General features: G+C 46.0%; 202 protein-coding genes and 1 pseudogene (1 of these 203 cut by a window edge). 91 read left to right on the forward strand and 112 right to left on the reverse strand.

Annotation, left to right across the window (positions count from 1 at the left end; all coding sequences use genetic code 11):
- The first annotated feature begins 242 nt into the window (after positions 1 to 242).
- The gene (locus tag AAA952_RS03950) at positions 243 to 2,693 is read left to right on the forward strand and encodes an EAL domain-containing protein (protein WP_338254602.1); all 2,451 of its coding nucleotides are present in this window, start codon (positions 243 to 245) and stop codon (positions 2,691 to 2,693) included.
- Here AAA952_RS03950 and AAA952_RS03955 read toward each other — a convergent pair.
- Positions 2,650 to 3,633: an alpha/beta fold hydrolase gene (locus tag AAA952_RS03955; protein WP_338254603.1), complete on the reverse strand. Its 984-nt coding sequence runs from the start codon at positions 3,631 to 3,633 to the stop codon at positions 2,650 to 2,652. The two genes, AAA952_RS03950 and AAA952_RS03955, sit on opposite strands and share 44 nt — an antisense overlap.
- Before the next feature lie 95 nt (positions 3,634 to 3,728).
- Positions 3,729 to 5,540 carry a DUF885 domain-containing protein gene (locus AAA952_RS03960; RefSeq protein ID WP_338254604.1) on the reverse strand — a complete coding sequence of 604 codons (1,812 nt, stop codon included), beginning with the start codon at positions 5,538 to 5,540 and terminating at the stop codon, positions 3,729 to 3,731.
- 210 nt (positions 5,541 to 5,750) lie between these two features.
- Between AAA952_RS03960 and add the strand changes: the two genes are divergently transcribed.
- On the forward strand, positions 5,751 to 6,746 hold the full coding sequence (gene add, locus AAA952_RS03965) for an adenosine deaminase (protein WP_338254605.1): 996 nt from the start codon (positions 5,751 to 5,753) through the stop codon (positions 6,744 to 6,746).
- 96 nt (positions 6,747 to 6,842) lie between these two features.
- Here add and hemN read toward each other — a convergent pair whose 3' ends face one another.
- From hemN to AAA952_RS03990, 5 genes are all read right to left on the reverse strand, one after another.
- Positions 6,843 to 8,219, reverse strand: a complete 1,377-nt coding sequence (gene hemN / locus AAA952_RS03970) for an oxygen-independent coproporphyrinogen III oxidase (RefSeq protein WP_006084752.1) — start codon at positions 8,217 to 8,219, stop codon at positions 6,843 to 6,845.
- Between the two features lie 260 nt (positions 8,220 to 8,479).
- Positions 8,480 to 8,947 carry a DUF2489 domain-containing protein gene (locus AAA952_RS03975; protein ID WP_113940148.1) on the reverse strand — a complete coding sequence of 156 codons (468 nt, stop codon included), beginning with the start codon at positions 8,945 to 8,947 and terminating at the stop codon, positions 8,480 to 8,482.
- A 73-nt stretch (positions 8,948 to 9,020) separates the two neighbouring features.
- Positions 9,021 to 9,581 carry a Der GTPase-activating protein YihI gene (gene yihI / locus AAA952_RS03980; protein WP_105250763.1) on the reverse strand — a complete coding sequence of 187 codons (561 nt, stop codon included), beginning with the start codon at positions 9,579 to 9,581 and terminating at the stop codon, positions 9,021 to 9,023.
- A gap of 90 nt (positions 9,582 to 9,671) precedes the next feature.
- Positions 9,672 to 10,310 (reverse strand): class I SAM-dependent methyltransferase, encoded by a 639-nt coding sequence (locus tag AAA952_RS03985; RefSeq protein ID WP_105250762.1) that lies wholly within the window; start codon positions 10,308 to 10,310, stop codon positions 9,672 to 9,674.
- A gap of 816 nt (positions 10,311 to 11,126) precedes the next feature.
- Positions 11,127 to 11,750 (reverse strand): c-type cytochrome, encoded by a 624-nt coding sequence (locus tag AAA952_RS03990; RefSeq protein WP_105250761.1) that lies wholly within the window; start codon positions 11,748 to 11,750, stop codon positions 11,127 to 11,129.
- Positions 11,751 to 11,917: 167 nt separating this feature from the next.
- On the opposite strand from AAA952_RS03990, the gene yihA reads away from it, so the two are divergent.
- Positions 11,918 to 12,577 carry a ribosome biogenesis GTP-binding protein YihA/YsxC gene (gene yihA / locus AAA952_RS03995; protein ID WP_006079362.1) on the forward strand — a complete coding sequence of 220 codons (660 nt, stop codon included), beginning with the start codon at positions 11,918 to 11,920 and terminating at the stop codon, positions 12,575 to 12,577.
- Positions 12,578 to 13,599: 1,022 nt separating this feature from the next.
- On the opposite strand, the gene polA is transcribed toward yihA, so the two are convergent.
- Positions 13,600 to 16,368, reverse strand: coding sequence for a DNA polymerase I (gene polA, locus AAA952_RS04000; protein ID WP_338254621.1), 2,769 nt, complete (start codon positions 16,366 to 16,368; stop codon positions 13,600 to 13,602).
- A gap of 387 nt (positions 16,369 to 16,755) precedes the next feature.
- On the opposite strand from polA, the gene elbB reads away from it, so the two are divergent.
- A complete protein-coding gene (gene elbB, locus AAA952_RS04005; RefSeq protein ID WP_263167898.1) occupies positions 16,756 to 17,418 on the forward strand; it encodes an isoprenoid biosynthesis glyoxalase ElbB in 663 nt (220 codons plus the stop codon).
- An 88-nt stretch (positions 17,419 to 17,506) separates the two neighbouring features.
- Here the strand turns inward: elbB and glpG are convergent, their stop codons facing one another.
- The 5 genes from glpG to AAA952_RS04030 all read right to left on the reverse strand — a co-directional run bounded on the left by glpG (position 17,507) and on the right by AAA952_RS04030 (position 21,931).
- Entirely contained in the window at positions 17,507 to 18,352 is an 846-nt protein-coding gene (gene glpG / locus AAA952_RS04010; protein ID WP_105250758.1) for a rhomboid family intramembrane serine protease GlpG, read from the reverse strand.
- Positions 18,349 to 18,654, reverse strand: coding sequence for a thiosulfate sulfurtransferase GlpE (gene glpE, locus AAA952_RS04015; RefSeq protein WP_006084745.1), 306 nt, complete (start codon positions 18,652 to 18,654; stop codon positions 18,349 to 18,351). Before glpE ends, glpG begins: the two co-directional genes overlap by 4 nt.
- Positions 18,655 to 18,755: 101 nt before the next feature.
- Complete coding sequence (gene tdh, locus AAA952_RS04020; RefSeq protein ID WP_012090660.1) at positions 18,756 to 19,781, reverse strand: L-threonine 3-dehydrogenase; 1,026 nt, start codon at positions 19,779 to 19,781, stop codon at positions 18,756 to 18,758.
- 22 nt (positions 19,782 to 19,803) lie between these two features.
- A complete protein-coding gene (locus AAA952_RS04025) occupies positions 19,804 to 20,997 on the reverse strand; it encodes a glycine C-acetyltransferase (RefSeq protein WP_338254629.1) in 1,194 nt (397 codons plus the stop codon).
- A 286-nt stretch (positions 20,998 to 21,283) separates the two neighbouring features.
- Positions 21,284 to 21,931 (reverse strand): TetR/AcrR family transcriptional regulator, encoded by a 648-nt coding sequence (locus tag AAA952_RS04030; RefSeq protein ID WP_113940155.1) that lies wholly within the window; start codon positions 21,929 to 21,931, stop codon positions 21,284 to 21,286.
- Between the two features lie 147 nt (positions 21,932 to 22,078).
- Between AAA952_RS04030 and waaA the strand changes: the two genes are divergently transcribed.
- Positions 22,079 to 23,344 carry a lipid IV(A) 3-deoxy-D-manno-octulosonic acid transferase gene (waaA, locus tag AAA952_RS04035; RefSeq protein WP_338254632.1) on the forward strand — a complete coding sequence of 422 codons (1,266 nt, stop codon included), beginning with the start codon at positions 22,079 to 22,081 and terminating at the stop codon, positions 23,342 to 23,344.
- Between the two features lie 26 nt (positions 23,345 to 23,370).
- On the opposite strand, the gene AAA952_RS04040 is transcribed toward waaA, so the two are convergent.
- Complete coding sequence (locus AAA952_RS04040) at positions 23,371 to 24,126, reverse strand: 3-deoxy-D-manno-octulosonic acid kinase (protein WP_338254634.1); 756 nt, start codon at positions 24,124 to 24,126, stop codon at positions 23,371 to 23,373.
- A 98-nt stretch (positions 24,127 to 24,224) separates the two neighbouring features.
- Here AAA952_RS04040 and AAA952_RS04045 point away from each other — a divergent pair, with 98 nt between their 5' ends.
- From AAA952_RS04045 to AAA952_RS04060, 4 genes are all read left to right on the forward strand, one after another.
- Positions 24,225 to 25,268, forward strand: coding sequence for a glycosyltransferase family 9 protein (locus tag AAA952_RS04045; protein WP_338254636.1), 1,044 nt, complete (start codon positions 24,225 to 24,227; stop codon positions 25,266 to 25,268).
- Between the two features lie 77 nt (positions 25,269 to 25,345).
- Positions 25,346 to 26,431: a glycosyltransferase gene (locus AAA952_RS04050; protein ID WP_105250751.1), complete on the forward strand. Its 1,086-nt coding sequence runs from the start codon at positions 25,346 to 25,348 to the stop codon at positions 26,429 to 26,431.
- 24 nt (positions 26,432 to 26,455) lie between these two features.
- Entirely contained in the window at positions 26,456 to 27,541 is a 1,086-nt protein-coding gene (locus tag AAA952_RS04055; RefSeq protein ID WP_445190370.1) for a CDP-glycerol glycerophosphotransferase family protein, read from the forward strand.
- A 177-nt stretch (positions 27,542 to 27,718) separates the two neighbouring features.
- The gene (locus tag AAA952_RS04060; RefSeq protein WP_338254641.1) at positions 27,719 to 28,678 is read left to right on the forward strand and encodes a glycosyltransferase family 2 protein; all 960 of its coding nucleotides are present in this window, start codon (positions 27,719 to 27,721) and stop codon (positions 28,676 to 28,678) included.
- A gap of 426 nt (positions 28,679 to 29,104) precedes the next feature.
- Here the strand turns inward: AAA952_RS04060 and AAA952_RS04065 are convergent, their stop codons facing one another.
- Complete coding sequence (locus AAA952_RS04065) at positions 29,105 to 30,178, reverse strand: glycosyltransferase (RefSeq protein ID WP_263148626.1); 1,074 nt, start codon at positions 30,176 to 30,178, stop codon at positions 29,105 to 29,107.
- Positions 30,179 to 30,460: 282 nt separating this feature from the next.
- Here AAA952_RS04065 and coaD point away from each other — a divergent pair, with 282 nt between their 5' ends.
- On the forward strand, positions 30,461 to 30,952 hold the full coding sequence (coaD, locus tag AAA952_RS04070; RefSeq protein WP_105250747.1) for a pantetheine-phosphate adenylyltransferase: 492 nt from the start codon (positions 30,461 to 30,463) through the stop codon (positions 30,950 to 30,952).
- Between the two features lie 155 nt (positions 30,953 to 31,107).
- Entirely contained in the window at positions 31,108 to 32,517 is a 1,410-nt protein-coding gene (locus tag AAA952_RS04075; RefSeq protein ID WP_338254645.1) for a capsule assembly Wzi family protein, read from the forward strand.
- A gap of 72 nt (positions 32,518 to 32,589) precedes the next feature.
- Here AAA952_RS04075 and mutM read toward each other — a convergent pair whose 3' ends face one another.
- From mutM to AAA952_RS04115, 8 genes are all read right to left on the reverse strand, one after another.
- Complete coding sequence (gene mutM / locus AAA952_RS04080; RefSeq protein WP_338254647.1) at positions 32,590 to 33,405, reverse strand: bifunctional DNA-formamidopyrimidine glycosylase/DNA-(apurinic or apyrimidinic site) lyase; 816 nt, start codon at positions 33,403 to 33,405, stop codon at positions 32,590 to 32,592.
- A gap of 35 nt (positions 33,406 to 33,440) precedes the next feature.
- The gene (locus AAA952_RS04085; RefSeq protein WP_338254649.1) at positions 33,441 to 33,896 is read right to left on the reverse strand and encodes a hypothetical protein; all 456 of its coding nucleotides are present in this window, start codon (positions 33,894 to 33,896) and stop codon (positions 33,441 to 33,443) included.
- Positions 33,897 to 33,986: 90 nt separating this feature from the next.
- Positions 33,987 to 34,970: a GTP 3',8-cyclase MoaA gene (gene moaA, locus AAA952_RS04090; protein ID WP_011787489.1), complete on the reverse strand. Its 984-nt coding sequence runs from the start codon at positions 34,968 to 34,970 to the stop codon at positions 33,987 to 33,989.
- Positions 34,971 to 34,986: 16 nt separating this feature from the next.
- Entirely contained in the window at positions 34,987 to 36,798 is a 1,812-nt protein-coding gene (locus tag AAA952_RS04095) for a bifunctional molybdopterin-guanine dinucleotide biosynthesis adaptor protein MobB/molybdopterin molybdotransferase MoeA (RefSeq protein WP_338254653.1), read from the reverse strand.
- A gap of 36 nt (positions 36,799 to 36,834) precedes the next feature.
- Positions 36,835 to 37,425, reverse strand: coding sequence for a molybdenum cofactor guanylyltransferase MobA (gene mobA / locus AAA952_RS04100; RefSeq protein ID WP_263162629.1), 591 nt, complete (start codon positions 37,423 to 37,425; stop codon positions 36,835 to 36,837).
- Positions 37,409 to 38,119 carry an ABC transporter ATP-binding protein gene (locus tag AAA952_RS04105; RefSeq protein WP_113940168.1) on the reverse strand — a complete coding sequence of 237 codons (711 nt, stop codon included), beginning with the start codon at positions 38,117 to 38,119 and terminating at the stop codon, positions 37,409 to 37,411. The genes mobA and AAA952_RS04105 overlap by 17 nt, the downstream gene beginning before the upstream one ends.
- 3 nt (positions 38,120 to 38,122) lie before the next feature.
- Positions 38,123 to 38,830, reverse strand: a complete 708-nt coding sequence (locus AAA952_RS04110; protein WP_168826136.1) for an ABC transporter permease — start codon at positions 38,828 to 38,830, stop codon at positions 38,123 to 38,125.
- Positions 38,827 to 39,651: a substrate-binding domain-containing protein gene (locus AAA952_RS04115; protein ID WP_131524430.1), complete on the reverse strand. Its 825-nt coding sequence runs from the start codon at positions 39,649 to 39,651 to the stop codon at positions 38,827 to 38,829. The genes AAA952_RS04110 and AAA952_RS04115 overlap by 4 nt, the downstream gene beginning before the upstream one ends.
- Positions 39,652 to 39,935: 284 nt before the next feature.
- Here AAA952_RS04115 and AAA952_RS04120 point away from each other — a divergent pair, with 284 nt between their 5' ends.
- Both AAA952_RS04120 and AAA952_RS04125 read left to right on the forward strand, forming a co-directional pair.
- A complete protein-coding gene (locus AAA952_RS04120; RefSeq protein WP_105250738.1) occupies positions 39,936 to 41,318 on the forward strand; it encodes a sigma-54-dependent transcriptional regulator in 1,383 nt (460 codons plus the stop codon).
- 1 nt (position 41,319) lies between these two features.
- On the forward strand, positions 41,320 to 43,473 hold the full coding sequence (locus AAA952_RS04125) for a sensor histidine kinase (protein ID WP_338254662.1): 2,154 nt from the start codon (positions 41,320 to 41,322) through the stop codon (positions 43,471 to 43,473).
- A gap of 342 nt (positions 43,474 to 43,815) precedes the next feature.
- Here AAA952_RS04125 and AAA952_RS04130 read toward each other — a convergent pair whose 3' ends face one another.
- Positions 43,816 to 44,274, reverse strand: a complete 459-nt coding sequence (locus AAA952_RS04130) for a GNAT family N-acetyltransferase (RefSeq protein ID WP_338254665.1) — start codon at positions 44,272 to 44,274, stop codon at positions 43,816 to 43,818.
- A 100-nt stretch (positions 44,275 to 44,374) separates the two neighbouring features.
- Positions 44,375 to 45,034: a 7-cyano-7-deazaguanine/7-aminomethyl-7-deazaguanine transporter gene (locus AAA952_RS04135; protein WP_105250735.1), complete on the reverse strand. Its 660-nt coding sequence runs from the start codon at positions 45,032 to 45,034 to the stop codon at positions 44,375 to 44,377.
- Positions 45,035 to 45,239: 205 nt separating this feature from the next.
- Between AAA952_RS04135 and AAA952_RS04140 the strand changes: the two genes are divergently transcribed.
- On the forward strand, positions 45,240 to 45,989 hold the full coding sequence (locus AAA952_RS04140) for a substrate-binding periplasmic protein (RefSeq protein WP_338254666.1): 750 nt from the start codon (positions 45,240 to 45,242) through the stop codon (positions 45,987 to 45,989).
- A gap of 21 nt (positions 45,990 to 46,010) precedes the next feature.
- Here AAA952_RS04140 and AAA952_RS04145 read toward each other — a convergent pair whose 3' ends face one another.
- The gene (locus AAA952_RS04145) at positions 46,011 to 47,369 is read right to left on the reverse strand and encodes an isochorismate synthase (RefSeq protein ID WP_338254668.1); all 1,359 of its coding nucleotides are present in this window, start codon (positions 47,367 to 47,369) and stop codon (positions 46,011 to 46,013) included.
- 420 nt (positions 47,370 to 47,789) lie between these two features.
- Between AAA952_RS04145 and AAA952_RS04150 the strand changes: the two genes are divergently transcribed.
- The 8 genes from AAA952_RS04150 to AAA952_RS04185 all read left to right on the forward strand — a co-directional run bounded on the left by AAA952_RS04150 (position 47,790) and on the right by AAA952_RS04185 (position 55,661).
- Entirely contained in the window at positions 47,790 to 49,877 is a 2,088-nt protein-coding gene (locus AAA952_RS04150; protein ID WP_263173919.1) for a TonB-dependent receptor plug domain-containing protein, read from the forward strand.
- Position 49,878: 1 nt separating this feature from the next.
- Positions 49,879 to 51,249 (forward strand): ATP-binding cassette domain-containing protein, encoded by a 1,371-nt coding sequence (locus AAA952_RS04155; RefSeq protein WP_113940175.1) that lies wholly within the window; start codon positions 49,879 to 49,881, stop codon positions 51,247 to 51,249.
- Positions 51,239 to 51,919 carry an energy-coupling factor transporter transmembrane component T gene (locus AAA952_RS04160; protein ID WP_006079414.1) on the forward strand — a complete coding sequence of 227 codons (681 nt, stop codon included), beginning with the start codon at positions 51,239 to 51,241 and terminating at the stop codon, positions 51,917 to 51,919. Before AAA952_RS04155 ends, AAA952_RS04160 begins: the two co-directional genes overlap by 11 nt.
- Positions 51,912 to 52,454: a hypothetical protein gene (locus AAA952_RS04165; protein ID WP_012090637.1), complete on the forward strand. Its 543-nt coding sequence runs from the start codon at positions 51,912 to 51,914 to the stop codon at positions 52,452 to 52,454. Before AAA952_RS04160 ends, AAA952_RS04165 begins: the two co-directional genes overlap by 8 nt.
- 29 nt (positions 52,455 to 52,483) lie before the next feature.
- Entirely contained in the window at positions 52,484 to 53,221 is a 738-nt protein-coding gene (locus AAA952_RS04170) for a DNA-binding protein (RefSeq protein WP_338254677.1), read from the forward strand.
- A gap of 38 nt (positions 53,222 to 53,259) precedes the next feature.
- Complete coding sequence (locus tag AAA952_RS04175; RefSeq protein WP_113940178.1) at positions 53,260 to 53,490, forward strand: hypothetical protein; 231 nt, start codon at positions 53,260 to 53,262, stop codon at positions 53,488 to 53,490.
- Between the two features lie 243 nt (positions 53,491 to 53,733).
- A complete protein-coding gene (locus AAA952_RS04180; RefSeq protein WP_113940179.1) occupies positions 53,734 to 54,924 on the forward strand; it encodes an HD-GYP domain-containing protein in 1,191 nt (396 codons plus the stop codon).
- 113 nt (positions 54,925 to 55,037) lie between these two features.
- Entirely contained in the window at positions 55,038 to 55,661 is a 624-nt protein-coding gene (locus AAA952_RS04185) for a paraquat-inducible protein A (RefSeq protein WP_113940326.1), read from the forward strand.
- Between the two features lie 73 nt (positions 55,662 to 55,734).
- On the opposite strand, the gene AAA952_RS04190 is transcribed toward AAA952_RS04185, so the two are convergent.
- The 4 genes from AAA952_RS04190 to AAA952_RS04205 are packed head-to-tail and all read right to left on the reverse strand — an operon-like array spanning position 55,735 to position 61,340.
- Positions 55,735 to 56,040 carry a DUF3240 family protein gene (locus tag AAA952_RS04190; RefSeq protein WP_006079422.1) on the reverse strand — a complete coding sequence of 102 codons (306 nt, stop codon included), beginning with the start codon at positions 56,038 to 56,040 and terminating at the stop codon, positions 55,735 to 55,737.
- A complete protein-coding gene (locus tag AAA952_RS04195) occupies positions 56,037 to 59,090 on the reverse strand; it encodes an efflux RND transporter permease subunit (RefSeq protein ID WP_338254683.1) in 3,054 nt (1,017 codons plus the stop codon). Before AAA952_RS04195 ends, AAA952_RS04190 begins: the two co-directional genes overlap by 4 nt.
- A gap of 1 nt (position 59,091) precedes the next feature.
- Positions 59,092 to 60,120: a membrane fusion-like protein gene (locus tag AAA952_RS04200; RefSeq protein WP_338254686.1), complete on the reverse strand. Its 1,029-nt coding sequence runs from the start codon at positions 60,118 to 60,120 to the stop codon at positions 59,092 to 59,094.
- On the reverse strand, positions 60,117 to 61,340 hold the full coding sequence (locus AAA952_RS04205; protein WP_219251444.1) for a metal transporter: 1,224 nt from the start codon (positions 61,338 to 61,340) through the stop codon (positions 60,117 to 60,119). The genes AAA952_RS04200 and AAA952_RS04205 overlap by 4 nt, the downstream gene beginning before the upstream one ends.
- 145 nt (positions 61,341 to 61,485) lie before the next feature.
- On the opposite strand from AAA952_RS04205, the gene AAA952_RS04210 reads away from it, so the two are divergent.
- Positions 61,486 to 62,031, forward strand: a complete 546-nt coding sequence (locus AAA952_RS04210) for a helix-turn-helix transcriptional regulator (RefSeq protein ID WP_105250726.1) — start codon at positions 61,486 to 61,488, stop codon at positions 62,029 to 62,031.
- Between the two features lie 113 nt (positions 62,032 to 62,144).
- Positions 62,145 to 62,291, forward strand: a complete 147-nt coding sequence (locus AAA952_RS04215) for a hypothetical protein (RefSeq protein ID WP_105253023.1) — start codon at positions 62,145 to 62,147, stop codon at positions 62,289 to 62,291.
- A gap of 23 nt (positions 62,292 to 62,314) precedes the next feature.
- On the opposite strand, the gene AAA952_RS04220 is transcribed toward AAA952_RS04215, so the two are convergent.
- Positions 62,315 to 63,265 (reverse strand): YeiH family protein, encoded by a 951-nt coding sequence (locus AAA952_RS04220; protein ID WP_338254689.1) that lies wholly within the window; start codon positions 63,263 to 63,265, stop codon positions 62,315 to 62,317.
- Between the two features lie 286 nt (positions 63,266 to 63,551).
- Entirely contained in the window at positions 63,552 to 64,115 is a 564-nt protein-coding gene (locus AAA952_RS04225; protein WP_338254691.1) for a malate synthase, read from the reverse strand.
- Between the two features lie 255 nt (positions 64,116 to 64,370).
- Here AAA952_RS04225 and AAA952_RS04230 point away from each other — a divergent pair, with 255 nt between their 5' ends.
- Together AAA952_RS04230 and AAA952_RS04235 are read left to right on the forward strand one after the other, a co-directional pair.
- Positions 64,371 to 65,903: a DUF3612 domain-containing protein gene (locus AAA952_RS04230; protein ID WP_338254693.1), complete on the forward strand. Its 1,533-nt coding sequence runs from the start codon at positions 64,371 to 64,373 to the stop codon at positions 65,901 to 65,903.
- 226 nt (positions 65,904 to 66,129) lie between these two features.
- Entirely contained in the window at positions 66,130 to 67,644 is a 1,515-nt protein-coding gene (locus tag AAA952_RS04235) for a KAP family P-loop NTPase fold protein (RefSeq protein WP_338254695.1), read from the forward strand.
- A 312-nt stretch (positions 67,645 to 67,956) separates the two neighbouring features.
- Here AAA952_RS04235 and AAA952_RS04240 read toward each other — a convergent pair whose 3' ends face one another.
- The 17 genes from AAA952_RS04240 to AAA952_RS04320 form a co-directional block, all read right to left on the reverse strand.
- Positions 67,957 to 68,283 carry a DUF3325 domain-containing protein gene (locus AAA952_RS04240; protein ID WP_338254698.1) on the reverse strand — a complete coding sequence of 109 codons (327 nt, stop codon included), beginning with the start codon at positions 68,281 to 68,283 and terminating at the stop codon, positions 67,957 to 67,959.
- Positions 68,280 to 69,869, reverse strand: a complete 1,590-nt coding sequence (locus AAA952_RS04245) for a PepSY-associated TM helix domain-containing protein (protein ID WP_338254700.1) — start codon at positions 69,867 to 69,869, stop codon at positions 68,280 to 68,282. Before AAA952_RS04245 ends, AAA952_RS04240 begins: the two co-directional genes overlap by 4 nt.
- Positions 69,866 to 70,234 (reverse strand): hypothetical protein, encoded by a 369-nt coding sequence (locus AAA952_RS04250; protein WP_338254701.1) that lies wholly within the window; start codon positions 70,232 to 70,234, stop codon positions 69,866 to 69,868. The genes AAA952_RS04245 and AAA952_RS04250 overlap by 4 nt, the downstream gene beginning before the upstream one ends.
- Positions 70,227 to 73,394, reverse strand: a complete 3,168-nt coding sequence (locus AAA952_RS04255; protein ID WP_338254703.1) for an efflux RND transporter permease subunit — start codon at positions 73,392 to 73,394, stop codon at positions 70,227 to 70,229. The genes AAA952_RS04250 and AAA952_RS04255 overlap by 8 nt, the downstream gene beginning before the upstream one ends.
- A 4-nt stretch (positions 73,395 to 73,398) precedes the next feature.
- Positions 73,399 to 74,448, reverse strand: a complete 1,050-nt coding sequence (locus tag AAA952_RS04260; RefSeq protein WP_338254705.1) for an efflux RND transporter periplasmic adaptor subunit — start codon at positions 74,446 to 74,448, stop codon at positions 73,399 to 73,401.
- A 27-nt stretch (positions 74,449 to 74,475) separates the two neighbouring features.
- On the reverse strand, positions 74,476 to 75,117 hold the full coding sequence (locus tag AAA952_RS04265) for a nickel transporter (protein WP_105250717.1): 642 nt from the start codon (positions 75,115 to 75,117) through the stop codon (positions 74,476 to 74,478).
- A 39-nt stretch (positions 75,118 to 75,156) separates the two neighbouring features.
- On the reverse strand, positions 75,157 to 77,343 hold the full coding sequence (locus AAA952_RS04270) for a TonB-dependent siderophore receptor (protein WP_338254709.1): 2,187 nt from the start codon (positions 77,341 to 77,343) through the stop codon (positions 75,157 to 75,159).
- A gap of 402 nt (positions 77,344 to 77,745) precedes the next feature.
- Positions 77,746 to 78,993, reverse strand: coding sequence for a glutamate-5-semialdehyde dehydrogenase (locus AAA952_RS04275; protein WP_263203591.1), 1,248 nt, complete (start codon positions 78,991 to 78,993; stop codon positions 77,746 to 77,748).
- 48 nt (positions 78,994 to 79,041) lie between these two features.
- Entirely contained in the window at positions 79,042 to 80,142 is a 1,101-nt protein-coding gene (proB, locus tag AAA952_RS04280) for a glutamate 5-kinase (protein ID WP_105250714.1), read from the reverse strand.
- An 11-nt stretch (positions 80,143 to 80,153) separates the two neighbouring features.
- Entirely contained in the window at positions 80,154 to 81,650 is a 1,497-nt protein-coding gene (gene putP, locus AAA952_RS04285; RefSeq protein ID WP_168826179.1) for a sodium/proline symporter PutP, read from the reverse strand.
- A gap of 3 nt (positions 81,651 to 81,653) precedes the next feature.
- A complete protein-coding gene (locus AAA952_RS04290) occupies positions 81,654 to 81,830 on the reverse strand; it encodes a hypothetical protein (RefSeq protein ID WP_168826181.1) in 177 nt (58 codons plus the stop codon).
- Between the two features lie 163 nt (positions 81,831 to 81,993).
- Positions 81,994 to 84,060: an FUSC family protein gene (locus AAA952_RS04295; RefSeq protein ID WP_338254717.1), complete on the reverse strand. Its 2,067-nt coding sequence runs from the start codon at positions 84,058 to 84,060 to the stop codon at positions 81,994 to 81,996.
- 5 nt (positions 84,061 to 84,065) lie between these two features.
- On the reverse strand, positions 84,066 to 84,929 hold the full coding sequence (locus AAA952_RS04300; protein WP_263208493.1) for an efflux RND transporter periplasmic adaptor subunit: 864 nt from the start codon (positions 84,927 to 84,929) through the stop codon (positions 84,066 to 84,068).
- Positions 84,930 to 84,935: 6 nt separating this feature from the next.
- Entirely contained in the window at positions 84,936 to 85,136 is a 201-nt protein-coding gene (locus AAA952_RS04305; protein ID WP_263208491.1) for a DUF1656 domain-containing protein, read from the reverse strand.
- A gap of 181 nt (positions 85,137 to 85,317) precedes the next feature.
- Positions 85,318 to 86,673 (reverse strand): glutathione-disulfide reductase, encoded by a 1,356-nt coding sequence (gene gorA / locus AAA952_RS04310; protein WP_219254393.1) that lies wholly within the window; start codon positions 86,671 to 86,673, stop codon positions 85,318 to 85,320.
- Positions 86,674 to 86,819: 146 nt separating this feature from the next.
- Positions 86,820 to 87,386: a hypothetical protein gene (locus AAA952_RS04315; RefSeq protein WP_338254723.1), complete on the reverse strand. Its 567-nt coding sequence runs from the start codon at positions 87,384 to 87,386 to the stop codon at positions 86,820 to 86,822.
- A gap of 152 nt (positions 87,387 to 87,538) precedes the next feature.
- Positions 87,539 to 88,330 carry a hypothetical protein gene (locus tag AAA952_RS04320; protein WP_338254725.1) on the reverse strand — a complete coding sequence of 264 codons (792 nt, stop codon included), beginning with the start codon at positions 88,328 to 88,330 and terminating at the stop codon, positions 87,539 to 87,541.
- 269 nt (positions 88,331 to 88,599) lie between these two features.
- On the opposite strand from AAA952_RS04320, the gene prlC reads away from it, so the two are divergent.
- Positions 88,600 to 90,639 carry an oligopeptidase A gene (gene prlC / locus AAA952_RS04325; protein ID WP_338254727.1) on the forward strand — a complete coding sequence of 680 codons (2,040 nt, stop codon included), beginning with the start codon at positions 88,600 to 88,602 and terminating at the stop codon, positions 90,637 to 90,639.
- Between the two features lie 175 nt (positions 90,640 to 90,814).
- The gene (locus tag AAA952_RS04330; protein WP_006079446.1) at positions 90,815 to 91,345 is read left to right on the forward strand and encodes a thioesterase family protein; all 531 of its coding nucleotides are present in this window, start codon (positions 90,815 to 90,817) and stop codon (positions 91,343 to 91,345) included.
- A gap of 24 nt (positions 91,346 to 91,369) precedes the next feature.
- Here the strand turns inward: AAA952_RS04330 and AAA952_RS04335 are convergent, their stop codons facing one another.
- On the reverse strand, positions 91,370 to 92,017 hold the full coding sequence (locus AAA952_RS04335; protein ID WP_131524442.1) for a glutathione S-transferase family protein: 648 nt from the start codon (positions 92,015 to 92,017) through the stop codon (positions 91,370 to 91,372).
- Between the two features lie 206 nt (positions 92,018 to 92,223).
- On the opposite strand from AAA952_RS04335, the gene AAA952_RS04340 reads away from it, so the two are divergent.
- From AAA952_RS04340 to AAA952_RS04360, 5 genes are all read left to right on the forward strand, one after another.
- The gene (locus AAA952_RS04340) at positions 92,224 to 92,913 is read left to right on the forward strand and encodes a DNA-3-methyladenine glycosylase I (protein ID WP_338254732.1); all 690 of its coding nucleotides are present in this window, start codon (positions 92,224 to 92,226) and stop codon (positions 92,911 to 92,913) included.
- An 814-nt stretch (positions 92,914 to 93,727) separates the two neighbouring features.
- A complete protein-coding gene (locus AAA952_RS04345; protein ID WP_105250703.1) occupies positions 93,728 to 94,873 on the forward strand; it encodes an efflux RND transporter periplasmic adaptor subunit in 1,146 nt (381 codons plus the stop codon).
- A 9-nt stretch (positions 94,874 to 94,882) separates the two neighbouring features.
- Entirely contained in the window at positions 94,883 to 98,017 is a 3,135-nt protein-coding gene (locus AAA952_RS04350) for an efflux RND transporter permease subunit (RefSeq protein ID WP_338254734.1), read from the forward strand.
- A gap of 141 nt (positions 98,018 to 98,158) precedes the next feature.
- Positions 98,159 to 98,422 carry a hypothetical protein gene (locus tag AAA952_RS04355; protein WP_198572451.1) on the forward strand — a complete coding sequence of 88 codons (264 nt, stop codon included), beginning with the start codon at positions 98,159 to 98,161 and terminating at the stop codon, positions 98,420 to 98,422.
- Between the two features lie 37 nt (positions 98,423 to 98,459).
- Positions 98,460 to 98,783, forward strand: coding sequence for a hypothetical protein (locus tag AAA952_RS04360; RefSeq protein WP_198572450.1), 324 nt, complete (start codon positions 98,460 to 98,462; stop codon positions 98,781 to 98,783).
- Positions 98,784 to 98,839: 56 nt separating this feature from the next.
- Here AAA952_RS04360 and AAA952_RS04365 read toward each other — a convergent pair whose 3' ends face one another.
- Positions 98,840 to 100,462: an AbgT family transporter gene (locus AAA952_RS04365; protein WP_206766008.1), complete on the reverse strand. Its 1,623-nt coding sequence runs from the start codon at positions 100,460 to 100,462 to the stop codon at positions 98,840 to 98,842.
- A gap of 559 nt (positions 100,463 to 101,021) precedes the next feature.
- Here AAA952_RS04365 and AAA952_RS04370 point away from each other — a divergent pair.
- The 3 genes from AAA952_RS04370 to AAA952_RS04380 are packed head-to-tail and all read left to right on the forward strand — an operon-like array spanning position 101,022 to position 103,430.
- Positions 101,022 to 101,588: a LemA family protein gene (locus tag AAA952_RS04370; RefSeq protein ID WP_105250697.1), complete on the forward strand. Its 567-nt coding sequence runs from the start codon at positions 101,022 to 101,024 to the stop codon at positions 101,586 to 101,588.
- A 49-nt stretch (positions 101,589 to 101,637) separates the two neighbouring features.
- Positions 101,638 to 102,675: a DUF3137 domain-containing protein gene (locus AAA952_RS04375; protein WP_338254741.1), complete on the forward strand. Its 1,038-nt coding sequence runs from the start codon at positions 101,638 to 101,640 to the stop codon at positions 102,673 to 102,675.
- On the forward strand, positions 102,675 to 103,430 hold the full coding sequence (locus tag AAA952_RS04380) for a lytic transglycosylase domain-containing protein (protein ID WP_306683850.1): 756 nt from the start codon (positions 102,675 to 102,677) through the stop codon (positions 103,428 to 103,430). The genes AAA952_RS04375 and AAA952_RS04380 overlap by 1 nt, the downstream gene beginning before the upstream one ends.
- Positions 103,431 to 103,499: 69 nt before the next feature.
- Here the strand turns inward: AAA952_RS04380 and AAA952_RS04385 are convergent, their stop codons facing one another.
- Both AAA952_RS04385 and AAA952_RS04390 read right to left on the reverse strand, forming a co-directional pair.
- Complete coding sequence (locus AAA952_RS04385) at positions 103,500 to 104,345, reverse strand: 23S rRNA (adenine(2030)-N(6))-methyltransferase RlmJ (RefSeq protein ID WP_219251423.1); 846 nt, start codon at positions 104,343 to 104,345, stop codon at positions 103,500 to 103,502.
- Positions 104,346 to 104,437: 92 nt separating this feature from the next.
- A complete protein-coding gene (locus AAA952_RS04390) occupies positions 104,438 to 106,702 on the reverse strand; it encodes a GGDEF domain-containing phosphodiesterase (protein ID WP_173497835.1) in 2,265 nt (754 codons plus the stop codon).
- 266 nt (positions 106,703 to 106,968) lie between these two features.
- Here AAA952_RS04390 and AAA952_RS04395 point away from each other — a divergent pair, with 266 nt between their 5' ends.
- Positions 106,969 to 107,715, forward strand: coding sequence for a class I SAM-dependent methyltransferase (locus AAA952_RS04395; RefSeq protein ID WP_131524452.1), 747 nt, complete (start codon positions 106,969 to 106,971; stop codon positions 107,713 to 107,715).
- A gap of 227 nt (positions 107,716 to 107,942) precedes the next feature.
- On the forward strand, positions 107,943 to 108,590 hold the full coding sequence (locus AAA952_RS04400) for a CatB-related O-acetyltransferase (RefSeq protein WP_338254751.1): 648 nt from the start codon (positions 107,943 to 107,945) through the stop codon (positions 108,588 to 108,590).
- Between the two features lie 46 nt (positions 108,591 to 108,636).
- Here AAA952_RS04400 and AAA952_RS04405 read toward each other — a convergent pair whose 3' ends face one another.
- Entirely contained in the window at positions 108,637 to 109,557 is a 921-nt protein-coding gene (locus tag AAA952_RS04405) for a LysR family transcriptional regulator (RefSeq protein ID WP_338254753.1), read from the reverse strand.
- 185 nt (positions 109,558 to 109,742) lie between these two features.
- Here AAA952_RS04405 and AAA952_RS04410 point away from each other — a divergent pair, with 185 nt between their 5' ends.
- From AAA952_RS04410 to AAA952_RS04445, 8 genes are all read left to right on the forward strand, one after another.
- Positions 109,743 to 110,492: a 3-oxoacyl-ACP reductase family protein gene (locus AAA952_RS04410; protein WP_338254755.1), complete on the forward strand. Its 750-nt coding sequence runs from the start codon at positions 109,743 to 109,745 to the stop codon at positions 110,490 to 110,492.
- A 40-nt stretch (positions 110,493 to 110,532) separates the two neighbouring features.
- Positions 110,533 to 111,492 carry an alpha/beta fold hydrolase gene (locus AAA952_RS04415; protein ID WP_338254757.1) on the forward strand — a complete coding sequence of 320 codons (960 nt, stop codon included), beginning with the start codon at positions 110,533 to 110,535 and terminating at the stop codon, positions 111,490 to 111,492.
- 153 nt (positions 111,493 to 111,645) lie between these two features.
- Positions 111,646 to 112,815: an MFS transporter gene (locus AAA952_RS04420; protein ID WP_338254759.1), complete on the forward strand. Its 1,170-nt coding sequence runs from the start codon at positions 111,646 to 111,648 to the stop codon at positions 112,813 to 112,815.
- A 260-nt stretch (positions 112,816 to 113,075) separates the two neighbouring features.
- On the forward strand, positions 113,076 to 113,825 hold the full coding sequence (locus tag AAA952_RS04425; RefSeq protein ID WP_338254761.1) for a 3-oxoacyl-ACP reductase family protein: 750 nt from the start codon (positions 113,076 to 113,078) through the stop codon (positions 113,823 to 113,825).
- 195 nt (positions 113,826 to 114,020) lie between these two features.
- Positions 114,021 to 114,449, forward strand: a complete 429-nt coding sequence (locus AAA952_RS04430) for a hypothetical protein (protein WP_338254763.1) — start codon at positions 114,021 to 114,023, stop codon at positions 114,447 to 114,449.
- 278 nt (positions 114,450 to 114,727) lie between these two features.
- Positions 114,728 to 116,839, forward strand: coding sequence for a protein-disulfide reductase DsbD family protein (locus tag AAA952_RS04435; RefSeq protein WP_338254766.1), 2,112 nt, complete (start codon positions 114,728 to 114,730; stop codon positions 116,837 to 116,839).
- Positions 116,840 to 116,961: 122 nt separating this feature from the next.
- Positions 116,962 to 117,846, forward strand: coding sequence for a thioredoxin domain-containing protein (locus AAA952_RS04440; RefSeq protein WP_012197816.1), 885 nt, complete (start codon positions 116,962 to 116,964; stop codon positions 117,844 to 117,846).
- Positions 117,847 to 117,871: 25 nt separating this feature from the next.
- Positions 117,872 to 118,396 (forward strand): protein disulfide oxidoreductase, encoded by a 525-nt coding sequence (locus tag AAA952_RS04445; protein ID WP_338254950.1) that lies wholly within the window; start codon positions 117,872 to 117,874, stop codon positions 118,394 to 118,396.
- A 111-nt stretch (positions 118,397 to 118,507) separates the two neighbouring features.
- On the opposite strand, the gene cyoE (AAA952_RS04450) is transcribed toward AAA952_RS04445, so the two are convergent.
- The 6 genes from cyoE (AAA952_RS04450) to AAA952_RS04475 all read right to left on the reverse strand — a co-directional run bounded on the left by cyoE (AAA952_RS04450) (position 118,508) and on the right by AAA952_RS04475 (position 124,080).
- Positions 118,508 to 119,440 (reverse strand): heme o synthase, encoded by a 933-nt coding sequence (gene cyoE / locus AAA952_RS04450; protein ID WP_338254769.1) that lies wholly within the window; start codon positions 119,438 to 119,440, stop codon positions 118,508 to 118,510.
- A gap of 13 nt (positions 119,441 to 119,453) precedes the next feature.
- Entirely contained in the window at positions 119,454 to 119,795 is a 342-nt protein-coding gene (gene cyoD, locus AAA952_RS04455; RefSeq protein ID WP_338254771.1) for a cytochrome o ubiquinol oxidase subunit IV, read from the reverse strand.
- The gene (cyoC, locus tag AAA952_RS04460) at positions 119,795 to 120,415 is read right to left on the reverse strand and encodes a cytochrome o ubiquinol oxidase subunit III (protein ID WP_011787513.1); all 621 of its coding nucleotides are present in this window, start codon (positions 120,413 to 120,415) and stop codon (positions 119,795 to 119,797) included. Before cyoC ends, cyoD begins: the two co-directional genes overlap by 1 nt.
- Before the next feature lies 1 nt (position 120,416).
- Entirely contained in the window at positions 120,417 to 122,396 is a 1,980-nt protein-coding gene (cyoB, locus tag AAA952_RS04465; RefSeq protein WP_173248333.1) for a cytochrome o ubiquinol oxidase subunit I, read from the reverse strand.
- A 2-nt stretch (positions 122,397 to 122,398) separates the two neighbouring features.
- The gene (gene cyoA / locus AAA952_RS04470; protein WP_338254777.1) at positions 122,399 to 123,502 is read right to left on the reverse strand and encodes a ubiquinol oxidase subunit II; all 1,104 of its coding nucleotides are present in this window, start codon (positions 123,500 to 123,502) and stop codon (positions 122,399 to 122,401) included.
- Positions 123,503 to 123,690: 188 nt separating this feature from the next.
- A complete protein-coding gene (locus AAA952_RS04475) occupies positions 123,691 to 124,080 on the reverse strand; it encodes a hypothetical protein (protein WP_338254779.1) in 390 nt (129 codons plus the stop codon).
- A gap of 615 nt (positions 124,081 to 124,695) precedes the next feature.
- Between AAA952_RS04475 and AAA952_RS04480 the strand changes: the two genes are divergently transcribed.
- Both AAA952_RS04480 and AAA952_RS04485 read left to right on the forward strand, forming a co-directional pair.
- Entirely contained in the window at positions 124,696 to 128,343 is a 3,648-nt protein-coding gene (locus tag AAA952_RS04480; RefSeq protein ID WP_338254781.1) for an EAL domain-containing protein, read from the forward strand.
- A gap of 97 nt (positions 128,344 to 128,440) precedes the next feature.
- Positions 128,441 to 128,924, forward strand: a pseudogene (locus AAA952_RS04485) (cytoplasmic protein).
- 24 nt (positions 128,925 to 128,948) lie between these two features.
- Here the strand turns inward: AAA952_RS04485 and AAA952_RS04490 are convergent.
- From AAA952_RS04490 to AAA952_RS04535, 10 genes are all read right to left on the reverse strand, one after another.
- Positions 128,949 to 130,013 (reverse strand): sulfate/molybdate ABC transporter ATP-binding protein, encoded by a 1,065-nt coding sequence (locus AAA952_RS04490; RefSeq protein ID WP_338254783.1) that lies wholly within the window; start codon positions 130,011 to 130,013, stop codon positions 128,949 to 128,951.
- Positions 130,014 to 130,040: 27 nt separating this feature from the next.
- Positions 130,041 to 130,892, reverse strand: coding sequence for a sulfate ABC transporter permease subunit CysW (gene cysW / locus AAA952_RS04495; protein WP_198572436.1), 852 nt, complete (start codon positions 130,890 to 130,892; stop codon positions 130,041 to 130,043).
- Between the two features lie 4 nt (positions 130,893 to 130,896).
- A complete protein-coding gene (gene cysT, locus AAA952_RS04500; protein WP_011790693.1) occupies positions 130,897 to 131,721 on the reverse strand; it encodes a sulfate ABC transporter permease subunit CysT in 825 nt (274 codons plus the stop codon).
- A 68-nt stretch (positions 131,722 to 131,789) separates the two neighbouring features.
- A complete protein-coding gene (locus AAA952_RS04505; RefSeq protein ID WP_338254791.1) occupies positions 131,790 to 132,803 on the reverse strand; it encodes a sulfate ABC transporter substrate-binding protein in 1,014 nt (337 codons plus the stop codon).
- Positions 132,804 to 132,892: 89 nt separating this feature from the next.
- Positions 132,893 to 133,066, reverse strand: a complete 174-nt coding sequence (locus tag AAA952_RS04510; protein WP_105250676.1) for a YezD family protein — start codon at positions 133,064 to 133,066, stop codon at positions 132,893 to 132,895.
- Between the two features lie 69 nt (positions 133,067 to 133,135).
- Positions 133,136 to 133,786: an alpha/beta hydrolase gene (locus tag AAA952_RS04515; protein WP_338254794.1), complete on the reverse strand. Its 651-nt coding sequence runs from the start codon at positions 133,784 to 133,786 to the stop codon at positions 133,136 to 133,138.
- A 259-nt stretch (positions 133,787 to 134,045) separates the two neighbouring features.
- A complete protein-coding gene (locus AAA952_RS04520; RefSeq protein ID WP_338254796.1) occupies positions 134,046 to 135,548 on the reverse strand; it encodes a DUF3300 domain-containing protein in 1,503 nt (500 codons plus the stop codon).
- A 148-nt stretch (positions 135,549 to 135,696) separates the two neighbouring features.
- Entirely contained in the window at positions 135,697 to 137,061 is a 1,365-nt protein-coding gene (locus tag AAA952_RS04525; RefSeq protein WP_338254797.1) for an ATP-binding protein, read from the reverse strand.
- Entirely contained in the window at positions 137,054 to 137,749 is a 696-nt protein-coding gene (locus tag AAA952_RS04530; protein ID WP_105250672.1) for a response regulator transcription factor, read from the reverse strand. Before AAA952_RS04530 ends, AAA952_RS04525 begins: the two co-directional genes overlap by 8 nt.
- Before the next feature lie 2 nt (positions 137,750 to 137,751).
- Positions 137,752 to 138,054: a PepSY domain-containing protein gene (locus AAA952_RS04535; protein ID WP_105250671.1), complete on the reverse strand. Its 303-nt coding sequence runs from the start codon at positions 138,052 to 138,054 to the stop codon at positions 137,752 to 137,754.
- A 367-nt stretch (positions 138,055 to 138,421) separates the two neighbouring features.
- On the opposite strand from AAA952_RS04535, the gene AAA952_RS04540 reads away from it, so the two are divergent.
- Together AAA952_RS04540 and AAA952_RS04545 are read left to right on the forward strand one after the other, a co-directional pair.
- Positions 138,422 to 139,369: a choice-of-anchor H family protein gene (locus AAA952_RS04540; protein WP_338254802.1), complete on the forward strand. Its 948-nt coding sequence runs from the start codon at positions 138,422 to 138,424 to the stop codon at positions 139,367 to 139,369.
- An 80-nt stretch (positions 139,370 to 139,449) separates the two neighbouring features.
- Positions 139,450 to 139,923, forward strand: coding sequence for a peroxiredoxin (locus AAA952_RS04545; protein WP_338254803.1), 474 nt, complete (start codon positions 139,450 to 139,452; stop codon positions 139,921 to 139,923).
- Between the two features lie 71 nt (positions 139,924 to 139,994).
- On the opposite strand, the gene AAA952_RS04550 is transcribed toward AAA952_RS04545, so the two are convergent.
- The 3 genes from AAA952_RS04550 to AAA952_RS04560 all read right to left on the reverse strand — a co-directional run bounded on the left by AAA952_RS04550 (position 139,995) and on the right by AAA952_RS04560 (position 142,444).
- Positions 139,995 to 140,384, reverse strand: coding sequence for a YgiW/YdeI family stress tolerance OB fold protein (locus AAA952_RS04550; RefSeq protein WP_105250668.1), 390 nt, complete (start codon positions 140,382 to 140,384; stop codon positions 139,995 to 139,997).
- A gap of 154 nt (positions 140,385 to 140,538) precedes the next feature.
- Positions 140,539 to 141,804: a sensor histidine kinase gene (locus AAA952_RS04555; RefSeq protein ID WP_263222319.1), complete on the reverse strand. Its 1,266-nt coding sequence runs from the start codon at positions 141,802 to 141,804 to the stop codon at positions 140,539 to 140,541.
- The gene (locus tag AAA952_RS04560) at positions 141,776 to 142,444 is read right to left on the reverse strand and encodes a response regulator transcription factor (RefSeq protein ID WP_131525518.1); all 669 of its coding nucleotides are present in this window, start codon (positions 142,442 to 142,444) and stop codon (positions 141,776 to 141,778) included. The genes AAA952_RS04555 and AAA952_RS04560 overlap by 29 nt, the downstream gene beginning before the upstream one ends.
- A gap of 86 nt (positions 142,445 to 142,530) precedes the next feature.
- Here AAA952_RS04560 and AAA952_RS04565 point away from each other — a divergent pair, with 86 nt between their 5' ends.
- Complete coding sequence (locus AAA952_RS04565) at positions 142,531 to 143,811, forward strand: DUF5666 domain-containing protein (RefSeq protein ID WP_338254809.1); 1,281 nt, start codon at positions 142,531 to 142,533, stop codon at positions 143,809 to 143,811.
- 37 nt (positions 143,812 to 143,848) lie between these two features.
- Here the strand turns inward: AAA952_RS04565 and AAA952_RS04570 are convergent, their stop codons facing one another.
- The 3 genes from AAA952_RS04570 to ompR form a co-directional block, all read right to left on the reverse strand.
- The gene (locus AAA952_RS04570) at positions 143,849 to 145,819 is read right to left on the reverse strand and encodes a methyl-accepting chemotaxis protein (RefSeq protein ID WP_338254811.1); all 1,971 of its coding nucleotides are present in this window, start codon (positions 145,817 to 145,819) and stop codon (positions 143,849 to 143,851) included.
- 128 nt (positions 145,820 to 145,947) lie between these two features.
- Positions 145,948 to 147,264 (reverse strand): two-component system sensor histidine kinase EnvZ, encoded by a 1,317-nt coding sequence (gene envZ / locus AAA952_RS04575; RefSeq protein WP_338254814.1) that lies wholly within the window; start codon positions 147,262 to 147,264, stop codon positions 145,948 to 145,950.
- A 42-nt stretch (positions 147,265 to 147,306) separates the two neighbouring features.
- Entirely contained in the window at positions 147,307 to 148,032 is a 726-nt protein-coding gene (gene ompR / locus AAA952_RS04580) for an osmolarity response regulator transcription factor OmpR (RefSeq protein ID WP_006079507.1), read from the reverse strand.
- Positions 148,033 to 148,426: 394 nt separating this feature from the next.
- On the opposite strand from ompR, the gene greB reads away from it, so the two are divergent.
- From greB to AAA952_RS04595, 3 genes are all read left to right on the forward strand, one after another.
- On the forward strand, positions 148,427 to 148,930 hold the full coding sequence (gene greB / locus AAA952_RS04585) for a transcription elongation factor GreB (RefSeq protein ID WP_105250662.1): 504 nt from the start codon (positions 148,427 to 148,429) through the stop codon (positions 148,928 to 148,930).
- 162 nt (positions 148,931 to 149,092) lie between these two features.
- Positions 149,093 to 151,456, forward strand: a complete 2,364-nt coding sequence (locus tag AAA952_RS04590; RefSeq protein ID WP_263175701.1) for a Tex family protein — start codon at positions 149,093 to 149,095, stop codon at positions 151,454 to 151,456.
- Positions 151,457 to 151,675: 219 nt separating this feature from the next.
- Positions 151,676 to 153,640 (forward strand): LTA synthase family protein, encoded by a 1,965-nt coding sequence (locus AAA952_RS04595; RefSeq protein WP_113940240.1) that lies wholly within the window; start codon positions 151,676 to 151,678, stop codon positions 153,638 to 153,640.
- A gap of 99 nt (positions 153,641 to 153,739) precedes the next feature.
- Here AAA952_RS04595 and AAA952_RS04600 read toward each other — a convergent pair whose 3' ends face one another.
- Together AAA952_RS04600 and bioH are read right to left on the reverse strand one after the other, a co-directional pair.
- Positions 153,740 to 154,285 (reverse strand): hypothetical protein, encoded by a 546-nt coding sequence (locus AAA952_RS04600; protein WP_113940241.1) that lies wholly within the window; start codon positions 154,283 to 154,285, stop codon positions 153,740 to 153,742.
- Positions 154,286 to 154,346: 61 nt separating this feature from the next.
- Positions 154,347 to 155,141, reverse strand: coding sequence for a pimeloyl-ACP methyl ester esterase BioH (bioH, locus tag AAA952_RS04605; RefSeq protein WP_263168594.1), 795 nt, complete (start codon positions 155,139 to 155,141; stop codon positions 154,347 to 154,349).
- 32 nt (positions 155,142 to 155,173) lie between these two features.
- Between bioH and AAA952_RS04610 the strand changes: the two genes are divergently transcribed.
- The 7 genes from AAA952_RS04610 (at position 155,174) to nfuA (ending at position 162,394) form a co-directional block, all read left to right on the forward strand.
- The gene (locus AAA952_RS04610; RefSeq protein WP_338254824.1) at positions 155,174 to 155,965 is read left to right on the forward strand and encodes a ComF family protein; all 792 of its coding nucleotides are present in this window, start codon (positions 155,174 to 155,176) and stop codon (positions 155,963 to 155,965) included.
- Positions 155,966 to 156,138: 173 nt separating this feature from the next.
- Positions 156,139 to 156,885, forward strand: coding sequence for a helix-turn-helix transcriptional regulator (locus AAA952_RS04615; protein ID WP_338254826.1), 747 nt, complete (start codon positions 156,139 to 156,141; stop codon positions 156,883 to 156,885).
- A gap of 2 nt (positions 156,886 to 156,887) precedes the next feature.
- Positions 156,888 to 157,565 (forward strand): response regulator transcription factor, encoded by a 678-nt coding sequence (locus AAA952_RS04620; RefSeq protein ID WP_338254828.1) that lies wholly within the window; start codon positions 156,888 to 156,890, stop codon positions 157,563 to 157,565.
- Positions 157,552 to 158,796, forward strand: coding sequence for a sensor histidine kinase (locus tag AAA952_RS04625; protein WP_338254830.1), 1,245 nt, complete (start codon positions 157,552 to 157,554; stop codon positions 158,794 to 158,796). Before AAA952_RS04620 ends, AAA952_RS04625 begins: the two co-directional genes overlap by 14 nt.
- Before the next feature lie 174 nt (positions 158,797 to 158,970).
- On the forward strand, positions 158,971 to 159,735 hold the full coding sequence (locus AAA952_RS04630; RefSeq protein WP_338254832.1) for an outer membrane protein OmpK: 765 nt from the start codon (positions 158,971 to 158,973) through the stop codon (positions 159,733 to 159,735).
- A 92-nt stretch (positions 159,736 to 159,827) separates the two neighbouring features.
- On the forward strand, positions 159,828 to 161,576 hold the full coding sequence (gene urdA, locus AAA952_RS04635; RefSeq protein WP_338254834.1) for a urocanate reductase: 1,749 nt from the start codon (positions 159,828 to 159,830) through the stop codon (positions 161,574 to 161,576).
- 239 nt (positions 161,577 to 161,815) lie between these two features.
- Entirely contained in the window at positions 161,816 to 162,394 is a 579-nt protein-coding gene (gene nfuA, locus AAA952_RS04640; protein WP_338254836.1) for a Fe-S biogenesis protein NfuA, read from the forward strand.
- Between the two features lie 83 nt (positions 162,395 to 162,477).
- On the opposite strand, the gene AAA952_RS04645 is transcribed toward nfuA, so the two are convergent.
- Both AAA952_RS04645 and AAA952_RS04650 read right to left on the reverse strand, forming a co-directional pair.
- Complete coding sequence (locus tag AAA952_RS04645) at positions 162,478 to 164,415, reverse strand: alpha/beta hydrolase family protein (RefSeq protein ID WP_338254838.1); 1,938 nt, start codon at positions 164,413 to 164,415, stop codon at positions 162,478 to 162,480.
- 80 nt (positions 164,416 to 164,495) lie between these two features.
- Positions 164,496 to 165,863: an MATE family efflux transporter gene (locus AAA952_RS04650; RefSeq protein WP_338254841.1), complete on the reverse strand. Its 1,368-nt coding sequence runs from the start codon at positions 165,861 to 165,863 to the stop codon at positions 164,496 to 164,498.
- Positions 165,864 to 165,885: 22 nt separating this feature from the next.
- Here AAA952_RS04650 and AAA952_RS04655 point away from each other — a divergent pair, with 22 nt between their 5' ends.
- Entirely contained in the window at positions 165,886 to 166,932 is a 1,047-nt protein-coding gene (locus AAA952_RS04655; RefSeq protein WP_338254843.1) for a polysaccharide deacetylase family protein, read from the forward strand.
- Here the strand turns inward: AAA952_RS04655 and AAA952_RS04660 are convergent, their stop codons facing one another.
- The 5 genes from AAA952_RS04660 to AAA952_RS04680 all read right to left on the reverse strand — a co-directional run bounded on the left by AAA952_RS04660 (position 166,933) and on the right by AAA952_RS04680 (position 170,911).
- The gene (locus tag AAA952_RS04660) at positions 166,933 to 167,565 is read right to left on the reverse strand and encodes an SCO family protein (protein ID WP_012090557.1); all 633 of its coding nucleotides are present in this window, start codon (positions 167,563 to 167,565) and stop codon (positions 166,933 to 166,935) included.
- 21 nt (positions 167,566 to 167,586) lie between these two features.
- Positions 167,587 to 168,519 carry a heme o synthase gene (gene cyoE, locus AAA952_RS04665; RefSeq protein ID WP_338254847.1) on the reverse strand — a complete coding sequence of 311 codons (933 nt, stop codon included), beginning with the start codon at positions 168,517 to 168,519 and terminating at the stop codon, positions 167,587 to 167,589.
- A gap of 14 nt (positions 168,520 to 168,533) precedes the next feature.
- Positions 168,534 to 169,511 (reverse strand): COX15/CtaA family protein, encoded by a 978-nt coding sequence (locus AAA952_RS04670; protein WP_338254849.1) that lies wholly within the window; start codon positions 169,509 to 169,511, stop codon positions 168,534 to 168,536.
- Positions 169,511 to 170,056 carry a hypothetical protein gene (locus tag AAA952_RS04675; protein ID WP_338254851.1) on the reverse strand — a complete coding sequence of 182 codons (546 nt, stop codon included), beginning with the start codon at positions 170,054 to 170,056 and terminating at the stop codon, positions 169,511 to 169,513. The genes AAA952_RS04670 and AAA952_RS04675 overlap by 1 nt, the downstream gene beginning before the upstream one ends.
- A gap of 90 nt (positions 170,057 to 170,146) precedes the next feature.
- Positions 170,147 to 170,911 carry an SURF1 family protein gene (locus AAA952_RS04680; RefSeq protein WP_338254953.1) on the reverse strand — a complete coding sequence of 255 codons (765 nt, stop codon included), beginning with the start codon at positions 170,909 to 170,911 and terminating at the stop codon, positions 170,147 to 170,149.
- Between AAA952_RS04680 and AAA952_RS04685 the strand changes: the two genes are divergently transcribed.
- Complete coding sequence (locus AAA952_RS04685; protein WP_263237367.1) at positions 170,910 to 171,128, forward strand: DUF2909 family protein; 219 nt, start codon at positions 170,910 to 170,912, stop codon at positions 171,126 to 171,128. The two genes, AAA952_RS04680 and AAA952_RS04685, sit on opposite strands and share 2 nt — an antisense overlap.
- A 4-nt stretch (positions 171,129 to 171,132) precedes the next feature.
- Here AAA952_RS04685 and AAA952_RS04690 read toward each other — a convergent pair whose 3' ends face one another.
- The 6 genes from AAA952_RS04690 to lexA all read right to left on the reverse strand — a co-directional run bounded on the left by AAA952_RS04690 (position 171,133) and on the right by lexA (position 177,258).
- Positions 171,133 to 172,008, reverse strand: coding sequence for a cytochrome c oxidase subunit 3 (locus AAA952_RS04690; protein WP_113940255.1), 876 nt, complete (start codon positions 172,006 to 172,008; stop codon positions 171,133 to 171,135).
- Positions 172,005 to 172,586 carry a cytochrome c oxidase assembly protein gene (locus AAA952_RS04695; RefSeq protein ID WP_263192514.1) on the reverse strand — a complete coding sequence of 194 codons (582 nt, stop codon included), beginning with the start codon at positions 172,584 to 172,586 and terminating at the stop codon, positions 172,005 to 172,007. The genes AAA952_RS04690 and AAA952_RS04695 overlap by 4 nt, the downstream gene beginning before the upstream one ends.
- A gap of 1 nt (position 172,587) precedes the next feature.
- Positions 172,588 to 174,180 carry a cytochrome c oxidase subunit I gene (ctaD, locus tag AAA952_RS04700; RefSeq protein ID WP_338254858.1) on the reverse strand — a complete coding sequence of 531 codons (1,593 nt, stop codon included), beginning with the start codon at positions 174,178 to 174,180 and terminating at the stop codon, positions 172,588 to 172,590.
- Between the two features lie 9 nt (positions 174,181 to 174,189).
- On the reverse strand, positions 174,190 to 175,725 hold the full coding sequence (coxB, locus tag AAA952_RS04705; RefSeq protein ID WP_338254860.1) for a cytochrome c oxidase subunit II: 1,536 nt from the start codon (positions 175,723 to 175,725) through the stop codon (positions 174,190 to 174,192).
- A gap of 403 nt (positions 175,726 to 176,128) precedes the next feature.
- Positions 176,129 to 176,641: a cell division inhibitor SulA gene (locus AAA952_RS04710; RefSeq protein WP_131524817.1), complete on the reverse strand. Its 513-nt coding sequence runs from the start codon at positions 176,639 to 176,641 to the stop codon at positions 176,129 to 176,131.
- Positions 176,638 to 177,258 carry a transcriptional repressor LexA gene (gene lexA / locus AAA952_RS04715; RefSeq protein WP_105250639.1) on the reverse strand — a complete coding sequence of 207 codons (621 nt, stop codon included), beginning with the start codon at positions 177,256 to 177,258 and terminating at the stop codon, positions 176,638 to 176,640. Before lexA ends, AAA952_RS04710 begins: the two co-directional genes overlap by 4 nt.
- Before the next feature lie 160 nt (positions 177,259 to 177,418).
- Between lexA and plsB the strand changes: the two genes are divergently transcribed.
- The 3 genes from plsB to AAA952_RS04730 all read left to right on the forward strand — a co-directional run bounded on the left by plsB (position 177,419) and on the right by AAA952_RS04730 (position 182,020).
- On the forward strand, positions 177,419 to 179,842 hold the full coding sequence (gene plsB / locus AAA952_RS04720; RefSeq protein ID WP_338254865.1) for a glycerol-3-phosphate 1-O-acyltransferase PlsB: 2,424 nt from the start codon (positions 177,419 to 177,421) through the stop codon (positions 179,840 to 179,842).
- Positions 179,842 to 181,098: a tryptophan permease gene (mtr, locus tag AAA952_RS04725; RefSeq protein WP_173497974.1), complete on the forward strand. Its 1,257-nt coding sequence runs from the start codon at positions 179,842 to 179,844 to the stop codon at positions 181,096 to 181,098. Before plsB ends, mtr begins: the two co-directional genes overlap by 1 nt.
- Positions 181,099 to 181,246: 148 nt before the next feature.
- A complete protein-coding gene (locus AAA952_RS04730) occupies positions 181,247 to 182,020 on the forward strand; it encodes a VOC family protein (RefSeq protein ID WP_338254869.1) in 774 nt (257 codons plus the stop codon).
- A 76-nt stretch (positions 182,021 to 182,096) separates the two neighbouring features.
- Here AAA952_RS04730 and AAA952_RS04735 read toward each other — a convergent pair whose 3' ends face one another.
- From AAA952_RS04735 to AAA952_RS04765, 7 genes are all read right to left on the reverse strand, one after another.
- A complete protein-coding gene (locus tag AAA952_RS04735) occupies positions 182,097 to 183,263 on the reverse strand; it encodes a ribonuclease T2 (RefSeq protein ID WP_338254870.1) in 1,167 nt (388 codons plus the stop codon).
- A gap of 218 nt (positions 183,264 to 183,481) precedes the next feature.
- A complete protein-coding gene (locus AAA952_RS04740) occupies positions 183,482 to 186,622 on the reverse strand; it encodes an efflux RND transporter permease subunit (protein ID WP_338254872.1) in 3,141 nt (1,046 codons plus the stop codon).
- Between the two features lie 9 nt (positions 186,623 to 186,631).
- On the reverse strand, positions 186,632 to 188,173 hold the full coding sequence (locus AAA952_RS04745) for an efflux RND transporter periplasmic adaptor subunit (protein WP_338254875.1): 1,542 nt from the start codon (positions 188,171 to 188,173) through the stop codon (positions 186,632 to 186,634).
- A 21-nt stretch (positions 188,174 to 188,194) separates the two neighbouring features.
- Positions 188,195 to 188,455, reverse strand: coding sequence for a heavy metal-binding domain-containing protein (locus AAA952_RS04750; RefSeq protein WP_338254878.1), 261 nt, complete (start codon positions 188,453 to 188,455; stop codon positions 188,195 to 188,197).
- Positions 188,456 to 188,733: 278 nt separating this feature from the next.
- Complete coding sequence (locus AAA952_RS04755) at positions 188,734 to 189,171, reverse strand: hypothetical protein (RefSeq protein ID WP_263168558.1); 438 nt, start codon at positions 189,169 to 189,171, stop codon at positions 188,734 to 188,736.
- A 109-nt stretch (positions 189,172 to 189,280) separates the two neighbouring features.
- A complete protein-coding gene (locus tag AAA952_RS04760; RefSeq protein ID WP_198572391.1) occupies positions 189,281 to 189,736 on the reverse strand; it encodes a DUF2057 family protein in 456 nt (151 codons plus the stop codon).
- A 100-nt stretch (positions 189,737 to 189,836) separates the two neighbouring features.
- On the reverse strand, positions 189,837 to 190,199 hold the full coding sequence (locus AAA952_RS04765) for a hypothetical protein (RefSeq protein WP_198572390.1): 363 nt from the start codon (positions 190,197 to 190,199) through the stop codon (positions 189,837 to 189,839).
- Between the two features lie 434 nt (positions 190,200 to 190,633).
- Here AAA952_RS04765 and AAA952_RS04770 point away from each other — a divergent pair, with 434 nt between their 5' ends.
- Positions 190,634 to 191,197, forward strand: a complete 564-nt coding sequence (locus AAA952_RS04770) for a NapC/NirT family cytochrome c (protein WP_219251870.1) — start codon at positions 190,634 to 190,636, stop codon at positions 191,195 to 191,197.
- 78 nt (positions 191,198 to 191,275) lie between these two features.
- On the opposite strand, the gene AAA952_RS04775 is transcribed toward AAA952_RS04770, so the two are convergent.
- Positions 191,276 to 191,560: a DUF1145 domain-containing protein gene (locus tag AAA952_RS04775; protein ID WP_173248200.1), complete on the reverse strand. Its 285-nt coding sequence runs from the start codon at positions 191,558 to 191,560 to the stop codon at positions 191,276 to 191,278.
- The gene (gene rsmD / locus AAA952_RS04780) at positions 191,535 to 192,203 is read right to left on the reverse strand and encodes a 16S rRNA (guanine(966)-N(2))-methyltransferase RsmD (RefSeq protein WP_263201556.1); all 669 of its coding nucleotides are present in this window, start codon (positions 192,201 to 192,203) and stop codon (positions 191,535 to 191,537) included. The genes AAA952_RS04775 and rsmD overlap by 26 nt, the downstream gene beginning before the upstream one ends.
- A 213-nt stretch (positions 192,204 to 192,416) precedes the next feature.
- On the opposite strand from rsmD, the gene ftsY reads away from it, so the two are divergent.
- From ftsY to rpoH, 4 genes are all read left to right on the forward strand, one after another.
- Complete coding sequence (gene ftsY, locus AAA952_RS04785; protein WP_263185124.1) at positions 192,417 to 194,027, forward strand: signal recognition particle-docking protein FtsY; 1,611 nt, start codon at positions 192,417 to 192,419, stop codon at positions 194,025 to 194,027.
- Positions 194,028 to 194,030: 3 nt separating this feature from the next.
- On the forward strand, positions 194,031 to 194,747 hold the full coding sequence (gene ftsE, locus AAA952_RS04790; protein WP_105250626.1) for a cell division ATP-binding protein FtsE: 717 nt from the start codon (positions 194,031 to 194,033) through the stop codon (positions 194,745 to 194,747).
- Positions 194,744 to 195,709, forward strand: coding sequence for a permease-like cell division protein FtsX (gene ftsX / locus AAA952_RS04795; RefSeq protein WP_338254891.1), 966 nt, complete (start codon positions 194,744 to 194,746; stop codon positions 195,707 to 195,709). The genes ftsE and ftsX overlap by 4 nt, the downstream gene beginning before the upstream one ends.
- A gap of 225 nt (positions 195,710 to 195,934) precedes the next feature.
- Positions 195,935 to 196,792 (forward strand): RNA polymerase sigma factor RpoH, encoded by an 858-nt coding sequence (gene rpoH, locus AAA952_RS04800; protein WP_006079635.1) that lies wholly within the window; start codon positions 195,935 to 195,937, stop codon positions 196,790 to 196,792.
- 100 nt (positions 196,793 to 196,892) lie between these two features.
- On the opposite strand, the gene menE is transcribed toward rpoH, so the two are convergent.
- The 5 genes from menE to AAA952_RS04825 all read right to left on the reverse strand — a co-directional run bounded on the left by menE (position 196,893) and on the right by AAA952_RS04825 (position 203,088).
- Positions 196,893 to 198,335: an o-succinylbenzoate--CoA ligase gene (menE, locus tag AAA952_RS04805; protein WP_445190371.1), complete on the reverse strand. Its 1,443-nt coding sequence runs from the start codon at positions 198,333 to 198,335 to the stop codon at positions 196,893 to 196,895.
- A complete protein-coding gene (menC, locus tag AAA952_RS04810; protein ID WP_338254900.1) occupies positions 198,298 to 199,398 on the reverse strand; it encodes an o-succinylbenzoate synthase in 1,101 nt (366 codons plus the stop codon). Before menC ends, menE begins: the two co-directional genes overlap by 38 nt.
- 26 nt (positions 199,399 to 199,424) lie before the next feature.
- A complete protein-coding gene (gene menH, locus AAA952_RS04815; protein ID WP_338254901.1) occupies positions 199,425 to 200,213 on the reverse strand; it encodes a 2-succinyl-6-hydroxy-2,4-cyclohexadiene-1-carboxylate synthase in 789 nt (262 codons plus the stop codon).
- Positions 200,213 to 201,934, reverse strand: coding sequence for a 2-succinyl-5-enolpyruvyl-6-hydroxy-3-cyclohexene-1-carboxylic-acid synthase (gene menD / locus AAA952_RS04820; protein ID WP_338254902.1), 1,722 nt, complete (start codon positions 201,932 to 201,934; stop codon positions 200,213 to 200,215). Before menD ends, menH begins: the two co-directional genes overlap by 1 nt.
- A gap of 185 nt (positions 201,935 to 202,119) precedes the next feature.
- A complete protein-coding gene (locus AAA952_RS04825) occupies positions 202,120 to 203,088 on the reverse strand; it encodes a LysR family transcriptional regulator (RefSeq protein WP_105250597.1) in 969 nt (322 codons plus the stop codon).
- Positions 203,089 to 203,497: 409 nt separating this feature from the next.
- On the opposite strand from AAA952_RS04825, the gene AAA952_RS04830 reads away from it, so the two are divergent.
- The 4 genes from AAA952_RS04830 (at position 203,498) to nrfD (ending at position 206,144) form a co-directional block, all read left to right on the forward strand.
- Positions 203,498 to 203,974, forward strand: coding sequence for a hypothetical protein (locus AAA952_RS04830; protein WP_263208737.1), 477 nt, complete (start codon positions 203,498 to 203,500; stop codon positions 203,972 to 203,974).
- Positions 203,975 to 204,050: 76 nt separating this feature from the next.
- The gene (locus tag AAA952_RS04835; protein ID WP_105250595.1) at positions 204,051 to 204,515 is read left to right on the forward strand and encodes a cytochrome c3 family protein; all 465 of its coding nucleotides are present in this window, start codon (positions 204,051 to 204,053) and stop codon (positions 204,513 to 204,515) included.
- 4 nt (positions 204,516 to 204,519) lie between these two features.
- Positions 204,520 to 205,206, forward strand: a complete 687-nt coding sequence (locus tag AAA952_RS04840; RefSeq protein WP_105250594.1) for a 4Fe-4S dicluster domain-containing protein — start codon at positions 204,520 to 204,522, stop codon at positions 205,204 to 205,206.
- Positions 205,203 to 206,144: a cytochrome c nitrite reductase subunit NrfD gene (nrfD, locus tag AAA952_RS04845; RefSeq protein WP_105250593.1), complete on the forward strand. Its 942-nt coding sequence runs from the start codon at positions 205,203 to 205,205 to the stop codon at positions 206,142 to 206,144. The genes AAA952_RS04840 and nrfD overlap by 4 nt, the downstream gene beginning before the upstream one ends.
- Positions 206,145 to 206,413: 269 nt before the next feature.
- Here the strand turns inward: nrfD and AAA952_RS04850 are convergent, their stop codons facing one another.
- Positions 206,414 to 206,845: an Lrp/AsnC family transcriptional regulator gene (locus AAA952_RS04850; RefSeq protein WP_006079646.1), complete on the reverse strand. Its 432-nt coding sequence runs from the start codon at positions 206,843 to 206,845 to the stop codon at positions 206,414 to 206,416.
- Positions 206,846 to 207,096: 251 nt separating this feature from the next.
- Between AAA952_RS04850 and yjeH the strand changes: the two genes are divergently transcribed.
- The gene (gene yjeH, locus AAA952_RS04855) at positions 207,097 to 208,359 is read left to right on the forward strand and encodes an L-methionine/branched-chain amino acid transporter (RefSeq protein WP_113940284.1); all 1,263 of its coding nucleotides are present in this window, start codon (positions 207,097 to 207,099) and stop codon (positions 208,357 to 208,359) included.
- 288 nt (positions 208,360 to 208,647) lie between these two features.
- The gene (locus tag AAA952_RS04860; protein ID WP_338254915.1) at positions 208,648 to 209,472 is read left to right on the forward strand and encodes an HDOD domain-containing protein; all 825 of its coding nucleotides are present in this window, start codon (positions 208,648 to 208,650) and stop codon (positions 209,470 to 209,472) included.
- A gap of 177 nt (positions 209,473 to 209,649) precedes the next feature.
- On the opposite strand, the gene AAA952_RS04865 is transcribed toward AAA952_RS04860, so the two are convergent.
- Both AAA952_RS04865 and AAA952_RS04870 read right to left on the reverse strand, forming a co-directional pair.
- Complete coding sequence (locus AAA952_RS04865) at positions 209,650 to 210,111, reverse strand: tellurite resistance TerB family protein (protein ID WP_105250590.1); 462 nt, start codon at positions 210,109 to 210,111, stop codon at positions 209,650 to 209,652.
- A 100-nt stretch (positions 210,112 to 210,211) separates the two neighbouring features.
- On the reverse strand, positions 210,212 to 210,742 hold the full coding sequence (locus tag AAA952_RS04870) for a DUF2780 domain-containing protein (protein WP_338254918.1): 531 nt from the start codon (positions 210,740 to 210,742) through the stop codon (positions 210,212 to 210,214).
- Positions 210,743 to 210,932: 190 nt separating this feature from the next.
- On the opposite strand from AAA952_RS04870, the gene AAA952_RS04875 reads away from it, so the two are divergent.
- Both AAA952_RS04875 and AAA952_RS04880 read left to right on the forward strand, forming a co-directional pair.
- The gene (locus AAA952_RS04875) at positions 210,933 to 211,640 is read left to right on the forward strand and encodes a hypothetical protein (protein ID WP_105250588.1); all 708 of its coding nucleotides are present in this window, start codon (positions 210,933 to 210,935) and stop codon (positions 211,638 to 211,640) included.
- A gap of 33 nt (positions 211,641 to 211,673) precedes the next feature.
- Positions 211,674 to 213,152 (forward strand): DUF4145 domain-containing protein, encoded by a 1,479-nt coding sequence (locus AAA952_RS04880; protein ID WP_338254921.1) that lies wholly within the window; start codon positions 211,674 to 211,676, stop codon positions 213,150 to 213,152.
- Positions 213,153 to 213,174: 22 nt separating this feature from the next.
- Here the strand turns inward: AAA952_RS04880 and AAA952_RS04885 are convergent, their stop codons facing one another.
- Complete coding sequence (locus AAA952_RS04885) at positions 213,175 to 213,522, reverse strand: hypothetical protein (RefSeq protein WP_173248166.1); 348 nt, start codon at positions 213,520 to 213,522, stop codon at positions 213,175 to 213,177.
- A gap of 376 nt (positions 213,523 to 213,898) precedes the next feature.
- Here AAA952_RS04885 and AAA952_RS04890 point away from each other — a divergent pair, with 376 nt between their 5' ends.
- Both AAA952_RS04890 and AAA952_RS04895 read left to right on the forward strand, forming a co-directional pair.
- Positions 213,899 to 215,770, forward strand: a complete 1,872-nt coding sequence (locus AAA952_RS04890; RefSeq protein WP_113940288.1) for a methyl-accepting chemotaxis protein — start codon at positions 213,899 to 213,901, stop codon at positions 215,768 to 215,770.
- A 402-nt stretch (positions 215,771 to 216,172) separates the two neighbouring features.
- On the forward strand, positions 216,173 to 218,044 hold the full coding sequence (locus AAA952_RS04895; RefSeq protein ID WP_173248164.1) for a methyl-accepting chemotaxis protein: 1,872 nt from the start codon (positions 216,173 to 216,175) through the stop codon (positions 218,042 to 218,044).
- Positions 218,045 to 218,127: 83 nt separating this feature from the next.
- On the opposite strand, the gene AAA952_RS04900 is transcribed toward AAA952_RS04895, so the two are convergent.
- Entirely contained in the window at positions 218,128 to 219,099 is a 972-nt protein-coding gene (locus AAA952_RS04900) for a LysR family transcriptional regulator (RefSeq protein ID WP_113940290.1), read from the reverse strand.
- Positions 219,100 to 219,212: 113 nt separating this feature from the next.
- Here AAA952_RS04900 and AAA952_RS04905 point away from each other — a divergent pair, with 113 nt between their 5' ends.
- The 3 genes from AAA952_RS04905 to AAA952_RS04915 all read left to right on the forward strand — a co-directional run bounded on the left by AAA952_RS04905 (position 219,213) and on the right by AAA952_RS04915 (position 222,382).
- On the forward strand, positions 219,213 to 220,421 hold the full coding sequence (locus AAA952_RS04905) for a multidrug effflux MFS transporter (RefSeq protein WP_113940291.1): 1,209 nt from the start codon (positions 219,213 to 219,215) through the stop codon (positions 220,419 to 220,421).
- A gap of 141 nt (positions 220,422 to 220,562) precedes the next feature.
- Positions 220,563 to 221,183 (forward strand): tRNA-uridine aminocarboxypropyltransferase, encoded by a 621-nt coding sequence (locus AAA952_RS04910; protein WP_338254923.1) that lies wholly within the window; start codon positions 220,563 to 220,565, stop codon positions 221,181 to 221,183.
- Positions 221,184 to 221,623: 440 nt separating this feature from the next.
- Entirely contained in the window at positions 221,624 to 222,382 is a 759-nt protein-coding gene (locus AAA952_RS04915) for an IS5-like element ISSod6 family transposase (protein ID WP_338254925.1), read from the forward strand.
- Between the two features lie 361 nt (positions 222,383 to 222,743).
- Here AAA952_RS04915 and AAA952_RS04920 read toward each other — a convergent pair whose 3' ends face one another.
- Positions 222,744 to 224,864: a putative bifunctional diguanylate cyclase/phosphodiesterase gene (locus AAA952_RS04920; protein WP_198572375.1), complete on the reverse strand. Its 2,121-nt coding sequence runs from the start codon at positions 224,862 to 224,864 to the stop codon at positions 222,744 to 222,746.
- A 293-nt stretch (positions 224,865 to 225,157) separates the two neighbouring features.
- On the opposite strand from AAA952_RS04920, the gene AAA952_RS04925 reads away from it, so the two are divergent.
- Both AAA952_RS04925 and AAA952_RS04930 read left to right on the forward strand, forming a co-directional pair.
- Positions 225,158 to 225,529: a hypothetical protein gene (locus tag AAA952_RS04925; RefSeq protein ID WP_113940294.1), complete on the forward strand. Its 372-nt coding sequence runs from the start codon at positions 225,158 to 225,160 to the stop codon at positions 225,527 to 225,529.
- Positions 225,530 to 225,634: 105 nt separating this feature from the next.
- Positions 225,635 to 226,297 (forward strand): class I SAM-dependent methyltransferase, encoded by a 663-nt coding sequence (locus AAA952_RS04930; RefSeq protein WP_338254929.1) that lies wholly within the window; start codon positions 225,635 to 225,637, stop codon positions 226,295 to 226,297.
- A gap of 195 nt (positions 226,298 to 226,492) precedes the next feature.
- On the opposite strand, the gene AAA952_RS04935 is transcribed toward AAA952_RS04930, so the two are convergent.
- Positions 226,493 to 226,666 (reverse strand): hypothetical protein, encoded by a 174-nt coding sequence (locus AAA952_RS04935; protein WP_338254931.1) that lies wholly within the window; start codon positions 226,664 to 226,666, stop codon positions 226,493 to 226,495.
- Between the two features lie 235 nt (positions 226,667 to 226,901).
- Here AAA952_RS04935 and AAA952_RS04940 point away from each other — a divergent pair, with 235 nt between their 5' ends.
- From AAA952_RS04940 to AAA952_RS04960, 5 genes are all read left to right on the forward strand, one after another.
- Positions 226,902 to 227,453, forward strand: coding sequence for an SMI1/KNR4 family protein (locus AAA952_RS04940; protein ID WP_338254933.1), 552 nt, complete (start codon positions 226,902 to 226,904; stop codon positions 227,451 to 227,453).
- A gap of 11 nt (positions 227,454 to 227,464) precedes the next feature.
- On the forward strand, positions 227,465 to 227,911 hold the full coding sequence (locus AAA952_RS04945; RefSeq protein WP_338254935.1) for a DUF6985 domain-containing protein: 447 nt from the start codon (positions 227,465 to 227,467) through the stop codon (positions 227,909 to 227,911).
- A 311-nt stretch (positions 227,912 to 228,222) separates the two neighbouring features.
- The gene (locus tag AAA952_RS04950; protein ID WP_219255522.1) at positions 228,223 to 228,639 is read left to right on the forward strand and encodes a hypothetical protein; all 417 of its coding nucleotides are present in this window, start codon (positions 228,223 to 228,225) and stop codon (positions 228,637 to 228,639) included.
- 257 nt (positions 228,640 to 228,896) lie between these two features.
- Positions 228,897 to 230,294, forward strand: a complete 1,398-nt coding sequence (locus AAA952_RS04955; protein WP_338254939.1) for an amidohydrolase — start codon at positions 228,897 to 228,899, stop codon at positions 230,292 to 230,294.
- Positions 230,295 to 230,431: 137 nt separating this feature from the next.
- Positions 230,432 to 230,686 carry the 5' end (the start) of a M16 family metallopeptidase gene (locus AAA952_RS04960; RefSeq protein ID WP_338254942.1) on the forward strand. It continues 1,077 nt past the right edge of the window, so only the first 255 of its 1,332 coding nucleotides appear in the window; it begins with the start codon at positions 230,432 to 230,434; the stop codon falls past the right edge of the window.

Genomic DNA, 230,686 nt, shown 5'->3' on the forward strand with positions numbered 1-230,686 from the left:
GTCTGCAATTTGTTAAATTGTCATTTAAAGACCAATGCTATCTAGCATTGTTCTATTCATTTTAGTTTTGGTTCTTCTGCTAGTTCTTTACGTTTTTCCTTCCTTTATTTCAGACTTTTATACTCTAAGTTGATTATTTACATGAAGATCTCGCTTAGTTTGATAAGTCCTTTTGCTTAGTGGTTAGTTTCCCGTTAGCATACAAAAATATTAATTTTTTTGTTAACGGCCATCTGTTGCCTATGCTTCGTAAGCTTTCGCTCGCGGTACTGCTTCCTCTTTGTATGCTGACCCTATATTTAGTGTTGGTCATAGGCGAGTACCTGTTCGAAAATGACCAAGTTAGGGCTGAACTTGCGCAGCGACAGTCGGCTTTGATAAAGCAACAGTTGTTCCGCATGCAGAATGTGGTTCAATCGGCGCAAGCTTTACAGGATGTGGAGCGGATTGAGCAGGAAGTTTCCTTAGCTGCGCTGGATATGGGCACTATGGTGTATATCTTGGTTGATGCTGAAAGCCGTATTCGTTTTGCTAATCATACTGTGTGGCGTGATAGCAATGCGACTCAAGTCATCGATGGTTATGATGTAGACCTTCACCGCTCTGTGGTTCAAGCTTTTCTTCCGCAGATCCTCGTTAATCTCGACCGTTTAACTATTCAAGCATATTATCCCGTTCTTCCCCAGTATGGTGGGGCTGTTGATTTGATTTATCTTGAAGCCGATTTAGCCCCTTTAGTGGCCGAAGCTTCTGCTAAGTTGCAGCAACGTTTTATGCGGGTTTGGGGGCTGGGTGGATTATTGCTGATTGGCTTTACCTTTATTTTATATTTCCTGTTGATCCGCCCATTCCAAATGTTGAGCGAGGCAGCTAAGCAGGTAGGTACTTCTTCCTTTTCGACATCGATACCTTGGAGTTCATCTGAAGTTTTATCTTTGCAAGCCAGTTTGCAGCAGGCACATGAGCGTTTAAGTCGGGCAGTTAAACAGCTGAATGACAGTGAATTGCGTTGGTTATTTGCTGTGGAAGGTTCGCGTAACGGTATTTGGGATTGGGATATTAGTACTGGGGAGGTTTTTCTTTCTGATCGCTGGAAAGAGATGATTGGTTATGAGCCTGATGAATTGGCTGGAGTATTCCAGACATGGGAGACGCGGCTACATCCCGATGATAAGCAGATTGTGTTAGATGCTTTGCAGGAATACGTTAGCGGAAAGAGTAAAGAATTTGAAAGTGTTCACCGCTTACGGCATAGAGATGGCCATTATGTGTGGGTGTTAGACCGCGGTATGTTAGTTGATTGGGATCCCCAAGGGCGCCCGACTCGCATGATAGGCATTCATATGGATGTGTCAGAAAGCGCGAAGAACCATGCTGCAATTACTGAGCTTGTGGATCAATCTGTTGTCGGTCGCAAGATGTTGCCCGATGTCTTTATGGGGCGCTTATCGCAATTTTTAACCCAAGGTAATAGTTCGGGGCAATGGGGAGCATTGCTGCTCGTTGAGGTGGATCGCTTAGGATTGGTCGCCACTTTACATTCCCATGAATTAGAGCGCTTGTTAACACAAATCGCGGCCCGTTTATCGAGTTATTTCACTGAAAATATAACGGTCGGTCGATTAGAGTCTGGTAATTTCGTTTTGCTTGCTAAAGATTTAGCGGCAGATGCGTCAGCCGCTGCTCGTCGTGCTTTAGCCCTTGCGAGTGAGTTAAGGCAAGTGATTGCTCGACCATTCCATTACGGTAATCATCACTTTGAGCTTAGCGCGTGTGTGGGGATCTGTTTACTCGATAGTATAGAAACCTTAGATCCTGCTTTAGTCATGCGTCGTGCCGAGTTGGCAACGTTAAGCGCTAAGCAAGCAGGTCAAGCTGGGTGCGCTTTTTACCATGCTGAAATGGACTTTCGCCAGAGCCGTGATGAGCTGTTGCAACAGGAATTACAAACCGCATTACAACAAGATAGCTTAACGTTAATGTTCCAGCCTGTGATCAATGCGACCAGTGAACTTGTCTCTGCTGAAGTGCTCACGCGTTGGTATCGTGCTGATGGAGAGTTTATTCCGCCAGCTGAATTTGTGGCATTAGCAGAACAAGGGGGAATTATTGCTGAGCTTGATCTTTGGGTGGCTAAGCGGGTGTGTCTGTTTATTCAGAAATCGCGGGCTCAAGGAAGAAGTTTGCCTCCTTTGACTCTCAATATCAGTGCATTCTCATTTGGTCAGGCAGATTTTGTTGATGCATTCGTTGGGTTAGTTAAGGAGCATGGTATTGTGGCTAATCAACTGGGTATTGAGCTCAATGAGGCCGCATTTTTAATGCAACCACAGTTTGTGGATGAGCGTGTCTCTAAGTTAGTTGAAGCAGGTGTAGGTATCATCCTCGATCATTTCGGTTCGGGCTTGAGTGCCTTGAGCTGCTTAGCTAATCAGCCATTAGTTGCGGTTAAATTGGATATGAGTTGTATTGATTCATTAACCACAATGCCAACAAAAGTGAATGTACTTATTACCTCTGCGCGGCAATTCAATTTGAGCGTTGTCGCCAAAGGTGTCGAATCATCCCAACAATATCAAGCTTTTGTTGAACTTGGCTGTGATGGCTATCAGGGCTATTTATTCAGTCGAGCCTTAAACCAAGCGGACTTTATCCAGCTTGTTTGTCCTCGTCCTTTATTGCGCAGCGTTTAAAGAAGTCGAGAGCATAGTTTAAGGCTTGGTTTCGGCAGGCGTCTTTTTCCATAAAAATCTCATGGGCGGCCCCAGCGATTACTTTCAATTGGCAATGGGTACTCACGGCGAGATTCTGGGCCGCATTATCAACAATCTTATCTTCACTCGCTTGCAGTATCAGTATCGGAGTGCGAATTTGTGCCGTTGCCAGTACGCAAGTATCTGCCGCATCTAAAGATTCAGTCAACCAACGGTTAGTGGGTGAACCGAGTTGTAACTTAGGAGCAGCATCATACAATTCTCGGTAGGCTTGGTATCGGCTTTGGCTGTGAGTTAGCTCATTCCCTTTGAATGGAACAGGTTTATAGTTTTGTCCTGCAAGTACATAATTAGGCTCGCCACCATTGAGTGTGGTATCGAGTTTACTGGCTAACCAGCGTACGAACGCTTTTGGCATAGGTAATTTAATGCCATACATGGGCGCTGAAAATGCCGCGGCGGTAAAAATATCGGGATGCTGTTTGAGATACAAAGTGCCAATCGCGCCACCCATTGAATGGCCAAGTAGCATGAGTTGTTTGTCGTTTTGTGGTAACACTATCTTCTGCATAAATAGTGCAAAATCATCAATATAATCATTGAATCTTCGCACATGGCCCATGTGTAGATTGATTGTCATACGATCTGACAGCCCTTGGCCACGGTGATCTATGGCATAAACAGAGTAACCTTGTTGGTATAAGTCGAAGACCAATTCTTGATACTTTAAATAGGACTCGACTCGGCCACTACTGAGAACGATTGCGGCATGCGCTTGGGGATGTTTGACCATCATATAGGCCAGCGTAACGCCGTCGGCAGAGGCTAGCGTGTCTTGAACAACGCTTTGCCAGAAGGCTTGCTGCTCTGAGGTATTTAAATCGTGTTCAGTCGAAAATGTCGCTTTGGCTTGGCTCATACTCAGTCGCAAATCATTTGGCTTGAATGGTTTGTTAGAGTGTAACAGACAACCATGGGAGTCTGAAAATACCGACTCCCATGAATTTCATTAACTTAGCGTGTCGCCTTTTTCGCTTCAATAAAATCATTGATTTGCTGTTCGAGGATCGACATAGGCACTGAGCCATTTTCGAGCACAGCATCGTGGAAGGCACGAATATCAAATTTGTCGCCGAGTTCCTGTTCTGCCTTGGCACGTAATCGTTTGATTGTTAACTCACCAATTTTGTAGGATAAGGCTTGTCCTGGCCACGAAATATAGCGGTCAATTTCGGTAGTGACATTGTGCAGTGATAGTGCGGTATTGCTGGCCATAAAGTCGATGGCTTGTTGACGACTCCATCCTTGGGCGTGCATGCCAGTATCTACGACTAAACGCGCCGCGCGCCACATTTCATAGGTTAAGCGACCAAAGTTACTGTATGGATCTTGGTAGAAACCAGCTTCTAAACCTAAATATTCGCAATATAGCCCCCATCCTTCACCAAAGGCAGAGATATAGCCATAACGACGGAAATCTGGGAGTGAGGTTAGCTCAGAGTTGAGTGAAATTTGCAGATGATGACCAGGTACGGCTTCGTGCAAGGTTAAGGCTTCTAGCTCGTAGAGTGGGCGCTTATCCAATGCATAAGTGTTGACCCAGTAGTAACCGGGTTCATCATCGCTGTTCGATCCTGAATATCGCCCAGTGGTGTATTTCGGTGCAATTTCGGCGGGCACTGGCGCTATACCATAGGGTTGGCGTGGGAGTTTGCCGAAGTACTTAGGTAGCATGGCATCGGCTTTTTTGGCAATAAATGCCGCTTCTTTGAGTAACTGCTCGGCACTGGTGGTGTAGAACTGGGGATCGGTCCGCAGGAAATGTAAGAAGTCGGCAAAGTTGCCTTTAAAACCTACTGACGCGATGATTTGTTCCATTTCTTGGCGGATACGTTGTACTTCTTTTAAACCCAGTTCATGCACTTGCGTCGACGTCATATTCAAGGTCGTATAGTAACGTACCCTATTCTCATAAAATTCTGCGCCGTTAGGTAAGTTACTGGCCGCGATATTTTCCCGAGCATTGGGAATGTACTCTTTAGTCATGAAATCATAAAAGTTTTGGTACAGAGGTAGAACTTTTTGCTCAACTAAAGCGCGGCCTTCTTGGGTCAGCTGAGTTTTTTGTGCCTCAGTGAAATAGTTGGGATATTGAGTAAAAGGTTTGAAATAACTGCTCTTTTCAACAGGGACGATATAAGCACTAATACTGTCTTCAAAGCCATTGAGTGTCACTTTTGGCGGCGTTATTCCCTCGGCTAATCCTTGTTTTAGCCAGTGGGTTTGCTGGGCGAAATAGGTCGGGAGTGCATTGAGTTTGGCAATATAGTTGCGGTAATCCTCAAGGGTGTTGAATCTTCCCTGTGCGATTGACGTGATATAAGCGTGGAAGCCGCTTTCCGCCGTAATGGGCAGGTAATAATCCTTGAAACGATATAGGTCGACATCGTTTTGGATCTGATCTTCCAGTATTTGAGCGTTAATCTTATCTTCTTTACTCAAGTTGCTGCGGTCGAGTGCTTTGAGCTGCGCTAGTACTGCGATTTGACCTTGATTAAGCTTAGCGAGCGCGGCTGGCGAGAGATCCGCTAATTTTCCTGCTGCACTGGCATCGCCCATGCTGTAAGCCATTTCAGGACTCGCACTGAGCTGTAATTGCCAGCTTTGGTCGATAATCGCTTGCAGCGCTGGTGCGATTGGCTCAACTTGCGACTGTGCTGCTGATATTGTCTGTGACGATGGGGTTTGAATATCTTTTGTGGTTTGAGTGGCACTGCAGGCGCCTAATGCGCATATCAATAAACTGGGGGTTAAGAGTTTATGCATGTTAGATCTCTGATATTTTCGTTGTTATTGAAGTTATTATGCCTGATGAATGCGGCCGTTCCTTGTATGGATATTAAGCAGAATTGTGACTGAATGTGAATTTAAATGCGTTTGGCGCATAAATGCCCCCGAAAATGCGTGTTAAACTTAGTGTCCGCCCGCGACCAAATAACAAAAGCATTGGCTGGGTAGTTCAAATAGGGGTTAAATATGATTGATACATCCATTCCATTGGTGGATCTGCATCGTCACCTAGACGGTAATGTGCGGGTAAATACCATTTGGGAACTAGGACACCAACACGGCATTGCGCTACCTGCCGATTCTTTAGAGACACTCGCACCTTTTGTGCAAATTCAGGGGAAAGAAACTAGCTTAGTCGCCTTCTTAAAGAAGCTCGATTGGATGGTTGCTGTACTCGCAGATTTGGATGCGGTTAAACGCGTCGCCTATGAAAACGTTGCCGATGCGGCGTTATCTGGCTTAGATTACGCTGAGTTACGTTTTAGTCCTTACTATATGGCGATGAACCATAAGTTACCGATTGAAGGCGTAGTTGAGGCGGTAGTTGACGGCGTTAAAGCGGGCTTAAAAGACTATAACGTGAAGATCAATTTGATTGGCATTATGTCACGTTCATTTGGTCAAGCTGCTTGTACTCAAGAACTTGAAGGCTTACTCGCCCATAAACAACATCTCGTGGCTATGGACTTAGCCGGTGATGAATTAGGCTTCCCTGGCGAGTTATTTAACGATCACTTTAAACGTGTTCGTGATGCTGGCCTTGCGATTACGGCTCACGCTGGTGAAGCTGCGGGTTCACAAAGTATGTGGCAAGCGATTCAAGAACTTGGCGCAACTCGAATTGGTCATGGGGTGAACGCGATTCACGATCCTAAGCTGATGGAATATCTTGCTAAGCACCGTATTGGCATCGAATCTTGCCCAACCAGTAATTTGCATACTTCTACTGTGGCTTCTTACGCTGAGCATCCATTCAGAACCTTTATGGATGCAGGCGTGTTGATAAGCCTAAATACCGATGATCCCGGTGTGAGCGCTATCGATATTAATCATGAGTATCGTATCGCCAAATCTGAACTCAAGTTAACCGATGCTGAGTTAGCGCAGGTGCAACGTAACGGCGTTGAAATGGCATTTTTATCGGACAGTGAGCGCAAAGCACTCTATGCCGCTAAGGCATAAGTCGATTCTGAGTCGTTACTAAAAATAGCCATAAATAAAAATCCGACTCTAGAGTCGGATTTTTTGTGAGCGTTTGCGAGTGCAGCAATAAGCGTTTTAGATCACGCGTGAGAACTGTTGCTGACGCGCTTTTTGACGATAGTAAAGATCGAAGCACATACAGATATTGCGGATCAATAAACGGCCTGTAGGGCTGATAGTGATCTGTCTGTCGACGATTTCAACTAACTTATCATCGATAAATGTCTGCATTAACTTAAGATCTTCCGCGAAATAGGTTTCGAAGTTAATCCCCAGTTTCTCATCAATTTTCGCCATATCCAGTTCGAAGTGGCAAATCAGCTGTTTAATCACTACACGGCGGATTTCATCGTCACGGTTTAGGCTGCAACCTTTCCACAAAGCATGGCCTTCCTTATCTATGGCCTCATAGTAAGGGCGGATATCTTTCTGGTTTTGCGCATAGCAATCGCCAATCTGACTGATGGACGATACGCCAAGACCTAACAAATCGCATTCTTCTTGGGTGGTATAACCTTGGAAGTTGCGGTGCAGTCTGCCTTCGCGCTGCAACTTGGCTAACTCGTCATCGGGTTTAGCAAAGTGGTCCATGCCGATATATTGGTAACCAGCGCCAGTTAAGGTCTCGATAGTTTGGTGCAGCATTTCGAGTTTTTGTTTTGGCGAAGGTAAATGCTCGTCTTTGATCTTACGTTGAGCGGCAAAGCGCGCAGGTAAGTGAGCATAGTTAAATACCGACAGACGGTCAGGCGATAAATCTAAAACGCGCTGCATAGTGACGGCAAAAGTTTCTGGCGTTTGGTGTGGCAAACCATAGATTAAATCTATGTTGGTCGACACAAAACCCATGGCTTTCGCTTTGGCCATTAAGTCGAAGATAAATTGCTCATCTTGTTCGCGATTAACGGCAATTTGCACTTCTTTATTGAAATCTTGTACACCGATGGATATACGGTTAAAGCCCGCTTCTTTCAGCGTGTCGAGCATTGACAGCTCAATCTCACGAGGATCGACTTCAATCGAGTATTCGCCTTCTTCCGCAAAGTTAAAGTTAGCTTTAATCAATGACGTAAGTTTAAGAATCTGCTCAGGATTTAAGAACGTGGGTGTACCGCCGCCCCAATGCATTTGGGTCACACTGTAATGTTTGAACAGGGGCGCACGTTTGATAATTTCTTGGCTTAAATATTCAATGTACTGATCGGCTTTGTGTTGGTGGCGGGTGATGACTTTATTACAGCCGCAGTAATAACAAAGCTTGGCGCAGAACGGGATATGAATATACAGCGACAGTTTATCGCTTTTGCTATTTTCAATGGCCGTCAGCAGGTTTTGTTCGGTGAATGTGTCATCGAACTCTAATGCCGTTGGGTAAGAGGTATAACGGGGACCGCTGTAGTTATATTTTTCGATCATCGACTGATCCCAGCTAATCTGAGTGGGCTGCTTCAAGGCGTGTCCTCCGTGGGTAAATTAGCAACAAGCGAAGTATGCAAGGTTCTTAAGTAAATAACCTTGATCTAGGTTGTAAAAATGACGTCTGTCTTTTTAGAAGTTACGCAATATCTATCAAAAAGTACGCTTGTCTGTCGATATTTGGCGGTTTTGTGCGCAGGCTCACGGGAGTAAGGAGGGTAAGATTGGTGTGGGTTTTATCGAGATAACCTCAAAACCACAATATAAGTGGTCTTGAGGTATAGCAATTGGCTGGTTTAATGCATCGCTTTGGCTTGGTAATCCGACAGTTTTTTCGCATCATCACTAATGCCTTGCTCTAATGCGGCTTCGGACTTCATTCTGATCAAGTCTAACTTCATTCTTTCTTGCTTAGGCAAGGCTTGACGAGCATCCATGATGGGATGATTTTTAATTAACTCAAAGTGTTTGAATAATGAAGGGTAATCGGGAGCCACACGCTCACTTAATGACAGGATTTCAAATAATCGCCCAATCCTGACCACGCCTTCAGAGATCTCACAGCGGTCTTCAATCATGGCGGTGGCGATATAGCGGATATCATCTAAAACTTGGGCACGTTTTGCGTTCGCAGTCACTTCACGCTCGGCTTGTTCAGCCTGCTGACGCTTTTTTTGCTGCTTGAGTTTTAGGATTAAGAAGGTGGCGTAGCTACTTAGCGCTACTATGATGATAAAACCGAGAATAATGATAGTCGTAGACACAGAGACTCCTTATATGAATGGCATAAGGAGCCACAGCTAAAAACTGAGTTCCCTATGCCTTAGCACTGAGAGGTTAGAACTTGTCTTGATAATCTTTTAGTAAGTCAGCGCCTGATTCGAATTTGTCGAACAACTCATCGTCAGATAAAGACTTAGCAGGTGATGAAGGTGTGTCATCATCCATATCGTCGCTAATGCCCAGTTTAATCATCAGAGCTTCAATTTTATTTAGCTGTTGATCTAACCACTTTTGGTCAACCTCGTTGAGGTCGCGGCCTTCTTCAAGCATATCTAACAGCTGATTTAGTCTTGGATCTTCTTCCAATTTCAGCAATTTTTGCTCGTCAGTCAGCTTAGCTTGTTTAACTTTTGGCTGAGCGGCTTTATCTGTTACCACTGCCGCAGGAATCGCTAAAGCCACAGGCTTTTTACTGCCATGACGCGGGTCTTTTTTCTTAGCGGCCTGCTGTTGCGGCGCTTGCGCTAAAATTAAGCTTTCGTTATGACGACTACCTGATTTATTGCCAGAATCTTTACGTTTGCCAGTCGCTACAGCGCGATCTTGCTTCTTCACTCTTGGCTGTAACTTAGGGCTGTTCTCGCCGCCCTTGCGTGTTTTCTTGCTACGAGACATGGTCTTCTCAATTATTTACAACGTATGGCCTTGCAGACTAAGGGTGAGCTTGTCTACAAGGTGCGAAATTAGGCCGAGTGTTATACCAGATTATGATGTTTTTTGCATCAAAACGAGGTCCTTTGCGGCAAATAATAGTTCAAAATCGCTATTGTTTGCGAGGTACTCGAAGGTTTGTCGCTGATAAAAGCTCACATGGGTGAGGTTGTTCTTATAATGCCACTTAGCAAAACCATCTAATTCAGTCAGTAATGGTGTGCTTATCGCTAACCAACCACCAGAATGCAGTAGCCGAGAGAGCAAAGTCCACTCTTTTATAGGGTTTTGAAAATGCTCAAATACCCGATAACAGCAGATAAAATCATACTCTAGCTTTAACACGTCATGATTAGGGGCAAAAAAGGGATCATATTGATTTAACTTGTGGCCCGCATTTTCTATGGTCGTCAGGCTCTCATCATCGAGTATGCGGCCAAAATTCAATCCTAATAAACTGCCCGCTTGTTGCTGCTCTAATTGCGCTAACAGCGGCAAAATAAATTGCGATAACTGTTTTTGCTTCGACGCTATGCGTGAACGACCGTATCTTTGCTTCTCTGCCGCGGGGGGTAAATGGCTATTCGCATCCGCAAAGGTTAACTCACATGTCTTGCAAACATAAAAACTCCGCTTTTTATCTTGATGAAGGAGTCGTGTCTGACTGTTATGACAAAGAGGGCATCTGGGCATTGAGTCTGCTGAAGTGGTTATTAAGGCTTTGATTGTACCAATTATATTGGTTGAGTGCACATTTTAGACACTAATGGGGTGTTACAAAAGAAAAAAGGCGGCAGTTAAACTGCCGCCTTACAAAGGGTGCTTTAGCACCTTATCCTGATTCCAAGTATCCATACTTGCTATGCGACTTTCCCGGTCGGTATCCTTCTTTTTTTTACTGCTTTCCCTGCATTATTTTTGTTAATGGTCTTCCAGACACTTTATTTTTTTCTGTCGCCATCCTGACTACAGTTTCCGTAGATGGTCTCGCGACACATCTTTTAAAGCATCGTCATCATTGACGTCGAGTTAACCATCCATGTTACTTAAGTACCTTCCTGTGATAACAAGCATCCAGCCAGTGCATCCTAAGCTTATCGCTTCCTTTGCTACAGTTTACATCATGTAAACTATGTCCTGATGGGGCAAGTTACCCTTAGTGTAAGGTGTTTTGCTAGAAGCAAATTGGCGTTATCGGCCATCCCTTACAAAATTGTGCTGACCTGGATTTCAAGTGGAAATCACGACTCTTGTTATTATTAGAGAGTGGTCTTAAGTATATTATTGTTATTGAGTATCTTTATTCTTATATCTTGAATGTTAATTATACCGAAACCTGTAAGTTATTATTAATCTTTTTGTACAAACAGATGGGTTTATCTCGGTACGGGGCTTATTAAACCGAAATCTGTGATCTATGTCAAGCACGAATCTTGGCAGTTTACGTCCACGTCAACTTTGTGGTGTAAAAAAAGGGTGACAATACACCCTTCTTTTCACTCGCGAAGATTACTTCAGGCTAGAAAGATACTTTGATAGCGCGTCGATATCGCTATCATTTAGTTTTTTAGCCACATCTTGCATCATGCCATTTAAGTCATTATGGCGGCCCGCTTCACGGAATTTTGTCAGCTGGATCTTGATATAGTTGGCGTGTTGGCCTGCCAGCGTTGGAAAACCTGCAAGCTCAGCGCCTTTACCATCTGGGCCATGACATGCCATACAAGCGGTAATGCCACGAGAAACATCACCACCTTTGTAAAGTTTAGCACCTAACTCAGGAACATCTTTTGCTTCAGCCACTTGGATTGCTTGGCTAGAAAAATATGCGCTAATGTCGAGAATATCCTGATCGCTTAGAGGCATTGCCATGCCACTCATGATAGGATCCATACGACCATCTTTACCACCAGTTTGTGCTGCGCTACGGAAATCATGTAGTTGCTTTTGGAGGTAAGTGGCGTGTTGGCCCGCAATTTTGGGGTACATATCGATCATACTGTTACCGTCCATACCGTGACAGGCCGAACAGACAATGATTTTCGTTTTTCCCGCTTCAGCATTACCTTCAGCAATCGCAGGTGAAGATATGGCGGCAATTACAACAGACAGCGCAAGAGCTAGCTTTTTCATGGCGTTCCAACTTCTGGTTAAATTATTATCCTGAGCTTACTAGGGTGACCCGCAAGCGTGGTAAAATATGATTAATGTGATCGGAGTAATATTTTACACGAAAACGTGGGAAAGTAAGTAATTCTTCATAAATTATGGTATTGCGTAGAAAAATTTCGGAGTAAATAGTGACTGAATCTCGTATAGATTTTCGTAGGGCAAAGTTTTTAATCAGTGCACCTGACATTGCACATTTGGATCAATATCTGCCCGGCGATGTTGGAGTTGAGATTGCATTTGCTGGCCGCTCTAATGCTGGAAAGTCTAGTGCACTCAATGCATTAACTGAGCAAAAAAGTTTAGCAAGAACCAGTAAAACACCGGGCCGTACTCAACTAATTAACGTATTTGAGTTAGATGCTCAGCGTCGTTTAGTTGACTTGCCTGGTTATGGCTTTGCGCAAGTCCCACTTGCGTTGAAAAATAAATGGCAGCAAGCATTGGGTGAATATTTGCAAAAACGCGCTTGTTTAAGTGGCGTGGTTGTCTTGATGGATATTCGTCATCCATTAAAAGATCTCGATATGCAGATGATTGAATGGGCAGTTGCTAGTGAAATTCCTGTATTAGCTTTGCTAACGAAATCAGACAAATTAGCCCAAAGTGCTAAGATGAAAACCGTAAATGAAGTGCGTCTCGCACTAAGTGAGTTTGGCGACTGGGTGCAAGTTGAACCCTTCTCATCACTTAAAGGAACCGGTAAGCCTAAAGTGTTGGCAATTCTTAATGAATGGTGTCATCCACAGTGGTTGACTGATGAGTTAGATGCAGCGAATAACGCTGAATAATATCGCCTGTTTTGGTGTACATGGTAGAATTTGACTGTGTATACCTCCTCTTTGTTTTTACTGCAATTTTTTCTCTTTTGTTCAGTCTCATTCCCATCGGTTCTTCGTTAATTTCAGGCAAAAAAATAGCCGATGATATTATCATCGGCCAAAAATATTAGCTCTTTTGGGGAGAAGCTAAATTCAACAAGACTCAAGCACCATCAAATTAGCTTCAATGGTTCTCAATGAAACTAGCATACAACCAATTTACTCCTTATTAAAGTAAATACTCTAAAATTTACTTAAAGTCTGAAAAAAGAGCAAAAAAAAGCCTCAGCAAACAAGTTGCTGAGGCGCCAGAATTTGGCTCATCACTATAAGTGAAATAAAGGTCTGAAAGATAGAACATCTTAACCTCTGTACCCTACGCAGAGAATATTACTCTATTTATCTTTAAATGGAAAACAGTTTTTTCAAAAAAGAGGTAATTATGTGCGCTTGATCTCAGGTTGTGAGTGAAAAAGCATCTCAAATTGATCCTAAAATTTCAGTGAAAATGGTTAATTGGCTGATTTAAAGAGAAAACTCGAAATTTATATACAAAAGTGATCAATATTTGAGATTTGATTTTTTACTCTAATCCTGACCTAAGATTTTGGTGTACGCGTGAGAGAACAACCGTTATGGCATTCTTGAGCATATATGGCTGACTTGAATGCAGTTTCAATTCGAGTAAATCACACCTTTTAATATCCATCTGCTGTGGCAGTGTATCGATGAACTCTACTGCCAAATGTATCAGGTAAAGATTGTTTGGCTGTGAGTGAATCATTTTCTGCCGATGAAGTTTGTCTAACTTAACGAGCTAATTTGTATTGTGAAAGGGTTATTTATGCTGAGTGATGAAAAGGACTCTGTATTGATGTTCTTAGAGGCGATTAAGACTGGAGAGAGCTAATCTGAGCTCAAAATATTGAAGTCAGATTAGCTTTATTTTCAGTTAAATCATATTGATAGTGTTCTTCTGGATATTACTGAGATTAGTGGGCTTCATCCCAGTTATCACCAATGCCTGCTTCGGCAAGCAGTTCAACATCGAGATTAGCTGCTTGCGCCATCAAGGTGCAGATTGTCTTTTTAAGTGCCTCTGCTTTATCCGCATCGACTTCAAACACTAATTCATCGTGAACCTGCATGATCATAGTGATTTCGCCTTGGGTTTCTGTTTTGATCCACTGGGCAATATTGATCATGGCCTTTTTGATGATGTCAGCAGCCGTACCTTGCATTGGCGCGTTAATCGCAGCACGTTCAGCACCTTGGCGGCGCATCGCATTACGATCACGGATTTCGGGCAAGTAGAGGCGACGACCAAACAGAGTCGACACATAACCTAAGTCAGCAGCACCCGCGCGCGTTTCTTCCATATAACGTAATACGCCAGGATAACGGGCAAAGTAGGTATCGATATAGGTTTGTGCTTCATGGCGTGGGATATCAAGCTGACGCGCCAAACCAAAGGCTGACATGCCATAAATTAAGCCGAAGTTAACCGCTTTGGCACGGCGGCGTTGTTCTGTGGTGACTTCATCAAAGTCGGTACCAAATACTTCTGCAGCAGTGGCTCTATGAATGTCTTTGCCCTCGGCGAAGGCTTTGAGTAAGCCTGCATCTTGAGATAAATGGGCCATGATCCGTAGTTCGATTTGCGAGTAGTCGGCGGCCAAAATTTTACGGCCTGCTGGGGCGATAAAGGCTTGGCGAATACGGCGACCTTCTTCGGTGCGAATCGGAATATTTTGCAGGTTAGGTTCGCTTGACGATAAGCGACCTGTTGCCGCATTAGCTTGATGATAGCTAGTGTGTACGCGACCCGTTTTGGCGTTGACCATCAGTGGCAGCTTATCGGTGTAAGTACTCTTTAACTTAGATAGACTTCGATGCTCGAGGATCACCTTTGGCAGTGGGAAATCTAAGGCTAATTCGACTAATACTTCTTCCGCGGTCGATGGCGCACCCTTTGGGGTCTTTTTGGTGATCGGATAACCTAGCTTTTCATAAAACAAGACTTGCAGTTGCTTAGGTGAACCAAGATTGAATTTTTCACCGGCAATGTCGTAGGCTTTTTCTTCTAAGGTATCGATTTTACGCGCCAGTTCATCGCTCTGTTGGCCGAGTAACATACTGTCGATTAATACCCCTTGACGTTCAATGTCCGACAACACTTGGATTAGCGGTAATTCGACTTCGGTAAACATGGCGGCAAGTTCGGCTTCTTTCTCGAGTCTTGGCCATAAATGTTGGTGTAAACGCAGTGTGATGTCAGCATCTTCTGCTGCATAAGGTGCAGCCGTCTCTAGCGGGATTTGGTTGAAGGTCAGCTGTTTTGCACCTTTGCCAGCAATTTCTTCAAAACTGATATTTTTATGGCCTAAATACTTGAGTGCTAAACCATCCATGTCATGGCGCGAAGCCACTGAGTTGAAAACATAGGATTCGAGCATAGTGTCGAAAGCGACGCCCTGTAGTTTGATCCCTGCATTGGCTAAGATACTGATGTCGTACTTAAGATTTTGACCGACTTTCTTGATCTTTGGATCCTCAAGCTGCGGACGCAGTTTTTCTAACGCGACCGTTTTATCGATTTGAGTCGGTGCACCAACGTAATCGTGGGTCAAAGGAAGATAAGCGGCTTTTCCTGTCTCAACGGCGAAGGAAATCCCGACTAATTCGGCCACCATGTAATCTAAGCTGGTGGTCTCAGTATCGACTGCCATTAAGTCGGCTTGTTTAAGCTTAGCAATCCAAGTGTCTAATTCGGCTTCGGTGAGAATGCAGTCGTACTGTGTTTCAATCGCTTCGACTGGAGATGAGTCTTCTTGCGTTTCTGTGGATGCCGCATCAATTGAGGTATTTGCCGTCATTTTATTATCTAAGACTTCAGCTAACCAACGTTTAAACTCCATCTCGCCGTAGCATTTGATCAGTTCATCTTTGTCTGCTGGCATGAGAGTGAGTTCGTGCCAATCTTGCTCAAGTTCGACATCGGTTTTGATGGTGGCGAGTTCGTAAGAAAGCTTGAGCATGTCGGCATTTTCAATGATTTTCGCCGCCATGGTTTTAGAACCTCTAAAGCCGAGCTCGGCGACTTTTTCGGGTTCCGCTAATAAGTTACTCACACTGCCGGCTCCCGTGAGCATAGCGAGCGCCGTTTTCTCACCTACGCCGGGTAAGCCGGGAATGTTGTCGGCCTTGTCGCCCATCAGCGCGAGTAAATCTATGATACGGTCTGGACCGACACCAAATTTGGTGACGACTTCTTCTGGGCCCATTATGGTGTCTGTCATGGTGTTGATGAGCGTAACGTTCTCATCCACTAATTGCGCCATGTCTTTATCGCCTGTGCTGATAAGCACGGCACGGTTTTCTAAGCTGGCTTGGCGGGCAATAGTACCGATCACGTCATCGGCTTCGACGCCGGAAATCGAAATCAGTGGTAAACCTAGTGCGCGAATAATGCGATGCAAGGGTTCGATTTGCGAACGTAGATCATCAGGCATAGGTGGGCGCTGTGCTTTGTATTCGCTGTACATGTCATTGCGGAAGGTTTTTCCCTTGGCATCGAACACGACTGCGATATGGCTTGGTTGATAACGGGTCAGCAAGCTGCGTAACATATTCACTACGCCATAAACGGCACCGGTTGCTTCGCCCTTTGAGTTTGTCAGGTGAGGAGGCGCATAATAGGCGCGATACAAATAAGAAGATCCATCCACAAGCACAAGTGGGTTTTTAGCGACGGTTGGCATAGGTATTTTTCGTTTATCGATGACTTAGATGGCGCTAAGCATGCCACAGAAGCACTATTTCAGCCATGGCAAAATGACTCCCAGCCTGTGGATAAGTCTGTGAGTGAAAAAGTCAACTGAGAATAATGGCGATGATTACGGCTTAGTGCGATTTTTTTAAGTTGTTGTTTTTTATGTTTATAAAAGATTTGTGTGAGTTCAATACTGTTTCTTAAAAAATCTTCCCAATTTGTGGATTTTTTATTGACTCCGTAAAATACATCTAAGGATTGGCTTAATTTTCGGCACTCGTCAGATTCGACGAATTAAGTTAGCACGATTTTTAATCAGATCAACTAGTTTGTTTATGGTTTGTTAAAACTTAATGACATAAGAAGGATATTTTTAATGAGAAAAGTCGCAGTGTTACTGAGTGGATGTGGTGTTTTCGATGGAACAGAGATACATGAATCGGTTTTAACGCTTTTATGCTTATCCCGATCAGGGGCTCACTACCAGTGTTTTGCACCTGATATCAAACAGATGCATGTGGTAGATCATCTCACTGGCGAGGTCGATGCTGCTGCAAGTCGTAACGTGCTGGTGGAGTCGGCGCGTATCGCCCGTGGCGAAGTCAAAGCGACTACAGAATTAGATATCGCCGAATTTGATGCCTTGATCATTCCCGGTGGCTTTGGTGCGGCGAAAAATCTGTGTAACTTTGCGACGAATGGCAGTGAGTGTGAAGTGGAACCGCTGGTGACTGATTTTATCAATGAGTTCATTCTGGCGAAAAAGCCCGTTGGTTTTATCTGTATTGCTCCTATGATGATCCCGCGTTTATATCCCCACGGTGTAAAAGGCACTATTGGTAATGATAGCGATACTGTCGCAGCGTTTAATTTGATGGGCGGTGAGCATCAAGTTGCGACAGTACATGAGATAGTCGTGGATGAAGCAAATCGGATTGTCAGCACTCCCGCTTATATGTTGGCTGGTAATATTGCTGAAGCGCATTCAGGCATCGAGAAGCTAGTCGTTAAGCTACTAGAAATGACTGATCAGAGTTAGTTTGAGCTGTTTGTAGAAGAGTGAAGCGAGTCATTAAACCAAGATAAATTTCAGGATTTATCTTGGTTCACAATATTAGATTGAGTTATTAGATTGAGCTTGAGGATTTGCGGCTATCAAATAAACCTTGGGCTAAACCTATGAGTAAGCCGCCAATGTGGGCACCATTAGCAACCGAAACCCCTAGAATATCTGTGAATCCCAATGCCAACCATATCATCATAAAGCCCATATATGATGGTGGGAAATCTATTCCAGCTGCGGGTTTACGTATACCCATGATCCAAGTGTAACCCACCACTGCATACACAACGCCGGACAGCCCGCCAAAGTTAGGTCCACCGACATAATATTGGATAACGTTTGGCAGAGTTCCTGCGACAAACAGCAAAATGAGCAATGGTGCAGTACCGATACGGGTTTCTATTTTTCCACCTAAATACCACCACCAGAGCAAGTTAAAGATGACGTGCATTGCAGAAAAATGTAGCAGGCTCGGTGTAAAAACACGCCAGAATTGGCTGAACTCTGAATGAGGTACTGCCCCAAAATAGGACAGTGCTTCGTAGGTTTGGTTGGCGAATCCTAAGTTCATCGCCGCAAAAATGAGTACGCAAACCGCAAAAACGATCAACGTGACTGGGCCTGCGCCGGTAATAAATTGGGTGAATAACTGCAGCGAAGGGGCACCATAATCGAGTTTGGTTTGGGTATCGCCGTGTTCCCATGAGGCTTGCAGATATTTATTGTCGTAAGGGTGAGCAATAAAGTGGGCAAACTCTTTGCGTGCTTGCTCCACATCTTTGTCATGGATAACCAGAATGGCAACACCCTGAACCAGCGGCTCAATTTGGCAGTCAATGTCTTCCCCTTTGAGGTAATCGACAAATGCCTGCGCGGCTCTGCTGTTGGGGAGTCTGCCAATTTCTATCATGCATTCGCCTCATGCCAGGCGCTATAGCCGCCGTCTAGGCTGTAAACGTCATCAAAACCTTGTTCGCATAAATATTGCGCCGCATTTTGGCTGCTCATGCCGTGATAACAAACCACCACCAGTGGGCTATCCATATCGGCTTGGCTAATAAATTGCGCTAGGTTTTCGTTATTCAGGTTAGTTGCACCTGCAATATGGCCGTTGGTGAAGCTATTGCCATCGCGGATATCGACGATTTGCACTGGCTGTGCTTCGGTCATTTGCAGCAATTGATTAACGCTTAAGTGTTTAAAGGAAGACATAATAAAACCTGACAAAGCTAAGAGATGGAAATCAAGATGGGATAAGTGTGCAACAAGGGGCTGCGAGTGTACAGCCCCTATCTAGGTAATGCTCTGCAGGATTAATCCCAGCTGAGGATCACTTTACCCGATTGGCCCGAGCCCATAGCGTCAAAACCTTGTTGGAAATCATCAATCTTGAAGTGGTGAGTGATGATAGGTGAAATATCTAAGCCTGATTGGATAAGACTGGCCATCTTGTACCAAGTTTCGAACATTTCACGGCCGTAGATGCCTTTAATGACCAAACCTTTGAAGATCACTTTGCTCCAGTCGATGGCCATTTCACCACTTGGAATACCGAGCATAGCGACTTTGCCGCCGTGGTTCATGGTATCTAACATGGCGTGGAAGGCTGAGGGTACGCCAGACATTTCTAATCCAACGTCGAAACCTTCGGTCATGCCCAGTTCTTTCATCACGTCTTTTAGGTTTTCTTTTGACACGTTCACAGCGCGCGTGGCGCCCATTTTACGGGCCAGCTCTAAGCGGTATTCGTTGACGTCAGTGATCACCACATGGCGAGCACCTACGTGACGACATACTGCAGCCGCCATGATGCCGATGGGACCTGCGCCTGTGATCAACACGTCTTCACCGACTAAATCGAAGGATAATGCTGTGTGCACAGCGTTACCAAAGGGGTCAAAGATTGAGGCTAAATCATCGCTGATGTCATCAGGGATTTTAAAGGCGTTAAAGGCGGGGATAACTAAGTATTCCGCAAATGAACCTTCACGATTGACACCCACGCCAGAGGTGTTACGGCATAAATGGGTGCGGCCTGCGCGGCAGTTACGGCAGTGGCCGCAGGTGATATGGCCTTCGCCAGACACTCGGTCTCCAATCTTAAAACCACGAACTTCTTGGCCGATATCAACCACTTCGCCGACATATTCATGACCAACAACCATGGGGACTGGAATGGTTTTTTGTGACCATTCGTCCCAGTTGTAGATGTGCATGTCGGTGCCACAAATCGCAGTTTTTTTAATTTTGATCAGCAGATCGTTGTGGCCCATCACTGGCTTAGGCGCATCGACTAACCAAATACCTTTTTCGGCTTTTAACTTGCTTAGTGCTTTCATTGTCTCAAGTCCTAAATAGGGGTTAAATAATGCCCATTTCTTTGGCAATACGGGTAAAGGCGGTGATCGCTTTGTCGAGTTGCTCACGGGTATGTGCCGCTGACATTTGCGTACGGATACGGGCTTGTCCCTTAGGAACGACTGGGAACGAGAAGCCAATAACATAAATATGTTCTGCTAATAAGCGGTTAGCAAAGTCGCCCGCCAGTTTCGCATCACCAATCATCACAGGGATAATCGCGTGGTCGGCGCCGCCTAAGGTAAAGCCTGCTGCTGACATTTGCTCACGGAAATAACGGCTGTTTTCCCATACGGCTTCGCGCAGGGCTTGGCCTGATTTGAGCATTTCTAACACATGGATAGATGCAGTCACGATTGACGGCGCTAATGAGTTAGAGAACAGGTAAGGACGTGAACGCTGGCGTAACCAGTCGATGACTTCTTTTTTACCCGAAGTGAAACCGCCCGATGCGCCGCCTAAGGCTTTGCCTAAGGTGCCGGTGATGATGTCCACTCTGTCCATCACATTGCAATATTCGTGGGTTCCACGGCCGTTTGCGCCAATAAAGCCGACCGCGTGAGAGTCATCGACCATCACCAGTGCGCCGTATTTATCGGCTAAATCACATACGCCTTGCAGGTTAGCAATCACGCCGTCCATCGAGAATACGCCATCGGTGGCGATCAAGATGTTACGGGCGCCTGCTTCTTTCGCGGCGATCAGCTGAGTTTCTAAATCGGCCATGTCGTTGTTGGCATAACGGAAACGCTTCGCTTTGCATAAACGTACACCGTCAATGATAGAAGCATGGTTTAGCGCATCGGAAATAATCGCGTCTTCTACATCTAACAAGGTTTCGAATAGACCTGCGTTCGCATCAAAACATGAAGAGTAAAGAATGGTGTCTTCAGTGCCGAGGAATTCGCTCAGGCTAGCTTCTAGCTTTTTATGTATGTCTTGGGTACCGCAAATAAAACGTACTGATGCCATACCAAAGCCGTGGCTGTCTAAACCCTGTTGGGCGGCTTTGATTAGCTCGGGGTGATTCGCTAGGCCTAGGTAATTATTCGCGCAAAAGTTAACAACTTCTTGGTGATTAACTTGAATGGCAGTCTGTTGTGGTGAGGCAATAACACGCTCGCTTTTATATAAGCCTTCGGCTTTGATGTCTGTAAGCTGTTGATTAATCTGTGCGTAGAATGAGGTAGAGGCCACCTGATATCTCCTTAGTTAACTTTATTCTGATTTTGGGAGTGGCGGCATTCTAACTCTAAACCTAATCGGCCTACAGCCTTTTTTTCATGCAGGTTCGCAAGATAAACTAGTTTAGGGCTAAAGTGGTTTTTACATTATAAAAACTAATGTGCAACATAAGTTTGCCACTGTTTGACTGAGTATTCTTTTAAGCGTTGTAGAGCGAAAACGGGTTCGCACTCAGTACTATAATTGCTTTGAGTTTAGTTCCGAATGCGAGTTCCCAACATAGGTGTTTGGGATGACGTTATAGAGATTCTTGACTCGCTAGCGCGTGGTAATGTTGCTCTAGGCGAGTAAAAGTCGCAACGGAAGTCGGGGTTGCATAGGCTTTGAAAATCATCAGCACCCTTAAAACGCCTTCATAAAGTGTCGCTTTAGTAATGGTGGACGTGCTGGATTGCGTGAGTTGATAACCAATCCAAAAGCTGACGATCATCTTAATGGTATCCGCCAGTGGCGTGATTTTGTCAGCATCGACACACAGAAATCCATCTTGTGTGAGTTTATGCAGCACATGGCTTGAACGCGTTAAGACTTGCTGCTGTGCGTGCAAATAGCGTTTTTTTAGTTCTTCATCGCGGGCGAGAATATCCGCAAGATTGGCGTACATAAAACGGAATTGCCACAAGGTATAGAACATAGCATCGAAGTAGCCGATTAACAGTTCTACATCCACTTGCTTATCTTCATAGGGTTGGAAACCCGATTCGAGATGATTCTCATATAGACTGAAAATACAGCGGATAATGTCTTCTTTATTGCGAAAATGGTAATAAAGATTCCCGGGACTCATATTTAAGTGAGCAGCAATGTGATTGGTGGTGATGTTTCTTTCGCCATGCTCGTTGAACAGTTCAAGACTGGCATAGATTATTTTGTCGCGGGTTTTCATAAGTTATCCAAATTGCTAGTGAACGCCACATAATTGATCAAAGAAAGCTAACCAACGACCGCCGAACTGCTGGTAAATTATCCCTAATTTGGTGCATATGCTAACATTGCCGCTATTCATCAGGCAAAACTCATAAGCACGTTTTTAATGAATCGTTTTTTCTATTCCACGATCTTATATTTATTATCCCCTTTGCTAGTCGTCTATTTAGCATTTCGTGCTATTAAAAGCCCTGATTACCGCGGTCGTTGGGGGGAGCGTTTTGGATTAACTCGACTTAAATCGACGGATTTACTGGTCCATTCTGTGTCTATGGGTGAAACGCTTGCGGCAATCCCATTGATCCGTTTGATTATGCAATCACACCCTGAATTAAGCATTACGGTTACCACAACCAGCCCAACAGGGTCTGCAGAAGTGCGTAAAGCCTTTGGTGACTCAGTGCAACATTGTTATTTACCCTTTGACTTACCTTGGTGTGTGGGGCGTTTCTTGCGCCAAGTCTCACCTAAATCTTGCATCATTATGGAAACTGAACTGTGGCCTAATTTGGTTGCCATAGCGGCCAAGCGAGGTGTGCACTTGATGTTGGCTAATGCACGTCTGTCGGCCAAGTCGGCGGCGCAATATGCTAAGCGCCCTAAACTCAGTCGACCTATGTTGCAACGACTCGATATTATTGCGGTGCAGACTCGAGTGGAAGCGCAGCGTTTTATCGAGTTAGGTGTATCGCAGGACAGAGTGACAGTATGTGGTAGCTTGAAGTTTGATCTCAGTATTACGCCTGAGCGTTTAGCCAATGCCAAGCAGCTACGTCAAGCTTGGGGACGTGAAACCTCGCCGATTTGGGTCGCTGGCAGTGTGCATCCTGGAGAGTTTGACGCCATGCTCACCGCCCATAGGCAATTATTGGCTCAGTGGCCCGATGCCTTGCTGATTATTGCACCGCGTCATCCTGAGCAGTTTTCTGCCGTTGCTGAGGTTGTTGCCAGTCAAGGTTTTGAATTAATTCGTCGCAGCAGTAATCTTCCTGTGACGGCCACGACTCAAGTGCTGGTCGGCGATACCATGGGTGAACTTCTGACCTTTTATGGCACGGCGGACCAAGCCTTTGTCGGTGGCACGCTGATCAATAATGGTGGCCATAATCCCTTGGAGCCTGTTGCTATGGGCGTACCTGTTATGGTGGGGCCGAACCATTGGGACTTTGCCCAGATTACGCAGATGTTGGCGGATGCTGGTGGGTTAAGGGTTGTCGCTTCGGCGGATGAACTTGCCGCTAACTTGATTGAGTATTTTGCTAAACCTGAGTTACGCCAGCAGGCGGTGAACGCGGGATTGGCTGTGGTTGAGGCAAATCGCGGTGCCTTGCAACAACAATATCTTCTCGCGCAATCTTTAATAACCGCTTAATTCAACTGGATAATTCGTTTAGTGGATCAGGCGCTTTGCATCGCCGCTTGATAGCCTTGCATTAGTGATGACCAGTTATCAGCGGTGAAGGCAAGGTTTGGTAGCTTGGCTTGTTCTTTATTAAAGGAACGTAACAGTCTGTCTAGATTTGATTGCTGCCATTGCGGGCTCGGTGTTTTTAACTCGCCGCGGTCGAAATCGATAAGATAAAACCGCTCTGGCGTTAAGGGTTCAGTTTGTGCGGGCTGGAACAAAATATTCTTGGCATTGAGATCGGCGTGGTACACACCACGCTGGTGGAATTGGGCGATGCAAGCCCCTAATGCCTGCCATTGCTCAGTGCTCATGACCCCTTTGCCGAGTTTAGCGACTAAATCTTCGGCGCCTTCGACCCGTTCGATAATAATATCGGCGCGGTAAAATAATCCATCGCGCACTATGTTGGCGGCAATCGGTTTAGGTACAGCAAAATCTTCGCGATACAAAACGTCTAATAAGCGTAACTCACCCATGGCGCGGGTATTTTCGAGGCCAGTATAAACGTAAGCATCTTTGCTGAATTTTTCCATTAAGCCGCCACGCCAATAATGACGCAATACCCAATGACTATGCTCAAATGCCACAAACCAAGTGGTGTAGCGGCCTTTGGATGAACCGACGACAGCATTTTTAGCCCGCCAAAAATCCACCGAGAACCACGCGGGATCGATATCTGTTGGCGTATCTAGGCAAAGCGCCATGTGACCTTGGGCGGTTTTTATGATCTGTATCTGAGCATTCATCGGAGATTTGTTGACTTAAGCGTGGCACCTAGGGCCATTCTACATTAAGATCCTTAGCTTGCGCCAAATAACCTTAAGAGCTTTTAGCTTCAATCCCAATGAGTTTAAATCCCAATACCATGAATTCTCTTTGTTTGCTTCGCTTATCCGCTATCGGTGACGTCTGTCATGCCGTGGCTATGGTGCAGGCGATTCAGCGGCAATACCCCGAGCTCAAAATCACATGGGTGATCGGTAAACTCGAATATCAATTGTTGAAGCATTTACCTGGTATTGAGTTTGTTATTTTCGATAAATCTCAAGGATGGCGCAGCTATTTTAATTTGCGTAAGGCGTTAAAAGGCCGACGTTTTGACGTGCTGCTGCATATGCAGGTTGCGCTACGCGCAACCTTGGCTTCATTAGCCATTTCGGCAAAGGTGCGCATAGGTTTTGATCGTGCCCGCGCTAAAGAAGGTCAGTGGCTAGTGACAAATCACAGGGTGGAGCCCTTGGCCAAGCCCCATGTGCTCGAAGGATTTATGGGATTCGCTAAGGCGATTGGCGTTAACGATCTCACTCCTCAATGGCATATTCCTGTGCCAATTGCGGATACTGAATTTGCCCAGACGCAGATTAAAGACAATGAAAAAGTCTTTATCATTTGCGCTGCAGCCAGTAAGGCTGAACGTAACTGGTTACCAGAGCGTTATGCCGCCGTTGCGAGCCATGCGATTGCGAAAGGATTTAGAGTCATGCTGTGCGGTGGCCCAACTCAACTTGAGAAGGATTTAGCAGAGCAAATCTTGCAGGCGTGTCCTTCTAAAATCGATAATTTAGTGGGCAAAACCAGTCTGACGCAATTATTGGCGCTGCTAAAACGCGCCAGTTTAGTGTTAGCGCCTGATACTGGCCCTGCGCATATGGCGGTTACCCAAGGCACGCCAGTCATTGGTTTATATGCCCATTCCAATCCTGGGCGCACAGGTCCTTACCTATCGCAGCAATATGTGGCGAGCGCCTATGATGAGGCAATAGCATCCCAACATAGTGGCGAAGTTAAGTGGGGCACTCGAGCCAAAGGCGAGCATTTGATGGCTTTGATCAGTGTTGAAGCTGTGATTGAGAAGTTTGATCTGGTGGTTCAGCAGACACTCAGTTAAGGCTTGTTAGTATCAGCACTCTTGATGTATCGCTGCGTTAGCGGTTTGTATTCAGAATATCGTTTAGGAGATAAATCATGCGGATAGCCATTGCCATTGACAGTTTAGCGGGTGGCGGAGCCGAAAAGGTCATGATTACCTTAGCCAAGCAATTTATTCGCTTAGGGCATGAGCCGCATTTTTTAGTCATGGAAGATAATCGCTATTATGAAATCCCAGAGGACTTACCCATTCATCAATGTTTTGCCCCTAAGGATAAAGATTTCGACCATTTTGGGCGATTGAATGCTTCGGTTAACAAACTCAGCGCAAAAATCGCGGAAATTGAATCTCAAGTGGGCAAGTTTGATTTGTTTTTATCAAATTTAGATAAAACCAATTTAATGATGACCAAAACTGGTGTTTCACCGCTTTATGTCATAGTCCATTCTTCTGTAGAAGAAGAGTTGAGCCGCCAATTTAAACTGGGACCGTTTGCTTATTTCAAGAAGCTAAAATCCAAAAAATCGCTCAATGGCCAGCATTTGATTACTGTCTCAAATGGCATAGCAAAGGAGATTAAAGATAAAGGTCGTTTGCATCCAGCATCGATGCAGACTATCTATAATCCATTTGAATTTAACGAAATCACATCTCAATCACAGCAAGATAATCCGCAAATCCCTCAGGGAGATTATCTTATTCATGTCGGTCGTTTTGCTAAGCAAAAGCGCCATGATGTGTTGTTTGAAGCCCTCAAGCTCACGCAAAATCAACTTCCTGTCGTGCTCTTGTGTCATAACCACAAAAAAGCGATAAAAGCAGCGAAAAAGTTTGGTATTGAAAAGCGATTAATTATTCCCGGTTTTCAAAGTAATCCTTTTCCATGGATTAAGCAGGCTAAGGCATTAGTGCTCAGCTCTGATTTTGAAGGTTTACCGACAGTCTTGATTGAATCTTTAGCTTGTGGGACTCCTGTTGTGAGCACTGATTGCCCACATGGACCCAGTGAGATTTTAACGGGGAATTTAGTGCCTTATCTCGTGCCGCGTCGTGATCCCAAAGCGTTAGCTAAAATGATAGACGAGGTTGTTAGCTTGCCGCCATCCCTCGAGCAGGTTGAGATTTTGGCCAAAGTCGATGCGACCTTAATTGCCGAACAATATTTAGCGTTGGCAAAATAATTTATTCGTTTGTGTTTTAGGAGCATGCTTGTGGAAGAAGCCAAACAAGCCAAAAGACGTTATTTATTTTACATAGCGCAAAACTATTCCTATGCGATGTTAAGGCCACTTCAACAAGTCATTTTGGAAAGAGGTGATGAGGTTAGCTGGTTCTTAGAGGGAAATGAGGTCGATCCTAAGTTTTTAAAAACCGATGAACTGCGCTTGCAGAGCATCGATGCTGTGAAAGCATGGAAACCAGATGCGGTATTCGTCCCTGGGAACGTTGTCCCTCATTTTATTCCTGGGGTTAAAGTGGGCGTATTCCATGGATTTAATGCGGGTAAAATGAATCATAAGGGCCGAGAAGATCACTTCGAAATCAGAGATTGTTTTGATTTGTATTGTACCCAAGGCCCTGCGACGACTCTGCCCTTTCTGAAACTAGAGAAAAAGTTTGGTACTTTTACTGTCGTTGAAACGGGATGGCCTGCGCTCGACCCCCTATTTCTTGAGAATAAAGATAATCCTTATATCAAAGCTGATGACCCAAGGCCTGTAGTACTCTTTTGCTCAACATTTTCCCCAAGTTTGACCTGCGCACCTGTGGTATTTGAGCAGATTAAAGCCCTGTCGCAAAAGAGCCAATGGAGCTGGTTAGTGCAATTTCATCCAAAGATGAATCCTAAGATTGTTGAGCAGTACAAGGCTTTAGAAAACGAGAATTTACAGTTTGTTGAAACTGATAATGTGATCCCTTTGCTGCAGGCGGGGGATGTGATGTTGTGTGACACTTCATCGATTCTGTTGATGTTTTTAATGCAGCGAAAACCAGTGGTGACCTTTAAAAATCAGTCACCGAAAGATCATTTAATCGATATCAGTCGGGTTGAGGATATTGAATCTGCATTAACGCGAGCACTGAGTCGTCCTGATGATTTGATGGCGCACATCCATGATTATTGCAATCAAATTCACCCTATGGGCGATGGTCAATCTAGCCAGCGAGTTTTAGCCGCAACAGATGCTTTGATTGATAAAGGCACTGATTGGCTAAAACCTAAACCATTGAACTTGTTGCGCCATTTTAAGATGCGGCGCAAGCTAGGTTATTGGAAGTTCTTGAGCTAAACACTTGGATTCAGTGTTTTCTAACGTTGATATTTTTGAGCTCAAATTCCGATGTTCATCATAAGTACAGAATATTTTCTGTTATTATATGATATTCTAAATGTGGGGGGTATTTTTATAGTATTTGATTGTCTAGTCTGTCGTTGAAACAAAAGTATATTAGGATGTTAAATAAAAATGGCAGTAACAAAAATGCAACCTATGATATCTATTATTATTCCTGTCTATAAGGTTGAGAGGTTTTTGGCAAGGTGTTTGGATAGTGTGTTAGCTCAAACATATAGTGATTTTGAGATTATTTGTGTCAATGATGGTTCGCCAGATAATTGTGGCGTTATTTTAGCTGAGTATGAAAAAAATGATAATAGGATAAAAGTAATAAACCAAGTTAATCAAGGCTTGTCTGTTGCACGTAATACTGGTTTGGATTTTGCTAGAGGTAATTATATATGTTTTGTCGATTCTGATGATGCCATACAGCCGCAAACATTAGAAATAGCTCTCTTTTGGGCTGAAAAAAAACAAGCTGATTTAGTCGTATGGCAAAGTGTTTACTCTGATGGTTTTGAGAAGCCAGATAAATTATTTGATATTGAAAAAATAGATGTGATTATAGTGAATGAGCCATTATATCATAAGAATAAGCGGCCTAATAAAATAGGTTCTGTTGTATGGAATAAACTTTATAAGAAAGAGCTGGTTGAAGATGAGCGTTTTATTCCTGGAGTGCATTATGAAGATATTTCATACAGCTTTTCTATTATGGAAAAACGTCCAAAAACGGTAGTCATTCCAGCTGAATTATATTTGTATACAAAGTTTGAAGAGTCAATAACACAGCAGAGGCCCACTTTAAAACTTATTAAAGACTATCATATAGCAATAAATTCAATCTATAACTCTTATAAAAAAAATATGATTAGCAAAGAATTAAAGCATATAAGACACAATTTACTGCGGCCTCTTTTAAGTAATCAATTTAAAAAGTGTAAGCAAGCAGATCAAGACCAGAGAGTTGTTATGTTACAAGCTTTTGCTGAAGAGTTAAGAGATCTAGATGCTAAAGGTTTATTAACATGGCGTGGGCATCGTATTTATCTGTACATAGCGTATAAAAAGCTAATGAAAACAGTTTAGCTACAATAAAATCAATCTTAATAGCTGTCGTATAGTAGTTCACGGCACTCATGCAGTTTCTACAAGTAGTATTGAGTTTGTATCGTGATCTAAGTATTGCAATATAAGGCTCTGCTACCCGATTGTGGTAACGCTTTACACTGCAAAGTTTTTGGCAAAATGTAGTACTATTAGGATCAGTTATTTAGTTAGCTTCAAGTCTACATTGGTATTGGTTTTTCTAGTCTCATGACTTTAATAACGTGATTTTTAGGCTGAAATGTATAAGTAATGCCCCCCTAAAATTCACAATACCACTACACACAACTACGATTCCTTTAATACCAAAGTTTTTCGCGATTCATAGTCCTATACAAACGTTAAGTTCGTGGCTTTTTGTTCTCTTTTTATATGCATTTCAGGTTCGTTAGGAAGTAATCGTTTGGTTTAATCCTTACCCAATTTAATATACTGTAGAGCAATACTTTGACTATCTACGGCTTTAAGAATAGCAAGGTCTTCAAGCGATGGAGGCGATGCCAGACATTCCAGAGCCTTTTGTGCCAACAATGCAGGTTGGCGAACGGGAACCAAATATTTAGCTAAATGTCCGGTAAGGATTTCATTCGGGCCGTGAGGGCAGTCAGTGCTTACGACGGGGGTGCCACAGGCCAATGACTCAATGACTACCGTTGGCAAGCCTTCAAAATCTGAGCTCAGTAGCATTAATTCTGCGTTGGCAATCCAAGCATAGGGATTATGTTGAAAACCGGGTGTGATAATTCGGTGCTCAACACCGTATTTTTTGGCTAATTTACGCGCTTTATTTGGTCGATTACAGAGAAGCACGAGTTTAGGTGCTGTCGGCATATCCCTCAATGCTTTGAAGAGAATGTCATGGCGCTTTTGACGAGTGACTCTACCCACATGGATCATATAAGGCTCATTGGGAATTTCGGCGATAACTTCTTGAGTCTTAATTTTTATTTCTTCTAAGCGAAAAGGGTTGTAGATGGTTTGCACGCTCTGGGGTTTTAACCAAGAAGTGGCTCTGAGTTCGTCGGCAATACCATTTGAGACTGTGATGATTTTTTTGCCGATCAGGGCCTTGGCTTTTTTCCATCTGCGCCAGAAGTGTACTGGACCGCGTTTTAACTCCATCAATAACTCTTGTTTTAACGCACAATGACAGAAGTAGTAGCAAGGATCGAAATGACAGCCGGAAACAACAACATCGCAGTCAGTTGAATTACTGAGAAAGAGTGAAAACTTACCCGTTTTTTCGGCGGCGCTCACTTTAGCTTTGAGTTGTTGTATCTGCTCCTGTAGCGAAGGTTTTTGACCCGCTTCAAACAGATAATGAATGGTCACATTTTGCGGAGGTATAAAATCGCCTTCCCTGTGAAACACAAACAAATGCACATCTTGTCCTGCTTCCTGTAACACTTCTGCCTGCGACAAGGCGACTTTCACTGTGCCGTTGGAGAAAAAGTTATGGCAAAAAATCGCGATTTTCTTCATATATGCTCTTCTGCGTGTCTTCAAACGTCGTTTTTAAACCTAACACTGCTCAGTGTATATCGTTAAATAGGGGAGCAACATTGTATGTGGTCGGTTTTAATTTCGTGCAACATTATACCTGTTCGTGCCTTTACATGGGCTTAATCAATAGCGTTCTTGCTTATTTTTAAGTTTTTTATCGGTATTTAAAGTCGTTTTTGCTGCGATTATTCACTCGCTTGGCTAAAACGAGTAGACTGGCGAGCAATGATTTTTGGCATCCATGTGAGTTGAGTCAGCAAAGTGCATACAAGAGCAATTTACCCAGGAACTTTCGATCCTATCACCAATGGTCATGCCGACTTGATTGAGCGTGCGGCTAAACTGTTTAAACATGTGGTGATTGGCATTGCGGCTAACCCTTCCAAGCAGCCTAGATTTACCCTTGAAGAGCGAGTTGAATTGGTCAATCGGGTGACTGCTCATTTGGATAATGTCGAGGTGGTGGGGTTTTCTGGGTTGCTAGTGGATTTTGCCAAGGAGCAAAAGGCCAGTGTACTTGTGCGTGGGTTACGCGCGGTATCCGACTTTGAATATGAATTCCAATTAGCAAATATGAATCGCAGATTGAGCCCTGATCTGGAAAGCGTGTTTTTAACGCCTGCCGAGGAAAACTCATTTATCTCTTCAACCTTAGTAAAGGAAGTCGCTTTGCATGGTGGCGATGTGAGCCAGTTTGTTCACCCTGAAGTAACGGCTGCATTGGCGGCAAAGCTTAAGTTGGTTAAACCTTAGATTTTACCTGCGAACTAGATAGTTTTTACGTAGGAGTTTTGTGTTAACTTTGAGGCATTTTTGCCTTGTGATGATACTTAAAAGGATGTTATGAAGGCTTTTTTTCCCCCACGATCCTTGCTACTAGCATTGCCTCTGGCATATTTTTTTCTTCAATGCTTGCTGCTGCACCTTGGGTCGATGCCTCTGATATATATCTTAGAGCTGACATTCAAGCACTTGCTGATGCGGGTGTGATCACTGTGCCAGTGAATACTTATCCATTGATGTGGTCAGGCATTGGTGGTGATTTAGCGAAAATTGAGCCAGAGCTGCTTTCTCCCTCTTTAGTACAAGCCTTTGCACGGGTTAATTTTTATTATCAAAATGCTGTCGATAATCGTGGTAATGCACGGATAAAAGTATCGGCAGCATCTGATCCTGCTCGCTTTCAACATTATGGTTCTGACTATCGCGAGAAAGGTGAAGTGCTAGGCTCCTACGAGTATTTAGGATCGCGTGTTGCTTATAAGGCGACTGTGGCAGAAACCTATGATCCGCAAGATAATAAAAACTTCCGCCTTGATGAGTCTTATTTTGCCATCATTTTTGGCAATTGGATCGCAACCTTAGGCGCGGTTGAGCAGTGGTGGGGACCGGGGTTTGACTCGGCTATACATCGTTCTAATAACGCCCGCCCTATGTCATCGTTAACCTTGAGCCGTAACAATGCCGCGGCTTTTGAAACACCTTGGTTATCTTGGATTGGCCCTTGGACCTTTAAAACTGGATTTAGCTTAACTGAAGTGGATCGTGCTGTGCCTAAGACGGCTGAGTGGGATATGCGCTTAAGTGCAAGACCGATTAAACAGTTAGAAGTGGGATTGTCTTGGTCGACTTTATTTTGTGGTGAGGGTCAAGATTGTAACTTTGACTCTTGGTGGGATTCGGTTGCGAGTAATGCTGTTTGTATCGATGGTACAAATGATTGTGCGCCGAATGAGCGCCGCGATGCAGGCCATAGAACTCAAAGTATTGATATGCGTTATGCCGATACTTTGCAGGATATCCCCGTTGGATTATATCTCGAACATAGTTGTGAAAATGGTAGTGACTGCGGCTCACTTTGGGGTATTGATACCCATTTTGGCACATCGGGTAAGCAGTTTAAGTTGTTCGTGGAATATTCGGACACCTATGTAAAATGCGATGGTGATAGTGCCAATTGTTTCTATGAGGATCCTGTCTATCTGAGTGGTGCTCGCTACTATGGTCGTGCTTTGGGTTCTACCTATGATAGCGATGCACAAGTGTTTGTGGTTGGATTAGTTGGCCAGTTTAATAATAGCCGTGGTTTTACCTCGTTGCTGCGTTATGCGAAGCTGAATAAAGATGGCTCCAATGTGGCAAACACTTGGGCGCCACAACCGCCAAAAGAAGATTTATTGATGCTGGAGCTTTCTTACCGTATGCCAGTGTGGAAAGGCATGTGGAGCTTAGGTGGAACAGTATCGAGATCGGAGTTTGAAGTTCAAGAAAATGATACCAATGCCACGCTATTTAGCAGTTTTGAGTATCGTTTTTGACAGCTGTAACTGATTAAATAACGAAAAATGCCAAGCACTTGCTTGGCATTTTGGCTTATAAATAACGCAATATTAGCGTGTTTGGCAAATGCCACAAAATACTGTGGTGCGTTGGCCTAAACGGATTTCACTTAGCAAGTTACCGCAGCTTGTGCAGGTTTCACCGCAGCGACCATAGACATGCAGTTTTTGGGCGAAGTAGCCCGGCTTGCCATCGGCATTGGTGAAGTCTTTCAGCGTGGTGCCACCCTGTTTAATGGCGTGGGCTAAGATTTGCTTCACTTCTGCAACTAAAACGGTCAAACGCTCGATATCGATTTTACCTGCTTCGGCCTCTGGGTGAATGCCCGCCGCAAACAGGGCTTCATTGGCGTAAATGTTGCCCACTCCCACTACGATATGATTATCCATCAGACAGAGTTTGATCGCTTTTTTCTTGCCCGTTAAAGCTGCTGCTAATTGTTTGACATTAAAAGCATTAGTCAGTGGCTCTGGCCCCAGTTTGGCAAGTAATGGATGCGCTTCTTCTGGGAGTTCACACCATAGCCAAGCACCGAATCGTCTCGGATCGTTAAAACGTAAAATGCGGCCGTTGGCGAGCACTAAGTCGATATGGTCATGCTTTTCCACTGGCGTGTCGTGGGGCAAAATCCGTAAACTTCCCGACATGCCTAAATGCACTATGCTCGTGCCCGCGTCAGTGTCGATTAATAGATACTTAGCACGGCGTCGCACTTGGCGTATAACTTGGCCGATAATCTGTTTGGCTATGTCAGGCACTGGCCAGCGCAACGAGCCATTGCGGATCACAAGATCAACCACGGTTTGCTCGACAAGGTAGGGGGCAATACCCTGACGGGTGACTTCAACTTCTGGTAATTCCGGCATGGATTCTTTCTTATCTTAAGTAAAATTGGGTGGCATTAAGCTGCGGGTTTCGCATCGAGGATCGGTTGCAGTTTAGATCTTAAACTCGGTGGTACTAAATACCAATTACCTGCGGGAGACTTTAACACGCCTTCATTGGGAAAATAGATCCACAGTTGAGCATCGCGGATATCTGCAATCTGTATAACTAATTCTTGCGGATTATCTGTGGTTTCTGGCGCGGCGGTTAAGGGGGATACCCGTATGGTTTGCCACGCCTTTGCCCATTCATCACAGTTGAGGACTTTAGTGTCGCACTCCCATTGTGATGCTTGCTTGTGCAGCCATAACCCGTCGAGTTGCAGCTGTGAAAGCGGTGCATTATCGTCAAACAGTCGCTGAGCATCACTCGGAACATTATTGGTTTTGTTATCCATAAAAGTCAGCACGGCGACCATAAAGGCGCAGGAGACTATGATGATGTTATTCCATTGCTTACGAGTTAATGCCATAGAAATGTGTAACGCTAAGTATGGGGTGATGCTTCGAGTTTATCACGGCCAAATTGAGATGCTAGCCCTTAAGCGATGGAGTGGTGATGCTTAACCGCCAGTGGCGTTCATAAAGCGTAGGATTTGTACCTCATTATTGCCAAAGTCGTGTTGCTTAGGCTTGAGATTAATTCCCGCGAGAATAGCGACTTTTAATCTTTCAATATCAGCCGGAAATTCCCGGACTATGCTTTTGAGATCAACAGCATGTTCATTGCCTAAACACAGCAGTAATTGGCCTTCGACTGTGACGCGCACGCGATTACATTCGTGGCAGAAGTTGTGACTGTGGGGCGAGATAAAGCCGATATGGATTGGGCTGTCAGCCATAGTGTAATAACGTGCTGGGCCGCCGGTACGTTTGTTGGAAAGCTGTAGCGGATAGTGACTATTTATGATGGCTTTTACTTCATCGCTGCTGCAATGACGGGCGCGTTTCCGCTCATCCATTTCGCCAAGCGGCATTTCTTCGATAAAGGCGATGTCTAAGTTACGGCCACGGCAGAAATCAACTAAATCAATAACTTCATTATCGTTCTGCTGTTTTAAAATCACTGCATTAATCTTGATACGTTCAAATCCCGCCGCAATAGCCGCATCAATACCATCTATGACTCTGTCTAATTTGCCGTTACGCGTTAGCTGAGTAAACAGTGTGGGGTTTAAGGTATCTAGGCTGATATTGAGGCGCTTTAATCCTGCATCAAACATGGGTTTAGCGAATTTTGTCAGCCTTGAACCATTAGTTGTCATGGATAAATCCGTAAGCCCAGGCAGTTTGCCAAGCAAACCCACTAGCTGGTCGCAATCGGTGCGAACTAAGGGCTCACCGCCGGTCAGGCGAATTTTAGTCACACCAAGCTCGGTAAAGGCTTGGGCAATCCAAGCTAATTCTTCGAGGTGGAGTACGTGGTCCTTTGGCAGAAAACAGGGATCTTCCGTCATGCAATAAACACAGCGAAAGTCGCAGCGGTCGGTGACCGAGAGCCGTAAATATTCGACCTTACGGCCAAAGGAATCCACAATTAGACTCATAAAAACTCACTGGATCCTAAAGCAGATCCGCAAAGGGTTGAATAAATACAGTTTCACCTGCATTCACGGCTTCTGCATCATCCCCTATGATGATGAGGCAATTCCCTTTAGCCATTGAACTTAACATTCCGGAACCTTGGTTGCCCGTACTACTCACGTGTAGGCGTCCATCTTTACCAAGCTGATAAATCCCGCGAATAAATTCGGTGCGGCCTTGACGGCTTCGTAGAGTTTCATCACTTATTGCAGGGAATAGCTGCGCTTGCCAATTCACTTCACCTGCTAATTTTCGTAAAGCGGGCTGCACAAATTGCAGGAAAGACACCATGACTGCGACTGGGTTGCCAGGTAGCCCGAAGAATAAGCTGTCATTTACTTTACCAAAGGCGAGTGGCCGACCCGGACGCATGCTAATCCGCCAGAAATCAATTTTGCCGAGGCGTGCAAGCACGGTTTTAATGTAGTCCGCATCGCCGACAGACACGCCACCCGAGCTAATGACGACATCAGCAAGGTTGGCGGCTTTAGCGAGAGTTGCTTCAAGGGCGGCTTCAGAATCTTCGATAATGCCTAAATCGATAACGTCACAACCGAGACGTTTTGCCATCGCTTTGATGGTAAAGCGGTTTGAGTCATAAATGCAGTTAGCTTTGAGCACTTCGCCGGGCTGGCTCACTTCATCGCCGGTAGAGAATACTGCAACAGTTGGGCGGCGATATACACTCACGTGATTGAGCCCGAGTGAGGCCAGTAAACCTTGTTCGGCGGCGCTTAGGCGAGTGGCTTTTGCAAGTGCGACTTGGCCTTGAGCAATATCTTCTCCAGCGAGGCGAACGTGTTGGCCAGAAAGAATGCGGCCTTCAAAGCTAACAATGCCATCGACTTCCTTGGCAAGCTCTCGGGGCTGCACTGTATCAGCACCTGCAGGCACTGTTGCGCCCGTCATGATACGCACGGTTTCGCCGACTTTAAGCGGGGCCGAATATTGATGACCTGCAAGAACCTCTCCCACCAATTTTAAGGTGGTAGGCATTGGGTCTTGATAGACAAAGGCGTAGCCATCCATCGCCGAATTAGTTTGTTGTGGCACGTCGACGGGAGAAATGCTGTCGCTGGCCAGTACGCGGTTATCTAAGGCATCTAACTCAATGTCTTCAATCTCTGCCACAGGTGATACATGGGATAAAATCTGCGCTAAACCTTGGCTGACGCTGAGGTTTTTGTTGTCGCCTATGGCGCAGGCATCCACGGCCGAAATGGGGTATTGGAGTGGCGCTTCCCAGTTTTGGGCGTACTCCATCACAAAATCGGCAATCTGGCTGATATTGTTGAGATCGAGTCGGCGCAGCTCACTCGGGAGTGCGTCGTTTGGCAACTGAGTATCATCGCAACAGGCGATGGCGAGGATATTCTCATCTTGGGTGTAGATAAAAGGTTTGCCGTGGGCGGCGCGGTGCAATTCAATTTTAGGTAATGCGAGCTTTTTAAAGCCTTCGACGAGGACGATATCGACTTTGTCGGCTTCGATTTGCTTGAGTAAATGGACTAACTCAGGATCGCCATCGCGCGCGTCTTCTGTCATCAGCGCCCAGCGTACATGGGAGGCGACCAGCATTTGTCGTGCGCCCGCTTTACGCATTTCGTAACTGTCTTTGCCGGGAATATCTACGTCGAAATTATGGTGGGCATGTTTGATTACGGCTAAGCGTAGGCCACGTTGATTTAATTTGGGGATCAATTGCTTGAGTAAGGTGGTTTTCCCCGTGCCACTGTAGGCACAAAATCCGAGAACGGGAATAGCGAGCGGATTGACGAAGGGGTTACTCATTTGCACCTCTAATTTGGGTTATTGGAGCCTTTTTAGCTATTGGGTGATTTCTATCGCTAGTCGTTGTTTTTGTTCTGGCGTATTCACATTCACAAAAGCATTGGGCTGGTCGGCGAATGTCGCTACGACGAAGTGATGTTTGATATACCAAAAGTCCACTTTACGCTCACCCGCCTCAAGAAACGCTTTCATCGAGTCACGTAAGCTAGGTTTTAAGAGTAAAACAACGGGTTGTTCATACTCACCGTCACTGGCGACAGCAATCTCGGCTTTTTCTGCCTCAATTGCTGCCAACATACGCGGAACAAGGTCGAGTGGCAGGAGTGGGCAGTCGCAGGGCACTACTAATAAGTAGTCTGCATCTGTTTGGCCCATAGCGGTGATCATACCCGCTAAAGGTCCGAGGAAACCACTATGCTCGTCACTTATTACCTTAAAACCGAACTCAGCATAACGTGTTTGGTTACGATTTGCGTTGATCAGGATCTCCTTAACCTGAGGTTTTATTCTATCTATTGTGTGCTTAATCATGGCTTCACCGTTTAATTCGACGAGACCTTTGTCGTCGCCACCCATGCGACGGGCCATACCACCGGCGAGAATAACGGCATCAATTTGCGATGACATACAAAGGCTCCTGTGCTGGCAAAGATTCAGGCTGTTGATAAGAGGTCATCACGCGCTCACCTTCTATGTGCCACTGTTGTTCGCAGATGGCGGTTAACGCGCAATTCTGATGGCTACTCAGTAACATTCCTGTGCCTTCGTGTTTGAGTTGTTGGATCATTTTTAATACTAGCTCTTGGGAATCCTTGTCCATATTGGAGGTGGGTTCATCGAGCATTAATAGTTTAGGTTGTAGGATCCAAGCGCGCGCAATCGCGAGGCGCTGTCTTTCGCCGCCAGAGAGATTACTGGCCCTTGCCTGCAGCAGCGACCCTAGCTGCGCCATCTCAATTGCTTGAGTAATCCGCTGTTTAGCCTTGGCTTTTGTTTCTGAGCTGAAATTCAGCCCATAGGTGAGATTATATTCTACTGTGCCGTCGAACAAATAAGGATGTTGGTGCAGATAAACGGCCTTACCTAACAATGGATTGCGTCGCCACCAAGCATTTTTGGCAAAACCGACAGCCTCAATATGGCCTTTGGTTGGTGGCATTAAGCCCGCCAGAATTTTCATCAAGGTTGATTTGCCTGTGCCATTGTCGCCTTGCAGATAAATCACATCTCCTTGGCAGAGCGATAATACGTCGGCTTTGAATAACAGGCGCGCGCCAAAGGACATTTCTACGTCACGGGCGATCAGTTTGACCTTAGTCATTGCTTAATGGCTCCTTGGCATGGCTTTGCCGCGTAAACTACCTAAGGCAAAGTTGAGGATCAAGGCCAAGATTAGCAGCACTAGCCCGAGGGCGATAGCTTGGGCGAAGTCACCTTTGCTGGTTTCAAGTGCGATTGCGGTAGGAATATTACGGGTCACGTTTAAAATATTACCGCCGACCATCATAGAGCAGCCGACTTCGGTCAGAATGCGACTAAACGCCGCGACAATCGCCAGCAGTAAGGGCATGCGCAGTTCTCGGCATACTGTCCACACTGCGCTGCACCAAGAGGCACCTAAGGTGCGTGAGGTTTCCCAAGCTCTGCGATCAACGCTAGTGAATGCGGCTTGGCTCATTGCAATTAGCACGGGGGCACAGATGAACATTTGCCCGAGAATCATGCCTTCTTGGGTAAATAACCATTTTAGATCGCCCATAGGACCGTTGCGTGTTAGCAGTAAATACACGAGTAGACCGATAACCACTGTGGGGATTGATTGCAGAGTTTGAACTAAGTTAGTGACTATCCATTTGCCACGAAATGGTGCAAACGCCAATACAAAGCCGAGCACCATGGAAGGAACAAGCGTGATCAGCAGTGCCGCGAAAGAAACCGAAAACGAGATCGAAATGATGGACCAAACGTCAGGGTCTAAAGAAAACAGCAGGCTTAACGCCTGCTGTAATAGTGCTAGCCAGCCGTCGTTCATTCGCTATAAGTTGCCTTGAACAATTGCTCGCCTTCAACTTTGAAGCTGTTGATCATGCTTTGACCTTCTTTGCTGATCAACCAGTCGCTGAATGCTTTAGCGCCTTTGTGGTTCAGATCTGGGTATTTAGCAGGGTTGATGAGAATGACTTGGTATGGGTTGGCTAAGGTTTTGCCACCATCGAAATCAACGGCAAGATCGAGCTTAGTTTTATAAGCCACGAAAGTACCACGGTCAGACAGAGTGTAACCTTGCATTTCGTTTGCCATCAGCAGGGTTTTACCCATGCCTTGACCTACTGAAGTATAACCTTTGAAGTTAGGAGTAACATTTGCCGCTTTCCATACTTCTAACTCTTTGATGTGAGTGCCTGAATTGTCACCACGAGAGATAAAAGGCACGCCTGATTTTGCCATTTTAACGAAAGCTTCTTCGGCTGTTTTGCTGTCACGGATTTTTGCTGGGTCGTTTTTAGGGCCAAGTACTACGAAATCATTTTCCATAATGCCACGGGGCTCAACACCAAAACCATCGGCTACGAATTTAGCTTCGGCGCTAGGCGCGTGAGTCATGACTAAATCCACGTCACCTTGCTCACCTAGTTTCAGGGCTTTACCTGTACCTGTGGCGATGACTTGAACCTTGTAGCCTGATTCACTTTCGAACTTAGGTAACAGTTCTTTCAATAGGCCTGAGTTTTCTGTGCTGGTGGTGGTGGCTAACTTGATAATTTCAGTCGAGTGAGCGGGTAAAACAGTGAACATACTGGCTGCAACAACCAGTCCCAGTAATGACTTCATATGAGATTTCATGTTTAGCATGGGTACTCCTTGGCGGAAAATAGGATTCCAACTCAAATGCCTACTGAGTGGAAGGTCTCGTAAATTGTAATACGTTCGGTTGAAAGCAAGTTAGATGCCAAGCTGAGAATGCGGTCATTTTCTTCACAGCTTAACCTAATTTGTGAGCTTGATCCCAAGCTTAACAAATACTCTACAGACAAATTGTCTCAGGACAAACTTCTGATGGTTCATAGTGACCTATTCATCTATTTTCAGTGCTAGAATTGGTCGCAAATGAGTCAAAATGTCCAGAAGCAGACAATATGAGCCAGATAGATAATAACCTCAAGCCTCTTCCATCGGCAGTATCGGTACTGATTGTTGATGATGAACCCGGAATGCGGAGTTTTTTAAATAAGGCACTCTCGAAGAAATTTGCCTTAGTCGAAACGGCGGGCAGTATCGAAGATGCGGAGCAGCTGCGTAGCCGTTGCCATTTCGATTTGCTTATCGTCGACATTCGTCTGCCTGGTCGTTCGGGTATCGAATGGCATGAAGCGTTGGATGAGCAGGGGCGTCGTTCGGACATCATTTTTATGACCGGCTATGCTGACATGGAAGTCGCGATTACCGCGCTACGCGCGGGTGCGTCTGACTTCATCATGAAACCTTTCCATCTCGAACAGATGATGACTGCGGTCGATCGCTGTATCGAACGTCGTCTGCTTAAACGTGAAAATTTGATGCTGCGTCGTGAGGTTTCAATCGGTTATTCATCGACCATTATTGGCAGCAGTGAAGCCATGAAGTCGGTGAAACATATCATCGAACGTGTGGCGCCGACCAATGCCGTCGTCTTAATCCAAGGTGAGTCGGGCACGGGTAAGGAATTAGTCGCACGGCAATTGCATTTGCTTAGTGGACGTCAGGGACCTTTTGTCCCAGTTAACTGTGGCTCTATCGCCCCTGAACTGCTCGAAAGTGAATTGTTTGGCCATACCGCCGGTGCCTTTACGGGTGCGAAAGGCAATCGTGAAGGTTTATTCAGTTTTGCTTCTGGCGGGACGATTTTTCTCGATGAAATTGGCGAAATGCCACTGAAAATGCAAACGGCTTTACTCCGAGTATTAGAGCAAAAAGCGATTCGTCCTGTGGGCAGCGAGAAAGAAGTTAACATCGATGTGCGAGTGATCGCGGCCACTAACCGTACTCTGATTGATGAAGTGGATGCAGGGAATTTCCGTCGAGACTTATATTATCGGCTGAATGTGCTCGATATTTTAATCCCGCCATTACGTGATAGACCTGAAGATGTAGTGGAGTTAACCCATCATTTCACTCGCCAACTTGCCGCTGAATTAGGGGTAAGAGAAGTCGTGTGGAGCCATGAAGATATGGTGAAACTACAGCAACACGAGTGGCCTGGTAACATTCGTGAATTGCGCAACATGATTGAGCGTTGTATTTTGCTGGGCAAACCGCCAGCGGAATATTGGAAGCAACAGCTGAAGAGTGAGTCTTTATCTACATCGGGTTATCCATTGGATTGGCCATTGAAAGACGTGGAAAAACACCATGTGACCAGTGTTGTGGACTTACATTCTGGCAATAAGTCTGCCGCGGCGAGGGATTTAGGCGTATCGCGCAAGACCTTAGATCGCAAGTATAAAGAGTGGTTTGATTTTAGTGGCGAACAGGAGTCATAGGGTGTCATTCTTCACTCACTTTTTTGGTGTCAGTTGGCAGCAAATGCAGGCCAAGGTGCGCTATCGCATATTAATCCTGACGTTACTGCCCATTCTACTGACACTGGTGAGTTTAGTGTTTATCACTATTTACTGGAACATCAGTTACACAGGTAAGCAGCTGTTTATGAAGGTTAAAGCTGACTTATCTGTTGCCGAAAACACCTTGCAGCAAGTGCAAGTACGCCAAGAAAAACAACTTGAACGTGTGGTGACTTCTTGGACTTTTCAAAATGACTTTAGGCCACTTTTCAGTGGTAAAGAATTAAGTGGCGAAGTCAGCTACCGAGCCAGTATTGATGCTTTTCTCCTTGAACAGAAAAAACAGCTAAATCTCGATTATCTGCGTTTAGTCAGTGTTGCCGAAGCGGCCGCAGACCCCGATTTACGCCAAATCCTTCCTAAGTTAGACGGTTTATTACCTTACTCCGGCTTGATGGTGCTGCCGCCCGAGCGTTTAGCACGTATCGACCCCGAATTGGCTATCACTGCGAGCATTCCGATAGTTGCAACCTTGCGGGCGCAGAGCCCCGTTAAAACCGTTGAAGAACGTGGTTTATTGAGCCGTAGCCTATTGCCCGTCCCTGATATGGAAGGCAAAGTGGCTTGGTATCTCGATGGTGGGATCTTGTTTAATCGCGATACTCGAATTGTCGACCACATTCGTGATCTGGTATACGACAAAGGCACCTTGCCCGAGCGTTCCATCGGTACTGTGACCATCTTCTTAGATAACATCCGTATTTCCACCAACGTGCCGCTGCATTTTTATCCCACAGGCAATGAGACGCTGGGCCGCGCGCTTGGCAGTTTAGTATCGGAGGAAGTGAAAGACAAAGTGTTAACTCAAGGCGAGCAGTGGGTCGATCGCGCTTTCGTATTTAACGATTGGTTTATCTCCGCTTATGCCCCCTTGGAAGATGTTCGCGGCCAACGTGTCGGTATGATCTATACCGGCTTTTCTGAATCGCCATTTATCCATAATTATTTACTCAATATCATAGAGCTAGGCACGATTCTCATGTTGGTGCTGCTGGTGTCGGGCCTGCTGGTTTATCGCGGTGCTTATAGTTTATTGCAGCCCATTGAACGTATTCACCATGTTGTACAAGCTGTGCAGTCGGGGCGCAATATTCGTATCGGCGCCTTAGGATTAGATAGGGATAATGAGTTATCGAACTTAGCCGAGCAATTTGACAGTATGCTTGACTTGCTACAGCGTCGAAATGCCCAAATTCAAGCGGCGGCAGAACAGCTTGAAATGAAGGTTGAAGAACGTACCCGCAGCTTGCAGGACAAAACCTTAGAGTTGCAACGTAACGTGGCGTTACTGAACGAAACGCGTCAACAGCTCGTCACTAACGAGAAGCTCACAGCTCTTGGCGAATTGACCGCAGGTATCGCCCATGAAATCAATAATCCGACTGCTGTAATTCTTGGCAATATGGAATTACTGCGCTACGAACTTGGTGATAATGCTGAAGTAGTAAAAGAAGAAATTGATCTAGTCATTCAACAGGTTGGGCGGATCAGCACTATCATCCGCAGCCTGTTGCAATACAGCCGACCTGGCGAATTCAACGCGCCACTAGAAATGCATCCGATAACTCCTATTATCGAAGAAATGTTGGTGTTGGTGCGACATTCGATTCAAAAACAAGAAGTCGTGCTGATCACTGAGTTAAACGCCAGTTGTCCAGTACAGGTTAATCGTCCGCAGTTGCTGCAAGTCTTGATTAATCTTGTCGTGAATGCGGCGCATGCGATGGACGGTAAAGGACGTATTTGGGTGCGAACCTATGACTGGGTGCAGCAAGATATGCCAATTGGCGTCAAAATCGAAGTGGAAGATGAAGGCTCAGGGATAGCGCCAGAGCAGCTGGGACGGATTTTCGACCCTTTTTATACCACACGTAAGGATGGCACTGGTTTAGGTCTTTCGCTCAGTTACGGCATTATCAAGCGGATTGGTGGCACGATAGAAGTGAGTTCAACTTTGGGTAAAGGGTCCTTATTTACCATAGGTTTGTATCATGAAGCGAAGGAAGATCAGCAAAATAATCCCTACGATGGCTTACACTTTGCGGGCAACTACAGCGATATGTCTGCAGATTAGTCTTATCCCGTTAGATAGACATTGTGCTGTATTTGGCTGATTACGTTTGAATTAAAATATGTCGAGCGATTGCTAGCTAGCTTTGTATTATGTGGCTTTGCATTACTGATTTTTAGGCAAAAAAAAGCCGGATGATGAGTCCGGCCACAAAGAGTGTGTGTGAGCAATGTCGTGCTTGCAAACTCAGGAGCTCCATAACAACGTCGATTACCAGTCATCGTTGTTAAAGATGAGTTTTGGAACGCACGTTAACGATAATCATTCTCAATTGTGTTTGCAAGCTATTTATTGCAAAAAGTGCACATCTTTACAAATATCGTTTTGCTCTCATCCATTAACGGTTTAGATCGACTTGCACAGATGCAGTTTATGTTCGACTAAGCTTTTAGGATCGGCTGTCAGTTCAGTAATTAAATATTGATTACTGATCAACAAATTAAGCATCGCAGGGAAGCGGTTCAGCGTCTTCACTTGAATATGATTATATCCTTGGCGGCGTGCCCAAGTTTCTTGATATTCGAGTAGACTCTGCGCTAAGCCTAAACGTCTAAAGTCGGATGCAACGCCACCTAACCAGCTATAAAATATAGCCTCTTCTTGCTCATAACCCAGTTTAAACCCTGCCAATTCACCTTCTACATATGCGACTAAGATCAAACATGTCTTGCCCTGTAAGCGCTGGTCCAACACTTCGTTTGTGAGTGGGTGATCGAGCTCAGGGATTTGTTGGCTAAGTTCGATAAGCTGAGCGGCTAACTCGGGAGTCAAACTTGACTCTGCTTTAATTTCAATAGAATACATAGTTTACTCTCATAAAAAATCAGCCCCACTCGCGCGTTAACAGGAGCAGGGCTGAGCTATTAACTGGTTAAATTATAACAGGTCTGGCCAGTTGGGTTAGTTAGGAAATTGATTCTTGCGGATTGGCTCGCAAAATCTTGTCCTGTAAGACTTTTAGCAAAACACCGTATGCCGGTAGGAAAAGGCCTAAGCTCACGATTAGCTTAAAGCCGTAATCGACTGTAGCGATTTCGGGCCAATTGGCTGCCATAAAGCTATCGGAAGAGGCGTAAAAGGCGATACTGAAAAAGACTAAAGTATCGACCAGATTTCCGACTAAGGTTGAGGCGGCTGGGGCGACCCACCAAGAGCGACTGGCTCGAATACGGGCAAAAACCTTAATATCCATCAACTGACCAATCAAATAAGCCGCGAAGCTGGCAAAGGCAATTCGGAACACAAAGGTATTCCACTGTGCAAGTGAGTCAGCGCCTTGGAAGCTACCTTGATGGAACATCACTCCCATCACGTAGGAAATCATCAAAGCGGGGATCATAGCTTTGAGTATGATGCTGCGTGCGGCTTGTTGGCCAAAAATACGGACAGTGAGATCTGTGGCTAAGTACACGAACGGAAAGCTGAATGCCCCCCAAGTTGTGTGGTAGCCAAACAGTTGAAATGGCAATTGTACTAAGTAGTTGCTGACGCAAATAATCAGTATGTGAAATCCTACTAATAGGAATAAAGCGCGACGAAGCTGCGCTGTGGTTAACATTAACATATGTGGCCTTTTTAGTTGTGTAGGGCGGGGTGAGGGAACCCGCTAATATTCAATTTATTATGTTTACGACTTTATTGCCGGTGACAGCGTGCTGAAATCGGGTCGCCATTATAGTGGTCGAGTTTTAAGATGCAAGTCTGCTGTTTAAATGTGCACATAGAATGAAAACTCTTCTACACTTTGAATACGTCGAAGGAGGATAGCCATGAGACGATTTTTTGCTACTTTTTGCTTATTTTTAGCTGTGTTACCTGTATTACCTGTATCTGTTTCCGCCGCTCAGCCGATAGTGGTCAATGTCGCAACGTCAACTTGGGAGGGATTTGCCAATCGTGATAAAACGGGTTACTACTTCGAGTTACTTCAGAGGATTTTCCCTGAGCCAGAATGGCAACTCAATGTACAGTTTATGCCTTTTGCCCGCAGTTTATATCTTGTTGAGCACAATCGTACCGATATCACGCTCAGCGTTTACAAGGGTGATATTAAAAAGGGGCTATTAACAGAGAATATGGTTGAAGTGGACTCTATCGATGTGGCTGTTACTGCCGAGGTGGCAGCAGGCTGGACCGGTATTGAAAGCCTATCCCACAAGAAGGTTCAGGCCATGCTGGCCTACAGATACAATATGCTGACACCTGTGCCTATGTATTACGAAGAAAGTAGCGATATGTTGACTATGCTCAATAGCTTAAATGCTGGACGTATAGATGCCGTGCTAGATTACAAACCTAATTTGCTTACGTTTGTTCCTAAATTAAAGGCGCCACAAAATTTTGTGATTATTCAAGGTGTACTCAAGGCCGAAACCTATTTTGTTTTCGCTAACACCGAGAAAGGGCAGATGTTGAAACAACATTTTGACCTTGCACATAAGCGCTTAATCGATTCGGGTGAACAGGACAGGCTTTACCTTGAAACGATTGAAAAACGAAGGGCTGATGGCGCTGAATAGTCTTAATGTTTACTAGGCTTATTACATTTCGAATAAAATCGACATTATGGTTGCGAGTTTATTTTCAAGCTCTTGCCACTCAGCTTCAGGCTCAGAACCTGCAATAATTCCCGCACCCGCAAATAGGTTAATCCGACCGGGTTCGATCAGCGCACTGCGGATCGCTACCGAAAACTCACTCTCATATTTATTGAAATAGCCGCAGGCACCGGCGTACCAACCACGAATATAACCTTCACGTTGACGAATAAAGTTTAGCGCTGAATATCGCGGCAAGCCGCCAACTGCAGGAGTAGGATGAAGGGCTTGCAACAGTTGGAAATCATTCACGCCCGGCTTCAATTCGGCTCGAATTGCACGGTGTAAATGTTGAATATGGTTCAGTTTAAAAATAGTCGCTAATTCATCGGCGCCAACATAATTGCTCAGCGGCGTGAGCATATTCACTATGTGGCTACGAACAAGTTGGTTTTCAACGCTATTTTTGTTGTCTTCTAATAAAGCGTTCGCCAGCGCAATATCTTCTTCTTGATTGAGACCGCGTACCGTTGTACCAGCAAGTGCCTCGGTAAATAGCTCCTGCTGACGGCGGCGGAATAAACGCTCTGGTGAGCAAGAGATAAAAGTGCGATCTGGGCTAAATTGAAAGCCAAACTGGAAACTATTGGGATTACGGCCCTGCCAGCAAGCCAGTACCATCCAAGGATCGATAGGTTCGTTGACTTCAAGTTGTGTTAAGCGGGATAACACGACTTTTGGGGTATCTTGATTGAACTTAGGATCCACCACTTGCTCGACTAATGTCTTCCAACGTTCAAAATCAGGTTTGTCACTGCGCCCAAGTGGAACGATCTTTTTAGGTGGCGAGAGTGGCTTAGCTGGCATGACGGCTTCGATAGCGCCGATGGCCTTATCTATCTCGCTATGGTGATCATTATCAGCAAAATTAAGATTCACTAATAGGCTAAATTTGTTACCACTGCGTCTAAATTCAATGCGCGGCAGGATAAAGCGGCTATTACCGAACTCAGGCCAAGACTCTATAGTGCGATCGAAGGCAACACCGCCATAGTAGCGAATATTCTGATTCGTCGATAAGGCTCGCTGCTCTTGGTAGGCCATGGCCAGTTGCTGATCATTGATTCCGGTTTCAAATCTAAAGTCTTTGCACGCCCCTATCGCCGCGACTTCTTCGATTCTGTCGCGCCCATGCCAGTAGATCCTTGGGTAATGAGCCTGGGATGCCAGCCATGAAATTAAAGGCATAGCGACAGTGTTTAGTGACAACTGCACTATCGGTTCCGTCGGTGGAACTTGCTTTAATTGAATGAGTTTGTCGATGAGAGACTTAAGGTCTTCAGACAGGGCATGAACGGGCAAATAGAACTCCAAAGATAACGGATGAAGGCGAAAGCTGAAGGTCACTCTGTCAGCGTCAGTAAATTCGACTCAGGTTAATGTCCTCTTTTACAAGCCATTTACCTGTAGTGATTTTAGTCTGTAAATAAGAATCTTTCGCTCAAATTAAAGGCCACGGTCGAGTGTGTCAAGATGTAAGGCCCTATCGTGTGACTTTCGCCATAGTCTCATTTTACGCTGATAAAAAATGTGACTTGAGTGGGTCTTTTTGTCGGGCAAGTCACCATCGGTGGACATTTTGTCTCTTAGTCGCTAAATGTACTTTCCCTTTGTCGTAATTAGTCGATCTAGGTTGGTTTTTAAACGTTTTTCGGTTGAGACAGAATAATCGCGGTCCACAATAGCTGGCACATCTTAAATTTTCTACGTGACAACAATAATATGATTACCACGAATACCCTCTTTAGAGTGTCATCTTTAGCCTTAGCTATTGGTCTTAGTTTTACTGTTCAAGCCGATGAAATCGCCCGTGATCCGCGACTCAATATCAATGAAGTGATCGTCGTGCATGGTGACGGCGGAGAAGCCAGTGAAATGGCGACGACCCATTGGAGCATTAGTGAAGAAGAGATCCGTGCAACCGGAGCGCAAAGTCTAGATCAAGTCTTAAAGAATGTGCCGGGTGTGTACATTCGTGTTGGTGGTGACGGAACACCAAGGGTTGATATTCGTGGTTTTAAAACTCGCCATGTGACTTTGTTGGTCAATGGTGTGCCTATGAGCAGCGCCGACGATGGTCAGTTCGACCCGAGTATCATTCCCACAAGCCAAATCGCCTCGGTAGAAGTGTCTGTCGGCCCGACATCTGTGCTTTACGGTCCAAGTGGTGCGGGCGGCGTGATCAACATTATTACTAAACAGGGCAGTACGGCGCCAGCACTGGCGGGGCGCCTCGAAGCCGGCAAAGACAATACATTTAATGGCGATATCAGCGCCGCAGGTTCGGGTGACGATTGGCAAGGTTTGGTCAGTGTCAGTCGGCAGCAAACCGATGGTTTCCCTATGTCCAATGACTTTGAGCCGACACAATACCAAGATGGTGAGCTGCGCGTTAACTCGGATAAAGAAGTCACTAACGTTTATGCCCAAGGCAGTTACTGGTTATCCGACAAGACCCAATTGATTGCCAATATGGCGCTGCGCAGTGGCGAATGGGGAAAACCTGCCCGTGACGGTACTGGGAGCGGCAAGTTGAAATTCGAACGTACCGATGACTATGACGCGCATACTTTCCAACTGGGGTTAGCGCATCAATTTGATGACACTTTCACCCTACGTGGCTTTGGCTATCACAATCAAAGCGATACCTTAGAAGCCTCCTATGCCGATGAAACCTATCAGGCTGTTACGCTGTCGCAAGATGGGCGCTCGGTTGTGCAAGGCGTCAATCTGCAGTTAATCACAGACTTGCATACCGCGGGTTTATTCACGACCTCAGTCATTGCCGAGAAACAAAGCTGGAAGTCAGTCGTCGATACTTATACGGCTAATACAGGCAGCAATAATGGTGGCACTACCGGTTCTGGCGGCGGAACAGGCACAGGTGGTGGAACAGGTACAGGTGGTGGAACAGGTACAGGTGGTGGAACAGGTACAGGTGGTGGAACAGGTACAGGTGGCGCCGAGAACTTAAATGATTCCGCTTGGCTATATACGGCCGCGGCTGAGTATCAGTATCAATCTGAGCTGCAGTACGGCTTTACCTTAGGTGGCGCTTATCATTCACTCGACACTGCAGATAGTACCGATGGCAACTATTCGGCCATGGCCTCCAGTTATTGGCAGGCGGCGCAGGATTCTCGTTTAAGTTTAAGTGTGGCACGTAAAGTGCGCTTCCCCTCTATGGTGAACTTGTATTCACAGCTATCTGGTAATCGTGATTTAGAAGCCGAAGAGTCTAAGCATGTGGAGCTGGGTTTAGAGCAGAATCTGCCGGCGAGTACCGATTTCTCCCTTTATGGTTATTACACGGATGCGAAAAATTACATCGCCAAAGATGTCGATGGTTTCTACCAAAATATGGGGCGTTATAAGTTCAAAGGGGTCGATTTCCAAATCAATAACCATGCGATCGAGCACTTAGATCTGAGCTTCTCCTATAGTTTTCTCGATTCAGAAGAGATAGACGGCGACGATACCTTAGATGCCTTGCAATATCGTCCACGTCACCAGTTACGTTGGCAGATGAGTTACGAGTTTCCCTTCGAGACTCAAGTTCACCTCAACGTGGAGCGTATTTTAGACCAAGTCTATGCGACGCAGGTGAAGGTTGGCGGTCAGACCCAATATCAACAGCAGTCGTTAGACAACTACACCTTAGTGGACGTAAATCTGGTACAGCCATTAATTCGTGACAAGTTAGATGTTTACCTACGTGCGACTAACTTGCTGGATGAAAACTACTACCAGAGTGAAGCTCTGCCACAGGCGGGACGACAGATCTTCATCGGTGTGAACTGGCAGATCTAAGATGAAACTCCTAGCGCTCGAAGGCGTTAGCTTCAACTATGGTAGCCAGTTACCGACTGTATTGCAGGAGGTAAACTTGGCCATTGGCACTGGCCAATGCCATTGCGTGAGCGGTCCTACGGGCTCTGGGAAATCGAGTCTGCTAAACCTACTGGCGGGCGTGTTAAATCGCCCGCATGAAGGCGACATCTGGCGTTACCCACAACTGGTTACGGGTCTGGTGATGCAGGACCCGCAAACTCAGCTACTTCGGCAAACCGTTGGCGCCGAAGTGGCTTTCGCGCTAGAAAACCTCGGCATTCCCGCTGAGCAAATGCTGCCTAAAGTGCAATTGGCTCTGCGACGCGTGGGCTTGTATCTGCGTCTCGATACCCAAGTCAGCACGCTTTCCCTTGGTCAAAAATATCGTTTAATGATAGCCGCTCAACTGGTGTGCGAGCCGCATTTACTGCTGCTCGATGAGCCTTGGGCACAACTCGATGATCACGGTGTGAGTGAGCTGCTGGTCGTGCTCCGCAATCTTATCCAAGATGGCATGGCGCTAGTGTTGGTTGAACATAACGCCTCGGCCTTCGCTGAGATTATTCAGCATTACTGGCAGTTAGAGGCCGGCAAGCTATCCGAAGGCGTCTATACCGTGACCGATGCGCCGCAAACTGAGGCGCCTGCGTGGCGTAATCAGCCTAAGTTTGAGCACTTAGGTAAAGTCTTGGTCAGCGCCGAAGCCTTTGATTTTGGGTTCGATGCTTGTCCCACATTATTTGCGTGTCCGCAGGGATTTCAACTGCAGGCGGGTGAGATAGTGACCTTAGTGGGAGATAACGGCTCTGGTAAAACGAGTCTATTGAAAACTATAGCGGGCGTGCACAGTTTAAGGCAGCGTCTTCCCCTTAAAGTGCTAGGGCGAAGGCCTAAATTGGGGATTTATGGCGCTGAGCTGGGTCTGCTGATGCAAAGGCCGAGTCGACAATTATTCGAGACCAGCGTGCTGGCCGAAATGCAGTTTAGCCTTAGGCGTTTTGAACTCCCCAAAGAACGCGCGGCGCAGATGTTGGATGAATTGGATTTATTTAGCTTAGCTCAGCTGTCGCCCCACAAATTATCCTACGGTCAACAGCACTTGATTGCCTTAGCGTCACTCGCCTGTTTACGCCCTAAAGTATTGCTTTTGGACGATCCATTGGCGGGGATGGATAAGCATTACTACGGCAAAGTGTGGTACTTGCTGAAGCGGTTAAGCTCTCAAGGTTGCGCTATTTTGCTCAGCAGTCACAGAAGCATTGAACACAGCGCTGTATCACGGCAATTGAGTTTGCGTAATGGTTTATTGGTGGAGGAATTGATTGAAACAGGAGAGCGTTATGTGGGCTAGTTGTCGGCGCCTACGCGCGCTGCGGCATTGGAGTTATGAGCGGCGGGAAACGGCACTCTGTGCGTTGTCGCTGCTATTGGTGTGCGTGCTCTCAGCCTGTGCTTTTGTATTGCCCGCTGCTTTACTCTTGCCATTAGCTGGGCTTAATGGACTGCTTGTTATCCACGGTTTGCTGCGGCGCGGCAGTATTTGGGGCGTGCTAAAGCTAGGTTTAGTGCAATTGAGCATCACTTTGAGTCTGTATTTAATCCTCTATGGCGTTGAACATTTAGCCCAAGGCGCCGTGGTGGTTGCGCGTATTATTCTGGCGACCATTCCCGGTTGGTGGTTGTGTATTACGGCAGCTCCCGAGCGAATTGGTGAAGTGTTAAGTGCGTTTTTACCGACCAAGTGGGCCTTTGTGGTCGCGGCATCCTTAAGTTTATTGCCCTATATGGCAGATGAAATTCGCGAAATATATCAGATCCAGTGTCTGCGCGGGGCTCGCATTACACCTAAGGCGCTGCGTAACCCTAAAAATTGGTCCGAGTTGGTGTATTGCGTGTTGTTTCCCGTCTTAATCCAATTACTTAAATTATCTCGCCAGATGGCCGTTGCAGCGCAGAGCCGTCACTTTGGTTTAGCGCAACGGCCAACACATTGGCATTCACCGAGAGACAAAAATGACTAAAAAAATCCCGCTGAGTCTACAAGACTCCTTATTTGTCGGCTTTTGCGCCACCTTGCTGGTGGCATTAACGGGCATGTTAAGGCTGAAACTGGGCTTGTCTGGCCACAGCATGTTCCTGATGAGCTTCTTTTATCTGATCTGTTATGGCGTGTTAGGTCGTTTCGGCAGTATGACGGCATGCGGTGTTATCGCGGGCATAGTGGCTATGGCTTTAGGCGTAGGTAAAGGTGGGCCTATGATTTTACTGAAGTTTGCCTTGCCTGCCATAGCAATGGATCTCGTCGCCTTACTCTTGCCGCTCAGTATGAACTTGCATTGGCGCTGCGTGATATTAGGCATTGCAGGCTGTATCGCTTGGGCAGGTAAAGTAGCACTCACCAATGTGCTTGCGGGCATGGCGCTGGATGTCGTGTTGATTCAGTGGGGCTTGAGTGTATTAAAAGGTGGCTTTTTTGCCACTCTGGGCGCCTTGCTTGTACCGCCTGTGCTGACGCGATTAAAAGCCCACGACCTGTTACACCGTGACAAATTTTAAAAACCTTTTTAAAGCTTTAGGAAATGCAGATGAAAAATTGGCTGATTTGTATCGACGATACCGATGATATCGGCACTAAGGGCACGGGCGAAATTGCCGAGGAAATCGCCCATCTGCTCGCGAATATGTCGGGCGGCCATGCTTCCTTTGTGACGCGGCATCAATTGTTTGTGCACCCTGATATTCCTTATACCTCACATAATAGTGCCATGTGTTTTGCGCTGCGCTCGCCACTGACGCAGGCCGAGATCCACCAATATGCCGTTGCGCACTTGGTTGCGGAATCGGCTCCTGCGTCAGACCCTGGCATCGCCATACTCGATGTCGACTCTCGCTATGATGTCGCAGCTTTAATGGATTTTGGCCGCAGAGCTAAGGTTGAAGTGATTACGAAAGCGGCGGCCTATGATTTGGCGGAACAACTTAATATTCAACTGACCGAACATGGCGGCACAGGCCAAGGTGTTATTGGCGCGTTAGCGGGATTAGGGCTACGTTTGATGGGCAGCGACGGCAGGGTAAAAGGCCAGATTAAACTTGGCCAATTTGAGGATGTTTCACTCGAACTCAGCGTTGCCGATATCCTAGAGCAAACCGGGCTTGATGCTGTGATGAGTACGGACAAGTATCGACTTGCGCTTGATGAGCGAGTGCAACTGAAGGGCAAAGTGAAAGCTGTATACCTTGATCACCAGTTTGTATTGCTCGTTCACCAAGAGGCAGAACAATGGCGCAATGCGGGCAAGCAAGCCCTGCAAGCCTACTAGAGCAAGTTTAGTGAAAGAGTTTAAAAAGAGAGTGCTAAATGGATCTCAACTTGGTCGAACATGCATTTGAATTAAAGGATGACCGCTGGATTTTTAAGGCGGGACTGGCTCAATATCCACAGGCGAGGCAAGTGGCCAAGCTGTGCACGCATTTTATCCCAGATGATGAAGACGAGCAGATCGACGATGAGCCCCGCTCCTGCTACAACTGCCAATATCGCCGCTGGATGGTCGCCGGTTTCGAATGCTTAGCCTTAGGCATTTATTGAAAAAGTGAGAGTGTGAAATGTGCCTTGCCTAAGCCTTAGGCCCTTATTCCATCGCATCCTGTTTAGGGCATTTTGTTTACCAAGAAAGTCTATGGTGATTTTCTAATCCTCGTCTTAGAATGCCCTTCACGTCTGTTCTATAATAATCAAAAATAACAACAGAACATTTGAGCGTAGGTCGCTTTTATGTCGTATGGTTAAGTTGATATTTTATTCGGGCACATCATCCTTGGGGTTGTAGATATGAGTGAGTCGGCAGAAACAGTTGAGCTTATCAAATTACCAGTGTCGCAATTGACATTAGGTATGTTTGTCAGTGCCATAGACAAAAATGATCAGGGTCAACTTGCTATTGCAAATGCTGGACAAATTAAACATAAGGATGCAATTTTAAAACTGGCCAAAAGTGGCATCAAATTCGTTTGGGTGGACACTGAGCGTTCGGCAGAACATTGTGGGTTAAAGAAAAAATCGACTAATGATAGTCAACCCGACAATCGAAAAGCGCTAGTGAGTCGCGATAAACAACAAGCTCAAGCTAAGGTTATGCTGACCGAAGCGAAAGATCTTATTCGTAAAGTGTTATCCGAAACCTTCGAAGGCAAAGCCATCGAAGTCGCGCCCTTCGAAGCGTTAGCCGATACCATGATAGAGTCAGTGATGTTGGATGCTGATGCGCTTAAATGTATGTCTGCACTCCGTTCAAAAGATGCCTATCTACTTGAACATTCAGTGAATGTTGCCTTTCTACTGGTTACCTTTGGTAAATACTTAAAGCTAGATCGCGTCATGCTACGGGAAATGGCGGTCGGCGGGATTTTACACGATATTGGCAAGATTAAAGTCGACAATAAAGTGCTGCACAAGCCGGGTAAATTGACACCAGAAGAGTTTGAACATATGAAGCTGCATCAAGTGTATGCGCTTGAAATTATGAACGAAACTAATGGATTGTCACAGATCAGTAAAGATATCTGCTTAATGCACCACGAAAAGTTAGATGGCAGAGGTTATCCAAGGGGTTTGAAGGGTGATGAAATCCCCCGCCATGGCCGTATGAGTTGTATCGTTGATATCTTCGATGCTTTGACAGCGACGCGATGTTATAAAGAGGCTATGAGCCCTGCCGCGGCCTTTAAAATTTTACTCAGTCTGACGCCATTTCACTTAGATCAAGAATTGGTCTATGAGTTTATTCGTTGTATTGGTGTTTACCCTGTGGGTTCCTTAGTTGAATTATCGGATGGTCGTGTTGGTATTGTTTGGGCCTCGAAAGATAGGGATGCGCTACATCCAATCGTAAAGTGTTTTTATTCTTTAAAAGTAAAACGTTACACTGATGTCGCTATGGTGGATTTATTAAAATCTGAACTTTATATTGAACGCGGTGTGTCACCGAGTACATTAGATATCGATCCGACTCCTTTCTATTAATCTTCAAATCCTACCTTAAATACCGGTCATCTGAGTCGATGGCTGGTGTGAATGATTGCAGAGCCTGCGCTAAAAACCGTAAACTGAAAGTATTTCTCTGGTCGAGCAATGCTATGAAATCACTATTTCCTATTTTTATCATTATCTTATCCTTGGCTTTGTTAATCCCTGGGGTGACTCAACCAATTTTGAGTATCAGCGGCAGTATCGATAAGGCCAAGCTGGCGGAACAAGGCATAGAGCAAGTTGCCCAAAGATTTGATGAGGACTCTGGGCGTGACAGTGCCCGCGGTATGTTAAGCATGGTCAGTGGTTTGCTTGGGTTTAATAGCCTTAAAGGTGAAGTCCAAGTGCTGCAGAAGACTCGTAGTATTTGGGGAACGGTAACCGAGCTTTATCACTCTGGTAATGGGCTCGTCGCTGGATTAGTCATGTTATTCAGTGTGATAGTGCCTGCCTTGAAGTTGAGCTTAATGCTGGCACAGCAATGTGTTAGCTCGATTGGCCTGAAACTGAGGATTAATGCCGTCGTCAATGCACTCGCCAAGTGGTCGATGGCCGATGTGTTTGTGGTAGCACTGATCATCACCTTTATGGCGGGGAACGCCTCAGGTGGCATGGGGGAAATGTTAAAAACACAGGCACAATTTGAAAACGGTTTTTACTTCTTTACCGCTTACTGCATTTTATCGATCCTGAGTGGGTTTTTAGTGCGGCGTCCAACGCCAATTCTTTAGCTATTTTAAAGGCATACTGACTTTAGTAACAAAGTCAGTATGCCTTGCTCAGTGAGATCGACATCAATCTAGATTAAGACAGAGTGCCATTTTGATAAATGGGCATAATCCAATAGCGACAGGGATTATGTTTGCAGACCAAAGCCAGCGCCGCGAGTAGCGCCGCTTGTTGTGCAGCGGGGTGCATGATTTCGAATTTGCAAAACTCCCGATAACCTTCCACTTGTTCCTTAATATTAAAATGGCTATGTTCACGGCTAAAACCACAAATATTCCCTAGGCTAAAACCCGATAGAAACTCCAACTCTATCAAGGTATCGACTATGTCGTCCTTAATATCATTTTGGGCGATCAGTACTAACAGTTGTTCTGTGCTCATTTACGTTTCTCCAGCCAAAAATACAGAATTGGCAGTAAATACAGTGTGGTAATGGTTGAAGTGAGCAGACCGCCAATCACCACAATCGCTAAAGGTTTTTGAATTTCAGCCCCAGGACCTGAGGCAAACACTAGCGGCATAAGACCAAACATAGCCGTTGTCGCCGTCATCAAAATGGGACGTAAACGCCGCACTGCACCTTGTTCTACCCGTTCGCGCAGGTTGCTAAACATGTGCTTGGTTTGTTCGTAATAGCTGACCATTACCACGCCATTGAGCACAGCGACGCCGAGCAGGGCGATAAAGCCAACTGAGGCGGGCACGGACAAATATTCCCCCGATAAATACAGGCTAACTATGCCGCCCATCATAGCGAAGGGAACGTTGGCGAGGATTAAGCCCGCTTTGGCCAGCGAGCCAAATGTGGTGAATAAAATCAAAGTGATCAGTGCGATAGCAATGGGGATCACTAACAGTAAATTGCTGGTGGCTCGCTGTTGGTTTTCAAACTCACCACCAAAACTCACGCTATAACCGCTCGGGAGTTTGATTTCCTTTGCGATTTTAGCGTTGAGCTCTTCTACAAAACTCACGATATCGCGACCCTGCACGTTGGTGGTGATCACTGAAAAGCGATTCCCTTGCTCACGATCGATAAGGATGGGGCCTTGCTTATAGCTTAAGGTGGCGACATCACTCAGGCGTTTTAAGGAGTGATCTGGCATCACCAGTAACTGATTTTTAAGCTCATTAATGCTGCTTAAGTGGCTCTGATTATTAGCCATCAGCACGGGCGTTCGTTTCTTACCCTGTAGCACTTCGGTCACTATCACGCCTTCGAGCTGACTTTTCAGGTAGCGAGCAAACTCCATGGTGCTCATGCCAAAGCCACGGGCGAGCTCGTTATCTAAGGTGAGGTTGATAAAAGGACTGCCTTCGATCATCGCCATTTTCACATCGACGCTGCCGCTGGTGGCATTAACCAGCTGTTGGATTTGGCTCGTGAGCAGACCTAAGGTGTCGATATCATTACCAAAGACCTTAATCGCCACGTCGCCAATGCTGCCAGTGAGCATTTCGGACACACGCATTTGTATCGGTTGAGTGAAGTTAAAATTAACGCCGAGATAGTCCAATAACACAGTGCGGATCGCATCGATAAGCGCTTCTTTATTGGCAAAGCGCCATTCACTGCGGGGCAAAAGTTCTAAGAACACATCGGTTTCATTGAGTCCCATGGGATCTAAGCCGATTTCATCCGCGCCAGTACGCGCCACCATTTGTTTGATTTCAGGAACTTTAGCCAGCAAGGTTTGCTGAATTTGCTTGTCGATGGCAATCGAAGCTTCGAGTGAAATCGACGGGGATTTCTCCAGCTGCAGGATAATGTCGCCTTCATCTAAGGTCGGCATAAAGGTTTTTCCCACTAACCCGAACAGCCCTAGGCTGACGATAAGCAAGCTAAAGGCGATCACCATAAAGCGTTTTTGATGGCTAAACGTGCTCTTGAGGCTGGCCAGATAAAGCTGTTTAAGCTTTTCAATCGCCTTAGGTTCCTTGGCGGCTTTTTCGTTGACGAGATAAGAAGCGATAACCGGAATGACAGTTAACGACAACACCAGCGCCGACAGCATGGCAAACACGATAGTGACCGCAACTGGGGTGAAGAGTTTGCCTTCAAGCCCGCTCAAGGTCAGTAAGGGCGAGAACACTATCATGACGATCACCGTGCCCGACACTACGGGAATGGCAACGTCCTTGGTCGCGCGAAAAATCAAATGCAGCCGCGGTAATCTCTGCTTAGTAGCGATAAGATTCACCATGTTTTCGACTACGACCACAGATGAATCCACTAACATGCCGATGGCGATAACTAGTCCGCCTAGGCTCATTAAGTTCGCAGAAAGATTGAAGTAATCCATCATCAAAAACGTCATCAACGCGGCAAGAGGCAGCGAGAGTGACACGACCAATGCGGCGCGCACGTTACCTAAAAATAGCGCCAGCAAGATGATCACCAACACTACGGCTTCGAACAGGGCATTGGAGATGGTCTCAATCGCGGTATTGATCAGATTCGCGCGGTCGTAAAAGGTGTTGATCTGGCTACCTTCTGGCAAGGTTAGGCTGATTTGATCGAGTTTTTCTTTAATGTTTTTGACTACTTGTGCTGTATTGGCGTCTTTTAGGGCGATGATCAAGGCTTCGGCAGTTTCGTTGCCATCTTTCGTGACTGCGCCATAGCGGGCTAAGTGGCCAATTTGAATATCGGCTAAATCCTGCAGTCGATACACTCTGGCATCATCGGCCTTGATCACCAATTGTTTGAGTTCGTCGATGTCATCGATGCGACCTTCGGCGCGCACTATGATGGTATCTGTACCAATGGTGATCTTGCCCGCACCTTCGTTGTGATTATTCTCAACTATCGCCTGTTGCAGCGCCGCAAAACTTACGCCCGCGGCCGCCATAGCCGCAGGTTTGGGTGTCACACTAAAGCTTTTGGCATAGCCACCGAGGATATTCACATCGGCGACACCTGCAACGGTTCGTAGTAGCGGACGGATTTCCCATTCGAGCAACTGCCGTCTTTCCATCAGCGAAAGATTGGGATTTTCGAGTGAAAACATAAAGATTTCGCTGAGCGGCGTACTCATAGGCGCCACACCGCCCGTCACACCTTCAGGGAAACTGTCCCACACGGCGGCGATGCGTTCGCTCACCTGCTGGCGCGCCCAATAGATATCTGTGCCTTCGTCAAAATCGAGGGTGATATCGCTGATGGCGTATTTAGTGGTCGAGCGCAGAATCGATTGATGGGGAATACCTAACAGTTCGGTTTCAATCGGCACGGTAATTTGCGCTTCGATTTCCTCCGGCGTCATGCCGGGCGCCTTGAGGATAATCTTCACTTGGGTGGGCGAAATATCGGGAAAGGCATCCAAGGGAATGGAAAACCAGGCTCGCGCTCCCGCTAACATGATGATCAGCGCCACAATCAGCACAAATAAGCGCTGCGTAAGCGAAAAGCGGATGACTGAGGTCAACATCTTATTCGCCTCCTAAGCCAAGCATTATGCCTTTGACTGCAGCAACTGACTGGGATAACACTTGGATTTGGCTGAGTTCTTGATCGCTTTCAACGATATATTGCTCTGGGGTTGAGCCAAGAATATTGATTGTAATCGAGGTGAGCGTGTCGGCGGTTTTAGTGAAGACTTGGCTGTCTTGCTCCCAACTGAATACGCTATTTTTAGGCAATAAATACACCGCCTTTTGATACTCGGGTATCACAGTGATCTGTTGTCCTAACAGTAAGTTACATTTCTGCGGTACGGGTGATGACCAAGCGGTCACAAAGGCACCTTCGGCGATGGCCGACACGGACTCAATGGCGATATGGCACTGATTGATATTCACCGCCGAGAGCGAGTGCGACTGACTCATTGGCACACTGACCTTGACGCGAATGCTGTCGCTGGGCACCAGTGAGAATAGCTGTGAACCCGCTATATAAGGCCCATTCACTTGGTTGAGTTTAACGATCCCCGCCACTGGCGTGCCTACCACTAGGGAGTCTGTGGCGGCATCTGTGCTTTTGACTATCTCCATAAAATGCTGCATGTGCTCGTATTCGAGGTGAGTGCTGAAGTAGTCTTGGCTGATCTCTTGCCATTTTTCTGCGCTGATACTGCCATTGTTTAATAAGGGTTTATTGCGCTCATAACGGCTCTTTGCCAGTTGATACAAGCTGCTGGCGGCTTCGACTTGTGCGAGGTAGTGGAACACTTCTGGCCCAGTCAGTTTAACTATTGCTTGGCCTTTAGTGACGAGCTGGCCTTGGCCGACGAGAAAGCTGATCTGCTGGATATTCTCCGGTGTGCTGATCCAGTAATCGTTACCGGGGAGGATTTCAACCTGCGCGGGCAACGGGCTGCCCTCATAACTGGCGACTTTCTGTGGTTGCACGTAGCTCAGGTCTAAATTACCGAGGGAGCTTATCGTTAAGGATTCAGCCTGCACTAACGTGGCAACACTGGCGGATAAACAGAAAAGGCATGCGCCGTACTTGGCCATCATAATGAAATTCCTAAGGCTTGCAGTTGTTGGGAGTGCAGTTGTTGCTGCGCGACTTGGTTCAGCGCCAAGCGGGATTCGGTATCGAGGGCATCCATATAGCGGCGCAGCCAGACTTCGTAGCTAACTTGATTTTGGTCTTTGACCTTGGCCAGCTCTTCAGTGATGGTGCGGCTAAGGTGTAAGGCTTGGGTTAGCAATGTTTGTTTGTCGAGTAAGTTTTGTTGCTGTTGCTCTAGCTTTTTAAGCTGAGTTTTTAGCTCGATATAGGTACGGTCGAGGTTGAGCGTGTGCTCGGTATTGGCTTGTTGCCATTGGGATAATTCGGTTTGTGATAGGGCAGAACCTAAGGTCAGTGGTACAGAAACGGCGATGCCAAGTTGTTGATCATCGACTTGATTATCGGCGGTATTTTTGGCCGTGAGTGAGACTGCCCAAGGATCGTTATTCCCTGCTTGCTGACTCTGGATGATCAACAGCTGTTGCTGCTTCTGCAGGCTCAATAGTTGCCATAATGGATGCTGCGCGAGCATGTCATTGGGTTGGTTGTTGGCAGAAAGTGGCCGCGCGGTTTCGGCTATGTTCTGCGGTATTTGCTCTTGTCCGGTGAGTTGTTGATAGAGGGCACGCGCCTCGGCCTGTTGCTGATTAAGATCGACCCGCTCCAGTGCAATATCCACCAGTTCGCGTTCTAACAAGAGTATGTGGGCAATCGGCAGTTCGCCCGCATCTGTGAGTTGCTTTTGCTGACTATGAAGCTTGTCGAGTAATTGGCTCTTGCGATCTAATTGGGCCAGTTTCACTGCAGCAAGACGATGTTCCCACAGGCTTTGTCGCAATAATCCCGATAAATACAGGCCTTGCAGCGCGGCTTGTTGCACCTGAATGCCTTGGGTGAGTTGTTTAATTTGCTTATCGCTGCTGTGCAAAGCAGGGGATTTTATTGGCAAATTGAGTGAGAGTTCCTGCTCGTAGCTGTTACCATTATCTAGGCTACCTAAGTGACTCAAACTAATGCTCGGCAGGCCATTGAGCCAAGATGAACTGCTTAAGCTTATTTGTGATTGCGGTAACTGACCGCCTGATTGAGATAGAGAATGTAATCTTGCTTGGCTGGTGGTGAGTGCTTGAGATAGCTCGGAATGCGCGGCGTGGCACAGGAAACTGCTGCTGACTAAGGTCGCCAACAGACATAACTTGATACAAGACGTACTGACAGACATAGGACGATTCTATGGTAATAAAGTGTGCTGTTAGTGTAGGGATTGGTGGGCGAAAGTCGTGGGGGACATGTATCATAAAACCGTCTATGGTACATATGTCCCATAAATTAATGGGTTGATTTTGCTTTTATTTAGGAGTTTTTCGATGAAGGATCTTGTCATTATTGGTCTGTTGGCCTTGATCATATGCTTTAAGCTTTTTGACATCACTTCCGACATTCAATTGGGCATTCCCCAATGGCATATTGCCCAGGAAGCCATGTTATTAGTGCTCACTGTGATTGGTGCCATGTACTTAAGTTATGACCTTATTCGTCGCTCCCGCGAAGTGAAAGCGTTGGCTAAACGGTTGGAGCATGCGGATAAAAAAATCGACAATATGTCGACGCAAATGCGCTCTGCCAGACAAGAATACAGCCAAGCTGTGTCGCAGCAATTCGAGACTTGGGGCTTTACTAAGAGTGAGCAGCAAGTGGCATTTTTACTGCTTAAGGGTTTAAGTTTTAAAGAAATTGCTGAAGTGCGCCAGACTAAAGAAAAAACCGTCAGACAACAGGCATCGACCATTTACGGTAAAGCGGCAGTCGATGGACGCCATACTTTTTGTGCTTGGTTTATGGAAGATTTTATTCAAGAACATAATCAAGATCTTGCTGCGAATGAAGCGGCATCAAGCCCTAAGGCGGCTTAATCGACGCTGGATTGGCTTAGCTGTTATAGCTATTTGTTATTGAAAATCGATATTTGCTGAGTTTTTAGTTCTAAACAATAATGAGCATCCCCTAAGTTTGCAGGAAGATGCCATTGAAAAACTGGCTGATTATCGTGTTTTGCCTGATTGCCTTGGTCGCTTCGACGCAAACCACAGGACTCGTGCGCTCACTTATCGAATTCTCCGCCTTTGTTGGCGTCCTCTACTGGGCTTGGCGAATGAAGCCGACGGCAGAGTAGATTGGCTTTGAGTTAAATCTTAGCTATTGAAAATAAAGAATATACACTAAAGACGTGATACCAATTGCTACCCACAGCATCACCCCAAGCAATAAAGGTTTGGGGCCACTCGCCCGCATTTTCTGCACTGTAATTCCTGCACCAATCAAAAACAAACACAGGACTAATGCCCGTTTCGACACCATAAATAAGGTGTCATAAACAGCGTGGAATTGTGGCAACCAATGGGCCACGGCAATGGCTAAACAATAAAAACCGATAAAATACGGCAGGTTAAGCTTGCGCTTGTCGCCACCAAACAACATAGCGCTGACCAATGCGATCGGGATAATCCACAGGGCGCGGGCGAGTTTTATGGTGGTTGCGGTTTTTAAGGCTTCATCGCCGTAGGCCGAAGCCGCGCCGACAACTGACGAAGTATCGTGGATGGCGATAGCACTCCACACGCCAAAATCGTATTGGCTCATATTGAGCAAGTGGCCGAGTGCAGGGAATAAAAATAGCGCGACTGAATTGAGCACAAATACGCAGGCTAATGCAGTGGCGGTTTGATCGTTACGCGCATTGATGGCCGGAGCGACTGCGGCAATGGCACTGCCACCGCAAATAGCGGTACCAGAGGCGATTAAGTGGCCCGTGACATGATCAAATTTCAGGGCGCGGGTGAGCACAAACCCTAAGCTGAGGGTGAAAAAGATTGAGCCAACAATCAGGCCGAAGTTGTGGGTGCTCGCCTCGATCGCCGCGTTTAAGTTAATCCCAAACCCTAAGCCAATGATCGAATAAGACAGGAGTTTTTTGGTGAGTGCGGCGATATTCCATTGCACTGGCACCCAACCAAGGCTGGCTAAGGTAAAACCGAGCACTAGCGCCATGGGCGATGAGATAAAAGGCGCGAGGCATAACAAACCCGCACAGATGAAAACGATGCGATGAGGCTTATTATCTTGCTGTGATGTCGATGAAGAATTCATAACGCCTTAGGCTCGAGCGATTCGGTTTATCGTTCCAACCACAGATCTTCACATTAAGCGACGGATACAAAATGGCGATCAATTGGATTGATCATGGAGACAGATGCAAGAGGGCATTATAGCTGTGTGTATGAGCCTCAATAAAATCAATTAAACTTATCTAGTTAATCAGTTTTATTGACTCTTAGAAGATTTGGCAAAGTAGGAGGGTAAATCGAAGAAGATGAACTGAGCTCAGTTCATCTTCTTGGCTAGATAATAAATGGCGAGGTTACAAAGCGTGAAATTATAAATTTACGATACTTTTCAAGTTGTAATCGCTGCCATCCTTTGCGGTAAACAACTTATCTTGGGTGTCGTTGGCGCTGGACATTCCCGCATGTAATAGGCTGAGCCAATGGCGCGATGCGGCAGAACGTGACTCTGGTGTTCCGACTACCATGTTTAATGACGTTCCGATTTGGATATCTTCCAGATTGGCAACGTCTCTCGCACCTATCATGCCACTGCGGTCGAAACTGAGTTCAACGTGGCAACCTAGGTCCTGTAACACTATGGCGCAAGGCGCATCTTTAGTGCCGTTAAAGGCCACAAACTGTTTTGGATGACGTAAACCACTGTGGCTGCCGTCGGCAAAAAAGGCCAACAGGTGTTGGTAGTAAACCACATAGCTGCTCACATCTTGGTGTGAACCAGAGTTAAGTGGAAAGAGGCGGTCGAGGAATTGTTTCGCATTAGCGATCTTCTCGTGCTCGGCGACATTCACTTGGGCCACGGCTAGCACTTCTTCTGCGATGAGGCTGTTTAGATTCGGTTGGATCTGGTTGCTCTTGATAATTAACATATTCATCGCTTGTTCCTCTCACTCTTTCAATTTAAAAAAATTCAGGGTTTTGATTTAACTTTTGGCTTATCAAAGTTTGTCTTCAATTTGGTTTGTCCGCTTTGAGTGCTTAGCCACTTTTAGTGGGAGTGGTTAAGCATTTCTTGTACTGGAATGGCTTAGCTTGTTCGCATTAGCCTTTCCTTGATTGCTTGATTTGTAGTCTAGTCTTTTTTTGACTACAATTTCACAATAAAAATTTTACACTGTGAATTTTACAAAATGCGCAATGACCAGAGCTTGATGAGAAAATCACATTTCCTAGGCACAAAAATACGTAACCTACGGAAACGTAATAATTTAACGATGGAAGATTTGTCGGCACGATGCATTCGAGTCGACGCCGGAAGTGCGCCTTCTGTGTCATATTTGTCGATGATCGAACGTGGCAAGCGTGTGCCGAGTGCCGGAATGCTGGCAGTCATCGCCGCGGTTTTTCAAAAAGACGCCGAATGGTTCTTAGACGATGTGCCCGAAGAAAACGCCATTACGCCAGACAAGGGCCGACGTGGTGGCATAAGCGGTATGGCACTCGAACCCAGCTTTTTGTTTTCCAATGATATTTTACAAATAGCGATACCTGAGATGCTGTCGCAGACAGGGATCTCTGGTCGGCAGTTTGCCCATTTATTGATCCGCGCCCATCAAGAACACCATCAAAATCATTTCCCCGATCTTGAACGTGCCGCCGAAGAAGTCGGCCTCAAACGTATGCCCTTATCTCTGGACGATATGCTGGATATTGCTAAGGGAATGGGATTAAAAATCAAGTGGATAGACAGTACACCACAGGAAGTTATCGATGAAATGGGCGTGAGTTCGCGTCAGTTGGTCACCTCATTTATTGAGCCGCCGAGCACGATTTATGTAAATAAAATCCTCAAAAATCGCCCCAACAGACTCAAATATGATTTAGCCGTGCACATAGGTCATTGCGTGTTGCACAACAAGGACGGCCTCAAGAGTGTGATGATCTCAGGCCGCAAATTAGAAGTGGATGAAGAGGCGGGTATGCAGTCCAATACCTTGAATGCGCAGGATATCTTGCATGCGTGGCGCGATTTTGAATCGAGCTTCTTCGCCGGTGCACTGCTGTGTCCTAAAGTGCCTTATCGCCAATTACTCGACCGCCACGGCTATGAGATTGAGGTACACAAGCAACTGCAAGTGTCAGCCTCAGTCGCCATGCGGCGTATGACTGTCGTCTCTCCTTATCCCCATTGGCATTATTTCGACGCTTACGCTCCGGGCAAACTCAAAGCCGTTTACCGTGGTAACGGTATTCCACTGCCTTGGGGCAATATGCGACTAGTGGAAGACCCTTGTCAGCATTGGGCCGTCTTTAGGATGATCAGTGAGCCGACGGTCGGTACTTCGGCACAGATTTCGATTTTAAACGTCGGCAACGAACCCCGCATTTACTGCTGTGAGTCGATTAAAGTCGAAGACTCGGCAGGCAACCCGCATGTGCTCTGCGCTGGTATTGATTTAAATCCAGCCATTGAAGCCCAAGGTAAAGATGCCCTGTCTATCGCCCACGATTTGAAGAATGCCTGTGTCGCCAGCGGCGGTTCTGTCACTATTCCCAAACACATTAAAAGCGATCTGGTCAGCGTCGCAAAAATCCTCAATATCAACTGGATAGAACGCGGGATCAAAAACGACGCCCGCCTTATTTGCTCTCGCGGCGCCGTATGCCCACGCCAACCCAGTTGCTATCAAGCAGGTCAATCACAGTGTGATGGTACTGAATAAAGTATCGCAGATGGGATTGATGTTAAGCACTCTCACTCCAGTGACTCGCCGTAAACTCGTCCCTGAGGGCTCGACGGCGGCATCCATGCCGCCAACGGTCACTTCCATGAGAGTGCTTAACTCTGTGGACTCCTGTGTTTGTCTGTATCGCTCATTTAGTTGATAGTTAAACAAAATAACGACTTTATTCTGAAGTATGAGTAACTGATTAATAAAAAGGGATTTTATGTCTGATGATATTGTAGAGTTTAACTGGCAGAAGCCTATGTTATGCACTGATGGAACGGAATTATTTCCAAAAGACACATTAAATAGAGCAAGATACGCTTCATTTTTGCACAACTATTTGGCAAGTAATGCCATCGATGGCGGTTATGTATTAAACCTAAACGCTAAGTGGGGATCGGGTAAAACCTATTTCATTAACCGCTGGATAGAGAGCATTAAAGAGAGTCACCCTGTCGTTTATATTGATGCTTGGAAGCAGGACTATTCAGACGACCCAATGCTTACGGTGATTTCATCTTTGATAAACGCTTTAAGTGATCAATTACCTCATGGAAATAAAATAGTATCTAATATCAATGAAAAAACGGCTCGTTTTATCAAAGCTGCAGCACCTGCTTTACTCAAAGGATTGGTTAAAAAGGCAACTGGATTGAATTTAGATGACATTTCAATCGAAGACAAAATTACACATGAGCTTAAAAATGATGACAAAGGTTCATCAGATATTTTTAGTGAGTCTGCTGCAGCTATTGCACAATGCTTAGTGAAAGATCACAACGATAAACTGAAGTCGGTTGAATATTTACGATCCGAAATTAAAGAATTAATTACTGCGGTAATTGCACATAAAAATGATACTTTAAAAGCACCGGCTTTTATATTTATCGATGAATTAGACCGCTGTCGTCCAAGTTACGCAGTAGAGATGTTAGAAGTAGTGAAGCATTTCTTTGAGCTAGATAATATTGCATTTGTTGTTGCGACTGATACTGAGCAATTACAGCATGCAGTTAAAGCAGTCTATGGGGAAGGCTTTGATGCACAAACCTATTTAGGGCGATTCTTTAGGCGCCGTTATTCGTTAACTGAGCTTTCCCGCTATAAGTTTGTAAGCCGAATCGCAGAAAGCAAAGTGACTTATAATCCTAAGTGGAAAGAATATATTCCTAGATTAGATGAGATCGATGACTTCACAAGAGTTGTTTCTATTGTTGCCGATAGATTTAGATTATCGCTAAGGGAAACTGAGCAGTTAACAGATAGGTTTTTAGCTGTTTTAAGCAATACACCAAAGACATTTAATCCTTATTTATTGCTGACGTTATTTGTCTTGAGGGATAAGTATTTTTCTCTTTATAGTGAATGGGTTGAAGCAAATGATAAAAACCATGATTTTTCTATTTCAATATCAAATGTTGGTTATTTTATAGATGTTCTACCAATTTCTTTTCATAGTGATGAAGGATTTTTACCTAAAGTGGTTACATCACCATGTGGCCTTTCTTTTAATTTAGGATTAAATGGATTGCTGGCTGAAATGAATAAAATGTGCTCGAATTGGATACCTAGAGATAAGAGTATGTATATAAAGCATTTAGATGAAAAACATGGAAAAAGTATATCTTACTTTGATAAAATAGATTGTCACCGTCAAGAGCAATTATTAAATCTTTCTGCAAGTAAAACGGATTATAAAAACTGGGTAGAGTTAGCAGTGTCTTTTGATGAATAGAAAGAAGCGCTTATCTATACTCCTTAGTCATTTTAGAGCTATCCATTTATGAAATTTTGGTATTAATGTAACAATAGTAAGCTTCAAAAATATACAGAGATTAAGCACTCGCATGTAAGTGACCGTTGGCGGCATGGATGCCGCTGTCGAGCCCTCAGGGATGAGTTAATGGCGAGTCACTGGAATGTGGGTGCTTAATTAGCTATATCGTCACTCGATGTGTATATGGCTTTAAAAAAGAACTCATCTCACAATCCCTACTCTATGATTTTTTATCAATTAGCCTCGCTCATAATCGATTTCATTCGGTATTTAATACAACAAACCGAGCAAACACACTACGGTGCTGGCGGGTAATATGGGCTGTAACCAGCGTGGTTTGTAACTGAGTAAAATCACTAGGATTATCGAACTTAAACACACCCAGCCGAGCAGTAATACGCTGGCGTACGCTGGGCCGTAATGACGACTGGCAAGCCAATAGCACAGGACGAGCGTTGCAGTACCAGCGGTGCGAAATCCGCGTGCCTGTGCATCGGTTAACGGGCGGTTACGCACGGCGCGGTGGTGGCTAAAATAAGATAAGGCCAACAGCACCATGGCGATAAAACAGGTTAACAATTCGACTGTGGCTATCATGATTCAACTCCTAATTCTGCCGTCGCTTTGGTTACCCGTGTAGCCAGCACTTTTTTAGGGCTACGCAAGCGTTTGGCTGCCATGTAAAACAGCGCTGCAAGTGCGATCATCATGAGATCAAATCCTGCGAGAACATAGGCTTGGCGCTGTAGATTGCTTATCAGCTGATACTGCGAAGTCATGGCGTTGAGCAGGGGTAGCAGGCCATAAAGCAAGGATGTGAGTAAAAAGAGTCGTTGCCATGTTTGTTTATCTCGTTTGAAACAAGCGAGCAGTGCGACTAACGCCCAACTGATAAAGAAACAATGGATTTCCCAGTTCTCTCTATCCGCAAAGGTGACGGGTAAGAGTCGATTGGCATAAAAATAACAGGCTAGCGCAATGGGCAGGCCAGCAAAGGTGGCGAGATTCAACATGTTCACTAGCGTGAGCCCGCTATGATTCTTATCTTTTTTAAGCTGCTTTTGTGCCAGTTTATCGGCCCACATAATTGCGCCGCTGGCGATCATCACGCAGCCTGTTAATCCCGCCAGTAAATACAGTAAACGTAGGCCTTGGCCTGCAAAGCGACCACTGTGCAGGGCTATCATGACACTTTGGGTTTGATTCGCTCCCGAAGTCACAGCCGACTGCGCCAACACAGCACCTGTCACAGTAGACAAGTGATACCAAGGCGCTTGCTGATTTAAGCTGTGCTCAGGGGCGATTTTGACTGTTACGCTGGCATTGCTGTCGTTGAGATTATCAAACTGCAAGCCTTCAAGTGGCGACTCACCCACGACACTGTGAATCGCACTGAGTAAACTCTGACTATCGAGCATAGTGGCTGGTGTGCTAGTGGCGGCGGGAGTTTGGTAAATGGGTTTCCATTGCGAATAAAAGGCTTGAGTTTCATCACCATATTGCGTGTTAAGTCCCCATGGCATATACATAAACATCAAAGTCACTAGGCCGGTGTAAGTGATCATAAGATGAAAGGGCAATGCGAGAACTGAGCTGGCGACATGGGCATCTAACCAAGAGCGCGGGCCTTTTCCGGGGCGAAAACTAAAGAAATCCTTAAAAATACGTTTGTGGATCACTATCCCGCTGATGATGGCGACCAGCATGAACATAGTGCAAAAGCCGACAATCCAACGCGCCGTGAGCACACTCATGTAGTACAAGTCGAAATGTAGTCGATAGAGAAAGTCGCCCCCTCGGCTTTCCCGTGCTTTAGGTAAGGCTTCACCTGTCGCAGGGTTAATAAAGCCTTGATGATAATCACCAAATCGCTGGCCTTCAGCGGCGGGATCGCTCCATGCATAGGTCAGTAATGGCACCCGTTGTGTGGGTAAGTAAATCCACCATGACTCAGCGTCAGGCGCTTGTTGTGCCAAGGACGTGAGGCCCTTGAGTATCAATTGTTGATTATCCGCATTGGCATCATATTGGCTGCCGTGATTTTCGGGTTGCATCCACAGGTTGATTTCAGCACGGTAATAGGCCGCTGTTCCGGCGAAAAAAACCAGAAACAACACCCAGCAGGTGAGCAATCCAACCCAAGTGTGTAGCCAAGTCATTGAACGAAAAAAGGAGTCTTTCATAATCCACTCCCTTGAACACTTGTAACATCAAACGCTTTAGCGGCGAGGTAAGCTAAATACAGCAGACCGCTGAGCGCGAATAAATCCAGCCAGTATCGCCATGTTGATTTAACGCTGAACACCCAAATCACGGCGCAGGTGTACACAGTAAATGACAGCATCATGGCGGTTAACACTCGATCAACCTGAGATAACGGCAGGATTTGCGCGAATAAAATAGTCGCTACTGCACTTAACAAATAGCCGCCAAAGGTTGCTGCGAGGCAGCGATTGCCTATGTGCAGGCTATCGCGCCAAATAGTGGAGTTTTTCCAACGCGTTAGCCTTTGTATTAACGGCTGAGTCATGGCGATTTTCTCAATCATGATGGCGTGCCACTTTGGCTGAATTTGTCTTGTGGGTGCGGGATAGCACAGAGATTAACAGGGCGGGTAAAAAGGTTAAGCTGAGTAGCGTTGCCACGATAAGACCTGCCAATACCACTATGCCAACGCCGCGGTAGAGTTCGCTGCCAGCACCGGGGAATAACACCAGCGGCAATAAGCCAAACAAGGTCGTCGCGGTAGACATTAGAATCGGTCGTAATCGACTGGCGACGGCAGATTTTACGGCTTCAACGACACCAAACTGACCCGATTGCAGGTTTTTACGGCTCTGTTCCACGATCAAAATCGGGTTGTTAACGACAGTGCCGAGTAGGATTAGAAATCCAAGCATAGTAATCATATCAAAGGGTTGGTGCCAACCTTGGCCGCCAAGATACGTAAATAAGCTGCCAGTATAATTAAGCGCTTGTAAGCCGACTAAACCGCCCGCAAGTCCGAGCGGGATAGTGATCAGCACAAATAACGGATAACCCCAGTGATTAAAAATCGCGACTAATAACAAGTAGATGATCAACACGGCGACCAGAAAATTGCTGGAGAGTGCCGCTTTCGTCGCTTCGAGCTGATCGGCTGCGCCCGAAATGTCTAAACTGACATCTTTGCCGACCGCACCCTGTTGATAGAGGATGGGGACTAATTCTTCCCGCACCTTAGCCACAGCGGTTTCTAACGCAATGGAACGCGGCGGAATAATGTAAAGGGTCACGGTTCTGCGGCCATCGACGCGGCGTAAACTGTCGCTATCCATTTGCTCGCTAATGTCGGCCAAGGCTTGCAGTGGCAGTACATTACCCTTAGGCGTGACTATCGGCGCGAGTGCCAATTGCGACAGACTCTGTTGATTGCCTGCCAGACTAAATAGAAAGATATCCACCTTGTTATCATTGAGGAAAAACTCGTCGACATAGGCGCCATCGCTCAGTGCTGAAACCGCATAGCCAAACTCGCTGCCGCTAAAATCTTGTTCTACAAGACGTTGCCAGCGAGGGGAAATCTGCCAAAGTGGTTGGTCTAGCGACAAGGTCGATGGGTCAGAATACAGCTGAGGTTCGGCAAATACTTTTTCCGCCGCTTGATACGCCGCTTCTGCAGCACGATAGAGGCTGGCTTGATTCGGGCCAGAAATATCCAAGGCGACAGCGCGGGTGCCACCATCGTTGCTGGAAATTATGGAACCCCGCGATGAATAGGCGCGCATGCCAGGATATTGCTCAAATAAGGCGGTGAGTGAGCTCATCATGGCATCCATATCTTGGCTGCGAACGGGCTCGCTCATCACCCAAATACTGCCGACACCCACGCTGAGGGTATAGTATTTTAGCGGCGGGATCTTTTGCTCACCACGTTCAAAGGATGCCGCCTCGGCATTGACTCTCGCGGATAGCTGAGTCGTTAATTCTTCAGCAATTTTAGCCATTTCCGATAGGTTGTAACCCGGCGGCGCGACCATAGAAGTAAAGGCTTTTGGTTCTTCGCCTTCGGGTAAATATTCGGCCGGAGGCATCAGCCAAGCCGCAAGCCCGATCGTCGAGACGAGTGACAGCACAATCACAAAGGCGCGGCGTCTTGCCGACAGTACAAGTTGGCTGACTAAGCTCAATATGCGTGATGCTTTGGGCGGCTCACTTTGGTTTGTCTGCGCCGAGTGCATCTTACCGAAACCAAAACGGGCAATAGCGGCGGGTACGATGAACACCGCGACCAGCATAGAAGCGATAATGGATGAAGCGATGGCAATCGCGATATCCGAGTACAGTTGCCCCGCTTCTTGTTTGATAAATAGAATGGGTACAAACACTAGCACTGTGGTGAGCGTCGAGGCTAATACTGCGGGCCAGACATCGTAGATGCCACTGATGGCTGCTTCGAGACGATCTAATCCGCGTCTGCGCGCTTGTTCAATACTTTCGAGCACCACAATGCTGTTATCGACCGTCATGCCTATGGCAAAGGCAACACCCGCCAGCGAAATGACATTAATGGTGCGATCAAACACCAGCAGCCCGACGAAGGCGGCTAAGGTACATAGCGGAATACCGATAACACCAATCAGGGTGGCTCGATTCGAGCGCAAGAAGAGATACATCACTAAGGTTGCCAGTAAGGCTCCTAGGCCTAAATTGACCCACACATTTGCAACCGAATCTTGCACATAGCGCACATCATCACTGAATAACTCTAACTGCATGGCGTGCTGGGCGAGTTGATTTTGATTGATCTGCGCTATCACGGGCATCATGGCATCTTTGATGGCGATAACGTTAGAACCGACATCCCGTTTGACCGCTAAGCTGAGGGTGCGTTCTTGTTCGGCAAAGGATAGTTCTCGGATCTCGGCGTGGTCGAGTTTTATCTCGGCAACGTCTTGCAGCAGAATATTCGTATTACCTTGGCGTTTTAAAATCAGTTGCTTAAGTTGATTTAAATCCTCAAAACGGCCAATTACCCGCAGTAAATAACGTTTTTTACCACTGTCGATATCGCCCGCAGAAGTGTCCTTGTTGCGATCTCGAATGGCTTGGCGCACGTCCATAATGCTGATGCCACGTTGGGCGAGTTTGGCGGGATCGAGCCGTATTTGAATTTGCCGTTCAGCGCCGCCTTGAATAGTGACGGAGGAAACGCCTTTGACGCGCTCCATTTGTGGGCGAATAAAGTCGTTAGCGAAATCGCGCATCATGTCTATGTCTAGATTCAGCGGGTTCCCTGCGACAGGCACGAGACGAAAATACATGAAAGCGTTGTCTGAATATGAACTGCTGTAAAGCCGTGGTTGGTCGACGTTTTCTGGATAAGACGATACTTGGCTGAGCGCATTGCTAACACGAATAAGCGCATCGCTTATCTCAGTGCTTTGGGGAAATTCGAGTTCTATCCATGCCGAACCCGTATCAGCCCAAGATGTCATGCGTTGTAAGTTGGGCAGGGTGCGCAGGTAGCGTTCCTGCTCAAGTAGAATTTCTTTTTCGACGTCTTGCGGTGTTGCCCCCGGCCAACCTGTGGCCACGCTGATGGTGCGCACATCTAAGTCGGGGATCATTTGGATTGGGATACGCAGTGCGGCAGCTGTGCCCAACACGCAAAATATCAAGACGATGACCGACAGTAAGGTGCCATGTTTAATTCCAAACTTCAGCATCCCACTAACCTCCTACTGCAGAGTTGAGTACAGAGACTGGCTGTTGGTCTTGTAGGCTCTCGTTACCGCGGATCACCACGGGCGCGTCTTTGGGTAATGGGCTAAGGATTTCAATCCCGATGGCGCTCGTGTGGCCCACTTGAACGGTATGCCGTTGGGCTATGTTGTTTTGCACGGTAAAGACACTGAACTGGCCGTCCGGGTGACGGACTAGCGCATCTTGCGGCACGACAACACTGTGTTGCGCCCGCTGTAAGTGGAAGGTCGCGGTAGCTGATGTGCCGGGCATCAAAAGTCCACTCGCATCAGGAATGGTTAAGCGCACCAAGAAGCTGCGAGCATTGTGATCGCTCACGGGGACGAGTGCATTCACATGGCCTATAAACTGCTGTTCAGGCATCATATCTGCGGCAATATCGACTTGAGTTGCAGTGGCTATATTTTGGAACATTTCCTGTGGGACTTGAATATCGAGCCAGAGCTGTTCTTGGGATACTAAGGTGAAGATTTCAGTGCCGACATTGACCCATTCACCGGTTTCAGTTTGTTTGCTTGAAATCACTCCCGCAAACGGCGCGATCAGTTGGTGGCGGGCGACCACCTCTTTTTGGTGTGCTAATGCCGCCGTTAAACTCTGCAGATTAGCTTCGGTTTCTGTTAACGCCGCTTGACGAATCGCGCGCTCAGTTTCGGGGAATAATTGCTGAGAACTGAGTGTTTGCGCTTCGGTGAGGAGTCGCTGCTTTTCTGCCAGCATGGTCTTAGCGGCCATTACATCGGCCTGACGCTGTGCTAATTGGTGTATGGCTAAGGTGTCATCGAGTGCGAGCAAAGGCTGGCCAGCGGTAACGTTAGAGCCCGCATCGACCAGTACTTTGGCGACTAGGCCATCGGTACGTGCAGATAAGCGGGCTACCCGTGCGGATTTAATGGAGCCACTGAGTGGCAAAAGTTCATTGGTACTGCCTGTTTGGGGCAAGGCGACTGTTACAGGTGCTGTGCTTGCGTGGACTGCAGAACACAGCATGTATAAACCTATCATTAAATAACGCACGTTAACTCCATCTCACTATTAAGATTATTACTGAGTGATAAAACTCGTGGTGGTGATGTGTAAAACGCTATCAACCTCGTTGCCTGCGAGTGTTTGTTTACCTTCTGTAGTGTGATTACTGACGAGTAAGTAGCGGCCCGCATCTGGGGTATCGAGGGCGAATTTACCTTGGGCATCGGTGGTGAAAGATTTACTCCAAAAACCGGGGCGATAAACTTGTACTGGATGATTCACCAGTGGTGCGCCTTTATAGCTAAGCACAAACTCGGGAACGCCTGACTTTACTGGCGTAAATTCAAAATCTTGCAGCGCTTTTGTGTGTTCTTGTCCCGTGCGGGCATAGAGTATTGCGGCCTGCAATCCGGTCTCAGTTTTCCATGGTTGCCACGCGGTATCGGCATAGAAACTTATGTCACTCTTGCTATCTTGGGTTTTGACCAGTAGATGATCGGCCTGCGCTGTGGCGGTTAACGGTGTCTTGGCATTGGCGGCGAAAATACGCGCCGCGCTTAACGATGCTAACTCTTCTGCCGAAGCCTGCTCTGAACCCGGTTCGCCAAATTGCACTTTAACCGAACCATCGTTATTACGCTCAAGCCATACTTCATGTGCTTGAGCCGAAAAAGCGATACCGCCGAGTAAAGTGAGTATTACAAGTGCTTGTTTCATCAGATCATCCTTAATGTTATTTCGGGTTAGGGCTATGTTTTAGAGCGTCCAACGTAGTGACAGTGTGGCATTACGTGGCTCGCCAAAGTCGGCGTAACCCCAGAGTGAACGGTTGTAGTTATTGTCGAAAATATTGTTAATGTTCAATTGCATAGAAATAGAAGGTGTGATTTGGTAGCCAAACATTAAGTCAACGAGTGAGTAGGCGGATTGTGTTTGGCGGTAAGCCACATTCGGCGCGCCATCGACACCCCAAATAGTGCCTTGATAGAAGGTGCTGCTCTGCCAGCGCCAGCTCGCACCTGCAGTAATGCCCGGCAGAATATCTTCAAAGTTATATTTAGTGGTGAGTTTGAAGATATCTTCGGGCAGATAAGTTTGACGACGTAGGCCATCTTTATCTTCTGCATTGTTGTGGGTATAACCACCGCTGATATCCCATAAGTCGGTAAGACGTCCGGCAATTTCTAACTCATAGCCTTTGGTGGTAATCCCATCCACACTTTCGTAGATAGAGTCACCGGAAGGTAGCTGACCTTTACCTGCATACTCGGGTTCGTTGTCTTTATTGGTTTCGTAGATGGCGGCTGACATGTTTAGCGTGTCATCGAACAGCGCGACCTTGACGCCGCCTTCGACGTTTGTGCCTTCTGCAGGTTCGAGCAGTTGGCCATCTTCACCAAAATAGGTGCCAGGTTTGAAGATTTCAGTACGGCTAGCGTAGACAGCGATCTGCTCGGTCACATCGTAGACTAGGCCGTAGTAGGGGATGAAAATACCGGTTTTTTCCATGGTCGCATCTGTGCTGTTACCCACGAGATCATGCTTTTCATAGGACCAGTTACTTACGCGTCCACCGACCATTAATTTTAGTGAATCCAATACATTGACACGGACAGTGCCGTAAACACCCGATTGGCTTTGCTCATTGGTTTGGCCATTGGTGGGTGAATTAGGCAGATTAGGCTTGGGATAATGGCCTTGATCCGCCACGTTATAGCGACGTTGGCGTGCGGAGTTTGTGTTGATGTTATCAAACTCGTTGTCACCATAGTTAAAACCGATCACCGCACTATGTTCACGGCCGAGTAAGTCGAAGTTACCCGTGGCGTACAGGTTGAAGCTGTTGGTATCGGATTCGCGATCATGCTGGGCGGCATAGGTATCGCCCCAAGGGCCAACAAATTCGCCGGTTGATTTGACAATATAATCGCCAGGGTAAAAGGCCAATGCGTCTATGGTGGCGTTGGCAATACGATAGGCACTGACGAGTGACCAGTCGTTATCGAATCTATGTTTAAATTCGGCCATGAGACTCTTTTGGGTCACATCCCAATGGGTCCAGTCCTGTGAGCTGGAATAGCTGCGGCCAAAATCGACAGCTGTGCCATCGGTATAAAATGCGGGATTAGAGTTCCAGTTATACACGCCGTCGGTTTGCGATTTTTGATAGTCCGCAAACAGTGATAGGCTAGTATCTATGCCGAGACTCGTTTCAACTACGCCATAAAGCACAGTGGTATCGCGCTGATAGCGGTCGATAAATGAATCGCCTTTCTTCACCGCACTCACGAATCGACCTTTCACATTGCCAGAATCCGTTAGCCAGCCAGAAACATCGGCCTCAAGTCTATAGGTATTCCATGAGCCATAACTTGCACTTGCCGTGGCACGGGTGTCATCCGTTGGACGTTTACGAATAAAATTAACCGTGGCAGAAGGTTCACCTAAACCACTTAAAATCCCTGCCGCACCTTTTAATACTTCAACCCGTTCGGCAATCACAGGGTCTAAACCTTGATCAATTGAGCCGCTGTAAACATGGGATGAAGAGGTTGTGATTAAGCCGTCAATTTGAACACCGCTGTCTAGTGCATAACCGCGCACGAATATCTGACTATTTTCAGAGGCATCGCCCACCATAGTCACGCCAGGAGTGTGATTTAACACTGACTCCATAGTGACCAAACCTTTGTCGCTAATCATCTCTTCGGTAATCAAAGTGACGCTTTGTGGGGTTTCTTTGAGTGACATAGACAAACCCGTGGCGCTATTCATTGCCGCGCGGGTGTATGTTCCTACCACGTTCAATCTTTCTATCTGTTCTGTATCTTTTTTCTCATCTTGCTTAGGGTCAGTATTGGCTTGAACCGTCAGAGTAAGTGTGCTGAGAAGTACAGGGATCAATGGCGAGCGCCAAGACGTTAAAACAGATAGGGGAGGCATGGTATTTCAATCCTTTCAGGCGATTTCAGATTAAATAATGATTGGTGATCCTGAGTGCAAACAAAGTGTTTAGGTGCAAATGAGAATCGATCGCATGATAGGTTTGTTTAAAATAAATGCAATATGCTCAATGTGTAAATTGTTTAAGCTGGGTTGTAACTTATTGGCGAATAGCTTGTCAGCGAGCTGTGATAAGTCATCGCAGTGGGATCTGAGGTTTTAGCGCATGCCTTACTATAACTCGGTTTCAGGGCATTGACTGGGAACTCAGGCTGTTGTGGATAGGGTCAATTTAGCCAACAAAAAGGCCACAGTCGTTACTGACTGTGGCCTTTAATCTTTACAATTGAATCGAAATCCAACGGACTTGTTAAGCCTAAAAGTGTGATTTACAGCTTAGGTTTACGCCCGCACTTGGCCTGTGCCTGAGACTAAATACTTCTCAGCGGTCAAGGATTCGAGTCCCATTGGGCCATAGGCATGTAGCTTAGAGGTCGCGATGCCGATTTCTGCTCCAAGGCCGAGTTCGCTGCCGTCGGAGAAGCGCGAAGAGGCATTGACCATTACCACAGAAGCATCGACCGCACGTTGGAAGTGTGCGGCTGTGACTTCGTTTTCGGTGCAAATCACTTCGGTGTGCTGGCTACCAAAACGGGCAATATGTTGGATAGCATGGTCAAAGTGATCGACTTGGCGAATGGCAATTTCGAGATCTAAATACTCTTGGCCGAAATTGTCTTCTTCCATATACGTACAGTTTTCGAAGTAGCCACCGGATTGAGTACAAGCGTTGATTTTAACCTTATGCTCGGCCAGCGCTTTGGCTACCTTAGGCAAAAATTGCGAGGCAATTTCTTGGTGCACTAATAGAGCTTCGAGGGCATTACATACGCCAGTGCGCTGGGTTTTACCGTTGAGCAGTAAGTCCATAGCAATATCCAGATCGGCATCTTTATCGACGTATAAATGACACACGCCTTTAAAATGCTGGATCACTGGGATTTTACTGTTGTCAGTCACAAAGTTAATCAAGCCTTCGCCGCCGCGGGGAATGATCACATCGATATAATCTCGTTGCTGCAGCAGTTCTAGCATGAGGGCGCGATCTGGGTCTGGCACCACTGTGATTAACGCCTCGGGCAAGCCGTATTGTTTCAATACACTTTGCAAAATGGTGGCGATAATTTTGCTGGTGTGCAGCGCCTCTTTACCACCGCGCAAAATCACGGCATTACCGGATTTAAAGCACAGGGCACCCGCATCGGCGGTGACATTGGGGCGCGCTTCATAAATCATACAAACCACGCCCAATGGCACGCGCATCTTACTGATGGATAAACCATTAGGTCGTTGACCTATATGACGTTCGTTGCCAATCGGATCGGGCAAGGCGGCGATGATTTCAATGCCTACCGCCATAGCTTCGATACGCTCTGGCGTTAGCGTTAATCGGTCGAGCATGGCTGGGCCGACGTTATCGGCGGTCGCTCTGTGTAAGTCGATTAAATTTGCGCTTTGGATTTCATAGGACTTTTCGCGTAATGAGCGTGCCATATCGAGGAGTACAGTATTTTTAAGCTGTTCGTCAACTTGGGCGAGGATCAGAGCCGCTTTGGCAGCTTCTTGAGATAAGTTTTTGATTAAAGTCATATTTACTCCGCTTAGATGTTTACTCGCTTAGTTTTATTCGGCTGATGCTTATTCGAGAATGGCGATGTTTTTCTCGGAAATGATCGGTCCAGTCTTTTGCTGAAATTCACTGGCAAACTCGCGATCGTCTTGGTCCGTAATAAAGCTAAGTAAACAGCTGCTGTAATTGGATTTGGCCTTGGCCAATTTAGTGCCATCGTCTTTGCGTACTAAAATGGTGTCACCGACAGAAAAGTCCCCATTGATGGCAACGACATCGTCACTGGTCAATTGCTCGCTATGGATATCAAGGGCGATATTAAAGTCATTTTCAACAATGACTTCGCCTTGAGCCTGCGAGGTATGTGTCATCCAGTGCAAGTGATCCTGCATTGGCTTCTCATCGGGGGTAAATAAGGTTCCTGGGTTTTGGCCCTTCAACAATTGGTTGAATGAGTCGGCATCAAAACCATTAATAATAAAGGTTTCGATCCCGTGGGAAATCGCCTTCTTGGCGGCTTGTATCTTAGTCCGCATTCCCCCCGTACCGACGGCACTGCTGGCGCCGCCTGCCATGGCGTAGATCTCGGCATTAATCTCGGTCACCTGCTTGATAAGCTGTGCATCGGGATATTCATGGGGGTTTTGCGTGTAAAGCCCATTCACATCAGAACAGATAATCAGGGTATCGGCATCGGCCGCCGCGGCGACCATGGCCGAGAGATTATCGTTATCGCCAACTTTGAGCTTGTCGGCGGTGACGGCATCGTTCTCGTTGATGATAGGCAATAGCCCATGTTCGAGTAGGCTGAAAATCGTGTCTTTAATACTGATGTAACGATCTCGATTGCGTAAATCACCGTGGGTTAACAGTAGCTGTGCGGTTGGGAAATCGAATAACTTGTTCCATGTGGCCATCATATCGGCCTGACCCGCTGCAGCCATGGCTTTCTTCACTGTGACGCTCGGTTTATCAACCTCGCCAAAGTGATGCCATCCTGCAGCGACTGAGCCCGAAGAGACCAAGACAACTTGGATCCCTTGGGCACGACAATAAGTAATAAATTGGGCAATGCCGAGTAAGTAGTGGCTGCTGCAACCTTGTTTGTGTGGAGCAATCAGGGCACTACCTACCTTAACGACAATGCGTTTCCAGGGTAAGTCAGTCATACCTGCGCGCCTCATCTGTCTTCGGCTAAAACACGGCCAGCCTTATGGAATAATTTAGTGGTTTTGGCACAAGGATCAGTATCGAGTAACGAGACTATCCAAATCACCACACTGCTCACGGCAAAGCCGGGGATCATCTCATACACCACTGTGGTTAAAGCTTTACCGTCAGCAAGTACAGGTGCATAAATCCAAAACAACACTGTAGCTGCGCCTGACACTATGCCGGCAATCGCGGCTTTGTGGGTTAGGTTAGCTTTATACAAGCTAAACAAGACTAACGGACCGAAGGCTGCACCGAATCCTGCCCATGCATTACTCACCAGTGATAGCACACTGCTAGAGCGGTCAAGCGCCAGTAGACTTGCGACAATTGCCACGCCTGCTACGCCAAAACGTCCCATTTTCACCATGTCTTTTTCGCTAGATTCTTTCTTCGAAATAACGCGATAGATATCTTCCGTTAGCGAGCTTGATGACACTAATAGTTGCGATGAAATGGTGCTCATGATCGCGGCCAGAATTGCGGCTAATAAGAAGCCACTAATGATCGGATGGAACAACAACTCAGAAAACACGATAAAGATGGTTTCAGGATCGGTCAGCTTCATGCCAAATTTATTGGCGTAAGCGATACCGACAAGACCTGTTGCCAGTGCACCCACAATGGTCACTGTCATCCAGCCCATACCTATGTGTCTGGCGGTTTTAATGTCAGCGACTGAACGAATTGCCATAAAGCGGACAATAATATGCGGTTGGCCAAAGTAACCGAGTCCCCAAGATAAGCTTGAGATAAGCCCTAACATAGTGACGTTTTGCATGGCATCGGTGAAGTGTGGAATCGATTGATACGCAAAGTTCAGCATAGTGTCAGCGCTGGTAAACTCTTGATATGCCACCACAGGCACTAAGATTAAAGCGACAAACATGATACAGCCTTGGACAAAGTCAGTGAGGCTCACTGCTAAGAATCCGCCCAACAAGGTATAAGAAACCACTACGCCGAGGGTGACGACTAAACCTATGTCGTAGTTCAGGCCGAATGCTGACTCAAATAACTTACCGCCAGCCACTAAACCCGCTGAGGTATACAAGGTAAAGAAGATCACAATGATCACGGCCGAGATAATTCGGATACTGCTGTTGGCATTGCCGAAGCGTTTAGCAAAAAACTCCGGGATAGTGAGGGCGTTATCCGCGACTTCGGTATAGACCCTTAATTTGGGTGCAACGACCAAGTAATTAATTAGAGCACCAATTAATAGTCCAAGTGCGATGTAAATGGTTTCGAAACCAACCAAAAACATTGCGCCGGGAAGACCCATTAGCATCCAGCCACTCATGTCAGATGCACCCGCTGAGAGTGCGGTGACCTGTGGGCTCACCTTGCGGCCGCCCAAAATATAGCCGGATACATCGCTGGTGGATTTTTTATAGGCGAATAAGCCAATAGCAAGCATGGCGATAAAGTAAATCGCTAAGGAAACGTAAGCCAGGTAATTCATGGGTTATTTGTCTCCTAACGCTTTGTTATTTTGAATAATACTCGGTTTCAAAATGACAAAGAGATAGGTGCTTAATATTGCGCATAAACACATAAACTGCATGGTTTCCTTGGCGTGTAATCGGGTAAAGCTTGCTACTTGCGAGATAAGATTTTCCTCTGGTGGGTTCTCCGTAGACATAATTGCTCCTTGGTTGATAATTGAATTTATATCACCAATATAGTTAGTGATCTAATTATATTAAGGCATTTTATCGGCCAAATATCAAGCTTCTATTGGATTTAAATGGTTGTGGCGGCGGTACGAGAGTAGCTTTTGGGGCGGAAAATAGTTTGAGAACTGACTATTTTGCTGAGGTGTTTTTCTGCTCGGCGATACTGTGGGCAGTGCGTTCGAAGGTTAATGTGATGCGTTCAAACATCCCAGTAATCAGAGTGAATTGTTCGTGGGGTAACGGGCATTGCGCCATCGCTTGTAATAAGGCTTCGCTGCTGGTGTTAAACTCTTCTGCGACTTGGCCGTGGGCGCAGGCGATAAATGCCTGACCTAAATTGTGTTGCCAGAGGTTGAGTGCATTTTCTAAGTCTGAGTGCGTATCTGAAATCCCCTGCAACATGCGCCGCATTCGAATCGACACATGGCCTAGATTAAGTGCAGTGAACACCAGATCGGTAAATACCCTCGAACTCTTGCCCGAGCCTTTTTCGTAACTGGCTATCCGCAGCAGTCGATCGCCCATGCGGGCGTTAAACCAAGGCTCAGGATCGCTATGCTGCGAGATATGCACCAGATCTTTTTGGATAGATTGCAGCAGACGATATTGCATCAGCCGCTGGCTAGGTTCGGTAATCAATTTAAATAACCAATACAGCACAGTGACGCCAACAAAAATCGCTAAGGCATTGCTGACGGTGTTTTCTATCGCAAATGAAATGGTATTACTGGGCTGTACTAATACCGCAAACGGCACGCAAATCCCGAGACCATAGGGCAAGGTCGGTCGATTCGCTAAGGCGAGTAGCCCAATAAAAAAGGGGCCTGCGAGCACTAAAATGAGGATTTCGAAATCGCCGCTACTCTCTGCCAGCAAAGGTAAAGCGTAAAACACTGTGAGGGGTACAGCGATAGTGATACCGACAAGAATACGGCGCAAAATCGTGGTTAGCATCGGCAGTGGCTGGCGCGCCATCATGATGGAAAAAACCACTGGCATCAGGATCATCATGAGTACCGCGCTCGACCCTGTGCCGATCCACAGCGAAGCACCAATGACAAATACCGCCATGCTGCGTAGACCGGTCGTAAACCCTATCAGTGGATCTCGGTGAAATTCCATTGGCGGCGCGTTGAGTTGTACCGCAGAATTGCTTGTCAGTACGTTATAACTCTTGAGCACCATGATCAGATCGGCGCTTAACTCCATCGCAACTTTGAGTAAGCGAGTCTCTAATGGGGTTCGGTCGCGGTATTGCATCAGGTTTTGTTGGAGTTGATACCTTAAAGTACGCGCCATTTTGTAGCATTCTTGGTCATCAGTGGATTGCGCCATCAGGGTAAAACTGCTGCGCATATTGGCTAAGGTTTTCGCGAGCGGTTCACTGACCAGATGGGAATGATTACGTTGTAGTCGGCCAAATATTTGGATTGCCGCCAACAGCGAAAGGGTTTTATTGCAGAGAAAGTTCGCCGCATGGCTCTGCCCGCGACCTTCGGGACCTTCATAAATCACCGCGCTGGAGTCGTCACTCAGCGCCGATACTGATTCCATAATAGTGTCGATATGTTCATGGCGGCTCGCATGTACGCCCTGTAAATCTAGTTCTAATGCAAGATAGTTAAGCGTTTGATTAATTGTGTTTTTAGCATGCAGTTGCAGGCCATGTTTTACCTTGGTCGGCCACAGTAGCGAACTGACCAAGACGGCACAAATTGCGCCGACGATAATTTCGCTGATCCTCGCCTGCGCCACATCGAATATTTTTGCACTATCGGCTGTGCCTGGGCTCGCCATCACAATGAGCACTATCAAGCAGGCTGTCATGCCCGCCATAGCAAAGGCATAGACAAAGTTTTGCTGGCGCACCATGGCCGACAACCCAGAATTTAACCCTATCCAGCAGGCGAGTAATCCTAAGGCGAGTTCGGGATAGGGTGTAAACCCGTTGAGTATGGCAATCCCTGCAAGTGCGCCGACTAAGGTGCCGCCAATTTGGCATAAGCCCTTTTCGATCACGAGGCCGCTTTCAGGGCGGATTTGCAGAAATACCGCCGACACCAGCGCCCAATATGGCCGTTCTAGATTTAAGAACATGGCCACATATAAGGCGAGCGCCATCGAAATCACGCCTTTAATCGCGAAAATGAGGGTTCGTCGGTCAGGAAAAAATAAACTCTTAAGTAACAGCGTCATAATGACTATTTGTCAGTCTGTAGCTGGATGGAAACTGTCATGCCGACGCTCAGCTCTATGTCCTTAGGAATGCTGTCTAGCTGGATATCGACCGGAATACGTTGTGACAATCTCACCCAATTAAAGGTTTGGCCGATTTGCGGCAATAACTGCCCATTAGTGGTGACATTGGTATTGGCAATCGCCTTACCTATGCTGACCACTTTGCCGTGCAAGAAATGGCCGCCACTCATTAGGCTGACATCGGCGTTTTGACCTATGTGAACCAAGGGGATTTTGGTTTCTTCAAAATAGCCTGTGATATAGAGAGAGTCTTGTTTGACCAGCGAAAATACTGAGTTGCCTTTGCTGACATAGTTGCCATTACGCAGGCTTAAATTGATCAGGGTGCCATTTTCGGGAGCGTGAATTTGCGTCCGCGCTAAGTCAATTTTGGCGGTATTTAATTGTGCCTGTGCGAGTTCATAACTGGTTCTTGCCAGTTCGGTATTGATAAAGGCTTCGTCGAAGGTTTCTTTGCTGACTAAGTTGGCGTTGGTCAAACCGATACGGCGTTTGTATTTATGTTTTGCCAGTTCCCATGCCAATTTTTGGCTTTCTGCTTTGGCATTCAATTCGGCAATGGTGGCTTTGTAGCGGGTATCGTCCACTGTGAACAATACATCACCTTTATTAACGACTTGATTGTCTTTTACATTCAGTTGGTTTACCCAACCTGATACATCTGGCGCTATGGTAATGATTTCGGCGCGAACTCGGCCGTCGCGGGTCCAAGGAGAATAAAGGTAGTGCGACCATATCCAATGTCCGGCGATACCTGCAACCGCGACCACAATGAGGGTGAGGCTGATACGAAAGATTTTTCCCATGAACAATCAACTCCCAAGCAAGTAAATGACCAAAGCCAGATAGCAGATAAACAGCCCAACTTCGAACCAAGCTGCGCGCCACAGCTTGTGATAGAGCCCAGTTTGATAGAGTACCAAGCGAGTGATGCAGGAAAGCAGAAAAGCTAAGGGGATAAAGATAATTAATGGACTAAATAACAAACCATCGAACGCGAGTTCTTTAAGCATTACGCTATTCATCCCGATGACAGTAGCGCAGCGATAACCGCGCTAGGTGTTTAAAATGCAAAGTACTCAGTCGAGATTATAGGAAAGTCGCGTGAGAGTTAATGGTTTTATGTTATCTGTGATCAATTAGGGCCAGCATTAGCTGGCCCTAAATATGATGAAATCAAAGCGAAAATCGCTTCTACCTCATAGTAACAAACTCTTCCGCGCCCGTTGGGTGGATAGCCACCACAGCATCGAAATCGGCCTTAGTCGCGCCCATTTTCATGGCGACGCCGAAACCTTGAAGGATTTCGTCCATACCAAAACCAATACCATGAATACCGACGACTTTTTCGTCCTTGCCAGCGCAGACTAGCTTCATCTTACAGGCTTGGCGATGGGCCGTAACGGCTGTGTACATGGAGGTAAACGTCGAGGTATACACTTTGACGTTATCGTCGCCGTATTGAGTACGGGCCTCAGGTTCGGTCAAGCCCATAGTGCCGATAGGTGGATGGCTGAATACAACTGTTGGGATCAGGCTGTAATCCATTTTGGCATCTGTCATACCGTTAAATAAACGCTCGGACAACAAACGGCCCGCTTTAACCGCAACAGGGGTGAGCTCTACGCCGCCCGCCATAATGTCGCCGACACAGTAAATCCCTTTGTGAGTTGTATTTTGCTGCTCATCAGTGATGACATAGCCTTTGCTATCTAATTGCACTTCGGTATTTTCTAGGCCGATATTGCCTGTTGCAGGTGAGCGGCCAATTGCCCAAATCAAGCAATCGACTGTAATGCTTTCACCGTTTTCTAAGTTTAATGTCAGGCTGTCATCGGCATTTTTAACCACGGCTTTTGGTACGCTATGGGTGTGTAATGTCGGGCCTTCGGTTGCCATCGCATCGACGAGAGCATCGACTAATATAGGGTCAAAGTTACGCAGCGGCGCATGTTTACGCACTAATAAGTGAGTTTCACTGCCCAGAGCGTGTAACACGCCAGCGACTTCAACAGCGATATAACCCGCGCCAACAACGGCAACGCGCTTAGGTTGCTCGCGTAGGGCGAAGAAACCATCGGAGTCGATACCGTATTGCGCGCCAGGAATGTTCGGAATCGTCGGTGCGCCGCCAGTGGCGATGAGGATGTGATCGGCGGTGTAATGTTCGCCGTCCACTTCGATGGTGTTGCCATCCACAAAACGGCCGTAGCCATTTAACAGCGTCACTTTATTGTTGGCAAAACCACGGCCATAGGCATCGTGAATGCGACCAATGTAGGCTTCGCGGTTTTCGACCAAAGTATTCCAATCGAATTTATTAACAGTGACGTCGAAACCATAATCTTTGGCGTAAAGGTTCATCGCTTCGGCAACATGGGCGCCATACCACATGACTTTTTTGGGCACACAACCTACGTTTACACAGGTGCCACCCACGTGTTTGGCTTCGATGAGTAGAACCTTAGCACCACGCATTGCCGCTCGGTTTGCTGAGGCGATACCGCCGCTGCCTGCGCCTAGGCAGATATAGTCAAAATGTTGAGCCATGAGTTTCTCCGTCTTACTTCAAGGATGAGATGCTTTACAGCAGAAGGTCATTGTAGGGGGCTTTGCGGTAACAGACCAGCCTATTGCATCACTAACGTATAAGGCATTGCTTTTAATAAAAATACTCCTAAAGTTGCATTCAGTTGTTATCGCGTGGCTGTTTCGCGGCGATATTGGCACTTAGAGTGATCGTTTTGAGCTGGGCCTTCTGCACCACATTTCAAACATTGCCACTCCTTTTGGCGGGCGCTGAGTTCATCGGCTTGATGCTTAGCAGCGTTATCTTGCTTGTTGCCGAGAAGGGACTCTAGCTGATCCATACGTTTATCGAGCCAACGGCAATTAGGATCATTGGCGACATGTTCACGACTAGCGAGTTGTTGTTTGCGACTGAGTTTTTTACTCTTAGCGGCTTTGTTCGATTGAGTGGCTTTAGTTGATTTAGTGGTTTTGGATGGCTCTGCGGGTGTGACAGTGGGGGGCGAATACTCGAACGCACTTTGCACTTGGTTAGGCAAATTAATCGGCTTGCCCTCATTGTCGAGCAAAGTGCCTAGGGGCAAAGGTGCGGTTTGTGTCGGTTGCGCTAAGGATTCTAGACTCGGTTCAGGTTCAGATACCTGTTGCGCATTAGTCGAGCTTGTAACTTGGATAAAAAGCAGGGGCAAGGTAATGACAGCGGTTCGGATAAGATAGAAATGATGCGTTAACATTCCCTGTTCCTCGGCAAAATCGATGTGAATAGTGAGTCGCTCCGTCGACATTTTGAGTTTAGTTAGTGAGCTTTGTTTTTGCCAAATGTCACGGGATAAATTGACAGAGGAAGGTTGCAATACGGCGCTAGAAACACAGAGCTAAAACGACGTTAAAATGTTATCGCAAAGTGGATGCCAGCATAGGTTTGATCCTGTGAACTCATATCGCCATTGGCTGAGGTTTCTTGCTCAATATCACTCTGGGCAATGCTGTGGCTAATGTGTCCGCTAATACTCATGCTTGGGGTCAGTTGATAATTCGCTTCGAGGCCAAACTGCAGGTTATTACTGCCATCGTGTTCTTCTGTGCGGTATTTAAAATCAAACCCTTGAGTGATATAGGGCGTGAGGCTGAACTGGTCTGTGATATTCCAATAACTGTGCAAACTCACTTCAACAAAGTAGCCTGCCGCCTCTGTGGAATAGACATAACTCACCGATGGTACCAACCAAGCTGTGGCGCTGTAGGCGAGTTCTGCAAATAGCTCGTTATCTTGGCAGCGGCTATTGCTATAGCCTTCAATGCGCTGATATCCCAGATTAGCCTCTAGGTTTTCGGCTAAGTTGAACCCATATTCAAGGCCGATATTCCACTCTGTATAGGCTTGGCTATCACCGCGTCCGACTAAGGCATAAGTGGTTAAGTTACCGTGCTGAACGGTAGCATTGAGCCAATAAATACCCCCATTTTGCAAGTTATTGCGACCCTGTGAGACATATTTGCTGTCCCAACCTAAATCCAGCGTCACCGCCAAAGGTTCTGTTATCTGGCGGGGTAATATGGTGTTTGAAATACTATCGACTTGTTCTAGGCCCTCATTAGCAACTGCGTTGTGACTAAGGCAGTTGATCCCTAATGTGCAGAGGACGCTGGCGATAAGTTTCACTGAGTGTGTTGCCATATTTTTGCTGATTTTGGTCGAGGTACGTTAGTTATGCAGATAATACCTTGCCCACATACAAACATTAATGCGAATTGATTCGATTTGCGATCGAGATTGCAACAATGTGTAGGTAAATAAAACGTAAATCCTAAATGCGAACTAGTTCACTTTTTTTCAAGGGAAATAGGGTTAAGTAAGGCGTTCGAAGGGGACAATCGGTTTTCTCGCCTTGATAAATAGGCCATTAGCCCTTATTTATAACAGATACAGATTGTTGAGGAGTCAATATGAGCAACCCTTTGCTTAGCGGCGCAAAATTACCGCTTTTTTCACAGATTAAACCGGAACATATTCAAGTCGCCGTTGAGCATGCCATTGCTCAGTGCCGCACTAAGATTGATGAAGTGCTGCAGAACCAAGGTCCTTTTACGTGGGACAACTTGGTCGCGCCATTAGAACAGGTTGACGATGAGCTAAGCCAAATTTGGTCGCCCGTTTCTCATATGAATTCAGTGACTAGCACAGATGAGTGGCGTGCCGCCCATGATGCTTGTTTACCTCTTTTATCGGAATACGGCACTTACGTTGGCCAACACCAAGGTTTGTATCAAGCCTATAAAGCGCTGCGAACATCCAATGAATTTGCACAATTGAGCCAAGCCCAGCAGATGGTGATAGAGCACAGCCTGCGCGACTTTGAACTATCGGGTATTGGCTTAGATGACGCGCAAAAAGTGCGTTATGGCGAGATTGTAAAACGTCTTTCTGAACTCACCAGTGGTTTTTCGAATCAATTACTGGATGCGACGCAAGCTTGGACTAAGTTGATCACTGATGAAGCTGAGCTTGCTGGTTTGCCTGAGTCTGCCAAAGCCGCCGCTAAAGCGATGGCGCAGTCGCGTGAGCTAGAAGGTTGGTTATTTACCTTAGATTTTCCCTCTTATCTACCCGTCATGACCTACAGCGAAAACCGCAGTCTTCGGGAAGAATGCTACCGTGCGTTTGTCACTCGCGCTTCAGATCAAGGTCCCAATGCCGGAGAGTTTGATAACAGCCCGCTGATGGACGAAATTCTTGCTTTGCGCCACGAACTCGCATTGTTACTCGGTTTTGATAGTTTTGCTGACAAATCTCTGGCGACGAAAATGGCTGAAACACCGGCGCAGGTGATGGCATTTTTAAATGAATTAGCGCTGCGCTCAAAGGATCAAGCTAAGGCAGAACTGGCTGAGCTGAGAGCGTTTGCCGAGGCCGAATATGGCGTGACTGAAATGGCCTCTTGGGACTTAAGTTTCTATGCTGAGAAGTTGCAGCAGCATAAGTATGAGATTTCACAGGAAATCCTGCGTCCGTATTTCCCCGAAGATAAAGTGCTCTCGGGTTTGTTCTATACAGTATCGCGTTTGTTCGGCCTTAAAATCCTTGAGCAAAAGGATTTTGACCGTTGGCATAAAGACGTGCGTTTCTTCGATATTTTCGACGAAACTGACGAACACAGAGGCAGTTTCTACCTCGATTTATATGCCCGCACAGGTAAACGTGGTGGTGCTTGGATGGATGACTGCCGTGTGCGCCGTCAAACCGCCAATGGATTGCAAAAGCCAGTGGCTTATTTGACCTGTAACTTTAATGGTCCAGTCGATGGCAAACCTGCGCTGTTTACCCACGATGAAGTGACGACCCTGTTCCACGAATTTGGCCATGGTATCCACCATATGCTGACCAAAATCGATGTTGCAGGCGTGTCGGGCATCAATGGTGTGCCTTGGGATGCGGTCGAGTTGCCGAGCCAATTTATGGAAAACTGGTGCTGGCAGGAAGCAGCCTTGGCCGAAATTTCTGGCCACTTCGAAACGGGCGAGCCATTACCTAAAGCCTTGTTAGATAAAATGCTGGCGGCGAAAAACTTCCAGTCTGGCATGATGATGCTGCGCCAACTCGAGTTCTCGTTGTTCGATTTTAGAATGCACCACGAATACGACCCCGCTAAAGGCGCGCGCATTCAAGAAACCTTAGACGAAGTGCGTCGTCAGGTGGCCGTATTAACACCGCCGGATTTTAACCGTTTCCAACATGGATTTGCCCATATTTTTGCGGGTGGTTATGCCGCAGGTTATTACAGCTATAAATGGGCTGAAGTGCTGTCGGCGGATGCGTTTTCCCGCTTCGAAGAGGAAGGTATTTTTAACCCTGAAACGGGTCGTCGCTTCCTGCACAATATCCTCGAAATGGGTGGCTCAGCCGAACCTATGGACTTGTTCAAACAGTTTATGGGGCGCGAGCCGAATATCGATGCCCTGTTAAGACATTCAGGTATTGCTGCATAAGCAATTGTGAGTTTTGATAAATCAGCCCATTTTAATGGGATGATTATTTGAGGGTATTTAGCTTAATCGAACGATAAAAAGACGCCTTAGGGCGTCTTTTTTGTGAGCTATATCCCGCTTGCCCTGTGGTATGACCTCTGTTAGCCTGTGGCTCTTATTTCAAGGGCGGCGCGTTATGAATCTGTATTTTCGTTTGTTTTGGTTGTTATTCTGGCGCACGCGCCATTGTCGTAAGATCGATTTTCTAGGGACAAGCCGTATCACTTATCGTGCTTTACCGAGCGATTGCGACATCAATTTCCATCTCACTAATTCTCGCTATCCCGCGTTTATGGATCTGGCGCGGACCTATATGTTGGCTGAGATGGGTCTGCTGAAACGTTTCTTAAAGTTGAAGTGGATGCCGATAGTCAACGCCGCCGAATTTACTTATATTCGCGATATTAAGCCGCTTAAAACCTTTGAGATTGAAACCAAAGTCGTCGGTTGGGATGAAAAATATTTCTATATTGAACAACGCTTTGTGAGCGAACGTGGCCTACATTGTATCGTTCATGTGCGCGGTGTGTTTGTGTGCAAAGGTAAGCAAGTGCCGCTAGATGTGTTAGTGAAAGAGGCGGGTTATACCGATGCTGCACCTGAGTTGCCGCCCGAAGTCGTGAAGTGGAAAGCGTTTTTGCAGTTGAAGAAAGAACGCAATATGTGATTGTGTTGAGGCATGACTTACTCGCTAAGGTATGCCTCTTATTCCTGCCGTTTCCTCCATCTCAGCCAGTAACACCTCTTCTTGTACTAACATCCAAGCGCCACGCAGTTGTGCCTGTTGCCAATAGCGAACGATTTCATCTAAATCCAACAGGTTTAGATGTTGGAAGCTATAGCTTAAACAAGGGATTAGTGCACAGTCGGCTAAGGTAAAACTGTCGCCACAGACCCAATGATGTTGTGTGAGTTGCGCGTCTAAGCGTTGAAACTGTGTCAGTAGTTGCTTCTCTAATTGTTTGATTTCGAATTCATTGCTGTCTTCTATATGCTTTAACTTTTCTAATTGAAATAATGGGTTGTTAATATCATTGTCTATGATGCGATCGAACAAACGTACCTGTAAGTTGCGTTGTGGTTCTTGTGGCAGCAGCTGGGTACTGTTTTCAAAATGCCTATCTAAGTACTCGATAATAATGCTGGATTCGGGTATCAGCTGTTCATTTTGGGCTTTAAGCAGGGGGATTCGCGCTTGCGGATAACGTTGGTGAAATTCCTTGCGAGACAAAGGGTCGCGTAGATCTATGATTCTGGGATAGAAGTTGGCCTGCTTTTCATAAAGTGCGATGAGCACTTTCTGTGAATAGCGTGATAACGGGTGATAAAAAAGCTCCATAGGCACTCACTCCAAACCCAGTCTTTTACGGACTTTACGTTTTAACTTTAGTCGTAATTGAAGCGCTTGCTGTAAGAGTTTTTTTAAAAAATGCTGGAATAAACACAATTTTTCTTGGCAAAGCCAAGTGATCCATCAGGGATAAAAATCGGTATTATGAGCCCATATAGAAAGTGTCGGGATTTAATCATTTTAAAGGTAATAATATGAGCCAGTTAGAGCATTTTTCATCTATTTATGCCAGAGCCAGTGAGCGCAAAGGCGGACCTGCTGGACTCGAAGCCTTATTGTCTGGTTGCCTGTCTGATGATGAAATTCGCCAATATCGGGATGCTGAATTATTGTCGGCGATGAGCCGTCAGGTGTTTCAAAGTGGTTTTGTATGGCGGGTGGTTGTTAACAAATGGCCCGAGTATGAGAAGTCTTTCTTTGGGTTCGAACCGCATAAAGTATTAATGTTATCGCCTGAGCAAATTCAAGCGCGGGCAAGTGATGCGACCTTGATTCGCCATCTTAAAAAGACTCAAGCCATTTATGATAATGCTCTGATGATCCATGATGTTGCTCGCGAACATGGCAGTTTGGCGCAGCTGATCGCCGCTTGGCCGACGCAGGATATTATCGGGTTGTGGGCGTTGTTGAAGAAACGAGGTACTCGATTGGGCGGCAATACGGGTCCCTATTTTCTGCGCGGCATTGGCAAAGATACCTTTTTGTTAACCGATGATGTGCAAGATTATTTTAAAGCGCACAAATTAGTTGATGCGGGCTTTACGTCGCAGACGGCGCTTAAACAAGTGCAAGCCGTATTTAATCAGTGGCAACAGGAGTCGGGTCGTTGTTTGGCTGATATCAGCCGCATTTTGGCTTGCAGCGTGGGCGATAATCGAATTTAGTCCTGTTAAGTTGTGATTGAAGATGAACAAATTAGTTTTAATAGACAAATATTGCTTTGCTAGCAATATTTGTCATTACAGAAGCATTATTTGTGGGAGTCTGAGTTTCATTTAATGGGGTATTAATCTGAATTTCGGGTTTGCTCCGATTTGGGGTAACCACTAAAATAGCCCGCTAGCTATTATTTGTGACTGTTTAATTGTATGGCGTTGACTCATAACGCTGGCGCTGCATTTTAGCCGTGCACAAATAGTAGATGTAATAAACTGCACAGCAATCCGCTATCGGATGTATTCATGTTTTTACGCACAAGCAGTCTGAAGCCAGCTCTTTGCTTACTCTCTTTCGGTATTGTCAGTCTTGATAGGGTCGTTTTTAACGACTTGATGCTGAGAGTGGCCTGAGTAAAAACAAGCGCGCTGCGTTTTCGTCTCTATGTACAAATTATTGCAACAAGTGACGGTTAAGCTAACGTCATTGAGCTGTGGGCCTTGGCCTGCCGCAAGTCTAGAATATGAACAGATTTGCAACATATTCAATATGGAGTAGGCTTATTGGGTGTTTTACGGCATATCCCCCTAACAATGCCACTCAAAGTTAACCGATTTTTTAAATCGAATAACAATTCGATGAATATAGTAATGCTGAATGAGTGAAAATTTTCATTAGTTTACAATTTAGTTTCGTTATCTTCCTTGTTGATTCATATAGGCTATGAGATAAATAACGGATTTGATTTTAGTTACAATTACGGCTCGTGTCAGCGCAATAAGTGTACTGGTATGTGGGCAGTTAATATTTGAAGGAGTTCTCATGCGGCAGACAATTAAACTTGCCTCAGTTATAAGCGTGGCGTTATGGATGGCAGCTTGCAGCCCTCAAGAAGAGAGCGCTCAGGCGGGGGCTGGTCCACGTAGTATGGAAGTGGGAATCCTTAATGTTGTTGCCCAGCCACAAGTGATTCAGGTGGAATTACCAGGACGCAGTAAAGCTTTCCTCGAGGCTGAAGTTCGTCCACAGGTTAACGGTATTATCACTAAGCGTAGTTTTGTTGAAGGTGGCAATGTGAAACAGGGTGAATCCTTGTATCAGATTGACTCTTCAACTTATAAAGCTGCTTTAGTGAGTGCCAATGCTGATTTAGCCAGAGCGAATGCGGGCTTAGCCTCAGCAAAAGCTAAGGCGGCACGTTATCAGCAATTGGTAAAAACCAACGCCATCAGTAAGCAAGAGTTCGATGAAGCTGAAGCGGCTTATAAAGAAGCATTGGCAAATGTTACCGTGGCTGAAGCTGCGATTAACACCGCTAAAATCAACCTGCAATATACTGAAGTATTAGCACCTATCTCTGGTCGTATCGGTAAATCGAGTGTGACTGCGGGGGCGTTAGTGACTGCCAACCAAAGCCAAACGCTGGCGACGATTCAACAACTTGATCCTATCAATGTGGATATCGCGCAATCGAGTGCTCAGTTGTTACGTCTTAAAGCTAAGTTGCAGCAAGGTAAGCTACAAGCTTCAGAAAATGCAGACGTGAAATTATTGCTTGAAGATGGCACTCAATATAGTCATCCGGGTAAGTTGCAGTTCGCTGAAGTGAGCGTGGATCCAAACACTGGCTCAGTTATTCTGCGCGCCGAATTCCCTAATCCTGAAGGTATCTTGTTACCTGGCATGTATGTTCGCGCTATGTTAAATGCGGGCACTGATCCACAGGCTATCTTGGTTCCACAAAAAGCGATTACGCGTAACTCTAAGGGTGAAGCTGTGGCTATGGTGGTGAATGACCAAGGTTTAGTCGAAGCGAAAACAGTGACGACCGCAGAAGTGATTAACAACCAATGGCGAGTCACTTCTGGTTTAACTGTGGGCGACAAGTTGATTGTGGAAGGATTACAGAAAGTTCGTCCCGGCGCTCCAGTAACCACCAAAGTTATTTCTGAAACGCAAGCACAATAGGGCATAGCTATGGCACGTTTTTTTATTGATCGCCCCATCTTTGCGTGGGTGATCTCCTTGATTATTATGCTGGCGGGGATCCTTTCGATCCGCTCGCTGCCAGTGTCCCAATATCCTAACATTGCACCACCGACCGTGGTGATCAGTGCTAACTATCCTGGCGCTTCCGCTAAGATTGTTGAAGATTCTGTGACTCAGGTGATTGAGCAACGTATGACGGGTATCGATCACCTCCGTTATATCGCCTCCGCCAGTGACAGTTTTGGTAATGCTGAGATCACTTTAACCTTTAACGCTGAAGCCGATCCGGATATTGCACAGGTTCAAGTGCAGAACAAGTTACAGGGCGCTATGACCCTGTTACCGCAAGAGGTGCAGGCGCAAGGGGTTAACGTTAACAAGTCGAGTTCAGGCTTCTTAATGGTATTAGGTTTCGTATCGACCGATGGTTCGTTAGATAAAGGCGATATCGCCGACTATGTTGGTGCGAACATTCAAGATCCTATGAGTCGCGTACCGGGTGTAGGTGAAATTCAGCTGTTTGGTGCCCAATATGCGATGCGTATATGGCTAGATCCGTTGAAATTGACTCAATACAACTTGACCAGTTTAGACGTTATCGCTGCGATTCGTTCTCAAAACGCTCAAGTTTCAGCTGGACAGTTAGGTGGCGCGCCCTCTGTGGCTGGCCAAGAGTTGAACGCAACGGTATCGGCTCAAAGCCGCTTACAAACGGCGGAAGAGTTCCGCAAAATTATCCTTAAATCGGATATTTCAGGCGCAAACGTCTTCCTAAGCGATGTGGCACGGGTTGAATTAGGTTCTGAAAGTTATGCTGTGGTGTCACTGTATAACGGTCAACCTGCGACAGGGTTAGCGATTAAGCTGGCAACGGGTGCTAACGCGCTTGATACTGCTGAAGCTGTTCGTGAAAAAATTGCTGAGATGAAACCTTTCTTCCCGCAAGGGCTAGAAGTTGTTTATCCATACGATACAACGCCTTTCGTTGAAAAATCGATAGAAGGTGTAGTACATACCTTGCTTGAAGCTATTGTACTAGTGTTCATCATCATGTACCTCTTCTTGCAAAATTTCCGCGCAACTTTGATCCCGACTATTGCAGTACCTGTGGTATTGCTGGGAACCTTTGCGATTCTGTCGTTAGCGGGTTTCTCGATTAACACTTTAACCATGTTTGCTATGGTGCTCGCCATTGGTTTGTTGGTGGACGATGCGATTGTGGTGGTGGAAAACGTCGAGCGGGTAATGGCCGAGGAGGGCTTAAGTCCACTTGAAGCGACGCGTAAGTCGATGGATCAAATTACCGGTGCTTTAGTCGGTATCGGTCTGACCCTCTCCGCAGTGTTTGTCCCTATGGCATTTATGTCAGGTTCAACGGGGGTTATTTATCGTCAGTTCTCTATCACTATCGTATCTGCGATGGCGTTGTCTGTTCTAGTTGCTTTGATTTTAACACCTGCACTTTGTGCGACTATGCTCAAACCGATTAAGAAGGGCCATGCTCATATCGAAACTGGCTTCTTTGGTTGGTTTAACCGTAGTTTCGATAAACTGACTAATCGTTATGAGTCGAGCGTTGCTGGGATCATCAAGCGCGGCTTTAGAGTGATGGCGATTTACGTTGTGCTGGTTATTGCAGTGGGTTGGATCTTTATCCGTATGCCTACGGCGTTCTTACCAGATGAAGACCAAGGTATTTTGTTCACGCAAGCCATTTTGCCGACTAACTCAACTCAAGAAAGTACCTTAAAAGTATTGGAGAAAGTGTCTGATCACTTTATGGCTGAGGAGGGCGTGAGGTCGGTGTTTAGCGTGGCGGGCTTCAGTTTTGCGGGTCAAGGGCAAAACATGGGTATCGCCTTCGTTGGTTTGAAGGATTGGTCTGAACGTGAAGCGCCTGGTATGGACGTGAAGTCTATTGCTGGTCGTGCTATGGGTGTGTTCGGTCAGATGAAAGATGCCTTAGTATTCGCCTTCGTACCGCCTGCGGTAATCGAGTTGGGGACGGCGAACGGTTTCGACATGTACCTGCAGGATAAGAACGGCCAAGGCCACGAGAAGTTAGTGGCGGCACGTAATCAACTGCTTGGTATGGCGGCACAGAATCCAAATCTGGTGGGTGTGCGTCCAAACGGTCAAGAAGATGCGCCAATTTATCAATTACATGTAGATCACGCTAAGTTGAGCGCGTTAGGCATTGAAATCACTAATGTGAACAATGTGCTTGCAACGGCTTGGGGTGGTTCTTATGTGAATGACTTTATTGACCGTGGCCGCGTGAAGAAAGTATATGTGCAAGGTGATGCCCAGTATCGTATGCAACCGGGAGATTTAGATTCTTGGTACGTGCGCAATAACAAGGGTGACATGGTGCCATTCTCTGCGTTTGCCACTGGTGCATGGGAATACGGTTCTCCACGTTTAGAACGCTTTAACGGCTTACCATCGATGAGCATTCAGGGTGCCACGGCTCCTGGTTTCAGTACCGGTGCAGCTATGACAATTATGGAAGACTTAGCCAAGCAGCTTCCTCCTGGTTTTGGTGTCGCGTGGAACGGTCTATCGTATGAAGAACGTCTATCGGGTAACCAAGCGCCAGCGCTGTATGCTCTGTCGATCTTAGTGGTCTTCTTAGTATTGGCAGCACTCTATGAAAGCTGGTCGGTACCCTTTGCAGTTGTGCTCGTGGTTCCGCTCGGGATCATCGGTGCCTTGATTGCAATGAATGGTCGCGGCTTGCCAAACGACGTGTTCTTCCAAGTGGGGCTGTTAACCACAGTAGGGTTAGCGACTAAGAACGCCATCTTGATTGTGGAATTCGCTAAAGAGTTCTATGAGAAAGGTTCAGGCTTAGTTGAGGCGACCTTACATGCGGTGCGTGTGCGTCTTCGCCCCATCTTAATGACGTCTCTAGCCTTTGGTCTGGGTGTTGTGCCGTTAGCTATCAGTACCGGTGTAGGCTCTGGTAGTCAAAACGCCATTGGTACAGGTGTACTCGGCGGTATGATGAGCTCGACTTTCCTAGGGATCTTCTTCGTACCATTATTCTTCGTGATAGTGGAGCGTCTCTTCAGTAAGCGCGAGAAGAAAGGTAAAGAACAGAAGCCAAACTCAGCTGAATAAGCTCGATCGTTTCTAAACTTCTAAACTAAAGCCCTGCAATTGCAGGGCTTTTTGTTATTTTAATGCTGTTAGTTATAAAGATGGATAGGCACTGTGCGCGAGTTCTGGCATATTGCGCTGAGGCAGTTAAGAGGACGAAACATGGATGATGCTGCGTTGGAATTGCAAAAACTAGATGCACTCATTGCTAAAGGTAAGATGTACGTCATTTTGGTCTTTGGCGTATTTTTCTGGGGTATGCTGACGTCCCTCGTGGTCGCCTTAATACATTATTTTATCTCGGGCGATCCATTCTGGGCGGAACTGCAAAGAGCGCTCTATATTTATCCCATTGGCGGTATTTTATTTGGTTGGTTTGTGTGGGTGCAGATTAATCGTAAGCGAGATAAACTTCGCTCCCAATAGTATCAATAGTTCTGGTTAAGCTGAGTGTAGGAGTGACATGGTGTTTTCGTGGGGTAATCTTGCCACTAAGCAACTTATCGTGGGAATGATATGCCATGGCATAGCGCTGGCATTTTTGGCCTATGGCGTTTATGCATTTTACTTGCAGGAGCTTGTACTACCAGAGTTAACTCGCTGTGTCGGTGCTGCTGTGTTATTTGTGGGCATGGGGCTAGCCCCTCAATTATTTTTTATGTCAGTGAGCCAGATAGTATCGCAAGCTGAGGACACGACATTAAAATCTACCCTACAGACCTATGTGTTTAATCTAGGTATTTTTTTGATGATCTGCAGTCTGTTAATGGAATGGCTATACGACTAAAGCTATTGAATAAAGAAAGGGCGTCGACTTCATCATCGACGCCCTTTTTATTGCGGTTAAGGCGTGTAGTAAGTCGCGGCTCCCGGCCCAACGGGCAGACCAAAGCCAAATACCCACAGGAAGAAGAACGCTGTCCAACCCACGAAAAACACGAGCGAGTACGGCAGCATAGTGGCGATCAGCGTACCTATCCCTAGGTTTTTCTGGTAACGACAGGCAACCGCTAAAATCAAACCAAAGTAGCTCATCATAGGTGTGATTAAGTTAGTCACCGAATCCCCAATACGGTACGCCGCTTGAATCGTTTCGGGCGCATAACCAACCAGCATCAGCATAGGCACAAAAATAGGAGCGGTAATGGCCCACTGGGCCGAGGCACTGCCAAGCATCAAGTTGATAATGCCGCAGAGCATAATAAAGAACAAAAATACGATCGGGCCCGTCAAGCCTATGGATTGCAGTGCATCGGCACCTAACACCGCCAATACTGCGCCTAAATTACTCCAGTTGAAGAAGGCGACAAACTGTGCGGCGAAAAAGACGAGGACGATATACATGCCCATAGTGCTCATGCTGTGGGACATGGCATTGATGACATCTTTATCATTTTTGATGCTGCCCACGACTTTGCCGTAAATAAAGCCCGGTATGGCAAAACAGATAAAGATAAAGGCGACTATGCCCTTGAGGAATGGCGAACCTGAGATGAGACCGGTTTCAGGATGGCGCAGCGGTGCGCCTTCTGGTACGACTGAAATCGCTAAAATAACCGCGAGCACTAACATAGATAACCCAGCCCATTTTAAGCCGCGTTTCTCAATAGCACTGATGCTCTCCATCGATTGCAGTACGGTTTCGTCTGCATCATCATCTTGGTATTGACCTAACTTAGGTTCGACGATTTTCTCTGTGACAAAGGCGCCAAGGAAAGTGATCACAAAGGTGGAGACAAACATGAAGTACCAGTTTACTTCTGGGCCGACGTTGTATTGAGGATCTATCATGCGCGCCGCTGCTTCGGTAATGCCCGATAGCAAGGGATCGACAGTACCAAGCAATAAGTTAGCGCTATAACCTCCTGAAACCCCGGCAAAAGCGGCAGCTAAACCTGCAAGTGGATGGCGGCCAAGGGAGTGGAAAATCATCGCCGCCATAGGGATAAGTACCACATAGCCAAGCTCGGCAGCGGTGTTAGACATAATGCCGGCAAATACTATGGTCACAGTGACTAATCGTTTAGAGGCACCCATGACTAAGGCGCGCATAGCCGCAGATAATAAGCCAGAGCGTTCGGCAATCCCGACGCCGAGTAGCGCCACGAGCACAGTGCCGAGCGGCGTAAAGCCAGTAAAGTTGGTCACTAGATGCGAGACTATCATCCGCAAACCTTCGGCGTTCATCAGGCTCACCACATGGATTAAACCGTCGGCACTGCGGCCGTGTGAGCCAATAGGTCTAGGATCGACTACGGTTAACCCAAAGTAGCCCGCAATACCTGAAATAATGACCACGGCAACACAGAACAGTGCGAATAAGGTGATTGGATGGGGCAGCAGATTGCCTAAGCGTTCAACAATATTGAGAAAACGTACAAACCAACCACTAGAGCTGATATCGCCCTGTTGTGGATTGGGTTCAGAAGCTTTTTTTGGAGGAATATCGCCGGAATTAAAACTCATCGTCCTTCCTTTATGTCGACCTTTACGCAGCGCAATATTTGGACCCTATAACAGACTCGAGACATTGCCGACGGCCGATTGTGGATGATGTGGCTGAGGGGATAACTCTAGGTGCAAGACTCGGAGTGAAAGCTAAGGTAAAAGTTAAAAAATTAGCGGCAAAGTATGATTGTTAAGTTTTAATTGAAACTTAAATGTTGCTATTGACTGTGTTGAAGTGAGGAGGGCGAAAATTAGGATAAAAAAATGGACTCTCGAGGAGTCCAGTATTCACGAGCAAAATTGGATGCTCTAATGTTGTGCCATATCACTATAGACGTTGTTTGCTGTATCGGAGCTGAATATCGATAAATTTATAGGTTAAATGCTGTTTTTTATGCAGATGATCACTTTTCATCGTTGAATATGGCCAGCTTCGTTGATGATTGCTCGTTAGATAACATCGCCAGCTCTGACCAGCGAGTAATTTCATTGTCTTAATCAGCCCGCAGGTGAAATTTTCACTCATTTATGGTTAGCTGTATCCTATTAACAAGAATAAGAAACCTAAGGATGGAAGATGGAAAAATTGTTATTGGGATTAACGCTGATTTTTATCGTGACCTATCTTTGGTACGTCAGTCTAGTCAAAAAGCGCAATACCGCGCTCGAAGCCTTGTCGGGTATCGATGTACAGCTGACCAAGCGTGCCGACCTTGTGCCTAACATTCTAAAAATCGCTAAACGATTTATGGAGCATGAAAAGTCACTGCTCACTGAAATCACCGAATTGCGTACTCTGCTAAGCCATAATTACAACAAGGCCGACCCTAGCGCAGTTAAAGAACATTTAGTTCAGGCTGAGCGGTTGAACGACAAAATGAGTACCTTGATGGTGAATGTGGAGAACTATCCCGAGCTCAAATCGGACAACACTATGTTGCAGGCGATGCAGACCTATAACGAGGTCGAAGCACATATCTCAGCTGCAAGGCGTTTTTACAACTCGGCAGTTTCCGAGCTTAATACTGCGGTAGAAATCTTCCCCGGCTCGATTATCGCTTCTATGGCGAGTATTAAAGTGATGCCATTCTATGAGGTAAGCGAAGCGGCAAAAGCGCCCGTAGATGCGGCCGAATACTTGTAAGCTTAGCTGTGCAGGGTGAGTTATCACCCTGCAATACTATGACATCAATATGAATATCATCACTTTTATTTTAGGTAGCCCGATTCGGACTTATCGGGGGCCTGTTGGTTTGTCTGCGGATTTGGACGAACTACCTCAACTCGAAGCGTATTACGAAGAACATATCGCGCCCATCAGTCGTAAATATGAAACTAAGCGTGTGGCTTGCCTTAAGGCGGCGCGTAAACGTTTGTATTTGAGTTTGATGATAGTGCTTGAGCTGAGCTTGCTCACCGTTATTGGCTACTACAGCGGTGGCGCTTATTTCCCGCCTTTGCCATTGCTTGCCTTAGTCGGATTATGCTGGTGGAGCTTTGCTCCGACTCGTGAGTTTAAGTATTTGGTTCAAAATGATATTTATCCGCTGATGTTTAAATATTTCGGCGATGATTTTATTTATAGCCGCGAAATGCGCCTCGACATGAATCGACTCGTTGCGGCTAAAGTATTACCGCGATACGACAAAGTCAGCTTCGGTGACTATATACAAGGCTGCTATAAGGGCGTTGAGTTGGCGGTTAATGAGCTTACCCTGACCAAGAATGTGCAAGTCGAAGAGCTGGATGTCAGTACCAGCAGGCGCAGAACTGTGACCCGCACGGAAACCCAGTTTCGTGGCTTAGTGGTTGAGCTGAGTAGCCATAAAGCGTTTATGGGTCATACTGTGGTGCTGAGGGATCGCGGTGGTTTAGCGAATTTCCTGTCCGACAGCCATGCGGGACTGGTACGAGTCAAACTTGAAGATCCGCAATTTGAAAAAGAGTTCGACGTGTTTTCAACGGATCAAATCGAGTCGCGCTATTTGCTCAATACGGCATTTATGGAGCGCTTACAGGAGCTTGCCAAACATTTCGATGGCAATATTCAATGTGCATTTTTCCGCAATAAATTGACTTTGTTCCTGCCGAATCGCAGAACGCATTTTCAAATGCAGTCCATTTTTCATGGCGCAACCTTTTCAGTAGAATTTAGTCAGATAAACCGAGAAATGAAGCAACTCTTTGCTATTATTGAAGTACTTAAACTTAATCAGTACACGGGACTTTGATGTTGCTTACTCGCTCAGCGCTTGCTCGTACACTGACTTTTGCAGCCTTTTCATTGCCCTGCAGATTTGAGGTGTTAGGCCTGTGCTTATTATTGATTTCGAGTTTGATGATAAATGCAAATGCTGAGGAGGCGCGCGAAAAAGCTAAGCCGCGTATTGTGGCACGGTACTCACAGAGCGGCATAGTGAGTAGTGAAGGTCTAGAAAAACTCAAAATTTATCAATACCAACAAGCTAATGGTGTCACCGTATTTACCGACAAAGCCCCCGCAAATAACCAGTATCAAATTTTGTTATATGACTGTTTTGCCTGTCGTCCCGATTCGACCATAGACTGGAATGGTATTCGGCTATTTACCGCTAATTATGATGCCTTGATCTCTCATGCAGCCCATAAGCATCAACTTGATCCCGCCTTAATCCGTGCTGTGATCCACGCGGAATCAGCCTTTAATGCGCGTGCACTTTCGCGAACTGGCGCCATGGGATTAATGCAATTGATGCCAGAAACAGCAAAAGAGATGGGTGTGGCTAATGCATTTTTGCCTGAAGAGAATATATTAGGTGGCAGTAAGTATTTGGCACAAATGCTAAAACAGTTCAATGGTGATGTCGCATTGGCCTGTGCGGCTTACAATGCGGGGCCGACGACCGTGGTTCAGTACAATGGCATTCCGCCCTATCCTGAAACCCAAGCCTATGTTGAGCGTGTGAAAATTTTATTGAAGCGTTACCGCGAGCAGAAGGACGTTTAGTTACCGCATTGATAAGCTGAAATGAAGTGGCGAAAATCCGGAGATCATCGCCGCCATTTGAGTCGAAGGTTACTCGCCGACTTCCCATTTTACAGTAATGTTACCGTCCACTTGTCCAAGTGTTTTACCCAAGTAATCCATTAATTCAGTTGCGATTTCGTCTAACTGCCAAGGTGGATTGATGATCCATAATCCTGCCGCTGTCATGCCAAATTCATCTGAATCGGGCTTAATGGCTTGTTCAATTCTCAACTGACGTTTAATGCCACTGCTGGCGAGGCGCGATAACATACCTTCGGTCTGAGTGCGATTTACGACTGGATACCACAGGATAAACACACCTGTTGCAAAACGTTTGTGCGCTTTTATCAGGGTTTCGGCCACATCTTGGTAGTCGGTTTTCATCTCGTAGCTAGGATCGACTAGCACCAGAGCACGACGCTCTAATGGTGGTACTGCGGCGATAAGGCCTTTTAGGCCATCACCTTTGATCACTTTAACTTGTCTGTCTTCGCAGAAATAATCATCCAATAACACGTAATCAGTACTGTGCAGCTCGTGCAAGACCATGCGATCTTTAGGCCCTAGCTCCATGTCGATAATGGCGGGTGAACCTGGGTAGAAGTTGAGTTCGTCTGGATTTTCTTCATTAAAATGGCGCACGGCGGCGACATAGTCCTGCAGCGATTGTGGTAAGTCAGTTTTATCCCAAAGCTTAGCTACACCTTCGAGGTATTCACCTGTTTTCTGTGCAAATTCATCGCTTAAAGCATAACCACCCGCACCTGCGTGGGTATCGATATACACGAGTGGTTTGTCTTTTTTGTGCATCAGCTGCAAGGTTTGTAGCAAGATGGCGTGTTTCAACACATCGGCATAATTGCCAGCGTGATAACCATGGCGGTAACTTAACATGGGGGATCCTAGTAATTTGCAAACATAGCAAAGAGAGGCAAATGCCAGTCGCCAATTATACCTGCGATGCTTCTAGGCGTAAATTTAATGCCTCAGTTGGCGCTCTTTTTATTGGCAAACCAATGTGTGGGGGTTTGCATTTGAAAGGTTTTCAGCCAGAGATTCGCTGGTGCGGGTTTACCGAATAAATAACCTTGAAATTGTTCGCATCCTAGCGCAGTGAGTTGCAATAACTGGGCTTCGGTTTCGATACCTTCGGCAATGACGTTGAGTTTTAAGCTCTTGGCTAACAGGATGGCGGCGTTAACAATTTGGGTATGGCGTTCACTAATGCCCATTTGACTGACAAAGTAACGGTCGATTTTAATTGTGTCGGCACTGATATCAATGAGCTGGCTTAATGACGCATGGCCAGTGCCAAAATCGTCAATGGCGATAGAAACCCCCATGCGAGCTAAGGTGTTTAGGCGTCGGCCTGTTTCTTTATGGGTTGAAAATACAGAGGTTTCAGTAATTTCAATTTCCAACAATGGGATGAGTTCAGGATGATTCATATAGGTTTGGATTAACACCTTAAAGAAGCGATCCGACAGAATATCTTGCCCTGATAAATTAAAGGCTATCCTAACCAGAGGCACATTCTTAGGCCAAGAACGGATCAGTTGTAGTAATTGCCTGAAGACTTTTATCGCAAAAATCGCCTGCAATTGAGATGACTCTATGATGGGGATAAAAGTGTTCGGCATGATCATAGTGCCGTCTTCGTCAAACATTCTGGCTAGCGCTTCAAAGCTAGTAATGTGGCCATTGGCCATCACTTTAGGTTGCAGCCACATTTCAAGGCGGTTGTGTTTCAGCGCGTCACGGATTCTGGCTTTTTGCGATGAAGCTTCGAGCAGATTGTTAATCAAACCAATGTAATACACCATCACTGGGCTAGCTTGGGTGGTTTGTTTTATGGCAATTAAACATTGCTCCGCGGCTTGCTGCGGTGAGGCTTTATTACCAGAGCTGCAACCGACTCTGCACTCGAGATGATATTCAGTCTGTTGTTCTTGCTTAAGTTGTAGGTTTGTTGGAATACGCTCGCGTAATTGTAGCGCTAGGTTTTCAGGGGAGATAAGCGGCAGGCTAGTAAACTCGAGTGCAAACGATGCTCCTCTAAATCGGTATATTTTTGCGATATGACCAAAGCGATTTTTGAGTTCAATAGCAAAGGCTTTTAGGATGGCATCTCCGACGCTGATACCGAAAGCAGCATTAATTTGGCTAAGATTATCAATTTTGATTAAGGCTACGGTCATTTCCTGATGGATCAAGCTTGGCGCTGGGTTATACCAGTGATTTTCGTTGGGTAATCCTGTCACTAAATCATAGAAATGCGTGCTGATGTGGTGCTTTTTAAGTCGACTCAGCTCAATCGCATGGTTTGCCTGTTCTGTGACATCGTGGCAGTGAAACAACAAAGTATCATGGTGCTGTAATGAGGCTTTCTGCAGCAGATATTTAGTGCTGTTATTGTTCTTTAAATGGGTCGGAAACGACGCCGCCAGTAAATTCGTGCTGGTATCTTCGGTAAGTTCAAAAATGTCACATAGGCGAGTGCGGTTTAGTGTGACTTCTCCAGCGATTTCCCTCGCGGCATTATTCAGGTTGAGAATGACTCCATCCTCATTGCAGAAGAAAGAGGCTGTACCATTATTTTCAAAGATTTCAGCATATTGGTCTAATGTATGTTGCAGTGCATTTTGATGCTGGATCATTTGCTGCGCATGGATTTTCTGGGTTTTTAGCAGACGCATCGCCGACAACGGGATACAGATATTAAAAAACATAAACAGCAAACCGTTTAGATAAGCGTGGGTCGCAGGTAGGCTGATATCAATATCGATAATGGGAGGCAGGTTTTGGTTACGCAGTAGCAGTAAAAAAGGCAATACGTTGAAACACATCATAATAAAAGCGACTTTTCTGCCAAACAGGAAAAGCGCCATCAAGGGCAAGGTATATAAGAAAGTAATACCTACTTGCGATAAGTTGAAGTCAGGGATAAACAACAGCATAGATAAACAGGCTGCAATAACCATCGCCAGCAGGCTGATAGAGCTGACGAGTAAATATTTGCGCGTAAACCATAAAGACAGGAATAGTACGGTTAAAAAACTGACCGTAATGCTGATAATGAAAGTGAGGTTTAACTCATACGCAATTAAAGAGCTATGCAGCACTATGCTAGTGGTCAAGATGGCGCCACTAAGCAGAATAATCCGCAATAAGCTGGTTTTTAATATCGTTTTGTCAGGATTTAAAAAATCTTGCTCCCTGATAAACAAAAAACCTTTTAGCCATTGAAGCAAAAAAAGTCCTTATCCCGTACGGAAGTCACGCAGGTTGGCTGGGGACGTAACATATAACATAAATCACTAAACTGTTATACAAATAGATTGCTGCCTTTATAAATCAGTACATTACAGTGTGATGCTTGTTTGAATTATTAAGGGCGTACTGAGACAAATTGGCTAAGACAGTGATGAGCTTGGCGATGTGTTTTGCTTACTAGCATATTCATAAACGAGATTTTTAGGCATAATGGCCATCATTTTCGTTGGTTAGAAGACAGCCTGTGACCCCGATTTTTTTCAATCAGCAATACCCAACACTTGTGGATATTTGTGCACGTTGGCAACTCGTCTACGATGCGAATGCGACCTTCGAATTGCGTTTTGAATCAGATACTTTATCACTGCATAAACGCGATGAGCCTAAGCTCGATGGCATAGTGGTGGATTTTGTGACTGGCGCCGTCGCCCATAGACGTAAGTTCGGTGGCGGTCGTGGCCAATCTATCGCTAAAGCGGTGGGATTAAAGCAAGGGGTAACACCGAGTGTTGTCGATGGCACAGCGGGTTTAGGGCGCGATGCGTTTGTGCTCGCAAGCCTTGGTTGTAATGTAACTATGGTTGAACGTCATCCTGTGGTTGCGGCATTGCTTGAAGACGGTCTGCGCCGCGCCTATCAAGATGCTGAAATCGGCGATTGGATGCGTGAGCGGATGCGCCTATTTCATGGTTCTAGCTTAGAAGCACTATCGAAATTGGCACAAGAGGTGGATGTGGTTTACCTCGATCCTATGTACCCCCACCGTGATAAATCGGCCCTTGTTAAAAAAGAAATGCGTGTATTCCAATCCTTAGTCGGTGCCGATTTAGATGCCGATGGCTTGTTAGCCCCAGCTTTAGCCTTAGCAACTAAACGTGTCGTCGTTAAGCGCCCAGATTATGCCGAAGATTTGGACGGGGTTAAGCCTAATACGGTTATTGAAACCAAGAAAAACCGTTTCGATGTCTATGTAAAAGCTGCGATGAAATAGCGAAGATTTTTCTCATCGCGAACATTGTATGCTTTCAGTGACAACGGCTTAGCTCATGTCGATATTTCAGTTTTATGGGCTATTTTCTTTTTTATACCCACTTGTGATTTTTTTATGAAACTCATTCCTCTGCTAAAACAGCCGCGTATTCACTGACTATTCTAATGTGAAACTTCTCATAACATGATGTCTTATATCTATTATTTTGTTTATAAAGAGGATTTACAATGCAGAACAAGCATTGGTCAAAAGTTGAGTTATTGCACGAGGTGGTCACCAATCCCAATATCATAGTCAAAGGCCAACATAGCTATTACAGTGATTGCTGGGATGCTGGCTTTGAGGGAGCAGCAGTGAGATATCTTCATGGTGATGAAGTGAGCCGTGAGTGGGAGCCTAAGTGGCCTATCGATAAACTTTATATCGGGAACTATGTGTGTATCGCTGCCGAAGTTGTGATCTTAATGGGCGGAAATCATACGCATAGAGCGGATTGGTTTTGTTTATATCCCTTTATGGATTTCATCGAGGAGGCCTATGTAGGCAAAGGTGATACTCATATTGGTGATGGGGCTTGGTTAGGTATGAGATGTATGCTGATGCCTGGGGTGACGATAGGTGAAGGTGCGGTTGTTGCCGCAAATAGTGTCGTCACTCAAAATATCGAACCCTACAGTATTGTGGCGGGATCACCTGCGAAATTAATCAAGTATCGGTTTGATAAAGACGTCATTACTGAGTTACTGGCGTTAAAAATCTACGATTGGCCTGCCGAAAAGTTTGATAGCTTAAAGCAGCATTTGTGTTCGGCGGATTTTGACGCGCTCAGGAAAGCGATCACTCTCTATGACCAATCTGTACATCAAAATAAATAGCCGTTAGTCCCAAAGTGAAAGGTCGCGATTAGTCGAGGCCTTTTACTTATCCTGCCTTAAATCTGCTTTTTGGCGCTTTCGCTAAGTCGGCCAGTGCTTCGATGATCACTCGTAGCTTTGGTTGGAGGTAAGGAGTTTTAAGCCAAATTAAGTGGATGGGTGTGTCGTCACTGGCGAGTTCGTCTAGTACCGAGATAAGTTCACCAGTTTTAAGATAGTCCTCAACTAACCATATCGGCACTTGTGCTAAACCCACTCCCGCCAGTGTGGCCGCTAAAATGGCTTCGCAATCAGCTATTTCGTGGCGTACTGGAATGTCATAGGCCTCGATGATCCCATCCTCATTTTTAAGTAACCAGCGATGTTGCTGCCCAAGCGGCCAGCCGACAATGCATTGGTGCTGGCTGAGATCTTCTTTGCCTTGTGGCGTGCCAAGTCGAGCGAAATAGGCGGGAGATGCGCAGATCACTCGGCGTTGTTCTCCTAATCTACGGGCGACTAAATCCACAGTGTCGCCGAGTTGTCCGACACGCACCGCCAAATCAATCCCATCATTGAATAGATCTGTCGCCCTATCGTTAAAGGTGATGGATAACTCGAGCTTGGGATATTTTTGCGACAGTGATAATAGGGTTGGCAGTATATATCGCCGCCCAAACGTCACGGGTAAATCCACTCGCACTCGACCTGAGGGAATTTGCTGTTCGCTGCCGAGTCGGCTCTGTGCATTGTCTAGGATTGCCATGGCATTTTGGCAATCTGTGAGATACGAATCGCCATCATTGGTTAAGCTTACACGCCTTGTGGTGCGGTGCAGTAGTTTAGTGCCTAAGCGGGTTTCTAAGCGCACTATGCTTTTACTGAGCGCCGAACCAGTCATGCCTAACGCCTGCGCCGCTAAGGTAAAACTGCCTAGCTGGGCAACTGTGACGAAATGGCGTATCTCAACAAATTGATTATTTATCACGGCAATTAATTCCTTATAGGACTTAGTGAAGGTCATTTTAGTGACTTAATCAGGTTATGGGAATAGCGTAAGCTACGACCACAGTATGAAAATGAGCGTTAATCACTGGGCGGCAGCCATATTGTGATGGATTAACAACGCTGTTCTATATAGCCAATTTAAAATCTCTATTGAGTGAGCTAACTATGAAATCGTCGAATAATCTGCAAGGTAAAGTGGCTTTTGTACAAGGTGGTAGCCGTGGTATCGGCGCTGCCATTGTTAAAAGATTGGCGAGTGACGGCGCAGCGGTTGCCTTTACCTATGTGTCATCTGAGGCCCAATCACAATTGCTGGTTGACGACGTTATCACCCATGGCGGTCAAGCTATTGCCATTAAGGCCGACAGCACAGAGCCGGAGGCGATTCGTCGTGCCATCCGCGAGACCAAAGCGCATTTCGGTGGCTTAGATATAGTGGTCAATAATGCGGGCACGTTGATTTGGGATAGCATCGAGAACCTGACGCTAGAGGACTGGGAGCGAACCATTAACACTAATGTGCGCAGTGTGTTTGTGGCGAGCCAAGAAGCCGCGCTGGACATGAATGACGGCGGCCGCATCATCAATATCGGTAGCACCAACGCTGAACGTATTCCGTTTGTAGGTGGTGCGATTTACGGCATGAGTAAATCGGCATTAGTCGGCTTGGCCAAAGGATTAGCGCGGGATTTAGGCCCACGTGCGATTACGGTGAACAACATTCAGCCAGGCCCTGTGGATACCGATATGAACCCTGATAACGGCGATTCATCTGAGCCCGTTAAGGCGATAGGCGCCCTAGGGCGTTATGGTAAAGCCGAAGAGATCGCTAGCTTTGTCGCCTTTATTGCGGGCCCAGAAGCGGGCTATATCACAGGGGCGAGCTTGATGATTGATGGTGGGTTTTCAGCATAAGTTTTGATGACATTTTAAAGTTGGTTCACTGAAAGGTTTAATGATGATTAAAAAAATGAAGTACTTGATGTTTGCGGCATGTACAGCGGCCACTTCGTTGACGGTAAACGCCACGACTGAGTTCCCTATCCCATCAGGATTTGAGAGCGGTTTCGAGGAAGTTAATGGTATTAAGATGCACTATGTCGCTGGCGGCAGTGGCCCAGTATTGCTAATGGTGCATGGTTTTGCCCAATCATGGTATGAGTGGCATCAACTTATGCCTTTGCTTGCCAAAAATTATCGAGTTATCGCCATTGATATACCGGGTCTAGGGTTATCTGATCCGCTTAACAGCTCTTATACTGGGGAAGACGTTTCCCCTTATATCTATTCACTCGCGAAACGTTTTAGTCCAGATGAGCCATTTAATCTTGTCGCGCATGATATTGGCATATGGGCAACTTATCCTATGGTGGCAAAGTATCAAAAGGATATTGCTAAAGTGGCCTATTTAGAAGCAGTGATCCCAGATGAGAGAATTTACACTTTCCCAGCGTACACACCTCAAGGGGAATCAACCGCTTGGCATTTTAGCTTTTTCTCTGCGGATGGCAATTTACCAGAAACCTTGGTCTCGGGTAATGAAAAGAAATTCTTCTCGCATTTTATTCGAAAGCATGCAGAAAAGCCGGAAGCCTTTTCAGAGGAGCTCCTAGGACTTTATGCAAAATCATATGAGAAGCCTCATACATTGCATGCAGCATTTGAATACTACCGAGCTTTACCAAAGTCGGTTCTACAAAATAAAGAAATATTGGCTCAAGGTAAGCTAAAAATGCCACTGTTAGCGATATCGGGTAATGGTCTAGGCAGCTTAGGTCAAACTCAAATTGACCAAATGAATGAGTACGCTACTCAAGTTGAAGGACATATATTGGATGGATGTGGACACTGGCTAATGGAGGAGTGTCCAACTCAAGTGGAACCATTAGTGCTTAAGTTTTTTAATACTAAGTAACAGAAATACTGTATTCATATCGAGTCTAATGCCGAGTAATTTAAATGCTCGGCATTTATTTTTTCGTTAATTTACCTCAAATCTATTGTCCATAGATTTAGTCGTTAGAAGTTGCAACGCTTTCTTATGATCCCAATATTCTAAGAGTTTTGAATGATGAAAAAAGAAAACATATTGTTATTCTCACTGTCGTTAGCGGTATTTGGCATCATAACAACAGAGTTGTCTATTATTGGTTTGCTACCTTATGTTGTTCAACAATTTCAGGTAGACATTCAACAAGCTGGTTTCTTAGTTAGTATTTATGCCATTGTGGTTGCATTCACTGGTCCTTTTGTGACGCTATTTATGTCTGGGTGGAATCGTAAGTATGTGCTGGCTGGGATACTTGCATTATTTGTGGTGTCAAACTTGGTGTATGCGAATACGCAAGAATACTCCACCATGATGATATTCCGTATTTTACCCGCGTTAGTCCATGCGGTGTTCTTCTCGGTAACTTTAGTGGTCGCTACCAGTATGGTTGCAGAGAGTGAGCAGGCGAATGCCGCAGCGAGAGTATTTGCAGGTGTTGCAGTTGGCCTTGTTTTAGGTGTTCCAGTGAGTTCATTTATTGCGGAGCAATATTCTTTATCAGCAGCGTTTTATTTCGGCCTAACAGCATGTGCTATCGCTCTGGTGAGTGTTTTATTGTTGATGGAGAACATGCCCGTAAGAACTAAGATGTCATTTGGAGCGCAGGTAAATATCTTACGAAACCCTGCTATGTGGTTATCCTTGATGACTGTCGTGTCTATCTTTGCTGCAATGTTCTCTTCATATAGTTATATCGCTGAGTATTTGAGCACAGTGACAGGTATGAGTGGTAAGTTAATCAGTGCAATGCTGATGTGTTTTGGTATTTTTGGCGTAGTAGGTAATTTCATTTTTGGTCATCTAATTAATGCCAATATGCTAAGAGCCGTAGTGTTATACCCGATAATGCTTTTAGTGATATTTGCAATGATAAATTTTTTAGGTTTCTCATATTATTTTATGATTGCTATTATCGTTTTTTGGGGCGCGGTACACTCTGCAGGTTTATTGGTCAGTCAGACATGGATTATGGATGACGCTGGTGATGCACATGTTTTTGCTAATAGTTTATTTGTTTCATTTTCTAACTTAGGCATCACGATTGGATCGGCATTTGCCGGGTGGTTTATATATAAGATTGGCATCGAAAACTTATTTATGGTGAGTTTTATGTTCACTGCTTTAGCATTAGTCAGTATTTTGATTAAAGTTAAATTATATAAATCCCCCTTAAAAGAGTTAGTTTAAACCTGTTTTTCTTAGCGATTCAGTTTTAAGATATAAATGCGTTTGTATTGAAGGATAAACTTTCAACAAATTGTAAGGCAACTAATTCCTTGTACGACTTAGTGATGGTCATTTTGATGACTTAATCAGAGTAAGTTAATAGCGTAAGCTACGACCAGAGTATGAAAATGGGTGTTAATCACTGAGCGGCAGCTAATTTGTGATGGATTAACAACGTTTTTATATACAATACTTTCGTATATCCATTGAGTGAGCTAACTATGAAATCGTCAAATAATCTGCAAGGTAAAGTGGCTTTTGTACAAGGTGGTAGCCGTGGTATCGGTGCCGCCATCGTTAAGCGTTTAGCGAGTGACGGCGCCGCGGTTGCCTTCACTTATGTGTCATCTGAAGCCCAATCACAATTGCTTGTTGACGAAGTTATCACCCATGGCGGTCAAGCCATTGCCATTAAGGCCGACAGCACTGAGCCAGAGGCGATCCGTCGTGCCATTCGCGAGACCAAAGCGCACTTCGGTGGTTTAGATATTGTGGTCAATAATGCGGGCACGCTGATTTGGGATAGCATCGAAAATCTGACGTTAGAAGACTGGGAACGAACAATTAACACTAACGTGCGCAGTGTGTTTGTGGCGAGCCAAGAAGCGGCGCTACACATGAATGACGGCGGCCGCATCATCAATATCGGTAGCACCAACGCTGAGCGTATTCCGTTTGTAGGTGGTGCGATTTACGGCATGAGTAAATCGGCATTAGTCGGTTTGGCCAAAGGGTTAGCACGGGATTTAGGCCCAAGAGCCATTACGGTGAACAACATTCAGCCAGGCCCTGTGGATACCGATATGAACCCTGATAACGGTGATTCATCTGATCCAATCAAGGCGATGGGTGCTCTGGGTCGCTTTGGTAAAGCCGAAGAGATTGCCAGTTTTGTCGCTTTTATCGCGGGTCCTGAAGCTGGCTACATTACAGGTGCGAGTTTGATGATTGATGGCGGGTTTTCAGCATAAGCTTTGTCTGTATTTATTTTTCAGGCAAGCCAAAATAATTTGCTTGTTGATGAACTATTGTTACAATCCGCCGGTCTTATCTGCAGCTAGCTGTGAATAGACGTTTATTTTTATCTTTATAATCAAAGAATAAGACGAAGGGAAATCCAAATTTCTAAGTTATCGACTAAGCAAACAGGCAACTTATGGGGCGTGATGGTGTTTACCATTCTGACCTTGTTCTGTTTGACTCAAAACAGTGGAATACTTAACTTGTTGCTCAAAGAGTCGAGCGCGCAAGCGATGTCGGCTACGTCTTTTTCTGGTGCTGGTTTTAGCGCCAACTCAGTTTTAAACTCAAGTTCAGCTTTAAACAGCAGCTCAGCTTCAAGCAATATGGCGAGTCACGTCGATGCCCAAGCGGCGGGTACTGAGCTGGTCAAAAGCGAGCATAAAAAATGTGAATTGTCTGAGAAATCGATCCGAACCTGTATCGATGCACCGAGTTCCATTCCATTTCTTATCCTGTTGTTCCTACTGCCGTTACTTCCCCGCGCCTCCCGCGTGATAACACTGTTACCCATACAAGGTTATCAGGCTAAACCTAGGCGAATACATCTCACTCTCTGTCGCTTTCAAGAATAGAAATAATTTACTTATCAAACTGATAGGTGAGTTTTTTCTGGCGCCCATTCTCTAGCTCGATAGTTGGCTTTTCTTACCCGTTTAACGGTTGAAAGGACCATTACCCAGCTGCAGAACGTCCGCTTTACACATCCTATCTCAGATCAAATTTCTTGAATTAAGCCTGCTATCACACTGATTTTTCTTAAGCCATCACGCCCTTTGTAATGGGGGCAGAGTTAAGCAGTAAAGCAAGCATTTACAGGGCATAACGAACGGTTCATGCCAATGGGGACAAAATGAGTACATTAAAATCCATGTTAACCAGATTCTGGATACTCGCCTTGATAGTGACGAGCCCGTCGCTCATGGCGGCATCGACAGGATGGTTAGTTAACGATAATCACCCGCCAGCCAAAGTACGTTTTATGCTGACGGGCGAAGTTGATCCCGCAACGAACACTTTGCCCGCTGTGCTTGAAGTACAACTCGAGGGCGATTGGAAAACCTATTGGCGCAGTCCTGGGGAAGGCGGTATCGCGCCTACCATCAATTGGGATGGCTCTCGCAATCTACAGCAAGTGGATTGGAGATGGCCAGCGCCAGAGGAATTCTCATTATTGGGATTACAAACCTTTGGTTACAAAGGTAATACCACCTTTCCCTTAACCCTAAAAGTCGATGATATCTCTGCCCCAACTCAGTTGCGTGGCAAAATGACCTTGTCGACCTGTACCACTATCTGTGTACTGACGGATTATCAGATTAGTCTTGATTTCACGCCCAATGCGCTGCAAGCAGATACCGATGCCATGTTGGCTTACAACAAGGCCGTGTCGCTTGTGCCACAAAAAGTGTTGACCCAAGAGGGCCAGAATCCTGCCATGACAATGGGTTGGGATGCCGCCAAAGGTCAACTTGAAGTCAGACTCAATGATGCCAACTGGCAGCAACCCACTGTGATTATCGATGGTGAGCCAGATACCACATTCAAGCTAGTGAGCTTAAAGCCAAGCGAAAGTGAGGCAAATGGCCAGCAATTGATTGGTATTTTCACCGGTCAAAGTTGGCTGGGTGAGCCTGAAGTCTTAGGTAAATCGCTGAATGTCACAATAGTCGATAGCGAGCGATCACTGGAATACAGCGCCGAAGTGAAGCCTGTGGTGATTACTCAAGCAAGCACCTCGATATTTGGCATGATTCTGTTAGCGCTTATTGGTGGTTTGATCTTAAACGTCATGCCCTGCGTGTTACCCGTTCTCGGCATGAAGCTCAGTTCAGTGGTTGCTGCGCCTGATCTGAAGCGTAATCAAATCCGCCAACAGTTCATCGCATCAGCGCTGGGGATATTGGCCTCATTTTGGTTACTGGCTGGCTTTATCTTAATGCTTAAGCTCACGGGTCAAGCGATTGGTTGGGGTGTGCAGTTCCAAAACCCTTGGTTTATCAGCTTTATGGCGCTGGTGACCACAGTGTTTGCCTTCAATATGTTAGGTGTATTTGAGATTAACTTACCCTCTAACGTGCAAACCAAGTTGGCGACGACGGGCGGCAATAATAACAGCGGACACTTTTTACAGGGCATGTTTGCGACGCTACTGGCGACACCGTGCAGTGCACCATTTTTGGGTACTGCGGTCGCCTTCGCCTTGGGCGCCGATGTACTGAGCCTGTTTGCCATCTTTACCGCGTTGGCCGTGGGTATGGCGTTCCCTTGGTTGATTGTGGCGGCATTTCCGCAAGTGGCGGGTTATTTCCCTAAACCCGGTCGCTGGATGAATACAGTCAAAGTGTTTTTCTCCGGCATGTTGCTCATCACCAGTTTGTGGCTGATTAGCCTGTTGGCCAGCTTTATTGATGTGCTCTACATCTGGCCGTTAGCAGGTGTCATTACACTGATATTTATGGTGTTTATGGCGAAGAAATATGGCGCGATTGCTATTGTGAGCTGCTTAGGTATCGGCATTTTACTGTCGGCGGTTATCGCATTTATGACGGCGAACCAGTGGGCTAAACCTTTACCTGCGGATCTTGCTTGGACGCCATTGGATCAAGCATTGATTAATCAGCAGGTCGCCCAGGGCAAGACAGTATTTGTCGATGTGACTGCCGATTGGTGCATTACCTGTAAGGCCAATAAAGTTGGCGTGATCTTGCAAGATCCAGTCTATAGCCTGTTGCAACAGCAGCATATTGTGCCGATGAAGGGCGATTGGACCACGCCTTCTGAGCCCATAACTCACTACCTGCAAAGCCATAATCGTTTCGGGGTGCCATTCAACGTGGTTTATGGCCCGGGTGCACCGCAGGGGATTGAATTACCTGAAATTCTATCAACTGACCTTGTGCTTGCTGCGATTGAGCAGGCCTCAGCGTCCCCTGAAAAGTCATCCGTAGCGGCAGGGAAATAACGCTAACGAACAGCCATTCACTCGGCAATATCACTAGCCAATCTCGTACGGTAGCTCGCCGAGTGACACTCAACAAATACTCAGGTCAGGAAGCCCCTGACCTGAAACAATGGAAATCGATTATGAAACAGACAATTGAAGCACAAAACATCACTGAATCAATGCAGAATACTCAAGTCATCGGAGGCACTAAGATGTCGAAATTTAGCTCTTTATTCAAACATCGCAAGTTGCAGATGTTTGCTGTCTCGGGTGTCGCCATGGCAATGCTGGTGGTTTCCTTGCCTTCGGTGAGCACCATGGCCTATGCCAAGGACAGCAGTTTATCGGCGGCGCAGCAGCAAGAGGTGCGAGCGATTCTTAAAGATGCCTTGATCAATGATCCTGATCTAATGAGAGAAGCAATTATTGCGTGGCAAGCAAGGGAGCAAGAGGGTGCAAATACAGCCATGCAAACCAGTCTTGTGACTCATCATAAAGCCATGTATGAGACCAAAAGCGATCCGTGGAAGGGCGCTGCGACACCTGAGATTGAGATGGTGTACTTCACCGATTTTAACTGCCCATACTGCAAGAAAATCGAGCCTTCGCTGAACCAGCTGATTGAAGAATTTCCGCAGTTAAAAATCATAGTCAAAATGGTGCCGCTGCAGGGCGAAGGCTCCAAAATGGCGGTCGATTTTGCCCAAACGGTTTGGTTAAACGAGCCCGAAAAGTATCTCAAGGTGAAGGATATGTTGATGTCGAGTCCGCGTGGACTCGATGCCGCAGCCATCGCTAAGGTCGCTAAACTGACGGCAACCGAGCGCTGGGTCGGCAACACAGATGAGCGCGTCGCTAAAATGGTAGATGACAATGTTAATTTAATGAATGAGTTAGGTATAGGTGGCACTCCAAGTATGATAGTGGCCGATACGCTTATTCCCGGATTAGTGCCTTACGAAGTGTTAAAAGAGCAGCTTGAAGCCGCGATTGCCGCTAAAGATAAGACGCAGAAGAGCAGTTAAGATGCCGCCAAAGGAAACTGAAAATATGAGCGCCGAACAGGTTTCGATATCTTTACCTAAACGCATATTGGGCTGGATTAAGCAGCTGGCACTTTGGCTGCTCATTGCCCTTATCGTGACCAGCGTGATGGACATCTGGCGCGGCAAAGATATCCCGCGGGATAATTTGCCGCAGCTCCAAGGGACGACGTTGGCTGGGGATACGCTTGATATTGCCACGCTCAGCCAAGGTCAGGCGGTATTGGTGTACTTCTGGGGCACTTGGTGCCCTGTGTGTAATTTTGTCAGCCCGGCGGTCAATCAAATGTCGGCCTATTACCCCGTGGTGACGGTTGCCATGAATTCTGGGGAGGATGAGAAACTGAGAAAATATCTTCAGCATCAAGGCTATGGCTTCGACACTATTAACGATAGTGACAGCAAGATTGCCCGTGATTGGTCATTGCAGGCGACGCCAACCATTATGATCTTTAAAGAGGGTGAGCTAAAACACTATACGACAGGCTTTACTAGCCTACCCGGTATGTGGTGGCGAATGATGTTCACTTAGACGTGATGCTTCAGGGGCTGTTTTAGGAGAGAGAAAAAGCGCTAATCTTGGTTAGCGCTTTTGTATTATCAACTTATTTCAGGACTAGACAACTAGCTGAAAGCTTAGGGTTTACTTCACTAAAGTGAGTAGTGGTGCCTGACTCACAACTTGGAAGTCGAGCGCCATAGTCACACTAAGCGCCGTAATAGTGATGATTGAAAAACCAAACACTTGGCGAGCCCAGCGGTGCATGTCGACGCCGTGGCGATAACCTTTTAATGCCATGGCAAGCCACCATAGGCTAGTGGCACAGGTGACTGCCATAAAGGCGATACCTGTGTAACCCGCGAGTGGCAACAGTGCACTGACTAAGGCGAACACGGCAATATAAAGCACGATATGCAGTTTTGCTTTGGTCATACCTTCTGCAACCGGCAGCACAGGAATATTAGCTGCCGCATAGTCATTAAAACGGAAAATCGCGATGGCGTAAGAATGTGGCATCTGCCATAAACTGAACATCAACAGCAAAATAGCCGCGCCCATGTCCATTTGGCCTGTCACACTGCAATAGCCAACCACGGGCGGTACTGCGCCCGAGAAGCTGCCAACCAAAGTGCCATACACTGAGTTACGTTTCATGTAGAGGCTATAAACCCCCACATAAACAATGTAACCAATAACGGCAAATAGCAGGGCTAATGCATTGGTAAACAAGGCTAAGATGCTAAAGCCCAACACACCTAAGGCGAGTCCAAACGCGAGTACGTTACCCACGGAAATTTCGCCCGTGACGGTCACGCGTTTGCAGGTTCGCTGCATCTTGGCGTCGATATCACGATCAATACAGTTATTGATTGCGCAACCCGAGGCTACGACCAAGGACAATCCTACTAAGCTCGCTAGCATCAAGACCAGATTTACGTCGCCTTTGGCGGCTAATAAAAAACCGCCAGCAACGGAAATCAGATTCCCGAAAATGATGCCAGGCTTAGTAACCTGCACATACCCTTTGAAGCGTGCTTTCCATTGCGGTGACATAAATCTGTCTTGTGTTTGCATAGACTGTTTCTCGTTACATCATCAAAGCGTTAGCTTCGAGTATGATCCACACCGACAGGCCGACTACCATGACAATAATCAGGGCGGTAAACAGGAAGGAGAAAGTATTTACTTTGCCTTCCTTGGAAAAATCCAAATGCAAGAAGTACTTAAGGTGTACTAAAATCTGCACCAGTGCCGTTACAACTACGACGGCGAGCGTCGTCGATTGCTCGAAGTGATGGGTCATTACCGCCCAAAACGGAATGGCGGTTAATACCACAGACAGCACAAAGCCCATTAGATATGACTTAATGCTCGCGGCCAGATTGTCAGTACCATGGCTATGCTTATCAGTATGACTATGTGCGCTCATTACAGTGCTCCCAATAAATACACGACCGTGAATACACAAATCCACACTATGTCGAGGAAATGCCAGAACAGGCTTAAGCAGCTCAGGCGGGTGATGCTGCGATGACCTAAACCGGTTTTCGCCACTTCAATCATCATGATCGCCATCCAAATCAGACCTGCGGTCACGTGTAAACCGTGCATACCGACAAGGGTGAAGAAGGACGACAGGAAAGCGCTGCGCTGCGGGCCATTGCCATGTTCAATCAGGTGATGGAATTCATAGACTTCCATCCCGATAAACACACAACCGAGGGCGAAGGTGACGAGTAACCAAGCCAAGGTTGCGGCTTTGTTGTGGCGCTTAGCAAAAATCAGCGCCATGCCATAGGTAATACTACTAACGAGCAGGGCGGCAGTTTCGATCAGCACAAAGTCCAATTCGAAAATGTCTTTACCCGAAACGCCACCGTCCGTGTTCATGTAGAGCACAGCATAGGTTGCGAAAACCGAGGCAAACAAAATGCAGTCGGTCATCAGGTAAATCCAAAAACCAAACAGAGTGTTGCCACTCGTGTCATGGTGTTCGTGGTGATCTTCTGCGTGAGCTACTTCTAAATCTGCTGGGATTGCAATACTCATATCAGCCCCTTACTACATTGTTTAAGTGGGCATTTTCAATGCGGGCCACTTCATCGGGTTGCACGTAATAGTCGACGTCATTGTTATAGGCTCGGAATAAGAACACGATAAACGCGCCCACTAAGCCCACAATGGCTAACCACAGAATGTGCCAAATAGCGGCAAAACCCGCGGCAGTGATCCCCAGCGCCATTAAGATACCGCTTGAGGTATTTTTCGGCATATGGATTGGCTGATAGTGTTTGAGGCCTTGATAAGCCAAGCCTTTTTCTTTCGCATCGGTAAAGGCATCGATATCAGCAACCTGTGGCAGCTTAGCGAAGTTATAGAACTGGGGTGGTGAAGCGGTTGACCACTCTAAAGTATGGCCATTCCATGGATCGCCCGTAGTATCGCGGTTTTGGTCGCGGTCACGGATACTCACGTACAGTTGGATAAACTGCAGAATGATACCGACCATGATGATGCAAGCACCCACGGCGGCTAAGTAGATCCACAGGTTCCATGCCGGGTTATCCGTATGACTAATTCGGCGCGTCATACCCATAAAGCCCAGTACGTACAGTGGCATAAAGGCTACGTAGAAACCGATTTGCCAGCACCAGAATGACGCTTTACCTAAACGCTCATTCAAGTGGAAACCTGTCGCTTTAGGGAACCAGTAAGCAAAGCCAGCTAAGTAACCAAATACCGCACCACCAATAATAGTGTTATGGAAATGCGCGATTAAAAACAAACTGTTATGTAGAACGTAATCGGCTCCTGGTAAGGCTAATAGCACACCTGTCATACCGCCTATGGTGAAAGTCACCATAAAGCCTAGCGTCCACAACACAGGTACCGTTAACCGTAGGCGGCCACGGTAGATAGTGAACAACCAGTTAAACAGTTTTACCCCGGTTGGAACGGCAATCACCATAGTCATCACCCCGAAGAAGGCGTTGACGTTGGCACTTGAGCCCATAGTGAAGAAGTGGTGTAACCAAACGATGAAACCTAAAATTGAAATCGCACCGCTCGCCCACACCATAGAGGTGTAACCGAACAAACGCTTAGCCGTAAAGGTTGAGATCACCTCGGAGAAAATACCAAAAGCAGGCAAAATCAGGATGTAAACTTCAGGATGTCCCCACGCCCAAAATAGGTTGATATACATCATGGCGTTACCGCCACCGTCATTGGTGAAAAAGTGGAAATCCATATAACGGTCGAGCGTTAACATGGCTAACACGGCGGTTAAGATAGGGAATGACGCGACGATCAATATGTTCGCCCACGTACAAGTCCAAGTGAAGATTGGCATTTGCATCAGCTTCATGCCTGGGGCACGCATCTTAAGTACGGTGGCGATAAAGTTCACCCCGGTTAAGGTCGTCCCTATGCCCGAAATTTGCAGTGCCCAGATATAGTAATCGACCCCAACCCCCGGACTGTAAGCCAGCTCTGAGAGGGGGGGATACGCCACCCAACCTGTCTTAGCAAATTCACCTAAACCCAATGAAATATTGATCAGCACAGCGCCAGAGGCGGTCAGCCAGAAACTGAGGTTATTCAAGAAAGGGAAGGCAACGTCGCGTGCGCCAATTTGCAGCGGCACGACTAAGTTCATTAGGCCTATCATAAATGGCATCGCCATAAAGATAATCATGATCACGCCGTGGGCGGTGAAGATCTGGTCGTAATGTTCTGGCGGCAGATAACCTGCGGCGCCGTTGGTGGCGAGTGCTTGCTGGGTACGCATCATAATGGCATCGGAGAAGCCACGAATGAGCATCACTAAAGCCAACACTATGTACATGATACCGAGGCGTTTATGGTCAACTGAGGTTAACCAATTATTCCAGAGTACGCTCCATTTTTTGTGTTTAGTGATCAAGGCTGCGATATACAAACCTACCACTGCGACGACCGCTAGGGTCACCATGATGATGGGCTCGTGATACGGAATCGCATCTAAGCTTAATTTACCGAGAAATGACATGATTACTCCGCCTCCACTTTATGAGTGGATGAGTGCTCTAAGGATGAAGGTTCTGTGGATGAGTCTTGTGTTAATGACGGTACAGAAGGTGTTGAGCTATCCATGTCGGCCATGTTCTGTGTATTTTCCATCGCGTGCTCGCCTGCCATATGTGCCATGTCGTGCATACCTTTCATGTCTGCCATGTCAGATGTGTGCTCAGTGCCCATGTGTTCCATGCCTGCGTGCATGTCCATTCCTTCGTGACCGTTCATGCCCTCATGTGAGTCCATGTGCATGTATTGCATCACGATTTGGTCAAACATCCCTTTGCTCACTGAGCCAAAGTATTCAACCGGATTGTATTCACTCGGTTTAGCCAGTGTGGCATAGGCCGCTGAGTCCAATGTCTTGCCCTGTTGTTTTAACTTGGCTACCCATGCATCGAAGTCGGCAGGTGTTTGAGTGGCAATCGCTTTAAACTTCATGCCCGCAAATCCAGCACCGCTGTAGTTAGCCGAAATACCATCGAAGGTGCCGGGCTCGTTAGCGATCAAATGCAATTTAGTGGTCATGCCCGCCATAGAATAAATCTGGCTGCCTAACTGCGGGATGAAGAAGGAGTTCATCGCAGTGTCAGAGGTGATCTTAAAGTTCACCGGCACATTGGCTGGGAACGCCAACTCATTGACCGATGCCACGCCTTGTTCTGGATAAATGAATAGCCATTTCCAGTCCAGCGACACTACTTCAACCGTGACGGGTTTAGCTTCGTGTTCTAAAGGTTTGTATGGATCAAGATCATGGGTCGAACCCCAAGTGATCACACCTAGCACTATCACGATCACAATCGGCACTATCCACACTACGGTTTCAATCGCCGTTGAGTGTGCCCATTTAGGCGCATAGATTTCCTGATCACGGCCATCGCGGTATTTCCACGCGAAGTACAATGTCATGGCAATCACAGGGATAACGACAATGAGCATGAGTAGGGTGGCGACGATAATCAGGTGTTTTTCATCGATACCGATTTGGCCCTTAGGGTCCAACACACCGCCATCACAACCCGCGAGCATGAGTGCTACTGCCGCGATTGCTGCTTTACTTAATTTTCGAATTAACAAAGGAAGATTCCTCTAACCCTAAGATTTACAACTCTGCCAAGCGTTAACCGGCAGTCGCACTAAGCGGCGTTATCTGAGCGCAAATCCTGAGACCCAAGAGGCATGACACAAAATGTGCCGCCATCCCGAGGCAAATCGAAGATCCGCTTTCAGTGCTTAATGCTTAATTTGAATTTAAAAACAGAGGGTTAAAATGGCGGAGCGCGACAACCGTGGGCGGTATGTTCGAGGGATTTTAGCCTTGGGGGTGCTAAAAAAAGTGAAGCGTTAGTTAAATCGAGATAATTGAAAAATTTGAAGCAGCAGTCGATTAAATGCCATAACTGCAGAATAACGAGGGGATTGAGTAATAACAGGCTGAGCAAACTAGCGCCGATAAACTCGGCTAAAAAGCCATTGCTGAGGCTGATGAGTTCACTAATATCGACACAACCGCCGATCAACACGGATAAAACGTCAGCAATAGGCAGCACAAACAATAACCCGAAAAACAGGGTTAGATTTGTCATGCTAAAGGTTGAAAGCCGAATAGTTAGGTTCAATCTTTCAACAATGAATTGGCTAAGAGCTAATTTCAATTAATGAGTCCGGCTGAACGGGAAAAGGAGTCAGTTGGCAGAACAAAAAATATTCAGCATGTAACTTTTTTATGCGGCAGGAGGATACCAAGAAGCGGCTATTGAATGAAAGCGGATCCCCGTAGTAAAAGGGCTTAAGTATTAAAAAAACCTTAATTAAAACTAAATAGGATCGTTAATTTTACAAAATTAACAGCATTTAAACTGATTTTGTTCTCATAAAATAAAAAATTGTGAAGCCTCTCATTTATTCATTTTGACTAAAGTTGATTTGTTTGTGGCGTCATTGAGTTGATTACAGCCCCTATAAACATGTTAGCTTTACCCGCAAAAAGACTAAGCTTAACTTCTATGGCGGGGCTAATGTTGCCGATAGTTGTCTTGATGGGTTAGCTTGTTTGTCGCAAGATTGGGCTCGCCAAGTTTGGCTGTGTGATTAAGAGCATTTGAGATCGGCATCCCAAATAAAAACATCACGTTAAATGAGTGATTGTGTCAGTCATTTACGCTATTTACATTAGATAAACCGATTATTAAACTGTGAACTTATCTCGCCCCTGATATGTGCTTGAGATTGAGCCTGTGAGTAGGGCATGATGCTTCTCAATTCTCGAAGTGCGTCAGCATGAAGGACTACACATAAAGTCATTTATCCCATACCTTAAGGTAAACATTTTCATCACCTTAGCTTACGTTATTGTAGGTAAAATTGGTTTGATGATTGCTTTGCCGCCTGGATATTCTGCTGCAATTTGGCCTGCCGCAGGTATTGCTATTGCCGCTTGTGTTTTATGGAAAGAATATGCGCCTTGGATTGGCGTGTTCATTGGTTCTTTGTTGATTAATCTCAACATCAGCGGGCATATCCATTGGGGGTGGTTGCCCTTTGCTATTTCAATTGGCTCATCTATACAGGCAGTGCTTTCTGCCTATGTTCTTGGGCGAGTCGATCATTTATTCACCCTAGATAATCCTAACGCCGTCATTAAATCCTGCTTGAGTTTAGCTTTAACTTGTACTGTAGCGACTGTTTTTGGCAATTTCTCCTTAGTGATTAACGGTACGATTCCACAGTCCGATTTACTGGGTAGTTTAATAAATTGGTGGACTGGGGATTTGCTCGGTGCCGTGATATTTATCCCTCTGACTATGTTGTTGTTTGATAAGCGAGTTATTTGGCGTTCTCGCCGCATTCAGACGGGTGTGCCTTTGCTGGTGGGCTTTTTATTTTGCGTGGGGATTTATTACTACTCAGATATGAATCAGCGCCAACAGTTACGGGATAAGTTTCTGGTTCAATCTAATGCGATTATTAGCAATATTGAAAGTTTTCAAGATGCTAACCTCCAACAAATTGTTGCCTTAGCAAGCTTGTTCGATAATAGCGAGCAGGTTTCTGAGGATGAGTTTGTACAGTTTGGCAAACGCAATATGTTGATGAAGGATGGCTTTAGAGCTTGGTCTTGGTCACCGCTTGTGGCGGCAGCCGATCAGCAAAGTTTTGAGGCATCCATTCGTTCTGTGGTTGGTGGTTCCTACAAAGTGACTCGTCCCGAAGGCTGGCAGGCGAATACTGATGGTTGGCTAGTCCCTGTGATGTATATTCAGCCGCAGATAGGTAACGAAGCGGCTTTGGGATTAGATCTCAATAGTGAGCCGACGCGAGCTGCTGCCATAGCAAAAGTGCGTGCGACGTTAGCACCCGTGATGACAGCCAAGATTCAATTAGCACAAGATCCCAATGGCCCTGGTGGCACCTTACTCATTGCTCCTGCTTTTGACAGATTGGGTAAGATCTCAGGGTTTTGTTCTGCCGTAATTGATTTGCAAGGCATTATTGATGATGTTGATAGTGTAAAAGGGTTGCAGTGGCAACTGACAGATATGAGTGCGGGCGGTACCTTACTTTATAGCAATACTCGAAAATCGTTTCCCGAATTTAGCAGCAAGCTCTTCAGCGATAAAACTGGGCAGTATTTTCAGGCAAACCTGATGTTAGCGGATCGTCATTGGCATATAGTGATTTATCAATCCTATGCGGTGCTGATGGGCGATACTTTTAGCTTATCGCTACTGATGCTTCTGCTCGCCTTTATCACTTGTGCGGTCGTGGGCGGCATGACACTGGTTTCCTCCGGCGAGCGCCAACGTATTGCCGAAAAAGTGACAGAAAAAACCATGGCATTGTCGAAGGAAATTGCCCGCCGTCAGGCTTTTCAAGCTACCTTGGTCGAAAGTGAGCAAAAATATCGAAACCTATTTGATAAGGCCCCAGTGGGGCATGTGCTTAAACGTTTAGATGATGGTCAATTTGTGGCGATTAACCCCGCCTTTCAAGCGATTACGGGTTATTCGCTCGATGAGCTTAATCAACTTGATCCTTGGGATCTTACCCCAAAGCGTTATCAATTAAGTGAAGAAGAGCAATTAGAGCGCTTAAAGCAGACGCGCCGTTACGGCCCCTATCAGAAGCATTATTTACATAAAAATGGCCAATTAGTGGCGGTGCGCCTCAACGGGGCTTTAGTTACTGGTGCTAATGGTGAACAGCTAATTTTGTTTATTGTCGAAGATATTACCGAGCAGGAGCGTACCGTTGCGCGGGTAAATCTCTTGGCGCAAGTATTTCAGCAGAGTGGTGAAGGCATCACGATTATGGATGCCAACGATATCATTGTGGATGTGAATAGTGCATTTTCTCAGATCACGGGTTATTCCCGAGAGGACATTATTGGTAAAAACTGCCGTTTTATAGAGGCTGAACGAACGGATAAAAGTATCGATTCTCAAGTCCGTGCTGCCCTCGAGCAAACGGGTTTCTGGCAAGGTGAAGTCTGGGACAGGCATAAACAAGGCTACGATTTCCCGAAATGGTTGATGATGTCTGTGGTGCGGGATGATTCTGGTGCCGTGAGTCACTATATTGGCAGCTTTACCGATATCAGTGAGCGTAAAGTCAGTGAGGAACGCATTCATTTCCTTGCCCATCATGACTCTTTGACCTTATTGCCTAATCGACTGAGCTTGCAGTCGCGCCTCGAAGTGGTGTTTAAGGATGCTCTGGTATCCCACAGCCAAATAGCGGTAATGTTCATCGACATGGACCACTTTAAAAATATCAACGACACCTTGGGCCATCATGTGGGCGATCAACTGCTGCTAGAGGTTGCCCGACGTTTGAAATACATCGTTGGTGATAATGATACTGTGGCGCGTTTGGGGGGCGATGAGTTTGTGGTTGCCTTGTCCGATACGAACCATGATGAAGTGGCCAGTTTAGCCGAGGCGCTGCGCAGTGGTTTGAGTCAAACCTATGTGATCAATAATCAAGCATTACATTCATCGCCAAGTATAGGGATCAGTTTATTCCCCAATGATGGTGACAGTGTTGAAGCCTTGATGAAAAATGCCGATATGGCCATGTACCGCGCAAAAGCGGCTGGACGCAATAACTATCAATTCTTTACTGCGGCAATGAACACTTTGATCACTGAACGCCAGCATATTGAAACTGGCCTGAGGCAAGTGTTAGCAAACGACGAATTACGACTGCATTATCAGCCACAAATTGATATTAGAAGCGGGCAAGTGGTCAGTGTCGAAGCGCTTGTGCGCTGGCAGCATCCCGAATTTGGCATGATAGCGCCTGACCGCTTTATTCCCATTGCCGAAGAGATCGACATGATCATCCCAATTGGCCAATGGGTATTAGAAACGGCGATGGCGCAACTTGCTGTCTGGCGCGCAGCGGGTGCCACTGAGTTGCGAATGGCAGTGAATCTGTCAGCGCATCAACTCCGTAAGGATACGATAGTCGCCGATATTACCAATGTGCTGGTGAAGCATAAGTTGGGCAAAGGCGCACTGGAGCTGGAGATTACCGAGAGTGTGGCGATGCAATATCCTGAGCAGAATGCGCGCCTATTAGCGGAATTGCGCCAACATGGTATCGAGCTCGCCATCGATGATTTTGGTACAGGATATTCCTCTTTATCCTATTTGAAACTCTTGCCCTTAGACAGGTTAAAGCTCGACCGATCCTTTGTGAAGGATATTGAGACCGACTCGAACGATGCAGCCATTAGCGCTGCAACTATTTCTATGTCCCATGAATTGGGGTTAACTGTGGTCGCTGAAGGGGTTGAAAACGAGGCGCAATTGGTATTATTGTCGAGCATGGGGTGCGACTTAGTGCAAGGGTTTTACTTTAGTAAACCCTTAGCGGCAGAAGAATGTTTCCGCTTTATCCAGCGTAATTTATAACGGTAGACTGTTGTTGTTTTTCTAATGCTGGCGCAGAGTTGGACTATACTTGAGTTCGCATTATGCATGCGTTAATCAAAATACTAAGGATGGTTTTATGCAAGTCATCTTCACTAAAGGTACTCAGCGTTATGGCCAGTTGCGCTGTGTGCGCATGGACGGTAGTGCGACCCAAACCCAAATGCCAGAACAAGGTATAGCACCTCACGATATGATCCATTATGTGGTTGAAAAACGCCTGCATATTCAAGGCGCTTTCTTCTCGCAGATCAGAGCTGGCGCCGATATCAGCTTTACCTTAGAGCATAATGAAACCTCCCGCGCCATCGCTGATAAAACGGAGGTGTGGCAAACCGAATCCATAGTTGAGACCCTGCAGTCGCTACTGTGGTCGGGTGAAACGCCAACCTATGACGGCTTTATTTATCTGTTAGAGCAAGCCTGTAGCAGTCGAGACTTGGGCGTTCCTACTGTTAACCAAACAGATTTTGATCATATTCTCAATGAGATTATGGATTTGAGTGTCGAGTGTCGAGTGGCAGGGAATGGGAGAAGGTCAGTCCTTGACCTTGAAGTTCTGATCTATTGATTAGGGCGGTGAGTGGCTAAATACCTTCCCCTAAAAAGACTTTGGTATAGCGCGGCTGGATCCAAGCGCTATCACCGTTGTTTATGCCAAGCTGTTTAAATTGCACTTTAGATAATTCAACATGGATCAGTTGGTTATCTAGCTCAGTTAGGACTTCTAATCTCACTGCAGGGCCAACTATGGTCACTAAGTCTAAACTGACTTTAAGGGCATTTTCAGTTGGTTGTGTCAGTACTTCGATTTCGTGTGGACGAACATAGGCCAAGCCTTGTTGCTCTTCGCTAATCGTGTGTTCAGGTGAGGGAATGTGGATATTGCCTATAGTGCTATGCCCTTGTTTTACCCGGGCATGAAATAGGTTCACATTGCCAAGAAACTCGTACACAAAAGGATTGCTTGGATTATCATAAACTTCTTCTGGCGTACCTTGCTGCTCGATACGACCTTGATTCATCACCACGATTTTGTCTGCGACTTCGAGTGCTTCTTCCTGATCATGGGTCACAAATACGGTAGTGACATTAATCTCATCGTGTAAGCGTCTTAACCAGCGGCGTAATTCTGCGCGGACTTTTGCATCGAGCGCGCCAAAGGGTTCGTCTAACAGTAGAACCTTAGGTTCGACCGCAAGCGCGCGGGCGAGTGCGATGCGTTGCCTTTGACCGCCTGAAAGTTGTGATGGATAGCGATTAGCAGTCCAATCTAATTGGACGAGTTTGAGTAATGAATGCACCTTATCGGCAATGTCTGCCTTACTCGGACGTGTTTTTCGTGGTCTGACTGTGAGTCCATAGGCGACATTTTCGAATACAGTCATATGTTTAAATAGGGCGTAATGTTGGAATACAAAACCGACACCGCGTTCACTCACATGCTGTGTGGTGATGTCTTCGCCATTAAATCTGACTATGCCACTGTCGGCCTGTTCGAGTCCGGCAATAATCCTGAGTAAAGTTGTTTTGCCTGAGCCGGATGGACCTAAAAGGGCTGTCAGCTCTCCGGTTTTGATCTCTAAATTGACCGAGTCCACGGCAACAAAATCACTAAAACGCTTATTAACTTGTTGAATGTGTATGCTCATAATGCTCTGTTCCCAAGGACGTTGCGTTTAGTTAATTTGATGTTTGCGCTCATCTTTCCACTCCACAAGGCTTTTCAGCACGATAGTGACCAGTGCTAAACCTGTGAGCAGGGATGACACGGCAAACGCGGCCGTAAACATGTATTCGTTATAAAGCACTTCTATGTGTAGCGGCATAGTATTGGTCTCACCGCGAATGCGTCCAGAGACCACTGCTACCGCCCCAAACTCGCCCATAGCACGGGCATTACACAGGATCACGCCGTAGAGTAAGCCCCACTTAATGTTCGGCAGTGTGACGTACCAAAAGGTCTTTAAACCACTGGCACCTAGGGTGAGTGAGGCCTCTTCTTCATCTTTGCCCTGTTGCTGCATCAGTGGGATGAGTTCACGGGCAATAAAGGGTAAAGTGCCGAACATGATGACAATGACTATGCCCGGAACGGCAAAAATCACTTTTAAATCATGGGCAGCAAGCCAAGGCCCAAACCAGCCTTGGGCACCAAAGAGGATCACAAAAATCAGCCCGACCACGACGGGTGAGATAGCGAAGGGCATATCGATTATCGAGATCAGTATGGTTTTGCCTCTAAACTCAAATTTAGCAATAGCCCAAGCGATGGCTACACCAAAAATAGCATTGGTGGGTACAACAATAATTAACACTAACAAGGTGAGTCGAATGGAAGCGAGCGCATCGGGATCGGTCACGGCTTGCCACCAGACCTTGAGACCCGCTTCGAAGGCGCCGTAGAGCACAACCGCTAATGGCAAAACCAGAAACAGTGCGAGAAAGCTTAATGCGATCCCGATTAAACTCCACTTTATCCAAGGAGCCTCAGTAGTAGCGTGATGATTTACAGTCGATATTTGGCCCATAGACTTAACCTCTTTTACTCGCCCACCACTGTAGGCTATTAATTAATAACAATAAGAGGAAAGCTGCTGCGAGCATGACCACGCCGATAGCCGCAGCGCCGTTATAGTCATATTGTTCAGCTTTGGACACTATTAGTAGCGGAGTTATTTCGGTGCGATAGGGCAAATTGCCCGAGATAAAAATGACGGAACCATATTCGCCCACTGCACGTGCAAAGGCTAAGGCGTAACCCGTTAATAATGCAGGTAATACCGCAGGTAGGATCACTCTTCTTATGGTGGTTAATCGATTAGCACCGAGGGATGCAGATGCTTCTTCAAGTTCCTTTGAAAAGTCTGCTAAAACCGGTTGTACTGTTCGTACGACAAAGGGCAATCCAATGTAAGTTAAGGCGATCACAACACCAATTTGACTGTAGGCGACTTTAATGCCCCATAAATGTAAATATTGACCTACCCACCCGGTCGTTGAATAAAGCGTTACGAGCGCGATACCTGCGACAGCCGTCGGTAAGGCAAAAGGCAGATCAACTAAAGCATCGACGACTTTTTTACCAAAAAATTGATAACGTACTAACACCCAAGCGACGAGAGTCCCAAAAATGGCATTAATGCTGGCGCCAATAAAAGACGCCGTAAATGACAGCTTGTATGAGGCTACAACCTGAGGATGACTAATGGCGACCCAAAAGTCAGCCCAACTCATTTGCAGCGTAAACAGAACTAATCCAGCTACAGGAATAAGAAATAGCAAACTTAAATATAAAACTGAGAAGCCTAAGGTAATACCAAATCCAGGTAGCACAGATTTTATGACAACCTTGCTCATATCATTATTCCGTAGCGAGATAAGTGAAACCAATGGGCGGTTTCGTATGAGTGAAACCGCGTAAAAGATTACTTGCTAATTTTGGTTAAAATAGAATCGAATTGACCACCATCATTAAAATGCGTTTTTTGTGCTTTGTTCCAGCCACCAAAAACTTCATCAATGGTAAAGAGCGTCAGTTGTGGAAACTTGTCTTTGTATTGCAACGCAATGTCTGGGTTTGTCGGGCGATAAAAGTGTTTTGCTGCTAGGTGTTGTGCTTCATCAGTATAGAGATGTGCTAGGTAAGCTTCTGCTAACTTACGTGTCCCTTTGCGATCGACATTTTTATCTACCACTGTCACTGGTGGCTCAGCAAGAATGCTGACACTTGGAACAATGATTTCAAATTCACCTTTTCCTAACTGCTCAACTGATAATATGGCTTCATTTTCCCAAGCGATGAACACATCGCCAATGTTACGCTGTACAAAGGTATTGGTTGCGCCACGGGCGCCAGAGTCCAGCACTGGTACGTTTTTATAAATCTGAGTGACAAACTCTAACGCTTTTTCTTCTGAGCCGTATTGCTTCAGTGCATAACCCCAAGCGGCGAGATAGTTCCAGCGCGCCCCGCCTGAAGTCTTAGGATTTGGGGTAATGACCTCTACACCTTCTCGAACTAAGTCATTCCAGTCATGGATATTTTTGGGATTTCCCTTGCGAACCAATAGCACTATGGTCGAGGTATAGGGCGAGCTATTGTGTGGCAGGCGACTTTGCCAATTTTCAGGAATTAAATCCGCTTTTTGCCTTAATGCATCAACGTCATAGGCCAGTGCCAGAGTGACAACATCCGCTTCTAATCCATCTATAACTGAGCGAGCTTGCGAGCCTGAACCACCGTGAGATTGACGTATGGTTGGGGCTTTATGGCCTTGTTTTTGCCAGTATTGGCTGAAGATTTGGTTATATTCCCGATAGAATTCACGGGTTGGATCATAGGAAACATTCAATAGCGTATCTTCAGCGAGTGCGAGAAAACTAGCCGAGGCCAAAACTAAGGTGAGTGTTGCTTTTTGTAGGTTAGATAAAATATTCATACCGAAATCCTCATATTATTTAATAAGGCTTCCGGTTGACCGGTCAGCGATGTGGTCTAACTGTGTTGATTGGGTGGTAAATTTCGTTTTTATTTCGACGGCGTAACTTGGTCTAAACGAATTTTTTCTTTCTTTTCTAATTGCACTAATTTCCCATGGTGAAAGGTTAATTCCACTGTCCCAAACTCAATTCTACCCAGTAGTTTTTCTAAACTATTGACGAGCACGGGGATCACGGTTTGTAGATCTTCTTTGGTTGCCATATAAGTCCTCATGTAAGTGGTTTTTGACAACGTAATTGGAATTATAATCAAATATTGATAACTAAAAAGTTACATTTTGCGATTTGATATTCTTTTATGTAATAAGTGTGTCTTTTGTGTGTTTGAGTTTGCGAGATCGTTAGACTGGCTCTGAGTTGCACTTTCTATTTGATAGATAAGATTACCAATAAGCACATCAATGAGGGGCCACTGTCCATGTCCGGAATCGACATTAATGTGGCCACTTAACCCTAAGTTGATTGTTGGGAATCCAAATTTTTTTGCCAGTTTTGCAGCTTGATTAAAGGGCATCCAAGGATCGTTTTCACTGGCAATGACAAGCCCTGTGACGCCTAAGGGCTGTGTTGGCAACAAGTGTTTGATCGTTTGAGTGCCATCGTGTTCAGGCAGAATGTGTCCATTCTCAGAAAATCGTGCTGGTGATGCTGGCGCGACTAAAATAGCTGCTGCTACCCGCTGTGGATGATGAGCGATGGCAAGGCTTGTCGCTAAACAGCCAAAACTGTGGGCGAGGATGAGGATTTCACCTTCGATTTGATCGATTGCGCGGCAAATGGCATTGGCCCAGATATGAATCTTAGGCTCTAATAGTGGTAAGTCATTGACCCATATAGCTGATTCATATTTTTGTGCAATCCAACTTTGCCAATGTAAAGGGCCGCTACCACCAAACCCTGGCACAATTAATAAGGTTGCCATATTTCATCCTCCAAGATGTGAGTTTATAAGAGAGCCAAATGACGACCGGATGAAGCCAGTTTGACTCGCACTCTGACTATATCTACAAATTTGGTTATTAAAATTATTATTTGTAGTTCATTTTGGAATATGAGATATATTTAGGATATTAATTCTGGAGGAAGTTGCCTTTGTGAGGTGATGTTACAGATAAATAATCCATAAAAATGCTCAGTAAGAGGGTGAGTCTTCTGGGCACTCGTTTTCAGTTTATATCTTGTTATTCCCTATGACGACGTTCTTGGCTTTGAGTTGATCGACCTTGGTTATGTTCTACCGAGCGAGCGGTTTGCGCATTTTGGCGTGGCTCACTTTGTCTCACTCTCACTTCTTCGCGTTGTCTAGGCGCCGCTTGTCTTGGTTGTTCAATCCGTTGTGGCTCTGTACGTCTTGTTTCAGGTCGTGGCGTTTCAACTCTTGGGGTCATAGTTCTTGGTTTTTCTTGCCTTTGTGACTGTGCCCTTTGTTGATCGACATTACGCGGCTGTGAATCCCGAGTTTGATATTGCCTTTGCTGAGGCTCCTTTGATGACATTGGCTTTGACTGCACGGGTCTTGATTGCATGTCATTACGCTCCTTGTGGGTTGGTGTTTGTACCATAGTCGCTGCGCGACGCTCCTTTAACTCGGCTTGCGTTTTCTGATAACTCGGCGCGCGGTTATCACGTTCACGGCTGACGTTGTGATAGTCTTTATTATCACGACTTTTATTGCCCTGATTACTCATATTATCCAGATTACTATGGGTATCTTGGCGTTCTTTAGACTTCGAATATTGGCTATTGAAGTGCTGTTTACTGCCGTTTGAGTGTGAATCTCTGCCGCGATATTTATCATCATTGTAATAGCGTTGTTTCACTACTGGATTGTGATAACTCACACCGCGTCTATGTTCGGGTTTATGTTTCCAAGGTTGTGCTCCATGGCTAACACTGTATCTTTCCCGTGGGCGATATCGGTGTGAATGGCGATAGTCGATCACCACCACTTTATGGTTGTGCCAGTGGAACGAACTGAAGAAGTAGTTAAAGGAAATATGGATGCCCGGTGACCAGTAGAAATGGTTATGACTCGGACGATAGGGATAGCCAGCATAGCCGCCAAATTCCCAATACACGGGTGGATAAGCCACACCCCAGCGCCATGTGCCATAAACCACACGCGGATCGTAATAGGGCACGTACACAATTTCTCGCTTAGCGGGTTCTATGATGATCTGATTGTTGGCGCGGGTGATCGCCATGTTGTCCATGTCTGCTAAGCTGTTCGCTTTATCAGCCTGTTGCCTTAGGGATTGAATGCTGTTCATCACTTGGCCTTCATCTTCTAAGAAGGCTTCACCGAGTCTTTGAGTCCAGTCGAGATCTTCACTCATTTTTTGCAGCAGCGTCGGAAAGGCCAGCAAGGCTTTGACGCTCGGGTCCCAATCTTGATCTTCGGCCTGCGACATCAGTTGATCGACCGAGGATTTGGGGCGCTGGGTTAACCAACGTTGTGCCTGCACGATTTCGAGTGGATAAGTTGAGGCAATAAGTATGTGGGTCAATAAGCTATCGGGATACAGGGCAATAGGCGCCAGCATTTGTTCGAGTTCGGCTTGGCTTGCCGCAGCGCTCGAGCCCTGACTCACAGATACGCCCGCAGCTTGTGCTGTGGTAGTGAAAGGCAAGGCCACTAATGCCGCCGTTAACACTAGCCAATTCCATCGATGTTGTCTGTTCATGGTTTGCTCCAATAATCCTGTTCGAGGATGTTATGGGCATCATAGGCGTTTGAATATGAACATAAGCTGAAAGCATTTTGCGGTTAAAAAGTTATTTTTAACCGCAATTTAGGTGGGAATTTAAATCTATGGTATTGAAAATAAAGACTTAAACTGAGTGTGCAAAGCTGATGCTAAATTTGGCACCACCTAAGGTTTCCGAACGAGAGACAGAAATTCTGCCGTTATAGCTGTCGACTAAATCGCGCACGATAGCAAGCCCAATACCATTACCTTGAAGGTAGGAGTCTGCGCGAATACCACGTTCAAAGATTTGATTTTGCAGGGCTTCACTGATCCCTGGGCCATCATCTTCGATACAGATTAGCAGTTGATAGGCATCGCCAGTGACCGTTAATGTCACCGTAGACTTCGCGGCTTTACAGGCGTTGTCGAGTAAATTGCCTAGAATTTCAGTCAGATCTGCTTCATCCCCCTTGAATACTGCGTGTTCTACCATCTCGCCGCTGAGATTGATTTGTGGCTCTCGATAAATTTTAGCTAACGTGCGTAATAACTTAGCGGCGACGTCATCGACACGAATACCTAAATGCCACGAGGCCGCCGCTGCGGTTTGGGCGCGTTTTAGCTGGTGGCCAATGATCCGGCTGATCACTGATACTTGCTCACTGGAGGATTCGCTTAAGTCGGCCTGACTCTTGATCACCGCCAGTGGCGTTTTGAGGCTATGGGCTAGGTCGGCCAAGGCATTACGATAGCGTTTTCGTTGGGTTTGTTCGGTATTGAGCAAAATATTAAGCTGCCGAGCAACCGCTTGTAATTCAGTGGGGTACTGGCTACTTAGCTGCATCGACTTACCTTGCTCGACGGAATGTAACTCTTGGGTAAAGCGTGCTAAAGGTCGCAACGTCCACAGTAACCAACTCAATTGAAACACTAACATGACTAACATTAAGATCAGCAACCAAGTCCAAAGCTGTTGATTAAACTGATCAATTTGCTGCTGAAATTCTCGCTCGTCTTTAATGATGTGGATTGTCACAGGCACGTTTTGATTTTGGCTGGCAAAACTGACACTAAAGCTATAAATCAAATGGAGTTGATCGGCGAGCTCGATTTGCTCAAATGCGCTTTGACCTGTGGCTGGGATGGTAAAATGTGGCGGTGGCGTAATCCCCATAAAAGATTGCGAATGCCACACTATATCTTGTTTGCCGCTGGTATCTTCAGTGGTTGCAATGGCATACAGCCCTGATTGAATGAGGTTAAAACGATTCTCTAACACTAACTCTGGGATGGAGATTTGTTTGTTTTCGACTTCAGTCACCGCGAGAATCGAATAGACATAGGCACTGAGTTCATTCTTGGTTGCGCTTTTAACTTGTTCAGTAAAGGCATCGTTTAAGGCAACGCCGATCAAAGGTAATAACACTAAGATAAATAATAGCGCGCTGGCAACTAAGCGTGCTTTTAGGGAGTTCAACACTTGCCACGCCATGGCGCGTTTACTCATCGGCTGCTTGCCCGGACGTTAACGCTTTTAGGCGATAACCTTGGCCGCGCAGAGTTTCAATTAAGTTGTATTGATTATCTGGGTCGAGTTTTTTGCGTAACCGGCGGATAAAGACTTCGATAACGTTAGAATCTAAATCAAAATCCTGATCGTAAATATGCTCTGTGAGTACAGTTTTTGATTTGACTTCGCCTTGATGCAACATAAAAAATTCGAATAACTTGTATTCAGAACCACTGAGATTAACCAGTTCTTCGCCTTTACGTACTTCTAGACTGCTGGTGTTAAGGCTAAAGGGGCCGTTGTAGATCAGGGGGCTGGCCTTACCGGCGGAGCGACGGATCAGGGCTTTTAGTCGTGCGATGAGTTCTTGGGGATGGAAAGGTTTCGTCAGATAGTCGTCGGCACCAGCATCGAGTCCTTCAACCTTATCTTGCCAACTGTCCCTTGCGGTTAAAATCAGGATAGGAAAGTCGCGTTTTTGTTCACGCACGCTACGGATCAAGGCGATACCATCGAGTTTAGGTAAACCTACATCGATAATTGCTGCATCATAGTTGTATTCGAGCGCTTGAAATAAGCCTTCTTCACCATCACTCGCCACATCAATACTGTAATGGGCATCGAGGAGATGTTGCTTTAAGTTAGTCTGTAGTTCTATATCATCTTCAACTAGTAACAATCGCATCGTTAGTTCCTCGAGACTCGGCCCGTTGCGGCATCTACTGAAACAGAAAATACTTGGCCATCATTATTGAGGATTTTAATACGATATCCCGATCCGCTGGATTGTACGCTCAATACTTTGCCTTGAAATTGTCGTTGCGCCATTGCCACCGCTTGATCAGGGCTATTGACCGCTAGACGGCGCTGCTCATTCTTCGCACCTTGGTTACGAGGCTGATTGCGATCATCATGTCTATCATTACCTGCTATGCAACCAAAGGAGGCTGATAAGCAAGTGATTAGGGCCAAGGTCAAACCAAGTTTCATATCGGGTACCCGCAATGTTCAGCGATCTTAAGTTAATGAGTGAGATGGATAACTTATCGAGTCGACTAAGAATACCTCATCACCTTAACAAACACATAGAGATCAGCCAATTGGTTGGCACAATTCCTTCAAAATTAACTCTGGCAGTTATTTTGTTATTCGTGACAGAACTGAAGTTCTGTTGGCGAGTCTATCTCTATGCTCGCGTTTGTATCGTTTAAGTTTTGTGAGTGTTACCCATTCCAGATGAACTCGGGCTGAACGTATCTTCTGGCTGAGAACAGTGGGCGTTGATGTTCAGCTTATGTTCACCTTCATTGCACTTTAATAGCTCCAATTTGAACGGGTTATCCATAGGATATTCAAGATGAACATACTCAATAAGCAAGATATGGCAGCCACAGTTAATATTAAGCTGTTTATGGCAACGGCTATTGCTGCGCTGTTTTTAGCGTCATCTGTCGCTAGCGCTCAGCCCCGCGAACTGGAGTCATCGCAAAGCTTAACGCCATTTACTGCAGCCAGCGTTGGTATTGCCAAAAAAGCAGAAAATAGCGAGCAAGCTGCTGAGCAGGAACAACAAGCTTTAGCTTTGTTACAACAAGCCGCGCCCGCAAAAAATGTCACTGAAGTCGCCGCTGCGGCCGTGAAATCCTTGGCGCCAGCAGCCTTATCATCCAAAGCGCCGACGACAAACCGAGTGCAACTTATGGGCGCCTCGCCTATGACGCGTGAGCAAGTAACTGCGAAACATGCGAGCCAAGGGATTCCGAGTTCGAGCGCGACCAGTGAAGATCCCTACCGCGCACCTGTGTATCACAGCTTTTCGATTTTTGATGCCAGCAGTCGTTTGTTTGAAGACTTTGACTACGATGGTTTTTATCAAACGTTTAGCGTGACCTTCGACGTTGATGTCAATGGTGCATATCTTAATGAAAGAGCTGATTTATTTGCCGAGCTTTATCTCAGTCGTGATGGTGGCCCTTGGGTGCATTACTACACCACAGACGTATTTACCATTTACGGCGATTCGACACAGGACGATTACGAAGTGTTGACCACGCTCTACACGGGTTATGCGACGGATCACTATGATGTGTTGATTGATGTGTATGAAGTGGGTTACAGCGATATTGTTGCGACCATTAGCGCCGATGAGACCGATAGTTTGTATGCGCTGCCATTGGAGAGTAGCGATCGAGACAGAGAGCCCGACATTATCGTTGTTGAGGAAAGTGGCGGCGCCTTCTCAGTATTAGGTTTGTTATGTCTTAGTTTGTGTGCGGGGCTGCGGTTGAATCGAACTCGAGTCTAATCGCCCTTATTTCTCTCGGTGTTTATCTGCGGTAAATAGGGCTAGTATGGATGAGTTATTTTAACTAAATGGAGAAAGACATGATTGCTCAAGGTCAAACATTACCTGCTGCCACATTAGGTCAACTGACGAAAGATGGCATGGTGAATCACCAAGTTACCGAATTGTTCGCGGGTAAAAAAGTCGTATTGTTTGCAGTGCCAGGTGCTTTTACTCCAACGTGTTCTGAAGCGCATTTACCTGGCTATGTGGTATTAGCCGATCAATTTAAAGCGAAAGGCGTGGATTTGATTGCCTGTGTTGCTGTGAACGATGCCTTTGTGATGAAAGCGTGGGGCGAAGCACAAAATGCCTCTGAATTAATGATGTTAGCCGATGGCGATGCCAGCTTTACTAAAGCCTTAGGTTTAGAGATGGATACTGCCGGTTTTGGTGGCGTGCGTTCACAACGTTACGCCATGATCATCGATAATGGTGAAGTGACTCTACTGAATGTAGAAGAGCCAAAGGCTTTTGAAGCCAGTAAAGCTGAAGTTGTTTTGGCTGCTATCTAAGCGTATTTAAGACATGAAGTTTGGATGTGACCAAAGCCAGCCATTCATTGGCTGGCTTTAACTAAATCAATTTATTGTACGATTTGAATGTTGTCTGCATCTATGGTCACTTCAGACCAATCTTTATCCACTTCACCACGAATAATGACCTGAGTCTCAGGTGTTACTGTGTTGCCGCGCCATAAATCATCATCAATTTCGACCTTAATATCACCCGTAGCGTCACGGAAAATATAATCATCGTGTCCAATGGAAGAAATGATATGGCCCGTTAACTCAATTTGGGCGTCATCACTGGCATTGAGCGCGCTTACCACATCATGAATCACTTGTCTTGCGCTCGGCCCTTGGAAGCCACCCTGTATTTGAGGTTCACCCGTTGTAGGTTGAAAGCCTGCTTGGCTGGTCATAGTCGTGAATGAAAGTGCCATTGCGAAAACGGTAAGAGTCATTTTATTCATCTGTTTGTCCTTTCTATGGTTTTATGTAACTCAGCCTCAATGGCTATTACAGTGTTGCGAGCATAGTGCCAAGACAAGCGTGAAGCGGTTGTGAAGATTGGGTTTGCAACTCAGAATTTGCTAAAACGAGGTCATTTATCCAAGCTAACTTCAGTTAATGGGCATTATCTATAAACTGAACATAAGCCTGATAGCTAGCACCATCGTTTGGGGTTGAAAATGCCCAGCCCATTCGCTCGCAAATACGTTCAATAATAATTAATCCGCAGCCATAGCCTGATGTATCAGTACTTTGAGTGCTTAGTGGATTCAGTATCCATAATTGGTTGCTTTGCATCGTAATTTCAATGTTTCCGGCACTGTAATTGAAAGCATTTTTAATTAAATTACCTATCACTATGTCAATAAAGCTCAGTGGCGCCTTGATGCTCAAGCAATCTTTAAGCGTTAAGCTGTAGGTGATTTCTTGCTTGGCAAAGTGCTGCGCCAATTCAGCTAAAATGTGTTCAAGGCGTGGTGCTAAATCAATTTGGCTGTAGTGCTGGGATTCAATGTCTTCTTTTCCGAGAAGTAAAAAGGCCTCGGTGAGCGTTTTCATTTGATGCCCTGCGTAATCAATACGTGTAATGGCTTTTTTGACCATTAATTGTTGAGCCTCGGTTGTCGCATTGGGGATTTTTTTGAGCAATTCTACCGAACCTTGGATCACCATAATGGGCGTGCGTAGTTCATGGGAGGCAAAACGGCTAAATTCTTGTTCCCGAGTGAAGTAGGCGGCAATTTTAGCTTTGTTGCTTAATAGGGTTTGCTCAATCTGGCGGGTTTCACGGTATGAAGTACTCGGTGTTGATGTTGGTCTTTTTGGTGATAGTTGATTGATTTTATTTTCAATCTCAGCAAGTGGACTGGATAGCAGACGTACAAAATACAATCCATACGCCATGATAAACAGGAGCAAACCGATCCCCATAATAGAGATCAAAATGTGCATTCTATCTTCATAGCTATCAAGGAAATCGTCCGCGTCATCCTTATAAACCACATACAACAGCCCTTGCCCAGAAGGATGAGCGGATATTAAAAAGTGTTTATCTTCGTCACCCAGTTGATGTTCGTAAAATCCGGTATTTTGATAAGGTTGCAGCCAAGCTGGTACAAACTCTTTGCTCCAATATGTTTTCAATTCATTGATATCGGGGAGCTGTGCTTTATCACCAAACCTTTGATAATTCTTTAGATATTCGCGAGTCTCTGTGGCCAGCGTTTGCTCGAGGCTAATCTTCTCAATTTGTTCTTCGGCGATATAAATGAGGCTCCAAAAAATGGCAAACATCAAGCTAGTTAATACTAAAAAAGTGAGGCGGATTTTTTTATATAAACTCGGAAAATGCTCAGGGGATAAGTCGGTAACCTTGGCCATGGATAGTCTCTAATTTTGAGTCTGAAAAACCTTTATCGAGTGCACTGCGTAAGCTGTATATGTGGCTGCGAAGTGAATCACTCGAAGGTGCATCATCTCCCCATACTGTATCTACCAATTGCTCTTTACTCACGATAGCGGGCGCATGTTTTAGTAACAGTGAAAGAATGGTGCGCTGAATTTTACTGAGCTTAATTTCTTTACCAGCACGGGTAACTTGATGGGTTTGCAAATTTAAACTGATATCACTGAAGCGCAAAATACCCACATCTAAACGTGGGCCACGATTATGCAGTGAATGCAGTCTTAAGCATAATTCTTCCATCGCGAAAGGTTTATTTAAAAAATCATCCCCACCTGATGTAAAAGAATCAATTTTATCCTGCAGACTATCTTTGGCGGTTAAAAATATAATCGGTGTATTACAATAAATTTCTTCACGCAGTTTTTTGACGGTATTAATACCGTCTAATTTGGGCATCATAATATCCATTATGATGACATCGTAATGGTTTTGTTGAATTAAATTGATTGCACTTTCCCCGTGATATGCACAGTCGGCAATAATCCCCTCTAGGGTTAAATAATCCATGATTGTTTCAATAACATCATGATTATCATCAACAATTAATACTTTCATAGGTTAATTCATTTCTTCACATTTGCTTGACGATCTTCATACTAAGATGCCCTGCACTGATTTAACAAGACATAATAGGGAAGAAAATGAATAAACTCTTAGTCTGTATTACGGCCATTTTGCTTGCTGGTTGCGGTGGTAATGATTCATCAACAGATACCTCTAAACCCGATCCTATCGTTCCACAACCCACGTTACCTGCAAAAATTAACGGTACAGTAACAAATATTGCTTCTGATAATAATTCGATTACGGTCAACGGATATAGCGTAAATATCGCTAATGCTAAGATTCACTATGGACAACAGCCGTTAGAGGTTAATGCCATTCAAATGGGGATGAGGGTCAAAATTGATAATGAAGGCCAACAGGCTAAAAATGTCATATTAGATCCAAGCCTTGTGGGTGAAATCAGTTCCGTTAATCAAAATACTATTGCCGTTAATGGGATTAATTTAATCGTTAAACCAGCGGACGCGACTCAGTATAAAGTCGGCGATTGGGTTGCGGTAAATGGTTATCCAACGGTAATGGGAGAATGGCAGGTTAATTCTATAAACCTTATCCCCAATTTTGCGTTTGCTGAAATCGAGGGACGTGTCTCTGGATTAAATAAGGCTGCGCAACAATTCAATATCGGTTCGGCAGTGATTAATTATGCCAACGCACGTTTAGAAGGCAGCTTACAGGAAGGCGCATGGGTTGAAGTGGAAGGCCAGCAAAGTGGTGCTTCATTTTTGGCCTCTGAAGTCGAGGTGGAAGATACGGCGTCTTTTAATGATATGGAGCTAGAAGGGACTATTACTTGGGTCAACCAAGATAAGACGCAGTTTGAGCTTAAACTCTATGTCACTACAAATACTCAATTTGAAGATGGCAAGCAAGCTAACTTGGTTGAAGGCAAGCTAGTCGATGTAGATATTCAATCTATGTCGCAGGGTTTATGGGCCAGAGAAGTTGAATTTGAAACATCACATGATAATGGCGGAATACCTCCAACCTTAGGTAAAAAGTTCGAGCTAGAAGGTCTGGCGACACTGACTACCAATAATCAGCTACAAATTAATGGATTTACATTTGATATTGATGCCAGAACTCAATTCGATGACGGTTTAACTTTAGCGACACTTGACCAAAAATGGATTCAAATAGAAGGTGTTGAACTCGCAGACAACCAGTGGTTAGTGAAAGAGGTTGATCTTGAAGTGCGAAGCAATGAGCTTGATTTGTCGGGTTTAGTGATGCAAAAGACCTTGTGGGGCTATCAAGCGACTGATGCTTCATTAACGCCATTTGAAGGCAAATGGGTTGATGTCGAATGTCAGTTCGATGGCTCTAATATCCACAATTGTCGAATCGACGATTAAACACAAATAGAGAAATTAAGTGAATAAACGTGCGGTTTTAGGCCGCACGGTTTATTTGGCTTTGCCCAATCCCCAAGCTGGTTTCAATATCTTCTACACTCTGCTGTACTTCTTGGGCGATGACCTCACTCTGCTGTGAACTGGTTTGCGCTTGTTCTTTTAAACTATCCATAGTGCGAACAAATTCATCGAGATAATCGACTTGCTCTTTGGCATTGAGCGAGCCTTGTTTGGCGGTATTAGCCATTTCACTTGCTTGGTTTTGCACTGTTTGCGCCACTTTCCACAGGCTCTGAGCACGCAGTTTCTGGCTGCTGGTGGCCTGTGCTATGCCATCGACACTCTCACTGAGGGCATGATTTGATTGGGTAAGTTGTTGCAGAATTTTCACGATCTCATTCAAAGACACTTGGGTGCGTTGGCTTAAATTACGCACTTCATCGGCCACCACGGCAAAGCCGCGACCTTGCTCGCCAGCCCGCGCAGCTTCGATGGCAGCATTAAGGGCGAGTAAGTTAGTTTGTTCGGCAATATTGCCAATCACATCAATGATTTTCGATACATCCGTCACTGAGTTATTTAGGCTTTCAAGGGACGAATGGCACAGACCGACCGCGGTTTGTGTTTGCTCGGTTGCGCTCAATACCGCCTCGGCTTGTGCTTGACTCGACTGCATTTGGCGCATGGTTTCGGCTGCGCTGTCTTCCACGAGTGCCGAAGTGTGGCTCACCTCATTGGCGAGGCTGCGGATATGTTCGGTCTGTGTTTGCGTATCGGCCACAATCGTTTGGGTGTGCTCTGTGTGTTGTGATAGCTGAGTAATGCGCGCCACCAGTTGGCTTAATGATTGAGAAACCTTAGTGATTTGCTGGCGCTGCGCCTCGTCTTCCTGTTCAAACATGTGCAGTAACTGGTTGAAATGACCTGCGATTTGGCCCGTCTCGCAGCGACGATTAATGTCTAAACGCTCGCGGCTGTTCGATTCGCTTAATTTCATAAAAGCTTGGTTGAGACGTTTTAGCGGTTTGACGACGCGGTTTTGCTGCAGGATTAAATAACCAATCGCAAACAAGGCCATGATGGAAACCATAGTGTAGAGGATTAGCTGTAACTCATATTTCAGCTGCTGGTTCTTTGCTGCCTGAGCCTCACCTAAGCCAATAAGCTGTTGTTCCACATTGCTAATCGCTTGAATGAGTTGATCTTGCATCTCTTGGTTTGTTTGCAGTAATTGGTGGGTATTGGCGACTTCTTTGTTGTATCGATTGGCGAGACTGAGCAGTTCACTGCGGTCACTCTCGCCTATTTCAATTTGTTCCGGTTCGCTGGCACCGAGGGCAAATTCATCGGCTTCTTGCTGTTCATATACGCCGATTAACGGCAGTGCGCTGAGGGAGTCGTGCCACGTATTTAGCTCTTTGCTGGTGCTGTCTAAAATGCCCTTGAGCTGCTGATTTTTACCGATCAGATAACCATCGGTCAGTTGGGAAAGTTGGTAGACGATAGAAGGTAAATTGCGGCTCAATTGCAGATATTGTTCGGCGACCGCCGCATTTGTGGCTAAGCCTTTATCGGCATAGCTGCCCAGACGACGGTTGTAGTCGAGCATTTCAGATTCCGCGTGGGCGAGCAGTTGCCTAGGATTGCCAGCGAGTTTACCCGCGGCGCGGTACTTGGTATCTAAATCTTGAATGAAGTTGCTTAGGCTGGCTTGCAAGTCATTGTCGGTAGCGCCCATGGCTGCGAGGTTAAGCTGCGTGAGCTGGTTTTTAATGGCGCTGAGTTTGGTTTTCGCTTGTTCAAGTTGGCTAGCGTTGCCACTGGCTAAATAGCCATCGAGATCGCGGCGTACACCGACGAGAAAATCCTGCTGAATAGCTTGTAATGTCAGTGTTTGCTGCTCAATTTGTTGCCGCTGATCACTGCTCCACAGCACTACGGCTGCTAGCAATCCCGCGAGCAATAACAACAGGGCAGAAGCAGAAAGCGACAGCGTTGAAATTTTCATTTTGCAATCTTCATAATGTTCAGAGCCAGTAACTGTGCTGAGTTTATGAATTTAAGGTGACATTAATATGACAAGTGCTCACTTGGATGTCAGCGTTGTCATTTGATTTGCAAATATGTGATCTCGCGTTATTCCAGCGGCAGCCACACTTGGGCTTTTAAACCGCCTTCGGCGCGGTTGGAGAGGGTAATTTGCCCTTGGTGTCTGTCGATAATCCGTTTGATAATGGCGAGGCCTAGGCCCGAACCAACACTACCACGGGCGATATCACCTTGTGTAAAAGGTTGAAATAGTTTGGTAATTTGCGACTCGTCTATCCCTGGACCATTATCTTCAACACTAAAACCGATACGTTTGCCATCGAACTGCGAGCTAATGCGGATCCAGCCAGAGCCATAGCGAAAGGCATTTTCGACTAAATTACTCAGTACCCGTTTAATGGCAATCGCTTGGAATTGAGCTTCGGGGCAGTCAGTTAATACTACTTCTATTTCACCGGCGCGATTGGCTTCTGCTTGAGCGACATCTTGAATGAGTTTATTGATTTGCCCTAGTTCACGGCTGGTTTCCTGATCTTGGCGAATATACGCAATAAACTGGCTGATGATGGCGTCCATATCTTCGATATCGTTGACTATGCCATCTTTAAGATATTGATCTTCCTCAACCATCATCTCAGAAGCGAGACGAATACGGGTGAGCGGTGTGCGCAAGTCGTGGGAAATCCCCGCCATCAATAGCGCTCTGTCCTGCTCCAGTTGCTTCATGCTGTTCGCCATCTGGTTGAAAGCATTGGTAACTTCGACAATTTCACTCGAACCTTTTAGCGGCAAGGGATCGGGAAATTCACCGCGGGAGACTGAAATCGCGGCTTTTTGTAATCGCCTAAGTGGGCGGTTTTGCTGGCGAGCAAACCACCATCCCCCAGCGACACTGAGTGCGCCAATCACCATTAAATAAAGAGTGAGTGGCGAAAGATCTGAAACATTTTGGCCGATAAGTGGCACTTTTATCCAAATCGAGGGCGCCTGTGGTGGACGGATCCAAATCTGTAATACGCTGCCATGGGTGACGCGGACTTCAGCATCGCCGCCAAGATATTCCGACATCTGCGATGACCAGAAACCATAGTAAGTGGCTTGCTCAATACCCGCTTCATGCGCTTGCTGTTGATTGTAGATTTTCATGCCATCGTCGTGGACTTTGGCATTAAGGGCATCGACTATGGTTAAGTGTTCGCGGCCAATATCTATGCCGTCGACAAACAGTAATTTGACTTGGCGAGCGATTAACTGATTGATTTGTTGGTAACTTGGCTTAAGTACATAGACGGCGACCGTGACGTAAGACACCAGCTGATTGATCAGTAATAGGCAACCAATCAGCATCACGGTTTGACTAAATGCGCTGCGAGGAACAAACCGCCACCAAAACTTAGGTTTCATCGTGGGCTCAATAACCGCAGTAGATTAAGATGGCGGCGCGGCTCATCGACGCGCGGCACCATCGGGTACAAACACATAACCTAAACCCCAAACCGTTTGAATGTAGCGAGGATTCGCGGGATCTTTTTCGATTAAGCGGCGCAGACGTGACACTTGCACGTCGATGGAGCGTTCTAGCGCCGAATAATCGCGGCCACGGGCGAGGTTCATCAACTTATCCCGAGACAAGGGTTCGCGTGGATGGGTGACGAGCACTTTAAGTACGGCAAACTCACCGCTAGTGAGCGCAATCGATTCGTCGCCGTGGTACATCTCACGGGTCGCTAAATCCAGCGAGAACTCACCGAAGCTAATCTGTGCTTCCTGCTGAGCGGGCGCACCGGGCACATCTTGGGTTTGGCGACGCATCACGGCTTTGATCCGCGCAAGTAATTCCCGTGGATTGAAAGGTTTTGGCAGATAATCGTCAGCGCCCAACTCTAAACCAATAATGCGGTCGACTTCATCGCCCTTGGCCGTCAGCATCACGATCGGAATGGGGTTACCTTGCTGGCGCAGCCTACGACAGATAGACAGGCCATCTTCACCGGGCAACATCAAGTCGAGCACGAGTAAATGGAAGTTTTCACGTTCTAATAGGCGGTCCATCTGCTCGGCATTGGCCGCGCTGCGCACCTGATAACCTTGCTCCATCAGGTAACGCTCGAGTAACGCTCGCAGGCGCATATCATCATCGACGACGAGGATTTTCGAGGTTTCTTGTCCCATGGGATGTCCTTTAATTGCTCAGATTGGTGCTTATTCTACTGACGAGAAACAGTTAAGATTAACCAACTGGCTGAAATTGAAAACGAATCTGCCTAATATAGCCGCATTCAACCAAGGCGACTAGCTCACCTTAGTAACTTGAATGCGATAAATGCTGACATTGATTGCCCAATGTTAATACTAAGCAAATGAAATTGCATGGGAATACTCGCGTTTATTCACGCTATAGCTGAAATTGTAACTAAATTGGCATCAGCAAAAGAGGTGATTTAAAAGCCATTATGCACAGAGATGATTTAGTGAGTTAACTTTAGCGTCCAGTCTGAGTATCATCAGTCTAATATATTATCCCGCATCAATTGTGGTCGTTTAATCCAACGATTGAGTAATGAGTATGAAAGCGCATTTGATCACCCGACAGGGTTGGCAAACTTTAGATAAAGAATTGAAGTATTTGTGGAAGGAATATCGGCCGCAAATCACCCTTAAAGTCCAAGAAGCGGCGGCGCAGGGCGACCGTAGTGAGAACGCGGACTACACCTACAACAAGCGTTTGTTAAGACAAATTGATGGCCGAGTCAGATACTTAGTTAAGCGGTTAGAAGAATTAAAAATCGTCGATTACTCGCCGCAGCAGGAAGGCAAAATATTCTTTGGCGCTTGGTTTGAGCTTGAAAATGAAGCCGGTGATCGCGTGCGTTATCGGATCGTCGGTAAAGATGAGCTCGATACAAAATTAGGCTATATCACCATCGACTCGCCCATGGCGCGTGCCTTAATCGGCAAGCAAGTGGATGATGAGGTGCTAGTGCAAACGCCCTCGGGTCCAAAAGAGTGGTATATCAATCAGATCCGTTATACCCCTTTTGAAACTACTCTCGCCAGCGAGGCGAATTAACCACAGAGTTGCCGCTCTTAAAATAACGGCGGTAGTCACGGGATTGCGGGAAAGATCAAACTCTCTGATTTGACCTAGGCTTTAGCATGAAACATACGGGGCGCCTGTGGTATCTTTGGCGCAATAACGACTTACTTTACAGTTAGGCACGACACTTTATTTATGCAAACTAATGCACATAACATCGCTCTGATAATCGCTCAAGAACTGAATGTTCGTGAGCAACAAGTTGCCGCAACCATCACTCTGCTTGACGATGGTGCGACAGTTCCCTTCGTTGCCCGCTACCGTAAAGAAGCCACGGGCGGTTTAGACGATACACAACTGCGTACCTTGTACACGCGTTTAGGTTACCTGCGTGAGCTGAACGACAGACGCCAAGTGATCCTGTCTAGCATCCAAGCTCAGGGTAAGTTAACGCCAGAATTACAATGGGCGATTGACGAGGCAGACAGTAAGACACGCCTCGAAGATTTATACCTGCCCTTCAAACCTAAGCGTCGTACTAAGGGCCAAATCGCTATCGAGGCTGGGCTTGAGCCATTAGCCGATGCATTACTGGCTGATCGTAGCGTAGATGTCGAGACCACCGCGGTAGGCTATATCAATAGCGAAGCGGGTTTTGCCGATGTTAAGACTGTGCTCGAGGGCGCGCGTTATATTCTGATGGAGCGCTACGCCGAAGACGCTGAATTACTGCGTAAAGTGCGTGAGCATTTAAGCCAAAACAGTGTGTTAGAAAGCCGTTTAATTGCTGGCAAAGAAAAAGACGGCGCGAAGTTCCGCGATTATTTTGAGCATACAGAACAGTTAGCTAAGATCCCATCACACCGTGCACTGGCTATGCTGCGTGGGCGTAATGAAGGTTTCTTAACCTTATCTATGAATGCCGACCCAGCAGCTGAAGCGGGCCAAGGTAGTTACTGCGAAGTGATTATCTGTGATCATTTAGGGCTGAAATTAGGCGATAGCAGCGTTGATCAATGGTTGAAAACCGTGGTGACGGCGACATGGCGTATTAAGATTGCCCTGCAGATGGAAACTGAGTTTATTTCGCAAATGCGCGAACGCGCTGAAGCCGAAGCGATTAAAGTCTTCGCTCGTAACTTAGGTGATTTATTGATGGCCGCTCCTGCGGGTGCGAAAGCCACCATGGGACTCGATCCTGGTTTACGTACCGGTGTTAAAGTCGCAGTGGTCGATAACACGGGCAAGTTGTTGTGCCATGCAACGATTTTCCCACACGCACCGCAAAATCTGTGGGAAAAGTCGATCCGTACTTTGGCTAACTTAGTCAAAATGCACAAGGTTGAGTTGATTGCGATTGGTAACGGCACTGCATCACGGGAAACTGACAAGCTGGCCGCTGAGCTGATTGCCGAAGTGAAAGATACCCATCCACATTTGACCAAAGTGATGGTCAGTGAGGCGGGTGCGTCTGTGTATTCGGCATCGGAATTGGCGGCGTTGGAGTTTCCTGATCTTGATGTGTCGATTCGTGGCGCTGTGTCTATCGCCCGCCGCTTGCAAGATCCATTAGCCGAGTTGGTGAAGATTGAGCCTAAGTCTATCGGTGTCGGTCAATATCAACACGATGTGAGTCAAAGCCAATTATCGGGTTCGCTGGAAGCCGTGGTGGAAGATTGTGTAAACGGCGTGGGTGTAGATCTCAACATGGCCTCAGTGCCGTTATTGTCACAAGTGGCAGGTTTAAATAAGACGTTAGCGAAAAACGTGGTCGATTATCGCGATGCCAATGGTCAGTTTAAGAATCGTAAAGAGCTGCTGAAAGTGCCGCGTTTAGGGCCTAAAGCCTACGAGCAAGCAGCGGGCTTTTTGCGTATTCGAGAAGGGGACAATCCACTCGATGCCTCGTCTGTGCATCCAGAGGCTTATTCACTAGTGGAAACTATCGCTAAAACTAAGCAAGTAGAGTTGGCGAGCCTGATGGGTAACTCTGATTTGCTGCGCAGCATCAAGGCAGAAGAGTTTATTACGGCGGAATTTGGTTTGCCGACGGTCACAGATATTTTAGCAGAACTGGATAAGCCTGGACGCGATCCCCGCGGTGAGTTCAAAACCGCCAAGTTTAAAGATGGTGTTGAAGAACTTAAACATCTGAAACCTGAAATGGTACTCGAAGGCGTAGTGACCAACGTGACTAATTTTGGTGCCTTCGTCGATATTGGCGTACATCAAGATGGACTCGTGCATATCTCTTCTCTAACCGACAAGTTCATCAGCGACCCGCACACTGTGGTGAAAGCGGGAGATGTGGTGAAAGTCAAAGTAATGGAAGTTGACGTTGAGCGCCGCCGCATCGGTTTGAGCATGCGTTTGGATGAAGCTATTGACCAAAGCAAGCCGCAGCAAAGACCGCACAATCCTGCCAGAACTAATCATGGTAAAACACCGCAGTCAGCGAAACCGGCTGCGCGTCCTGCGCAAAAGCAAGCACCTAAAGCGCCAGCAAACGCGGCCATGGGCAATGCCTTTGCCGATGCCTTCGCTAAGCTGAAAAAGTAGACGTTGTAATGTAAATACTCGGACATACGTCGTGTCTGAGTCGACTTTTTAACCTGTTACTCACAAAACTGTTGCATAAATGTCGTCTTAGGGAATATAAAGTCGGCATTTAATGCAACGTTAAGCAAAATCGGTTGTCATAGCACAGCTTATTCACCGATTTTTTCAAATTGACACTCCAAAGCAGAGTGGCTCTTTTTATACGTTTTGGGGTAACACATGCAATCTGGTTTATCACCTCGCGGGCGAAACAATGCCCATGGGCCTTTTCGCGCCATCTTTATCTTTTCGTTATTAGTGCTTTTCATTGCCACCGCGAGCCGTATCGCTTTAGGGCTGTGGCAAGCCGATCGCGTGGCCGCTGTGGATGGTTGGTCGCATCTATTAATCCAAGGTTTACGCGTCGATATCGCTACCCTGTGCTGGTTATGGGGTATTGCCGCCTTAGGGACTGCATTATTTTCAGGTGATCATTTTATTGGCCGTCTATGGCAGCCGATTTTACGGGTGTGGTTAACCGTCGGTCTGTGGATCATGCTGTTTTTAGAAGCATCGACCCCCGCCTTTATTGAAGAATACGGTTTTCGTCCGAATCGTTTGTATGTGGAATATCTGATCTACCCGAAAGAAGTGCTTTCTATGCTGTGGGCGGGTCGTAAGCTTGAGCTTATTTTCTCAATATTATTAACCATAGGTACACTCTGGGGCGGTTGGGTTCTCAGCGGTAAACTGACGAGAAACCTGCGCTTTCCACGCTGGTATTGGCGTCCAGTATTCGCGTTAATTGTTATCGCAATTACGATATTAGGTGCCCGTTCAACCTTGGGTCATCGTCCGCTTAACCCCGCTCTGGTGGCTTTTGCTGATGATCCATTAGTGAACTCTTTAGTTATTAACTCTGCTTATTCCTTGGTGTTTGCCATCAAGCAGATGGATAGTGAAGAAGATGCTTCTAAAGTGTATGGCAAGCTAGATAACGCGGAGATTATTGCAACGATTCGGCAGGAAAGTGGTCGCCCTGAAAGTGCCTTTACTTCAACGGATATCCCATCACTGAGCTTTAACCAAGCCAGTTATACTGGTAAGCCAAAGAACTTAGTGATCCTACTGCAAGAGAGCTTAGGCGCACGTTTTGTCGGCAGTTTAGGTGGGTTACCCCTGACCCCGAATATCGATGCCTTGTCTAAAGAGGGTTGGTATTTCGATAACTTGTACGCTACTGGTACACGATCTGTGCGCGGAATTGAAGCCGTGACAACAGGTTTTACGCCAACGCCAGCTCGTGCTGTGGTGAAGCTAGGTAAGAGCCAAGTTGGCTTTTTCAGTATTGCTGAATTACTTAAAAATCATGGTTATACAACGCAGTTTATTTATGGTGGTGAGAGCCATTTCGACAATATGCGTAGCTTCTTCTTGGGCAACGGCTTTAGTGACATCATAGATCAGAAAGATTACAAATCTCCGGCCTTCGTGGGTTCGTGGGGCGCGTCAGACGAAGATTTAATGCGCAAGGCCAACAGTGAGTTTGAGCGTCTGCATAGCGAAGGTAAGCCTTTCTTTAGTTTAGTGTTTAGTTCGAGCAACCATGATCCATTTGAATTCCCAGATGATCGTATCGAACTTTATGAACAACCTAAGCAAACTCGCAATAATGCGGCGAAATATGCCGACTATGCGGTTGGTGAGTTTTTCAAATTGGCGAAAAACGCGGACTATTGGAAAGATACGATTTTTATCGTGGTTGCCGACCATGACAGTCGAGTGGGTGGTGCGGATCTGGTGCCAGTATCGCGTTTTCGTATTCCGGGATTAATTCTTGGGGATAATCTAACGCCAAAACGCGATCATCGTATTGTGAGCCAAATTGACTTGCCGCCGACTTTATTATCCTTGATTGGTATTTCAGATTCTTACCCTATGCTGGGCCGTGACTTAACTCAGGTCAGCGATGATTGGCCAGGGCGTGCTCTGATGCAATACGATAAAAACTTTGCGCTGATGGAAGGTAAAGATGTGGTCATTCTGCAACCAGAGAAAGAGGCACAGGGTTTCGAATATAATGAAAAAAACGAGCAGTTAACGCCTCATCCACCCGCTGCTGCCGCGCTAGAGAAGAAAGCCTTAAGTTGGGCATTATGGGGCAGTTTGGCCTACCAGCAAGAGCTGTATCGTTTGCCTAAATAAGCGTTAAACAGCATAAAAAATGCCGCTATTTTTAGCGGCATTTTTGTTTATCACTCAGGTTAATTTTGTGCGCAAACGGATTCATACGATTGGAATAGGTTAAATCCACGTCGACATGGTTGATTCTTGTTCTGGTTGAGTCTGTTGGTGATAAAACTGACCAATACGCTGCCCAAGTTGTTGATAAAATTGACTCGATTCGCCTTGAAGCGATTGTCGAACATTCGCTTTAGCGCTACTAGTGGCATAACTTGTCGCACCTTGACTAACCTTTAAGCGTATATCTTTACGTTGCAGTGCCGCTTGGCCTCTTGCTGCAATTTTAAGCGTTTTAGGTAAAACACGCTCGGCCACTACAAGGGGCGCTTTTTTCTCTTGCTGTTGTTGGTTCTGTTGCTGTGAGGATTGCTGTTGCTGCTGTTTTTCTTGAACTTGTTGCTGATTATGCTCGAGCGTTTTCGCCTGTTGTTGAGCTTGATCCGCAGTGCGTTCATTCTGTGGATTAAAGGCGCGTTCTTCGTGACCTTTAGTTGCCGCTTGTGGTGGGATGACTACAGGTTTCAGTTGGTTGTCGACCCGAGCCGAGTCCGTCGCGACATTACTGGTCGCTAGCGGGACTTGGGGGTAGTTACTGACAACTAACATGGAAAATTCCTTGGCACATTAATGGTTAAATACTAGCCATTAATCGCTCAAAGATAAAGCGTTAACGTGTCTGTAACGTTAACCAAGGCATAAATACCTGCAAAAACTCCTGCTGATGGGAAATAAAGGGCGCGTGAGAGGCTTTGGCGAGCATCACATCCTCACTTTGAGCTGTGATGGGCATTTTAGGTGGTACGCGTTTGGGCACTAGCCCGTCGAGTCGGCCCCAGATCCTTAGCCAAGGTTGTTGCAACTCTATCAGTTGCTGCCTTAAGTCGACGTCGGTTAGCATATTTAGGCCTTGAGTTAAGGCTCTGGTATTGGGTAAAGGACGTGCGAGGACAAGATCGCGCAGTTGTTTGATATCTTCCTTGGCGGTTTCGCTACCCATGGCTTGAATCGCCAGAAATCTCTCTATAGTTTTAGGTAAATTTTGGCCGAGTTGTTCTCTAAATTGATGAAGGACTTGTGGCGGAATGCCCGGCCATGCTTCGTCTTCCCTTGCCATAAAGCAAGGGGATGAGGCAATGGTAATCAAGCCTTTGATTTTTTGTGGATAACTTAACGCTGCCTGAGTCGCAACGAGTCCACCGAGTGACCAGCCGGCCCAAATAGCGTGTTCAGGCAATGCAGCGACTAAGGTATCTACCCAGGTTGATAGGCCACCTTCAACCATTTGGCTATGGCCAAAGCCCGGCAAGTCTACATAGTGCACCCTATACTGAGACAGTGACTCATGTAATGGCGTAAACACAGCGCTATTCACTCCCCAACCGTGAAGCATCACCAGATCTGGCCCTTGGCCGCTGATTTCAATATGCAAATTTGCTTGGTTTGTGGATGTGACTTGGCTCACTTGAGTGCCTCAAAAATGGATTAGGTGAATGTATGCCGCACTTTGTCAAAAGGATTTGGCCGCAATCTGCTTTACGGATAATGCGTTTAGGCTATCAACTCGGTACAAGGTGGTTGGCGGGCAGTTTACCTAACCGTTGCCTGCTGTGCCACCAATCCATATCACTTCCCGAGACTGGCATTTGCGCCGTTTGTCTTCAATCTGGCTTATATCATGGGCCTATTTGCTTAGGTTGCGGTAAGTCGATGCAAATAGAAGTCGATTATTGCGGTGAATGCCAAAAGCGCCAGCCACGTAAAGTCATTGCACCTTGTAGTTATCATCAAGGTTTGGGGGCTTGGGTTGGTGCGATTAAATATCAAGGTCAACTTGCCGCTTTGCCCGTGCTGTGTAGCGCCTTAGTAGCACGCATTAAGGTATTAGAACAGCAAGGATTAATCTCGCTGCCTCAAGCGATAGTGCCAGTTCCATTGCATCCAAAACGTTTGCAACAACGGGGATTTAATCAGGCGTGGTTAATTGCCCATGAGTTATCACAGCTCTTGCAACTGCCGTTAGTGAGCGAAGGGTTAACGCGCCAACAAGACACTCGACCGCAGGCGGGGCTTTCGGGTGCACAGCGACGACGCAACTTACATGATGCCTTTATGTTAGCGGATGATTTTGCGTTCCAGCGTGTTGCATTGGTGGATGATGTGGTCACCACTGGCACTACAGTCTCTGAAATTGCTCGCTTATTCGAAGCGCGTTATGTGCATGTTCAAGTATGGTGTTTGGCAAGGGCAGAGGCGCCAGGCTTGTTGAATGATGTTGACGCTGTTTAAAACATAGCGGTCACATCATTATATCTATGTGTATGTCAAAATTATGTCAAAAATACTGAGTAAAAAAGAATAAGTTTTACTTTTGCGACAAGATGTAAGTATCTGTATCAATGGGTTTTGTTTATTTTTTGTATTGAGATACCTTCCTATATTATTTCGTTTGGAGGGTATTTATGGACGCTAAACTGGCGCGATCAAATGCAGATACGGCATCAACGCTGAAGGACGTTATTCAGGCGATAAACTACTCTTTAAAGCTACATGGTTTTTGTGGTTTCTGGTTTCAAGGAGTTCCACATTGTGCGTATGAAAATTATCACTTTCCAAAAGATACCAATCTGTTCTCTCCTACGGCACTAAGAAAACCTATCGCCAGCATAGCTTCTTCCCCTGTTATGGCTGAATTACAGCGTTTTTATTTAAATCAGATAGCCTCCCATGATTTCAATTTTGGTTTTTCATTGGATACTTCAAAATCTTATATGTATAGATTCACGAGTGTAAAAAATGATAAGACCAGCCTACTGTTTAGTAAGCATAATATTCAAAGTGTTTTGAGCTGGCCCATCTCTTGCCACTCTAATCGTCATTGGGCTGGCCGCTTCATACTACTCAGCCATCTTAGTGCCTCGGAGGTGGTGTTAGAGGGATTGGCAGACACTTTAAAGGAAGCCCAAAACAAGCTGTTTGAATGTAATAAACAATTGTTCAATCCATTTCTACAAAGCTCGCTACTTAAAGATAATGCGAGAGATATCCTGCTCATGGTCGCAAACGGCCTTCAGAATGACGAAATTTCAACTCAGCTCCCGATAAGTGTCAGAGGAGTTGAATATCATATGGAAGCTATGCGCAAGAAATTTGGGGCTACAAATAGAGCAAACTTAATCCATTTAGCCCATCAATATGAGTTGATCTAAATATGTTGATATTACTGGTTGAAGATAATCGACTTCTCTCTAACAACATCATTCAATATCTTGAATTGAGTGGCATAGAGTGCGATTACGCTTTCAACCTAGCTCAGGCTGATATGCTCATTAGTCAGCAGCAATTTGACGCTATTATTCTCGACCTAAATTTGCCTGATGGTGATGGGATTGAAGCATGTGAACGCTGGAAAGCACAGTGCATTACTTCGCCCATAATAATGTTAACCGCACGTAGCAGTCTGAATGAGCGCTTGAATGGGTTTGCTGTTGGCGCGGATGATTATTTAGTAAAACCATTTGCAATGGAGGAACTGGTCGCGCGATTGAAGGTGGTTGCTCAGCGTCGTCCCGCACCCCAAAGGTTGACTATTGGCGACCTAGAAATCGATTTTGCAAACCACATGGTGTATCGGCAAGGGCAACAGCTGGCTTTGTCTAAAACAGGCTGGCAGATCCTTGTTTTATTAGCTCGGCGTAGCCCAGAAACAGTGAGTAGAGAAGAGATTGAGCGAACGATTTGGCCCAATAGTGCTCCTGATAGTGATAGTTTACGCAGCCATATTCATCTGTTACGAAGGGTGATAGATCGACCCTTTGAACGACAAATATTGCATACGATTCGTGGAGTCGGTCTAAGCCTTAGGGATGATATCAATGCAAGCTCCTAAGCTTAGCCTCAAGCGTAGCTATCAAGTGTGGGGAGTTATTTTTCTATTAATAACCTTAGGCGTGAATAGTTTTATCCCGCTTTGCATGATGTGTGCAGGTATGATTTCTATGCATGAGGTCACAATGCACAATGCAGGGCAAGCGGCCGAAGCATTACTGAAGATGGTGGAGCCAACTCAGCAATCATTACTTCATCAACCACTTCTAAAAACCGATAACTTAACTGTCTATCCTCATTGGCGAGATATTCCGCTGCAAATTCGCGAGTTAAGTAACAATGAAGTCTTAACTGATGCGAGCAAAATTCACTATGAGCATGCAGAAGGTCCCATTGTTAACGCGTTAAGTGTGTACTACACCCAAACTGGCCAGCCGCTATACGTTTGGCTGCAGTTTAGTGTTACCCATGATTTGCAATTTGCCCCTAAAAATATGACGGCGATCTTGCTGCTTGTCTTGATAACCTTTTGTGCCAGTGCAAGCTTAGCGTTTTATATGCAAAGTAAAGTGATTACGCCTGTTCATCAAATTAGTCATGCGATTAAACAACATGATTGGGAAGGAGGAGGAAAACTGAGTTTACCAGAACAAGAATATGCTGAATTAAAGGCAATTGTTGATGCTTTAGATAACTCGATTTTACAACTTCAGGAGGCTCAGCAGCGAGAACTCAATTTTTTACGCTTTGCTAGCCATGAGTTACGTACGCCAGTCGCCATATGCCAATCTTCATTTGAAATCCTCGCATTACAACAAGGTGAGCTTACGGGGGCAACTCTGTATGCTTCCCAAGCGACCAATCAAATGAAGTCACTCATTGAAACCCTACTATGGTTAACTAATAAAGAGTGTTCAAACCTAGAAAAGGAAAACGTAGCATTATCGCCTTTACTTGCCAGTATTATCGAGGAGCAGCAACGGGTACATGGTTATGAGCAAAAAATTCAATTATTGTGTGACGATACTTGCTTGCCCGTCCAGCTTCATCCGCTAAAAATAATCTTAAGCAATTTATTAAGGAATAGTATTGAGCATGGTGGGATGGATATTAGCATTACTCAAGATGCTTGTTGTATAGAAATAACCAATTCCTACAATAGTAAGGGCCGTCATGGATTTGGTTTAGGGCTTTTACTGGTGAAACGTCTCGCTAATCAACTGGGTTGGATTTTTACTAGCTCATCTGCAAATAATTTATTTACAGCCAGACTGGTCATATCTAATAACTAAAGAATGGGAACTATAGATTTACTGCATTAAACCACACACTTTTAAAATGCAAAAGCGCCGTTGGGCTTAGATCACATAGTCATCATGCTATTCGTAGTAACTTTATTATATAAAGTTTACTGGTCGATAAGTATTTTAAAATACTTCCTAGAATACATGGTTGAGAGGGGCTCTATGTGTAAAAAAAGTGTGGCATCTATTTTAGTCAGTGCAATTATTTTTAGTGGTTCAGTATATGCTGATGTGAATAAAACGAGCGTGGATTTAGGTTATAAGTTTTATACTAGTGCCGCAAAAAATGATAACCCAGGTGTTTTTAATCAACCTTTTGTAAAGTTGAATCATTTAGGTATTGCTGATTGGGGTACTTACTTTGCTAATCTTAAGCTCGAAAACCCTGCTGAAATCGCGGAAAATCAGAAGAACCTTGATGGTAAAACTACCATTAAGTCATTATTGATACTTGAAAATAAGCTGGGAGAGTCGCAGTTCAACTTCTGGACTCAGAACTTTATCTCTGCGAGTGAAACGCTAGTTGAAGATAATCTTTACTTAGGTATTACCCATAATGCAAAAATTCAAAATTTATCACTAAACTATGGTGTCGGTTTAAATTATACCATTGGTAGCTTTTCCCCCACATCAGAGAAGTTTAATGATCTGTCAGGTTATGCCGTGGTTTTAAATGCAAAGTACCCATTTGAGTTGCTAGGGTTAAAACATAGTTTAAGTTTGAATTATGAAGCACAAATTGATAGGGATGCAGCGCATCAAGCATTATTTTCATATGACAGCTATGGCCATCAGGTAATTACAACATTACAAACAAGCCTCACGGATTCAATATTTTCAAAGTTATATATCACTCATTATGATAGCTGGGGTTCGCAATATAATGATGGGGTTGAATACGGTATATCTGTTGGTTATCAGTTTTAACGGTTTATCAAATAGGTTGAAATTTTGATAAGTAGAATCTCATTTAATTTGGTGCTGTTCTAAATTTTATCAAAAATAATAAGGGAATTGTAATGCATTATAAAAAATCCATTATTGGTATTGCTGCAACGGCAACAGCAATTATTGTCGGCTGTCAAGTTACCCATCAAATAGTAAAAAGCCAGGGAACCGCTCAAGGCAAGCATGGCGAAGTGCAGGTCGAAACCACATTCAAAGACGGACACATTGTGGCGATTGATGTACTAAAGCAAAAGGAAAATAAGGTCCTTGCTGGTGCCGTATTTAAAGATGTTAAACAGGCGATTATTGATAATAACTCTATCGAGGTTGACGGTATTGCAGGCGCAACCGTAACGTCTAAAGCGCTTAAAGAAGCCGTGGGTAAAAGTGTTGAAGCCGCAGGTGTTACGTTAGTCGCTGTCGCTTCAGCTAAAAAAAATGAAGCATTAACGCCAGCAGAATATACCTATGATGTGGTGATTATTGGCTCGGGTGGTGCAGGTTTCAGTGCTGGTTTAGAGGCTATGACTGCGGGACGAAGTGCAGTGATTATTGAAAAGATGCCTATTATCGGCGGTAATTCTTTGATTTCTGGCGCTGAGATGAATGTGGCCGGTAGTTGGGTGCAAAAAAATATGGGAGTTACCGATAGCAAAGAGCTGTTTATTAGCGACACGCTAAAGGGCGGCGATTTCAAAGGTGACCCTGAAATGGTTAAGACCATGGTCGATAATGCGGTTGATGCAGCTGAGTGGTTAAGGGATTACGTCAAAGTAGAATTTTACCCAGATCAATTATTTCAGTTTGGTGGACACAGCGTGAAACGAGCGCTAATCCCTAAAGGTCATACCGGAGCAGAGGTGATCAGCAAGTTTTCTATTAAAGCTGAAGAAGTTGGCTTACCAATTCATACCAATACTAAGGCTGAAAAGTTAATTCAAGATCAAACGGGCCGAATTGTGGGTGTAGAAGCGACTCATAATGGCAAAACGGTAACCTACTATGCAAAACGCGGTGTTGTGATTGCCACGGGTGGCTTCTCGTCTAACATGGAAATGCGTAAAAAATATAACCCAGAGTTAGATGAACGATATGGCAGCACTGGTCATTCAGGTGGTACTGGTGACGGTATTGTGATGGCAGAAAAAATACATGCAGCAGCTAAAAATATGGGATATATCCAGTCATATCCCATTTGTAGCCCAACCTCGGGTGCGATTGCCTTGATTGCTGACTCTCGCTTCTTTGGTGCGGTGTTAATCAACCAGAAGGGTGAGCGCTTTGTTGAGGAATTGGAACGCCGAGATGTGATTTCACAGGCCATTCTAGCCCAACCAGGCCGTTATACTTATGTTCTCTGGAACCAAGCTATTGAAGATGTTGCCCATACTGTTGAAATGCATCAAGGTGAACTGAAGGAATTCACAAAAGACGGGCTAATGTATAAGGTCGACACCCTAGAAGAAGCCGCTAAAGTCTTTAATATTCCTGAAGACAAGTTGTTATCAATGATTAAAGACGTTAATCGTTATGCCGCAACAGGAAAGGATGAAGCCTTTAATCATCGCTCAGGATTGGTTGATTTAAGTAAAGGACCTTATTGGATTTTAAAAGCGACACCTTCTGTGCACCATACTATGGGGGGACTAGCGGTTGATACACGTACTCGTGTACTTGATGAACAAGGAAAAGTGATTCCGGGCTTGTTTGCTGCGGGTGAAGTGACTGGTTTAACCCATGGAACCAATCGACTCGGTGGAAATGCTTACACTGATATCATTGTCTTTGGTCGTATCGCTGGACAAGAAGCGGCTAAATAGTTTGTATTTTATGTCTGGCTTAAAGCGACCCAATTGGGTCGCTTTTGTTTGTAAATGATGCTGTTCACTCGCGTACAACACATTCGTTTAAAGCTTGTTTATGATGAATAAATCGTGATCGCTATGGCAAAAATCCATAAACTTGCTATCCAAAGGACTACAAAGCGAAGGTGAGTCGGAGTATCATACGGCTAATTCTTACTAAAACACTCAGGTATCCCCTGACGGAGCAGGTTTTCATGATTACCATTTCCGATGCGGCTCAAGCCCATTTTGTTAAGTTGTTAGCAGATCAACCTGAAGGCACTCATATTCGCGTATTTGTGATCAGTCCAGGAACCTCGCAAGCCGAGTGTGGTGTGTCTTATTGTCCACCGGATGCAGTAGAACGTGATGATATTGAAATCGAGTTCACTGGCTTCAATGCTATGGTCGATGAGAAGAGTGCACCTTTCCTTGAAGATGCCACTATCGATTTTGTGACTGACCAATTAGGTTCACAACTCACGCTCAAAGCACCTAACGCAAAAATGCGTAAAGTGTCTGGTGATGCACCTTTAGTCGAGCGTATCGAATACGTGATCCAATCAGAAATCAACCCTCAGTTAGCCGGCCATGGTGGTAATATCATGCTGGTTGAAATCACTAAAGAAGGCGTGGCTGTACTGCAGTTCGGCGGTGGTTGTAACGGTTGTTCTCAAGTTGATATCACCCTGAAGGATGGTATCGAAAAACAATTGTTAGACATGTTCCCAGGTGAGTTGACTGGCGTACGTGACGTGACAGATCACCAACATGGTGAACATTCTTACGCTTAATCTTGTTTGTTAAGCTGAATGAAAAACGCGACCTTGAGTCGCGTTTTTTATATTTGGCTTTCGCTTTAAGTGCAGTTGTTAAGTTATAACTTAGGGTTGAGATTATCAGCTAAGAACTTATCTAAGGCTTTAAACGTCGCGAGTCTGTTGTCGTTATTGCTCAGGTAATGATCACCATTTTCCAACTCAATATACTCCACTGGTTTATTCAGTGATTTGAGCTCGTCATACATTTCTCGGCTATGTTGAACCTTGACGACTCTATCCTTATCGCCATGTAGCAGTAATACTGGGATGTTAATTTTATCTGCTTTACTGATAGGTGAGCGCTCATAGAGGGCATCGAGATCATCTCCTATTTGCTCTTTAACCACTTCATAGTTGGTATGTCTGCGGCTTGATTTTACTAGGTAGGCCACATCGGTCACACCAGCCACACTGATGGCGCAACGGTAAAGATCGGGAGTCATAGCAGCCCCCATTAAGGCCGCGTAACCACCATAACTCGCACCGGCAATACAAATACGTTTAGGATCGCTAATCCCTTGATCTATTAGGTAGCGAGTCCCGTCTTCGACGTCGTTTTGCATTTCGAGTCCCCAGCTTTTTAGGCCAGCTTTCATAAACTCATAGCCGTAACCTGCCGAGCCCCTGAAGTTCATCCGAAATACCGCATAACCACGATTAGCGAAGAACTGTGCCCAGTAGTCGAAGTCGTTACTGTCGTAACTGATGGGGCCGCCATGGGGGAAAATAATCGTCGGCAGTTGCTTGGCTTCAAGCCCTTTTGGCACGGTTAGGTAAGCATCGATTTTGAGCTTATCCCTTGCCTCATAAGTTAAATATTGGGTATCGGCGAGGAGTTCACTCTTGAGTCTGCCGTATCGGTTAGCGATTGGATAAAGCGTTTTTTCGTCCCTATCGCCAAAATAGTAAGTGCCGGGCTCGGTCGAGCTAGTGGAATACACTATGTAGCGGCGTTCATCGGCACTGAACTGAGTAATATAGTTGTGTGCGTTGGGTAACACGGCTTTTAGGCCATTTTGTAGGCCCACATATTCTTTTTCCCAAAAGGTGTATTCTTCGCCGTCACCTTCACTGATACCAATCACTTTTTTCTTCAGTTTCGAATAGAGTAAATTACCTTCAACGTCAGTATCTTCATTGGCGTAGACCAATTCTTTTGTGAGCTTAGGATCGGTCAGATTGACTTTAAATATGGCTTCGAAACCTTGGTGATAGGCGCGAACGTAAAGAATATTGGGGTCAGCATCAAAACCTAATGGCCAAACACTGTCCTCTGAGAAAGCTTTAAAGGTCCAAAGTAAACGTGAATCTCTCTTTTGCTCAGCCTGTTCATAAATGCGGTACTCAGTATCATCGTTATAGATAGAAATACGGACCTTGTGTTGCCTGTCAGTAATCCAACTGATGATCTTCTTTTTAGCATTTTGGGTGTAACTGGATTTACCCTGCGCTAAATTGACTTTAAGTACACTATCTTCGCCTACGTTTTCGCCCATTCCGTCTAATGACAGTAAAATATTGTCGGGATCATCTGCCATAAGATCGATAATTTGCCCCTGATGTTGCGGGATCCAATTGAGACGATCTAAGACACTTCGCGGAAGAACACTCGAGGTTTTTTTAGTGGTCAAATCATACTTAACAAGGCGGGTTTCGGTTGTCGGTGTACCGTAACGGTTAGCCGGAAACTTGGCACTGATCAGTAAGATATTATCGTTTGCCCACTGCAGAGACAGGATGACAAATTTTTGATTATCCGTGTGCAACGGAATGCTTTTTTCGCCTGTTTCTATATCTTGGATACTAACGACAGTACCTTTGAGTTTGGCTTGGTCGACGCGTACAACCGATGCGAGTTTTTTGCCGTTAGGCGAGAGTTGCACAGAGCTCACATCTGGGATGCTGGCAAAGGCTTCAACGGGTAATTGTGGCGCTGTGTCGGCAACGGCATGGTTGCATAGCCACAGGAAAAGCAGCGGTAAAATCCTTTTCATTATAGAATCACATCTTTGTTACAATTGTAAAATCAACATCATAGTGATTTTGAGATTTGTAAACTACTGTCTTTACAGATTTATTTATTCGAAAAGCTTTTGCTGAAATAATAGTGCCCCGCAAGTGTTAGGCTTCTGGCGATCATAAAGACACTCATGGCGGCCCAAAGGGCGTGGTTACCTTGCTCAGGCAATAACAGTTGCTGCAGCAAATACCATGTCGGGAAAAATGCACCGAAGGTGGCGAGTATCATGCTATTGCGCATCACTTTGCCTTTAGCTGCACCGATATAAACCCCGTCGAATAAATACGAGCTAAAAGACCATAAAGGCAAAAATATCAGCCAGATAAGATAGGTTTGCGCTGTTGCTCTGACCTCATTAATGCTGGTCAGTAACGCGATAATATTACTGCCAAAAAGACTGAATACAGCGCAGAACCCTAACGCCGTAATGGCCGACCAGCTCCAGGCTAAGATCACTGCTTCCCGTAATTGCTCCGCCTGTTTTTGGCCATAGGCTCGGCCGACTTCTGCCTCGGCATAATAGGCAATGCCATCGAGTGCATAGGAGATTAACAGCAGTAAATTCAGTAACACGGCATTGGCGGCAACGGTGTTATCACCCAGACCCGCACCATGAAAAGTCATAAAGGCAAAGGCCGCTTGCAGGCAGAGGCTACGGATAAAAATATCTGTGTTGAGCCTCAGTAATTTGCCATAACCCGTCAGAGTGACATGGGGTAATAGCTGGGATAAGTGAAAATCGGCTTCGCGCTTGAGTTGCTGTAACACCATAGTGAGTGCGACGGAGAAAGCGGTGATATCGGCAAAGACTGAGGCGAGGGCGGCGCCTTTAACGCCCCAGCCTAAGCCGAGGACAAACACCACATCGAGAATAATATTGGCAAGGTTGGCTAATATCAGCTGCCACATGGCGGCTTTAGGTTGCTGTCGCCCTAAGAGCCAACCTAACATCACTAAATTGAGCAGGGCGAAGGGCGTTGACCAAATTCGTACCTGAAAATACTCGCGGCAATAGCGCTCGACTTCGCTACTCGCTTCGGATAATCCTAGCGCTAAATTTAATATCGGGACTTGCAGCGCGATAACGCCAGCGCCCAATAACATCGCTAGCATAGCGCCTTGGACTAAGAGTTTATGCTGGGCGTGAAGATCATTTGCACCATAGGCCTGCGCGACTAAACCTGTGGTCGCCATACGCAAAAATCCCAATAACCAAATGATTAATGTGATAATCGTTGACCCGACAGCGACTCCCCCTAAATAATAGGCTTCACTCAGATGACCTATGACAGCCGTATCGACTAAGCCCAAAAGTGGGATAGTGATATTGGAGAGTATCATCGGCAGGGCAAGCGCCAGTAATTGACGATTTTTCGCGCCGTTAAGCATTAGGTCGAGCCAAGTTGATTTAGCAGTATTCATTAATTTCAGAGGTGTTCACATTATGGTTAAACGTGTGCTGTTGGCACTCATAGGGCTAATGACGTTTTCTGCCCATGCCGTGGTCATTCTGCAATATCACCATGTGTCAGAAAGCACTCCGGCGGCCACAAGCGTGACGCCCGCGCAATTTCGTGAGCAAATGCAGTTTCTAGCCGATGATGGCTTTAAGGTGATCCCGCTTTCTCAGGTGGTTGAAGCGATAAAGCAAAAACAAGATTTACCGGCGAAAACAGTCGCAATTACCTTCGACGATGGTTATCGCAGTATAGCGACTACGGCGCATCCTATCCTAAAGGAATTTGGCTTTCCCTACACCTTGTTTGTGGCAATTGAGCCGATTAAACAAAAGTTTACCGAGATGATGACTTGGGATGAGCTGATAACGCTATCCAAGGAAGGCGCCGATATTGCTAACCACAGTTGGGCGCACGAACATTTGATCCGCGCCTTAGAAAATGAATCACAGGCGCAGTGGCTAGCGCGGATAAAAGCCAATATCTTAGATACAGAAAAGGCGATTGTAGATGCCACTGGGCACAATTTTAAAATGCTGGCTTATCCCTACGGTGAGTACAATCAAGCCTTGCAGGATATGTTAACCGAGAACGGCTTTGTCGCTTTAGGGCAGCAATCGGGAGCCGCTGGGCCCTATTCGCCATTAACGGCGCTGCCGCGTTTCCCTGTTGCAGGACAATATGCTGATTTAAAAAGCCTTAAGGCCAAGCTATACAGTTTAAATATGCCTGTGATTGCGCAGAGTCCTAGTGATCCTGAGTTAAAGGGCGGCCATTGGCGCCCAGAGCTTAAAGTCACCCTCGATATGAGTGATATCTCGGCTAAGCAAGTGATGTGTTATATCCAAGGTCAAGGTTCAAAACAGCCGACTTGGTTGAGTGAGAACGAGTTTAGTGTTCAAGCGGATTTAGCCTTACCTGCGGGTCGTTCGCGTTACAACTGCACTGCGCCGAGTAAGGCGCGCAATGGCTACTATTGGTTTTCTCAGCCTTGGGTGAGGCCAAAGGACGATGGCTCTTGGGTCAAAGAGTGATCAACGGCTAGGTTTGTATTGCGCCACTATTTTTCTAAAATCGCTAATCATTTCATCATTTAACACCTGCGGCGGTTTGCCTAACGCTGCCGTAGGCTTAAACACTGCGACTCGCGTTCCCTGCGGCGACACCAACACATAACCCGCACTATGGTCGACTTGGTAGTTTTCCCCTTCACCGACCATGGCATAGGTCAGTCCTAAGCTGCGGGTGAGCGGGAAGATTTGTGTCTGCTCGCCCGTGACCGCTTTAAATTCTGGATTGAAAAAATTAACATAAGTCAGGAGTTTATCCGGTGTGTCCCGTTTGGGGTCGACGGATAAAAACACCACCTGCAATGGCGCAATTTTGTTTAGATCGGGATAAGCTGCCGCGAGTTTATTTAAGGTCGTCGGGCAAACGTCGGGGCAAAAGGTAAAACCGATAAAGAATAAGCTCCATTTTCCCTGCAAACTGGCGTTGGTAAAAGCCTGCTTATGTTGATCAACCAATTCAAAGGGCGCTAATTCATAGGCCTGCGGAAACAAAAAACCACTCTCTAGCTCGATAGGTTTCGGGGGATTAAATTTCACCGCAAATAGGCCGCCAAGGCCGATCAATAATATGGCGATGACTAAAATTCTTTTCTGCATTATTGGCTCCATAACGACAGGTTAGCGCGACAAACGAGTTGCATACACTAGTTCCACAAAATAGTGGTCGAGCAGTAATGCCATGAATAACAACATCAAATGATAGATAGAGAAGCGGAACACTTGCATCGCCAAGCCATCATGATCCCGATATTTAAGTTGCCATGCTTTATAGATAAATCCGGTGCTGAGTAAACTCGAGCAGACAAAATACACGGGCCCACACATGCCAACCAGCACAGGTAATAGGCAAGCAATCGCCAGCAATACTGTGTAAAGCAGAATACAGGTTTTAGTAAACTCGACACCGTGGGTAACCGGTAGCATGGGAATATCCACTTTGGCATATTCGGCGCGTCTGTGAATGGCCAGAGCCCAAAAATGTGGCGGTGTCCACGTAAAAATGATGATCACTAACAACAGCGCATGGCCGTGAAATTCGTTCGTCACTGCCGTCCATCCCAGCAAGGGTGGCATGGCTCCCGCAAGGCCGCCGATCACAATATTTTGTGATGTTGCACGTTTTAAATAGGCAGTATAAACCAAGGCATAACCAATCAAACTGGCAAAGGTCAGCCAAGCCGTGAGTGGATTCACTAAGGAATATAAGACGATAAAGCCAAAACTACCTAAGCTGGCAGCGAAAATTAACGCGCGCGTGGCCGAAATACGCCCTTTGGGTAGTGGGCGATTGTAGGTGCGTGCCATTAAGCCATCGATACGGCGATCGATCAGATGATTTAACGCTGCCGCCGAACCCGCCATCATAGCAATACCCAGCATACCGGCGATTAAAGGTTGAACGGGGACTGCATGGGGCACAGCAAGACACATGCCGACTAAGACTGTGAGCAGCATCAGTGCAACCACTTTAGGTTTGGTCATTTCAAAATAGGCGCGCCATGTTACGCTGAAAGTGGGCATGCTACTGGTGATTGAGAGTGGTTTTGCCATCTTGGATCCCTCGCTTATGCTTTGCGCCATAAAAAATAGTTGATTGTGACTAAGGTCAGTAGCAGTAGTGCCGCACCACCGTTGTGAGACACGGCAATACCGAGTGGTAAATGCATCACTACGTTAGAAATACCTAAGCTCACTTGAAGTATGACTAGCCCCACTAATAAAAGGCTTAAAGCCTTAAGTCCCGTAGCGCCAACAAATAATCGGTAGGCGAGCACGAGTAACAAGCTGGCAGTGACGATAGCGCCAATTCTGTGGGCTACGTGGATAGTCATTCGTGCAGGGTAATCGAGCACCCCAAATTCGAAGCTAGGGTGTTGGCCTTGAAACGGTGAAAATGCCTCGGCTATTGCTAAGTTATCTACCCAATTTCCCTCACAGATGGGTAAAGAGGTGCAGGCGAGCGCCGCATAATTCGATGATGTCCAAGCCCCCAGCATAATCTGACCCACAAGGACGAATAGGCTCACCAACGCTAACAGTGCGAGATGTCGAGCATGGGTTTCGCTATTAAAGATCCGCCGAGGTCGGGTTCGCAGGTAAAGGAGTAACAGCAGCGAGATTAGGCTAAAGCCACCAATAAGATGCGACATCACAATTATTGGCATGAGTTTCATTGTCACAGTCCACATGCCTAGTGCTCCTTGAAAAAGGATCAGCAGCACTATGATGATCGGCAACTTTTTGGGTGCTTCCGGTGTTTTTAAGCACAAAATTAAGATGAATAACACCAGTAAGCCAAGTCCGCCTGCGATATATCTGTGGATCATTTCCAGCCAAGCTTTCTCTGGATTGATATCGTGATCTGGGAATATAGTTTGCGCATGGGCGATTTCATGGTCTTGGGTGGGCACTTTAATATGGCCGTAGCAGCCTGGCCAATCGGGGCAGCCGAGCCCTGCATCCGATAGGCGGGTGTAAGCGCCCATTAAAATCACCAATAGGGTAAAGACTAAGGTTAAGCGTAGGATCCAAGTTAGTTGCATCAATCTACCCTCGACAGTTTTAACAACTTACGCAGATCCGCAATCAGCGCCTTGCCTTGAGCTAAATGTGCTTCTTTGCCCTGCACTTGAGGGTAGCGCAGGACTAAGCTGCCTAAGGGATCGACTATGATTAGCTGCTGTTCATCTAACCATTTGCTTAAGTCTGCATTGGCAGGACGAGTATTGAAGTTAAAGGTGCTTAAGGCGTTAAGATCGCTGTCGGGATGAGTGAGGATGAGCGGTTCTACTCGCGCCTGATCTGGCCCTAGCGCTGTGTGGCTTTGGCGCAAAATATACAGGCGTTCGCGGCAAGCATCGTTGCATTTGGCGGGTAATAAATACAGTAGCTGCCATTCTTTGGGATTAGAATTTTCAACCCCAAGGCTGGCATAGCTGGTTTCGGGACTGATCAGCTCGCCATGATTGGTGGCACCGCCATGGTATAAATTGAGGCTCAGCACTAGCTTAGCAATCACTACGGGTGCAATAAACGCCAGCAGTAATAGCCCTAATGCTTTGTGTTTAGATTTGTTCTGGGAGTTCATGCTTGCTCCTCTCATTCAAATTATCCCTAATTTATTGTTTTATATTTATTTAGTTTTATTAGTGTCTTGCTAAGTATGGTACGAATTTCCCTATTTGCTCCTTGAGTTTGCGACTGTTTGGGCGCTATGGCGTTTTACATATTTAATCCCTTGCCACAGCATTAGCCCTGCAAATACGGCTGCCATCGAAAACCACTGCAACGCATAGCCCCAATGTTTTTGTGCCGACAGTGGGAAAGGTTGCCAAGGATGGGGCAATGTGAGGGAAGGTAATTGCTCTGGTTGCAACACGACAGGTAACACTGGGTGCCCTAATACCTTAGCCATGTCGGGCATATTTAAATTTTGAAAGCGAATGCTTGTCCCTGTTTCTGCCATTAAAGCTTGGCTCAAGGGATTGATTTGCTTTTGATAAAGCCTGCCTTCGATATTTAATGCCCCGCTTAGGGGAGTGATATGAGGCAACTCATCACGATGGGAGCCTGCGGCAACAAAGCCTAACTCGACCAGCAACCAAGGTTTTTCAACTTCTACTTGCAATGGTTGGAAGGCTAAATAGCCCACTTGACCTTGATAGATTTGATTATCCAGCAGCCAGATTTGTGAGCTTGCGGGAGTGGCGCGTACTTGCAGTCGATAACCCGTTACGCCTTCTTTGCCGACCTTGAGCTGGAGCTGCTCAAAACTTAATGGCAGCAAAGCTTGCCTTGCTTCCATTTGGGCTAAAAGCGTCGTTTTATCTTCACCACGGGCTAACTGCCATAAACCCAACTTGACCAATATAGTTAATACTGCCACAGTCAATATCAGTAGAAAAACCGTTAATTTATTCAGCAGAACATGAGGATATTGTATGAATAGCCTGTTCATTTTTAAGTTGGTCTTAGTTCTGCTGTTGCTATTCATCATTTTTAATCTAGGTCGCGCCTTGTTTATTATGGTGAAAGGTGATGAAAAAGTGCCTATGAGCCGCTATCTTGGTCGGCGAGTGATTTTCTCTGTGCTCGTTATCCTGTTATTGCTGGTGGCCTTAGGGACTGGGTTAATTAGCCCCAATCCCAAGCCTTACTAAAGCACTATAGAACGTAAACGAAAATAAACAGACACAGCCAGACCACATCCACAAAGTGCCAATACCAACTCCCCGCTTGGAACGCAAAATGTTTATCTGCGCTAAAGTGCCCCTTCAACACTCTGAAAAACAACACGAATAAAAAGAGAGTCCCCAGAGTGACATGCATGCCGTGAAAGCCAGTTAACAGGAAGAAGGTGTTGCCATAAATCCCAGAGGTCAGAGTGAGTCCCATTTCCCGGTAGGCATGCATATATTCTTCTGCCTGTAAGGCAAGGAAACCCATACCCAAGAGTATGGTGATACCAAGCCAGAGAGTAATGGCAGAACGTTTACCTTTTTCTAGGCTGACATGGGCGAAATGTAAGGTAACTGAGGAGGTTAGCAGTACGATAGTGTTGATTAATGGCAGTCCAGTCCATGGCATAGCTTGGGTTTTAGTGCCATCTGGCGTAGTAATTAGCGGCCAAATAGCTTCAAACTGAGGCCAGAGTACTTCGTGGGTCATGGCATTATTCGATGCGCCACCGAGCCAAGGCACTGCGAACATGCGGGCATAAAATAGTGCCCCGAAAAAAGCTCCGAAAAACATGACTTCCGAAAAAATAAACCAGCTCATACCTTGGCGAAACGATCGATCCATTTGGCTAGAATAGAGCCCTGCCATCGACTCTTGGATCACGGTTCTAAACCAACCTACCAGCATGAATAGGATCACAGCGATCCCAACCAGCAGCACATAACCGCCACCGGATGCACCTGATTTCAACTGTTGCACGAAAAGGCCTGCACCAGAGGCGATTAAGAACAAGCCAATGGCACCTACAATAGGCCAGACACTTTGGGATGGAACGTAGTAAGTTTGATATTTCGTTGTCATTTTGCAGCTCCTTGCTCTATGGCAGACGCTAACTGCTTGTCGGTAATGTCGTAGAGAGTGTAAGAGAGGGTCAGAGTGTGGATAGACTCAGGTAACTGAGGATCCACATAGAAAATGAGCGGCAGCTCTGCGCTAGTGTCCGCCGCTAAGGGTTGTTGATTAAAGCAAAAGCATTCTGTTTTATTGAAATAAGCGGCACCTTGGCCGGGCGAAACTGAAGGTATCGCTTGGCCAATCGTTGCTTTAGCGGACATATTGCGCGCCAGAAATGCCGTATGGATTAGCTCGCCAGGGTGAACTTCGAGCCGCTTGGTTTGTGGCGCAAATGTCCATGGCATGCCTGTTTGTACCTGAGAAATAAATTCCACAGTCACTATTCGGCTTGTATCTACTGTGATTGCTTGATAATTACTCGCGGTATTGGAGGGTTTTCCATTGATACCGAGTTGCTCGCACAACACATCGTAGAGCGGCACCAGCGCGAATCCAAAGCCAAACATGCCAATACAGCCGATAACTAACATGCTGATAAGTTTACGATTTGACTTAGGTTTATCTTGCTGGTGTTGGGTTGCCATTTCATTTCACCTCAGGTGGTGTCGTGAAGGAGTGGTAAGGCGCAGGGCTTGGCAATGTCCACTCTAAACCCTCGGAACCTTCCCAAGGTTTAGCGGGGGCTTTTTCGCCGCCACGGATGCACTTAATTACTAATACTAAGAAAATCAATTGCGATAAGCCGAAGGCGAACCCACCAATCGAGACGATTTGATTAACATCGGCAAATTGAATCGAGTAGTCAGGGATACGCCTTGGCATACCTGCGAGCCCAAGGAAATGCATCGGGAAAAATAGCACATTGACTGAAATCACCGAACACCAGAAATGCCATTGTCCCAGTCGTTCGTTGTACATGTGCCCCGTCCACTTAGGTAGCCAATAATAGGCCGCTGCCATGATGGAGAAAATCGCACCAGTTACGAGTACATAATGGAAATGTGCCACAACAAAATAAGTATCGTGGTACTGGAAGTCGGCGGGTGTAATGGCGAGCATTAATCCCGAAAAACCGCCAATAGTGAAGAGTATGATAAAGGCTACAGCAAACAGCATGGGCGTTTCGAAACTGAGTGAGCCGCGCCACATAGTGGCAACCCAGTTAAACACTTTCACCCCAGTTGGCACTGCAATCAACATAGTGCAATACATGAAGAACAGCTCGGCAAACACTGGCATACCTGTGGTGAACATATGGTGCGCCCACACGAGGAACGACAGAATTGCAATACTAGCTGTAGCATAAACCATGGATGCATAGCCAAATAAGGGTTTACGACTGAAGGCGGGCACTATGGCAGAGATGATGCCAAAGGACGGCAAGATCATGATGTAAACTTCAGGGTGGCCGAAGAACCAGAAAATATGCTGGAACATCACGGGATCGCCGCCGCCCGCCGCATCGAAGAAACTCGTGCCGAAAAACTTATCGGTCAGCACCATAGTCACAGCGCCCGCGAGTACGGGCATAACAGCGATCAGTAGGAATGCCGTGATAAGCCAAGTCCACACAAACAATGGTAACTTCATCCATGTCATGCCTGGCGCGCGTAAATTCACTATGGTCACAATCACGTTGATCGCGCCCATGATCGAACTTATCCCCATGATGTGAATAGAAAATACAAAGAGCGCCGTGCTATCTGGGCTATAAGTTGTTGATAGTGGTGCGTAGAAGGTCCAACCAAAGTTAGGTCCGCCACCTTCCATAAATAGCGAACTGAGAAGGATAGTGAAGGCGAAGGGGAGTATCCAAAAACTCCAGTTATTCATCCGTGGCAGCGCCATATCGGGCGCTCCTATCATCATAGGGATCAGCCAGTTAGCGAGCCCTGTAAAGGCTGGCATTACCGCACCGAATACCATGATCAGCCCATGAACAGTTGTCATTTGGTTGAAAAAGTTGGGCTCGACCAATTGTAATCCAGGTTGAAAGAGTTCAGCGCGGATCACCATGGCCATAGCGCCACCGGTTAAGAACATAATGAAGCTGAGCCATAAATACAAAGTACCTATGTCTTTATGGTTGGTGGTTAGCAGCCAGCGCATGATGCCCTTTGGCGCACCATGATGATGGTCATCATGGGCTGCGGTTTGATCTTGAGTCGTAGTGCTCATCATTATCCCCTACTGTCCATGACTTGCGATATCAGCAGGTTGCACTGTATCGCCGGTATTGTTACCCCAAGCATTGCGTTCATAGGTAATGACTGCTGCAAGTTGCTGTGGGCTAAGCTGTTTGCCAAATGCCTGCATAGCCGTGCCTGTTTTACCGAGCATCACAATATCGATGTGATTGGCGACTGGTCCAATGGCGATAGCACTACCCACTAGCGCGGGGAAGGCGGGTGGTATTCCTGCACCTGTCACTTGATGGCAGGCAGCACAGAAGGTCGCGTAGACAGTTTCACCTTCGGCCATGAGGGCGTCATGGCTGAGTGTGGGGAGGCTTGCGGGATCGACTGCAGCTGAGACGTCTGTTGCAGGCGCGGGTGTCGGGGTTGTACTGCTTGGTACCGCGGCGGATGTTTGTGCAGAATTGCCGTTCATGTACTCGTTGACGTCTTTGGCTTGCACTGCATCGCCAGTATTATTGCCCCAAGCATTCCGCTCGTAGGTAGTCACTGCCGCGATTTCTTGTGCGGTCAATTGCTTACTAAACGCTTGCATGGCAGTACCCGTTTTACCGTTGAGCACAATTTCAAGGTGACCGCTGAGTGGTCCCGTTGCAATCGGGCTACCTTTAAGGTGCGGAAATACGCCTTGCAACCCTTCGCCATTGGGCTGGTGGCAGGCTGCGCAGTGCCCGAGGTAAACTTGTTCACCTTGAGTCATCAACTCTTCTTTACTTAGGGTTTGTGATAAAGCGGCTTGAGCGGCTTCAGCCGCAGCACCTGCGGCTTGTTTCTGCTCTGTGACCCAAGCCTCAAACTCGGCTTCGGGTAACGCTTGTACTACGATAGGCATAAAACCATGGTCTTTACCGCAGAGCTCGGCGCATTGACCACGGTAAATGCCGGGTTTGTCGATGCGAGTCCAAGCTTCATTGATAAATCCAGGGTTGGCATCTTTCTTAATTGCAAAGGCGGGTACCCACCAAGAATGGATGACATCCTCTGAAGTCATCAGAAAGCGGATTTTGCGGTTTATCGGTAGAACGAGCGGTTTATCGACTTCCAATAGATAGTTTTCACCCTTGGTTTCGGTACCTTCGATTTGTGCTCTGGGTGTTGTCAGTATGCTATAAAAATCAATATCTTGATCGAAATAGCTGTAATGCCATTTCCATTGGGAACCCGTGACTTTTACGGTGAGTTCGGCGTTACTGGGATCTTCCATTGCGATTAAAGTTTTTGTCGCTGGAATCGCCATTAAGATCAAAATGATAAATGGCAGAATCGTCCAAGCGATTTCAACTTTAGTGCTTTCGTGAAAGTGGGACGCGACAGCGCCTTTGGATTTTCTGTGGTTGATCATGGCGTAAATCATCACGCCAAAGACCACTAGGCCTATTGCGCAGCAGATATACAAGATGGTCATGTGCAAGTGATAAACCTTGCCACTGATCTCGGTCACGCCAGGGGTCATGTTGAACCGCATGTCCGCGGCGGTCAACGGTGGTGCGAAAAGCACCACGAGTAAACAATACAACAATTGCTTCACAAGACTTCTCCTCTGCCAATTGCGAATAGCAACTACAAAGAAGAGCAACACAGTAAGTCTCAACTCTATGCAAACTCTTCAGTTCCCAAAAAAGCTTTTTTGACTTCAACGTGCGTTGGCGGCTGTTACTTTTAATCAAGTATTGTTACTGCTGGTAATTAGCCACGCTGGCACATACTGCTGAAATAAATCTGTTCTCTATTTTTAGTGGCGCTTCGAGTTCGATAAATACTCGATTCATTGACCACGGAAGGTGATATATCATCACCGACTTAACCAACCATACTTGCTGTTTAAATATTGATCAAGATCACTTATTTATCTAATTATCTGAAAAATTGCCAAAAAAAAGCCTCACATTCATAGGTGAGGCGGCTTTCAAGGTAAAAAATTAAATGAATATTTAGTGTACAGCGCTAAAAAAAGATTGCTGACCGAAGAGATTGCCTTGCTCAATGCGTACGTCGGCATGTAAGTGACTGTTTACGTCTTCAAGCACTATGCCCATAGCTCGGGCACTTTTAGCCACGATTTGTAGGCGTCGATTATCCCGCGCATCCAATGATTGAGTCCAAGTAATGACTGCACTGGACGTACCACTTGTCAGGGCTTTCTCCATCGCCCACAGGGTTTCGACTTCATCTTTAGCATGTACCAGTAAGACTCTATCCATACGCACACCTGCGCTGGCGAGCATTTGCTTGTAGCCAATACTTGGAGGGTTGATGAGCACTAACCAACGGCCCTGTTGGCTTAACTGAGCGAGTTGTGCACTCAGATGAATTAATTCTTGGCGACCTTGAGTCTTGGTTGGCATACAGGCGATAGGCGCATGGTGCCAGTCATAGTCGGCATCACGGACTTCATCGAGCCACAAGCCCGGATGGCGGGGGGCATTGCCAAGTAGTTTATTCATAGCCAATCTCCATTACGGATCACACCGACGGCGAGTCCTTCAATTGTTAAACTTTGGAAGCCTAAATCCACTTTAATCGGGGAGTAATCTTCATTTTCGGCATGTAGATAGACCACATTACCTTTTTTTTCGAAACGTTTAACAGTGACATCGTCATCGACTCTAGCGACAACCACTTGACCATTTCTAGCTTGTTCTACTTTATGAACTGCCAGCAAATCACCTTCGAGAATGCCGATATTTTTCATGCTGTCGCCTTTTACTCGCAGTAAAAAATCGGCGGCGGGATGGAACATGCTTGGGTCGACTTGGTAGTACTGTTCAACATGTTCTTGGGCGAGGATAGGTTCACCCGCGGCCACTTGGCCGATGAGCGGTAAACCTGTTTCAGTCAAATCTTCGATTTCCGCAGGCAGACGAATGCCCCGAGATGTGCCTGGCATGATCTCAATGCAGCCCTTTTTTGCCAACGCTTTAAGGTGTTCTTCAGCCGCATTGGCGCTCTTAAAACCTAAACGGGTTGCGATTTCTGCCCGAGTGGGTGGCATGCCAGTATCGGCAATATTTCGTTTAATTAGCTCTAAAATTTCAGCTTGGCGTGGCGTCAAAGGTCTCATGGTGTTTCCTGTTTTTCTATACAGTTACTGTTAGTATATACAGTATTATTTGCAGCGCAAGTATTAACCACTTTTTAGCTATGTTGGAGAGAATTAGCGAATATTGCCCATAGTCTGGTATTCTATCGGGCTAGTAAACGCACTTAATTGCATAAGAATAATGCCTAAACACGACTCTCTTTGGTTGAAATCATTACGTTGGATCCAAAAACACTTAGTGCACACTATTGTGGTGCCTCAGGATCCCTTTGCCGATCTGAATCTGGATGCTTCCAGACCCCTTGTTTATGTGATGAAAACAGAATCCCTCAGTGACATCGCTGCTTTGAGCGAAATAACGGCTAAGTTAGGCTTACCAAGCCCTTATGAGCCTCTAGTGGCTAATGGTGTGACTGCGCCTCGGGTTGTCTGTCTTCAAGGACGTAAGCCACTGTTTGGCGAACGTGCTGGTAATGAGCCTTTCCTCGAATGCTTTATGCGTTTGTTAGCCGTGCATAAGGAACGTCCTGAATTGGATATTCAACTTGTGCCTGCGAGCTTGTATTGGGGTCGAACGCCAGGGAAAGAAGACGACACTATGAAGGCGGCCGTATTTGAGCGGGAAAACCCGACTTGGTTGCGCAAGTGCTTGATGATTCTGTTCTTAGGTCGACATAACTTCGTGCAGTTTTCGAATGCCGTATCCCTGCGTTACATGGCTGACGAACATGGCACCGACATGGGGATTGCCCATAAGTTAGCACGGGTTGCGCGCGTGCATTTCCGTCGTCAACGTAAAGTAATGACAGGGCCTGTGCTGCCAAACCGCCAAGCACTGTTTCATTCGTTGCTCAAATCTGAGTCGCTGCGCAAGGCGATTCAAGAAGAAGCGGCCAGTAAAAAGATTTCTGAGACCCAAGCGCGCGAGACGGCTATTGAGTATCTCGATGAAATCGCTGCCGATTACTCAGACAGTTTAGTGCGTATTGCCGAGCGTTTTTTAACTTGGCTGTGGAACAAGCTTTACAGCGGGATCAACATTAAAGGCGCCGAGCAAGTTCGCCAGCTGCACCACGATGGCCACGAAATTGTTTATGTGCCTTGCCATCGCAGCCACATGGATTACCTGCTGTTATCGTATATTTTGTATTATCAAGGCATGGTTCCGCCGCACATTGCTGCCGGCATTAACCTCAATTTCTGGCCCGCGGGACCTATGTTCCGTCGCGGTGGTGCCTTCTTTATCCGCCGTAGTTTTAATGGCAACAAGCTGTACACCGCAGTATTTCGTGAGTATTTAGATCAGCTGTTTGCTAAAGGTTATTCGGTGGAATACTTCTCCGAAGGTGGTCGTTCACGTACTGGCCGTCTGTTGGCGCCGAAAACTGGCATGATCGCCATGACGATGAACAGCGTACTGCGCGGTATTGAACGTCCTGTCACACTTGTGCCTGTGTATTTAGGCTATGACCATGTGATGGAAGTAGCGACTTACCATAAAGAGTTAAGCGGTAAGAAAAAGAAAAAAGAATCTGTGTGGCAGGTGTTCGGTGCCATTCGTAAATTAGGTAATTTCGGCCAAGGTTATGTGAATTTTGGCGAGCCTATTACCCTGCAAAATTTCTTAAATGAGCGTGCGCCAAACTGGCGTGCTGAGTTGGCCGATGATCCCGAGCAGAAACCAAGTTGGTTAACGCCAGCGGTAAACGTGCTGGCTAATCGGGTGATGACGCGTATCAATGATGCCGCAGCCGCGAGTTCTGTGACTTTGACTAGCTTAGTTTTACTGGCGACAGATCAAAACGCCTTAGAACGTAGTCTGCTGGAGCGTCAGCTTGATTTGTATCTGACCCTACTCAAAAAAGTGCCTTACACTTCTTATACATCTGTTGCCGAAGGTGATGGTAAGCATTTAGTGCAGCAAGGTTTAGAGTTGAACAAGTTTGTTGTTAGTGCCGATCCTTTAGGGGAAATAGTGTCTATCGAAGCGAGTCAGGCTGTGTCTATGACTTGCTATCGTAACAATATCATTCACTTATTTATTGTTCCTTCATTAATTGCGAGTTGTTTAACCCACAATGAACAGATCCCGCGCCAGCAAGTGGTTTCAATCGTTGCCGATTTTTATCCACTGCTGAAAGCCGAACTCTTCATGGGAATTAAAGACTTACCAGCCTATGTTGAGCAAGTGCTGGATTTCCTGATTGGGCAAGGTTTAGTGGTTGAGACAGATACTTTAGCTGTCGTGCCTGAGCACTCAAGCCAATTATTGTTGTTAGCCAGTTCAGTGAGTGAAACTTTGCAACGCTATGCTATTATTTTCAATCTGTTAGCGAACAGACCTAAGATGGAGCGCTCAGAACTTGAGTCTGAGAGCCATTTACTCGCCCAGCGTTTAGGGGCTTTACATGGCATTACCGCGCCTGAGTTCTACGATAAAAAACTCTACGGTACTTTGAGCGTGAAGCTCAAAGAATTGGGATATCTGGCGGATAGTGAAGATAAGTCCAATATCAATCGCATACGAGATCAGGCCAATAGCTTATTACGTCCGTCAGTGAGACAAACGATAGTGGCGAGTGTCACCGCGGAGCACACAGTTTAATGGCAAATCATATGAATGCGGCTAAGCATAAGCCCGCAGGTAAGTCCTTGCTCGGTGGTGCCATGATTATTGCTGGCACGACCGTAGGTGCTGGGATGTTTTCTCTGCCCGTGGTCGGTGCAGGTATGTGGTTTGGCTATTCGATTCTAATGTTATTAGGCATTTGGTTTTGCATGTTGATGTCGGGTTTATTGCTGCTCGAAACCAATTTACATTTCGAACCCGGTGCTAGCTTCGATACCTTAAGCAAGCAAACTCTTGGGCAGTTTTGGCGGATAGTGAACGGCGTTTCTATCGCTTTCGTGTTGTATATTTTGACCTATGCCTATATCAGCGGCGGTGGTTCGATTGTGAATCACAGCTTGCAGGGCATGGGAATTGAGTTACCGCAAAGCGTGGCAGGACTGGTGTTTGCCATAGTATTGGCGAGCATAGTATTGATCAGTACTAAAGCCGTGGATCGGATTACCACGATTATGCTCGGCGGTATGATCATTACCTTCTTCCTCGCGATCGGCAATTTATTGATCGAAATTGATGTGACTAAGTTGCTCGAACCCGATGGTAATAACAGCTTTTCACCTTATCTGTGGGCGGCGCTGCCCTTTGGTCTCGCTAGCTTTGGTTACCATGGTAACGTCCCCAGCTTAGTGAAGTATTACGGCAAAGATTCTTCCACCATTATCAAGGCGATTTTCGTCGGCACCTTTATCGCGCTGGTGATTTATGCCTGTTGGTTAGTGGCGACTATGGGTAATATTCCCCGCAGCCAGTTTATCGACATTATTGCTCAAGGTGGCAATATGGGAGTGTTGGTGGGCGCTTTGTCTGAGGTGATGGCGAGTAGCTGGTTAAACAGTATGTTGACCCTGTTTGCTAACTTAGCCGTGGCTTCATCTTTCTTAGGGGTGACTTTAGGTTTGTTCGATTATCTCGCCGATTTGTTTGGTTTTGATGATTCACGCTCTGGCCGAATGAAAACTGCGTTAGTGACCTTTGTGCCGCCAACGATTTTAGGATTACTGTTTCCCGATGGCTTCTTAGTAGCGATTGGCTTTGCGGCATTAGCGGCAACTGTGTGGGCGGTAATCGTCCCGGCGCTGATGGCCTATAAATCGCGGCAGTTGTTCCCCGATAGCACAGGTTTTAGAGTGATAGGCGGTACACCGCTGATTATTCTTGTGGTGTTATTTGGCATAGTCACAGGTGCTTGTCATCTGCTCGCGATGGCAAATTTACTGCCGCAATATTCCTAATTTGTTGTGATGATTTAAGCCCTCCATGTGAGGGCTTTTTTGTCTTTAGCGGTTGAGTTTTGTCTTACAGATCTTTTTAACCTGAATACTGGACAGAAATACAAACTCAGGCTTAACTCGAATGATTGTTAAAACAAAGGAGCCGATAATGAAAATGACTCAGTACGCACAAGGACATGCATGTTGGGTTGAACTTGCAAGCCATGATTGGCAGGGAGCTACAGCATTTTACCAAGCGTTATTTGGTTGGAACTCGGTCGAAATGCCGATCCCTGAAGGTCACTTTTCGCTATTTAATTTAGCGGGAGATGACTTAGGCGCCATGTATCAAATCCCTGAGTCGGAAGCACATATCCCCAGCCACTGGCGTATCTACTTTGCCGTCGATGATATCGATGCCAGCATTGCAGCGATTCAAGCGGCGGGCGGCCAAGTGCACATGGGGCCGCATATTGTGGGTGATGCGGGCGTGATGGCGCAGGTGAGCGATCCTGAAGGCGCACGCTTTGCCTTATGGCAAGCGAAGAACCACATAGGTGCTCGCCGTCAGGGTGAACTCAATACCCTTTGCTGGGTTGAGCTGGCTTGTAAAGAGCCGCGTACTGAAGAAGCCTTTTACTGCAAAATATTCCCTTGGACAAACACGCCCAGCGATATGCCAGACATCGAATACTCTGAGTGGCAAGTTGATGGGCAATCCATCGGCGGTATGATGACGATAATGCCCGAATGGGGCGATATCTCTCCCCATTGGCTGCTCTATTTTGTGGTGGCGGATTGCGATGCGTTTGCTGAGAAAGCCCAAAGCTTAGGCGCGCAAGTGTGCATTCCGCCTAGTGATATCCCTGATGTGGGACGATTTTCTGTCATTGCTGACGCCCAAGGCGCTACCTTTGCGGTGATCAAGCTTAATCAGATGTGACAGCCATATTAAGGACTGTCATTAAGGTTAAAAACGGCGACGCTAAATCGCCGTTTTTATTTGTCTAACTATTTGTTTAATTAGCGTTATCAATCATGATTGTTTCAGGGCAGGAGCCTTTTGAGGCCTTATTGGCTTTGGCGAGTAGGCTAGGTAAGGAGTCAGAAGTTTTAATGACTTCGGGCAAGTTAATGCGGATTTCACTCAGTAATCCCTTGCCACATTCAAGACTCATTTTAGTGTGAGCGCCTTGACCGAAGCTGCTATCAAAACTTTGGTTTAACTCACTTTTACTGACACTCTTACCTATGTTGTCATGAATAAATTTTTGTACCCATGCCGAGGCATTGACCGCTTGCGTCAGCTGGGTTGCCAATAAAAAGTACTCGTTAGGGTCTTGGCTACGGCAAGTGCCGTGTTTCCACCATTCGTGGCGTTCTAAACAGGTGCCATATTGGGCGCTAGGCATGACTTCTTCTAAATTTTTGCGCACCGATGGATTCAGTTCAAACTCTGGATAAGTACAGAAATCATTCGGTTGCAGTTTGACTGTGCTGCAATAGCCATATCGCGTGCCGCATTGTTGTTTATTCGGCCACAGTCCGTGCAGGCTGAAGTGTTGCCATTGGCTCGATTCTGGCGTTTGGCTGAGGGCGCGGCATTCGGCTTTACGGCGGCCATAGAGTTCACAAAAGGTGCTTTGCCAGCTTAATGCGAGCACGTTAGCATCGAATTCACCGCCGATTTGGCATTGATTCCCTTGGCGTTTCTCTGGGGTACCATGCTCTTTAAGGCTATCTCGGTTTTTTGCTTTGATGTCTGATGCCGTGGTGGTTTGCGCCGGTTCCGCCGCCGTTGCAGGTGTTGATAAATTACTGCCAGCAACATTAGATAGATATTGACCACAATCGCCGCTGATCCAACGCATGGGAGACTTCACCGCATTGGTGCGCACTCTTAGCCAATCAGGTTTAGCGCTATTGCCGAGGATTTCAAGTACAGGGTAGTGCTCACCAATATTGCTCTGCCATTGGTCTGGATTCGTCTGCTTATTTTTCGATTGAAATAGCTCACAGCGTTTGTCTGCAACGAATTCACCAGTCGCGGGTGCGGCAAAGGCGGGTGCTGTAATGATGAGCGCAGAGCATAAACTGAATGCGGCAAGTAATGCGCGTGATGGGGTTTTAAGGGAAAGTGCTTGCGGCCATATCCGGCTGATGGTTAAACAAAATGACTTGGTCATGTGATGGGATCCTTCCTGCGGCAGTGAATTGAGTCAATTCTGTGTGGCACTGAGTCAATGGTACACATAAGCGCTATAAACTTAGAGGCTTATTTTACCCAGAGTGGTATATGGCACTGTTGTAAAATTAGATTTTTAATCTGATTGAATGAGAAAATCCCCTCAAACTTTAATGGTTTGAGGGGATTTTTATCGGTGTTCTAGCGCCGTAAACTCAATTACGCCGCGTCTTTCTTTAATTTACGCGAGTAAATCAGTAAATAAAGCGCGGGTAGTACAAACAGTGACAGTAATGGGGCTGTAACCATGCCGCCGACCATAGGTGCGGCAATTTTCTGCATCACATCGTTACCCGATCCTGCACCCCACATAATGGGGAGTAGACCGAAGAAGATGGTCGCTACTGTCATGGCTTTGGGGCGGATCCGCATAACGGCACCTTCCATTAACGCTTCTTTTAAGTCGCTGACGCTGTGGTAATTATCTTTCTCTTGCCTGTGCTTGATGGCGTTATTGAGATACACCAGCATTACTACCCCAAACTCGGCTGCGACACCCGCTAAGGCAATCATACCGACGGCGACAGCCACTGAGATGTTGTAATCCAGTAGGTATAACAGCCAAGTGCTGCCGACCAACGCGAAGGGGAGGCTGAGCATGATAATACTGGCCTGAATGGTGGAGCCAAAGGTCATCATCAACAGGATGAAGATGACGGCTAATGCCATAGGGATCACTTGCTTAAGTTTTGCATCTACCCGTTGCATATATTCGTACTGCCCTGCAAAAGTGTAGCTGTAGCGCGGGGGCACCTTGAGTTCGGCATTTAAAGCTCGCTTGGCGGTCGTAATATATTCGCCGATAGACGTGCCTTCAATATCGATAAACACCCAAGAGATTAAGCGACCGTTTTCACTGGTGAGCATAGGTGCGCCATCGGTGATTTCTATATCCGCTAAATTTCGCAGTGGTAGATAATTTCCCGATTTAGTGATCACAGGGAGCTCGCGCAGCTTTTCGATATTATCGCGTAGCTCACGGGGATAACGCAGGTTAATCGGATAACGCTCAGCCCCTTGTACCGACTCGCCAATATCCATACCGCCAATGGCGTAACGCACGACATCTTGAATATCTTGCAGTGACATACCGTAACGTGCGGCGACATCCAGTTTGGGAGTGATATCGATATAACGCCCGCCACCACTGCGTTCAGCATAGGCTGATTTTGTGTGTGGTACTTTGCTGAGAATGGCTTCTATCTTAGCTCCTATGCTTTGCAGTTCGTTGACATCGGCACCAGTGATCTTAATGCCGACGGGGGTTTTTATCCCCGTCGAGAGCATGTCAATACGGGTTTTGATGGGCTGTACCCAAGCATTGGTGAGTCCTGGTACTTTGACGGTTTGCTGTAGTTGGGCAATGATGCCATCTAAGGTCATGCCTTCACGCCATTCCTCATGGGGTTTGAGCATGATAGTGGTTTCAAGCATGGTCAGCGGTGCGGGATCGGTCGCGGTTTCTGCGCGGCCTACCTTGCCAAACACGCGGGCCACTTCGGGCACGGTTTTAATCAAGCGGTCGGTTTGCTGCAACACTTCGGCGGCCTTACTGGCACTGATGCCGGGCAATGCTGTTGGCATGTAGAGCAAATCGCCTTCTTCAAGGGCGGGCATAAACTCACTGCCCATGCGGGTCATGGGATACCAAGCACTGGCCAGCGCGACTAACGCTAACATCAGGGTGACTTTAGGAAATTTAAGCACTAGTTTGAGCGAAGGTTGGTAAAGCGCGATCAAGAAGCGACTGAGGGGATTGCTGCGTTCGCTGGGAATTTTGCCGCGAATAAAGTAACCCATCAAAATCGGCACTAAGGTGATCGATAAAAAGGCCGCCGCTGCCATGGCGAAGGTTTTAGTGTAGGCCAGTGGCGCGAATAATCGCCCTTCCTGCGCTTCGAGTGCGAACACAGGCACAAAGCTTAAGGTGATAATAATCAATGAGAAAAATAACGCAGGGCCGACTTCAATCGACGCTTCGGTGACGATGCGCCAATGCTCCTTAGTATCGGGCTCGCGATCATGTTCGGCTTTGAAATGTTCTAAATGCTTGTGCAGGTTTTCGATCATCACAATCGCGCCATCCACCACGGCGCCGATAGCAATGGCGATGCCGCCAAGGCTCATGATATTGGCGTTAACGCCCATCTTATTCATCACGATAAAAGCGATAAGGATGGATAGTGGCAGGGTTATCACGGCCACGAGTGTGGAGCGCGCATGCAGTAAAAACAGCAGACAGACTAAGCCAACCACCAACATTTCTTCGACGACCTTGCTAAACAAGTTGTCGACGGACTTAAGAATTAAGTGGGATCTGTCATAGGTTGGGATAATCTCAACCCCATCGGGCAGGCCCGCTTTGAGTTCTTCGAGTTTAGCTTTCACTGCATCTATCGTCGCTAAGGCGTTTTCGCCGTAACGCATCACCACAATTCCGCCAACGACTTCACCTTCACCGTCGAGTTCGGCTATGCCGCGGCGTGAGGCTGGGCCTTTGCGCACAGTGGCGACATCTTTGAGTAATAAACCTGTACCAGAAGGGCTGGTGATACCAAGGGGAATTTCACGAAAATCCTCTAGCGTCTGGCGATAGCCTTTGGCGCGCACCATGTATTCGGCTTCGGCCATTTCGATCACTGAGCCGCCAGCTTCGCTATTAGCTTTATCGATCGCTTGTTTAATGCTGGCGATATCGAGTTTATAGATCGCCATTTTGTCGGGTTCGAGTACGATCTGATAGGTTTGCTCCATGCCGCCGACGGTGGCAACTTCAGACACGCCTGCCACGCTTTGCAGCTCTAGCTTGAGATACCAATCCTGCAGACTTTTGAGTTGCGATAAATCTAAATTGCCAGAACGATCGACCAGCGCATATTCATACACCCAACCGACACCGGATGCATCGGGACCGAGTGAAGGTTGTACGCCCTGGGGTAAACGGCTGCTAATTTGACTCAGGTACTCGAGCACCCGCGAGCGTGCCCAGTAGATGTCGGTGCCATCTTCAAAAATCACATACACATAGGAGTCGCCGAACATGGAATAACCACGTACGGTTTTGGCGCCTGGTACGGCTAACATGGCGGTCGACAAGGGATAAGTCACTTGTTCTTCAACCAATTTTGGCGCTTGGCCTGGGTAAGGGGTTTTAATGATCACTTGTACGTCGGATAAATCCGGCAGTGCATCAAGCGGCGTTTTGCGCAGCTCCTGTACGCCCCAAACAGTGATCATGATGGCGATAATCAGCACCATCAATCGCTGCCTGATTGACGCTTCGATAATATATTTCAACATAACGCGCTCCTAGTGCTGATGACCGCTGCTTAAACGCATTAAGCTGCCCTTGAGACTGGCTTCGGAGTCGAGTAAGAATTGCCCCGAAATCACCACCCGTTCACCTTCATTCAGGCCTGAAATAATCTCGGCTTTACCTTGGCTCATCATGCCGACTGTGACGGCCTTGGCGGTAAAGCTGTCATCGGCTTGTTTGACGATCACGCGGTTTTCTTTACCCGTCTGAATTAAAGCTTCTTGCGGGATCACGAGCACATCTTTATTCGGGCCACCGAATAGCGAGACTTTCGCGAGGGTTTTAGGTCTTAAATCTACGTCGGCATTGTTGAGAACCACTCGTACTCGCAGGCTGCGAGTGACTGGGTCAAGCTCAGGGTAGATGTAATCGATCGTGCCTTCGATGCCACTGATATTCATGGCGGGAACGGCAATTTCGGCCTTTTGACCTTTAGCAATCCAGCTTTGTTCATTCTCGAATACATCGGCAATCACCCATACCTTAGAGAGATCCACTAGGGACATGACTTCGGTCGAAGGCTGAATGTACATGCCATCACGAACGTCGAGGGCTTTAACTATGCCATCCTCTTTGGCGTAGAAAGGTACGCGATACTGGGTTTGATGTGACTCGGCTAATTGTTTGATTTGTCTGTCGTTAAAACCGAGGAAAGATAAGCGTAAACCCGCATTGCGCACCAAATCTTTGTAGCGGCCTTGGCCGTTTGCTTTGGCGGTATCCATGGCGAGCAGGTAGTCATCTTGGGCGTTAATTAAATCGGGAGAGTAGATCTCGTAGATCAGTTGGTCTTTCTTGACAGTGTCGCCCACGGATTTGACCATGAGCTTTTCAATCCAACCAGTGACACGGGCATGGATATGGGTGATCTGGCTTTCGTCGTAATCGATTTGACCGACGGTTTCGACAAATTTCCACAGTGTGTCGCGTTCAACCTTGGCGACTTTGAGTGCCAGCGCTTGCTGCATACTGCCGGAAACATTGATATTGATTTCTTGGGTATTGCCGCCCGTTTCGACTTTTTCTAAGTTCATGCCGCAGATAGGGCAAGTGCCGGGCACATCGCTGATGATGTGAGCATGCATAGGGCAAACGTACTTGATTGTTGTCACGTGGTTTTGAGCTTTGACTAAACTGTCGGCCTTAGGGGTTGGGGTGTCGAATACCTGACTCGAAGCTTTCGCTGCCAAGGTTTGCCCATGCTCAGAGGCTTGGTGATCTGCGGCTTGATGCTGCGCATGCTCGGCCGCAGAGTTCGCGGCATCTTGTTTCTCAACTAAAAACATATTGCACTTAGGGCAGCGACCAGGCTCATGGCTGAGCACTTCGGGATGCATAGGGCAAGTGTAGGTTTTTACTTGATTTAACGAATTATTTTTAGGCGCTGTTGCAGAATTTACTGCAGCTTCGGTCGCCACAGGCTGTTGTGTGCTCGCCAGTTGGGCATGGCTCAACCAAGGCGTACCTAAGAGTAAGCTACTCAAGATCAGTACGGCTTTAGGGGTCTGCTTTTTTACGGTTTTAAATGAATTCATATGCCTCATCTCCAGCCTAGCTTAGTGGTGTTTGTGGGCGTTTTTTGCCGCACCTTCAGCCGGTTTTGCTTCTATTGCCTTTGGCTCTAAGTTCATACCACATTGAGGGCAAGTATCCTCTTTGCTGCCAGTCACTTCAGGGTGCATAGGGCAAACATGGGTATGTGCTTGTTCCTGTGGATTGGCATTGTTGTGTTGATGTGCGTGCGGCGCGGCCGTCGCAAACACGCTTGTGCTGGTCAGCAAGAATGTGATTAAGGCGAGATTAGTTAGTGTTTTCATATTATTCACTCCATCGGATTAACGGCCGAATACGAGCGCATAAACGTCAGTGAGCACAGTGGATCAAAGCGGTTCGCTTCGATAGACGAATTGATGCCACAATTTGGCATTCGGCTCAGTAATCAACGTTTTGCTAGACTCGGGTGCACAATTTAATGATAAGGCACCACAATAAACGGCTAAATAGGGCGTTAGCTTAGGGCTAACAGCATTGTCGTTTTAGCTTGGTCGTTTGGCTTTTTTTAAGGGTTTATTTGCCCAATAAGCACAAAGTAGAGCTAGGCTATCGGTGGTTTAAAGGCCGAAGACAAAGAGATAGAGTGGAAATGAGGCATAGGAGTGGCCATTGCAGTATCGCTCATGCTCACACTTGGCCAGAGGTGTGGGCTGAATAGAGTGCCAGCGACTGAAATCGTCAAACAATGACCACAATCATTTGAACATGATGTGGTCCCATCACAGCAATGCTGTTTCGCGCCGGGAAGCATTTTATCGTTGCAGCAATCCGTGTTGGCCATTGAATGTGAGTCAGAACTGTTCTCCGTGTCCATCTGCATCATTGTAGCGTGGTGCATTTGGGAGGAAACCTCATGATTCATCGCACTCATATCCATAGTGTGTGGCACCATGGCGTGACCATTAGACACGACACTTTGCCCGACGAGTGCGAGTAGAGTGAATATGACTAAAAAATAACGACTGAGTGTGTGATGCATAAGTATTCCAAATGATGAACGACTCGAGTCTAGCATAGAGGCATTATGCTGTAATGATTTAACTCACATTTCAGCACATGCCTCAGATTAAATATTTAACTCGTCTAAATTAGAAAGCGGGATTGCTGACTAACATTTTCGCCATCAGTTGGCTGTGGCTTTGCAGTGGATATTCGCCCGCTTTGTCACCATTAATACTGAGTTGAATCGTTGGATATTTAATAAATTGACGCGCTTCAGCTTCAGTCATTATTTTGGGCTGGGTGATTTGGTAGCTATCACTCGCCTTCACATCCAGCACTAAGTAAAGCGGCGCTGATTTAACCCAGTTGCCACTATCATCGGCGCGATAATCAAATATATCCTGATATTTTAGCTCGAGCAGTACTTTCCCTGCGGAGAGTTGGATGGGTTTAAAGGGCGTGGTTGGCACACCATTGATACTGATAACACTGAGCGCATCTGTGCTATTTAAGCTGGCGGCTGTAACTGTGGTGCTACTTAATAAGGCACCGATAACGAAAGTAAGGCCTAGTAAGCTTTTGTTCAATAAAGTGGTTTTCATAATAAACTCCAAAAATTCTCTGTACCTCGTTGCGGTGCGAATATGCAGCGGCGCAATCAAAGGTGTTTAGTCGGTTTTACGTTGTAAAAAACGAAAGACGTTACAGTGAATTGGAGTTAGGAGGCGGTGTGGTGAGCCCGAGGTCGGCAGTTTGCATCGCCCAGCCTTGTATGGCAATACGCTTGCTTGCTGGGTTGGCGAAGGCCAGTTCTAGCACTGCAGGCTCAAGGTAAAGTGATGATAGGCAATGGGTTTGACAATGACTTGTCATACTATCTTGGCAGTGTTGCAAGCAATCGGATGCAGAACAATCTGGCATGGTGCAGTTCATTTCTGCATCCATCATCAGCATGGTTTGACTGCTGTGGCCATTGGTGTTGGCTGAAGTTGGCATAGCACTCACTATCGCCGATTGGGCGATTAGCGAAAATAACACTGCTATGGTGATCCAAAATTTAGCCATGATAACTCTGAAAATTGATTGCTTACCCTTAGAGACCTTAGTTAGCCCAATAAAGTTTCATATACGATTCAAATTTTAATTTTTAATGATTTATTTCTCCGCCTACTTCAATAATTAAACAAAACATCGACTGGATCACATTTCTATTTTCTAGAAATGATTTCAATAGTGATTGATTCTCAAAGGGGAAATCTCATCGCGATAATCGGTAACTTGCGATTATCGGGTGATTGCATTAGCTTTAGTTAAAGTGCATCACAGTTCAGCTAGCGGTTTTTACCAAATGACGTCCAAATAGTTAGAGCTAAGTCTCATTTTGCGCTTTTAAGGTTAATTTAATCAGCAAATTTCGGCTTAAAATCAAATTTCTAATAAATGAAAGAGCATAAACTAGTCTTATAAAAACTAATTTTGACAATTTTGGAGATAGAGTGATGAACTGGCGTGCACTATTTAAACCTAGCGCGAAATATTCAATCCTGGCGCTACTGGTCGTCGGTATTGTAGTGGGTGTTGTGGGGTACTTTGCCACTCAACAAACATTACACGCGACCAGTACAGATGAGTTCTGTATGTCTTGCCATAGCAATCATTCGCTGAAGGATGAAGTGTTGGCTTCTGCCCATGGCGGCGGCAAAGCGGGGATTACGGTTCAGTGTCAAGACTGTCACTTACCTCATGGTCCAGTCGATTATTTGATCAAAAAAATCATCGTATCTAAAGATTTATATGGTTTCATGACAATTGATGGCTTTAACACTCAAGCTTGGTTAGATGAAAATCGTAAAGAACAAGCGGATAAAGCGCTGAATTATTTCCGTGCGAACGATTCTGCTAACTGTCAGCATTGCCACACTCGTATTTACGAGAATCAGCCAGAAACAATGAGCAAAATGGCTGTAAGAATGCACTCAAATAACTTCAAGAAAGAACCTGACGCGAGAAAGACCTGTGTTGACTGCCATAAAGGCGTAGCACACCCATATCCAAAAGGATAAGGTTTAGCGATTAAATTTCTTAATTGATAGCCATTAAAAAGCCCTCAATAGAGGGCTTTTTGCTGTCTGTGTGCTCGGTTAATTCGCTTGAGTCATCACTCGTTGCCGATAAGCTAACAGGCTGAAAATTCCGAAGATAAACACTTGTAGATAATCTTGTTGCGTTAATGGTAGCAAGGTCTTAAACAGCATGTGGAAAATCGCGACTTGGAAGCAATGCATCATGCAGGTAATGGCAAACAGGATATTTAAAGTAATCGCCACATTGCCTTCAAAGGGGATGACTAAGTTGTAGGCCATCATCAACCAAGCAATCAGAGTGATGGCTTTACCTAAGTTAATTAATAAGGGCATGGTTTTCATCTTCGATGGGCTCAACAGTGGTTTCTGAGTGATATTGATATAAACGGTAGCTCACTTGCCCTGCATTCTTTTCTTTTAAGGCGTGCCAGCGAGAAGGGATAGCAAGTTGCGTCAATTCAGACTCGATTTCGACATAAATCAGCGCACCATCATTGAGCCAGCCTTGAGTATCTAGCAGTTGAATCGTCTTTTCTGCCAATCCCTTACGAAAGGGTGGATCGATAAACACCACATCGAAACCTTGCTCGCAGCCCCTTTGCAGTACCACTAACGTATCAGCATTGAGCACTTCGGCCTTATCGCATTTAAGGGTTTGTAGATTTTCTTTTAATTGCATGGCTGCGCCGCGTTGCAACTCGATAATTTTGGCGAAACTGGCATAGCGGGACAAGGCTTCGAGAGCTAAAGCGCCACTACCGCCAAAACAGTCGAGTACACGTGCATTGACTAAATCATTAGCCAGCCAATTAAAGAGTGTTTCGCGAACCCTGTCTGTCGTCGGGCGTAAACCTTCGAGATCTTGGATAGGTAGACGACGCGAGCGCCATTGGCCTGCGATGATCCGCACTTGTCCACTGCCGGGTTTATTTTTGGCTGTTTGACCCTTGGTCACATTATTTTTGACCGTTCGATGATTAACCAAAGTGCCCCCGTGATTTTGCCTGAAGAAAGAAAGTGGTAGACTGTGCCACCTTAATTAAGGCCGCTATTTTATATCAAAGTCTCACTAAAAGGTGAGAAGGCTAACTGAGCTTAGCTAATTGCCGACTTTTTGGGCGTAATTGCCGAGGCAATCTGGTATAACATCAGGGTCTTATTCAAAATTCAATACTGAAGTAGAGCGCTGGAATCACACATGGCAAAGAAAGGTTTTTTCTCTTGGTTTCGTAAAGATAAGTCACAAGATGAGGTCGTCGCTGAAACGCCAGTTGTTACTCCAACACAAGATACTGATGCAGCACAGTGTGTAGCGCCGGAACAAGTAGAGTTACAAGGGGTCATCGAGGCCGAAGCTCATGCTGAAAAACAGGCTGCAGAACAGTTAGCGGCCGAACAAACACAGGCAAAAGCCGAAGCCGAGCAATTCGCCCTTGAGCATGCCCGAATTGAATCGTTGCATTTTGCTAATCAGCAAGCTGATGCGACACGTTTGGTTGCTGAACAACTTAGTGCACAAAAGCATGCTGCAGAGAAGTTAGCCGAAGCACAGTTAGAAGCAGAGCAACGCATTGCAGAACAATTGGCAGAACAGCAGTTAGCGGTTGAGCAAGCCGCCGCAGAGCAATTAGCTCAAGCAGAGGCGTCGCGTGTAGTTGCCGCTCAGCTAGAAGCAGAATTACTCGCAGCGGAACAAGCTGAACTTGCCCGCTTGGCCGCCGAACGGCATGCCGCTGAAGCCTTAGCGGCAGAACAACTCGCTAGCGAAGCACTAGCACGTGAGCAAGCAGAGGCTTTAGTTCAGCAACAAGCTGAAACTGAGCAAGCTGTTGTAGCAGTTGCTGAATTACAACCTGAGCCGCAGGCTAGACCCGTTAAGGAAGGGCTCTTTGCTCGCCTGAAACGTGGCTTAATGCGTACCAGCGAGAATATTGGCAGTGGTTTTATCGGCCTATTTCGCGGCAAGAAAATCGATGACGATCTGTTTGAAGAACTCGAAGAACAATTATTAATCGCCGACGTTGGTGTCGAAACCACTACGCGATTAATCAAGAATTTGACAGAGCATGCCTCACGTAAGCAGCTTAAAGATGCCGAAGCTTTATATGAATTGCTGCGGGATGAGTTGCAAAAAACACTCGATCCAGTCGCTATCCCGTTAGTACCAGACAATGCTAATGGCCCATTTGTTATCTTAATGGTTGGCGTTAATGGCGTGGGTAAAACCACCACTATTGGCAAATTAGCCAAACAATATCAAAGCCAAGGTAAGTCAGTGATGTTAGCCGCGGGCGATACTTTCCGCGCTGCAGCGGTTGAGCAGCTACAGGTTTGGGGTCAACGTAATGATATTACTGTGATTGCCCAACATACGGGTGCCGATAGTGCCTCTGTACTGTTCGATGCTTTGCAAGCGGCTAAAGCCCGTAAAGTGGATGTGTTGATCGCCGACACAGCGGGTCGTTTACAGAATAAAGCGCACTTGATGGAAGAATTGAAGAAAGTCGTGCGAGTGATGAAGAAACTCGACCCAGATACGCCACATGAGGTCATGCTGACATTAGATGCGAGCACAGGGCAAAACGCGATTAGCCAAGCACAATTATTCCAGGAAGCCGTAGGTGTAACGGGTATTACCATCAGTAAGTTAGATGGAACGGCTAAGGGCGGCGTGGTATTTGCGATTGCTGATAAGTTTAATATTCCGATCCGTTACATAGGTGTGGGTGAGCAAATTGATGATTTGCGTACCTTTAATTCGAAAGAATTTATCGATGCCTTGTTCACTCAAGAAAAAGCGGATAGCTAATTTATGATTGATTTTCAGCAGGTCAGTAAGATTTATCCTGGCGGCCAAATGGCGCTGGAGGATGTGAATTTTCATCTACAGCAAGGTGAAATGGCATTTTTAACCGGCCACTCGGGGGCGGGTAAAAGTACGCTGTTGAAATTAATCACGGTAATCGAGCGGGCAACAACGGGGCGCGTCGCGATTAACGGTCACGATATCGCCAAAGTCAGCCCTAAACATGTGCCTTATTTGCGCCGCAATATCGGGATGATTTTCCAAAACCATCACCTATTGATGGACCGAAGTGTGTTCGACAATGTGGCTTTACCACTGGTGATTGAGGGATTCTCACACGGTGAAATCCGTAAGCGTGTTGCGGGTGCCCTCGACATGGTGGGTTTATATGGCAAGGAGCGGCATAACCCGATTATGTTGTCCGGCGGTGAGCAGCAACGTGTTGGCATTGCCCGTGCGATAGTGAACAAGCCGCCCTTACTGCTCGCCGATGAGCCTACGGGTAACTTAGATCCTAAATTATCTATGGATATTTTGCGTCTGTTTGAAACCTTTAATGATGCTGGAACCAGCGTATTAATCGCCACCCATGATTTAGGTCTTATCGCACGAATGAAATATCGCACTTTTACCCTCAAACAGGGCCGTATGTTAGGTGCACAAGAGTTGCATCCTAATGTGCACACTCGCAGTGCACCGACGAACAGAGGTGAAGGGCAATGAGCGATAGCGCAAAATTAACTCGCAGCAAGCTGCCGCTGTCTGGCCGGATTGTGATGTTTTTTATTCGTCATGCGCAGCAAGCAATGGCGAGCATGGGAGAGCTCTGGCGCAACCCAATATCCTCTGTGATGACCATGGCTGTCTTAGGGGTGAGCCTAAGTTTGCCTGCAGCATTGCAAGTGTTAGTTAAAAATGCCGAGACCATTACCAGTTCCTGGAACAGCGCGGCAGAGATCTCCTTGTTTATCGACGATAATCGTAGTGAACAAACGATTCAGAGCCTGCTGACTCGCATTCGGACATATCCCGAAGTGGATAAAGTGCAATATATTGATAAAAATCAAGCGCTAGAAGAATTCCAACGCTTATCTGGGTTTGGTGAGGCATTGGCCTATTTAGATATAAATCCTTTGCCCGCGGTCATTACCGTTACGCCTACGCCGCGTTACTCAACGCCGGTGGGCGCCCGTGAACTCTTAACTAAACTAGAGCGCGAGCCTGAGATTAGCTTTGGCCGTTTAGATATTGAATGGTTAGAACGGTTACAGGCGGTAGTGCGTCTACTCGAACGTACTGTGATGGCGATTGCTGCATTACTTGTGCTGGCGGTGGTCTTAGTGATAGGTAATACGATTCGCTTGGCAATTATGAATCGGCGCAGCGAAATTGAAGTGATGAAGCTAGTCGGAGCAACTGAAGCCTTTATCCAGCGCCCATTTCTCTACACTGGGATTTGGTACGGAGTCATTGGCGGCATATTGGCTTGGCTCATCATCAACTTATTAGTGTGGTATCTCGATTCTGCCCTTGCCGAGCTTTTAGGCTTGTATGGCAGTCAGCTTGAAATGAAATCACTCACTTTTATTGAACTGCTGCAATTGGTTGGACTTGCCTCATTTTTAGGTTGGTTAGGTTCGTATTTGTCTGTACGTCAGCATTTACGGTCGATTGAACCTTCATAATAATCAGTCGATTAAACTAAAAAAAGTGACGAAAAAAATGCTGAGGAATGAACTTTTGTTCACTTGCAATGTCTACTTCAGCGAGGTAAAAAGGGTATCTGCAAACGAGCTGAGGTTGACATACTCTGTCAATTAGCCGATAGTTCGTGAGCTTATTCTTAGGGTATTTTGTTGTTGAACCTAAGAATGCACTCGTTAAGTAGTCTGATAAATGTAGGAGAGCGAATGACCTTTCAAACGCAATCAATGGCACTGACTGTCCCACAGGGCGCCAGTAGTCTAGAAGCTTATATCCATTCAGTGACTAGCATCAGCATGCTGGACGCTGAGGCTGAGTATGAGTTAGCCAAGCGTTTACAGGAAACTGGTGATCTACAAGCTGCGAAGCAACTGATTATGTCGCACTTACGTTTTGTAGTGCACGTTGCTAAAGGCTATTCAGGCTATGGTTTGCCACAGGCAGACCTTATCCAAGAAGGCAACATAGGCTTGATGAAAGCGGTTAAACGCTTCGATCCCGATGTTGGCGTGCGTCTTGTGTCTTTTGCTGTGCACTGGATCAAAGCTGAAATTCATGAATATGTGCTGAAAAACTGGCGCATTGTTAAAGTCGCGACCACTAAAGCACAACGTAAGTTGTTCTTTAACATCCGTAAAGCGAAAAAACGCTTAGGTTGGTTCAGCGATGCAGAAGTCACTATGGTGGCTGAAAATTTAGGTGTGTCTAAGGCCGATGTGACCGAAATGGAATCACGTATGGCAGCGCAAGATCCTGCATTTGATTTAACCAATGATCAAGACGAGGAGCATGATTTTGCCCCAGTCCATTATTTGGAAGATCATTCATCGGATTTAGCGGAAAATATCGAAAACGATAACTGGGAATCGAATGCCCAAGGTCGTTTATTGTCTGCCATCAAGACCTTAGACGAACGCAGCCAGCATATTCTGCGTGCCCGTTGGTTAGATGACGATAAAACCACACTGCAAGAACTTGCAGAGACTTATCAAGTGTCGGCCGAACGTATTCGCCAACTTGAGAAAAATGCCATGAACAAGCTAAAAGCTTGTATGGAAGCCTAAGTCACATCACGTGTAAAATGATTGTAACTTAACCATAAAAAAACCTGCTGCGGCAGGTTTTTTTATGGGTGAAATTTGGCTTGATGACGTTGATGATAAATCAGTGTTTAACAAGATTAGCTATCAAGGCTTTTCTATTTACTTTCAGCCCTGCCTGCTCATGATTTTCTGGCCATACATAATACTGTCTTGGGCGTTTGAAGCGGGCGATTTTGTCGGCGAGGAACAATTCGAGTTCACTTGCAATCGACTCTGTGAGATGAGTTAAACTGCCGCGAATGATAGCGGCGGGGAGATTGCCAAATTGTGCATCGGGGATGGCGAAAACGATAGCATCGTCTATTTGTGGGTGCTGTTTAAGTGCGGCTTCGATTTCTTCTGGCTGGATGTTTTCGCCGCCGCAGATAAACATATTATCGACGCGACCAAGAATGCGAAGATTACCATTTTCGTCCCACTCGCCCTTGTCTTTGGTGTAAAACCAGCCATCTTGTTCAACGCACTTTTGTATTCCATCCGCGGTGAGATAGCCCATAAACAGACATTCGCCGCGCACCAAAATCACACCGTTTTCGATTTTAAGCTCACGCTTGGGGAGTAATTTGCCACTGCTACCGTCGCTTAAAGCGTGACCTGTGGTGATCTGCGAGCCCATTTCCGTCATGCCGTAACTGGTGTAACTGGCGATATTGCGTTGCTTAAGTTGTTCGAGTAAGTCGATTGAGACTGCGCCGCCACCAAGTAATAAAGCTTTGATACTTTTAAGCTTGCTGCTCGTATCGGCAAGTAACTTGCTCAGTTGTGTGGGAACGAGAGATATGTGAGTCAACTGATCTTGGTCAATCTGCTGACCAAGGCTAAGCGCTTGATCTGGCAGGACAACACTGGCACCGACTAAGGCACAGCGGTTTAATATCGCAAGACCGCCAATATGGAATAAGGGCAAGGAGAGTAGCCAAGCATCACCTTGTTCGAGTGGGATTAAGCTGCGGGCACCTTCGGCATTGGCAATATGATTCGCTAAGCAATGCACCGCCGCTTTGGGAAAGCCACTAGAGCCTGAAGTTAAAATCACATTAGCTTGACGAGTAAAGTCGACAGGCAGGGCTAAGTCACTGCTAACGCGATTGAAATTTAAGCGCAAGTGATGGCAATTCTGTGGTTCACAAACCTCAGCACTCCAAACATAGCGGATCTGATGTTCATTAATTAAGTCTTGGATCTGCGCGAGGGGAAAACGTGGCGAGATAGGAAAAAAGATTACTCCTATATCGATGCAGGCCCAATAGAGACAAATCATCTCGAGATTATTGCTAGCAATACAGGCGAGCGGTTCCCCCTTTGAGATCCCCGAAGCGCTTAGCTGCTGAGCCAGTGCGATAACGCGCTGGCTAAGCTCTGAGTAATTAATGTCTTGCCCCGCCAACTTGATGGCTGTCTGCTGTGGAAACGCAAGCGCGGCTTGGTGCACGGGTGACAGTGCAAGCGGTTTTGATAGGCTGGCATTAGACAAACTCGTTTCCCTCACTTTTGGCTGTATCATCATTTTGTTGCATTGAATCAATGGCGTGCAGTGCAATTGGCTCAAGTTGCGCGAGTGTGAGGCAGTATTTTTTACCCGATGACACGATTAAATCTTGGCTAAAGGCGCTGAGGGTATCGAGCCCAGGGATTTCATCCGGAGTGAGAATCGCGGCTAAATGGGCCAGATCATTAATGCCTAAACTGCTCTCTAGACTCGAACTGATAATGCAACGTACACCATAGCTTTGTGCCGTATCGATTAAATTAGCTAGCTTTTCGATACTGCCGAGCAGCATAGGTTTGATGACAAGCGCAGTCAGACCATTTTGCATTACAAACTGGTATTCCGGATCGTTGAGCGATTCATCGAGGGCGTAGGGTATACCAATTGCTTGATAAAATTCATGATTATCATGAGGATTCAGGCAAGGTTCCTCAATGTACTCTATGGTCTCTAGGGGCAAGCAAGCGGCAAATTTGATTGCTTGCTCAAGTGTAAACCCTCGGTTCGCATCCAAACGCAATTTGAGATCGGGGCGGGTACGTAAAATGCCATAAATCAGGCTTAGTTCATCTTCGATTGAAGTTTGCGCGACTTTGACTTTAACCGAGCGAACATTCCTGCCAAGGGCGGCAATTTTGCTATCGAGCAAGTCTTTGCTGGCATCCGTTGGATGATAAATCAAAGGGACTGTGGCCGTTTGTGGACGGATGGCATCGAGTTTGCCCATTAACTTGGCATGTAACAGACTTAAACCAAAGGCCAAAGAAGGGTAAGTGCTTTGCTCGGCGCATTCCAGCAATGTATCAATATGCTGACCGCAGAGTTGGGGTAATAATCCAGTCAAAGCCGTTTGCACTTGAGTGAGTGTTTCACGGCTGAACCCCATCAAGGCTTGTTCATCGACATCTATGCCAGAGAGTGGGGCAATTTCAACTTCGACTTGTCTATGCTCGCCACCAACATTAGCACTGGCTTGTAATACTAATCCCGCTCTGTGATCGATACGTTGCTTGCCGACGGGCAATAATACGTCGAGCGGTAGTCGATATTGATACAGGTTAAGCGAAGTTAATATCATATATTTCCTACATTTTAATTCTGTCATTACCCTAGCAACTTCACTATTTTTGAGGTTAATGCCTCGGGAGCAGCTTGGTGTATGTTGTGGCCGGCGCCGTGAATACTATGGACGAGGATGGGCGCGTGTAATTGCCACTCTTGGGCGAGGGCGTGGAACTTAGCATCTTGGTTGCCCGCAAAGAAATGGCACTCACAGGTAAGCTGCAAAGGTACATCCCACATCGATGCTTGGTGTGCGAGTGAGGTGGCTATGAATACCTCTTTCAGCCGCTGTTTCGGATGCAGATCTAATGCTGCAGAACGATGCTCGATTAAGGTTTTTCGTTTGGTAGCCGTCATATCGGCAAATACGGGCTGCTGATACCACAAGCTTAAAAAGTCTTTGCTATTCAGATGCAGTAAACGCTCGGCCCACTGAGTATCATTTTTGATTCTGGCAAGTTTTTCTTGCGGGTCTGTAAGTCCAGGATGGCAGGATTCGAGGTTTAGGCTCAGAAGTCTTTCTGGATAGGCTTTGGCAAGGTGCAGAGCAATACGGCCACCTAGAGAATAACCATAGAGATGGAATTGACCAATATGAAGGCCATTCAGGTGTGCCAACACATCTTCAACACATTGGTTAAATCCATCTAATTCGGTTAGCTTCAACTCCCTTTGGTTATCCCCGTGGCCCGGAAGATCTAAGCAAATACAGTGAAAGTGCTGGCTTAGCGCTGGTATTAACGGCAACCAGTCGGTCTTAGTGCCTAAAAATCCATGCAGTAGCACTAAGGTCGGTAGTGAAGAATTGCCGTAACGGGCCATGGTTGGCATTAGCTTTGTTTCACCCACAAGTTGAGCTCGGCGATTTGGTCGCTGGCTTGTGTTTGACTTACATTGACTTCAATGATCGAAGCCCCCTGAAAATCCAGCGCTTCATTATAGCTATCTTGAAAATCGGCTAAATTATCCACTTGATTATAGGGCAAATTAAACATAGCTGCGGCGTAGCCAAATTCTAAACCGTGGCTGAGTCGATAATAATCGCTACGGACTTGTTCATTGGGAACGGGCAATAAGTTAAAGATGTTACCGCCATCGTTATTGAGGATCACGATCACCAGCGGGCTGGTTAAGCCTTTAGCGATGGCCAGCGAGTTAAGATCGTGCAGTTGTGATAAATCACCGATGATTAAACTCGTGGGTTTGCCTTCATGGGCCGCAATACCGCAGGCGGTGGCGAGTAGTCCGTCAATACCCGATGCGCCACGATTAGTATAAGTGGTTGCCGTACAACAACTGACAGGGGCATACATGTCGTATAAGCGTACAGGCAGGCTGTTGCCGATAAAAAGCTGTTGTTCTAGCGGACGAGTATTGGCGATGGCCCGCACAACTTGTGCTTCACCAAATTCCCCTTGGTCGATATTGCGCACAAATAAGTTATGCAATTCATCGTTATAGGTGATTAGGGTATTCGCCCAGTTTGCCGAGGATGAGCGATACCAATTTAAGGCCGCAAACTGCTGTGCATTCGCGTGCCAAATGTGTTTAGCATTGTGGCTAGGGTCAAGCCTGTCTTGTTCTGGTAAAACCTGCCAATAGCTGTGCCAATTTTGCTCGGCGAGATAGCCTATCAAGCGTTTTGATAATAAACGGCCGCCGAATACGAGTACACGATCCGCTTCCTGCAATAGATTGCGCGCCTTTGGATGTTGCAACAGTTGATCAATATTACCTATCGCTGCGGGATGCTGACGCAGTTGCGACTGGGCATCGGTAAGTAATGGCCAGCCGATTTTTTGCGATAGGGCAATGAGCTGTTGTGGATCTTGTTCAGGCGTGAGAGTACCGACAACGATTACCCCTTTACCGTGGACGAACCGCATAATGGCATCGTCACTTGGGCTGCTCACCTGTTTGCTCTTACCGTATTGGGTATACGGGCGTGCGAGCTGCAGCCAAGTTTGCAATGGTTTGAGGTAAGGTGATTCGGCATCGAGAATCGCGCCACCGAGTTCACTCGGATACAAGGGCTCACGGTACATGCAGTTGATGTGCACTGGACGAGTTTGATTCGCCACTGCTTCATCCACTGTGGTAAGCAACGCCTGCGGTGCGATATGTGTATCCGGTGTTGGCAAATTCACTTGAGTGGCGTAATTCGCAAAAATTCCCGGTTGGACTATGGCTTGATTAGCACCGCAGCCGAGTAATTCTGGCGGACGATCGCCACTTAAGACGATTAAAGGTACATGGGTCAGCCACGCCTCCACAATGGCAGGGTACAAGTTGGCGACTGCTGTGCCTGAGGTCGTAATGATGGCGACCGGTGCGCGGCTGGCTTTGGCTAGACCTAAGGCCATAAAGCCGAGCCCACGCTCGTCGAAATGTAAGTGACGCTGGAGTTTAGTTTGCTGGGCGGCGGCGAGGGTTAACGGTGTTGAGCGCGAGCCCGGCGCCATACACACATGTTGCACGCCAAGACGTGCTAACTCCTCAAGAATAAGGGCGCCCCAAATAAGATTAAGAGTGGCTGTATTTTCGGTCCGCATAGCTGAATCTATTAGGATAAAGATGGGCTTAGTGTAACGTGTTTATGCTCCAAGATGTATGCTTGGTTTAACAATTCTCGAGTGGATCGCATGGGGGCTGAGGTGGAGCCTAAGCTAAGGCAGAGGATGCCTGTCACCTCGTGTATCGGTGGTTTGTTGTTTGGATATGTTGAGCTATTGCTTGGCTAGATAATACGATCGACGATTTTCTTAATCTCTCCGCTTAACCATTTTAAGTCCTCATTGATTGCATTAGGCTGATTTTTTTGCACTAAGAAAATCGTTGGGGTTTCTGTATCTGCATATAAACGTTCTGCTTCATACTGCGATAGTTGACACGTATGCAGTTCAGGAATATCGCTCACCATTTCGTAAACTATCCGATAAGGCAATAGGGAGACTGCATTACTTTCGCCTAGATATTCAAACAAACTTGAAATACTGGTAATGGTAATTTCAGTATTGAGTTTAATGCCATTCGTTATGCAAAACTCTTGGTATGGACTCAATTTGGTGCTGGGATTACCAAGATCCGTATTGACATAGGGGTATTCCGCAATCGTTTCTAGGGTGATTTCCCGTTTAAAAATAGGATGATGCCTGCTAGCAATCAGGTAGAGTTTGTCCATACGTTGCAATTCTGTCGTTAGCAGTTTATCGCCGAAGGCGGCAACATCGGCAGCACTTTTATTGCAACAAATACCTAGGGTTGTATCACCATTAATAATGTCTTGAGTCGTATGCATAGACCAAGGGTTTATATTAATGTGCATGGGTTTTTGCTCTTCTTTAATAGCCTGCATCAAGGCCTTAGGGAAGGTGTAGGCAATTAATCCTGGCGCTGCTATTTCGACATGCGTCTTAACTTGGCGAGTGTTTGCTATTCTGGCTTTTTGAAACTTATCAGTACACTCAATTGCTTCTTTTGCAATTGGATATAAATGAGTAGCAAACTCATTTGGGAATAAGCCATATTTACGACGGATAAATAACTCATCACCAAAAATTTCCCGTAGATTTTTAAGGCTACGGCTGATTTTAGGAGCTGGAATGTCTAGCGCTTTCGATACATAGGTTGCTGACTTGTTCTCATATAATGAAACAAGTATTTTTAAACTCAGAATATCGAGGCCATCCATGTTACTAATGTGCATTTTTTATATTCCTTAATATTGAGCAAATACTTAAATCAACGCCTAATTATGGTGCTAATTAATAATTTTAATGTGAAACTAATCCCAAGTTTTGGATCTAGATTTTATCTATGTGTATCAAAGGTTTTTTTGTTTTATTTTTAATGTTTAAAATGGTTTTTCATAAAATTTAAAATTTCAAAAACTAATATTTACATATTTAAAATGCAAATGCTGAATTATCAAGTATCAATATTTGTATTTAAGATTTACATAATTTTGCAATGTGACGCGCAATGTAAATCATTGTTTATATTTAAGTTGTTGTTTGCAAGTGTGACATGCATCAAGAAAAAATAAGTGTTTTAAAATAATACTAAAGTTGCTTTAAAGGAGATAACAAAAAATAAATTAGTTTTTGGAGGCGTGTATGAATACTTCAGTCATTTTCAGCTATGCGTTTATGTACTTCGTACTATTCGTAGCAGTACCATTCGTGTTTGTGATGTTTGTCATGACTTGCATTAAGTTTTTTAAAGCAGGTCCTGATGAAGCCGCACATCATGAGATGAAACTTAAACCAGTATTGTTTGATAAACAAAGCTTCAATTTTTTTAAATCATTAAAAACAGTTGTTGAAGGTAAATACGATGTTTGTTGTAACGTGCCATTAGACACTGTATTTGAGATGGACAAACATGATACGGAATTAAATCATGAATGCCGACTCGATTATGTATTGATCGACCATGATTCATCTGAAGTGAAAATGGTGATCAGTGATTTTGGCAAAGAAACTAACTCACCACTGAAAAAACTGTTTAGCAAGTTCAATATCAGTTTCATTGAAATGAACCAGCATAAGCAGTGGGATACTCAGAGTCTTAAGCAAGCCTTGGCTGTGTGATCTTGACCGTCGGGTTCGGAATTATCCGAACTCGACCCCTTCTTTACCTTCCTACGGATAAATGTGAGGACTTCCTATGTCCAAAAGACAATGGCTGTGGTCGTTACGCTTAGGTGCTGCTGCGTTGCTTTTAAGCTTTTCTGCAATGAGTGCTGAGCCAGCCAATCAAATTAACAGTGATGCTTGTATGAAGTGTCACAAGCGTAATGGTCAAATGTTAGGGCATCATGGTCAAGATGCGATGAAAATGAGCTGTTCTTCCTGTCATGGAGAAAAGGGCGACCACCCTAAGAAACCGAATGATATGGTGGTCTTTGGTATGGAAGAATCGTCGGATCTGACGGTTCAGCTGAGAGTGTGTCAGAAGTGTCATACCAAGAAAAAACTCAGTGGAGCAGATTGGACGCATAACGTACATGCTCAAAAAGTGCCTTGTGCCGCCTGCCATAAATTACATAGCCCAACGGATCCAATGGCAGATATGACGCCGAAGGTTCGCAGTGAGCTATGTAGCAGTTGCCACACTGGCAAGCAGGAGTAAGGTTATGGAAAATTCAAAAAGAAGATTTCTAAAAGGCACCTGTGCCTTATTTGCCGGCGCTACAGGTGCATCATTACTCGCCACAGTGAATGCATCGGATAGTGTTAAAGCAGAACCTGATGTCAAATATGCACTTATTCATGATGAAACTAAGTGTATAGGTTGCCAAGCGTGTGAGGTGGCTTGTCGTGAAGTGAATAATGTACCCGAAGGTGTGTCTAGGCTTCAAATTAAGCAAGCGGGTCCCTTTGGCGAATACCCTAATCAGTTTTATCATTTTAGTCGCAAGTCTTGTCAGCATTGTGAAGACGCACCCTGTGTAAATGTATGTCCAACTGGAGCTGCATTTATTGATAAAGAAACGGGTATCGTTTCTGTCGATGCATGGAAATGCGTAGGTTGCCAATACTGTATTGCAGCTTGTCCTTATCAAGTCCGTTTTATTAATCCTGTCACCCATGCGGCGGATAAGTGTGATTTCTGCCGAGAAACTAACCTAGCTCAAGGTAAACAACCTGCCTGTGTTGCTGCTTGCCCAACAAAGGCACTCGTGTTCGGTAATTTAAAAGATCCGACTTCTGAGGTTGTTCAAGTTCTGCGGTCTAATCCAACCCAGCGCACTAAGGTTGATCTTGGAACGAGACCTAAATTGTTCCGTATCGTTGCAAAATCAGGGGAGGTGATACTATGAGTGCCCTACATTTTGATACCTTAGTGTGGCATTGGCCGATTGCAATTTACCTGTTTTTAGCAGGTGTATCTGCGGGAGCCATGTTCTTCGCCGTACTGTTGAAACATTTTGTTTTGAAGCAAAACGCCTATCAGTCTGGTTTTGTACGAGCCGCTTGTATCGTCGCGCCTGTAGCTGTGATGGCCGGGTTAGGGATATTGGTCGCAGACTTAACTAAACCTCTCGATTTTTGGAAGATTTTGGTGTTCTACAACCCTAAATCTGTCATGTCGATGGGCGTGCTTATTCTGCTGATTTACCAAGTATTTATGTTTATGTGGATTGGTTTGACCTTCCGTAAACCTGTTGATGCTTGGTGTGAAACACGCTTTCCTATTGTGCTTAAGTTGACCGCATTATTGGCTCGATTTGAAGCGACAATTACAGGATTGCTCGTGATTCTATCCTTGGCATTGGGCGCGTACACAGGCTTCCTGCTCTCGGCCTTGCCAGGCTATCCCATGCTTAAAAACCCTGTGTTACCTCTGCTGTTTTTGGCATCTGGTTTGTCTTCCGGTGCGGCATCATCTTTACTCGGTGGCGTGTTGATGAATGGCAAACCTAATGACAAAGAGGTGCACTTTATCCACAAGGTTGAAATCCCACTGATTTTAGTCGAAATCGTGCTGATTTTTACCTTCTTTATGGGCTTAGTGCTAACAGGTGGACAGAGTAAAATAGCCGCCTTTAATGCCTTAGGGTATGGCTTCTGGGGATGGATTTTCTGGCTTGGTATTATTGGACTCGGTTTGTCGGGACCATTGGCGATGAATCTGTTTATGACGGCGACATCTAAACGGAAATGGGCCTATGTGGCGGGGACGGCTTGCTTGAGCTTGATCGGGGTACTACTGCTACGTAACTTCATACTCTATACAGGACAAATGACGATAGCTTAAGGCGTACCGTTAATTAATGACGAAAAAATCATAATAATCAATGGAATCGACGGATCGCGGAAACAATGTCAAAGGAAAACATTGTAGATGAGGCCCTTGCGGCGCTGGCTGAGCTCTCAAGGGTTAAGTCTAGCCGCGGTTGGTTGTGTAACAGGGAGGTCGCTGGGCAAGGATGCCATATTTTACACTTCAATATTTTGCCCTGCCTCCAAACGGGCCTCGCCACCTTATTCCTAAGGGTGGCGTTTCTTGTTTTAGGGAGGCACGATTTACTCGCCGAGGTTATTAATCCATTCACTCATTACCACATGGGTTTTGATCTTGATGATGTCAGTGTGAGTGTCGATATACTCACGGATCTCATGCAGGCGGCGCATCGAGGGCGCATGCACGTACACGAGTAAATCCATATCACCAGAAATACCACGGCAGGTAATCACTTCGGGAATCGCTTGGAATACGTGTACCACGTCGGCGCAACGTGGACATTGATGCTGGATTTCGAAATAAGCCGATACTCCTTCTTTTTGCGACTCACTCAAGAGCACTTGATAGCCACGGATCACTCCAGTTTGTTCGAGCTTTTTTATGCGCTCGGCAACCGCACTACGGGATAGATTGACCTGTTCGGCGATATTCGACACGCTCTGGCGCGCATCCTGACGCAAACTATGAATGATGGCCGTATCGAATTTATCCAAGGGTGACTCCTGTGAAAATGGCTATATTGAATCTGTGTGTTATTTAGCCATTGGTTTGAATAACCACAGAATTCGCTAAGTATTTTGGATTAAAATTGCATCAAATCTTAAACTGACCGTCATTTTGATGGAAATAACGTTATTTGCCGCGATTTTGCCGGTATTGGACGTGGAGAACACTGAAATTAACGGCAGATTGTAGGGCGAAATCTCATTATACTGACAGCTCAAAAACCACAGAATATTAACAGATGAATTCAAATAGCGGAACTATAGGTCGTTGGCAAGGTGCGGGTTTAATGGCGACCACTTTGCTCGGTACAGGGGTATTTATTTTGCCTCAGATGACTATTGAAAAAGCGCATTCTGGCGCCTTAGTCGCGTGGATCTTGTTGACCTTGGCCATTATTCCTGTAGCACTGGTCTTTGGTCGTTTAGCGAGTGTATTTCCCCATGCCGCAGGTCCCGCTTACTTTGTCGAAAAAGCCTTTGGTCGCACTGCTGGTCGAACAATTGGACTGATCTTTTTACTGGTTGTGCCCATGGGGGCGCCGGCCGCGATTTTGATGACCTTCCAGTTTGTGAATGCCTTAATACCGATATCGGGTTGGTCCAAGGTTGGTGTTGAAATACTCGTGATTTTTGGCTTGTTTCTGATTAATTTAAGAGGCATCCAAGTGTCGGCTAAGCTGCAATTTGGCCTGACACTTTGCATTGTCGCCGTTGTTGTGGTCTTGTTTGGTGCGAGTAGTTTTCAGCAAGGTCATCTCACGACACTTGCTAGCCATGGTATGCCTGAAATGCCGACCGTGATGATTGCCGCTGGCATCGCTTTTTGGAGTTTCTTGGGGATAGAAGCTATGACCCATCTTGCAGATGATTTTCGTCGTCCGCAGCAGGATATGATCCCCGCTATGATGATGGGCACAGTGCTGGTGGGCGTGATTTATGTGGCTTGTACACTTTTACTGCTATTAGTGCCGACAGATAAAAGTGTCGCCATGATCGGCGTGTTTGACCAACTGCTCGGTGGTTACGGCGCACAAGTGATTGGTGTGTTAGGTATTGCAAGTGGATTGGCAACCGTTAACGTGTATGCGGCCAGTGCGGCACGTCTAGTCTGGAGTTTTAGTTGTGAAGGCATTTTACCGCGCTTCTTTGCCGTTAAGAATGCTCATGGTGTACCTATTCGCGCACTTGCTGCGCTGTTATCTGTGATGGCAAGCGTGATTGTACTGACTTACCTTACCGGGCAAGAGCTAGAGCACCTTATCGCATGGAGCAACGGCGTATTTGTGGTGATCTATTTGATGGCTATGCTCGCTGCCGCTAAGTTATTACCACGGCACAATTGGCCGCTGGTGGCGCTGGGTTGTGCGTTTTGCTTAGTATTAGGTTTTGCCCTAGGTGCAAGTATGTCCTATGTGCTTGTGTTGATCTTAGTGGTCGCACCATTTTTGTGGTGGCAAAAGACCCATATTAGTCGCAAACAAAGTTTGGCGTTACCTGAGTAATATTCGCACCCTCTGGGGCTAAATCAACATGATGGGTTAATTAAGAAAGCCCCGAACTCTTTATTGTCATAAGAGTTTGGGGCTTTCTTGTGTGGCTTAGTGGATTTCGAAACTGGATATGATTGAGTGCGATTAAATTGCATGAAATAAAGAGGTAAACCTTAAGTCTGATGGCCGCCAAACTTTGTTGCCGAAGGACTGCACATTACTGATATTTAATGTATCTCGGTGAGCGAGGCGATAACTTGTGTTCTATATTTTGATCATTCATACGGAAGGAGAATAAATATGGATTCAGCTGCGTTGCTCAATCGTGTCGATGAGTTACCTAGGTTACCTAAGGCGATCAGTGAATTGTTAGATGCGGTCAATGATGACAATGCGACAGTAAAAAGCATTGCCACTAAAGTTTCACACGATCCCTTAATCAGCGCTAGGGTGTTACGCCTTGCTAACTGTGCCCACTATGGACGTAGTCGAGAGGTTGGTACTATCGATGAAGCTGTTGTGCGTCTTGGGATGCAAACCTTACGAACCTTAGTGCTCGCATCGGCGGTGATTGGTGCAGTCCCTAAGTGTGAAGGAATAGATTTAGCCCAGTTTTGGGGGCAAACCTTTGAGATTGCGCTTTATAGTCAAGAAATGGCAAAGCGTTGTGGTGCTGTCCCAGAAGAAGCTTTTACTTGCGGTATCTTGCATCGTATTGGCGATCTATTGATTGCGGCAGTATCGCCTGAAGATGCGGCGAAAATTGCCGAAGCTGTGGCGCAGGGTAAAGATAAGCATCAGTTTGAGCGCGAGTTACTCGGATATGATTCCCCGGATATTGGCGCATTGCTAGCGAAGAATTGGAAGTTTACACCAGCGTTAGTGCAAGGCATTTTGTATCAAGACCACCCTAAGGATTCAAACCCATTTTCAAAACTTGCTGCGTTATTATGCTTATCTTACAAAGTTCTAGATGAGTGGGATACGATTGAGGATGATGAAAAAACCAGTTGGTTATCTCAATTAGCGACTAAGAAAGGATTGAAGATGGAGGTGGGCGGGCTAAGGACTAAGTTGACTGAATTACACGGTTCGGGATATGAGATCGGTAAAGCGTTAGCTTAGGAGCTTGTTTCGCTTAGTTTTTTGGTGAGTAGGGCTGCAGTAAAAATATTTTTAGCCAAAGAGCGATATCAATTTAGTCTTAAGAAGACAATCGCGTGAATGGGAAACGGGTGTTTCGCATTCACGCTTTTTTATGGGCTTTTGTTGATTTGCACTTTGACTGAATAGCGGATGTGGCTAGCCAGTTTGTTGGGTTGCAGCTATGGCAAGATTACGCATTTGGATCAACTCGCTGTGTTTGAGGTGCAACAAATCGGCGGTACGTCGAATGATCTGGTCTTCATATTGGGATAGCTGGCCATCGGCGTAGGCCAGTTGCCACATTGCGAGCAACAATTGCTGCTTTTGCGCTAGGCTAAATTCAGCGTTAATGGCTGAGGTGAATTCAAAGAGTGAGGTTGCGCTGCCTTGTACGCTTTTAGCTTCATCAATCAGTATCTTAGCGTCTACTTCTGACATTGATAAGGTATCGGTTAGCAGCTTAGGTAATAAGGCTTCTTCCTCTGCCGTTAAGGTCTCATCGGCAAACACGACTTCAAGTAACATACTCGCTGCGGCCAGTTTAAGTTGATGTGCCTTGTCTTCAGGGGAGACTGCTTGAGTATGAGCTTCAAAAAATCGTCTTAATTTCGCAATCATATTTAGCGGTTCTCATGCTGGAGGGAATATAAAGTAGAGTCGATTGGGAAGTGAAAGTTCACCCTAAACCTTGTATTGCTTAGGGTGAGGTAAGACTGAATTACAGTAGCGAGTTCAGACCTTTCACCAGTAAGTCTGAGGTGCCTTCAGTGCCATTGGTATCTAAGTAAGACTTAGCTATGTTGATCATTGGCATTGCTAGATCTTTAGAAATGCCCAATTTTTCAAAGGCGTCTAAAACCATAGCACTGCCTTGCAGTGATGAACCTAAATCACCCGCTTTGGATAATAAGCCAGAAACACCCGATTTTGAGTCCAATTTAGGCGCGGCGGCGAGCAAACTATCGGCATTAGGAATGCTGGCAGCCAGTTTTGAGTAGTCGGTTATTCCTAGGCTTGATTGCGCTAAGCCTAATAAACTGCCTAAGCCACCTTCGGCTTGAGTTTGGTTTAAACCCAATTGTGACATGACGCTGCCAACTAAATCATTCGACTGAGTTGCCGCTGCTGTAGTGGTCGCTTTTTCAGTTTTGGCTTGAGTTCCTGCCAAGTTATCTAACCAGCCTGCACTGGCGGGCGCCGCTAAAATACAAGTGCTGAGGAGGATAGAGAAGGTCAGAGTGTGTTTCATATGGAAGCGTCCTTTGATGGTTTGCGCACGAGTTCGCTGGACAGTTTAGCGGGTTTGTCACTTTTGTTGCAGTAGTTTTCTGTGATTTACGGTTCACACTGGTGATTTCTACTGTGCATTGCCAAGGGATTTTCGGTATCCTTAGCGGCAATTCTAAGTGTTAATTCATTTCAATTATTTGGAAAGTCGCATGTCACTATCCGCAATTTTGTCAGAAGCCTATAACTTCTTCCGTAATCATCTGGCGCAACTCGCTATGCTGACGATCCCATTACTCTTGATCCAAGTGGGGATCCAGTTATGGCTTGGTATAGAGATGAGTAAAGTTGATCTAGAAAACCCACAGTTTGGCGCGCCGCATATGATCGCCATGATGCTGTTACTACTTACTTTTTCGGTATTAATTGCCGCTTTGACTCTGTTTTTAGAACTGCGCTCACAAGGGCATAGTCCTTCAGCGGGAGTGGTGTTGAAGGCGAGTTTACCTTTTGTTCCACCATTATTATTGGCTGGGGTGTTTTCTGGTCTAGCGATTTTAGCACCAGTGATGCTGTTTGCCGCCTTCGGTCCTGTGTGGCTGGTAGGATTGGTAATTAGCTTCTATCTCTTTGCGCGTTTAGCCTATGTGAACTTTATGGTTGTGGTTGAGCGCTTAACACCGCTAGAAGCGATTAAGGGTAGTTTTAGTTTTAGTGGCCCTATCGTACTGAAAACCATTGCATTATTGATGTTATATTTACCACTCTCCGTCATAGGTAGCCAGCTTTCTGGGTTAGCGTCCATGGGCGGATTACCTGTGCAAATGTTAGCGGATACTTTTATGTCTTTTATTGGATTATTCGTTAACGTCGCTTTGTTCCGCTTATATATGGTGTCGAAAAAGCCAAGCGTCGAATAGTGCAACATCAATTCAGCCTGCAGGGAATCACTCATGGGGACGAAAACAGTCATTAAGGATAGTGAGTTTATCCACGATTTTTCGGTCTCCTTGAGTGATGATTACCTCAAGGCGAAAAGTTATGTGCAGGATGTGCCGACACAGTCGCTGCTACACATTCGCAGTTTTACCCATAAACTTACAGAGTTACTGGGGCAAGATAAGCAAATCGTGTTTTCGAGTCCGAATTTATACGATAGGATCGAACAGCTAAATCAGCGGCGCGTGATTGATGTGAAGACCACTCGTGCCCTGCATCGATTGCGTGCCGACGGTAACCGCGGTGCTCATCCTGAGAAATACCATCTCACCCAAGAACAATTACTCGCGCTAGCGCAAAAATCCATTAAAGATGTTCTGACTTTAGTCGAGCACTTGTATCCTAAGGTTAAAGGTCGAGTTGCCCCTGACTACTGTTATGAAGCGACTGACGCAATGACTGTGAGGGACTTGTGCTACCGCGCTGTGATGGAAGATGACCCGCAAGCGCAGTATTTGGTGGGGATATCGTTTAAGACCAAGGCTTTGATACTGAAAGAACAAGAACTGCTCAAAGAGCAAGAACTTGTGGCTGAAGCCGAAGCTATATCAAGCCAAGATTTATCCACAGTTTCACCTCTAAATACCATTTCTCACATTAGCGCTGCTGACAGTTTTGCCCGAGCGGCCTATTGGTTTTCCCTTGCGGCACCTAAGCACATGGAAGCCTTACATGAGCATGGCGTAGCACTGATCCACGGTTATCAAGGCGCGCCAGAAGTGGCTAAAGGTGAACAGATCATTGCCACTGCAGCTGCAGCAGGTGTGGTCAATGCGATGGCGTTATTGGGATATTTTTATCTTGTAGGCAGTGAGTCGTTTCAACCCGACAGCAAGTTAGCACAGCAATACTTACAAGGTGCTGCAGATGGCGAGCAAACCGAAGCGATGGCGAATTTAGGAGTGTTGCATTACCAGCAAAAGAACTTAACTCAAGCCTATCATTTTATAAGCAAAGCAGCACAAGCAGGTTATCCCCATGCCCAGTATCATTTAGCATTAATGCTTGCCAATGGAGATGGTTGTACTCGAGATATGATTGCCAGTGAGCATTGGATGGCCGAAGCTGCCGAGCAAGGACAACTCGATGCTATGCTCACGCGGGCGCAGCATATGCTCAATGATGACAATGCCTTTGGCAGTGATTTGACTCAAGCTGAGGATTATTTGCGCCAAGTGATCAAATATAGCCACAGTGTGCCTGCGATGATTGAGCTGAGTATGGCACTGGCCGACGGTATCTTAGGGCGAATTGATGTCGTTGGATCTGCGGCTTTACTTAAGCTGGCACGGCAAAATGCCAATAAAAAAGAGGCGGATATTATCGAGCCTCTGTGGCGTTCACTGGTATTACAGATTGAAAATGTGCTTGAGGTAACCCAAGATCCTGCCGAAATTCATAGCCTTAAACGCGCCCAGACCTTACTCGCTTGAGCGCAGTTTTGCTTCGATTGAACTAGTGTTCATCCTCTTTATGCTCAAAAGTGCGCCCTTGATGGCGTGTCGCATTAGATTCCCTAACAATAGTGTCAGATCCATAAACCTGACTCTGCGGCTCCTCTGTCGCGTGGGCATGCTGCATTGCGTTTGCCTGAGCCTGATTAAACTTAGCCAACTGACGTGCCATATAAAAACGGCTAAATAGGACTAAACAACCGAGCGCAATGGCGCCAAATAAGAGCACGAAGGGCAATAAAAATAGTGATAAACAAATTAGGCTAATGCTAATTGCCATCGCTAACCAAGCCCGTGGGCCAGAAATTCGGGTCTGCAGTGGGCTCTGTTGGAACTGTTGAAAAATCATAAGAACTCCTCGATAGGCAGTGGACATTTAGTGTGCAATAGCGAGTACGTATAGGTCACGTTAATCTTGATTAATTTACTTTATTTTACTCCGGAGGCCATTTGGGTGTTGCGCATTACTTTGATATGTGATCGCATGCCTATCTATATGTTGTTGCTCGAATAACGGTTGGTTAATTATATGTGTTTGCTAAAATCTTTTTGATGTAAATCTGAGCAATTTCTTTGCTAACTGTACAGAATATGAGAAAATTCAGCTCAAATTTAACTGCAGTTTTAGCTCAGTTAGCCGCCTTATTATATTGGTTGTAAATGTTCGTTCGACCCGCTCAAACACCCTCTTGTTTCACTGCTTTGTTAATTAATTAGACGCCAACATGAACTCATATTCGCTCAAGCAAAAAATTCTGTTCTCTGTCGTGGCAGCCCTTTCACTCGTGATTGGTTTGTTGTCATGGCAAAGTTATTCCAGCCAAAAATCCCAGCTGTTACAAAACAGCCTAGAACAAGTGCAGCGCTTAGGTGAACAGCAGGCTGAGCGGATCCAAGAATGGTTGGCTGGCCGCCAAGATATTATGGGAGCCCTGGCGAACAAAGTTGAAGGTGACAGCCTCAATACACTTCAACAAGCACAGGCATCGGGCCGTTTTCAGCTGACCTATTTTGGCTCTCAAGCAGGGCAAATGTTGGATTCTGATCCGAGTATTGATCGTACGGGCTATGATCCTCGCAGCCGCCCTTGGTATCAACAAGCCATCAGTGAGCGCGGTCTTATTTTGACAAAACCTTACGTGGATGTTGCCTATAACATTCTGGTTGTGACTATGGCACAGCCTACCGCACAAGGTGTTGTGGGTGGTGACTTATCTATCGCAAGCCTAGTTGACGGTGTTAATCGGATGAAGTTACCGGCAAACGGTTATGCCATCATGATGCACAAAGATGGCACAGTGATCGCTTATAAAGATCAAGCTAAGACGATGAAACCTATAGGTGAAATCGACAACGAGCTTAATCGCAACTTACCGGAACAGAGCCGTGCAGCGGGCACTCTGTTGCCTATGTATTTTGAAAATGAAGGACGTGACAAATTAGTCTGGAGCGTTGATATCCCTAATACAGATTGGGAATTAGTGTTAGTGCTTGATAAGGAAACGCTAGAAGCGCCATTGTCTAACCTATTACTCACTCAACTGGGTCTCTCTGCACTCGTACTGTTGCTGAGTGTGTTAGCCATTTCTTGGTTAGTTGGCATGTTACTGGGTCCTCTGAGTCGAGTATCGCAAGCCCTTGCGCGTATTGCCGATGGTAATGGTGATTTAACTCAACGTATTTCTGTCGATACTCAAGATGAAGTGGGCGTGCTTGCCGACAGCTTTAACCGCTTTGTGGGCAGTCAACATCAGCTGATCAGCCATATTCGCCAATTAGCGAATGAGTTAGATGCCGATGCTGAACGTAGTCTTGCCACCACGCAAACTTCTGTTGCCGAGTTACAACGTCAGCAGCAAGAAGTCGCTATGGTCGCGACTGCGGTAACTGAAATGGCGAGTGCGACTAATGAGATCGCAGCCAATGCTGAGAACACGGCAACAGCGGCTCAACAGTCAGCTGCGAGCAGTTTACAGGGCAAAGAGTTAGTGAATAAAACTCGTAACTCGATTAATTCTCTCGCCGATGAAGTGACTCAAGCAACGGATGTCATTGGCGATTTAAGTCGTCACGCTAAGTCTATCTCGAGTATTCTGGCGACAATTCAAGGGATTGCTGAGCAAACTAACCTGTTGGCGCTTAACGCAGCCATTGAAGCGGCTCGTGCTGGCGAGCAAGGCCGTGGTTTTGCAGTCGTTGCCGATGAAGTTCGAGTGCTTTCACGTCGTACACAGGATTCGACTCAGGAAGTACATACCACGATTGAAACGCTACAACGCACTACCGCTCGAGCAGTCAGCTTGATGGAAAGCAGCCAAGCATTAGCGGGTCATAGCGTAGAAGATGCCAATGCGGCGGCGAAAGCCCTTGAAGAGATCACACAAGCGGTCAACGTGATTTCAGATATGGCAGGCCAAATTGCTACCGCAGCGGAAGAACAGACTCAAGTGACGGGTGAAATAACCCAGAATACGGTTGCGATTAAAGATGTGACCGATGAGATTACCGCATCGGCCATGGCAGATTTGGCACAGGCGAGGGGCTTAAAAGCTCGCGCTAATGACCTGAATGCACAAGTCGCGACATTTATTCTGTAGCCTAAGTTTAAAATAGCGAATGATTTGATCTTGATATAAAAGTGCCATGAAATAAAAATGGCACTTTTATTACTTTTTCATCTAAATGCTTTTATAACTCATTTCTATTTAAGTTGAATTTAATTCGTAACTATTAGCATTAAGATAAGAGTAATTTTAAATTACATGAGATTTATAGTGCATATTTAAATATGCATAAATTAGGCGTCCTATTAAATAAGAGGTCGGTGCTCAGATACATACGTTGATCTATCTTGGATTTGTTGTGAGTTTGTTTATTCTTGCGGTCAAAATAAGTGTATTCTCCGTTATTTTTACGTATCTAAGTAAACTAAGCGCTACTAGGAATAGTTATTATTTTTGGTCAGCATAATTATCCAGTTTTTATTCGTGAAATATATTATGAAATCATATTCATTAAGACAAAAAATCCTTTTTTCCGTAATTCTCGCTCTCTCATCGGTAATTTTACTGTTATCTTGGCAAAGTTATACAAGTCAGAAGAAAGTACTATTAGACGTGAATTTAGAACAGGCTCAACGTCTTGGAGACCAGCAAGCGTTACTAATTAGTGAGTGGCTTGCAAGTCGTCAGAAAATTGTTAAAGGTCTTGCTGGGCAGCGCAATAATGACATTGTGCAAGCAATGAAACAGGCTAAGCAATCGGGAGGGTTTGAATCGACATATTTTGGTGAGTCTAACGGCAATATGAGAGATTCAGAGCCTGCAACTGACTATACAAATTATGATCCTCGTACACGACCTTGGTACCAAGAGACTATGCGAACTGGTGGAAGTGTATTTACTCGACCTTATCTTGATACTGCTTTTAATATTCTAGTGGTGACTTTGGCCGAGCCTGTTGCAGGTGGAGTTATTGCTGGAGATCTATCGATTAGTAATCTTATCGAAGAGGTCAACCGCATGAAATTACCGGCAAACGGCTATGCCATCATGATGCACAAAGACGGCACAGTGATCGCTTATAAAGATCAAGCTAAGACGATGAAACCTATAGGTGAAATCGACAACGAGCTTAATCGCAACTTACCAGAACAGAGCCGTGCAGCGGGCACTCTGTTGCCTATGTATTTTGAAAATGAAGGACGTGACAAATTAGTCTGGAGCGTTGATATCCCTAATACAGATTGGGAATTAGTGTTAGTGCTTGATAAGGAAACGCTAGAGTCACCACTGTCGAGTTTGTTACTCACTCAGTTTGGGCTTTCTGCACTCGTGTTGATCTTAAGTGTATTAGCCATTTCTTGGCTAGTAAGTGTCCTGCTGGGTCCTCTGAGTCGAGTATCGCAGGCGCTGGCGCGTATTGCCGATGGTAATGGTGATTTAACTCAACGTATTTCTGTCGACACTCAAGATGAAGTGGGCGTGCTTGCCGATAGCTTTAACCGCTTTGTGGGCAGTCAACATCAGCTGATCAGCCATATTCGCCAATTAGCGAATGAGTTAGATGCCGATGCTGAACGTAGTCTTGCCACCACGCAAACTTCTGTTGCCGAGTTACAACGTCAACAGCAAGAAGTCGCTATGGTCGCGACTGCGGTAACTGAAATGGCGAGTGCGACTAATGAGATCGCAGCCAATGCTGAGAACACGGCAACAGCGGCTCAACAGTCTGCAGCGAGCAGTTTACAGGGCAAAGAGTTAGTGAATAAAACTCGTAACTCGATTAATTCACTCGCAGATGAAGTGACTCAAGCAACGGATGTCATTGGCGATTTAAGTCGTCACGCTAAGTCTATCTCGAGTATTCTGGCGACAATTCAAGGGATTGCTGAGCAAACTAACCTGTTGGCGCTTAACGCAGCCATTGAAGCGGCTCGTGCTGGCGAGCAAGGCCGTGGTTTTGCGGTCGTTGCCGATGAAGTTCGAGTGCTTTCACGTCGTACACAGGATTCGACTCAGGAAGTACATACCACGATTGAAACGCTACAACGCACTACCGCTCGAGCAGTCAGCTTGATGGAAAGCAGCCAAGCATTAGCGGGTCATAGCGTAGAAGATGCCAATGCGGCGGCGAAAGCCCTTGAAGAGATTACGCAAGCGGTCAACGTGATTTCTGATATGGCAGGCCAAATTGCTACCGCAGCGGAAGAACAGACTCAAGTGACGGGTGAAATAACCCAGAATACGGTTGCGATTAAAGATGTGACCGATGAGATTACCGCGTCGGCCATGGCAGATTTGGCACAGGCGAGGGGGTTAAAAGCTCGCGCTAATGACCTGAATGCGCAAGTCGCGACATTTATTCTGTAATCGCTATTCTTAATAGCGTGCCTCGATATTAGCCCGATAAAGCCTTTGCTTTGTCGGGCTTTTTACTGATCGTTTTTGTCGTGTTAAAGCATTTCTGTGGGATTGAATAACTTAGCCACACTTTGACAAATGGTTTCTCTAATCCATTTATGCCCTTGATCTTCATCATTTCTTTGATGCCATAACAACACATAGGCCATTGGCATAAATTCGAAAGGCAGTGGCAGTTGTTTGAGCGGATAAAGTTGGCAGGCGTGACGGGCAAAGCTCGACGGCAGAGTGAAGATTAAATTGCTGTGGGCGCAAACGCTGGCTGCACCATAAAAGTCGGGTACAGTCGTGCTGATCCGGCGTCTATGCCCAAGATCGGCAAGAAAGTAATCCAGTGCCCACCAATCACTACCTTCACAACGAACCTGCACATGGGCCATATCGAGGTAAAGGGGTAAATTCCATTGTTCTGAGGTGAGCGCCGCCATCAGCGGGTGATCCTCTCGCACTAAGCAGACTTGTTGATCGGTAAATAATGTTTGATAGGCAATCCCTTCGGGCAGGCGATCCACTTGAAAATCCGACAGTGGATGCAAATCTCGCCCTGAAATGCCAAAGTCGATTTGCCCTTGCTGCAAATCCTGCATCGATTTTTCGGTCCAGACATAGGAGTCGAGTTTGACGTTGGGTGCCGTGGTCAGCATAGGGCCGATAAAATATGGGATTAGGGTTTCATAGGCGCTTTCCACCATGGCAAAAGAAAATTGTCGATTGCTACTGGCAGGATTAAAGGTCGGAGGCTGAGTGAGTTGATACAAGTCTTGCAATATATTCGGCAGTTTTTGCCCAAGAATGAGGGCGTGCGCGGTGGGTTTTAAGCCATGCGCCGTGCGCTGAAATAGGGGATCATCTAAGGTTTCTCGGAGTCGATTTAAGCTCTTACTGAGGGCTGACTGACTTATATGTAATCGGCTGGCGGCGCGAGTGACACTTTGCTCCTCTAGCAGCACTTTGAGTATGACCAGCAAGTTCAAATCGATTCTGGCTAAGTTGTCGATATTCACAGATATTCCTCAGAGGAAATTTACTTTGGAAATTATACCATTTCTGTTCATACCTTGAGTTAATTAAAATAGCGCCCACTGAAATACCTTTCCCTGATCAACTGAGATTATTTATGCGGCGCAATCTGTTACCTATCCTGATGTCTATGGTGCTGCTCAGCCCATTAGCCATCGATATTTATTTACCTTCAATGCCAACTATGGCGACAGAATTCGCCGTATCTGCCAGTGATGTGCAATCCACGCTCGTATTGTTTTTATTCGCCATGGGCTTAGGCCAAGTGTTGATTGGGCCATTAGCCGACCGTTATGGCCGCCGTCCTGTGGCCATTTTCGGGGTCTTACTCTACGGCGCAAGTAGTCTTCTCGCTGCCGCGGCCATCGAGTTTCATTGGTTACAGATTGCTCGTGTGCTGCAAGGTTTAGCCGCCTGTTCAACTTCTATTGTGGTGTTTAGTGCAGTGCGCGACTGCTACTCACAAAAAGAAGGCGCTAAAATTTACAGTTACTTAAATGGCGCGATTTGCGTGATCCCAGCTTTAGCACCAACCTTAGGTGGCTTGTTAGCGATGCAATTCGGCTGGCGTTCAACCTTCGTTTTCATGACGTTATATGCCATGTTGATGATGCTCGTTGTTGGTTATCGCTTACCTGAGACTCGTCCAGCCAACACTGTTACTACTGGCCCACTTTACCGTTGGGGCAGATTCAAACCTGTACTCGGTAACACCCACTTTTTGTTTTATGCCTTTGCTTGTATGTCGGCTATGGCGGCTATTTTGAGTTATGTGTCTTATGCGCCTGTGTGGTTGATTGGGCATTTAGGGGTTTCTGAGCTGGCGTTTAGTGGCTTATTCGGACTCAATGCTGTGTTCAATATCGTGGCCTGTTTTGCGGCACCGATCGTCATTCGCAAATTGGGTAATCGTCCAACGGTTATTTTGGCTCTGTCTTTACTCGTTCTGTCTTCAGTGGCGACAGTGGCGGGTCAACAGTTTGGTCCAAATACAGGGATGGCAGCAGCTTTTAACTTCATGTTACCTATGATGTTGTTATGTGTGGGATTTGCCTTCTTACTCGGCCCTGCGACGAGTATGGCACTGTCAGCTTTCGGTGAACGAGCGGGGACTGCCGCGGCTATGCTAGGTTTTATTCAGATGAGTGGTGCATCCGTTTTAGCTGGACTTATACAGCAAACGAATTTAACAGCACCTTATGCAGTGGCACTCGTCATGGGCGTGTTTTCTATCGGTTTATTGTTGATGATGGCGCTGAGTCGATTCGACCACTGGCACCAAGAGCAATTAGTTGGCGAGCATTAGTTCGCGGCACTGATTAATTACAGAGTACACCCTTTACCCACAGTTTGTTTGACCGCGAACTGTGGGTATTTTTTATTGTGTCTAATACCCTTTTATCCTTTGGTATACTCGTAAAATAACTCACTAAACCGAGGGTAAAGCTTGTCCCGTCACTATTGTGCTATCTGTCGTTATCCGCAAAATGCTTGCTTATGTGCGAGCGTTCAGCCTATCTCTCCAATAACTCAGTTGGTGGTTTTACAGCACCCGAGTGAAGTCGAGCATAAGAAGAATAGTGTGCGGGTATTGAGTCTTGCTGTACCTAAAACGCAAGTTTATGTGGGTGAAAGCGAGTCTGATTTCAACGGTTTACGGGAATATTTAGCGGCGTGTAATAAGCCTATTTATCTCGTCTATCCCTCTGCGTTAAGTGTAAGTGTTGAACAGCAACGTATTAATCCTGATTGTATATTGCTGTTGCTCGATGGCACTTGGCGTAAGGCATTCAAAATGCTGCAACTGAATCCTTGGTTAACCCAGTATCCTGCGGTGCATTTGGCTGAAGGTTATGAATCGCGCTATCGGATCCGTAAATCGAGTCGTAGCGATAGTTTATCGACCTTAGAAGCTTGCGCTTATATGTTAAGCGCCCTCGATCCTACCCTTGATGTTCAGCCGTTAATGATGGCATTTGACGCTATGGTGGAATTGCGGATTAAGGCGATGCCGAGTACAGTGCAGGCTCGTTATCAGAACTCAAATGAATCCAGTGGTAAGGTATAGTTGATGGGGTTAAGGCTATTGAGTCTTAGATGTTTTAGGTATTAATTAGTGCTTTTAAGTTATTGAGTTTTTGAGACTCCGTACGAATTAAAATAGTCAAAATCTTATTCAGATCACGCTAACTTAATGTGAAATACGGTTTAATAACTGGGATTCATTTGCACAGCAAATGATGAGATAGCTTTGCCAGCCAATTGCTTTGCAGGGGAGTGATTCCATTCATTACTATTAGTAAATGGCGTGCTGGCAGGGCTATCGAGCTTAAATATAGTGTTTTTATTGATAATGATGAGAGCGCTTTGCCAGGCCATCATTGGCTTTGCAGGGGAGTAGATTCCATTCATTACTATTAGGGTCTGTTGATCTTTCGAGAGTAATTTTTAGACAGCATGGCAAGACGTTATAATTTGCTTCGCCAAAAGTAACCATAACCTCAAGCCATGCCAAGACTTATGCTAACCGATGCACGCTGGGAAAAGCTATTTCATTTAATGAAAAGCACAGGCCGTGTTTATGACAAACCTGAACATAGACAAACATTCGAAGGTATTCTTTACCGCCTTAGAACAGGTATCCCTTGGCGAGATTTACCTAAAGAGTTCGGTCATTGGAGCACGGTCTTTAGACGGTTTCATTTATGGTCTAAGAAAGGCGTTCTAGCACATTTATTCAAGGCCTTAGCCAACCTTGCTGATATAGAATGGGTCTTTATTGATGGCTCGATAGTGCGGGCTCACCAGCACAGTGCAGGTGCAGCGATGCTAAGTAATGAGAGTATTGGTAAAAGTCGAGGCGGTAATTCAACCAAAATTCACTTAGCCGTCGACAGCGGAGGATTACCGATTTATTTCGAATTATCAGAAGGCCAAAAACACGATATTACACACGCCCCCAGCTTAATTGAGCACCTGAAGCAGGTTGATACCGTCATTGCAGATAAAGGTTATGACAGCGATGCTTTTCGTGAACTTATCGCCAATAAAGGCGGGAAATCTGTTATTCCAAGGCGCCGCTATAAGAATACACCTCAAGAAAGAGTCGATTGGTGCTTATATCGGTATCGACATTTAGTGGAGAATGCTTTTGGAAGAATTAAGCACTATCGAGCAATATCAACAAGATATGACAAGCTAGCAAGAAATTACGCCAGTATGGTGTCACTGGCGTTTATGTTAATGTGGCTGCCGATGTATTGCTGAACAACATTTGTACAGCAAAGATCAACAGACCCTAGTAAATAGAGTGCTGGCAGGGCTATTGAGCTTTAAATATGGTGTTTTTGTTGATAATGATGAGAGTGCTTTGCCAGGCCATCACTGGCTTTGCAGGGGAGTAATTCCATTCATTACTATTAGTAAATGGCGTGCTGGCAGGGCTATCGAGCTTTAAATATGGTGTTTTCTGCAAGAAAATCTTTCCCCTTAGTTCGCGACCCATCAAAATATTTCGATAAAACCTTAGCGGAATCTTTCGTTTTCCGTTGTAAACGTTGAGAGCGTTAATTTGGTACGCAGGTCGGATTATCGAGCCGATGCGAACATCGGCAGTCCTAAATCTGTTCTAGGCTAAGCGTTTTTCCGCAAGAAAGGCTTGGGTGAAGTTTTCAACTGAACTTGGGTAGCCAAATAGAAATCCTTGGGCGAAACCTTGGCCCATATCTGTCATTATGTCTTTTTGTTGTTGAGTTTCAATACCTTCTGCGACGAAGTGAATGTCGAGTGCTTGTGCGAGTTGCACTATAGCATTGCAGAGCTTTTGTCCTGAGACTTCGTTTAAGCGCAAGGCAAACTCGGCATCAATTTTGACGCTGTCTATTGGCAAAGTCCCTAAGCGACTGAGTGACGATAACCCAGTCCCAAAATCATCGATGGCAATGCTGACACCTAACGCTTTAATACGATTGAGTGTGAGTCGTGCTTGCTCCGGTTGTCGTAACAATGCCGATTCGGTAATTTCTAAAATCAGTGCTTCAGCGGGTAACGTCGCCATTTCTAAGGCATTTATCACTTGGTCGATAAAATCTAAGTGTTCTAATTGCAGTGGTGACACATTGACTGAAATTCTAAAGTCGGGTTGATAATGTGCTCGCCAGAGGGCCGCTTGTACACAGGCCTGCTCTAATACCCATTGGCCAATGCTGACAATTAATCCTGTTTCCTCAAGCAATGGCACAAAGTCGGCAGCTTCATAATATTCTGTCGGTGACTTCTGCCAGCGGAGCAGGGCTTCGGCAGCAATAGTTTTATTTGTGTGTAAATCGACTATAGCTTGATAAGCGAGAGTGAATTGTTTTAGGCTATGCGCATGCCTTAGGTTATTGATTAACTGTAATTTTAACTCGGCTGCTAGGCTCATTTCCTTATCGTAAAACACGAGATGCGGTAAGCTCTTTTTAGCGCAATACATAGCAGTATCGGCAAGACTAATCAGTTGTCCCGCTTGGTTACTGTGGGTAGGAAATAGCGCGATGCCTATGCTGGTGCCGAGGAAGAACTTTTGGCCTTCAATTTCAAAGGGGCTCTCAAATAAGCTGAGAATCTGCTCTGCAAACAGCTGAATTTCATCTTTACAGCTACAGTCTTGCAGCACTAAGGTAAATTCATCTCCTCCCATACGGGCTATATCGGCCTTTTCGATACAACCTGCTTCGAGTCTGGCTGCGACGAGTTGTAATACTCTATCGCCCATGGAGTGACCGAAGCTGTCATTGATATTCTTGAAACCATTGAGATCTAAAAACATCAACGCGCCCAGTGCGAGGGGATCAGTTTTAAGTTTTTCGAGGGCACTATTGAGGATCTGTTTGAGATGGAACCGATTAGGTAATCCAGTCAAGGTATCGTACATAGCCCGAGTTGTTAGCTGGGTTTCTAATAGTTTCTTCGTACTAATATCACTGAAAATATTCACATTATAATGAGCATTATCTTCAGTGACGATTTTACGACTGCTCTGCCAAGCAGGAAAGTTACTGCCATCTGAACGTCTTTTCCATGTTTCGCCCTGCCAAAATCCCCTTTGTTTCAAGGCGATCTGGCATTCGGTTTCTTCCCCCATATTATGGGTTCTTACTTCTAAAAATTCAGGGGTTTTACTGATGAGCTGCTCAGCGCTATAGCCGCAAATACGACACATGGCTTTATTGACAGCCAAAATTTGATTATCAGTGTCAGTGATATACACAGCTTCGGCACTTTCTTCGAGCGTGGTCGACAAAATTTCTTTGGGAATATGAGCAAAACCATCAGAAATCGTTTCGCGCATTTGATTGCGGCGATTAAGAGCTTGTAATTCAACGAGTACCACGGGCTGTTGTTGCAGATAACAGCGATAGAGATTAATTCGAGTCGGCAGTTCATTGCCTTGTTGGCTCATGTGCAGCCAGTTGAATTCAACATTATTGCCTGCAATGGCTTCGAGGATCATTTCCCGTGCAAATTCAACACTATTGCGGCCTGAAGATTGGATCCTCGGAGAAAAATCATAGGGAGTCGCATTCACAAAAGCATCGTATTCAGTCTCAAAATAACTGAGGGTGGCTTGGTTGGCACTAATAAAGCTAAAGCCTTGAATTAAGGCTAAGGGGGTTTTATGGGGATGTGCTTGCCAGAGAGACAGCTTTTCTTGCAGTACAGGATCATCTGTACTGAGTTTCTTAAGTAAGTGTTGCCATCTGATCATTCAGGATACTCCCTTGTGACGCAAAATAGTCACATCCCATTTTTAGGTCTTCGTTGAACACGAAGTTGCCCAATAGTACATCATTCCAATGGGGTTAAAAATAAACCTAATTGTTGTTTCACTCAAATAGAAACTTAAAAAGTGTAGTTTAAGACTTGTATTCAAGCATATTTTTTAAGAACACCTGCTGCATATTTCAAGCTTAGGCAGATTTTATGCTATGTTTTGCACATCTTGCGTGAATTGGCTTTTATCATTGATTCATTCAATTATCGAATACAAGGAGACATGGAATGGCGTATTTATTTAAAGTGTTAATCTCTAAAATATTAATATCGCTAGTCCTCATCTTTAGTTTTCATCTCGCGTTAACAAATGCCGCCGAGGCGCCAAAGCCTAGATTGACCCTAGAGCAAAAAGCCGATAAGGCACGCATCGACTCACAGCGATTAGAACAGGCTCAATTAGAAAAGGCCCGTCAAGCCACTAAAGAGACGACAGAGCGGGAAGATAAAATTAAGCAACAATCCCAAACCAACGATTGGGAAGCGCAGCAAAAACTTAAGGCACAAAAACAGTTCGACGAAAGAGAAAGTCGCGAGCAAAAATATTTACGGGAAGCAAAAGAAGCCGCCGCAAAAGAGCGTAAAATCCCTAAACCTTAATCAGGCCATCGATATAGTCGATTTCAGCTGGTCAGTGCTAGCATTATTTGTGGGCATTACGACTATTCTCATTACTATGCACCTTAATATCCCTAGGAATTGTTGTTGAATATCTGCCCCTTATGTCATGGCGTTGAATTACTCGCTTATCATCAAGATAGGAAGCGTAGCTACCAGCAATGCCAAACCTGCCAACTGGTGAGCGTGCCTTCTGAGTTTTATCTTTCGGCCGAGGCAGAAAAAGCCGAGTACGATAAGCACGAGAATCATGCCGATGATCTCGGCTATCAAACATTTTTAAATCGCACACTCGAGCCACTACTTAGCCGTGTTAGCATTTCGGCCCAAGGGCTCGATTTTGGCTGCGGAGAAGGTAAGGCATTGAGTCTAATGGCAAAGGCGCGCGGTTATCAGATAGATAATTACGACATTTATTACGCCAATAATCCCGAAATGTTAGCCCGCCAATACGACTTTATTACCTTGACCGAAGTCATAGAACACGTGAGTGGTGCCGCAGGGTTGCTTACTCAGCTCGATAGGTTATTAAAACCCAACGGCATTTTGGCGGTCATGACCAAGCGTGTGCAGGATAAAACCGCATTTGCCCGCTGGCACTATAAAAACGATCCCACCCACATCAATTTTTACGCCGAAGCGACCTTTGAGTGGCTCGCGCATCACTATGGCTGGCGACTCGAAATTATCGATAAGGACGTAGTCTTCTTGCATAAAGAGATGCATAAAGGAATTCATCAGTCGAGTTAATGCTGTTGTCGCTTAAATGTACTTATCATCAATTTGTGACGCTATAGATGCCTGATTTTCTATGGGTTTTGTTGTAATGCCAGTGGCTATTACTAATACCTCAAGCTCTGACTCAAGATTAGGGTTAGCCGTTAGCCCGATAATCACTAGGGCATCGTGGGGGCGTTGTTTGTTTAGCACGCCTATCTGATTGTATTAACTGAGTTCTATGGTGTTCCTCGCGACTACACGCACAATTGCCGCTAGTGCTTGGTCTATATCATCGAGTAGTGGATGTTGCACCGAACGTTTACTCGTATTCTGCGTGTGGTTTGCAAGACGCTCGACTAATTCATTCACCGATATTTTGTGTGGCGAACGAGGGCTCAAACTGAGTAAGGGTCACTTGACGCTGAAAATTAGGCTGTATATCTAGTTAATAAGGTATGACTGGAATAGCGGCTTAGTAAGTCATAGAAGGCTGCGACAAAATCTGTCGCAGTAATATGAAAATAGAATTTATGTGGTTAATTCGATTAAATAAGTTCGCCAAGTGTATATGTTAGCGGTATAAAGCAAACGGATTAACACTGCGGCCAAGTGTCAAGATGAAGGAATAAATACAATGGATGTTAAGACGTATCTACAAGCATTGAGTGCTATTTACGCCAACATGAATCAAACATTAGAACTGGATCGTGGCTTATCAAACTCAGTCTTAGATGAAGCCGAAAAACAATTAGGTTTTAAATTTGTTTCTCCGTTAAGGGAGCTTTGGGGATATGCCAATGGCGGCAATGAGTGGAGCACAGTCTTTGCCCGGAAAGATTACTTTTGCCGGTATGATTTTTTGTCATTAGCCTCATCTCTTACATATCGTGACCGAATGAAAAAACGGGCCCAGCACTACGCTGATTACCAAGAGCCAGAAGTGCGGGATCCCAAAATCCAATCGGGATGGTATCAAGAAGGTTGGCTGCCCTTTGCCCAATTTGGGTGTGGCACATTACTCTTGATTGCAGATCATTCGCCCTCGGCATTAGGCCAAATGGGACAAGTGATAGCATACACCCATGACCCCGATATGATGGACTTTATTAGCCCAGATCTAAGCCAATTTTTTGCACAATCCTTGGCGCAAATCGCGCTATATCCAGATGAATTAATTGAGGATTAAGGATAACAAAAATGTACGATCCATTATTCAACAAACCTAGTGAACTGATTATTGAAGGTGAGCTTCAGGGCAACGATAAGTTACGCATAAAAATGCTCGAAGACGTTTCTCTGATGACACAAGAGACGAAGTATCAAATTCTAAATGCTATGCTCAAAATGCATAAGTACTTTGAAGATTATTGCGGTGACTTAGAGATTTCTTTAAATACCATCAATGAAATAGCCGCAAATACCCAGCCGTTGTACATTATATTGGATGACACCAGCACAATGGAGACTCGGGCAATTCGTTATCATTACGCCTGCAACTGGGAAACCGATCATGGGGTTGAAGTGATGGTACTCAATGGTAATCAAGTGATTTTTGTGGGCAACTGCGGTTACACCTATGGTGTGTTATTAGCCTCCATTGATAGTACTTTATCCCTTCAAGATGAAGAGCTTAATTTTCTGTGAGTTGCTGACTAAATTTCATTACCGTTATTCCCGCGCAATACTGTGTTACTCAGAAAGGCAATTTTAGCTAGGCATTTTAGCCAGACATCCACATATGATGGCTCTTGTTCAAGTAATTTTAGCCAGTACAGGTGGTAGAGAAACCGAAAGTGCATTATGTTGTTGATTTAAAATGGGTGGCTAGACTTTGGCTGGTAAACCAAGCTAAGGAGCCAAAACGTAACAAAGCGTTTAAAATCCTTCGCTTTACTCACTGGAAGTTCAAACTGCTGCTTCAGTTTGAAACTCCTTTAACACGGAGTTAACTTCCTATGACACCTGAATATCTAGCCAAACAAGTTGAATTTATTGACTGGCTCTCGGCTGCAAGTCCGATTGAAGGCGTATTGGGTTCTACATATGGATGGGAGTGGCTGCCTACAAGCAGAGATCAAGAGGATCCTTTGAATGGTCCGAAAAAATTGGAAGAAACAAAAGACGCGGAGATGCTTGTGTATAAATCGGCGCTCAGATCTCTGAGAAAAATTGGCCGGTCACATCCTTTGCTTGTGTATGGTCCTCATGATTTTACTGAGAGCTTTAGAGGCGGCGCACTCTTTGCCTTCAAAATGGCAGCGAGAGAGGCCGCTCTCAGACAAAAGGGCGTATGGAGTGAGGTGGCTGAGTTGTATAGCCAAGGCCGATGGCCATGTGGTTTTAAAGAAAATCGTGAATTTGTTGTTTTGTGACTAAAGCTAACGATGCCAAGCATTGGGACAGCTTTTCCGTTGCCTTGAGTTTCTTTAACTGAGATCCGCCATCCCTATCTTTTTTCAGGTTGATTTATCTAAAAGCTAGATTCCCGCCCACAGCATTGCGGGAATGACGGTTAAAGACAGCCTCTAATGAAGCACAGTCTTTTTTACCTTTATCATTAAATCTATTAACAATTTCTCCTTGTCCGTGTAGTTTAGGTAGCTTATAAAAACAACAATAGGCTATCGCTATGACTTTACCCTCTGTATCACTTGCTGCATCAACATCATTTGAATTTAAGCCCCTAGTAAATAAATCTCATTTTTCCAAGACCTTACTCGCTTCAGCCTTAGCCTTGAGCTTTATGGGCGCGGGTTTGAGTTCGGCGCAAGCGGCGGCCAGTGCTATGCCTGATGCGGCTAAGTTGGCGGCGGGTGTGGAGCAAAAGGTGATCGACTGGCGCCGTGATTTGCATCAACACCCTGAGTTGTCTAACCGTGAGTTTCGTACCAGCAAGATTATTGAAAAACATCTGAAATCTTTAGGGTTAGAGGTACAAACGGGGGGGGCGCATACGGGCGTGGTGGCCATTTTGAAAGGCGGAAAGCTGAAAGGTGGCAAGCCTGGTCCGCTGATTGCGATTCGAGCAGATATGGATGCACTGCCTGTGACTGAAGTGGTCGATGTGCCTTTTGCCTCTAAGGTGACAGACACTTATCGCGATCAAAAAGTGGGTGTGATGCATGCCTGTGGCCACGATACCCATGTGGCTATGTTAATGGGCGTGGCCGAAAACTTGGTTAAAGTGAAAGAAAGCCTAGCGGGGGATGTGATGTTTATCTTCCAACCCGCTGAAGAAGGTGCGCCAGAGGGTGAAGAGGGCGGCGCGGAATTGATGCTCAAAGAAGGGCTGTTTGCTCAGCGCAAACCCGAGCAAGTATTTGGTATGCATGTCACCTCGAGTATGCCGAGTGGCATGATTGGCCTGCGCAGTGGCCCAGCAATGGCGAGTGAAGACTCTTTTACCATCAAAGTGAAAGGCAGCCAAACCCACGGTTCACGACCTTGGAATGGGGTTGATCCTATCGTCGCTGCGGCGCAAATTATCACTAACGTGCAAACGATCGTCAGCCGTCAGGTGGATATCACTAAAGCGCCGGCGGTGGTGAGTTTTGGCGCGGTCAATGGCGGTATTCGCTCTAACATTATTCCCGATGAAGTCGAGCTGATTGGCACTATTCGCACCTTCGACCAACCTATGCGCGCCGATATTAAAGTGCGTCTAGCGCAAATGGCCGAGCTGTCGGCGAAAACCTTAGGGGCGACTGCCACTACTGAGATCCATCAAGGTTATCCTGTGGTGGTCAACAATCCCGAATTAGTCGCCAGTATGCGGCCTGTGCTTGCGAGTGTGGTGGGCGATAAGATGCTGATTGAACCTGGGTTAATCACAGGTGCCGAAGACTTTGCTTACTACGCCTTAGAAACGCCGGGGATGTTTTTCTTCCTCGGGGTGACGCCAAAGGGAACGGACCCTGAAACGGCGGCTAGCAATCATTCTCCGGCATTTTATGTGGATGAAAGCGCGCTAAAAGTGGGCGTTGAGGCCATGACCAAAGTGGCGTTAACGGCGCTCAAAGCCCAATAAGTGGCTAATGCATTATTCCGTAAGCGCTGCGGTATAACTTGAGCTTACAAAAAATCGGCGCGGGATACGCTTCCTGCGCTTGATTTGTTAAACAATTTACCTCTATATGTGGATATTTACAGCAAGGAGCGAACAAGATGAAGCGCACGCTATCGGCTCTGGTGTTGGCCATGGGACTTTTGACCCCCCTAAGCCAAGCACAGGCCACCACGGCAGAAGACATTAAGAGTTTCACGCTAGATAACGGCATGAAAATCATGGTGCTAGAAGATGCCTCAATTCCCAATGCCAACATGTATTTATTTTGGAAGGTCGGTTCACGTAACGAAGTGCCCGGCATTACCGGTATTTCGCACTTTTTCGAACACATGATGTTCAACGGTTCGAAAAAG

It is taken from the genome of Shewanella sp. M-Br, assembly GCF_036245925.1.
Taxonomy (GTDB): domain Bacteria; phylum Pseudomonadota; class Gammaproteobacteria; order Enterobacterales; family Shewanellaceae; genus Shewanella; species Shewanella oncorhynchi.

Excerpts from the sequence above, each read along its gene's own strand:
- AAA952_RS03950 (WP_338254602.1), top strand. The coding sequence starts at position 243 with ATGCTTCGTAAGCTTTCGCTCGCGGTACTGCTTCCTCTTTGTATGCTG.
- AAA952_RS03955 (WP_338254603.1), bottom strand. The coding sequence starts at position 3,633 with ATGAGCCAAGCCAAAGCGACATTTTCGACTGAACACGATTTAAATACC.
- AAA952_RS03960 (WP_338254604.1), bottom strand. The coding sequence starts at position 5,540 with ATGCATAAACTCTTAACCCCCAGTTTATTGATATGCGCATTAGGCGCC.
- add (WP_338254605.1), top strand. The coding sequence starts at position 5,751 with ATGATTGATACATCCATTCCATTGGTGGATCTGCATCGTCACCTAGAC.
- yihI (WP_105250763.1), bottom strand. The coding sequence starts at position 9,581 with ATGTCTCGTAGCAAGAAAACACGCAAGGGCGGCGAGAACAGCCCTAAG.
- AAA952_RS03985 (WP_105250762.1), bottom strand. The coding sequence starts at position 10,310 with ATGCCCAGATGCCCTCTTTGTCATAACAGTCAGACACGACTCCTTCAT.
- AAA952_RS03990 (WP_105250761.1), bottom strand. The coding sequence starts at position 11,750 with ATGAAAAAGCTAGCTCTTGCGCTGTCTGTTGTAATTGCCGCCATATCT.
- polA (WP_338254621.1), bottom strand. The coding sequence starts at position 16,368 with ATGCCAACCGTCGCTAAAAACCCACTTGTGCTTGTGGATGGATCTTCT.
- elbB (WP_263167898.1), top strand. The coding sequence starts at position 16,756 with ATGAGAAAAGTCGCAGTGTTACTGAGTGGATGTGGTGTTTTCGATGGA.
- glpG (WP_105250758.1), bottom strand. The coding sequence starts at position 18,352 with ATGATAGAAATTGGCAGACTCCCCAACAGCAGAGCCGCGCAGGCATTT.
- glpE (WP_006084745.1), bottom strand. The coding sequence starts at position 18,654 with ATGTCTTCCTTTAAACACTTAAGCGTTAATCAATTGCTGCAAATGACC.
- tdh (WP_012090660.1), bottom strand. The coding sequence starts at position 19,781 with ATGAAAGCACTAAGCAAGTTAAAAGCCGAAAAAGGTATTTGGTTAGTC.
- AAA952_RS04030 (WP_113940155.1), bottom strand. The coding sequence starts at position 21,931 with ATGAAAACCCGCGACAAAATAATCTATGCCAGTCTTGAACTGTTCAAC.
- waaA (WP_338254632.1), top strand. The coding sequence starts at position 22,079 with ATGAATCGTTTTTTCTATTCCACGATCTTATATTTATTATCCCCTTTG.
- AAA952_RS04040 (WP_338254634.1), bottom strand. The coding sequence starts at position 24,126 with ATGAATGCTCAGATACAGATCATAAAAACCGCCCAAGGTCACATGGCG.
- AAA952_RS04045 (WP_338254636.1), top strand. The coding sequence starts at position 24,225 with ATGAGTTTAAATCCCAATACCATGAATTCTCTTTGTTTGCTTCGCTTA.
- AAA952_RS04050 (WP_105250751.1), top strand. The coding sequence starts at position 25,346 with ATGCGGATAGCCATTGCCATTGACAGTTTAGCGGGTGGCGGAGCCGAA.
- AAA952_RS04055 (WP_445190370.1), top strand. The coding sequence starts at position 26,456 with ATGCTTGTGGAAGAAGCCAAACAAGCCAAAAGACGTTATTTATTTTAC.
- AAA952_RS04060 (WP_338254641.1), top strand. The coding sequence starts at position 27,719 with ATGGCAGTAACAAAAATGCAACCTATGATATCTATTATTATTCCTGTC.
- AAA952_RS04065 (WP_263148626.1), bottom strand. The coding sequence starts at position 30,178 with ATGAAGAAAATCGCGATTTTTTGCCATAACTTTTTCTCCAACGGCACA.
- AAA952_RS04075 (WP_338254645.1), top strand. The coding sequence starts at position 31,108 with ATGCTTGCTGCTGCACCTTGGGTCGATGCCTCTGATATATATCTTAGA.
- mutM (WP_338254647.1), bottom strand. The coding sequence starts at position 33,405 with ATGCCGGAATTACCAGAAGTTGAAGTCACCCGTCAGGGTATTGCCCCC.
- AAA952_RS04085 (WP_338254649.1), bottom strand. The coding sequence starts at position 33,896 with ATGGCATTAACTCGTAAGCAATGGAATAACATCATCATAGTCTCCTGC.
- moaA (WP_011787489.1), bottom strand. The coding sequence starts at position 34,970 with ATGAGTCTAATTGTGGATTCCTTTGGCCGTAAGGTCGAATATTTACGG.
- AAA952_RS04095 (WP_338254653.1), bottom strand. The coding sequence starts at position 36,798 with ATGAGTAACCCCTTCGTCAATCCGCTCGCTATTCCCGTTCTCGGATTT.
- mobA (WP_263162629.1), bottom strand. The coding sequence starts at position 37,425 with ATGTCATCGCAAATTGATGCCGTTATTCTCGCCGGTGGTATGGCCCGT.
- AAA952_RS04105 (WP_113940168.1), bottom strand. The coding sequence starts at position 38,119 with ATGACTAAGGTCAAACTGATCGCCCGTGACGTAGAAATGTCCTTTGGC.
- AAA952_RS04110 (WP_168826136.1), bottom strand. The coding sequence starts at position 38,830 with ATGAACGACGGCTGGCTAGCACTATTACAGCAGGCGTTAAGCCTGCTG.
- AAA952_RS04115 (WP_131524430.1), bottom strand. The coding sequence starts at position 39,651 with ATGCTAAACATGAAATCTCATATGAAGTCATTACTGGGACTGGTTGTT.
- AAA952_RS04120 (WP_105250738.1), top strand. The coding sequence starts at position 39,936 with ATGAGCCAGATAGATAATAACCTCAAGCCTCTTCCATCGGCAGTATCG.
- AAA952_RS04130 (WP_338254665.1), bottom strand. The coding sequence starts at position 44,274 with ATGTATTCTATTGAAATTAAAGCAGAGTCAAGTTTGACTCCCGAGTTA.
- AAA952_RS04135 (WP_105250735.1), bottom strand. The coding sequence starts at position 45,034 with ATGTTAATGTTAACCACAGCGCAGCTTCGTCGCGCTTTATTCCTATTA.
- AAA952_RS04140 (WP_338254666.1), top strand. The coding sequence starts at position 45,240 with ATGAGACGATTTTTTGCTACTTTTTGCTTATTTTTAGCTGTGTTACCT.
- AAA952_RS04150 (WP_263173919.1), top strand. The coding sequence starts at position 47,790 with ATGATTACCACGAATACCCTCTTTAGAGTGTCATCTTTAGCCTTAGCT.
- AAA952_RS04155 (WP_113940175.1), top strand. The coding sequence starts at position 49,879 with ATGAAACTCCTAGCGCTCGAAGGCGTTAGCTTCAACTATGGTAGCCAG.
- AAA952_RS04160 (WP_006079414.1), top strand. The coding sequence starts at position 51,239 with ATGTGGGCTAGTTGTCGGCGCCTACGCGCGCTGCGGCATTGGAGTTAT.
- AAA952_RS04165 (WP_012090637.1), top strand. The coding sequence starts at position 51,912 with ATGACTAAAAAAATCCCGCTGAGTCTACAAGACTCCTTATTTGTCGGC.
- AAA952_RS04170 (WP_338254677.1), top strand. The coding sequence starts at position 52,484 with ATGAAAAATTGGCTGATTTGTATCGACGATACCGATGATATCGGCACT.
- AAA952_RS04175 (WP_113940178.1), top strand. The coding sequence starts at position 53,260 with ATGGATCTCAACTTGGTCGAACATGCATTTGAATTAAAGGATGACCGC.
- AAA952_RS04180 (WP_113940179.1), top strand. The coding sequence starts at position 53,734 with ATGAGTGAGTCGGCAGAAACAGTTGAGCTTATCAAATTACCAGTGTCG.
- AAA952_RS04185 (WP_113940326.1), top strand. The coding sequence starts at position 55,038 with ATGAAATCACTATTTCCTATTTTTATCATTATCTTATCCTTGGCTTTG.
- AAA952_RS04190 (WP_006079422.1), bottom strand. The coding sequence starts at position 56,040 with ATGAGCACAGAACAACTGTTAGTACTGATCGCCCAAAATGATATTAAG.
- AAA952_RS04195 (WP_338254683.1), bottom strand. The coding sequence starts at position 59,090 with ATGTTGACCTCAGTCATCCGCTTTTCGCTTACGCAGCGCTTATTTGTG.
- AAA952_RS04200 (WP_338254686.1), bottom strand. The coding sequence starts at position 60,120 with ATGATGGCCAAGTACGGCGCATGCCTTTTCTGTTTATCCGCCAGTGTT.
- AAA952_RS04205 (WP_219251444.1), bottom strand. The coding sequence starts at position 61,340 with ATGTCTGTCAGTACGTCTTGTATCAAGTTATGTCTGTTGGCGACCTTA.
- AAA952_RS04210 (WP_105250726.1), top strand. The coding sequence starts at position 61,486 with ATGAAGGATCTTGTCATTATTGGTCTGTTGGCCTTGATCATATGCTTT.
- AAA952_RS04220 (WP_338254689.1), bottom strand. The coding sequence starts at position 63,265 with ATGAATTCTTCATCGACATCACAGCAAGATAATAAGCCTCATCGCATC.
- AAA952_RS04225 (WP_338254691.1), bottom strand. The coding sequence starts at position 64,115 with ATGAATATGTTAATTATCAAGAGCAACCAGATCCAACCGAATCTAAAC.
- AAA952_RS04230 (WP_338254693.1), top strand. The coding sequence starts at position 64,371 with ATGCGCAATGACCAGAGCTTGATGAGAAAATCACATTTCCTAGGCACA.
- AAA952_RS04235 (WP_338254695.1), top strand. The coding sequence starts at position 66,130 with ATGTCTGATGATATTGTAGAGTTTAACTGGCAGAAGCCTATGTTATGC.
- AAA952_RS04240 (WP_338254698.1), bottom strand. The coding sequence starts at position 68,283 with ATGATAGCCACAGTCGAATTGTTAACCTGTTTTATCGCCATGGTGCTG.
- AAA952_RS04245 (WP_338254700.1), bottom strand. The coding sequence starts at position 69,869 with ATGAAAGACTCCTTTTTTCGTTCAATGACTTGGCTACACACTTGGGTT.
- AAA952_RS04250 (WP_338254701.1), bottom strand. The coding sequence starts at position 70,234 with ATGATTGAGAAAATCGCCATGACTCAGCCGTTAATACAAAGGCTAACG.
- AAA952_RS04255 (WP_338254703.1), bottom strand. The coding sequence starts at position 73,394 with ATGCTGAAGTTTGGAATTAAACATGGCACCTTACTGTCGGTCATCGTC.
- AAA952_RS04265 (WP_105250717.1), bottom strand. The coding sequence starts at position 75,117 with ATGAAACAAGCACTTGTAATACTCACTTTACTCGGCGGTATCGCTTTT.
- AAA952_RS04270 (WP_338254709.1), bottom strand. The coding sequence starts at position 77,343 with ATGCCTCCCCTATCTGTTTTAACGTCTTGGCGCTCGCCATTGATCCCT.
- AAA952_RS04275 (WP_263203591.1), bottom strand. The coding sequence starts at position 78,993 with ATGACTTTAATCAAAAACTTATCTCAAGAAGCTGCCAAAGCGGCTCTG.
- proB (WP_105250714.1), bottom strand. The coding sequence starts at position 80,142 with ATGACTGACTTACCCTGGAAACGCATTGTCGTTAAGGTAGGTAGTGCC.
- putP (WP_168826179.1), bottom strand. The coding sequence starts at position 81,650 with ATGAATTACCTGGCTTACGTTTCCTTAGCGATTTACTTTATCGCCATG.
- AAA952_RS04290 (WP_168826181.1), bottom strand. The coding sequence starts at position 81,830 with ATGTCTACGGAGAACCCACCAGAGGAAAATCTTATCTCGCAAGTAGCA.
- AAA952_RS04295 (WP_338254717.1), bottom strand. The coding sequence starts at position 84,060 with ATGACGCTGTTACTTAAGAGTTTATTTTTTCCTGACCGACGAACCCTC.
- AAA952_RS04300 (WP_263208493.1), bottom strand. The coding sequence starts at position 84,929 with ATGGGAAAAATCTTTCGTATCAGCCTCACCCTCATTGTGGTCGCGGTT.
- AAA952_RS04305 (WP_263208491.1), bottom strand. The coding sequence starts at position 85,136 with ATGCTTAAAGAACTCGCGTTCGATGGTTTGTTATTTAGTCCATTAATT.
- gorA (WP_219254393.1), bottom strand. The coding sequence starts at position 86,673 with ATGGCTCAACATTTTGACTATATCTGCCTAGGCGCAGGCAGCGGCGGT.
- AAA952_RS04315 (WP_338254723.1), bottom strand. The coding sequence starts at position 87,386 with ATGTTAACGCATCATTTCTATCTTATCCGAACCGCTGTCATTACCTTG.
- AAA952_RS04320 (WP_338254725.1), bottom strand. The coding sequence starts at position 88,330 with ATGGCAACACACTCAGTGAAACTTATCGCCAGCGTCCTCTGCACATTA.
- prlC (WP_338254727.1), top strand. The coding sequence starts at position 88,600 with ATGAGCAACCCTTTGCTTAGCGGCGCAAAATTACCGCTTTTTTCACAG.
- AAA952_RS04330 (WP_006079446.1), top strand. The coding sequence starts at position 90,815 with ATGAATCTGTATTTTCGTTTGTTTTGGTTGTTATTCTGGCGCACGCGC.
- AAA952_RS04335 (WP_131524442.1), bottom strand. The coding sequence starts at position 92,017 with ATGGAGCTTTTTTATCACCCGTTATCACGCTATTCACAGAAAGTGCTC.
- AAA952_RS04340 (WP_338254732.1), top strand. The coding sequence starts at position 92,224 with ATGAGCCAGTTAGAGCATTTTTCATCTATTTATGCCAGAGCCAGTGAG.
- AAA952_RS04345 (WP_105250703.1), top strand. The coding sequence starts at position 93,728 with ATGCGGCAGACAATTAAACTTGCCTCAGTTATAAGCGTGGCGTTATGG.
- AAA952_RS04350 (WP_338254734.1), top strand. The coding sequence starts at position 94,883 with ATGGCACGTTTTTTTATTGATCGCCCCATCTTTGCGTGGGTGATCTCC.
- AAA952_RS04355 (WP_198572451.1), top strand. The coding sequence starts at position 98,159 with ATGGATGATGCTGCGTTGGAATTGCAAAAACTAGATGCACTCATTGCT.
- AAA952_RS04360 (WP_198572450.1), top strand. The coding sequence starts at position 98,460 with ATGGTGTTTTCGTGGGGTAATCTTGCCACTAAGCAACTTATCGTGGGA.
- AAA952_RS04365 (WP_206766008.1), bottom strand. The coding sequence starts at position 100,462 with ATGAGTTTTAATTCCGGCGATATTCCTCCAAAAAAAGCTTCTGAACCC.
- AAA952_RS04370 (WP_105250697.1), top strand. The coding sequence starts at position 101,022 with ATGGAAAAATTGTTATTGGGATTAACGCTGATTTTTATCGTGACCTAT.
- AAA952_RS04375 (WP_338254741.1), top strand. The coding sequence starts at position 101,638 with ATGAATATCATCACTTTTATTTTAGGTAGCCCGATTCGGACTTATCGG.
- AAA952_RS04380 (WP_306683850.1), top strand. The coding sequence starts at position 102,675 with ATGTTGCTTACTCGCTCAGCGCTTGCTCGTACACTGACTTTTGCAGCC.
- AAA952_RS04385 (WP_219251423.1), bottom strand. The coding sequence starts at position 104,345 with ATGTTAAGTTACCGCCATGGTTATCACGCTGGCAATTATGCCGATGTG.
- AAA952_RS04400 (WP_338254751.1), top strand. The coding sequence starts at position 107,943 with ATGCAGAACAAGCATTGGTCAAAAGTTGAGTTATTGCACGAGGTGGTC.
- AAA952_RS04410 (WP_338254755.1), top strand. The coding sequence starts at position 109,743 with ATGAAATCGTCGAATAATCTGCAAGGTAAAGTGGCTTTTGTACAAGGT.
- AAA952_RS04415 (WP_338254757.1), top strand. The coding sequence starts at position 110,533 with ATGATGATTAAAAAAATGAAGTACTTGATGTTTGCGGCATGTACAGCG.
- AAA952_RS04420 (WP_338254759.1), top strand. The coding sequence starts at position 111,646 with ATGATGAAAAAAGAAAACATATTGTTATTCTCACTGTCGTTAGCGGTA.
- AAA952_RS04425 (WP_338254761.1), top strand. The coding sequence starts at position 113,076 with ATGAAATCGTCAAATAATCTGCAAGGTAAAGTGGCTTTTGTACAAGGT.
- AAA952_RS04430 (WP_338254763.1), top strand. The coding sequence starts at position 114,021 with ATGGTGTTTACCATTCTGACCTTGTTCTGTTTGACTCAAAACAGTGGA.
- AAA952_RS04435 (WP_338254766.1), top strand. The coding sequence starts at position 114,728 with ATGAGTACATTAAAATCCATGTTAACCAGATTCTGGATACTCGCCTTG.
- AAA952_RS04440 (WP_012197816.1), top strand. The coding sequence starts at position 116,962 with ATGAAACAGACAATTGAAGCACAAAACATCACTGAATCAATGCAGAAT.
- AAA952_RS04445 (WP_338254950.1), top strand. The coding sequence starts at position 117,872 with ATGAGCGCCGAACAGGTTTCGATATCTTTACCTAAACGCATATTGGGC.
- cyoE (WP_338254769.1), bottom strand. The coding sequence starts at position 119,440 with ATGCAAACACAAGACAGATTTATGTCACCGCAATGGAAAGCACGCTTC.
- cyoD (WP_338254771.1), bottom strand. The coding sequence starts at position 119,795 with ATGAGCGCACATAGTCATACTGATAAGCATAGCCATGGTACTGACAAT.
- cyoC (WP_011787513.1), bottom strand. The coding sequence starts at position 120,415 with ATGAGTATTGCAATCCCAGCAGATTTAGAAGTAGCTCACGCAGAAGAT.
- cyoB (WP_173248333.1), bottom strand. The coding sequence starts at position 122,396 with ATGTCATTTCTCGGTAAATTAAGCTTAGATGCGATTCCGTATCACGAG.
- AAA952_RS04490 (WP_338254783.1), bottom strand. The coding sequence starts at position 130,013 with ATGAGCATACACATTCAACAAGTTAATAAGCGTTTTAGTGATTTTGTT.
- cysW (WP_198572436.1), bottom strand. The coding sequence starts at position 130,892 with ATGGGCCAAATATCGACTGTAAATCATCACGCTACTACTGAGGCTCCT.
- cysT (WP_011790693.1), bottom strand. The coding sequence starts at position 131,721 with ATGAGCAAGGTTGTCATAAAATCTGTGCTACCTGGATTTGGTATTACC.
- AAA952_RS04505 (WP_338254791.1), bottom strand. The coding sequence starts at position 132,803 with ATGAATATTTTATCTAACCTACAAAAAGCAACACTCACCTTAGTTTTG.
- AAA952_RS04510 (WP_105250676.1), bottom strand. The coding sequence starts at position 133,066 with ATGGCAACCAAAGAAGATCTACAAACCGTGATCCCCGTGCTCGTCAAT.
- AAA952_RS04515 (WP_338254794.1), bottom strand. The coding sequence starts at position 133,786 with ATGGCAACCTTATTAATTGTGCCAGGGTTTGGTGGTAGCGGCCCTTTA.
- AAA952_RS04520 (WP_338254796.1), bottom strand. The coding sequence starts at position 135,548 with ATGAACAGACAACATCGATGGAATTGGCTAGTGTTAACGGCGGCATTA.
- AAA952_RS04525 (WP_338254797.1), bottom strand. The coding sequence starts at position 137,061 with ATGAGTAAACGCGCCATGGCGTGGCAAGTGTTGAACTCCCTAAAAGCA.
- AAA952_RS04530 (WP_105250672.1), bottom strand. The coding sequence starts at position 137,749 with ATGCGATTGTTACTAGTTGAAGATGATATAGAACTACAGACTAACTTA.
- AAA952_RS04535 (WP_105250671.1), bottom strand. The coding sequence starts at position 138,054 with ATGAAACTTGGTTTGACCTTGGCCCTAATCACTTGCTTATCAGCCTCC.
- AAA952_RS04540 (WP_338254802.1), top strand. The coding sequence starts at position 138,422 with ATGAACATACTCAATAAGCAAGATATGGCAGCCACAGTTAATATTAAG.
- AAA952_RS04545 (WP_338254803.1), top strand. The coding sequence starts at position 139,450 with ATGATTGCTCAAGGTCAAACATTACCTGCTGCCACATTAGGTCAACTG.
- AAA952_RS04550 (WP_105250668.1), bottom strand. The coding sequence starts at position 140,384 with ATGAATAAAATGACTCTTACCGTTTTCGCAATGGCACTTTCATTCACG.
- AAA952_RS04555 (WP_263222319.1), bottom strand. The coding sequence starts at position 141,804 with ATGGCCAAGGTTACCGACTTATCCCCTGAGCATTTTCCGAGTTTATAT.
- AAA952_RS04560 (WP_131525518.1), bottom strand. The coding sequence starts at position 142,444 with ATGAAAGTATTAATTGTTGATGATAATCATGATGTTATTGAAACAATC.
- AAA952_RS04565 (WP_338254809.1), top strand. The coding sequence starts at position 142,531 with ATGAATAAACTCTTAGTCTGTATTACGGCCATTTTGCTTGCTGGTTGC.
- AAA952_RS04570 (WP_338254811.1), bottom strand. The coding sequence starts at position 145,819 with ATGAAAATTTCAACGCTGTCGCTTTCTGCTTCTGCCCTGTTGTTATTG.
- envZ (WP_338254814.1), bottom strand. The coding sequence starts at position 147,264 with ATGAAACCTAAGTTTTGGTGGCGGTTTGTTCCTCGCAGCGCATTTAGT.
- ompR (WP_006079507.1), bottom strand. The coding sequence starts at position 148,032 with ATGGGACAAGAAACCTCGAAAATCCTCGTCGTCGATGATGATATGCGC.
- greB (WP_105250662.1), top strand. The coding sequence starts at position 148,427 with ATGAAAGCGCATTTGATCACCCGACAGGGTTGGCAAACTTTAGATAAA.
- AAA952_RS04590 (WP_263175701.1), top strand. The coding sequence starts at position 149,093 with ATGCAAACTAATGCACATAACATCGCTCTGATAATCGCTCAAGAACTG.
- AAA952_RS04595 (WP_113940240.1), top strand. The coding sequence starts at position 151,676 with ATGCAATCTGGTTTATCACCTCGCGGGCGAAACAATGCCCATGGGCCT.
- AAA952_RS04600 (WP_113940241.1), bottom strand. The coding sequence starts at position 154,285 with ATGTTAGTTGTCAGTAACTACCCCCAAGTCCCGCTAGCGACCAGTAAT.
- AAA952_RS04610 (WP_338254824.1), top strand. The coding sequence starts at position 155,174 with ATGCCGCACTTTGTCAAAAGGATTTGGCCGCAATCTGCTTTACGGATA.
- AAA952_RS04615 (WP_338254826.1), top strand. The coding sequence starts at position 156,139 with ATGGACGCTAAACTGGCGCGATCAAATGCAGATACGGCATCAACGCTG.
- AAA952_RS04620 (WP_338254828.1), top strand. The coding sequence starts at position 156,888 with ATGTTGATATTACTGGTTGAAGATAATCGACTTCTCTCTAACAACATC.
- AAA952_RS04625 (WP_338254830.1), top strand. The coding sequence starts at position 157,552 with ATGCAAGCTCCTAAGCTTAGCCTCAAGCGTAGCTATCAAGTGTGGGGA.
- AAA952_RS04630 (WP_338254832.1), top strand. The coding sequence starts at position 158,971 with ATGTGTAAAAAAAGTGTGGCATCTATTTTAGTCAGTGCAATTATTTTT.
- urdA (WP_338254834.1), top strand. The coding sequence starts at position 159,828 with ATGCATTATAAAAAATCCATTATTGGTATTGCTGCAACGGCAACAGCA.
- nfuA (WP_338254836.1), top strand. The coding sequence starts at position 161,816 with ATGATTACCATTTCCGATGCGGCTCAAGCCCATTTTGTTAAGTTGTTA.
- AAA952_RS04645 (WP_338254838.1), bottom strand. The coding sequence starts at position 164,415 with ATGAAAAGGATTTTACCGCTGCTTTTCCTGTGGCTATGCAACCATGCC.
- AAA952_RS04650 (WP_338254841.1), bottom strand. The coding sequence starts at position 165,863 with ATGAATACTGCTAAATCAACTTGGCTCGACCTAATGCTTAACGGCGCG.
- AAA952_RS04655 (WP_338254843.1), top strand. The coding sequence starts at position 165,886 with ATGGTTAAACGTGTGCTGTTGGCACTCATAGGGCTAATGACGTTTTCT.
- AAA952_RS04660 (WP_012090557.1), bottom strand. The coding sequence starts at position 167,565 with ATGCAGAAAAGAATTTTAGTCATCGCCATATTATTGATCGGCCTTGGC.
- cyoE (WP_338254847.1), bottom strand. The coding sequence starts at position 168,519 with ATGGCAAAACCACTCTCAATCACCAGTAGCATGCCCACTTTCAGCGTA.
- AAA952_RS04670 (WP_338254849.1), bottom strand. The coding sequence starts at position 169,511 with ATGCAACTAACTTGGATCCTACGCTTAACCTTAGTCTTTACCCTATTG.
- AAA952_RS04675 (WP_338254851.1), bottom strand. The coding sequence starts at position 170,056 with ATGAACTCCCAGAACAAATCTAAACACAAAGCATTAGGGCTATTACTG.
- AAA952_RS04685 (WP_263237367.1), top strand. The coding sequence starts at position 170,910 with ATGAATAGCCTGTTCATTTTTAAGTTGGTCTTAGTTCTGCTGTTGCTA.
- AAA952_RS04690 (WP_113940255.1), bottom strand. The coding sequence starts at position 172,008 with ATGACAACGAAATATCAAACTTACTACGTTCCATCCCAAAGTGTCTGG.
- AAA952_RS04695 (WP_263192514.1), bottom strand. The coding sequence starts at position 172,586 with ATGGCAACCCAACACCAGCAAGATAAACCTAAGTCAAATCGTAAACTT.
- ctaD (WP_338254858.1), bottom strand. The coding sequence starts at position 174,180 with ATGAGCACTACGACTCAAGATCAAACCGCAGCCCATGATGACCATCAT.
- AAA952_RS04710 (WP_131524817.1), bottom strand. The coding sequence starts at position 176,641 with ATGAATAAACTACTTGGCAATGCCCCCCGCCATCCGGGCTTGTGGCTC.
- lexA (WP_105250639.1), bottom strand. The coding sequence starts at position 177,258 with ATGAGACCTTTGACGCCACGCCAAGCTGAAATTTTAGAGCTAATTAAA.
- plsB (WP_338254865.1), top strand. The coding sequence starts at position 177,419 with ATGCCTAAACACGACTCTCTTTGGTTGAAATCATTACGTTGGATCCAA.
- mtr (WP_173497974.1), top strand. The coding sequence starts at position 179,842 with ATGGCAAATCATATGAATGCGGCTAAGCATAAGCCCGCAGGTAAGTCC.
- AAA952_RS04730 (WP_338254869.1), top strand. The coding sequence starts at position 181,247 with ATGAAAATGACTCAGTACGCACAAGGACATGCATGTTGGGTTGAACTT.
- AAA952_RS04735 (WP_338254870.1), bottom strand. The coding sequence starts at position 183,263 with ATGACCAAGTCATTTTGTTTAACCATCAGCCGGATATGGCCGCAAGCA.
- AAA952_RS04740 (WP_338254872.1), bottom strand. The coding sequence starts at position 186,622 with ATGTTGAAATATATTATCGAAGCGTCAATCAGGCAGCGATTGATGGTG.
- AAA952_RS04745 (WP_338254875.1), bottom strand. The coding sequence starts at position 188,173 with ATGAATTCATTTAAAACCGTAAAAAAGCAGACCCCTAAAGCCGTACTG.
- AAA952_RS04750 (WP_338254878.1), bottom strand. The coding sequence starts at position 188,455 with ATGAAAACACTAACTAATCTCGCCTTAATCACATTCTTGCTGACCAGC.
- AAA952_RS04755 (WP_263168558.1), bottom strand. The coding sequence starts at position 189,171 with ATGCATCACACACTCAGTCGTTATTTTTTAGTCATATTCACTCTACTC.
- AAA952_RS04760 (WP_198572391.1), bottom strand. The coding sequence starts at position 189,736 with ATGAAAACCACTTTATTGAACAAAAGCTTACTAGGCCTTACTTTCGTT.
- AAA952_RS04765 (WP_198572390.1), bottom strand. The coding sequence starts at position 190,199 with ATGGCTAAATTTTGGATCACCATAGCAGTGTTATTTTCGCTAATCGCC.
- AAA952_RS04770 (WP_219251870.1), top strand. The coding sequence starts at position 190,634 with ATGAACTGGCGTGCACTATTTAAACCTAGCGCGAAATATTCAATCCTG.
- AAA952_RS04775 (WP_173248200.1), bottom strand. The coding sequence starts at position 191,560 with ATGAAAACCATGCCCTTATTAATTAACTTAGGTAAAGCCATCACTCTG.
- ftsY (WP_263185124.1), top strand. The coding sequence starts at position 192,417 with ATGGCAAAGAAAGGTTTTTTCTCTTGGTTTCGTAAAGATAAGTCACAA.
- ftsE (WP_105250626.1), top strand. The coding sequence starts at position 194,031 with ATGATTGATTTTCAGCAGGTCAGTAAGATTTATCCTGGCGGCCAAATG.
- ftsX (WP_338254891.1), top strand. The coding sequence starts at position 194,744 with ATGAGCGATAGCGCAAAATTAACTCGCAGCAAGCTGCCGCTGTCTGGC.
- rpoH (WP_006079635.1), top strand. The coding sequence starts at position 195,935 with ATGACCTTTCAAACGCAATCAATGGCACTGACTGTCCCACAGGGCGCC.
- menE (WP_445190371.1), bottom strand. The coding sequence starts at position 198,335 with ATGATACAGCCAAAAGTGAGGGAAACGAGTTTGTCTAATGCCAGCCTA.
- menC (WP_338254900.1), bottom strand. The coding sequence starts at position 199,398 with ATGATATTAACTTCGCTTAACCTGTATCAATATCGACTACCGCTCGAC.
- menH (WP_338254901.1), bottom strand. The coding sequence starts at position 200,213 with ATGCCAACCATGGCCCGTTACGGCAATTCTTCACTACCGACCTTAGTG.
- menD (WP_338254902.1), bottom strand. The coding sequence starts at position 201,934 with ATGCGGACCGAAAATACAGCCACTCTTAATCTTATTTGGGGCGCCCTT.
- AAA952_RS04825 (WP_105250597.1), bottom strand. The coding sequence starts at position 203,088 with ATGCACATTAGTAACATGGATGGCCTCGATATTCTGAGTTTAAAAATA.
- AAA952_RS04830 (WP_263208737.1), top strand. The coding sequence starts at position 203,498 with ATGAATACTTCAGTCATTTTCAGCTATGCGTTTATGTACTTCGTACTA.
- AAA952_RS04835 (WP_105250595.1), top strand. The coding sequence starts at position 204,051 with ATGTCCAAAAGACAATGGCTGTGGTCGTTACGCTTAGGTGCTGCTGCG.
- AAA952_RS04840 (WP_105250594.1), top strand. The coding sequence starts at position 204,520 with ATGGAAAATTCAAAAAGAAGATTTCTAAAAGGCACCTGTGCCTTATTT.
- nrfD (WP_105250593.1), top strand. The coding sequence starts at position 205,203 with ATGAGTGCCCTACATTTTGATACCTTAGTGTGGCATTGGCCGATTGCA.
- yjeH (WP_113940284.1), top strand. The coding sequence starts at position 207,097 with ATGAATTCAAATAGCGGAACTATAGGTCGTTGGCAAGGTGCGGGTTTA.
- AAA952_RS04860 (WP_338254915.1), top strand. The coding sequence starts at position 208,648 with ATGGATTCAGCTGCGTTGCTCAATCGTGTCGATGAGTTACCTAGGTTA.
- AAA952_RS04865 (WP_105250590.1), bottom strand. The coding sequence starts at position 210,111 with ATGATTGCGAAATTAAGACGATTTTTTGAAGCTCATACTCAAGCAGTC.
- AAA952_RS04870 (WP_338254918.1), bottom strand. The coding sequence starts at position 210,742 with ATGAAACACACTCTGACCTTCTCTATCCTCCTCAGCACTTGTATTTTA.
- AAA952_RS04875 (WP_105250588.1), top strand. The coding sequence starts at position 210,933 with ATGTCACTATCCGCAATTTTGTCAGAAGCCTATAACTTCTTCCGTAAT.
- AAA952_RS04880 (WP_338254921.1), top strand. The coding sequence starts at position 211,674 with ATGGGGACGAAAACAGTCATTAAGGATAGTGAGTTTATCCACGATTTT.
- AAA952_RS04885 (WP_173248166.1), bottom strand. The coding sequence starts at position 213,522 with ATGATTTTTCAACAGTTCCAACAGAGCCCACTGCAGACCCGAATTTCT.
- AAA952_RS04890 (WP_113940288.1), top strand. The coding sequence starts at position 213,899 with ATGAACTCATATTCGCTCAAGCAAAAAATTCTGTTCTCTGTCGTGGCA.
- AAA952_RS04895 (WP_173248164.1), top strand. The coding sequence starts at position 216,173 with ATGAAATCATATTCATTAAGACAAAAAATCCTTTTTTCCGTAATTCTC.
- AAA952_RS04905 (WP_113940291.1), top strand. The coding sequence starts at position 219,213 with ATGCGGCGCAATCTGTTACCTATCCTGATGTCTATGGTGCTGCTCAGC.
- AAA952_RS04915 (WP_338254925.1), top strand. The coding sequence starts at position 221,624 with ATGCCAAGACTTATGCTAACCGATGCACGCTGGGAAAAGCTATTTCAT.
- AAA952_RS04920 (WP_198572375.1), bottom strand. The coding sequence starts at position 224,864 with ATGATCAGATGGCAACACTTACTTAAGAAACTCAGTACAGATGATCCT.
- AAA952_RS04925 (WP_113940294.1), top strand. The coding sequence starts at position 225,158 with ATGGCGTATTTATTTAAAGTGTTAATCTCTAAAATATTAATATCGCTA.
- AAA952_RS04940 (WP_338254933.1), top strand. The coding sequence starts at position 226,902 with ATGGATGTTAAGACGTATCTACAAGCATTGAGTGCTATTTACGCCAAC.
- AAA952_RS04945 (WP_338254935.1), top strand. The coding sequence starts at position 227,465 with ATGTACGATCCATTATTCAACAAACCTAGTGAACTGATTATTGAAGGT.
- AAA952_RS04950 (WP_219255522.1), top strand. The coding sequence starts at position 228,223 with ATGACACCTGAATATCTAGCCAAACAAGTTGAATTTATTGACTGGCTC.
- AAA952_RS04955 (WP_338254939.1), top strand. The coding sequence starts at position 228,897 with ATGACTTTACCCTCTGTATCACTTGCTGCATCAACATCATTTGAATTT.